The sequence below is a fragment of the Klebsiella sp. K-3 genome, assembly GCF_051207495.1.
Classification (GTDB): Bacteria; Pseudomonadota; Gammaproteobacteria; order Enterobacterales; family Enterobacteriaceae; genus Klebsiella; species Klebsiella aerogenes.
On sequence record NZ_JBPNXF010000006.1, the window covers coordinates 113,029 to 343,714 of the forward strand.

General features: G+C 56.8%; 203 protein-coding genes, 1 tRNA gene, 1 other RNA gene, 2 pseudogenes and 1 riboswitch (2 of these 208 running past the window's edge). Of the genes and pseudogenes, 109 read left to right on the forward strand and 98 right to left on the reverse strand.

The features are described from left to right. From selA to yiaY, 3 genes are all read left to right on the forward strand, one after another. On the forward strand, nt 1–218 hold the 3' end of the coding sequence (selA, locus tag ACSEMK_RS11080; protein WP_430914924.1) for an L-seryl-tRNA(Sec) selenium transferase. 1,171 nt of this gene lie to the left of the window's left edge; 218 of the gene's 1,389 nt are visible here — the last part of the coding sequence; the start codon falls outside the window, past its left edge; it ends in the stop codon at nt 216–218. Beyond that, nucleotides 215–2,074, forward strand: coding sequence for a selenocysteine-specific translation elongation factor (gene selB / locus ACSEMK_RS11085; RefSeq protein ID WP_316425024.1), 1,860 nt, complete (start codon nt 215–217; stop codon nt 2,072–2,074). The genes selA and selB overlap by 4 nt, the downstream gene beginning before the upstream one ends. A gap of 169 nt (nt 2,075–2,243) precedes the next feature. Then, the gene (gene yiaY / locus ACSEMK_RS11090) at nt 2,244–3,395 is read left to right on the forward strand and encodes an L-threonine dehydrogenase (protein WP_430914923.1); all 1,152 of its coding nucleotides are present in this window, start codon (nt 2,244–2,246) and stop codon (nt 3,393–3,395) included. Between the two features lie 40 nt (nt 3,396–3,435). Here yiaY and araD read toward each other — a convergent pair whose 3' ends face one another. The 8 genes from araD to yiaK are packed head-to-tail and all read right to left on the reverse strand — an operon-like array spanning nt 3,436 to nt 10,999. Continuing rightward, nucleotides 3,436–4,134, reverse strand: a complete 699-nt coding sequence (araD, locus tag ACSEMK_RS11095; RefSeq protein ID WP_430914922.1) for an L-ribulose-5-phosphate 4-epimerase — start codon at nt 4,132–4,134, stop codon at nt 3,436–3,438. Further along, complete coding sequence (locus ACSEMK_RS11100) at nt 4,128–4,988, reverse strand: L-ribulose-5-phosphate 3-epimerase (protein WP_087858954.1); 861 nt, start codon at nt 4,986–4,988, stop codon at nt 4,128–4,130. Before ACSEMK_RS11100 ends, araD begins: the two co-directional genes overlap by 7 nt. Continuing rightward, the gene (ulaD, locus tag ACSEMK_RS11105; RefSeq protein WP_430914921.1) at nt 4,981–5,643 is read right to left on the reverse strand and encodes a 3-keto-L-gulonate-6-phosphate decarboxylase UlaD; all 663 of its coding nucleotides are present in this window, start codon (nt 5,641–5,643) and stop codon (nt 4,981–4,983) included. The genes ACSEMK_RS11100 and ulaD overlap by 8 nt, the downstream gene beginning before the upstream one ends. Then, nucleotides 5,640–7,145, reverse strand: a complete 1,506-nt coding sequence (locus tag ACSEMK_RS11110) for an FGGY-family carbohydrate kinase (protein ID WP_430914920.1) — start codon at nt 7,143–7,145, stop codon at nt 5,640–5,642. The genes ulaD and ACSEMK_RS11110 overlap by 4 nt, the downstream gene beginning before the upstream one ends. Nucleotides 7,146–7,192: 47 nt before the next feature. Further along, nucleotides 7,193–8,512 (reverse strand): MFS transporter, encoded by a 1,320-nt coding sequence (locus ACSEMK_RS11115; protein ID WP_087858957.1) that lies wholly within the window; start codon nt 8,510–8,512, stop codon nt 7,193–7,195. A gap of 50 nt (nt 8,513–8,562) precedes the next feature. Beyond that, on the reverse strand, nt 8,563–9,486 hold the full coding sequence (locus tag ACSEMK_RS11120) for a DUF4862 family protein (RefSeq protein ID WP_430914919.1): 924 nt from the start codon (nt 9,484–9,486) through the stop codon (nt 8,563–8,565). A gap of 38 nt (nt 9,487–9,524) precedes the next feature. After that, on the reverse strand, nt 9,525–9,989 hold the full coding sequence (locus ACSEMK_RS11125; RefSeq protein WP_430914918.1) for a YhcH/YjgK/YiaL family protein: 465 nt from the start codon (nt 9,987–9,989) through the stop codon (nt 9,525–9,527). 11 nt (nt 9,990–10,000) lie between these two features. Further along, nucleotides 10,001–10,999, reverse strand: coding sequence for a 3-dehydro-L-gulonate 2-dehydrogenase (yiaK, locus tag ACSEMK_RS11130; RefSeq protein ID WP_045390698.1), 999 nt, complete (start codon nt 10,997–10,999; stop codon nt 10,001–10,003). Between the two features lie 217 nt (nt 11,000–11,216). Between yiaK and yiaJ the strand changes: the two genes are divergently transcribed. Together yiaJ and ACSEMK_RS11140 are read left to right on the forward strand one after the other, a co-directional pair. Further along, a complete protein-coding gene (gene yiaJ, locus ACSEMK_RS11135; RefSeq protein ID WP_045390824.1) occupies nt 11,217–12,035 on the forward strand; it encodes an IclR family transcriptional regulator YiaJ in 819 nt (272 codons plus the stop codon). Between the two features lie 118 nt (nt 12,036–12,153). Further along, entirely contained in the window at nt 12,154–12,642 is a 489-nt protein-coding gene (locus ACSEMK_RS11140) for a 4Fe-4S binding protein (RefSeq protein WP_430914917.1), read from the forward strand. Between the two features lie 37 nt (nt 12,643–12,679). Here ACSEMK_RS11140 and avtA read toward each other — a convergent pair whose 3' ends face one another. Then, a complete protein-coding gene (gene avtA, locus ACSEMK_RS11145) occupies nt 12,680–13,936 on the reverse strand; it encodes a valine--pyruvate transaminase (protein WP_015369199.1) in 1,257 nt (418 codons plus the stop codon). A 172-nt stretch (nt 13,937–14,108) separates the two neighbouring features. Next, on the reverse strand, nt 14,109–16,139 hold the full coding sequence (locus ACSEMK_RS11150) for an alpha-amylase (RefSeq protein WP_430914916.1): 2,031 nt from the start codon (nt 16,137–16,139) through the stop codon (nt 14,109–14,111). A 315-nt stretch (nt 16,140–16,454) separates the two neighbouring features. Between ACSEMK_RS11150 and ACSEMK_RS11155 the strand changes: the two genes are divergently transcribed. Then, the gene (locus ACSEMK_RS11155) at nt 16,455–17,282 is read left to right on the forward strand and encodes a protein bax (protein ID WP_087858963.1); all 828 of its coding nucleotides are present in this window, start codon (nt 16,455–16,457) and stop codon (nt 17,280–17,282) included. A gap of 43 nt (nt 17,283–17,325) precedes the next feature. Here the strand turns inward: ACSEMK_RS11155 and xylR are convergent, their stop codons facing one another. The 4 genes from xylR to xylF form a co-directional block, all read right to left on the reverse strand. Continuing rightward, nucleotides 17,326–18,504: a D-xylose utilization transcriptional activator XylR gene (xylR, locus tag ACSEMK_RS11160; protein WP_087858964.1), complete on the reverse strand. Its 1,179-nt coding sequence runs from the start codon at nt 18,502–18,504 to the stop codon at nt 17,326–17,328. A 123-nt stretch (nt 18,505–18,627) separates the two neighbouring features. Next, on the reverse strand, nt 18,628–19,809 hold the full coding sequence (xylH, locus tag ACSEMK_RS11165; RefSeq protein WP_430914915.1) for a xylose ABC transporter permease XylH: 1,182 nt from the start codon (nt 19,807–19,809) through the stop codon (nt 18,628–18,630). Next, nucleotides 19,787–21,328, reverse strand: coding sequence for a xylose ABC transporter ATP-binding protein (locus tag ACSEMK_RS11170; protein WP_308957659.1), 1,542 nt, complete (start codon nt 21,326–21,328; stop codon nt 19,787–19,789). Before ACSEMK_RS11170 ends, xylH begins: the two co-directional genes overlap by 23 nt. A gap of 64 nt (nt 21,329–21,392) precedes the next feature. After that, nucleotides 21,393–22,388, reverse strand: a complete 996-nt coding sequence (gene xylF / locus ACSEMK_RS11175; protein WP_087858966.1) for a D-xylose ABC transporter substrate-binding protein — start codon at nt 22,386–22,388, stop codon at nt 21,393–21,395. Nucleotides 22,389–22,760: 372 nt separating this feature from the next. Here xylF and xylA point away from each other — a divergent pair, with 372 nt between their 5' ends. The 4 genes from xylA (at nt 22,761) to yiaA (ending at nt 26,654) form a co-directional block, all read left to right on the forward strand. Further along, nucleotides 22,761–24,083 carry a xylose isomerase gene (xylA, locus tag ACSEMK_RS11180; protein WP_015703780.1) on the forward strand — a complete coding sequence of 441 codons (1,323 nt, stop codon included), beginning with the start codon at nt 22,761–22,763 and terminating at the stop codon, nt 24,081–24,083. Between the two features lie 94 nt (nt 24,084–24,177). Continuing rightward, entirely contained in the window at nt 24,178–25,632 is a 1,455-nt protein-coding gene (gene xylB, locus ACSEMK_RS11185; protein WP_430914914.1) for a xylulokinase, read from the forward strand. Nucleotides 25,633–25,801: 169 nt separating this feature from the next. Next, nucleotides 25,802–26,179: an inner membrane protein YiaB gene (yiaB, locus tag ACSEMK_RS11190; RefSeq protein ID WP_113374015.1), complete on the forward strand. Its 378-nt coding sequence runs from the start codon at nt 25,802–25,804 to the stop codon at nt 26,177–26,179. A gap of 34 nt (nt 26,180–26,213) precedes the next feature. Next, on the forward strand, nt 26,214–26,654 hold the full coding sequence (yiaA, locus tag ACSEMK_RS11195; RefSeq protein WP_087858970.1) for an inner membrane protein YiaA: 441 nt from the start codon (nt 26,214–26,216) through the stop codon (nt 26,652–26,654). A 35-nt stretch (nt 26,655–26,689) separates the two neighbouring features. Here yiaA and ACSEMK_RS11200 read toward each other — a convergent pair whose 3' ends face one another. Next, entirely contained in the window at nt 26,690–27,685 is a 996-nt protein-coding gene (locus ACSEMK_RS11200; protein ID WP_316425030.1) for an acyltransferase, read from the reverse strand. A gap of 185 nt (nt 27,686–27,870) precedes the next feature. On the opposite strand from ACSEMK_RS11200, the gene ACSEMK_RS11205 reads away from it, so the two are divergent. The 4 genes from ACSEMK_RS11205 to ACSEMK_RS11220 all read left to right on the forward strand — a co-directional run bounded on the left by ACSEMK_RS11205 (nt 27,871) and on the right by ACSEMK_RS11220 (nt 33,147). Beyond that, nucleotides 27,871–28,167 (forward strand): YsaB family lipoprotein, encoded by a 297-nt coding sequence (locus tag ACSEMK_RS11205; protein WP_430914946.1) that lies wholly within the window; start codon nt 27,871–27,873, stop codon nt 28,165–28,167. A gap of 137 nt (nt 28,168–28,304) precedes the next feature. Continuing rightward, nucleotides 28,305–29,216 carry a glycine--tRNA ligase subunit alpha gene (gene glyQ, locus ACSEMK_RS11210; protein WP_001168551.1) on the forward strand — a complete coding sequence of 304 codons (912 nt, stop codon included), beginning with the start codon at nt 28,305–28,307 and terminating at the stop codon, nt 29,214–29,216. 9 nt (nt 29,217–29,225) lie between these two features. Next, on the forward strand, nt 29,226–31,295 hold the full coding sequence (glyS, locus tag ACSEMK_RS11215) for a glycine--tRNA ligase subunit beta (protein ID WP_411325325.1): 2,070 nt from the start codon (nt 29,226–29,228) through the stop codon (nt 31,293–31,295). A gap of 232 nt (nt 31,296–31,527) precedes the next feature. Next, nucleotides 31,528–33,147, forward strand: a complete 1,620-nt coding sequence (locus tag ACSEMK_RS11220; RefSeq protein WP_430914913.1) for an ABC-F family ATP-binding cassette domain-containing protein — start codon at nt 31,528–31,530, stop codon at nt 33,145–33,147. A 97-nt stretch (nt 33,148–33,244) separates the two neighbouring features. On the opposite strand, the gene cspE is transcribed toward ACSEMK_RS11220, so the two are convergent. From cspE to ACSEMK_RS11235, 3 genes are all read right to left on the reverse strand, one after another. After that, entirely contained in the window at nt 33,245–33,457 is a 213-nt protein-coding gene (cspE, locus tag ACSEMK_RS11225; RefSeq protein WP_000014594.1) for a transcription antiterminator/RNA stability regulator CspE, read from the reverse strand. Nucleotides 33,458–33,721: 264 nt separating this feature from the next. Beyond that, on the reverse strand, nt 33,722–34,012 hold the full coding sequence (locus ACSEMK_RS11230; protein ID WP_087858974.1) for an HTH-type transcriptional regulator: 291 nt from the start codon (nt 34,010–34,012) through the stop codon (nt 33,722–33,724). A 244-nt stretch (nt 34,013–34,256) separates the two neighbouring features. Beyond that, a complete protein-coding gene (locus ACSEMK_RS11235) occupies nt 34,257–35,615 on the reverse strand; it encodes an MFS transporter (RefSeq protein WP_087858975.1) in 1,359 nt (452 codons plus the stop codon). Nucleotides 35,616–36,049: 434 nt separating this feature from the next. Between ACSEMK_RS11235 and ACSEMK_RS11240 the strand changes: the two genes are divergently transcribed. Further along, nucleotides 36,050–36,760 carry a DUF3053 domain-containing protein gene (locus ACSEMK_RS11240; RefSeq protein ID WP_316425032.1) on the forward strand — a complete coding sequence of 237 codons (711 nt, stop codon included), beginning with the start codon at nt 36,050–36,052 and terminating at the stop codon, nt 36,758–36,760. A gap of 66 nt (nt 36,761–36,826) precedes the next feature. Here the strand turns inward: ACSEMK_RS11240 and ghrB are convergent, their stop codons facing one another. The 6 genes from ghrB to ACSEMK_RS11270 all read right to left on the reverse strand — a co-directional run bounded on the left by ghrB (nt 36,827) and on the right by ACSEMK_RS11270 (nt 42,783). Further along, nucleotides 36,827–37,798, reverse strand: coding sequence for a glyoxylate/hydroxypyruvate reductase GhrB (gene ghrB, locus ACSEMK_RS11245; RefSeq protein WP_395226689.1), 972 nt, complete (start codon nt 37,796–37,798; stop codon nt 36,827–36,829). Nucleotides 37,799–37,822: 24 nt separating this feature from the next. Then, on the reverse strand, nt 37,823–39,103 hold the full coding sequence (locus ACSEMK_RS11250; RefSeq protein ID WP_087858977.1) for an MFS transporter: 1,281 nt from the start codon (nt 39,101–39,103) through the stop codon (nt 37,823–37,825). Nucleotides 39,104–39,203: 100 nt separating this feature from the next. Continuing rightward, nucleotides 39,204–40,139, reverse strand: coding sequence for a sugar kinase (locus ACSEMK_RS11255; RefSeq protein ID WP_271032724.1), 936 nt, complete (start codon nt 40,137–40,139; stop codon nt 39,204–39,206). 3 nt (nt 40,140–40,142) lie between these two features. Beyond that, nucleotides 40,143–40,892 (reverse strand): sugar phosphate isomerase/epimerase family protein, encoded by a 750-nt coding sequence (locus ACSEMK_RS11260; RefSeq protein WP_045375376.1) that lies wholly within the window; start codon nt 40,890–40,892, stop codon nt 40,143–40,145. A gap of 109 nt (nt 40,893–41,001) precedes the next feature. Beyond that, nucleotides 41,002–42,018, reverse strand: a complete 1,017-nt coding sequence (locus ACSEMK_RS11265; RefSeq protein ID WP_087858980.1) for a LacI family DNA-binding transcriptional regulator — start codon at nt 42,016–42,018, stop codon at nt 41,002–41,004. A 102-nt stretch (nt 42,019–42,120) separates the two neighbouring features. Further along, nucleotides 42,121–42,783 (reverse strand): OmpA family lipoprotein, encoded by a 663-nt coding sequence (locus tag ACSEMK_RS11270; protein ID WP_015369222.1) that lies wholly within the window; start codon nt 42,781–42,783, stop codon nt 42,121–42,123. A gap of 168 nt (nt 42,784–42,951) precedes the next feature. On the opposite strand from ACSEMK_RS11270, the gene ACSEMK_RS11275 reads away from it, so the two are divergent. Then, a complete protein-coding gene (locus ACSEMK_RS11275; protein WP_113374009.1) occupies nt 42,952–45,282 on the forward strand; it encodes a molybdopterin guanine dinucleotide-containing S/N-oxide reductase in 2,331 nt (776 codons plus the stop codon). Here ACSEMK_RS11275 and ACSEMK_RS11280 read toward each other — a convergent pair. Both ACSEMK_RS11280 and tag read right to left on the reverse strand, forming a co-directional pair. Continuing rightward, nucleotides 45,251–45,691: an N-acetyltransferase gene (locus ACSEMK_RS11280; protein WP_042893599.1), complete on the reverse strand. Its 441-nt coding sequence runs from the start codon at nt 45,689–45,691 to the stop codon at nt 45,251–45,253. The genes ACSEMK_RS11275 and ACSEMK_RS11280 overlap by 32 nt on opposite strands. Continuing rightward, a pseudogene (gene tag, locus ACSEMK_RS11285) lies at nt 45,675–46,251 on the reverse strand (DNA-3-methyladenine glycosylase I); the annotation flags it as partial. The gene ACSEMK_RS11280 and the pseudogene tag, both read right to left, overlap by 17 nt. A gap of 258 nt (nt 46,252–46,509) precedes the next feature. On the opposite strand from tag, the gene ACSEMK_RS11290 reads away from it, so the two are divergent. The 12 genes from ACSEMK_RS11290 (at nt 46,510) to ACSEMK_RS11345 (ending at nt 58,053) form a co-directional block, all read left to right on the forward strand. Then, nucleotides 46,510–47,094: an autotransporter outer membrane beta-barrel domain-containing protein gene (locus tag ACSEMK_RS11290; RefSeq protein WP_162750192.1), complete on the forward strand. Its 585-nt coding sequence runs from the start codon at nt 46,510–46,512 to the stop codon at nt 47,092–47,094. A 240-nt stretch (nt 47,095–47,334) separates the two neighbouring features. Beyond that, nucleotides 47,335–48,540, forward strand: coding sequence for an L-lactate MFS transporter (locus tag ACSEMK_RS11295; protein WP_020077719.1), 1,206 nt, complete (start codon nt 47,335–47,337; stop codon nt 48,538–48,540). A gap of 222 nt (nt 48,541–48,762) precedes the next feature. After that, complete coding sequence (gene eptB, locus ACSEMK_RS11300) at nt 48,763–50,454, forward strand: kdo(2)-lipid A phosphoethanolamine 7''-transferase (RefSeq protein ID WP_087858983.1); 1,692 nt, start codon at nt 48,763–48,765, stop codon at nt 50,452–50,454. A 91-nt stretch (nt 50,455–50,545) separates the two neighbouring features. Beyond that, nucleotides 50,546–50,622, forward strand: a tRNA-Pro gene (locus ACSEMK_RS11305). A gap of 34 nt (nt 50,623–50,656) precedes the next feature. After that, nucleotides 50,657–50,789: non-coding RNA, RtT sRNA (locus ACSEMK_RS11310), on the forward strand. A gap of 701 nt (nt 50,790–51,490) precedes the next feature. Beyond that, nucleotides 51,491–53,098 (forward strand): dipeptide ABC transporter periplasmic-binding protein DppA, encoded by a 1,608-nt coding sequence (gene dppA / locus ACSEMK_RS11315; protein ID WP_015369230.1) that lies wholly within the window; start codon nt 51,491–51,493, stop codon nt 53,096–53,098. Nucleotides 53,099–53,231: 133 nt separating this feature from the next. Continuing rightward, nucleotides 53,232–54,251 carry a dipeptide ABC transporter permease DppB gene (gene dppB / locus ACSEMK_RS11320; RefSeq protein ID WP_002921786.1) on the forward strand — a complete coding sequence of 340 codons (1,020 nt, stop codon included), beginning with the start codon at nt 53,232–53,234 and terminating at the stop codon, nt 54,249–54,251. A gap of 9 nt (nt 54,252–54,260) precedes the next feature. Then, nucleotides 54,261–55,163 carry a dipeptide ABC transporter permease DppC gene (dppC, locus tag ACSEMK_RS11325; protein ID WP_020077721.1) on the forward strand — a complete coding sequence of 301 codons (903 nt, stop codon included), beginning with the start codon at nt 54,261–54,263 and terminating at the stop codon, nt 55,161–55,163. 10 nt (nt 55,164–55,173) lie between these two features. Beyond that, nucleotides 55,174–56,157, forward strand: coding sequence for a dipeptide ABC transporter ATP-binding protein (gene dppD, locus ACSEMK_RS11330; RefSeq protein ID WP_015703765.1), 984 nt, complete (start codon nt 55,174–55,176; stop codon nt 56,155–56,157). Beyond that, nucleotides 56,154–57,167: a dipeptide ABC transporter ATP-binding subunit DppF gene (gene dppF, locus ACSEMK_RS11335; RefSeq protein WP_045386512.1), complete on the forward strand. Its 1,014-nt coding sequence runs from the start codon at nt 56,154–56,156 to the stop codon at nt 57,165–57,167. Before dppD ends, dppF begins: the two co-directional genes overlap by 4 nt. 299 nt (nt 57,168–57,466) lie before the next feature. After that, on the forward strand, nt 57,467–57,574 hold the full coding sequence (locus tag ACSEMK_RS11340) for a type I toxin-antitoxin system toxin Ldr family protein (protein WP_015703763.1): 108 nt from the start codon (nt 57,467–57,469) through the stop codon (nt 57,572–57,574). Between the two features lie 371 nt (nt 57,575–57,945). Then, nucleotides 57,946–58,053, forward strand: a complete 108-nt coding sequence (locus ACSEMK_RS11345) for a type I toxin-antitoxin system toxin Ldr family protein (RefSeq protein WP_015703763.1) — start codon at nt 57,946–57,948, stop codon at nt 58,051–58,053. An 82-nt stretch (nt 58,054–58,135) separates the two neighbouring features. Here the strand turns inward: ACSEMK_RS11345 and bcsG are convergent, their stop codons facing one another. The 3 genes from bcsG to bcsE are packed head-to-tail and all read right to left on the reverse strand — an operon-like array spanning nt 58,136 to nt 61,562. Next, a complete protein-coding gene (bcsG, locus tag ACSEMK_RS11350) occupies nt 58,136–59,815 on the reverse strand; it encodes a cellulose biosynthesis protein BcsG (protein WP_411325330.1) in 1,680 nt (559 codons plus the stop codon). After that, nucleotides 59,812–60,009: a cellulose biosynthesis protein BcsF gene (gene bcsF / locus ACSEMK_RS11355; RefSeq protein ID WP_015369235.1), complete on the reverse strand. Its 198-nt coding sequence runs from the start codon at nt 60,007–60,009 to the stop codon at nt 59,812–59,814. Before bcsF ends, bcsG begins: the two co-directional genes overlap by 4 nt. Then, the gene (bcsE, locus tag ACSEMK_RS11360) at nt 60,006–61,562 is read right to left on the reverse strand and encodes a cellulose biosynthesis protein BcsE (RefSeq protein WP_430914912.1); all 1,557 of its coding nucleotides are present in this window, start codon (nt 61,560–61,562) and stop codon (nt 60,006–60,008) included. The genes bcsF and bcsE overlap by 4 nt, the downstream gene beginning before the upstream one ends. A gap of 168 nt (nt 61,563–61,730) precedes the next feature. On the opposite strand from bcsE, the gene bcsR reads away from it, so the two are divergent. The 9 genes from bcsR to ACSEMK_RS11405 all read left to right on the forward strand — a co-directional run bounded on the left by bcsR (nt 61,731) and on the right by ACSEMK_RS11405 (nt 77,582). Next, nucleotides 61,731–61,919 carry a cellulose biosynthesis protein BcsR gene (gene bcsR / locus ACSEMK_RS11365; RefSeq protein WP_015369237.1) on the forward strand — a complete coding sequence of 63 codons (189 nt, stop codon included), beginning with the start codon at nt 61,731–61,733 and terminating at the stop codon, nt 61,917–61,919. Between the two features lie 11 nt (nt 61,920–61,930). After that, entirely contained in the window at nt 61,931–62,668 is a 738-nt protein-coding gene (bcsQ, locus tag ACSEMK_RS11370) for a cellulose biosynthesis protein BcsQ (protein ID WP_411325332.1), read from the forward strand. Beyond that, a complete protein-coding gene (bcsA, locus tag ACSEMK_RS11375; RefSeq protein WP_087858989.1) occupies nt 62,665–65,283 on the forward strand; it encodes a UDP-forming cellulose synthase catalytic subunit in 2,619 nt (872 codons plus the stop codon). The genes bcsQ and bcsA overlap by 4 nt, the downstream gene beginning before the upstream one ends. A gap of 10 nt (nt 65,284–65,293) precedes the next feature. Continuing rightward, complete coding sequence (gene bcsB, locus ACSEMK_RS11380; RefSeq protein ID WP_113374005.1) at nt 65,294–67,648, forward strand: cellulose biosynthesis cyclic di-GMP-binding regulatory protein BcsB; 2,355 nt, start codon at nt 65,294–65,296, stop codon at nt 67,646–67,648. Nucleotides 67,649–67,654: 6 nt separating this feature from the next. After that, nucleotides 67,655–68,761 carry a cellulose synthase complex periplasmic endoglucanase BcsZ gene (gene bcsZ, locus ACSEMK_RS11385; RefSeq protein ID WP_213794177.1) on the forward strand — a complete coding sequence of 369 codons (1,107 nt, stop codon included), beginning with the start codon at nt 67,655–67,657 and terminating at the stop codon, nt 68,759–68,761. Next, nucleotides 68,743–72,228, forward strand: a complete 3,486-nt coding sequence (bcsC, locus tag ACSEMK_RS11390; protein WP_430914910.1) for a cellulose synthase complex outer membrane protein BcsC — start codon at nt 68,743–68,745, stop codon at nt 72,226–72,228. The genes bcsZ and bcsC overlap by 19 nt, the downstream gene beginning before the upstream one ends. A 196-nt stretch (nt 72,229–72,424) precedes the next feature. Continuing rightward, on the forward strand, nt 72,425–74,431 hold the full coding sequence (hmsP, locus tag ACSEMK_RS11395; RefSeq protein ID WP_047047804.1) for a biofilm formation regulator HmsP: 2,007 nt from the start codon (nt 72,425–72,427) through the stop codon (nt 74,429–74,431). A 155-nt stretch (nt 74,432–74,586) separates the two neighbouring features. Beyond that, nucleotides 74,587–75,873 carry a dicarboxylate/amino acid:cation symporter gene (locus ACSEMK_RS11400; RefSeq protein ID WP_015369244.1) on the forward strand — a complete coding sequence of 429 codons (1,287 nt, stop codon included), beginning with the start codon at nt 74,587–74,589 and terminating at the stop codon, nt 75,871–75,873. 209 nt (nt 75,874–76,082) lie between these two features. After that, the gene (locus ACSEMK_RS11405; protein ID WP_045390815.1) at nt 76,083–77,582 is read left to right on the forward strand and encodes a M16 family metallopeptidase; all 1,500 of its coding nucleotides are present in this window, start codon (nt 76,083–76,085) and stop codon (nt 77,580–77,582) included. 528 nt (nt 77,583–78,110) lie between these two features. On the opposite strand, the gene ACSEMK_RS11410 is transcribed toward ACSEMK_RS11405, so the two are convergent. Beyond that, nucleotides 78,111–79,040 carry a sugar kinase gene (locus ACSEMK_RS11410; protein ID WP_045397203.1) on the reverse strand — a complete coding sequence of 310 codons (930 nt, stop codon included), beginning with the start codon at nt 79,038–79,040 and terminating at the stop codon, nt 78,111–78,113. 194 nt (nt 79,041–79,234) lie between these two features. On the opposite strand from ACSEMK_RS11410, the gene ACSEMK_RS11415 reads away from it, so the two are divergent. Beyond that, nucleotides 79,235–81,286 carry an AsmA family protein gene (locus ACSEMK_RS11415; RefSeq protein WP_435336515.1) on the forward strand — a complete coding sequence of 684 codons (2,052 nt, stop codon included), beginning with the start codon at nt 79,235–79,237 and terminating at the stop codon, nt 81,284–81,286. 49 nt (nt 81,287–81,335) lie between these two features. Here ACSEMK_RS11415 and ACSEMK_RS11420 read toward each other — a convergent pair whose 3' ends face one another. The 3 genes from ACSEMK_RS11420 to ACSEMK_RS11430 form a co-directional block, all read right to left on the reverse strand. Beyond that, nucleotides 81,336–82,658, reverse strand: coding sequence for an MFS transporter (locus tag ACSEMK_RS11420; RefSeq protein WP_113374000.1), 1,323 nt, complete (start codon nt 82,656–82,658; stop codon nt 81,336–81,338). Nucleotides 82,659–82,929: 271 nt separating this feature from the next. Then, nucleotides 82,930–83,961, reverse strand: a complete 1,032-nt coding sequence (yhjD, locus tag ACSEMK_RS11425) for an inner membrane protein YhjD (protein ID WP_087858997.1) — start codon at nt 83,959–83,961, stop codon at nt 82,930–82,932. 107 nt (nt 83,962–84,068) lie between these two features. Then, nucleotides 84,069–84,968 (reverse strand): LysR family transcriptional regulator, encoded by a 900-nt coding sequence (locus tag ACSEMK_RS11430; protein ID WP_087858998.1) that lies wholly within the window; start codon nt 84,966–84,968, stop codon nt 84,069–84,071. A gap of 118 nt (nt 84,969–85,086) precedes the next feature. Between ACSEMK_RS11430 and ACSEMK_RS11435 the strand changes: the two genes are divergently transcribed. Both ACSEMK_RS11435 and ACSEMK_RS11440 read left to right on the forward strand, forming a co-directional pair. Continuing rightward, nucleotides 85,087–85,845, forward strand: a complete 759-nt coding sequence (locus tag ACSEMK_RS11435) for an SDR family NAD(P)-dependent oxidoreductase (RefSeq protein WP_430914908.1) — start codon at nt 85,087–85,089, stop codon at nt 85,843–85,845. Nucleotides 85,846–86,204: 359 nt separating this feature from the next. After that, the gene (locus ACSEMK_RS11440) at nt 86,205–86,822 is read left to right on the forward strand and encodes a response regulator transcription factor (protein ID WP_430914907.1); all 618 of its coding nucleotides are present in this window, start codon (nt 86,205–86,207) and stop codon (nt 86,820–86,822) included. On the opposite strand, the gene ACSEMK_RS11445 is transcribed toward ACSEMK_RS11440, so the two are convergent. The 4 genes from ACSEMK_RS11445 to ACSEMK_RS11460 form a co-directional block, all read right to left on the reverse strand. Further along, nucleotides 86,810–87,232 carry a glycoside hydrolase family protein gene (locus ACSEMK_RS11445; protein ID WP_430914906.1) on the reverse strand — a complete coding sequence of 141 codons (423 nt, stop codon included), beginning with the start codon at nt 87,230–87,232 and terminating at the stop codon, nt 86,810–86,812. The genes ACSEMK_RS11440 and ACSEMK_RS11445 overlap by 13 nt on opposite strands. A 75-nt stretch (nt 87,233–87,307) precedes the next feature. After that, a complete protein-coding gene (locus ACSEMK_RS11450; RefSeq protein WP_087859001.1) occupies nt 87,308–87,835 on the reverse strand; it encodes a GNAT family N-acetyltransferase in 528 nt (175 codons plus the stop codon). Nucleotides 87,836–87,898: 63 nt separating this feature from the next. Then, entirely contained in the window at nt 87,899–89,557 is a 1,659-nt protein-coding gene (locus ACSEMK_RS11455; protein WP_047078846.1) for an alpha,alpha-trehalase, read from the reverse strand. Between the two features lie 269 nt (nt 89,558–89,826). Then, nucleotides 89,827–90,975, reverse strand: a complete 1,149-nt coding sequence (locus tag ACSEMK_RS11460; RefSeq protein ID WP_430914905.1) for an iron-containing alcohol dehydrogenase — start codon at nt 90,973–90,975, stop codon at nt 89,827–89,829. A 99-nt stretch (nt 90,976–91,074) separates the two neighbouring features. On the opposite strand from ACSEMK_RS11460, the gene ACSEMK_RS11465 reads away from it, so the two are divergent. Beyond that, nucleotides 91,075–91,698: a glutathione S-transferase family protein gene (locus ACSEMK_RS11465; protein ID WP_113373995.1), complete on the forward strand. Its 624-nt coding sequence runs from the start codon at nt 91,075–91,077 to the stop codon at nt 91,696–91,698. A gap of 8 nt (nt 91,699–91,706) precedes the next feature. Here the strand turns inward: ACSEMK_RS11465 and ACSEMK_RS11470 are convergent, their stop codons facing one another. Beyond that, entirely contained in the window at nt 91,707–92,723 is a 1,017-nt protein-coding gene (locus ACSEMK_RS11470; RefSeq protein ID WP_430914904.1) for a LacI family DNA-binding transcriptional regulator, read from the reverse strand. A 179-nt stretch (nt 92,724–92,902) separates the two neighbouring features. Between ACSEMK_RS11470 and hisD the strand changes: the two genes are divergently transcribed. From hisD to ACSEMK_RS11485, 3 genes and pseudogenes are all read left to right on the forward strand, one after another. Further along, complete coding sequence (gene hisD, locus ACSEMK_RS11475; protein WP_435336517.1) at nt 92,903–94,210, forward strand: histidinol dehydrogenase; 1,308 nt, start codon at nt 92,903–92,905, stop codon at nt 94,208–94,210. A gap of 100 nt (nt 94,211–94,310) precedes the next feature. Beyond that, nucleotides 94,311–94,676: pseudogene (locus ACSEMK_RS11480) on the forward strand (GntP family permease); the annotation flags it as partial. Between the two features lie 1,236 nt (nt 94,677–95,912). After that, nucleotides 95,913–97,010 (forward strand): serine hydrolase domain-containing protein, encoded by a 1,098-nt coding sequence (locus tag ACSEMK_RS11485; protein ID WP_430914945.1) that lies wholly within the window; start codon nt 95,913–95,915, stop codon nt 97,008–97,010. Between the two features lie 29 nt (nt 97,011–97,039). Here ACSEMK_RS11485 and gorA read toward each other — a convergent pair whose 3' ends face one another. After that, entirely contained in the window at nt 97,040–98,392 is a 1,353-nt protein-coding gene (gorA, locus tag ACSEMK_RS11490; RefSeq protein WP_045359206.1) for a glutathione-disulfide reductase, read from the reverse strand. 72 nt (nt 98,393–98,464) lie between these two features. Further along, a complete protein-coding gene (locus tag ACSEMK_RS11495; RefSeq protein ID WP_015703746.1) occupies nt 98,465–99,307 on the reverse strand; it encodes a 23S rRNA (adenine(2030)-N(6))-methyltransferase RlmJ in 843 nt (280 codons plus the stop codon). Nucleotides 99,308–99,482: 175 nt separating this feature from the next. Here ACSEMK_RS11495 and prlC point away from each other — a divergent pair, with 175 nt between their 5' ends. After that, nucleotides 99,483–101,525, forward strand: coding sequence for an oligopeptidase A (gene prlC / locus ACSEMK_RS11500; RefSeq protein WP_015369266.1), 2,043 nt, complete (start codon nt 99,483–99,485; stop codon nt 101,523–101,525). Nucleotides 101,526–101,532: 7 nt separating this feature from the next. Continuing rightward, a complete protein-coding gene (gene rsmJ, locus ACSEMK_RS11505; protein ID WP_049052009.1) occupies nt 101,533–102,285 on the forward strand; it encodes a 16S rRNA (guanine(1516)-N(2))-methyltransferase RsmJ in 753 nt (250 codons plus the stop codon). 57 nt (nt 102,286–102,342) lie between these two features. Here rsmJ and ACSEMK_RS11510 read toward each other — a convergent pair whose 3' ends face one another. Next, the gene (locus ACSEMK_RS11510; protein WP_430914903.1) at nt 102,343–103,545 is read right to left on the reverse strand and encodes an NAD(P)/FAD-dependent oxidoreductase; all 1,203 of its coding nucleotides are present in this window, start codon (nt 103,543–103,545) and stop codon (nt 102,343–102,345) included. 232 nt (nt 103,546–103,777) lie between these two features. On the opposite strand from ACSEMK_RS11510, the gene ACSEMK_RS11515 reads away from it, so the two are divergent. Next, entirely contained in the window at nt 103,778–104,281 is a 504-nt protein-coding gene (locus ACSEMK_RS11515; protein ID WP_015369269.1) for an RrF2 family transcriptional regulator, read from the forward strand. A gap of 40 nt (nt 104,282–104,321) precedes the next feature. Here the strand turns inward: ACSEMK_RS11515 and dtpB are convergent, their stop codons facing one another. Further along, entirely contained in the window at nt 104,322–105,794 is a 1,473-nt protein-coding gene (gene dtpB / locus ACSEMK_RS11520; RefSeq protein ID WP_020077742.1) for a dipeptide/tripeptide permease DtpB, read from the reverse strand. 266 nt (nt 105,795–106,060) lie between these two features. Continuing rightward, nucleotides 106,061–106,498, reverse strand: a complete 438-nt coding sequence (gene uspA / locus ACSEMK_RS11525; protein WP_004145166.1) for a universal stress protein UspA — start codon at nt 106,496–106,498, stop codon at nt 106,061–106,063. 383 nt (nt 106,499–106,881) lie between these two features. Here uspA and uspB point away from each other — a divergent pair, with 383 nt between their 5' ends. Next, nucleotides 106,882–107,217, forward strand: coding sequence for a universal stress protein UspB (uspB, locus tag ACSEMK_RS11530; protein ID WP_015703743.1), 336 nt, complete (start codon nt 106,882–106,884; stop codon nt 107,215–107,217). A gap of 65 nt (nt 107,218–107,282) precedes the next feature. Here uspB and pitA read toward each other — a convergent pair whose 3' ends face one another. After that, complete coding sequence (pitA, locus tag ACSEMK_RS11535; protein WP_045397146.1) at nt 107,283–108,779, reverse strand: inorganic phosphate transporter PitA; 1,497 nt, start codon at nt 108,777–108,779, stop codon at nt 107,283–107,285. A 230-nt stretch (nt 108,780–109,009) separates the two neighbouring features. Between pitA and ACSEMK_RS11540 the strand changes: the two genes are divergently transcribed. Further along, nucleotides 109,010–110,203 carry an NAD(P)/FAD-dependent oxidoreductase gene (locus ACSEMK_RS11540; protein WP_113373991.1) on the forward strand — a complete coding sequence of 398 codons (1,194 nt, stop codon included), beginning with the start codon at nt 109,010–109,012 and terminating at the stop codon, nt 110,201–110,203. Between the two features lie 40 nt (nt 110,204–110,243). Here ACSEMK_RS11540 and ACSEMK_RS11545 read toward each other — a convergent pair whose 3' ends face one another. Next, nucleotides 110,244–111,257, reverse strand: coding sequence for a magnesium transporter (locus ACSEMK_RS11545; RefSeq protein ID WP_045397141.1), 1,014 nt, complete (start codon nt 111,255–111,257; stop codon nt 110,244–110,246). 56 nt (nt 111,258–111,313) lie between these two features. Further along, nucleotides 111,314–111,495: riboswitch (M-box (ykoK) riboswitch) on the reverse strand. A 168-nt stretch (nt 111,496–111,663) separates the two neighbouring features. Here ACSEMK_RS11545 and ACSEMK_RS11550 point away from each other — a divergent pair. Next, nucleotides 111,664–112,023, forward strand: a complete 360-nt coding sequence (locus tag ACSEMK_RS11550; RefSeq protein ID WP_015703740.1) for a type II toxin-antitoxin system HicB family antitoxin — start codon at nt 111,664–111,666, stop codon at nt 112,021–112,023. A 27-nt stretch (nt 112,024–112,050) separates the two neighbouring features. Here the strand turns inward: ACSEMK_RS11550 and nikR are convergent, their stop codons facing one another. The 7 genes from nikR to ACSEMK_RS11585 form a co-directional block, all read right to left on the reverse strand. Then, complete coding sequence (nikR, locus tag ACSEMK_RS11555; RefSeq protein WP_087859011.1) at nt 112,051–112,452, reverse strand: nickel-responsive transcriptional regulator NikR; 402 nt, start codon at nt 112,450–112,452, stop codon at nt 112,051–112,053. Next, complete coding sequence (gene nikE, locus ACSEMK_RS11560; RefSeq protein ID WP_430914902.1) at nt 112,440–113,231, reverse strand: nickel import ATP-binding protein NikE; 792 nt, start codon at nt 113,229–113,231, stop codon at nt 112,440–112,442. The genes nikR and nikE overlap by 13 nt, the downstream gene beginning before the upstream one ends. Next, on the reverse strand, nt 113,228–113,992 hold the full coding sequence (locus ACSEMK_RS11565) for a nickel import ATP-binding protein NikD (RefSeq protein ID WP_113373987.1): 765 nt from the start codon (nt 113,990–113,992) through the stop codon (nt 113,228–113,230). The genes nikE and ACSEMK_RS11565 overlap by 4 nt, the downstream gene beginning before the upstream one ends. Beyond that, nucleotides 113,992–114,825 carry a nickel ABC transporter permease subunit NikC gene (gene nikC / locus ACSEMK_RS11570; RefSeq protein ID WP_271032815.1) on the reverse strand — a complete coding sequence of 278 codons (834 nt, stop codon included), beginning with the start codon at nt 114,823–114,825 and terminating at the stop codon, nt 113,992–113,994. The genes ACSEMK_RS11565 and nikC overlap by 1 nt, the downstream gene beginning before the upstream one ends. Then, entirely contained in the window at nt 114,822–115,766 is a 945-nt protein-coding gene (gene nikB / locus ACSEMK_RS11575) for a nickel ABC transporter permease subunit NikB (RefSeq protein ID WP_213794232.1), read from the reverse strand. Before nikB ends, nikC begins: the two co-directional genes overlap by 4 nt. Next, nucleotides 115,766–117,334: a nickel ABC transporter substrate-binding protein gene (gene nikA, locus ACSEMK_RS11580; protein ID WP_430914901.1), complete on the reverse strand. Its 1,569-nt coding sequence runs from the start codon at nt 117,332–117,334 to the stop codon at nt 115,766–115,768. Before nikA ends, nikB begins: the two co-directional genes overlap by 1 nt. Nucleotides 117,335–117,451: 117 nt before the next feature. Continuing rightward, nucleotides 117,452–118,312 carry a LysR family transcriptional regulator gene (locus ACSEMK_RS11585; protein ID WP_047047856.1) on the reverse strand — a complete coding sequence of 287 codons (861 nt, stop codon included), beginning with the start codon at nt 118,310–118,312 and terminating at the stop codon, nt 117,452–117,454. Between the two features lie 97 nt (nt 118,313–118,409). Here ACSEMK_RS11585 and ACSEMK_RS11590 point away from each other — a divergent pair, with 97 nt between their 5' ends. The 8 genes from ACSEMK_RS11590 (at nt 118,410) to arnF (ending at nt 126,685) form a co-directional block, all read left to right on the forward strand. Continuing rightward, complete coding sequence (locus tag ACSEMK_RS11590; protein ID WP_162750190.1) at nt 118,410–118,916, forward strand: phenolic acid decarboxylase; 507 nt, start codon at nt 118,410–118,412, stop codon at nt 118,914–118,916. A gap of 393 nt (nt 118,917–119,309) precedes the next feature. Continuing rightward, nucleotides 119,310–120,449: a UDP-4-amino-4-deoxy-L-arabinose aminotransferase gene (gene arnB / locus ACSEMK_RS11595; protein WP_045397116.1), complete on the forward strand. Its 1,140-nt coding sequence runs from the start codon at nt 119,310–119,312 to the stop codon at nt 120,447–120,449. A gap of 1 nt (nt 120,450) precedes the next feature. Further along, entirely contained in the window at nt 120,451–121,434 is a 984-nt protein-coding gene (gene arnC, locus ACSEMK_RS11600; RefSeq protein ID WP_113373983.1) for an undecaprenyl-phosphate 4-deoxy-4-formamido-L-arabinose transferase, read from the forward strand. After that, the gene (arnA, locus tag ACSEMK_RS11605; RefSeq protein WP_063447380.1) at nt 121,431–123,416 is read left to right on the forward strand and encodes a bifunctional UDP-4-amino-4-deoxy-L-arabinose formyltransferase/UDP-glucuronic acid oxidase ArnA; all 1,986 of its coding nucleotides are present in this window, start codon (nt 121,431–121,433) and stop codon (nt 123,414–123,416) included. Before arnC ends, arnA begins: the two co-directional genes overlap by 4 nt. Next, on the forward strand, nt 123,413–124,315 hold the full coding sequence (gene arnD / locus ACSEMK_RS11610; RefSeq protein ID WP_087859018.1) for a 4-deoxy-4-formamido-L-arabinose-phosphoundecaprenol deformylase: 903 nt from the start codon (nt 123,413–123,415) through the stop codon (nt 124,313–124,315). Before arnA ends, arnD begins: the two co-directional genes overlap by 4 nt. Next, complete coding sequence (arnT, locus tag ACSEMK_RS11615) at nt 124,312–125,967, forward strand: lipid IV(A) 4-amino-4-deoxy-L-arabinosyltransferase (protein ID WP_430914900.1); 1,656 nt, start codon at nt 124,312–124,314, stop codon at nt 125,965–125,967. Before arnD ends, arnT begins: the two co-directional genes overlap by 4 nt. Next, nucleotides 125,964–126,302, forward strand: a complete 339-nt coding sequence (gene arnE / locus ACSEMK_RS11620) for a 4-amino-4-deoxy-L-arabinose-phosphoundecaprenol flippase subunit ArnE (RefSeq protein WP_045397101.1) — start codon at nt 125,964–125,966, stop codon at nt 126,300–126,302. Before arnT ends, arnE begins: the two co-directional genes overlap by 4 nt. Then, nucleotides 126,302–126,685, forward strand: a complete 384-nt coding sequence (gene arnF, locus ACSEMK_RS11625) for a 4-amino-4-deoxy-L-arabinose-phosphoundecaprenol flippase subunit ArnF (protein WP_430914899.1) — start codon at nt 126,302–126,304, stop codon at nt 126,683–126,685. The genes arnE and arnF overlap by 1 nt, the downstream gene beginning before the upstream one ends. On the opposite strand, the gene acpT is transcribed toward arnF, so the two are convergent. The 19 genes from acpT to ACSEMK_RS11720 all read right to left on the reverse strand — a co-directional run bounded on the left by acpT (nt 126,669) and on the right by ACSEMK_RS11720 (nt 142,286). Further along, nucleotides 126,669–127,256, reverse strand: a complete 588-nt coding sequence (gene acpT, locus ACSEMK_RS11630; RefSeq protein WP_213794160.1) for a 4'-phosphopantetheinyl transferase AcpT — start codon at nt 127,254–127,256, stop codon at nt 126,669–126,671. The genes arnF and acpT overlap by 17 nt on opposite strands. Before the next feature lies 1 nt (nt 127,257). Further along, on the reverse strand, nt 127,258–128,487 hold the full coding sequence (locus ACSEMK_RS11635; protein WP_087859021.1) for a beta-ketoacyl-ACP synthase: 1,230 nt from the start codon (nt 128,485–128,487) through the stop codon (nt 127,258–127,260). Continuing rightward, nucleotides 128,484–129,215: a 3-ketoacyl-ACP reductase FabG2 gene (locus ACSEMK_RS11640; protein ID WP_411325357.1), complete on the reverse strand. Its 732-nt coding sequence runs from the start codon at nt 129,213–129,215 to the stop codon at nt 128,484–128,486. The genes ACSEMK_RS11635 and ACSEMK_RS11640 overlap by 4 nt, the downstream gene beginning before the upstream one ends. Beyond that, nucleotides 129,212–129,688, reverse strand: coding sequence for an ApeP family dehydratase (locus tag ACSEMK_RS11645; RefSeq protein WP_113373978.1), 477 nt, complete (start codon nt 129,686–129,688; stop codon nt 129,212–129,214). Before ACSEMK_RS11645 ends, ACSEMK_RS11640 begins: the two co-directional genes overlap by 4 nt. Then, nucleotides 129,685–130,854 carry a beta-ketoacyl-[acyl-carrier-protein] synthase family protein gene (locus tag ACSEMK_RS11650; RefSeq protein WP_430914898.1) on the reverse strand — a complete coding sequence of 390 codons (1,170 nt, stop codon included), beginning with the start codon at nt 130,852–130,854 and terminating at the stop codon, nt 129,685–129,687. The genes ACSEMK_RS11645 and ACSEMK_RS11650 overlap by 4 nt, the downstream gene beginning before the upstream one ends. 1 nt (nt 130,855) lies before the next feature. Then, nucleotides 130,856–131,440: a DUF3261 domain-containing protein gene (locus ACSEMK_RS11655; protein WP_087859025.1), complete on the reverse strand. Its 585-nt coding sequence runs from the start codon at nt 131,438–131,440 to the stop codon at nt 130,856–130,858. Further along, nucleotides 131,437–133,758, reverse strand: a complete 2,322-nt coding sequence (locus ACSEMK_RS11660) for an MMPL family transporter (protein ID WP_430914897.1) — start codon at nt 133,756–133,758, stop codon at nt 131,437–131,439. Before ACSEMK_RS11660 ends, ACSEMK_RS11655 begins: the two co-directional genes overlap by 4 nt. After that, entirely contained in the window at nt 133,727–134,332 is a 606-nt protein-coding gene (locus tag ACSEMK_RS11665; RefSeq protein WP_087859027.1) for an outer membrane lipoprotein carrier protein LolA, read from the reverse strand. Before ACSEMK_RS11665 ends, ACSEMK_RS11660 begins: the two co-directional genes overlap by 32 nt. Next, nucleotides 134,329–134,751, reverse strand: a complete 423-nt coding sequence (locus ACSEMK_RS11670) for an acyl-CoA thioesterase (RefSeq protein ID WP_087859028.1) — start codon at nt 134,749–134,751, stop codon at nt 134,329–134,331. The genes ACSEMK_RS11665 and ACSEMK_RS11670 overlap by 4 nt, the downstream gene beginning before the upstream one ends. A gap of 3 nt (nt 134,752–134,754) precedes the next feature. Continuing rightward, nucleotides 134,755–136,446 (reverse strand): glycosyltransferase family 2 protein, encoded by a 1,692-nt coding sequence (locus ACSEMK_RS11675; protein WP_430914896.1) that lies wholly within the window; start codon nt 136,444–136,446, stop codon nt 134,755–134,757. Next, nucleotides 136,437–136,790 carry an ApeI family dehydratase gene (locus tag ACSEMK_RS11680; protein ID WP_087859030.1) on the reverse strand — a complete coding sequence of 118 codons (354 nt, stop codon included), beginning with the start codon at nt 136,788–136,790 and terminating at the stop codon, nt 136,437–136,439. The genes ACSEMK_RS11675 and ACSEMK_RS11680 overlap by 10 nt, the downstream gene beginning before the upstream one ends. After that, the gene (locus tag ACSEMK_RS11685) at nt 136,777–138,126 is read right to left on the reverse strand and encodes an AMP-binding protein (protein ID WP_430914895.1); all 1,350 of its coding nucleotides are present in this window, start codon (nt 138,124–138,126) and stop codon (nt 136,777–136,779) included. The genes ACSEMK_RS11680 and ACSEMK_RS11685 overlap by 14 nt, the downstream gene beginning before the upstream one ends. Beyond that, on the reverse strand, nt 138,123–138,704 hold the full coding sequence (locus ACSEMK_RS11690; protein WP_430914894.1) for a hypothetical protein: 582 nt from the start codon (nt 138,702–138,704) through the stop codon (nt 138,123–138,125). Before ACSEMK_RS11690 ends, ACSEMK_RS11685 begins: the two co-directional genes overlap by 4 nt. Before the next feature lie 6 nt (nt 138,705–138,710). Then, entirely contained in the window at nt 138,711–138,962 is a 252-nt protein-coding gene (locus tag ACSEMK_RS11695) for an acyl carrier protein (RefSeq protein WP_047047899.1), read from the reverse strand. An 11-nt stretch (nt 138,963–138,973) separates the two neighbouring features. Further along, nucleotides 138,974–139,231: a phosphopantetheine-binding protein gene (locus tag ACSEMK_RS11700; RefSeq protein ID WP_045397051.1), complete on the reverse strand. Its 258-nt coding sequence runs from the start codon at nt 139,229–139,231 to the stop codon at nt 138,974–138,976. After that, the gene (locus ACSEMK_RS11705; protein WP_430914893.1) at nt 139,212–140,027 is read right to left on the reverse strand and encodes a lysophospholipid acyltransferase family protein; all 816 of its coding nucleotides are present in this window, start codon (nt 140,025–140,027) and stop codon (nt 139,212–139,214) included. Before ACSEMK_RS11705 ends, ACSEMK_RS11700 begins: the two co-directional genes overlap by 20 nt. Beyond that, complete coding sequence (locus tag ACSEMK_RS11710) at nt 140,024–140,746, reverse strand: beta-ketoacyl synthase chain length factor (RefSeq protein WP_430914892.1); 723 nt, start codon at nt 140,744–140,746, stop codon at nt 140,024–140,026. Before ACSEMK_RS11710 ends, ACSEMK_RS11705 begins: the two co-directional genes overlap by 4 nt. Before the next feature lie 20 nt (nt 140,747–140,766). Then, nucleotides 140,767–141,828, reverse strand: coding sequence for a methyltransferase (locus ACSEMK_RS11715; RefSeq protein WP_123273284.1), 1,062 nt, complete (start codon nt 141,826–141,828; stop codon nt 140,767–140,769). Nucleotides 141,829–141,890: 62 nt separating this feature from the next. Then, nucleotides 141,891–142,286, reverse strand: a complete 396-nt coding sequence (locus ACSEMK_RS11720) for a hypothetical protein (RefSeq protein WP_435336525.1) — start codon at nt 142,284–142,286, stop codon at nt 141,891–141,893. Between the two features lie 381 nt (nt 142,287–142,667). On the opposite strand from ACSEMK_RS11720, the gene ACSEMK_RS11725 reads away from it, so the two are divergent. Beyond that, entirely contained in the window at nt 142,668–143,888 is a 1,221-nt protein-coding gene (locus ACSEMK_RS11725; protein WP_430914891.1) for an MFS transporter, read from the forward strand. A 2-nt stretch (nt 143,889–143,890) separates the two neighbouring features. On the opposite strand, the gene ACSEMK_RS11730 is transcribed toward ACSEMK_RS11725, so the two are convergent. Both ACSEMK_RS11730 and ACSEMK_RS11735 read right to left on the reverse strand, forming a co-directional pair. Further along, nucleotides 143,891–144,448 carry a DcrB family lipoprotein gene (locus ACSEMK_RS11730; protein WP_045397026.1) on the reverse strand — a complete coding sequence of 186 codons (558 nt, stop codon included), beginning with the start codon at nt 144,446–144,448 and terminating at the stop codon, nt 143,891–143,893. A gap of 73 nt (nt 144,449–144,521) precedes the next feature. Then, nucleotides 144,522–145,187, reverse strand: a complete 666-nt coding sequence (locus ACSEMK_RS11735) for a 7-cyano-7-deazaguanine/7-aminomethyl-7-deazaguanine transporter (protein WP_430914890.1) — start codon at nt 145,185–145,187, stop codon at nt 144,522–144,524. Between the two features lie 207 nt (nt 145,188–145,394). On the opposite strand from ACSEMK_RS11735, the gene tusA reads away from it, so the two are divergent. Continuing rightward, the gene (gene tusA / locus ACSEMK_RS11740; RefSeq protein ID WP_015703711.1) at nt 145,395–145,640 is read left to right on the forward strand and encodes a sulfurtransferase TusA; all 246 of its coding nucleotides are present in this window, start codon (nt 145,395–145,397) and stop codon (nt 145,638–145,640) included. Nucleotides 145,641–145,730: 90 nt separating this feature from the next. Here the strand turns inward: tusA and zntA are convergent, their stop codons facing one another. Together zntA and ACSEMK_RS11750 are read right to left on the reverse strand one after the other, a co-directional pair. Next, nucleotides 145,731–147,938, reverse strand: a complete 2,208-nt coding sequence (gene zntA, locus ACSEMK_RS11745) for a Zn(II)/Cd(II)/Pb(II) translocating P-type ATPase ZntA (protein WP_430914889.1) — start codon at nt 147,936–147,938, stop codon at nt 145,731–145,733. A 78-nt stretch (nt 147,939–148,016) separates the two neighbouring features. Further along, nucleotides 148,017–148,643, reverse strand: coding sequence for a lysoplasmalogenase (locus ACSEMK_RS11750; RefSeq protein WP_015369312.1), 627 nt, complete (start codon nt 148,641–148,643; stop codon nt 148,017–148,019). A 141-nt stretch (nt 148,644–148,784) separates the two neighbouring features. Here ACSEMK_RS11750 and ACSEMK_RS11755 point away from each other — a divergent pair, with 141 nt between their 5' ends. After that, on the forward strand, nt 148,785–149,144 hold the full coding sequence (locus ACSEMK_RS11755) for a DUF2500 domain-containing protein (protein WP_162750185.1): 360 nt from the start codon (nt 148,785–148,787) through the stop codon (nt 149,142–149,144). Nucleotides 149,145–149,159: 15 nt separating this feature from the next. On the opposite strand, the gene ACSEMK_RS11760 is transcribed toward ACSEMK_RS11755, so the two are convergent. Together ACSEMK_RS11760 and rsmD are read right to left on the reverse strand one after the other, a co-directional pair. Further along, nucleotides 149,160–149,438 carry a DUF1145 family protein gene (locus tag ACSEMK_RS11760; RefSeq protein WP_015369314.1) on the reverse strand — a complete coding sequence of 93 codons (279 nt, stop codon included), beginning with the start codon at nt 149,436–149,438 and terminating at the stop codon, nt 149,160–149,162. After that, nucleotides 149,428–150,024, reverse strand: coding sequence for a 16S rRNA (guanine(966)-N(2))-methyltransferase (gene rsmD / locus ACSEMK_RS11765; RefSeq protein WP_015703709.1), 597 nt, complete (start codon nt 150,022–150,024; stop codon nt 149,428–149,430). The genes ACSEMK_RS11760 and rsmD overlap by 11 nt, the downstream gene beginning before the upstream one ends. 193 nt (nt 150,025–150,217) lie before the next feature. Here rsmD and ftsY point away from each other — a divergent pair, with 193 nt between their 5' ends. From ftsY to livJ, 5 genes are all read left to right on the forward strand, one after another. Beyond that, nucleotides 150,218–151,756 (forward strand): signal recognition particle-docking protein FtsY, encoded by a 1,539-nt coding sequence (ftsY, locus tag ACSEMK_RS11770; protein WP_411325897.1) that lies wholly within the window; start codon nt 150,218–150,220, stop codon nt 151,754–151,756. A 2-nt stretch (nt 151,757–151,758) separates the two neighbouring features. Beyond that, entirely contained in the window at nt 151,759–152,427 is a 669-nt protein-coding gene (gene ftsE, locus ACSEMK_RS11775) for a cell division ATP-binding protein FtsE (RefSeq protein ID WP_015369317.1), read from the forward strand. Beyond that, nucleotides 152,420–153,475, forward strand: a complete 1,056-nt coding sequence (gene ftsX / locus ACSEMK_RS11780; protein WP_015369318.1) for a permease-like cell division protein FtsX — start codon at nt 152,420–152,422, stop codon at nt 153,473–153,475. Before ftsE ends, ftsX begins: the two co-directional genes overlap by 8 nt. 255 nt (nt 153,476–153,730) lie before the next feature. After that, nucleotides 153,731–154,585: an RNA polymerase sigma factor RpoH gene (gene rpoH / locus ACSEMK_RS11785; protein ID WP_002920815.1), complete on the forward strand. Its 855-nt coding sequence runs from the start codon at nt 153,731–153,733 to the stop codon at nt 154,583–154,585. Nucleotides 154,586–154,909: 324 nt separating this feature from the next. After that, nucleotides 154,910–156,013, forward strand: coding sequence for a branched chain amino acid ABC transporter substrate-binding protein LivJ (livJ, locus tag ACSEMK_RS11790; protein WP_430914888.1), 1,104 nt, complete (start codon nt 154,910–154,912; stop codon nt 156,011–156,013). 177 nt (nt 156,014–156,190) lie between these two features. On the opposite strand, the gene panM is transcribed toward livJ, so the two are convergent. Continuing rightward, on the reverse strand, nt 156,191–156,574 hold the full coding sequence (panM, locus tag ACSEMK_RS11795; protein ID WP_308957690.1) for an aspartate 1-decarboxylase autocleavage activator PanM: 384 nt from the start codon (nt 156,572–156,574) through the stop codon (nt 156,191–156,193). A 422-nt stretch (nt 156,575–156,996) separates the two neighbouring features. Here panM and livK point away from each other — a divergent pair, with 422 nt between their 5' ends. From livK to ugpQ, 12 genes are all read left to right on the forward strand, one after another. Further along, the gene (gene livK / locus ACSEMK_RS11800; protein WP_430914887.1) at nt 156,997–158,106 is read left to right on the forward strand and encodes a high-affinity branched-chain amino acid ABC transporter substrate-binding protein LivK; all 1,110 of its coding nucleotides are present in this window, start codon (nt 156,997–156,999) and stop codon (nt 158,104–158,106) included. A gap of 53 nt (nt 158,107–158,159) precedes the next feature. Further along, a complete protein-coding gene (gene livH / locus ACSEMK_RS11805) occupies nt 158,160–159,086 on the forward strand; it encodes a high-affinity branched-chain amino acid ABC transporter permease LivH (protein WP_015369323.1) in 927 nt (308 codons plus the stop codon). After that, nucleotides 159,083–160,360 carry a branched chain amino acid ABC transporter permease LivM gene (gene livM, locus ACSEMK_RS11810; RefSeq protein WP_015369324.1) on the forward strand — a complete coding sequence of 426 codons (1,278 nt, stop codon included), beginning with the start codon at nt 159,083–159,085 and terminating at the stop codon, nt 160,358–160,360. Before livH ends, livM begins: the two co-directional genes overlap by 4 nt. Further along, on the forward strand, nt 160,357–161,124 hold the full coding sequence (gene livG / locus ACSEMK_RS11815; RefSeq protein WP_015369325.1) for a high-affinity branched-chain amino acid ABC transporter ATP-binding protein LivG: 768 nt from the start codon (nt 160,357–160,359) through the stop codon (nt 161,122–161,124). The genes livM and livG overlap by 4 nt, the downstream gene beginning before the upstream one ends. Before the next feature lie 17 nt (nt 161,125–161,141). After that, on the forward strand, nt 161,142–161,855 hold the full coding sequence (gene livF / locus ACSEMK_RS11820; RefSeq protein WP_086538103.1) for a high-affinity branched-chain amino acid ABC transporter ATP-binding protein LivF: 714 nt from the start codon (nt 161,142–161,144) through the stop codon (nt 161,853–161,855). A 163-nt stretch (nt 161,856–162,018) separates the two neighbouring features. Next, on the forward strand, nt 162,019–162,240 hold the full coding sequence (locus tag ACSEMK_RS11825) for a type II toxin-antitoxin system Phd/YefM family antitoxin (RefSeq protein ID WP_004174006.1): 222 nt from the start codon (nt 162,019–162,021) through the stop codon (nt 162,238–162,240). Continuing rightward, on the forward strand, nt 162,237–162,605 hold the full coding sequence (locus tag ACSEMK_RS11830; RefSeq protein WP_213708277.1) for a type II toxin-antitoxin system death-on-curing family toxin: 369 nt from the start codon (nt 162,237–162,239) through the stop codon (nt 162,603–162,605). Before ACSEMK_RS11825 ends, ACSEMK_RS11830 begins: the two co-directional genes overlap by 4 nt. A 291-nt stretch (nt 162,606–162,896) precedes the next feature. After that, complete coding sequence (ugpB, locus tag ACSEMK_RS11835) at nt 162,897–164,213, forward strand: sn-glycerol-3-phosphate ABC transporter substrate-binding protein UgpB (protein WP_316425069.1); 1,317 nt, start codon at nt 162,897–162,899, stop codon at nt 164,211–164,213. 106 nt (nt 164,214–164,319) lie between these two features. After that, nucleotides 164,320–165,207, forward strand: coding sequence for a sn-glycerol-3-phosphate ABC transporter permease UgpA (gene ugpA / locus ACSEMK_RS11840; RefSeq protein ID WP_015369328.1), 888 nt, complete (start codon nt 164,320–164,322; stop codon nt 165,205–165,207). After that, complete coding sequence (gene ugpE, locus ACSEMK_RS11845; protein ID WP_015369329.1) at nt 165,204–166,049, forward strand: sn-glycerol-3-phosphate ABC transporter permease UgpE; 846 nt, start codon at nt 165,204–165,206, stop codon at nt 166,047–166,049. The genes ugpA and ugpE overlap by 4 nt, the downstream gene beginning before the upstream one ends. Before the next feature lies 1 nt (nt 166,050). After that, on the forward strand, nt 166,051–167,121 hold the full coding sequence (locus tag ACSEMK_RS11850; protein ID WP_015703701.1) for a sn-glycerol-3-phosphate import ATP-binding protein UgpC: 1,071 nt from the start codon (nt 166,051–166,053) through the stop codon (nt 167,119–167,121). After that, nucleotides 167,118–167,858, forward strand: a complete 741-nt coding sequence (ugpQ, locus tag ACSEMK_RS11855) for a glycerophosphodiester phosphodiesterase (protein WP_113373961.1) — start codon at nt 167,118–167,120, stop codon at nt 167,856–167,858. The genes ACSEMK_RS11850 and ugpQ overlap by 4 nt, the downstream gene beginning before the upstream one ends. 23 nt (nt 167,859–167,881) lie before the next feature. On the opposite strand, the gene ACSEMK_RS11860 is transcribed toward ugpQ, so the two are convergent. Beyond that, entirely contained in the window at nt 167,882–168,202 is a 321-nt protein-coding gene (locus ACSEMK_RS11860; RefSeq protein ID WP_087859049.1) for a DUF2756 family protein, read from the reverse strand. A gap of 124 nt (nt 168,203–168,326) precedes the next feature. Here ACSEMK_RS11860 and ggt point away from each other — a divergent pair, with 124 nt between their 5' ends. Continuing rightward, nucleotides 168,327–170,072 carry a gamma-glutamyltransferase gene (gene ggt / locus ACSEMK_RS11865; RefSeq protein ID WP_113373960.1) on the forward strand — a complete coding sequence of 582 codons (1,746 nt, stop codon included), beginning with the start codon at nt 168,327–168,329 and terminating at the stop codon, nt 170,070–170,072. Nucleotides 170,073–170,158: 86 nt separating this feature from the next. On the opposite strand, the gene yhhY is transcribed toward ggt, so the two are convergent. Both yhhY and ACSEMK_RS11875 read right to left on the reverse strand, forming a co-directional pair. Continuing rightward, a complete protein-coding gene (gene yhhY, locus ACSEMK_RS11870; protein ID WP_045394825.1) occupies nt 170,159–170,647 on the reverse strand; it encodes an N-acetyltransferase in 489 nt (162 codons plus the stop codon). Between the two features lie 226 nt (nt 170,648–170,873). Then, nucleotides 170,874–171,521 carry a polymer-forming cytoskeletal protein gene (locus ACSEMK_RS11875; RefSeq protein WP_113373959.1) on the reverse strand — a complete coding sequence of 216 codons (648 nt, stop codon included), beginning with the start codon at nt 171,519–171,521 and terminating at the stop codon, nt 170,874–170,876. Nucleotides 171,522–171,786: 265 nt separating this feature from the next. Between ACSEMK_RS11875 and ACSEMK_RS11880 the strand changes: the two genes are divergently transcribed. The 11 genes from ACSEMK_RS11880 (at nt 171,787) to glgP (ending at nt 188,166) form a co-directional block, all read left to right on the forward strand. After that, nucleotides 171,787–172,824: an oxidoreductase gene (locus ACSEMK_RS11880; RefSeq protein WP_435336526.1), complete on the forward strand. Its 1,038-nt coding sequence runs from the start codon at nt 171,787–171,789 to the stop codon at nt 172,822–172,824. 121 nt (nt 172,825–172,945) lie between these two features. After that, nucleotides 172,946–173,641 carry a pirin family protein gene (locus tag ACSEMK_RS11885; RefSeq protein ID WP_015369337.1) on the forward strand — a complete coding sequence of 232 codons (696 nt, stop codon included), beginning with the start codon at nt 172,946–172,948 and terminating at the stop codon, nt 173,639–173,641. Nucleotides 173,642–173,866: 225 nt separating this feature from the next. Beyond that, nucleotides 173,867–174,862 carry a gluconate operon transcriptional repressor GntR gene (gene gntR / locus ACSEMK_RS11890; RefSeq protein WP_015369338.1) on the forward strand — a complete coding sequence of 332 codons (996 nt, stop codon included), beginning with the start codon at nt 173,867–173,869 and terminating at the stop codon, nt 174,860–174,862. Between the two features lie 193 nt (nt 174,863–175,055). Continuing rightward, nucleotides 175,056–175,586, forward strand: coding sequence for a gluconokinase (gntK, locus tag ACSEMK_RS11895; protein WP_015369339.1), 531 nt, complete (start codon nt 175,056–175,058; stop codon nt 175,584–175,586). Further along, on the forward strand, nt 175,586–176,926 hold the full coding sequence (gene gntU / locus ACSEMK_RS11900; protein WP_015369340.1) for a gluconate transporter: 1,341 nt from the start codon (nt 175,586–175,588) through the stop codon (nt 176,924–176,926). The genes gntK and gntU overlap by 1 nt, the downstream gene beginning before the upstream one ends. Before the next feature lie 474 nt (nt 176,927–177,400). Then, nucleotides 177,401–178,507 (forward strand): aspartate-semialdehyde dehydrogenase, encoded by a 1,107-nt coding sequence (gene asd / locus ACSEMK_RS11905; protein WP_113373957.1) that lies wholly within the window; start codon nt 177,401–177,403, stop codon nt 178,505–178,507. Between the two features lie 237 nt (nt 178,508–178,744). Further along, on the forward strand, nt 178,745–180,928 hold the full coding sequence (gene glgB, locus ACSEMK_RS11910; RefSeq protein ID WP_213794140.1) for a 1,4-alpha-glucan branching enzyme: 2,184 nt from the start codon (nt 178,745–178,747) through the stop codon (nt 180,926–180,928). Further along, the gene (gene glgX / locus ACSEMK_RS11915) at nt 180,928–182,904 is read left to right on the forward strand and encodes a glycogen debranching protein GlgX (protein WP_316425075.1); all 1,977 of its coding nucleotides are present in this window, start codon (nt 180,928–180,930) and stop codon (nt 182,902–182,904) included. The genes glgB and glgX overlap by 1 nt, the downstream gene beginning before the upstream one ends. 68 nt (nt 182,905–182,972) lie before the next feature. Then, entirely contained in the window at nt 182,973–184,268 is a 1,296-nt protein-coding gene (glgC, locus tag ACSEMK_RS11920) for a glucose-1-phosphate adenylyltransferase (protein ID WP_015703688.1), read from the forward strand. Next, nucleotides 184,268–185,701 carry a glycogen synthase GlgA gene (glgA, locus tag ACSEMK_RS11925; RefSeq protein WP_430914885.1) on the forward strand — a complete coding sequence of 478 codons (1,434 nt, stop codon included), beginning with the start codon at nt 184,268–184,270 and terminating at the stop codon, nt 185,699–185,701. Before glgC ends, glgA begins: the two co-directional genes overlap by 1 nt. Nucleotides 185,702–185,718: 17 nt before the next feature. Beyond that, nucleotides 185,719–188,166 carry a glycogen phosphorylase gene (gene glgP / locus ACSEMK_RS11930; RefSeq protein WP_047047942.1) on the forward strand — a complete coding sequence of 816 codons (2,448 nt, stop codon included), beginning with the start codon at nt 185,719–185,721 and terminating at the stop codon, nt 188,164–188,166. A gap of 95 nt (nt 188,167–188,261) precedes the next feature. On the opposite strand, the gene glpD is transcribed toward glgP, so the two are convergent. Then, complete coding sequence (gene glpD / locus ACSEMK_RS11935) at nt 188,262–189,770, reverse strand: glycerol-3-phosphate dehydrogenase (RefSeq protein ID WP_411325923.1); 1,509 nt, start codon at nt 189,768–189,770, stop codon at nt 188,262–188,264. A gap of 206 nt (nt 189,771–189,976) precedes the next feature. On the opposite strand from glpD, the gene glpE reads away from it, so the two are divergent. From glpE to ACSEMK_RS11950, 3 genes are read left to right on the forward strand one after another with little or no spacing between them, the layout of a single operon-like run. Further along, nucleotides 189,977–190,306: a thiosulfate sulfurtransferase GlpE gene (gene glpE, locus ACSEMK_RS11940; RefSeq protein WP_015369349.1), complete on the forward strand. Its 330-nt coding sequence runs from the start codon at nt 189,977–189,979 to the stop codon at nt 190,304–190,306. 52 nt (nt 190,307–190,358) lie between these two features. Beyond that, on the forward strand, nt 190,359–191,189 hold the full coding sequence (glpG, locus tag ACSEMK_RS11945) for a rhomboid family intramembrane serine protease GlpG (protein ID WP_015703685.1): 831 nt from the start codon (nt 190,359–190,361) through the stop codon (nt 191,187–191,189). A gap of 19 nt (nt 191,190–191,208) precedes the next feature. Further along, nucleotides 191,209–191,967, forward strand: a complete 759-nt coding sequence (locus tag ACSEMK_RS11950; protein WP_015369351.1) for a DeoR/GlpR family transcriptional regulator — start codon at nt 191,209–191,211, stop codon at nt 191,965–191,967. 6 nt (nt 191,968–191,973) lie between these two features. Here ACSEMK_RS11950 and malT read toward each other — a convergent pair whose 3' ends face one another. Further along, nucleotides 191,974–194,679, reverse strand: a complete 2,706-nt coding sequence (gene malT / locus ACSEMK_RS11955) for an HTH-type transcriptional regulator MalT (protein WP_045394833.1) — start codon at nt 194,677–194,679, stop codon at nt 191,974–191,976. Nucleotides 194,680–195,300: 621 nt separating this feature from the next. Here malT and malP point away from each other — a divergent pair. Together malP and malQ are read left to right on the forward strand one after the other, a co-directional pair. Continuing rightward, entirely contained in the window at nt 195,301–197,691 is a 2,391-nt protein-coding gene (malP, locus tag ACSEMK_RS11960; RefSeq protein ID WP_430914883.1) for a maltodextrin phosphorylase, read from the forward strand. A gap of 10 nt (nt 197,692–197,701) precedes the next feature. Then, a complete protein-coding gene (gene malQ, locus ACSEMK_RS11965) occupies nt 197,702–199,777 on the forward strand; it encodes a 4-alpha-glucanotransferase (protein WP_430923985.1) in 2,076 nt (691 codons plus the stop codon). Between the two features lie 202 nt (nt 199,778–199,979). Here the strand turns inward: malQ and gntT are convergent, their stop codons facing one another. From gntT to gntX, 3 genes are all read right to left on the reverse strand, one after another. Then, on the reverse strand, nt 199,980–201,296 hold the full coding sequence (gene gntT, locus ACSEMK_RS11970) for a gluconate transporter (protein WP_015369355.1): 1,317 nt from the start codon (nt 201,294–201,296) through the stop codon (nt 199,980–199,982). A gap of 343 nt (nt 201,297–201,639) precedes the next feature. Beyond that, nucleotides 201,640–202,215, reverse strand: coding sequence for a Fe-S biogenesis protein NfuA (gene nfuA, locus ACSEMK_RS11975; protein WP_015369356.1), 576 nt, complete (start codon nt 202,213–202,215; stop codon nt 201,640–201,642). A gap of 58 nt (nt 202,216–202,273) precedes the next feature. Beyond that, the gene (gene gntX, locus ACSEMK_RS11980; protein ID WP_213794136.1) at nt 202,274–202,948 is read right to left on the reverse strand and encodes a DNA utilization protein GntX; all 675 of its coding nucleotides are present in this window, start codon (nt 202,946–202,948) and stop codon (nt 202,274–202,276) included. 37 nt (nt 202,949–202,985) lie between these two features. Between gntX and bioH the strand changes: the two genes are divergently transcribed. Together bioH and ACSEMK_RS11990 are read left to right on the forward strand one after the other, a co-directional pair. Further along, the gene (bioH, locus tag ACSEMK_RS11985; protein WP_087859058.1) at nt 202,986–203,768 is read left to right on the forward strand and encodes a pimeloyl-ACP methyl ester esterase BioH; all 783 of its coding nucleotides are present in this window, start codon (nt 202,986–202,988) and stop codon (nt 203,766–203,768) included. A gap of 112 nt (nt 203,769–203,880) precedes the next feature. After that, nucleotides 203,881–204,150, forward strand: coding sequence for a YdgH/BhsA/McbA-like domain containing protein (locus ACSEMK_RS11990; protein WP_015369359.1), 270 nt, complete (start codon nt 203,881–203,883; stop codon nt 204,148–204,150). A 99-nt stretch (nt 204,151–204,249) separates the two neighbouring features. Here ACSEMK_RS11990 and feoC read toward each other — a convergent pair whose 3' ends face one another. The 6 genes from feoC to ACSEMK_RS12020 all read right to left on the reverse strand — a co-directional run bounded on the left by feoC (nt 204,250) and on the right by ACSEMK_RS12020 (nt 211,211). Then, a complete protein-coding gene (gene feoC, locus ACSEMK_RS11995; RefSeq protein ID WP_087859059.1) occupies nt 204,250–204,486 on the reverse strand; it encodes a [Fe-S]-dependent transcriptional repressor FeoC in 237 nt (78 codons plus the stop codon). Between the two features lie 12 nt (nt 204,487–204,498). Beyond that, nucleotides 204,499–206,817, reverse strand: coding sequence for a Fe(2+) transporter permease subunit FeoB (feoB, locus tag ACSEMK_RS12000; RefSeq protein WP_430914881.1), 2,319 nt, complete (start codon nt 206,815–206,817; stop codon nt 204,499–204,501). 29 nt (nt 206,818–206,846) lie between these two features. Beyond that, nucleotides 206,847–207,074, reverse strand: coding sequence for a ferrous iron transporter A (gene feoA, locus ACSEMK_RS12005; RefSeq protein ID WP_015703677.1), 228 nt, complete (start codon nt 207,072–207,074; stop codon nt 206,847–206,849). 388 nt (nt 207,075–207,462) lie between these two features. Further along, complete coding sequence (locus ACSEMK_RS12010) at nt 207,463–209,793, reverse strand: Tex family protein (RefSeq protein WP_047065870.1); 2,331 nt, start codon at nt 209,791–209,793, stop codon at nt 207,463–207,465. A gap of 100 nt (nt 209,794–209,893) precedes the next feature. After that, nucleotides 209,894–210,367 carry a transcription elongation factor GreB gene (gene greB / locus ACSEMK_RS12015; protein ID WP_430914880.1) on the reverse strand — a complete coding sequence of 158 codons (474 nt, stop codon included), beginning with the start codon at nt 210,365–210,367 and terminating at the stop codon, nt 209,894–209,896. Between the two features lie 85 nt (nt 210,368–210,452). Next, nucleotides 210,453–211,211, reverse strand: coding sequence for a FadR/GntR family transcriptional regulator (locus tag ACSEMK_RS12020; protein WP_430914879.1), 759 nt, complete (start codon nt 211,209–211,211; stop codon nt 210,453–210,455). Between the two features lie 234 nt (nt 211,212–211,445). On the opposite strand from ACSEMK_RS12020, the gene ACSEMK_RS12025 reads away from it, so the two are divergent. From ACSEMK_RS12025 to envZ, 9 genes are all read left to right on the forward strand, one after another. Beyond that, nucleotides 211,446–212,186 (forward strand): SDR family oxidoreductase, encoded by a 741-nt coding sequence (locus ACSEMK_RS12025; RefSeq protein ID WP_015703673.1) that lies wholly within the window; start codon nt 211,446–211,448, stop codon nt 212,184–212,186. A gap of 35 nt (nt 212,187–212,221) precedes the next feature. After that, the gene (locus tag ACSEMK_RS12030) at nt 212,222–213,073 is read left to right on the forward strand and encodes a fumarylacetoacetate hydrolase family protein (protein ID WP_087859063.1); all 852 of its coding nucleotides are present in this window, start codon (nt 212,222–212,224) and stop codon (nt 213,071–213,073) included. After that, nucleotides 213,070–214,365: an L-fuconate dehydratase gene (locus ACSEMK_RS12035; RefSeq protein WP_430914878.1), complete on the forward strand. Its 1,296-nt coding sequence runs from the start codon at nt 213,070–213,072 to the stop codon at nt 214,363–214,365. The genes ACSEMK_RS12030 and ACSEMK_RS12035 overlap by 4 nt, the downstream gene beginning before the upstream one ends. Continuing rightward, nucleotides 214,352–215,203 carry an amidohydrolase family protein gene (locus ACSEMK_RS12040; RefSeq protein WP_213193534.1) on the forward strand — a complete coding sequence of 284 codons (852 nt, stop codon included), beginning with the start codon at nt 214,352–214,354 and terminating at the stop codon, nt 215,201–215,203. Before ACSEMK_RS12035 ends, ACSEMK_RS12040 begins: the two co-directional genes overlap by 14 nt. After that, nucleotides 215,187–215,963 (forward strand): SDR family oxidoreductase, encoded by a 777-nt coding sequence (locus ACSEMK_RS12045; RefSeq protein ID WP_430914877.1) that lies wholly within the window; start codon nt 215,187–215,189, stop codon nt 215,961–215,963. The genes ACSEMK_RS12040 and ACSEMK_RS12045 overlap by 17 nt, the downstream gene beginning before the upstream one ends. Further along, nucleotides 215,960–216,307 (forward strand): L-rhamnose mutarotase, encoded by a 348-nt coding sequence (locus ACSEMK_RS12050; RefSeq protein WP_113373945.1) that lies wholly within the window; start codon nt 215,960–215,962, stop codon nt 216,305–216,307. Before ACSEMK_RS12045 ends, ACSEMK_RS12050 begins: the two co-directional genes overlap by 4 nt. A gap of 31 nt (nt 216,308–216,338) precedes the next feature. Continuing rightward, nucleotides 216,339–217,562 (forward strand): L-fucose:H+ symporter permease, encoded by a 1,224-nt coding sequence (fucP, locus tag ACSEMK_RS12055; protein ID WP_020077794.1) that lies wholly within the window; start codon nt 216,339–216,341, stop codon nt 217,560–217,562. Nucleotides 217,563–217,903: 341 nt separating this feature from the next. Continuing rightward, nucleotides 217,904–218,623 (forward strand): osmolarity response regulator transcription factor OmpR, encoded by a 720-nt coding sequence (gene ompR / locus ACSEMK_RS12060; RefSeq protein ID WP_001157751.1) that lies wholly within the window; start codon nt 217,904–217,906, stop codon nt 218,621–218,623. After that, nucleotides 218,620–219,981, forward strand: coding sequence for a two-component system sensor histidine kinase EnvZ (envZ, locus tag ACSEMK_RS12065; RefSeq protein WP_435336530.1), 1,362 nt, complete (start codon nt 218,620–218,622; stop codon nt 219,979–219,981). Before ompR ends, envZ begins: the two co-directional genes overlap by 4 nt. Nucleotides 219,982–220,030: 49 nt before the next feature. Here envZ and pckA read toward each other — a convergent pair whose 3' ends face one another. The 5 genes from pckA to ACSEMK_RS12090 form a co-directional block, all read right to left on the reverse strand. Next, nucleotides 220,031–221,650, reverse strand: coding sequence for a phosphoenolpyruvate carboxykinase (ATP) (gene pckA, locus ACSEMK_RS12070; protein ID WP_045375850.1), 1,620 nt, complete (start codon nt 221,648–221,650; stop codon nt 220,031–220,033). Nucleotides 221,651–222,006: 356 nt separating this feature from the next. Beyond that, the gene (gene hslO, locus ACSEMK_RS12075; protein WP_015703666.1) at nt 222,007–222,885 is read right to left on the reverse strand and encodes an Hsp33 family molecular chaperone HslO; all 879 of its coding nucleotides are present in this window, start codon (nt 222,883–222,885) and stop codon (nt 222,007–222,009) included. 26 nt (nt 222,886–222,911) lie between these two features. Beyond that, on the reverse strand, nt 222,912–223,313 hold the full coding sequence (gene hslR, locus ACSEMK_RS12080; protein ID WP_015369376.1) for a ribosome-associated heat shock protein Hsp15: 402 nt from the start codon (nt 223,311–223,313) through the stop codon (nt 222,912–222,914). After that, nucleotides 223,310–223,993 (reverse strand): GMP/IMP nucleotidase, encoded by a 684-nt coding sequence (gene yrfG, locus ACSEMK_RS12085; protein ID WP_047047984.1) that lies wholly within the window; start codon nt 223,991–223,993, stop codon nt 223,310–223,312. Before yrfG ends, hslR begins: the two co-directional genes overlap by 4 nt. A 59-nt stretch (nt 223,994–224,052) precedes the next feature. Beyond that, the gene (locus tag ACSEMK_RS12090) at nt 224,053–226,182 is read right to left on the reverse strand and encodes an intracellular growth attenuator family protein (protein ID WP_087859069.1); all 2,130 of its coding nucleotides are present in this window, start codon (nt 226,180–226,182) and stop codon (nt 224,053–224,055) included. Between the two features lie 285 nt (nt 226,183–226,467). Here ACSEMK_RS12090 and nudE point away from each other — a divergent pair, with 285 nt between their 5' ends. Continuing rightward, on the forward strand, nt 226,468–227,028 hold the full coding sequence (gene nudE, locus ACSEMK_RS12095; RefSeq protein ID WP_015703662.1) for an ADP compounds hydrolase NudE: 561 nt from the start codon (nt 226,468–226,470) through the stop codon (nt 227,026–227,028). 52 nt (nt 227,029–227,080) lie between these two features. Here the strand turns inward: nudE and mrcA are convergent, their stop codons facing one another. Further along, complete coding sequence (gene mrcA, locus ACSEMK_RS12100) at nt 227,081–229,639, reverse strand: peptidoglycan glycosyltransferase/peptidoglycan DD-transpeptidase MrcA (RefSeq protein WP_430914875.1); 2,559 nt, start codon at nt 229,637–229,639, stop codon at nt 227,081–227,083. 214 nt (nt 229,640–229,853) lie between these two features. On the opposite strand from mrcA, the gene ACSEMK_RS12105 reads away from it, so the two are divergent. Both ACSEMK_RS12105 and ACSEMK_RS12110 read left to right on the forward strand, forming a co-directional pair. Next, nucleotides 229,854–230,639, forward strand: a complete 786-nt coding sequence (locus ACSEMK_RS12105) for a pilus assembly protein (RefSeq protein ID WP_430914874.1) — start codon at nt 229,854–229,856, stop codon at nt 230,637–230,639. Nucleotides 230,640–230,641: 2 nt separating this feature from the next. After that, nucleotides 230,642–230,686, forward strand: the beginning of a protein-coding gene (locus ACSEMK_RS12110) for a PilN domain-containing protein (RefSeq protein ID WP_430914873.1). The gene runs 495 nt beyond the window's last position; the window shows 45 of its 540 coding nt (coding positions 1–45); it begins with the start codon at nt 230,642–230,644; its stop codon lies beyond the right edge, outside the window.

Below are 230,686 nucleotides of genomic sequence, written 5' to 3' on the forward strand. Positions count from 1 at the left end.
CGCAGATCGGCAGCGGGTCGTTGCCGGTCGACCGACTGCCCAGCGCCGCGTTAACCTTTACGCCGCGCGATGGTCGCGGCAGCCAGCTGGAAGCGCTGGCCGCCCGCTGGCGCGCCTTGCCGATACCGACGATCGGCAGAATTTATGATGGCCGCTTATGGCTGGATCTGCGCTGTCTTGAAGATGAACCCCGGTTTATGGAGATGTTATTGAGATGATTATTGCCACCGCCGGACATGTGGACCACGGCAAAACCACGCTGCTGCAGGCGATTACCGGCGTTAACGCCGATCGCCTGCCGGAAGAGAAATCGCGCGGGATGACTATCGATCTCGGCTACGCCTATTGGCCGCAGCCTGATGGCCGGGTGTTAGGTTTTATCGATGTGCCGGGGCATGAAAAGTTTTTGTCCAACATGTTGGCCGGCGTGGGCGGGATCGATCACGCGCTGCTGGTGGTGGCCTGCGATGACGGCGTGATGGCGCAAACCCGCGAGCATCTGGCGATTCTGCAGCTGACGGGAAAACCGACGTTAACCGTCGCGTTGACCAAAACGGACCGCGTGGAAGCGGCGCGCGTTGCCGAAGTTCGGGCGCAGGTGGAATCCACGCTGAGCGAGCTGGGGTTCGACGCCGCCGCTTTCTTCGCTACCGCGGCAACGGAAAACCTCGGCATTGCCGAACTGCGCAGCCATTTGCTACAGCTGGCCGAGCGCGCGCATCCGCAACAGCAGCGTTTTCGTCTGGCGCTGGATCGCGCCTTTACCGTCAAGGGCGCGGGGCTGGTGGTGACCGGGACGGCGTTATCCGGCGAGGTAAAAATCGGCGATACCCTCTGGCTGACCGGCGCCAATAAACCCATGCGCGTCCGCGGGCTACATGCGCAGAATCAGCCGGTTGAACAGGCGCGGGCCGGGCAGCGCATCGCGCTGAATATCGTTGGCGATGCGCAAAAAGAGGATCTCAGCCGCGGTGACTGGCTGCTCTCGGCTCAGCCCGCAGAACCTTGCGAGCGGGCGATCGTCGAGCTGACCTGTCACGCGCCGCTCAGCCAGTGGCAGTCGCTGCATATCCACCATGCCGCCAGCCATATCACCGGCCGCGTTTCGCTACTGGAAGGCAATCTGGCCGAGCTGGTGCTGGATACGCCGCTGTGGCTGGCGGATAACGATCGCCTGGTATTGCGCGATATTTCCGCCCGCTTGACGCTGGCCGGCGCGCGGGTGGTGACGCTGAATCCGCCGCGCCGCGGTAAACGCAAGCCGGAGTATCTGCAGTGGCTTTACGCGCTGGCCGAAGCGCAGGGCGACGACGCGCAGGCGTTGGATATACATCTGCAGCGCGATGCGGTGCGTCTTGACGAGTTTGCCTGGGCGCGGCAGCTGAGCGCTGACGGCCTCACGGCATTAATTAACCGTCCGGACTATCTGCAGGCCGGGAATAGCCTGCTTAGCGCGCCGCTGGCCGCCCGCTGGCAGAAAAAACTGCTCGACGCGCTGGCCCGTTATCACGACCAGCATCGCGATGAACCGGGGCCGGGGCGCGAACGTCTGCGGCGGATTGCGCTGCCGATGGAAGATGAAGCGCTGGTACTGCTGCTGATTGAGCAGATGCGCAGCAGCGGCGTCATTCAAAGCCATCACGGCTGGCTGCACCTGCCGGAGCATAAAGCCGGGTTTACCGATGAGCAGCAGGCTATCTGGCAGCGGGCGGAGCCGCTCTTCGCCGATGAGCCATGGTGGGTACGCGACCTGGCGCGCGATCTGAACGTCGAAGAGTCGTTGATGCGCGCGGTGCTGCGCCAGGCGGCGCAGCAGGGGATGATTACGGCGATCGTGAAAGATCGTTATTATCGCAACGATCGGATTGTTGAATTTGCGCAATTGATCCGCCGTCTGGATCTGCAGCGCGGTTCCACCTGCGCGGCGGATTTTCGCGATACGTTAAATATTGGCCGTAAACTGGCGATTCAAATACTCGAATATTTCGACCGCATTGGCTTTACCCGCCGCCGGGGCAACGATCATCTACTTCGCGATGCGCTGTTATTCCCTGAAAATAAAAACGGCGAATAATAACGCAAATGAAAAATTAAGCCGGTAATGTTTAACAGTACGTTAAAAAAGGAAATATTAACGTACTGTTTTTCATCCAATTTCTTGCCAGAAATGGCGTTCAGGTCATGTTTTTTATTACGACATCCTCGTACCCTTCCATGATATTCACCTAAATGAAGGAATCATCATGGCTGCATCGACTTTTTATATTCCGCCAGTGAACGTCATTGGCACTGGTTCTGTTACTGAAGCGATGAATACTATCCAGCAATACGGATATCGTCGGGCATTAATCGTCACCGACGCGATGCTGAATAAATTAGGTATGGCGGGTGAAGTACAAAAGGCGTTACAGGAACGGGATATTTTCAGCGTGGTGTATGACGGCGTGCACCCCAACCCGACGACCCTGAACGTCGAAAGCGGTCTGGCGCTGCTAAAAGAAAATAACTGCGACTGCGTGATTTCCCTGGGCGGCGGCTCGCCGCACGATTGCGCGAAAGGCATCGCGCTGGTCGCGGCAAACGGCGGCAACATCCGTGACTATGAAGGGGTGGACCGTTCGGCAAAACCGCAATTGCCGATGATCGCTATCAATACCACCGCCGGTACGGCTTCCGAAATGACCCGCTTCTGCATCATTACCGATATCGATCGCCACATCAAAATGGCGATTGTCGATAAGCACGTGACCCCGGTTCTGTCGGTTAACGACTCCTCGCTGATGATGGGGATGCCGAAATCGCTGACCGCCGCCACCGGTATGGACGCGCTGACTCACGCTATCGAAGCCTATGTTTCCATCGCGGCGACGCCGATTACCGATGCCTGCGCGTTGAAAGCCATGACCATGATTTCACAGAATTTAACTCATGCAGTGGAAGATGGCAGTAATGAACAGGCGCGTGAAGCGATGGCCTATGCGCAGTTCCTTGCCGGTATGGCCTTCAACAACGCGTCGCTGGGCTACGTCCACGCGATGGCGCACCAGCTGGGCGGCTTCTACGATCTGCCGCACGGCGTCTGCAACGCCGTCCTGCTGCCGTTTGTGCAGGAGTACAACTGCAGCGTCGCCGCCGCGCGTCTGCGTGACTGCGCGCAGGCGATGGGCGTGAACGTAGCCGGGCTGAATGACAAACAGGGTGCGGAAGCCTGCATCGCGGCCATCCGCGAGCTGGCGCGTAAAGTCGGCATCCCGGCTGGTCTGCGCGATCTGAACGTTAAAGAAGAGGATATCCCGCTGCTGGCCAGCAACGCGCTGAAAGATGCCTGCGGTTTAACCAATCCGATTCAGGCGACCCACGAAGAAATCATGGCGATTTTCCGCGCCGCGATGTAATCCGAAAAACTCCCCGGCGGTGATATGCCGCCGGGTGATGTTAGTTTTGCCCGTAATAGGCATTCGCGCCGTGCTTACGCAGATAATGTTTATCGAGCAGTTCTTGCTGCATATCGGCCAGTTTTGGCGTGAGCTGACGGGAAAAAAGCCCCATATAAGCGCACTCTTCGAGGACGACGGCGTTATGCACGGCGTCGGCGGCGTTTTTACCCCACGCAAATGGACCGTGTGAATGCACTAGCACTGCCGGGACTTGCATGGGATCGAGATCGCGCGCTTCAAAGGTTTTAACGATCACCTCTCCGGTTTGATATTCATATTCACCATTAATTTCATCGGCGGTCATCAGGCGGGTACAGGGGATCGCGCCATAAAAATAATCCGCGTGCGTGGTGCCCCAGGCCGGTAAATCCAACCCTGCCTGCGACCAGATCGTCGCGTGGCGCGAATGGGTGTGAACGATACCGCCGATTTGCGGGTAGCGGCGGTACAACGCAAGGTGGGTTGGCGTATCGGAGGAGGGTTTTTTTGCGCCTTCAACCACATGGCCGCTGGCGATATCGACGACCACCATGTCGTCAGCCTGCATGACGTCGTACTCTACCCCGGATGGCTTGATAACCATCAGTTTGCGCGTTTCGTCGACGGCGCTCACGTTGCCCCAGGTGAACGTCACCAGCTGATGCGCAGGTAGCGCCAGGTTGGCGGCTAATACCTCAGACTTCAATTGTTCTAACATGTGAAACCTCCTTCTTGCATCCGCGCTTCTATCCAGCGGCGCGCCTGAATAATTTCCAGTACCGGTTCTTTGGCTTTTTCCGTCCACATTTCAATTAAGAATGAACCGCGATAGTTCAGCTCATGCAGCGTTTTGAAGATGCCGACAAAATCGACACAACCCTCGCCGAAGGGGATGTCGCGAAACTGCCCCGGCGATTGTGCGGTTACGGGTAGCGTGTCTTTAAGATGGATAGCGGCGATGCGGTCGATGCCCAGTTTGAGCTCGGCGCTGACGTCGTTGCCCCAGGCGCTCAGGTTGCCGACATCCGGATAGACGCTGAACCACGGCGAGGCAAGCATCTCGTCCCATTTTTTCCACTTGCTGATGGAGTTCATAAATGCGGTATCCATGATTTCGACCGCCAGCATGACCTGCGCCGCGGCCGCCTGTTCGACCGCCCACGCCAGTCCTTCGGCAAAACGCTGCTGTGTGCCGTCATCGTGTTCTTCGTAATAGACGTCATAGCCTGCCAGTTGGATGGTGCGGATCCCTAAATCGCGAGCCAGTTGAATGGCTTTGGTCATGATCTCGCGCGCCCGCAGCCGGGTTGATTCATCGCGGCTGCCAAACGGGAAGCGACGATGGGCAGACAGGCACATTGAGGGGATGGCTACCCCGGTTTCCAGCATCGCCGCGACCAGCGAGGCGCGCTGGGTGGCGCTCCACTCCAGGCGCGCCAGACGCTCATCGGTTTCATCGACCGACATTTCGACAAAATCAAAACCGCAGCTTTTCGCCAGCACCAGCCGTTCCGGCCAGCTAAGGTTTTTCGCCAGCGCTTTCTCATAGATACCTAAGGGATGATTACGCATGCTGTTCTCCCCAGATGGCGTCGATTTGGGCGTGGAAATCACCTGCCACCTGCGCGGGCTGCGCCGCGCCCGCCAGCGCGCGTCCGGCAATAAATGCTTTGACGTCAATATCGCTAAACAGGGGTAAGTCGGCCGGCGTGATGCCGCCGGTAATAGACAGTTGCAGGCCGATATCCGACAGCGCTTTCATACGCGCCAGATCGGCGTCGCCCCACTGCTGGCCGCTGGCCTGCGCATCGCGGCCGCGGTGATAAATCGCCTGGCGGACGCCGATGCGGTACCAGTCGCGCGCGTCGTCCAGCGTCCAGTTACCGAAGAGTTCGATCTGAATGTCGCCGCCGCAGGACTGGGCGACGGCATGGCCTTTCTCAACGGTCGCCAGCGGCGCGGCGCAGATAATGGTCATCCAGTTGGCGCCTGCGGCAAAGGCCTGTTGAGCCAGCGTTTCGCCAGCGTCGGCGACTTTCCAGTCGGCGACGATAATTTTATCCGGACACTGGGCGCGCAGGGCTTTTACCGCGTTGAGTCCTTCGGTCAGACACAGAATTGTGCCCGCTTCCACGATATCAACGTGATGGCGCAGCACGGCGACATCGCGCTGGGCGGCTTCCAGGCTGGTATGGTCGAGCGCCAGTTGCAGTAATGGTTGGCTCATAATGTGTGCTCCTTAATGCGGGCGTGGTAGCCCTGTAGTGCGCTAATCAATTGCTGGTATTGGCGGTATTTACGCTGATAGAGACGGTGTGCGGTCATGTCGGGCTGCAGGGTTCGTACCGGATGCTGCAGGCTGCTCAGGGCCTCGCGAAAGTGGCGATAGACGCCGGTGCCGACGCGGGCGGCAAGCGCGGCGCCAAAACAACCGGTCTCTTCAACCTGCGGCAGTTCGATGCGCAGGCCGCTGACGTCCGCAAGCATTTGCATCCATACATCGGAATGCGCCGGTCCGCCGGTGACGCGCAGAGCCTGGACATGGGTAAAGCGTTCACGCATGCGGTTGAGATGCGTCATATGGCTGAAGACCACGCCTTCATACACCGCCTGTAGCAAATGCGCGCGGGTGTGCATGGCCTGCATGCCGTAAAAACCGCCGGTCATCTCCAGGCCGGCGTTGCTACCGTAAAGGAACGGCAGAAAGAAGAGCTCGCTACCGGCTGTTGGCAGGCTGGCGACGGCCTCATTAATCTCGGTAAATGAGAGCCCTCCCCACTGCGCGGTAAACCATTCAAGGTTGCCGGAAGAGGTGGGGCTCGCTTCGTGCACAATGTATTCGCCGTCATTGACGAACCGGCCATAGACGTAAGGATGAGCCTCATGCTCACGCAGTCCGTGGGTGATCCCGCTGGTGACCGCCCAGGTTCCCATCACCGCATTGAGCACTGATTCATCGTTGAGGCCCGCGCAGAGCGCGGTAGAAACCACATCAAACAGACCGCCGACGACGGGCGTTCCCGCCGCCAGACCGGTAACGGCGGCCGCCTGAGCGGTGATTTCCCCGCATATTTCCGCAGAACCGACGATCGGCGGCAGCGCCTCGTCAATTTCACTAATGCCTAACCACCGGGTCAGGCGCGGGTCGTATTGCCCGCTGTGCATGTTGTAGAGATTGGACTCAGAAATGTTGCTTTCTTCGCAGCCTTTTATGCCGGTCAAACGCCAGCGAAGATAATCATGGGCCATCATGACGCAGCCGATTTGCCCATAGCGCTGCGGCTCATTTTCTTTCAGCCACCGCAGCAGTGAAGCGGGATGGCCGGTCCACAGCGTCTGGCGGGTAAGGGGGTACAGTCGCTCAGGGATGCCATCCTGCTGCCAGCGTTGAACGATTTCCAACGCCCGGCGATCGGAGGAGAGTATTGCGTTATCTAACGGGCGATCCTGTTTATCAAGCAGAAATAGCCCTTTACCCTGCGCGGAGATAGCGATGCCCTTGATTTGCTTACCATTGACGTTAGCGGCGTTGAGCAGCTTGGCGATGGTTTCATGGCAGCGTTGCCAGAGCAGATCCATTTCTCGCTCGGCGTAGCCCGGCTGCGCGCTGAGGGTGCGTAAAGGGCAGCGTTCGATACGCCGCTCTACGCCCTGGCTGTTATATAAACCGGCTTTTAGATAAGTACCGCCACAATCGATACCCAGCCAGAAGGTCTCTTTTTCACTCATCTTAGTCTTCCAGTTTTCCGGACGACGCCTGGCCGTCCGGGGCAGTTTTAAGCTGCGTGGTTACGCGGAGTCATGGTCTTTGCGGGTGCTGCGCCGGCATCGCATTTTGCCGGCAGCAGCAGCGCCATCAGGGCCGCCAGCGCCAGTGAGATAGCCAGGCAATAAACGCCGGCATCTTTGCTGTAGAGGGTGATCAGTACGCCTACGGCGTAAGGGCCGCAGAAGCCGCCGAGGTTGCCGAGAGCGTTGATCACCCCGCGGGCTCCACCGGCCATTTCGGCGCTGAACAGGCGCGCCGGTATGGTCCAGAACACGCCTGCGGCGGATTGCAGGAAGAATCCGCAGCCAACCAGCGCGGCATAGGCCAGCCAGATGTGATTTTTCAACGCCACGGAGAGGAACATGCACAGTGCGAAGCCGATCAGCGGCAGGCAGACGAATAGCTTGCGTTTGCCGGTACGGTCGGAGAGCGAAGAGAAAAGGAACATACCGGCAATCGCGCCAACGTAGGGCAGAATAGCGAGCACGCCGACTTGCCCCATACTGCTATGGGTCAACTCTTTCAGAATGGTCGGCAGCCACAGGGTGTAACCGTAAATCCCGGTTTGATAGAAAAAGTTAAGGGCGATGAGCTGCCACATGGTTTTGTCAGAGAGCACCGCGCCGAGCGAGGCATTTTTGACTTCAGTACCGGCAATCGCCTTTTGTTCCGCCGCCAGCGTTTCGACCAGATAGTTTTTTTCCGCTGCTGATATCCAGCGCGCTTCCTGCGGGCGGTCGTAAACGGTGTATGCCCACAGCGCCAACACGACCACCGAGAGCAAGCCTTCGATAATAAATAGCCAGCGCCAGTCGAGAACGGTGATGATCCAGCCTGACAGCGGGGCGGTAATAATCCCGGCAATCGGCACAAACATAATCACAATGGCGTTGGCGCGGCCGCGTTCAGCGTCCGGGAACCAGTTGCTGATCATCGTTAGCACCACCGGCAGCATGCCGCCTTCCGCCACCCCTAATAAGAAGCGCAGGATCAGCAGTTGGTATTGATTGGTGATTAAACCGGTCAGTACGGAAATAATGGCCCAGGCGACAAGCGACCAGCCGATAAATTTCTTGCCGCTGCCGTGTACGGCGATTTTTCCGCCAGGGACTTGTAAGAATAAATAACCAATAAAGAAAATACCACCAGCGAGCCCCGCCATGGTAGCGGAAATACCCAGTTCGGCATCCATACCGCCCGGCATCGCAAATGCGATATTAACGCGGTCCATATAGGAAATAATACAGGCAATAAGAATCGGTGGAATAATTCTCAGCCAACGCTGGCGTGGAATATCTTTTGCTGTAGGGCGAGAGGTCATGTTCATATTAATATTCTCGTAGAGTAAATATTATGACAATGAAAACGTAGTTGTTCTTATGCGTTTTTTAATATGCTGATACCGTCACGCAAAATGGCTATGCGGTGGTTAACATCGGCATTTGGGTCTATTTCCAATAATTTAATACCGGCGAACTGCAACGATGCGCCTGCAGCGCAGGCGAAAATATCGCGGGCATGCTGCGCGGTCATCAGGCTTTGCGGGCAGAAGGGCGCAAATGGCGCGTGTAAATCCTGCCATTCGCCATATTCACCTTGGCGGGTGGTGCCGGAAAACATCAGCGCGCCCAGTTTACCGGCCTGTTTAACCTGCCGGGTATGGGCCAACGGCAGCGCGGTATCGCGGCCTTCAATGGCCGAGCGCGCCCAGTTGATGCACACGCTTATCTCATGGTTGGCAATGACTTCCAGTACATTATCCAGTGGCAGAAAGCCTTTACGCGGCGCTGGGCCATTCATCGCGTCACAGTGTTCCAGCACCAGATCGCAGCGCCAGTCCCAACTGGCGATTTCTTTGAGCGAGCGTGAAAAGGCGTCCGTTGCCTGGGCGATGTTTTGATCTCCCGCCAGCGGCGCGGCCTGTAGCTCAAGCGCGGTGACTTTACCGGGTTGAATGCCGTTGATTTTATTAATTTTGCGATGAAGGTGGCGGTAGTATTCAACGCAGGCTACACGCTGTTGTTCATCGCTGGAGGCCAGGCCGAAGCCGGCGTTTTCTCCGCGGCGGCGCATGGTTTCCATAATGGCGGTAATCACAATTTGCCAGTTATCCGGCGTATGGCGCAGCAGCCACTCATCGCCTAATGGATGGATATGCTCAAGACAAGGCTGTTCTATGCCACGAATATCTGGAGTATCGGCAAGTTGTCGCCAGAATTCCTTCTCTTCCTCTTCACTCTTTTGGTGAAATGAGGGTGCACAGGGATACGCACCGATAATATAACCGGTAGTAATATTCATTATGTGCTCCTGTAAATTTAATGAGATGATTAGTTCTTTTACAGAATATCGATAGCTACCTTAACGACTATTTTTCTAATAGGGGTGGCGGTGCTTTTAATACACCCAGGTCGATGTACATCTTGTGGGAAGAATATGGCATAGCTACCGGGTATCATTTCAATAAACGATTCGTGTTCACTATCGTGATAAAAAATAATATCGCGCTGTTCTAATAACGATTCGCTGATCTGGTTATTCCCATTATCAATGGCGATACCTATTTTTTCTTCACCGGAAGCGAGAAATTGAATATCTAAATAACGCCGATGTACCTCCGGACGGTTTTCTGTCGCCGTACGGGTAGTCAGATCGATGATCTGCGCAAAAATATTCTTACCATCAATTTCGACGACGCCGGGGAGCTGGTGGCGAAAATCGGTAGTCCGAAGAAAATCGAGCGCCTTTTCAATCGCTGCCGGTAGACGGCAAGGATTCGGTTGTGAAATATGGCCGAAAATCATAGTGGTTTCCCCTACAGAGCCTGAATTTTGGCCCATACGCTGTCGTCGACGGTGATCCCGTTACGGCGGTTTTCTTCCAGTAATCGCGTAAACTCGTGGCCCGGTAGGCGGACCGCTACATTTTCATCGGCGCGTTCGGCGGTGGTGATGAAGTCCATGATCCGCTGTAGTTTGGCGTCACGCGTTTTGCCATCAATGAGCTTGTCGACTTCAATAGCGATGAAAATCTGCGATACGCCATATTCGTCGCTATTGTCCTGGGTGACTTCAGCAACGGAGGAACCGTTGGAAAGTAGGGTGGCTATCATATCCAGCACAATTGATAAACCGGAACCCTTCCAGTAGCCCATCGGCAGGATACGGCGATTTTTCTCAATCACGCCGGGCTCTTTCGTCAAATTACCGTCATCATCAAACCCGCCATCTACTGGCAGCGTGCGACCAGCCAGGCGATTAACCTCCAGCATGCCGTAGGAGAACATCGACATCGACATATCGACCATTGTGATCGGAGTGGATGGAATTGCCACGATCAGCGGATTGGTGCCAATGCGGCACTCTTTAGCGCCCCACGGCGGCATGACGGCGATAGAGTTGGTCCAGCAGATGCCGATATAGCCTTTTTCCGCCGCCTGCCAACCGTAGCTGCCGCCGCGCATCCAGTGATTGGCGTTGCGTAATGCCACCAGGCCAATGCCATGGTCGGAGGCCAATTCAATGGCGCGATCCATCATCTTTTTCGCCGTCAGATTGCCAATCGAACGCCGGGCATCCCACTGCTCAATAGCGCCAAGGCTGGTGACGCGCTGAGGTTTCGCATCCGGAATGATATCGCCGTTATCCAGTTGCTGAATAAAACGTGGAAAGCGATTCACTCCGTGTGAGTAGACGCCGGATTCCGTGGTGCGGGCGAACATTTCCGCGCAGGCGTCGGCGGTTTCCGCCGCAATACCGCGTGAGAGTAATACCCGATTGAACGCCTCTTTTAGCTGCGCAAAAGTTACTTTCATTCCCGTGTTCCCCTTAGGGTTTGAGTGATTTTTTATCTTCACGTTTCACATATCGAAATCTGATTTCAAATATAGCGATCAATTTTTGACAGATCAACGGCAGATGCTATTTTTAAAAATCATTAAAATCAGTTGGTTGTGTTTTTTCGGTTCAGATCGTGAACTGAACCACACTTTGCGCTACCATCAGAGCGCGATTAAAAAGGAAGCCGAAGCGATGGGCACAAAAGAGAGTGAAATGACGCAAGAGAAAGAGAGGCCAGCCGGAAGCCAGAGTCTATTTCGCGGGTTAATGCTGATTGAGATCCTCAGTAACTATCCAAACGGTTGTCCGTTGGCGCATCTGTCTGAACTGGCGGGCCTGAATAAAAGTACCGTGCATCGGTTGTTGCAGGGCCTGCAGTCCTGCGGCTACGTTACTCCGGCGCCTGCCGCCGGAAGTTACCGCCTGACCACCAAATTTATTGCCGTTGGGCAAAAGGCGCTGTCGTCGCTGAATATTATTCATGTCGCTGCGCCGCATCTTGAAGCTTTAAACATCGCCACCGGCGAGACGGTGAACTTCTCCAGCCGTGAGGACGACCACGCGATTCTGATTTATAAGCTGGAGCCGACTACCGGTATGCTGCGTACCCGCGCCTATATTGGCCAGCATATGCCGCTGTACTGTTCGGCGATGGGTAAGATCTACATGGCGTTCGGCCATCCTGACTACGTTGCCAGCTACTGGGACAGCCATCAGGATATTATTCAGCCGTTGACCCGTAACACCATTACCGGCCTGCCGGCGATGAACGACGAGCTGGCGCAGATTCGCGAACGTAATATGGCGATGGATCGCGAAGAGAACGAACTCGGCGTCTCGTGCCTGGCGGTACCGGTATTCGATATTCACGGCCGCGTGCCTTATGCCATTTCGATTTCGCTGTCGACTTCGCGCCTGAAACAGGTTGGTGAGAAAAATCTGCTCAAACCATTGCGTGAAACGGCAGAGGCGATTTCCCGCGAGCTGGGGTTTGTGATTCGCGAAGGCTAAGGCAACTGGCGAGATCTTGCTGGGTATTTGCCTAAAACGCAGCTGATTCCATTCAGGATCAAAGCGCACAGCGGGGTTTTTCTGGCACGCTGCGTTTTTATCCCGAATGGAGTTGAGGATGAACCGGTTTATTATCGCCGATGCGCAAAAGTGTATCGGCTGTCGAACCTGCGAGGTGGCCTGCGTGGTGTCGCATCAGCAGGGGCAGGATTGTTCTACCGTTTCTGCAAGACGCTTTGCGCCGCGGATCCGGGTAGTGAAGAGCGATGAGCTATCAACGGCGACGCTGTGCCGTCAGTGCGAGGATGCACCCTGCGCGAACGTCTGCCCGGAAGGGGCAATACGCCATGAAGGCGACGTCTGGCGTGTCGATCAACGGCTGTGCATTGGTTGTAAAAGCTGTATGGTGGCGTGCCCTTATGGGGCGATGACGGTGATGTTGACCGACGAAGGCGTGCAGGCGCTGAAGTGCGATCTGTGCGCGCACCGGCAAACGGGGCCGGCGTGCGTAGCGGCCTGTCCGACTCAGGCGCTGCGCTGTATTGAGTCCGCCGAGCTGGAAAGATTAAGCGCCGAGCGCCGCCGTTGGGCGGCGCAGGCAATGTAATCGGATGTCCCCGGTCAGTCATGGCCGGGAAACACCATCAGGCGTCTTGCTCCTGCCAGGCGCGCTCAATCTCTTCGGCAAGAATTTTCACTCCCGCCTCGATTTTCTCCGGGTCCGGCACGTAGTTCATGCGCATGCACTGATGCGTATGCGGCCACGGCTTGTCCAGCCCCGGGAAGAAGTAATCGCCCGGCACCATCAGCACGCCGCGTTGTTTCAGGCGCTGATACAGCAGCTCGGTGGAGATCGGCAGATCCTTAAACCACAGCCACAGGAAAATCGCCCCTTCTGGTTTATGAATCAGGCAGCGTTCTTCCGGCAAATAGCGGCGAATGGTAGCGATGGTTTCCTGAACACGCTGATAATAGAACGGTTTAATCACCGTCTCCGACAGCCGTAGCAGGTCCTTACGCTTGATCATTTCGCACATCATCGCTGGCCCAATCCCGCCAGGAGCGAGGCTGATAATGCCGTTCATATTACTGATCGCGGTGATGATTTTCTCGTTGGCGATGATGATTCCGCAGCGGGTGCCCGGCAGCCCGAGCTTGGATAAGCTCATACATAGCACGATGTTCGGGTTCCACAGCGGGCGCGCTTCGCTAAAAATAATGCCCGGGAAAGGCACGCCATAGGCGTTATCAATAACCAGCGGCACGCCGTGCTGATTGGCGAGGGCATCAAGCTTAATAAGCTCTTCGTCGGTAATGACGTTGCCGGTCGGGTTAGTTGGCCGGGAGACGCAGATCATTCCCGTCTCTTCGGTGATCTGCAGGTGTTCGAAGTCCACGTGATATTTGAACTGGCCTTCCGGCAGCAGCTCAATGTTGGGGCGGGTGGCGACAAACAGATCCTCTTCCAGCCCGGAATCGGCGTAGCCGATATATTCCGGCGTCAGCGGGAACAGCACCTTGCGGGTGGTGCCGTCGGCACGGCGGCCGGCAAACAGGTTAAATAAGTAGAAAAACGCGCTCTGGCTGCCATTCGTCAGAGCAATATTCTGTGGTTCGATCTCCCAACCTAATTCTTCGCGCAGCATTTGCGCAAGCAAGGTCAGAAGCTCGCTTTTCCCTTGCGGACCATCATAATTGCAAAGCGCATCAAGGGCTTTGCCGTTATCCAGCATATCGGCCAGCAGGCTATTGAAGTATTCATTCATCTCCGGGATTTGCGCGGGGTTGCCGCCGCCCAGCATGATCGCGCCCGGTGTGCGCAGGCCGTCATTGAGGTCTTCCATCAGGCGGGTGATGCCTGAATGACGGGTGAATTTGTCGCCGAAAAGTGAAAATGTCATCGCGGATATTCTGTTGGTCTTCTGGAAAGGGAATTACCATAACGCCAGCGTCAACGCGGTGCAAATCGGCACAGGAGGGAGCGATTTATCTTTTGTTCTGCTAACAGTGTAAGTTTTAGTCATTTGTGCTGAAAAGGCTCCAGCCAGCGGCAAGGAGCCCGGTAAGCGACTGCTATTGCTGTCCGGCCCAGACAACCATCACTTTATCAGCGCTGCTTTCACGTACGAAACCATAGCCCTGCTCTAGCGTCAGCGTCTGTTGTTTTCCCATACCAATGGCCGGATGGCGGGCGCGGAATTGGGCGATTTTTTGCCAGTGCGCGACGTTATCGGATGCGCTACCGGCAACATCCTGCCAGTTCATATCGGAGCGGGTACCCTGCAGCGGGTCGGAACCCGTGGGGCCGAATGGGCGCGAAGACTCATCGCCATAGAAGAGTTGTACGGCGCCTGGGGAGAGTAATAACAGTTCCGCCGCCCGGCTGCCGCCTTCGCGGAACAGGCGGGTATCGTGCGAGGAGAGATAGCTCAGCACGTTGAAATCCTGCAGCTTGTCCGCCATCTGCTGCCAGGTGGCGTCCATGTTTGCCAGACAGTCCACCGCTTTCGCCGCCCGATCCTGATAATCGAAATTGATCATCGCGTCGAAGCCGTGGCGATAGTAGTCGCTTTGCATCACGCCGTGGCCCCAGGCCTCGCCGGTCATCCAGAATGGCGCGTCATCCAGCGCTTTCTGAGGATTCGCTTTTTTCCATTCCGCCAGCGCGGCCGTGGCCTGCGTTTTGAGCTGTTGCCAGGCGTCCGGTTCGACGTGTTTTGCGGTATCGACGCGAAAGCCGTCAATACCGTAATCGCGTACCCATTGGCTGAGCCAGTGGGTCAGATAGTCGCGCGGCGTGAAGCCGGCTATCTCTTTGGCGGCGGAATCCGGCTTGTGACGGTAGAAATTTGGCAAGCCAGAAGGGAGCGTCGATTCGGTTTTCAGGTCCGGTAGGAACGCCAGCGACATGGTGAAATCGTCGAAACCGGGATTGTCGTAGTCGCCGATATCGGTGCGGATCCATTTTTTTCCCCACCATTGTTCCCAGCCTGCTTTATCGCTGAAGTTGATGTAATCATTGAAGCTGTGCCAGCTTTGCCCTGGCGCTGGTTTCCAGTCGGTCCAGCGCTCGCCAAGCGTTTTTTTCAGTTCATCGCCTTTCAGGTACAGCGAGCCGAAGTGAAATTCCTGCATATCGGCAAGCGTGGCGTAACCAGTATGGTTCATGACGACATCAAACAGGACGCGCATGCCGCGCCGATGGGCCTCATCAACCAGTTGCCGAAGGTCGGCTTCGTCGCCCATGTTGGCGTCAAGACGGGTCCAGTCCTGGGTGTAGTAACCGTGATAGGCGTAGTGGGGAAAGTCGCCTTTGGTGCCGCCGCCGACCCAGCCGTGAATTTGCTCCAGCGGTGAACTTATCCATAGCGCGTTGACGCCAAGCTGTTGAAGATAATCCAGCTTGCTGGTCAGCCCCTGTAAATCGCCGCCGTGGAAGGTGCCTATCTCCTGCATACCGTCTTTATGGCGCCCGTAGCTGTTGTCGTTGGCCGGATTGCCGTTAACGAAGCGATCGGTCAGGACAAAATAGATAGTGGCGTTATGCCAGTTAAACGGCGCGCTGGCGGCGCTATCCGCTTTTTCAAGCAGCACGAGCCCATTACTGCCTGCGGCGGGCTGCAGCGTGATTTTACCTGCTTTCACCGTGGCGAGATTACCGCTGTAAAAATCACGCACCTGGCTTCCCTCGGCAAACGTCTGGCCGACATCGAGCGTTAGCGGTTTACCATCCCATTTCGGACACTGGCGCATCAGCGGCTGCGTGCTGGCCGTGTCCTGTGCCGCCAGCGACAGCATCAGCGTTGGCGTGCCGGAGCGGGTATCGACTTCCAGCGTATAGCGCCCGTCGCGGAACACGCGCCACTGCGGTGGCGTATCCCGACAAGGTTCCAGCGACAGCATCTGATTGAGTTTTATCGCCCCCGCAGGCTGCCAGCACTGTTGGTCAAAACTTATCCGCAAAGGGCGGGTACCCTTCGTCACCTCATTTTGCGTCGTGAAGCGGCCAGTATCCTGTTCAGTGAAGGTGGGAAAGTCAGCGGTTGTCCAGGCGGCAAAGGCCATCCCGGGCAGCAGTAGCGAGGCGAGCGCAGCGAGTTTCATGCCGGAGTCCTGTTAGCGGTTTTTATCACAGTGTGCCTGCGCGCCATAAGGTTGAACTCATCCTGCCGGTAATTTTGCGGGGAGGATGAAAAGGGGTGAGTGATTTAGTTCAAAAAATGAGCTATAAATGAGACGGAGATAGCATTTCTGCACCTTCGCGACGGTGCAGAAACCGATTTCAGATGACAGCGATTCGGAATTGGACTATTTCTCTTGATGCTCTCTCTGGGTATTTTTGATACTATTCGCGATTCAACTATCGATTTTTTGCGAAAAACAAGGTGTTGGAATGAGTAAATCCGACCAGGAGACCTAATGATATCGATTCCCATGCGACGATATGGGGCTGCGATACTTATGTTACTTACCTGTATCTTTTCAGGTAGTGTGTTGGCGACAACGCACACAGCAACAAAGAGTCATAAAGCCTCAGTAGTTAAGAAAGTAAAGAAGCCCAGTAGTATCAAGGTTAGCAGTAAACAAGAGTATTCTCGCAATAGTGTAAAGAGCAGTTCACTTCCTGATTTGCGAAAATACCCTTCCGGGACACCAAGGAAAAAAGCGTTTCTCCGGACGGTTATGCCTTACATTACAAAGCAAAATCAAGCGATCACGGCAGATCGTAACTGGCTTGTCTCTAAGCAATACGACGGCCGTTGGTCGCCGAGCGAGCAGGCGCGTCTGAAAGACATCGCTTCACGTTACAAAGTGAAGTGGTCTGGCAATACTCGCCATATACCGTGGAACTCGCTGCTTGAGCGCGTCGACATTATTCCGAACAGCATGGTGGCAACCATGGCGGCGGCGGAAAGCGGTTGGGGCACCTCGAAGCTGGCGCGTGAGAACAACAACCTGTTTGGTATGAAGTGTGGCGGCGGCAACTGCCGCGGTGCAATGAAAGGCTACTCCCAGTTTGAATCTGTCGAGCAGTCGGTTCAGGCCTATGTTAAAAACCTGAATACGCACCCGGCTTATTCATCCTTCCGTAAGTCTCGCGCACAGCTGCGTAAGACGGACCAGGAAGTAACTGCCAGCACCATGATCCACAAGCTGAAGGGGTACTCGACGAAAGGGTCGAGCTATAACAACTATCTCTTCGCCATGTATCAGGACAATCAGCGCTTAATTGCCGCTCATATGTAATCATCAATGCCCGGTGCGTAAGCCCGGGCATTTTTCTTTCCCGCTACATCATCACTTCGCTGTGCCGATCGCGGTATTCTTTCGGCGTCACATCGTACTCTTTCTTAAACACCGAATAGAAATACTGCAGCGACGGATAACCGCACATCTGCGAAATTTCGTTTATCGATAGCGTGGTGGAGACCAGCAGGCTGCGCGCTTTTTCCAGCTTTTCGCTGTGGATCACCGTGTGGATGGTTTCCCCGACCTCTTCTTTAAAGCGTTTCTCCAGATTCGATCGGGAAATACCGACGGCGTCGAGCACCTGCTCAACCTTAATGCCTTTGCAGGCGTGATTGCGGATGTAATGCATCGCCTGAATCACCGCAGGGTCGGTGAGCGAGCGATAATCGGTGGAGCGCCGCTCAATGACGCGCATCGGCGGCACCAGCAGCCGCTGCAGCGGTAGCGCTTCGTTTTCCAGTAATCGATGCAGGAGTTTCGCCGCCTGGTAGCCCATCTGCCGGGTACCCTGCGCCACGGAAGAGAGCGCGACGCGGGAGAGATAGCGGGTCAATTCTTCGTTATCGATACCGATGACGCACAGTTTTTCCGGCACCGGAATATGCAGCAGCTCGCAGGCCTGCAGGACGTGACGGGCGCGGGCATCGGTCACGGCGATAATGCCGGTTTGCGGCGGCAGCGTTTGCAGCCAATCGGCGAGCCGATTTTGCGCATGCTGCCAGTTTTCCGGCGCGGTCTCCAGCCCCTGATAGACGACGCCACGGTATTTCTCTTTGGCGACTAGCTGGCAGAAGGCATGTTCGCGCTCCCTCGCCCAGCGCTTGCCGCTGGAGGTCGGCAGCCCGTAAAAAGCGAAACGGTTCACCCCTTTTTCTTTCAGATGCAGGAACGCGCTTTCGACCAGCGCGGCATTATCGGTGGCGATATAGTGGACTGGCGGGTAGCACTCTGGTTGATGATAGGAGCCGCCGACGCCGACAATCGGTACTTTGACATCTGCCAGCAGTTTTTCTATCTCCGGGTCGTCGTAATCGGCGATAACGCCATCACCCAGCCACTCTTTGATGTTTTCAATACGCGCGCGAAAATCCTCTTCGATAAAAATATCCCATTCCAGCTGCGATGCCTGCAGATATTCGCCAACGCCTTCAACCACCTGACGGTCATAGGCTTTGTTGGCGTTGAATAACAGCGTAATGCGGTGACGCTTTTCAAACATAGATGATATTCCTGCTCTTACCCCGGTCATACAATACCGGCTAATGCCCGAATTATTTCAAGCGCCTTATGGCGAAGTTTGGCGGTGGCGCAAGTTATTCGGGCATTTTTCATCGTGATACCGTTATGTTCTCCGTTTGGTAGCCGAATCCATCCAGACCGCCAATAGTAAAATGGCGCCCTTAACGATGTATTGCCAGAAGGTGGCGACGTCCATCATGCTCATGCCATTATCCAGCGCCGACATAATAAACGCCCCCATTACCGCCCCTGCCACGCTGCCGATGCCGCCGGCCAGACTGGTGCCGCCGATCACGCAGGCGGCAATGGCGTCGAGTTCGGCGATATTACCGGCAGAAGGCGATCCCGCTCCCAGTCGCGAGCTGAGAATCAACCCGGCGATGGCGACCATCAGGCCGTTAATGGCGAAGACCGCAAGCTTGGTGCGCTCGACGTTAATCCCGGAGAGGCGGGCCGCTTCCAGATTACCGCCAATGGCATAGATGCGGCGGCCAAAAGCGGTACGGGTCGCCATAAACATGCCCGCCAGCAGCAGGGCGGCGAGTATGAGTACCGGCGTCGGCACGCCGCGATAATCATTGAGCAGCCAGATAGCGCCCAGCACGATAACCGCGGTGATGGTCTGACGGCCAACCGCGCCGGTAGAACGGGTGGTCGCCAGCCCTAACGCCTGTCGGCGCATCCGACCGCGCCATTGCCAGATGATAAAAGCCGCCATGCCAATAACGCCGATTCCAAAGCCGATGCCGTCCGGTAAATAACTTTGACCGATTTGCGACATCGCCGGCGTGGTGGGCGAGACGGTGGTACCGTTGGTAATGCCGATTAAAATTCCGCGAAACGCCAGCATGCCGGCAAGGGTCACAATGAAAGAGGGCACTTTACGATAGGCGACCCACCATCCGTTCCACGCGCCGAGCAGTAGCCCCATGACCAACGTAACGAGAATGGTGAGCGGCAGCGGCCAGCCGAGCCAAACGTCGAAAATCGCCGCCGCCCCGCCGAGCAAACCCATCATTGAGCCGACGGAGAGGTCGATTTCCGCCGAAATGATCACGAACACCATGCCGACGGCGAGGATGCCGGTGATGGCGGTTTGCCGCAGGAGGTTGGAAATATTACGCGCGCTCAAATAGGCGCCGTCGGTAACCCAGGTAAAAAACAGCATAATGGCGATAATCGCGGCGATCATCACGAAAACCTGGAGATTGAGCCCTTTCAGCGCCGGAAAAGCGGCAGGGGCGGATGGGGTGAGTTTGATTTCAGACGACGTGTTTTTCGACATGGCGTTCGCTCCTCAGCGCGGCTTCCATCACCTGTTCCTGGGTCAGACCTTGATTATGCAAATTGGCCTTAAGCTTGCCTTCGTGCATCACCAGTACCCTATCGCTTAGCCCGAGCACTTCAGGCAATTCGGATGAGATCACGATGACGGCGATGCCTTGCTGCACCAGTTGATTGATAAGTTTGTAGATTTCGTATTTCGCGCCGATATCGATGCCGCGGGTTGGTTCATCGAGGATCAAAATGCGCGGGTTGAGCAGCAGGCAGCGGGCCAGAATCGCCTTTTGTTGATTGCCGCCGCTCAGGCGGCCAATCGCCAGATCCGGCGATGACGTTTTGATTTTCAGCCGCTGAATCGATTGCTGAATGCAGTGCTGCTCCGCGGCGTCGTCGAGGCTGCTCGCCGGGCCGGTGAACTGATTTAACGCCGCGAGAGTGATGTTCTTGCCGACTGCCATCACCGGCACGATGCCGTCTTTTTTGCGGTCTTCCGGCACCATGGCGATACCATGGGCAATCGCCTGTTGGCAGTTTTTAATCGTTACCGGCTGTCCGTCGATAAAGATGCTTCCCTGCCAGCGTCCCGGCCAGACGCCAAACAGACACTGTACCGCCTCGGTGCGCCCGGCGCCGACTAACCCGGCGATGCCGAGGATTTCGCCGCGGCGGAGGGAAAACGACACGTCGTTGACGCGCTTGATATGGCGGTTAACCGGGTGCCAGGCGGTGAGATGCTCGACCCGCAATATCTCATCGCCATGATTATGTGGTTCGTTTGGATACAAGGCCGTGAGTTCGCGCCCGACCATCATGGTGATGATGTCATCTTCGTTCATTCCGCTGGCGTCGCGGGTGCCAATATGCTGGCCGTCACGTATCACGCAGATAGTGTCGGAGATGGCTTTAACTTCATTGAGCTTGTGCGAAATATAAATACAGGCGATGCCGTGGTTTTGCAGATCGCGAATAATCGCCAGCAGCGTCGCGGTTTCTTGTTCGGTTAACGATGCCGTGGGTTCATCGAGGATCAGCAGCCGTACCTGTTTATTCAGCGCCTTGGCGATCTCGACCAGCTGTTGCTGGCCCAGGCCTAAATCGCCAACGCGGGTATCGGGCGAGATCGATAAATTCACCTGCGCTAATAGTTTCTGGCAGCGCAGGGTCATGGTTTCGTAATCCAGCAGGCCATGGCGTGAGATCTCGGCGCCGAGAAAGATATTTTCCAACACCGTGAGATGTTTCACCAACGCCAGCTCCTGGTGAATAATGGCGATACCTTTGCGCTCGGTATCGCGAATATGATTCGCCTGCAGCGACTCGCCGGCGAAAATGATTTCACCATCGTAACTGCCGTGTGGGTAGATGCCGCACAGCACTTTCATTAGCGTCGATTTTCCCGAACCATTTTCACCGCATAACGACACCACTTCCCCGGCATTCAGCCGCAGGCTGACGTTATCCACGGCCTTAACCGCGCCGAAGGCTTTGGTGATGTTCTTCATTTCGAGTAACCAGGACATAGAGACTCCGCAAAAGCGATATCCGGCAGGACGAAAACGACGCCCCGAGGCGGGGCGTCAGCCATTACAGTTCACTCTTTTTGTGGAAACCGTCTTTAATCACCGTGGCGTCAATATTCTCTTTATTGACTTCAATTGGCGTTAACAGGCGCGAAGGGACATCTTTTAAGCCGTTATTCAATGTGGCGTCGGCCTTGGGTTGCTGGTCATTACCTAATTCAACGGCGATTTCGGCAGCGTTAGTGGCAAGCGTGGTAATCGGTTTATAAACGGTCATCGTCTGGGTGCCGGAAATAATACGTTTCACGCCAGCCAGATCGGCATCCTGCCCGGAAATGGCGACTTTACCCGCCAGCCCCTGGGCGCTAAGCGCCTGGATAGCGCCGCCGGCGGTCGCATCATTGGAAGCCACTACCGCGTCAATTTTGTTGTTATTCGCCGTCAGCGCGTTTTCCATGATTTTTAACGCGTTTTCCGGCAGCCAGCCGTCGACCCACTGATCGCCGACGATCTTAATTTTGCCGTCATCAACATAAGGTTTGAGCACCTTCATCTGACCGGCGCGGAACAATTTGGCGTTATTATCCACCGGCGAGCCACCCATCAGGAAATAATTTCCCTGCGGCACTTTGTCGACCAGGCTTTTGGCCTGCATTTCACCGACTTTTTCATTATCGAAAGAAATATAAAAATCGATGTCAGCATTATTAATCATGCGATCGTAGGCGAGAACTTTAATTCCTTCTTGTTTCGCTTCTTTAATAACGTTGCTGAGCACCTGGCCGTTGTAAGGAATAATCACTAAAACATCGACGCCGCGGTTGATCATATTTTCAATTTGCGACATTTGCGTTTCTTCGTTGCCATTGGCGGACTGCACAAATACTTTGGCGCCTAAGGATTCCGCTTTATTAACGAAAATATCGCGATCTTTTTGCCAACGTTCCAGACGAAGATCGTCGATGGCCATCCCAATCTTAACTTCTTTAGCCATACCCGCCATGCTGGCGAGAAGGAGCGATGAGGCGCAGAGCGTAAGGCAAAGGTTCTTTATCTTCATAATAACGATACCTTTTCAAAGGGTAGGTAAGGCGAACAGGAATAAACTTCAGGTTGCAGATACGTTGCAGATTCTTAACGGGGAAGCGAGGGCTGGCAATTACCTGTTCTTATTTTCGCATTATGAAATTTAGTTTGTTTCGTAATTTATGACCGCGATCGTATTTTATTCAAGAGTATGCAGGTTATTTCATTCTTCTTCCATCATAGGGTTCCAGAAATGATGCAAAGAGGAATTGTTTTTGCGAGCTGGCGCACGTTTGTGGATTCTCTCAATGGCGGTGTGAAATAACGTAATTGAGGAAGATGAAAATGGAATTCTATATTGGCGTATCACTTGTTACTCGCCGCACCCCTGAATATGGAGTTCTCTATGCAAACCTATTTCGATCAACTCGATCGCGTTCGTTATGAAGGCCCGAAATCGACTAACCCGCTGGCTTTTCGTCACTACAATCCGGATGAATTAGTACTGGGTAAGCGCATGGAAGACCACCTGCGTTTCGCCGCCTGCTACTGGCACACTTTCTGCTGGAATGGCGCGGATATGTTTGGCGTGGGATCCTTCGATCGTCCATGGCAGCAGCCGGGCGAAGCGCTGGAAATGGCGAAACGTAAAGCCGAAGTGGCATTTGAGTTTTTCCATAAGTTGAATGTGCCGTATTACTGCTTCCATGATGTCGACGTTTCCCCGGAAGGCGCTTCGCTGAAAGAGTACAGCAACAACTTTGCTCAGATGGTGGACGTGCTGGCGGAAAAACAGCAGCAGAGCGGCGTGAAACTGCTGTGGGGGACGGCAAACTGCTTTACCAACCCACGTTATGGCGCAGGCGCGGCGACGAACCCCGATCCGGAAGTCTTTAGTTGGGCGGCGACTCAGGTGGTCACCGCAATGAATGCGACCCACAAGTTGGGCGGTGAAAACTACGTGCTGTGGGGCGGTCGCGAAGGCTACGAAACCCTGCTTAATACCGATCTGCGTCAGGAGCGCGAGCAGATTGGCCGCTTTATGCAACTGGTGGTTGAACACAAACACAAAATTGGTTTCCAGGGCACCCTGCTGATCGAGCCGAAGCCGCAGGAGCCGACCAAGCACCAATATGATTATGATGCCTCCACGGTTTACGGGTTCCTGAAACAGTTTGGTCTGGAAAAAGAGATTAAACTGAACATTGAAGCCAACCACGCCACCCTTGCCGGCCACTCTTTCCACCACGAGATCGCCACGGCTATTGCGCTGGGCCTGTTCGGTTCGGTTGATGCTAACCGCGGCGATGCGCAGCTGGGCTGGGATACCGACCAGTTCCCGAACAGCGTAGAAGAGAACGCCCTGGTGATGTATGAGATCCTCAAGGCGGGCGGCTTCACCACCGGCGGCCTGAACTTTGATGCTAAAGTTCGTCGCCAGAGCACCGACAAATACGATCTGTTCTACGGCCATATCGGCGCGATGGACACTATGGCGCTGTCGCTGAAAGTTGCGGCGCGCATGATTGAAGACGGCGAGCTGGATAAACGCGTGGCGAAACGCTACGCCGGCTGGAACGGTGAATTGGGCCAGCAGATCCTCACAGGCCAGATGACCCTGACCGACATCGCGCACTATGCGACTCAGCACAACCTGGCGCCGCAGCACCACAGCGGGCACCAGGAACTGCTGGAAAACCTGGTGAATCATTACCTGTTCGATAAGTAATGCCGACAAAAGCGCCCGGTAAATCCGGGCGCTGGCTGTAACCATTTTTGCTGCGCCACGCTTTGTCGTGGCGTTCGTGTTAAGGAGACGCTGCATGTATATCGGGATTGATTTAGGGACCTCGGGCGTAAAAGCCATTCTGCTCAATGAACAGGGCGACGTACTGGCGACGCATACCGAAAAACTGACCGTCTCGCGCCCACATCCGCTCTGGTCCGAACAAGATCCCGAACAGTGGTGGCAGGCGACGAATACCGCGATGCAAGCGCTGGGCGCGCAACATTCCCTGCGCGAGGTAAAAGCTTTAGGGATTGCCGGACAGATGCATGGCGCCACGCTGCTCGACAAACAGCAGCGGGTCCTGCGTCCGGCGATTTTGTGGAATGATGGCCGCTGCGGCGAAGAGTGCATGCTGCTGGAAGAAAAAGTCGGCGCTTCGCGGCAAATCACCGGCAACCTGATGATGCCGGGTTTTACGGCGCCGAAGCTGCTGTGGGTACAGCGTCACGAAGCCGAAATTTTTAAACAGGTCGATAAGGTCCTGTTGCCGAAAGATTACCTGCGGCTACGCATGAGCGGCGAATTCGCCAGCGATATGTCCGACGCCGCCGGCACGATGTGGATGAACGTCGCGCGACGCGACTGGAGCGATGAGATGCTCGCCGCCTGCGGGCTCGGCCGCGACAATATGCCGGCCCTTTTTGAAGGCTGCGAAGTGACCGGCCAACTGCGTGCTGAGGTAGCCCAGGCGTGGAATATGCCGCGGGCGCTGGTGGTAGCGGGCGGCGGTGATAACGCGGCAGGCGCTGTCGGTGTTGGCATGGCCGATGCCGGTCAGGCGATGTTATCGCTGGGGACCTCAGGCGTCTATTTCGCCGTCAGCGATGGTTTTCTGAGTAAACCGGAAAGCGCGGTGCATAGTTTCTGCCACGCCCTGCCGGGCCGCTGGCACCTGATGTCGGTGATGCTCAGCGCCGCGTCTTGTCTGGATTGGGCGGCAAAGCTGACCGGCCTCGGCAGCGTACCGGCGCTGATCGCCGCGGCGCAGTCGGCGGATGACAATGCCGACCCGGTGTGGTTCTTGCCTTATCTTTCCGGCGAGCGTACGCCGCACAACAATCCGCAGGCTAAAGGCGTGTTCTTCGGCCTTACCCATCAACATGGTCCCGCCGAACTGGCGCGGGCGGTGCTTGAGGGGGTGGGCTACGCGCTGGCCGACGGCATGGATGTTGTGCACTCCTGCGGCGTGAAACCAGACAGCGTCACCCTTATCGGCGGCGGCGCGCGTAGCGCATACTGGCGACAAATGCTCGCCGATATTAGCGGCCAGCAGCTGGATTTCCGCACCGGCGGCGATGTCGGCCCGGCGTTAGGCGCGGCAAGATTGGCGCAGTTGGGCGTTCATCAAGGTGCGGCTTTCTCTGACCTCCTGCCGCAGCTGCCGCTGGAGCAGGCGCACCTGCCTGATGCTCAACGGTTTGCCCGTTATGCGCCGCGTCGTGAAACGTTCCGCCAGATCTATCAGCAGCTTAAGCCACTGATGTCATAAGTTGTTCTCGCCCCATTTATTGGGGCGAATTTCCTTTCTGAATGATTCGCTTTGCATTGATTTAATTCACATATTTATTTATTCCGAATTGTGGGTTTCAATTTGCGGAAACTGCCGCAACCGGCAATTCCCCGGTCATAATGAGCGCTACCATGGCCAGGGAGGCGCAATGAGATTAAAACGTACGACGGCAAGATTAGTCATGCTGCTGGGCTCGCTGGTTTACTTAATCGGTATCTGGCGAACGTGCCCGCTATTCAGCGGCAAAGGTTACTTTCTTGGTGTACTGGTGATGGGAATGTTTGCCGTACTTACGCATCAGCGAACGGAGCTGGAAGCGCAGCGAGACGATGATTTTATCTCTCTGTGCCGGCTGGTGCTGTTGCTATCGGTGGGATTGCTGCTGGTCGGCGCCTGGTTTGTCCCGGCGCCGTGGCGTGAAAAAAGCATCTACGTGGTGGCATGGTTTGTCTGTATGTATGGCGCTTCAGCGATATCTTATCCCGCCAGACTCGCGGATAAAGCTCGCAATAGCTCAGTGGAATAAGCTGTCAGTCGACAGCGAAGAGAGGTAGTCAGCAATGGAAATGAAAGCGACGACATATTCACCCGCGTTTCACCTGATCTCATGGATTGCGCTGGTGGGCGGTATCCTCGTGTATTTGATTGGCCTGTGGAATGCGCCAATGGAGCTCAATGAAAAGGGCTACTATTTTGCCGTATTGGTGCTGGGTCTTTTTTCCGCCGCTTCTTATCAGAAAACGGTTCGTGATAAATACGACAAAATTCCAACCACCGCTATGTATTACATGTCCTGCTTGATCGCTTTCGTGATTGCGGTGGGTCTGCTGGTGGTGGGATTGTGGAACGCAACGCTGATGCTAAGCGAGAAAGGCTTTTATGGCCTGGCATTCTTTTTGAGCCTGTTCGGCGCGGTAGCAGTACAGAAGAATATTCGCGATGCCTGGGATCGCTCGCCGCTAAGCGAGGGGAGCGCAGTAACAGAAGAGACCGCGGAGTAATCGACGGCGCCCGCGTTAAACGGCGGGCGCTTTTTTTAGCTCACTAACCGGCGACGGTCAATTCGTTGAACCAGTATAGAGAGCGCCAGGCTACCCAACAGCGCGGCGGCGAAAATCCATGCAATATCCAGTAATGGCCAGCGGTTAAGTTCCAGGCCACTTGCGCGTAGCGCGTGTATAAACAGCGCGTGAAAACCATAAATGCCTAATGAATGTCTGGAAATTAACGCAATACCCGGAAGCTCACGGCTATTGAGGACGTTTTTGCCCAGCGTAAGCAACGAGGTCGCGCAGACAAACACTGCCGGCCCGCAGTACAGATACCAGGTATCGCCGAAATCACCGCGCCATTGCAGTTCATGCAGCGTGCCGCGTGAAATGACCCACACCGCGGCGGTAAACAGCAGCGCGCACAGCAGGGTTAACCCTCTTCGGTCGGTATTCATGGCGCCGATCGCCCGGCCCAGTATTCCGTACAGTACGTAGTAAAAGGTATCGCCGTTGATGTAGAGGTTTACCGGTAGCCATTCAATGCCGCCGGCTTTAATGCTTACCGTATTGGGGTTGGCGATGAGGCCAATCACCAGCATCAGCGCCAGCAGCATTTTGCCGCTGACCTGCTTCACCTGAATCAGCGGTGAGAGCAGATAAATCACCACAATGGCAAAGAAAAACCACAGGTGATAAAACACCGGCTTTTGCAGTAAATTTTTTAATGACAGCTCAACGTTGATATGGGTAAACAGGGTGATATAGAGCAGCGCCAGCGCGCTGTAGAACAGAATGCACAGTCCGATGCGCAGATAATGGCGCGGCTGGGCGCTGCGCTCGCCAAAAAACAGATAACCTGAAATCATGAAAAAAAGCGGGACGCTGACGCGCGATGCCGAGTTAAGCAGGTTAGCGATATTCCATTCAAACAAGCTGATGCTATGAGGATGGGTAATGTACCAGGTGGTGCTGTGAATCATCACGACCATCAGACATGCTATGCCGCGCAAGTTGGTAATCCAGCTTATTTTTTCCTGCATCTGTACCTCATTGGCTCCTGCGTAAAAAGAGTCTGACTCCCGTAGTTTGTCGTCATCACAATGGAATATTCTGAGTTTATCGCCACACTCTTGTAGAGCATCCGCGAGATTCGCAAAATGTTTGTCTGGTTTTACATGGTCTGCACGATAACAATTGGCTAACAAGGCGGTTGAGAAAAATGGTGATGAAATATTTCGTATCTGCCCTGGTGGCGCTGCTGGTTGGCTGCAGCCAGACACCTGCTCAACCTGTCCAAAAAGCGCAAAAGGCACGTATCACGCCGCAAACGACGCTGAACATGGAGAAACTATGCAAGGATCAGGCGGCGTTACGTTATAGCACAGACACCCGTCGCGTCGACGTTAATCATTTCGAGCAGTTCCAGGCAAGCTATGAGCTTTCCGGCCTGACTTCGCGGAATGAGCGTTTTATCTGTTCTTTTGATCCGGACGGCCAGTTTTTGCATCTTTCTATGCGCTAAATGCGGCTTAAACGCCGCATGATGGCGCCGCTTTGCTCAAATTTCGCTAAACAAAGGCGTTTCATACTGTATATCTCGCAGCCAGCGGGTATACTGATCCCTTCCTTTAAATCCACACGTATCCAGCACGAAATAATATGCAAAAGTTTGATACCAGGACCTTCCAGGGCCTGATCCTGACCTTACAGGATTACTGGGCTCGTCAGGGCTGCACCATTGTTCAACCACTGGACATGGAAGTCGGCGCCGGCACCTCCCACCCGATGACCTGCTTACGCGCGTTGGGGCCAGAGCCGATGGCGACCGCTTACGTGCAGCCATCTCGTCGCCCGACCGACGGTCGCTATGGCGAAAACCCGAACCGCTTACAGCACTATTACCAGTTCCAGGTGGTGATTAAGCCGTCTCCGGACAACATTCAGGAGCTGTACCTCGGATCTCTGAAAGAGCTGGGTATGGACCCGACTATCCACGATATCCGCTTCGTTGAAGATAACTGGGAAAACCCGACGCTGGGCGCCTGGGGGCTGGGTTGGGAAGTGTGGCTGAACGGTATGGAAGTGACGCAGTTCACTTACTTCCAGCAGGTTGGCGGCCTGGAATGTAAACCGGTGACCGGTGAAATCACTTACGGCCTGGAGCGTCTGGCGATGTACATCCAGGGCGTGGACAGCGTCTACGATCTGGTCTGGAGCGATGGTCCGCTGGGCAAAACCACCTACGGCGACGTGTTCCACCAGAACGAAGTGGAACAATCCACCTATAACTTTGAATATGCGGACGTAGACTTCTTGTTCACCTGCTTCGAGCAGTATGAGAAAGAAGCGCAGCAACTGCTGGCGCTGGAAAACCCGCTGCCGCTGCCAGCCTACGAACGTATTCTTAAAGCCGCCCATAGCTTTAACCTGCTGGATGCGCGTAAAGCCATCTCCGTCACCGAGCGTCAGCGCTATATTCTGCGCATTCGCACCCTGACTAAAGCAGTGGCAGAAGCTTACTATGCTTCCCGTGAGGCCCTTGGCTTCCCGATGTGCAACAAAGATAAATAAGAGGCGGCCATGTCTGAGAAAACTTTCCTAGTGGAGATCGGCACCGAAGAGCTGCCACCAAAAGCACTGCGCAGCCTGGCTGAATCCTTCGCTGCCAACTTTACTGCGGAACTGGACAACGCTGGCCTTGCGCACGGCGCCGTCGAATGGTTTGCCGCGCCGCGCCGCCTGGCGCTGAAAGTGGCGAATCTGGCCGCCTCGCAGCCGGATCGTGAAGTCGAAAAACGCGGCCCGGCCATTGCCCAGGCGTTTGACGCGGAAGGTAAACCAAGCAAAGCGGCCGAAGGCTGGGCGCGTGGCTGTGGTATTACCGTCGATCAGGCTGAACGTCTGACCACCGATAAAGGCGAATGGCTGTTGTATCGCGCCCACGTTAAAGGTGAAAGCGCGCAAACGCTGCTGCCGAACATGGTTGCGACCTCGCTGGCGAAGCTGCCAATCCCGAAACTGATGCGTTGGGGCGCTTCCGACGTTCACTTCGTGCGTCCGGTACACACCGTAACCCTGCTGTTGGGCGATCAGGTTATCCCGGCGACCATTCTGGGTATCGCTTCCGACCGTATCATTCGCGGACACCGTTTTATGGGCGAGCCGGAATTCACCATCGACAATGCCGACCAGTATCCGCAGATTCTGCTGGAGCGCGGTAAAGTGATGGCGGACTACGCCGAGCGTAAAGCCAAAATCAAAGCGGATGCTGAAGCGGCGGCGCGTAAGATTGGCGGTAACGCTGATCTGAGCGAAAGCCTGCTGGAAGAAGTGACCTCTCTGGTCGAGTGGCCGGTAGTGCTGACGGCGAAGTTTGAAGAGAAATTCCTCGCGGTGCCATCCGAAGCGCTGGTTTACACCATGAAGGGCGACCAGAAGTACTTCCCGGTCTACGCTAATGACGGCAAACTGCTGCCGAACTTCATCTTCGTGGCGAATATCGAGTCCAAAGATCCGCAGCAGATCATCTCTGGTAATGAGAAGGTCGTTCGTCCGCGTCTGGCCGATGCCGAGTTCTTCTTCAATACCGACCGTAAAAAACGTCTGGAAGATAACCTGCCGCGTCTGGAAACCGTGCTGTTCCAACAGCAGCTGGGAACCCTGCGCGACAAGACCGATCGCATTCAGGCGCTGGCGGGCTGGATTGCCGAACAAATTGGCGCTGACGTTAACCATGCGACCCGCGCGGGTCTGCTCTCCAAGTGTGACCTGATGACCAACATGGTCTTCGAGTTTACCGACACGCAGGGCGTGATGGGTATGCACTACGCGCGTCATGACGGCGAAGCGGAAGATGTCGCAGTGGCGCTGAACGAGCAGTATCAGCCGCGTTTTGCCGGCGATGCGCTGCCGTCTAACCCGGTTGCCTGCACGGTGGCTATTGCCGACAAGATGGACACTCTGGCGGGTATCTTCGGTATCGGCCAGCATCCGAAAGGCGATAAAGACCCGTTTGCGCTGCGCCGCGCCGCGCTGGGCGTGCTGCGTATCATCGTTGAGAAGAACCTGAATCTCGATCTGCAAACGCTGACCGAAGAAGCAGTGCGTCTGTACGGTGAGAAGCTGACTAACGCCAACGTCGTTGATGACGTTATCGACTTCATGCTGGGCCGCTTCCGTGCCTGGTATCAGGACGAAGGCTACGGTGTTGACACTATCCAGGCGGTACTGGCGCGTCGTCCGACCCGCCCGGCGGATTTCGATGCGCGCATGAAGGCCGTATCGCACTTCCGTACGCTGGAAGAGTCCTCCGCCCTGGCGGCGGCAAACAAACGCGTATCCAACATCCTGGCGAAATCCGACGAGACCCTGAACGATATCGTTCATGCCTCGGTGCTGAAAGAAGCGGCGGAAATCAAGTTGGCCGGTAATCTGGTGGTGCTGCGCGATAAGCTGCAGCCGTACTTCGCCGAAGGCCGTTATCAGGATGCGCTGATTGAGCTGGCTGCGCTGCGCGAGCCGGTTGATGAGTTCTTCGAAAATGTGATGGTTAACGCTGAAGACAAAGATGTTCGCATCAACCGTCTGACGCTGCTGTCCAAACTGCGCGAGCTGTTCCTGCAGGTTGCGGATATTTCACTGCTGCAGTAACTATCTCGTGAGAGGTTAAAAGCCTGCCATCCGGCAGGCTTTTTTTTGCCTTATTGCCATGGTGAAAAAATAATCTTGAAATCCAGGCTCAGGCCTGGCTATCCTATGCCCCGACGAATCCCTCGTCTCACTGGAGCGCACACGACAAATGAACAAACACGACTGATGAATTTCACGCCTTACCTCGCAGAGGCTGCGGGTAGGGGAGTATTGATTTCATTCAGGAGTGCTTATGGCTCATTGCGCCCACACCCCCTCTTTTGTTTTACATCAGGTCACCTGTCAGTTCGCGACGGGACAGACGCTTTTTGGCCCGCTGAATTTATCGCTGGAACCGTTGCGTTGCGGCCTCGTTGGTCGCAACGGCGTTGGCAAAACACGCCTGTTACGTCTGCTGGCGGGCCTCGATTCTCCCTCCGGCGGGCATATTGAACGATCGGTTTCCGTTGCCTGGGTGGCGCAGCAGCCGACCCTCATGGCCGGAACCACCATTGCCTCGCTATTGGGTTATGCACCGCTATTTGACGCCTTGTCCCGTCTTGAACAGGGGAAAGGGCTGGCGGATGACTTCGAACTGTTAGATGGTCGTTGGGATCTGCCCGATCGCCTGAGTTCAGCCTTTCGCGATGCCGATCTCCCGGCATTCTCCGCCGATCGTCCCGCTTTTTCGCTCAGCGGCGGCGAACGAATGAAGGCGCTGCTGTGCGGCGCGTTAGTTTCCGGCGCGGACTATCTGCTGCTGGATGAACCTACTAATCATCTCGATCGTCAGGGCCGGGAGTGGCTGTATCAGCAACTGGAAATCTGGCGGGGCGGGGCATTAATCGCCAGCCACGACCGTGAATTACTGGCTCGAATGTCGAAGATTATTGAGCTGACGCCGGCGGCGCTGCGCAGCTACGGTGGTAATTATGCCGAATATCAGCAGCAGCATGAAGCGGAGCAACAGGCCGCCCGCTCGGCGCTGGAGCATGCCGCAATCGAACGGCGGCGCACCCGGGCGCGGATGCAAAAGGAGCATGATGCGGCCCAGCGGCGATCGGCGCAGACGCTGCGTACCGTCGATGCGCTGAATATCGCTTCTTTCGAACGCGTGAAGTACAAAGGGGCGGCAAAAGAGCGTCCGGGAACGCTGCGCCGTCAGCATCGAGAGCAGAACAGTAGCCTGAATGCCGCCGTGCAGCAGGCGCGGGAGCGGGTAGAAGAAGATAATCCGGTGATGTTTACGCTGCCGGGCAGTGAAGTGGCCGCCGGCAAGCAGGTACTGGTGCTGGAATCACTGCAGTTAGCTCACTCATCCCCCGCGCCGCTCGACTGGCGGGTGGATGGCCCGATGCGAATTGCGCTAAGGGGGCCAAACGGCTGCGGCAAAACAACATTGTTGAAAACCCTGATGGGGCTGGAGCAGGCAACTGCTGGCGACGTTCGGCTGTCGGTGAGCGCGGCGTATCTCGATCAGCATCTGACGCAGCTGGATTTATCACTATCGGCAATGGAGCACTTGAACTTAGGAAACACTCCGCTGGATGAAGGAATGCTGCGTAGCCGTCTGGTGCAGCTCCGGTTGGGGGCTGACAAGGTGAGTCTTCCGCTAGCGGCGCTAAGCGGCGGCGAACGACTGAAAGCGGCGCTTGCCTGCGTGCTCTGGCGGCGGGACTCAACCCAACTGCTGCTACTGGATGAGCCAACCAATCATCTCGATCTGGCTTCAACGCAGGCGATTGAAAGCGCGCTGGCGGCGTTTCCCGGCGCTATGCTGGTGGTATCGCATGACGAGGCATTTTTACAAGGCCTGAAATTGACCCATAGCCTGGAGTGGCGGGATACGGGCTGGCATTTTGCCGCCCTCTGAATGACAACAGGCGCCATCTGCTGATGGCGCCTGTTGATGACAGATAAAAAAAATCCCCGCCATAAGGCAGGGATTTATTATTCTTAGCGGCTTGAACTTACAGAGAAGTTACGTTGCCAGCTGCCGGGCCTTTAGCGCCGCTTTCGATGGTGAAGGAAACTTTCTGACCTTCGTCCAGGGATTTGTAGCCATCGTTCTGGATAGCGGAGAAGTGTACGAACACGTCTTTAGAGCCATCGTCAGGAGTGATGAAGCCGAAGCCTTTGTCAGCGTTGAACCATTTTACGATACCAGTCATTTTACCGGACATAGTGAATTACCTTTAAAAAAATTAGTGAGCCTTGCGGCGTAGTGGTCTGGACTACAGATTTAAAGCGATAAAGGGAAAGTTCACTACGGGGATATCTAATGGATAACCTTTGAAGGACTGCTCTATTCGACTGCTCTGTGGTCTGTAAATCAAACCTGCGAGCATTAACGCATGTTCTCAGTCGGATAGCAAACTTTTTTTCATCAGGATATAAAACGGCCCTGCATCAGGACCGTTACCAAAAGAAGATAGTAAACCAGTTTTTCAATCTATTAGCTGCCTTGAGAGCTGCGGATTGGCCATCATCAGGCGCATCAGTTTGAGCTCAGTGGATGACGGTTTAACCCGTCGCGACTCCCACTCTTCAACCATCGCAACGCTGACGCCCATGGCATTGGCGAAATCATCGGTCTTAAGTCCTGTGCCCTTACGCAGCTGTTCAAATTCATTAAAAACGCTTGGGGTACGGGCAAGCGTGGCCGTTTGCGGCTGATCTTTAAAAACAATTTGTTCCAGGTTACTCAACAAATCAAATACGGGATCTTTATATTCCATTGAGAGCTCCTATTCTGTCTCACTGCGGAGAGGAAAATACATCGAGCCATTTAAGAATAGTCGTAAAAGCAAGGAAAATAATAACCACTGTGATTATTTGTTAGCGTGGTTTCGTTAATCACCCGCAAAAGAGGCGGGTGTGAAAGCTAAGGTGATGATTACTAACATCGACAGCGGCTTTGGAAAATTTATGTAAATGATGGTTAGCGGAAGAAAAAGCCAGCACAGGCGCTGGCTGGATTGATTAGGCTTTCTGTAGGTTTTTACCGTCATTTGGCTTAACGGCAGGTTGGCGCTGGCTCATTTTGTATTTCACTACCAGGGCGATGGCGGATAAAAACGCCGGGATCGCCAGCATCGTGAAGATGGTCTCAAACGACAATTGCGCCTGCATCAGGAAAGCGCCGCTGAAGGCACCGAGGATCCCGCCGAAGCGGCCGATACCGAGCATCCAGGCAACGCCGGTGGCACGGCCCTGGGTTGGATAGAAACCAGCAGCCAGCGCCGGCATTGATGATTGCGCGCCGTTCATAATGCTGCCGGCGATAAACACCATTACTCCCATCAACAGCAGGTTGCTGGTTGAGAATCCGACCAGGCAAACAAAGACGCCGGTGAGCAGCCAGCCGACGGCAACCACCTTGTTAGGGTTGATCTTGTCCATTAGCGCGCCGAGGATCAGCACGCCAATCCCGCCGCCGAGTGGGAACAGGGCGGTGATGATAGAAGCCTGGCTCATCGAGGCTCCGGTTTCACGGATCAGCAGCGGTAGCCAACTGGTCAGCAGATAGAAAATCAGCAATCCCATAAAATAGGTCAGGCACAGCATCACGGTGCCCACGGCGTAGCGCGGGGAGAAAATCACGCCAATGGCTGACTTTTCCTTCACCTGGCCTGCTTCACGTAGCTCAAATTCAACCGCATCCGGCAGCGGCGCGATACGCTTCAGGATAGCGGCGATCCGCTGTGCCGGCTGTCGTTTCACGACCATATAGCGGGCGGATTCCGGCAGCAGGAATATTAACGCTACCGCCAGCAGCAGCGGCATCACGCCGCCAAGCACCAGCACGCTTTGCCAGCCATAATGCGGGATCATCCAGGCTGACAGAAACCCTCCCAGCGACGACCCCATCGGAAAGCCGACGAACATCAGGTTTACCATCAGCGCGCGGCGGCGTTCCGGAGCATATTCGCTCATTAGCGTCGCGGCATTCGGCATTGCCGCGCCTAAGCCCAACCCGGTGAGGAAGCGTAATAATGTCAGCTGGTTAAGGCTGCTGGCAAACGCGGTTAACAAACTAAAGCCGCCGAATACCAGGATCGACATAATCAACACTTTCTTGCGGCCAATACGGTCGGCGAGCGGCCCGGCCGTCAGCGCGCCGACGGCGAGCCCGACCAGAGCGGCGCTCATTACCGGGCCCAGCGCGGATTTCTCAACGCCCCATTCCTGTACCAGGTCTGAGGCGATAAAACCAATAATCGCGGTATCAAATCCGTCCATCGCGACGGTAATAAAACATAAGGCGAGAATCATCCATTGGTACTTCGTGAATGGATGTTCGTTGATAAAAGCCTGAATATCGATGGTTGTTTTCTTCATACGGCATTCCTGGCAGGCTGAGCGGGGGACAGAGGTATTGTTATAGTCTCCCTCGCTGTCATTGATGTTGTTTGTGCGATAATCGAACATAACGCCGTTAATCGCTCATTAATCAAACCATTGAACCTGCCTGTAGACAATGCGCCGCCTTCAGGAAGCGTGCGATTATCGTCCGCTTTGCCCATTTATTTGGCTGGTGATTTCATTAATTTTAATTAAATCAAAAAGATATTTACTATTTTTGCGGGTTACGTTATCGCGTTAAATGTGATGAACTTAACAGCGGGCCTGGCTTACGCGGGAGGCGAAAAAGGGCGTTTTCCGCGGTAAGATTATCAGGAAAGGGTATCCTGCAAGCCCGTCCTGGACTATCCTTGTCAGCGTCTGGCACGCGTGTGCCTGTTTGCGCTTTTTTTGGCTGAAGGAGTAAAAAAATGGCGACAGGAAAGTCCTGCTCTCGCTGGTTTGCGGCCGTTGCGGCCATATTAATGGTGGTTAGCCTGAGTGGGTGTTTTGATAAAGAAGGCGATCAGCGCAAAGCGTTCATCGACTTCCTGCAGAATACGGCGATGCGTAGCGGCGAACGTCTGCCAACGCTTACCGCCGATCAGAAAAAACAGTTCGGCCCCTTCGTTTCCGATTATGCGGTGATTTACGCTTATTCACAGCAGGTCAGCCAGGCGATGGATGCGGGTTTGCGCCCGGTGGTTGATAGCGTTAACGCCATTCGCGTGGCGCAGGATTATACCACTCAGCGTGAACCGCTGCGTCAGGCTAACGGCGCGCTGGGCGTGCTGAGCCAGCAGCTGGAAAACGCCAAAATGCAGGCCGATGCTGCGCATGGCGCGCTGAAGCAGGCTGAAGACCTTAAGCCGGTTTATGACCAGGTGTTTAATAAAGTCGTGACGGCGCCGGCGAATGCGCTGCAGCCGCTGATCCCGGCCGCGCAGGTCTTTACTCAGCAGCTGGTCCAGGTGGGTGATTTTGTCGCTCAGCAGGGGACGCAGGTGAGCTTCGTGGCTAACGGTATTCAGTTCCCGACGTCTCAACAGGCGAGTCAGTATAATGCGCTGATTGCTCCGCTGGCCGCTCAGCATCAGGCCTTTAATCAGGCCTGGACGGCGGCGGTTAACGCCACGCGTTAATCAATATATCGCTGTTCTCCCGGCTGACTGCGCAAACGCCGTCAGCCGGGCTTTTCCTTTCCTCGCTTACTTCACCTGCGGGTTCACGCAGTTCTTCTCTACCTTGCCGTTCAACGCGTCAATCAGATTGTCTACCGCGCAGGCCGCCATGTTATAGCGGGTCTCGTGGGTCGCTGAACCAATATGCGGCAGCGCGACCACGTTCGGCAGTTTCAGTAATGGCGAATCTTTTGCCAGTGGTTCATGTTCAAAGACATCAAGACCGGCGGCGTGAATCTCACCGGCCTGCAGCGCCGCAATCAGCGCCTGCTCGTCAACCACCGGACCGCGCCCGGCGTTAATGAAGATGGCGGAAGATTTCATTTTGGCAAACTGCGCTTCGCCGAACAGGTGATGGGTCTCTTCGCTCAGCGGCAGGATCAGGCAGACGAAATCCGCTTCCTGTAACAGGGTATCGAGATCGCAGTAGCGGGCGTTAAAGCGCTCTTCCGCCTGCGGATGCTGACGACGCGCGTTATACAGAATCGGCATGCCGAAACCGAAATGCGCGCGCTGCGCCAGCGCCATGCCAATGCGGCCCATGCCGACGATGCCTAAGGTTTTATGGTGCACATCGCAGCCGAACCAGTCCGGCCCGATGCTTTTGGTCCATTCGCCCGCTTTCACGCGTTCAGCGACCTCAACCACCCGACGCGCGGTGCTCAGTACCAGCGCCATCACCGTATCGGCGACGGTTTCGGTCAGCACGGTCGGCGTATGCATCAGCAAAATCTTGCGCGCGTTCAACGCATCGACATCAAAATTGTCGTAGCCGACGGAAACGGTAGAGGTCGCACGCAGCTTCGGCATTTTCTCCAGTAACGCGGCGTCAACCTTTTCACTCGAACCCAGTAAACCTTCCGCCTGGGCGAAGGCCTCCGCGTGTTGCGAAACGGTTCCCGGACGCAGGTTTTTCACCTGGGTGACGGAAAAATGTTCCTCCAGACGATGTAACAGGTCGTCGGGAAGCGTTTTATAGAGAATGACAGACGGCTTCATGCGAATCTCCGTAGCGTAAGTAGTTCAGGCGTGATGAGCGCCAAGCGGAAGTTTTTGATTCTTAGCAGGCTTAACAATTAAAGTAAGCCATACCGAGGCGAAAAGCGCCACACCCATGAAAATGTACGAGGCGGACGGACTGCCGGTTGCGCCGTTGAGATAGCCGACGAACCACGAGCCAAAGAAGGAACCCAGCGCTCCCATACTGTTGATCAGCGCCATCGCGCCGCCGGCGACGTTGCGCGGCAGCATCTCCGGGATAATCGCAAAGAACGGGCCATACGGGGCGTACATGGCCGCGCCGGCGATCACCAGCAGGGTATAAGAGACCCAGAAATGGTTGGCGCCGACGGCCCACGAGCCGATGAACGCCAGCCCGCCAATGAGCAGCAGCGGCCAGACAAACAGCTTACGGTTCTGCATCTTATCGGAAGCCCAGGAGACGGCGATCATCGCAATCGTTGCCGCCAGATAGGGTACTGAAGAGAGCCAGCCTACCTCGACCATCCCCATGTTTTCGCCGCCGCTGCGGATGATTGACGGCAGCCACAGTACGAAACCGTACACGCCAATGCTCCAGGCGAAATATTGCATACACAGCAGTACCACGTTGCGTGAACGGAAGGCTTCGCCATAGTTACGCACCGCTTTGATACCCTGCTGTTCGCGCTCCAGCTGTTCCTGCAGCGCCGCTTTTTCACTTTCCGCCAGCCAGTTCACCTGCGACGGTTTGTCTTTCACCAGTACCCACCAGCAGAAGGCCCAAATCACCGCAGGGATCCCTTCAAGGATAAACATTTCACGCCAGCCGAAGGCCTGGATCAGATAACCCGATACGACCGACATCCACAGTACGGTGACCGGGTTGCCGAGGATCAGGAAGGTGTTGGCGCGCGAGCGCTCTGATTTTGTGAACCAGTTACTGATGTAAATCAGCATCGCCGGCATGACCGCCGCTTCCACCACGCCAAGGATAAAGCGGATGGCCGCCAGCGCCGGAATGTTATGCACTACGCCGGTCAGCGAGGCGCAGCCGCCCCAAAGGATCAGACAGATAAAGATAAGTTTACGCACGCTGCGGCGTTCGGCGTAAATTGCCCCAGGGATTTGGAAGAAGAAATATCCAAGGAAGAAAAGAGCGCCAAGCAGCGATGAGATGCCTTTAGTGATGCCAAGGTCTTCGGTAATGCCCGCGGCCGATGCAAAGCTGAAGTTGGCGCGGTCAAGGTACGCCAGGCTATACGTGATAAACACGATAGGCATGATGTACCACCAACGTTTTGCTGCATTTGTTGAACTGTTCATAGGCTTGCCTCTGTCAATGAGGTGACATACGCCCGCCGGGACGGGCGCTGCTGTGCCGCGCTGCATGTAGGGTACAGGACGGCTGTTTTAGGTGAAAAGTTTATTCGCCCAGCGTTTCGCGGGTGGGCAGCCCTTCGCTATCGCCCTGTACCTGAATGGCCAGCGAGCCAATTTTGTTACCGCGGTTCACGGCTTGCGTCAGCGTTTTGCCTTCCAGCAGCGCGCTGATCACCCCGACGGCAAAGCCATCGCCCGCGCCGACGGTGTCCACCACGTTATCGACTTTAATCGCGGCGATGGCGCCCTGTTCGCCGTCGGCGGTCTTGAACCATGCGCCGTCGCAGCCGGTTTTAATCACCACCGCCTTAACGCCGCGCGACAGATAGAAATCAGCGATACCTTCCGGCGTCTGTTGGCCGGTAAGAATCACGCCCTCTTTTAAGCCTGGCAAAACCCAATCAGCCTGGAAGGCGAGGCGGTTCAGTTTCTCCACCATCTCGGCTTCGCTTTTCCACAGTACCGGGCGCAGGTTTGGGTCAAAAGAGAGGGTTTTCCCTTCGGCTTTCATCACCCTGGCCGCATGTTCCAGCAATGCATACGAGCTATCGGACAGCGCGGCGGCGACGCCGCTTAAGTGCAAATGGCGGGCGCTGGTGAAGTAATCGGCGCGGAAATCTTCCGTCGACAGATGGCTGGCAGCCGATCCTTTACGGAAATATTCCACGATGGGATCGGTTCCATTTTCGACTTTAGATTTCATCTGGAAGCCGGTAGCGTAGCGCTCGTCAACGGCTACGCCGCGCGCGTCAATACCTTCTTTGGCCAGCGAATTCAGCACGAAGCGGCCAAAGCTATCGTTGCCGACGCGGCTTACCCAGCCCACCTTCAGCCCCAGGCGCGCCAGGCCGGTCGCCACGTTCAGTTCAGCGCCGGCGACGCGTTTGATAAAGCGTTCGACTTCCTCCAGTTCGCCGGTTTCGGTGGCGACAAACATCGCCATGGCTTCGCCAATGGTAATGACATCTAAGTTTTCCATGGCTTAATCCTCGCGTAACAGATCAACGTAATGGCGGGTGACGGCGGTCAGATCGTCACCGACCAGCGGGAATTCAATACCGCGCGGCGCGTCGGCGGGCAGGTTATCGAGCAGCGCCAGCCAGCGAGCGTCCGCCTGGTCCGGTGGGACGGCGCGATACTTCTCATGATGAGGCTCCGCCGCCTTCACATGAATATAGCTGACTGCAGGGGCGAGGTAGCGCGCGGCTTCTTCCGGCGAATCGCCGACCCACAGCCAGTTCCCCATGTCGAAAGTCAGCGTCACCGGCATCTGATGGACCCGGCAGGCGGCTTTGAAACGCTGCATCGGCGCCAGTTGGCCGCAATCGGTCTGGTCATTTTCCACCACCAGCGCCATGCCGCTGGCGCTCAGAATGTCGCGCAGCGTCTCCAGCTGTTGGTTATGGATGAAATGACCGAGGGAGAGCTTCAGCCACAGAGCGTTGAGGGTTTGCGCTTCCTCAAGTAACGAGGGGAGATGGGGATTGAGCTCGCCGTTGTCGGCGAACAGCGCTTGCGGCGCGGAGTAGCAGGCCAGCAGCCCCTGTTTTTCAATGTCGGCCGCCAGCGTTGGCAACTGCTTCAGTTCCGCCGCGCTGAACAGCTCGCGGCGAATTTCCACGCCATCGGCGCCGGAACCGGCGATAAAGGGTAATACGGCGGACTGCCCGCCAAGCGCTTTAACGTGGTCGTTGCCATAAGCGGCGGTGACGACAATGATTTTTCTGGCCATTGAACAAACTCCTGGCGTGGTGGGGCTTAACTCCCTATTACGCTAGATGGTACCGGTTCCAAAGAAAAGGCCAGGATGTTTAATTTATGATCGTCATCACGATGAATCGTTAACGAGACGTTGATCCCCGGACGATAAGTTCGCCGGAGAAGACCCGCTCGCAGATGGGGTCGCTGCCGCCTTCGATACGTCTGACGACCTGTTCGACCGCGGCATAGCCAATCTGCCAGGTTGGCTGTTTGAGGGTGGTGATACCGACGCCCGCCAGCTCCGCCCATTCCAGCTCATCGAAGCCCAGCAGGCCGATATCGCTGCCCCAGATGAGATCAACGCGCTTCAGTGAACGGGCGACCTGTAACGTCAGGGCGCCATTGGCGGAAATCACCGCTTTGCGCATTCCGCGGTGGCGGGCGTGGAACTGACGCAGGACGTTATCCATCATGGCGCCGTCGTTGAGCGGGACCTCGGCGTTTTCCGCCACTATTCCGGTATGGCGCTGCAGGGTCGCGCGAAAGGCGTCCAGGCGCTCGCGGCGGGTGTTTACGGAGCCTATCGGCTCGCTTAAAAACAACAGCGCTTCGAAACCCTTTTCCACCAGATGCTCGGTGGCGGTGGTGGCGGCCTGAGTGTTATCCAACCCCACGACATCACAGGCGAAATCGGGGATTTTACGGTCGATAAGCACCATCGGCAGCGAGGATTGCTGCAGGCGGTTGAGGCCTTCTTCGCGCATGCCGACCGCATTAACCACAATCCCTTCAACCTGATAGCTGCGTAGGAGGTCGAGATAGTGAAGCTCCTGATCGATTTCGTTGTTGGTATTACACACCAGCAAGGTGAAGCCTTTTTCGCGGCAGGCGGCTTCAATCCCGCTTAACACGTTCACGGAGTAAGGGTTGGTGATATCGGCGATGATCAGGCCAATCAGGCGGGTACGACCATGTTTTAGGCCACGGGCCATCAGGCTGGGACGGTAGTTGAGCTCGGCAATCGCTTTCTCAATCCGCGCCAGCAGATCGTCGGAAAGCAGATGCTTTTCGCCGTTGAGATAGCGTGAAATGCTGGTTTTACCGGTTTTCGCGGCTTTCGCCACGTCGCTGATGGTTGCTCGCGCCGCTTTCGCCATGATGGCTTCCTTTGCTGAAAATCTGCCAACACCTTAGCGCGAAAAATAGCGATATCAAGCATTTTGCCCGGCAGGAAGGCTGCCGGGCCGGAAACAAGAGGATTACTGCAGCGGGCTGAGGGTAATTTCCACGCGACGGTTCTGCGCTTTGCCTTCCGCCGTGCTGTTGCTGGCGATCGGGTTCGCCGGGCCCATGCCGGTGGTGCGAATACGGTTGGCCGCCACGCCCTGAGTGATGAGCGCGCTGGCGACGCTATCGGCACGCTGTTGCGACAGACGCATGTTCAGATCGTTGCTGCCGGTGCTATCGGTGTAGCCGACGACGTTAACGGCGGTTTTCTCGTACTCTTTCAACACCATCGCGACGCCGGTCAGGGTGTTGGCGCCTGCAGGTTTCAGGTTGGCGCTGCTGCTGTCAAAAGTGACGTTATTCGGCATGTTAAGCACGATGTTGTCGCCATTTCGCGTCACGCTGACGCCGGTTCCCTGCATTTTTTCGCGCAGTTTCGCTTCCTGCACGTCCATGTAGTAACCGATGCCGCCGCCGAGCGCCGCGCCTGCTGCTGCGCCAATCAGCGCGCCTTTGCCGCGGTCATGCTTGGAAGAGGAGAGCGCGCCGACGCCTGCGCCCACTAAGGAGCCGATACCCGCGCCGATGCCGGATTTTCCCGCTTCGCGTTCGCCGGTATAAGGGTTGGTAGTACAACCAGAAATAGCCAGTGTGCCGCTAACGATAGCAGCAATCATGAGTACGCGTTTTTTCATCTTATTTCCTTAATCCTTTTTATTCTTTGCCACCGCAAGCGTGACGGTTGATTATGACGTCCGAATACGGAGAAAATTCCCCGCAGGGTATCTCTTTTTGTAAGTAACATTGAACGGTTGACTAACAAACCGTCACAACACCTGCATTCGCTGACCCAGGAGCCTGCTTTGCCAACCTCATCTGCAACTAAAACCATCTTAACCGCGGCCCACTGGGGGCCAATGCTGGTGGAGACGGATGGTGAAAATGTGATTTCGTCCCGCGGCGCGCTGGACACCCCCTTCGCCAACTCGCTGCAAACGGCGGTGCGCGAACAGGTGCACAGTAAAACTCGCGTTCGCTATCCGATGGTGCGAAAGGGCTTTCTTGCTTCGCCACAACAGCCGCAGGGCGTACGCGGCCAGGATGAATTCGTGCGGGTAAGCTGGGAGCAGGCGCTTGACCTGATTGATGCTCAGCATCGACGGATCCGCGAAAGCTTCGGCCCGCAGTCGATTTTCGCCGGTTCCTATGGCTGGCGTTCTAACGGCGTGTTGCATAAGGCGGCAACCCTGCTGCAGCGCTATATGAGTCTTGCCGGGGGCTATACCGGACACCTCGGCGATTATTCAACCGGCGCGGCGCAGGCGATCATGCCTTATGTGGTAGGCGGTAATGAAGTTTATCAACAGCAAACCAGCTGGCCGCTTATTCTGGAGCACAGCGAGGTGGTGGTACTGTGGAGCGCCAATCCGCTGAATACGCTGAAAATTGCCTGGAACGCCTCGGATGAACAAGGGGTCCCCTGGTTTGACCGCCTGCGCCAGAGCGGCAAACGGCTGATCTGCATCGATCCTATGCGATCGGAAAGCGTTGATTTCTTTGGCGAATCAATGGAGTGGATCGCGCCGCATATGGGCACTGACGTCGCGTTGATGCTGGGGATCGCCCATACCCTGGTAGAGCATGGCTGGCAGGACGATGAATTCCTCGCCCGCTGTACCAGCGGTTATGACATTTTCGCCCGCTATTTGAGTGGTGAAAGCGATGGCATCGCCAAAACCGCCGAATGGGCGGCGGCAATCTGCGGCGTACCGGCGGATAAAATCCGTGAACTGGCGAAACTTTTCCACGAAAACACCACCATGCTGATGTCCGGCTGGGGCATGCAGCGCCAGCAATTCGGCGAGCAAAAACACTGGATGCTGGTGACGCTGGCGGCGATGCTGGGGCAGATTGGCACGCCAGGCGGCGGTTTTGGGCTTTCTTACCACTTTGCCAACGGCGGCAACCCGACGCGCCGCGCCGCGGTGCTGGCTTCCATGCAGGGCAGCGTAGCGGGCGGCGTAGACGCGGTGGAAAAAATCCCGGTCGCCCGTATCGTTGAGGCGCTGGAAAACCCAGGGGCAAGCTATCAGCACAACGGGATGACGCGGCGCTTTCCCGACATCCGCTTTATCTGGTGGGCGGGCGGCGCCAACTTTACCCATCATCAAGATACCAACCGCCTGATTCAGGCCTGGCAGAAGCCGGAGCTGATTGTGATTTCCGAATGTTTCTGGACCGCCGCCGCGCGCCATGCCGATATCGTCTTACCGGCGACCACTTCGTTTGAGCGCAACGATCTGACCATGACCGGGGACTACAGCAATCAGCATCTGGTGCCGATGAAGCGGGTGGTCGCGCCACGCGATGAAGCGCGCGACGATTTTGATGTCTTTGCGGATCTGAGCGAACGCTGGGAGGCGGGCGGCCGCGAACGCTTCACCGAAGGAAAAAACGATTTGCAATGGCTGGAGAGCTTCTACCAGATTGCCGCCCAGCGCGGGGCGCAGCAGCAGGTGACGCTGCCGCCGTTTGCCGAATTCTGGCAGGCTAACCAGCTAATTGAAATGCCGGAAAACCCGGATAACGCCCGTTTCTCTCGTTTCGCGGCATTCCGCGCAGACCCGCAGGCTAACCCGTTAAAAACCGCGAGCGGGAAAATTGAAATTCACTCGCCGACCATTGCCGGCTTTGGCTATGCCGATTGTCCGCCGCACCCGATGTGGCTCGAACCTGATGAGTGGCACGGCAACGCCGAGGAAGGTCAGCTACAGGTGCTTTCCGCCCATCCGGCGCACCGCCTGCATAGCCAGTTGAACCAGACCTCGCTGCGCGAAAGGTATGCGGTGGCCGGGCGTGAGCCGCTGACTATCCATCCGCTGGACGCGCAGGCGCGCAATATCACCGACGGCGATCTGGTGCGGGTGTGGAATTCACGTGGTCAGGTACTGGCCGGCGCGGTGGTCACGGAAGGTATTCGTCCGGGGGTGATTTGCCTGCATGAAGGCGCATGGCCGGATATCGACCCCGATGCCGGAATATGCAAAAACGGTGCGGTGAACGTGCTGACGAAAGATATTCCGACCTCGCGTCTGGGCAACGGTTGCGCCGGGAATACGGCGCTGGCATGGCTGGAAAAATATGATGGGCCCGCGCTGGCGCTCAGCGCATTTGATCCGCCGGCCAATGCATAATCCAGGTTGGGTGCTGGGTGTCGTCCTGCCATGCGCAGTCTTCTATTCGGAAGCCCTGCGCGTGGTAGAAATTCACCGCCCGCACGTTTTTCTGATAAACCTCCAGGCTTAGCCAGTCGTAGTGCTGCTTGACCTCATCAAGCAGCGCGCGGCCGATACCGTGGCGGATCGCTTGCGGGGCGACGAAAAGCGCCCCGACGAAGCGCGAATCCATCACGCTGACAAACCCTTTCAGCGCGTCATTCTCCTGCCACACCCAAGTGGCGGCGGCGGGGAGATAGACATCACGCACGACTTCCAGACTCTCCCGCCAGTAGCTTTCGGCAATAAACGGATGCGCATAAATGGTGCTTTCCAGCCACAACTCGAGCAGCGGGCCGGTCTCTGTGGCATCCCATTTTTGGATCATGCTGGTCTCCCTGGGTGGCAAAAGCAGCCTGTCACGTGATCGTTGACTAACCCGCAGGCCTGCATAAACGAATAACAGATGGTGGAGCCGACAAACTTAAAGCCGCGCTTTTTCAGCGCCTTAGATAGGGCATCAGAGGCTGGTGTGGTGGTGGGGATTTCGGCGAGCGTCGCGGCATGGGTAATTTGCGGCTGGTTCTCGACAAATGACCAGACGAAATCGCTGAATGCTTCGCCGTTGGCTTCCATGGCGAGAAACGCCCGCGCATTGCCGATGATGGCCTGGATCTTTCCCCGATGGCGGATGATGCCCGCATCCTGTAGCAGGCGCTCGACGTCTGCTTCATCCATGGCCGCTACGCGAACTGGGTCGAACTGGTGAAAGGCCTGACGATAGTTTTCCCGTTTTTTCAGTACGGTTATCCACGAAAGCCCCGCCTGCTGGCCTTCGAGGCAGATCATTTCAAACAGCTTTTGCGGCGTTCTCTCGGCGACTCCCCATTCGTTATCGTGATACTGGATATAAAGAGGATCCTGGCTTACCCATCCGCAACGTTGCATGTTTCTCTCCCTTTCGTCAGAAAACTTTTTCATCCGCCTTGACGGCTGAAAGATAAAGATAATAGTTAATACAGGGAAACCACTTCCCATCAACTCCTTATACTTCAAGTTGCGTAGAAGTGGGCGGCAGCTCGAATTATTTTGAGTATAAAAACACAGCAACATTGCCGATTCGGCTCTTTTGGAGTCGCATTAATGATAATAAAGAAATGCAATGGCCTCCGGGGTGGGTTGATCCCGGCGTGCATCACTATCTGGGTGTCGTGTGTTTCAGGCGCTAATGCCTGGCAACAGGAATATATCGCTAACGATACAAAAAGTAATACGTCCGAACGCTATACATGGGATAGCGATCACCAACCGCGTTATGAAGACATTCTTGCCGAGCGTATGAGAGCGTCAGAAGCGCCCGCCGGACTGGCATTGAATCAGGCGCTGGCGCCGCCGGATTTGGGGCACGGCATGAGCGTGGGATGGAACTATTCACTGGCCAGCGGCGTGACCTCCGGGCCGGTCGCCAGCTTGCGTAGCGATCTCAACCCGCCGCCAGCGACGCGTCGCGCGGGCGAAAGTATTTACGTCAACACGCTCGGCTGGCGTATGGATTATCAGCAGCTGTGGGGCGTGCATCCATGGGCGCAGGTGAGCTATAACCAGTCTATCTCTATCGATAACAATGCGTCGATTAGCCGCGGCAAAGACGGTAGCTGGGGCGATGTGACGCTGGGCGCCGATATGCCGCTTGGTTCTCATCTGGCGGCATGGGCCACACTTTCGCAGGCGGATAATGTGCCGTCGGGTGAAAACACGCTATATCTGATGGGCGTCAGCGCCAATTTCTAACCTGTTTTGTTACGCATTTGAAACTCAGTCGTTACTGTTAAATCTCAGTAACGGCGCGTTTCTGTGAGATAGCGCACACTAACTTTTTAGGTAAAATTTAGGGAATGAATGTTTTGCAATGTCATTCATTCCGCCATAAATGCATTTCATTCCTCGTTGATGGCAGTTCATGCCGTTTTCCCCCACCGGATTTGGGGATTTGGTTATTGTGGCGGCAGTTAATCCTTCAGGACATCTGCTATGAACGCTGCAAACACTCAATATACCCGTTGGCTCACGCTGATTGGCACGATCATTACGCAATTCGCACTGGGATCGGTTTATACATGGAGTTTGTTTAATAGTTCTCTGGCCAGCAAACTGGACGAGCCAGTAAGCCAGGTGGCATTTTCCTTCGGCCTGTTAAGTCTTGGGCTGGCGTTATCCTCTTCCGTTGCCGGTAAATTGCAGGAACGCTTTGGCGTGAAACGCGTCACCATGGCATCCGGTATCCTGCTTGGCGTCGGGTTTTTCCTCACGGCCCATGCCAACAGCCTGATGATGCTGTGGCTGAGCGCCGGCCTGCTGGTCGGTCTGGCGGACGGCGCGGGCTATCTGCTGACGTTGTCGAACTGCGTGAAGTGGTTCCCGGAACGTAAGGGTCTGATTTCCGCCTTCTCGATTGGCGCTTATGGCCTTGGCAGCCTCGGTTTTAAATTTATCGATAGCCACCTGTTGGCGACGGTCGGGCTGGAAAAAACCTTTGTTATCTGGGGCGCTATCGTACTGGTGATGATCGTCTTTGGCGCCACCCTGATGAAAGATGCGCCGAATCATCCCGCGACAACCACCGCTAACGGCGTCGTCGAAAATGATTTCACCCTCGCTGAATCCATGCGTAAACCGCAGTACTGGATGCTGGCGGTGATGTTCCTGACGGCCTGCATGAGCGGACTGTATGTGATTGGCGTAGCAAAAGATATCGCCCAGGGTATGGTGCACCTCGATGTGGCGACGGCGGCGAATGCGGTTACCGTGATTTCTATCGCCAACCTGAGCGGCCGCCTGGTGCTGGGCATCCTGTCTGATAAGATCTCCCGTATCCGCGTGATTACCATCGGTCAGGTGGTCTCCCTGGTCGGTATGGCGGCCCTGCTGTTCGCGCCGCTAAATGCGATGACCTTCTTTGCAGCGATTGCCTGTGTGGCCTTTAACTTCGGCGGCACCATTACCGTCTTCCCTTCGCTGGTAAGCGAGTTCTTTGGCCTCAATAACCTGGCGAAAAACTACGGTGTGATTTATCTCGGCTTCGGTATCGGTAGTATTTGCGGTTCGCTGATTGCCTCCGTGTTCGGCGGCTTCTATGTCACCTTCTGTGTCATCTTCGCTCTGCTGATTTTGTCACTGGCGCTTTCCACCACAATTCGCCAGCCGAAAAGCGAAATTTACCACCAGGCGCACGCCTGATAGCGTCACCTTTCCTAAGCTAATAATGCCTTGCCAGCCAGATATTTTGTAAATATCTGGCTGAATCACATTCCTCGCGGATACTTTTGCCATTTGCTGTGGTCTACTTAGCGCGCTTTGTAGAGGTTTCCGATAACCAACCCAGACGCACTTAATTAATCTTCCTGTTTATATCGTTTTAATCAGGGCGGTTTTATCTCTTCGTTTCCCAGGTTTGCTTGCATGAAATACATTAAAACGATGTCACAGCAGAAGCTGAGTTTTTGGCTTGCGCTGTACATCGGCTGGTTTATGAACGCCGCGGTGTTTTTCCGTCGTTTCGATGGTTACGCTCAAGAGTTTACCGTCTGGAAAGGGTTGTCCGGAGTGGTGGAACTGGTGGCGACGGTGCTGGTCACCTTCTTCCTGCTGCGTCTGCTCTCGTTATTTGGTCGCCGGGTCTGGCGCATCTTAGCTACGCTGGTGGTGTTGTTTTCCGCTGGGGCAAGTTATTACATGACTTTCCTTAATGTGGTCATTGGCTACGGCATAATCGCTTCGGTGATGACCACCGATATTGACCTGTCGAAAGAGGTTATCGGCTGGCATCTGATCCTGTGGCTGGCCGCGGTTAGCGTTTTGCCGCTCCTTCTTATCTGGAGCAACCGCTGCCGTAAGACGCTGCTGCAACAGGTCAAAACGCCGGGTCAGCGGGTGAAAAATATCCTGATAGTCGTGCTGGCCGGGCTGATGGTCTGGGGGCCGATTCGCCTGCTTGAGCTACGTCAGCATGATATCGAGCGTAACTCTGAAGTCGATATGCCAAGCTACGGCGGCGTCATTGCCAACTCGTATCTGCCTTCGAACTGGCTGTCGGCGCTTGGGCTGTACGCCTGGGCGCAGGTGGATGAATCGTCTGATAATAAGTCGCTGATTAACCCAGCGAAAAAATTTACCTATGTGGCGCCGCAGGATCTTGATGATACTTACGTGGTGTTTATTATCGGCGAGACCACCCGCTGGGATCATATGGGTATTCTCGGCTATAACCGTAATACCACGCCGAAGCTGGCGCAGGAGAAGAATCTTGTCGCCTTCCGCGGCACCTCTTGCGATACCGCCACCAAGTTATCGTTGCGCTGTATGTTCGTACGCGAGGGCGGGGCGGATGATAATCCGCAACGGACGCTGAAAGAGCAGAATGTGTTTGCCGTACTGCATCAGCTGGGCTTTGCAGGCGACCTGTACGCCATGCAGAGTGAGATGTGGTTCTACAGCAATACGATGGCCAACAATATCGCCTATCGCGAGCAGATCGGCGCCGAGCCGCGCAATCGCGGCAAGAACGTGGATGATATGCTGCTGGTCGATGAAATGAAGCGCGGCATGGAGCAAAATCCTGATGGCAAGCGCTTGATTATCCTGCATACCAAGGGATCGCACTTTAACTACACCCAGCGTTATCCGCGCAGCTTCGCGCAATGGAAACCGGAGTGTATCGGCGTGGACAGCAAATGCTCGAAGGCCGAGTTGATTAACTCCTACGATAACAGCGTCACCTACGTGGATCACTTTATCGTCAGCGTGCTGGACCAACTGCGGGATAAAAAGGCTATCGTGTTCTACGCCGCCGATCACGGCGAGTCGATTAATGAACACGAACATCTGCACGGTACGCCGCGCATGATGGCGCCGCCGGAGCAGTTCCGCGTGCCGATGATGGTCTGGATGTCGGATAAATATCTGGCGAACCCGGACCATGCCGCCTCCTTTGCGCGTCTCAAGCAGCAGGCGGCGACGAAGGCTCCGCACCGTCACGTTGAGCTGTATGACACCATTATGGGTTGTCTTGGTTATACCTCGCCGGATGGCGGGATTAATGAAAACAACAATTGGTGTCGCGTACCGGCTTCGAAGAAAGCGGCGAAGGAATAGCAGTAGTGGCGAGATTCTCGCCGCTTGATTGATTTTTTGCTAATAAGGCATTGACGGGGGTGCATCCCAGCAGTAAGATGCGCCCCGCATTCGGTGATTGGCGCAGCCTGGTAGCGCACTTCGTTCGGGACGAAGGGGTCGGAGGTTCGAATCCTCTATCACCGACCAAATTCGAAAAGCCTGCTCAATGAGCAGGCTTTTTTGCATCTGCGGCCCGAAGAGGATGAGAACCTCCGGGGGCAGAGGTTCGACTCGAGCGTAGCGAGAGAACGTTGCGTCAGCAACGGCCCGTAGGGCGAGCCACGAAGTGGCGAGTCATCCTCTATCACCGACCAAATTCGAAAAGCCTGCTCAACGAGCAGGCTTTTTTGCATCTGCGGCCCGAAGAGGATGAGAACCTCCGGGGGCAAAGGTTCGACTCGATCGCAGCCCGGTAGCCCGGCTCAGCGCAGCGCAAGCCGGGGCGAAAACCCCGCCAGAGTCACAAAAATCGCATCTCCCCAGGTATCTCGCCAGCTATTCGCTATTTTGTGACATCTTCCATTGCATTTTTTTATCGATGAACAGATCTTTTTTCGCGAAGCTTATGGCTAACTACAGCATTTTCCGCTGTGCGTTTTAACGTTCGCGCTATTAATCGCTCACATAATGGTCACACGGGAAGAAATTTTCACCATTTTTAAGAATTGTTTATCACCAGATGTTGCAAACTATTAAGGGCTTTATTCTGGTTTATTGCCGGTAGCATAAATTTCTCTGCTGAAAATAGCGCCATCAAGTTTTTTTAATCTTTGCCCACCGATTCTCACCCCTGACGCAAAACCCGGTTAGCTGTATTGACGTTTCTCCATTCTGTTGACAGATTGTACGGCATGAGGGGCATTTCATGGAGAATCCGTACTGCAACTCAGTCGTTTTAGCGAACGGAATCCCCATCTCTCTCAACGCCTTCGGGCACCACCGACCAGACCGGGTAAAAAATAAATAAAGGTCTGGCGGCTATATGCAAACAACATCACAGTTTTGGAGCAGAATAATGAGTATTTCCTTGAAAAAGTCAGGGATGCTGAAGCTTGGTCTGAGCCTGGTCGCCATGACCGTCGCCGCAAGCGTACAAGCTAAAACCCTGGTTTATTGTTCTGAAGGTTCGCCGGAAGGCTTTAACCCACAGCTATTCACCTCTGGTACCACCTATGACGCCAGCTCGGTGCCTATTTACAACCGCCTGGTTGAATTCAAAACCGGTACGACAGAAGTTATTCCTGGCCTGGCTGAGAAGTGGGATGTCAGCGAGGACGGTAAAACCTATACCTTCCACCTGCGTAAAGGCGTGAAGTGGCAGGATAATAAAGACTTTAAACCAACGCGCGAGCTGAATGCCGACGACGTGGTGTTCTCCTTCGACCGCCAGAAAAATGACAAAAACCCGTACCATAAAGTCTCAGGCGGCAGCTATGAGTACTTCGAAGGGATGGGCCTGCAGGACCTGATTAGCGAAGTGAAGAAAGTGGACGATAATACCGTCCAGTTCGTGCTGACTCGCCCGGAAGCGCCGTTCCTTGCTGACCTGGCGATGGACTTTGCTTCTATCCTGTCGAAAGAGTATGCCGACAATATGCTGAAAGCCGGCACGCCGGAAAAAGTAGACCTTAACCCAATCGGTACCGGTCCATTCCAACTGCTGCAGTACCAAAAAGACTCGCGCATTCTGTATAAAGCCTTCCCGGGCTACTGGGGCACCAAGCCGCAGATCGATCGCCTGGTCTTCTCCATCACTCCCGACGCTTCCGTACGCTACGCCAAGCTGCAGAAAAACGAATGCCAGGTGATGCCGTATCCGAACCCGGCTGACATCGCGCGCATGAAGGAAGATAAAAACATCAACCTGCTGGAACAGCCGGGTCTGAACGTGGGTTATCTCTCCTTCAACACCGAGAAAAAACCGCTGGATAACGTCAAAGTTCGCCAGGCGCTGACCTATGCGGTGAACAAAGAAGCGATCATCAAAGCCGTTTACCAGGGCGCAGGCCAGTCGGCGAAGAACCTGATCCCGCCGACCATGTGGGGCTATAACGATGACGTTAAAGACTATACCTACGATCCTGAGAAGGCGAAGCAACTGCTGAAAGAAGCAGGCATGGAAAAAGGCTTCACCATTGACCTGTGGGCAATGCCGGTACAGCGTCCGTATAACCCGAACGCGCGCCGTATGGCTGAAATGATCCAGGCCGACTGGGCGAAAGTTGGCGTACAGGCCAAGATCGTCACCTACGAGTGGGGCGAGTACCTGAAACGCGCGAAAGCGGGCGAGCATCAGACCGTGATGATGGGCTGGACCGGCGACAACGGGGATCCGGATAACTTCTTCGCGACCCTGTTCAGCTGCGCTGCGGCGAAAGACGGCTCTAACTACTCTCGCTGGTGCTATAAGCCGTTTGAAGACCTCATTCAACCGGCGCGCGCCACCGACGACCACAACAAGCGTATTGAACTGTACAAACAGGCTCAGGTAGTGATGCATGACCAGGCTCCGGCGCTGATCATCGCCCACTCCACCGTTTACGAGCCAGTGCGTAAAGAAGTCAAAGGCTATGTGGTTGATCCGCTTGGCAAACACCACTTCGATAACGTCTCTGTCGAATAATAAGCACGATGCCTGACCCCCTCTCCCCGCGCGGGAGAGGCGGGGGGCGTATTCCCGCTATTCGGGGAATACTTTTGTGAGCAATACAGACGCCTTGTCACCAGGCCTGGCGTCACTATAGAGAAACCGGGTTATGTTGCAGTTTATTCTCCGACGTTTGGGACTCGTCATCCCGACATTTATCGGTATTACCCTTCTCACCTTTGCTTTCGTTCATATGATCCCCGGCGATCCGGTGATGATTATGGCGGGCGAACGTGGTATTTCCCCCGAACGTCACGCGCAGCTGCTGGCCGAAATGGGCCTTGATAAGCCGCTGTGGCAGCAATATGCCCATTATATTTGGGGCGTACTGCACGGTGATTTAGGGATCTCGCTGAAAAGCCGAATTCCCGTGTGGCAAGAGTTTGTGCCTCGCTTCAAGGCCACCCTCGAACTGGGCGTCTGCGCGATGATTTTCGCCGTCGCGGTCGGTATTCCGGTGGGCGTGCTGGCTGCGGTAAAACGCGGCTCCATCTTTGACCACACCGCCGTGGGCCTGGCGCTGACTGGCTACTCGATGCCTATCTTCTGGTGGGGCATGATGCTGATTATGCTGGTTTCGGTACAGCTGAACCTGACGCCGGTCTCCGGGCGTATCAGTGATACGGTATTCCTTGACGATACCCTGCCGCTGACCGGTTTTATGCTGATTGACACCGCTATCTGGGGCGAGCAGGGCGACTTTATCGATGCCTTAATGCATATGATCCTACCCGCCATCGTGCTGGGCACGATTCCGCTGGCGGTGATCGTGCGTATGACCCGATCGTCGATGCTGGAAGTGCTGGGCGAGGATTACATCCGTACCGCTCGCGCCAAGGGGCTGACCCGCATGCGGGTGATTGTCATCCATGCGCTACGCAACGCGATGTTGCCGGTAGTGACGGTGATTGGTCTGCAGGTGGGCACGCTGCTGGCGGGCGCCATTCTGACCGAAACCATTTTTTCGTGGCCAGGTTTAGGCCGCTGGCTCATCGATGCGCTACAGCGCCGCGATTATCCCGTTGTGCAGGGCGGGGTTCTGCTGGTGGCGACGATGATTATTCTCGTCAACCTGCTGGTCGACCTGCTGTATGGCGTGGTGAACCCGCGTATCCGGCATAAGAAGTAAGGGGCCATCATGTCACAAATTACAGAAAATAAAGTTGTCGCCGCACCGGTGCCAATGACCCCGCTGCAGGAGTTCTGGCACTATTTCAAACGCAATAAGGGTGCCGTCGTCGGGTTGGTGTATGTGGCGGTGATGATTATCATCGCGGTATTCGCCAACTTTCTCGCCCCTTATAACCCGGCGGATCAGTTCCGTGATTCGCTGCTGGCGCCGCCGTTCTGGCAGGATGGCGGCAGCCTGGCGCATCTGCTAGGCACCGATGATGTGGGTCGCGATATTCTCTCGCGCCTGATGTACGGCGCGCGCCTGTCGCTGCTGGTGGGCTGTCTGGTGGTGGTGCTGTCGCTGATCCTCGGCGTGGTGCTGGGGCTGGTTGCTGGCTATTTCGGCGGGGTGGTGGACTCCATCATCATGCGTGTGGTCGATATCATGCTGGCGCTGCCGAGCTTGCTGCTGGCGTTGGTGCTGGTGGCTATCTTCGGACCATCAATCGTCAATGCTTCGCTGGCGCTCACCTTCGTCGCCCTACCGCACTATGTGCGTCTGACGCGTGCGGCGGTGCTGGTGGAAGTGCACCGCGATTACGTTACCGCTTCACGCGTGGCGGGCGCCGGCGCAATGCGCCAGATGTTCGTTAATATTCTCCCTAACTGTCTTGCGCCGCTGATTGTTCAGGCGTCGCTGGGCTTTTCTAACGCCATTCTCGACATGGCAGCGCTGGGGTTCCTCGGCATGGGCGCGCAGCCGCCGACGCCTGAGTGGGGCACCATGCTCTCCGACGTGTTGCAGTTCGCGCAAAGCGCCTGGTGGGTGGTGACCTTCCCGGGTGTGGCGATCCTGCTGACGGTGCTGGCATTTAACCTGATGGGTGACGGTCTGCGTGACGCGCTCGATCCCAAACTGAAGCAGTAAGAGGTTCGAGATGGCGTTATTAAATGTAGATAAGTTATCGGTGCATTTCGGCGATGAGAATGCGCCGTTCCGCGCCGTAGACCGCATCAGCTATAGCGTGAAGCAGGGTGAAGTAGTTGGCATCGTGGGTGAATCGGGTTCCGGTAAGTCGGTGAGCTCGCTGGCGATTATGGGGCTGATTGATTACCCCGGCCGGGTGATGGCGGACAAACTGGAATTTAACGGCCGCGATTTGCAGCGTATTTCGGAAAAAGAGCGGCGCCAGCTGGTGGGGGCGGAAGTGGCGATGATCTTCCAGGATCCGATGACCAGCCTCAACCCGTGCTTTACCGTCGGCTACCAGATTATGGAAGCGATTAAGGTCCATCAGGGCGGCAATAAGCAAACCCGCCGCCAGCGGGCGATCGATCTGCTGAACCTGGTGGGTATTCCTGACCCGGCGTCGCGGCTGGACGTTTATCCGCACCAGCTTTCGGGTGGGATGAGCCAGCGCGTGATGATCGCGATGGCGATCGCCTGCCGGCCAAAGCTACTGATTGCCGATGAACCGACCACCGCGCTGGATGTGACCATCCAGGCGCAGATTATCGAACTGCTGCTGGAGTTGCAGCAGCAAGAGAATATGGCGTTGGTGCTGATTACCCACGATCTGGCGCTCGTAGCGGAAGCCGCGCATAAAATTATCGTCATGTACGCGGGTCAGGTGGTGGAGACCGGCGATGCGAAAGATATCTTCCGCGCGCCGCGTCATCCTTACACCCAAGCGCTGCTGCGCGCGCTGCCGGAGTTTGCCCAGGATAAAGCGCGTCTGGCGTCGTTACCGGGCGTGGTGCCGGGGAAATACGATCGTCCGAATGGTTGCCTGCTGAACCCGCGCTGCCCCTATGCAACGGATAAATGCCGGAGCGAAGAGCCCGCGCTCGCGGATCTCGACGGCGGCCGTCAGTCTAAATGCCACTACCCACTCGATGATGCCGGGAGGCCTGGATTATGAGTACGCAAAAGGTCGCCACGCAACAACCGCTGTTGCAGGCCATTGATCTGAAAAAACACTATCCGGTAAAGAAGGGGCTGTTTGCTCCGGAACGGCTGGTGAAAGCGCTGGACGGCGTCTCCTTTACTCTTGAGCGCGGTAAAACGCTGGCAGTGGTGGGGGAATCAGGCTGCGGCAAATCGACGCTGGGTCGTTTGCTGACGATGATTGAAATTCCGACCGGCGGCGAGCTGTATTATCAAGGGCAGGATCTGCTTAAGCACGACCCGCAGGCGCAAAAGCTGCGGCGGCAAAAAATCCAGATTGTGTTCCAGAACCCGTATGGCTCGCTGAACCCACGTAAAAAAGTGGGGCAGATTCTGGAAGAGCCGCTGTTGATTAACAGCAGTCTGAGCAAAGAGCAGCGACGTGAAAAGGCGCTGGCGATGATGGCGAAGGTGGGCCTCAAAACGGAGCATTACGATCGCTACCCGCATATGTTCTCCGGCGGTCAGCGTCAGCGTATCGCTATTGCCCGCGGGCTGATGCTGGATCCGGATGTGGTGATTGCCGATGAGCCGGTTTCCGCGCTGGATGTTTCGGTACGTGCGCAGGTGCTGAACCTGATGATGGACCTGCAGCAGGATTTAGGTTTGTCCTACGTGTTTATCTCCCACGACTTATCGGTCGTTGAGCACATCGCTGATGAAGTTATGGTGATGTATCTTGGCCGCTGCGTGGAGAAGGGGACCAAAGACCAGATCTTTAATAACCCACGTCATCCGTATACCCAGGCACTATTGTCGGCGACGCCGCGTCTGAACCCGGACGATCGTCGCGAGCGTATCAAGCTGACCGGCGAACTGCCGAGCCCGCTGAATCCGCCGCCGGGCTGCGCCTTCAATGCGCGCTGCCGCCGACGCTTTGGCCCATGCACCCAGCTTCAGCCGCAGCTAAAGGATTACGGCGGCCAACTGGTGGCCTGCTTTGCCGTTGATCAGGATGAGAATCCGGAGAAAGCGCGAGCGTGATGGTAGGCGGGTTGTCGCGTGATGAATTCTGCGGGGGTGGGCTGGAATGCGCCTCGCAGATTGCCGAAGGGCGTGGTGAAGGCGATGACACGGAGCAGTAGAATCGACGCCAAGCCGGGTTCACCCGGTGAGGCGCAATGTTGCGGGGGCTTGAACCCCGGCGGCATAGATAAGTTGCTGGAAAGAGAAAACCCTCGCACGTTGCTGGTGTTAACCAGGCAACTGAACGAGGGCTATCGACAACTCCAGACAAGTTAAAGATAGCCGCGAACGGTTGCCATTGCAATACAGGCGGCTCTATGACGCTCACACAGTTAGGTCTTATCTTATGGGACGATCTGGCGGCGCCGATAATCGCTGGCATTGTGGTCAGCATTATCGTCAGCTGGATGCATAACCAGAAGTGACGGACCGGCGGGCGTGAGTCTGCTGCGTTGGCAATTTGCGCCCGAACAGGCCGCAGGAATTCTCCTGCGGCCTTTTTCGTTTTGCCAGGCTGCACGCAGAATGTGGTTGGTTGCTGGAATGCGCCTCGCAGATTGCCGAAGGGCGTGGTGAAGGCGATGACACGGAGCAGTAGAATCGACGCCAAGCCGGGTTCGCCCGGTGAGGCGCAATGTTGCGGGGGCTTGAACCCCGGCGGCATAGATAAGTTGCTGGAAAGAGAAAACCCTCGCACGTTGCTGGTGTTAACCAGGCAACTGAACGAGGGCTATCACTAACTCCAAGCAAGTTAAAGATAGCCGCGAACGATTGCCATTGCAATACAGGCGGCTCTATGACGCTCACACAGTTAGGTCTGATCTTATGGGACGATCTGGCGGCGCCGATAATCGCTGGCATCGTGGTCAGCATTATCGTCAGCTGGATGCATAACCAGAAGTGACGGACCGGCGGGCGTGAGTCTGCTGCGTTGGCAATTTGCGCCCGAACAGGCCGCAGGAATTCTCCTGCGGCCTTTTTCGTATTTACTGCGGATACGGTACCCAACTGCCGCCGTTGAGCTGCACGTAAGGTTTGCCTTGATACTGAATGACAATAGCGTTGGAGTTTTCCGATACCGCAGCGGTCTGCGGCAGGTTAGCGGTGTATTGCTGCCAGTTGACGTTATCCTCGGTAAACATCTTACCGTCGAGGGCGCGTACCACCAGTTCAGAAACTGCGAGGTAGCTGGAAGGCTGAGTGATTTCCACCGCGGCGCCCTGATGCGGCGCCTTCATGCCGAAGAATTTCACCGCCGCCGGCACGTTAGTGATCGACGGGCTTGGAATATCGCGCAGCCCGGAGACCTGCATTTTATCACCCTTCAGCGCGCCGCCGTGTTCTGGTACCACCACCACCATCACTTTACGCCCGGATTTTTCCAGCGCGGTGAAGAAGGCATCCAGCTCATCAAAGAATTTCTGCGCGCGGGCCTTATAGTCGGCCGTTTTGCTTTGGCCGGGATAATGGTTGCCATCGTGCAGCGGCAGCGTGTTGTAGAAGGTCGCGGTACGTGGCGTGTTGAGCTTTTCTGTGGTTTGTAGCCAGCGATCGAGCGTTGCCCGATCGTCATAAACCGGCGATCCGTCGAAGCCCTGGAGAATAACCGGTAAACCACTCTGATCCATTAATGGACTCTGCATACCGCCGAGCGAGCGAACCTCTTTGAGGAAGTCGCCGAATACGCCGTTATGTCCCAGCATCAGCTGTTGGGTAAAGCCGAGTTTGGCCAGATTTTCGAACAGATAGCACTCGTTGCCCGACGGCTGATACAGGTTGTTATGTGATAGCTGGCCGCAGCTGGCGCGCAGCAGGCGAACCGCTGCCGGGCCGCTGTAGGAGGTGGCGGAGTTGAAGTTTTTGAAGACGATATCGAAATGTTTCCACAGTGGATGGTCCATCAACCCGGCAGCCTCAATGTCTGACCATGACAGGGAACAGATATTGATTACCAGCAGATCGAACGGCTGCGCATCACCAGGAAGCTGATCCGGGAACGGCGTTTTTCTTTTCTGTTCAGAAGCATAGAAAGTTTTCAGCCAGTTGCTAAGGTTAGCCGAGGTGGGCGGTTCGGTCTGCGGCGGGATATCGCCGCTGGCGTCAGCGCTGGCGGATGCCGCGGCTGTTGTCGTTCCACCAGTCGTTGCCGCGGGCGTGGCCGCAGCGGTGGTCGGCTGGCCGGAGGGCCACAGAGTAAAGGAGGGCAGCAGCGGGCTGATAACCAGCCAGACCATGATCGCCGAAACAAACACGGTAACGCGCAGCCACTGGCTGATGAATAGCCACAGCACCAGCAGCACAAAGAAGGCGCCGACCATATTCCAGTTAATAAAGCGGGTGATCAGGTCCCAGATGTAATCGGCGCTGAAACCGGCGATTTGCGAGCCCTGGCTCATAATGCTTTCCGGACCGGGTAACCAGGTATCATGCCAGAACAGGGCAAAGCCGAGCGGAATCGCTATCCAGTGGCGTATCCGGTGCAGTTTTTCGCTGGGGATCGGCACCAGCAGAAAGGCGAGGAACACCAGGTTAAGCATTGGATGGAAGTTCAGGTATCCCGCCCACAGCAGGGCAAACTTCACGAGAAAATAGAAGTTCCAGCCAGACAGGCCGCGCCAGTACTGCCATAGCGGAAGCGGCGTAGCGGTAGTTTTTGTTTTGGTCATTTTTTCAGTTTGCCCTGCCTGGTCGCGTTATCCCGGCGCAGCACGCCGGCCGGTTTCACGTAACGGGGTTTAAAGAACATCAAACGTAAAGTCGTGCGAATACGGCGCTGATAATGGCGCGTTAGATACCCCAGCGGAAAAAACAGCAGGGCGCACAGTACAATCAGCTGAATGATATCGGCGATAGACATCATGACCGCGGTTCTCCGTCGGTGGAGAGGCGCCAGGGTTCCGGGATTCGCCGCCACTGGCGACCATCGTGCTTAACGTTAAGGGCTTCGTTTTTGCCCACCGTAATTGGCAGCGGCGTGTTCCAGTTGTCCGGGGAGAGTCCCCGCATCAACAGTATTTCCGCAGAAATTTGCTTGTCTTCGAACCAAATCATACGGTTAGAGAAAATGTCTCCAGTCGGTAATGGGAAGATATGGTTTAACGCCGTGTCCAGATCGTTTACCCGGCAAAACGATAAAAACAGCACTAATCGATTATTACCGATCGTCACGATATCGCCCATGCGGTTGGGTTTACACAGGGTTAACGCCTGTTCGACACGTAGTCCCGGCGCGGGGCGCAGCGCTACCATCACCCCTTTACTATCCGGCGGCAGCAGCGTGTTGCCCATGATATTGCTGACCGCTTCGCAGAAGGCGTCCCACTTTTGATAGCCGCGAAGTTTAAGCGGCCGGCTCCAGGTTAGCAGCGTGTTGAAGTCTTCCGGAACGTGGCGAGTAAACTTCTGCTTTTGCACGCTTTCAATCAGCGTCAGGCAGCGTGAAAGCCCGGCGCTGCAGGGGATCACCATGTTGGCGCCGCTGCTTAGCAGCAAGCGTTCATCGGTGGCGCGCAGGCTTGGCGTTTGTTCGCGTACCACGATTTTTAAGGCGCTGCCGCGCTGGCGGCGCAGGATATGGATATAGCGGCCGAGCTGCTCTATTTGTTCGTTCTGGGTGATGGAAAATAGCAGGGTGGCCGCTTGCGCGGTACGACCGGCTTCAAAGACCGCATCATTGGTTTCGAACAGCGTCCAATACTCGGAAAGCGCAGGCGCCCCTTCCAGCACGCGCAAATTACTGAGGACGATTTTTTCGTCGCTGCGTGGCTGTACCACAGCTTCTTCGTTCTGCGCCAGCCGCCAACCCTCATCATCGTGTAAAATAACCAGTTGCTGCTGTGCGCTAATACCTTTCTCGCTTCCCCACCACGCGATATCAAATAGATGGCTGTCGCCCTGATAACGAATGCTTGCCAGCCCGGAAAGGGCGCGGTACTGGCGTAATAATGGAGAAAGTTGTTTATCGGTATCGTTAGCCGAATTAAGTACCATAAGAGAGCAGTTATGGTATTTGGTCCATCGATTAGATTTTTCTACCCAATGGAGTAATTCATCTATTTTTATATTTTGCCAGGAATTTTCTGTACATAGCAGAATAAATAAATAGTTGCCAGGTTCCATAGAGCAAAGTATGTCGCGGTGCAGCTCCTGCAGGCCTTCCGGGCGATCGGGCATAGTGAATAATGCGATTTTGTTGGGACCGTGATCTTTTTTTAATGATATGACTTCATTAGGTTTTTTACCCATCACTATGGCCGCGACCTTGCTGTCCTGCGCCTGGCTTTCCAGCGTTTGATTCAGCAGGCTGACGGCGTCGGCATAGCGGTCGACATTAAGCCACCATACCCCGCCAACGGGCATATGGCATACTTCGTCCCATAACGATGAAATACCCAACGTATATACAATATCCACGATGTCCCTCGCGCGCCCTATTTACAATGATTAGTTTACTAGCGAAAGCGTGAGAGTAAACCTAACATTGAAATTAAAGGACATCAGTTTTAGCATGTACACGTAATTTTAGGGATGAGCGGTTTACACTTCCTGGTTTTATAATGTGTTTTTCGAATGGACAGAGAAATGCCGGAAAAAGATCCTGCGGTACCTGGCGATGCGACGCTGGGATATACCTTCCAAAATGATTTCCTGGCATTAAGCCGGGCATTTTCCCTGCCGGATATTGATTACCACGACATTTCCCGACGCGAACAGCTCGCTGCGGCGTTGCAACGCTGGCCGCTGTTGGCCGAATTAGCTGAGAAAAAGTAAGGAAGCCGTCGATGGCGATTCTGGGATTACAAGGCATACGCGGCGGCGTAGGCACCACATCTATTACCGCCGCACTGGCCTGGGCACTACAGCTGCTCGGTGAAACTGTGCTGGTGGTCGATGCCAGCCCGGACAATATGCTGCGCTTTTTCTTCAACGTTGATTTCGACCATCGCAACGGCTGGGCACGCTCGTTGATTGACGGTGGTGACTGGCGCGACGCCGGACTGCGCTACACCGCGCATATCGATCTCCTGCCGTTTGGCCGGCTGACGCCTGGCGAACGTGAGCACGTTGATAAACTCAGTTCAGCGCTTGAACCCATCGCGGAACAAATCAAATTGCTCGACCAGCAGGGAAGCCACCGCTGGCTGCTGATTGATATACCTGAGGGTTATTCTCCACTTACCCGCGAGTTGCTGAGCGTGTGCGATCGTGTGCTACAGGTTGTGCACCCGGACGGCAACAGCCATATTCGCCTGCATCAGCAGGCGCTGCCTGCGAACGCGGATATTTTGATTAACGACCTACGCGTAGGCAGCCAACTGCAGGAAGATCTCTATCAACTATGGCTGGAAAGCCAGCGGCGGATCCTGCCGGTCACGATTCACCGCGATGAAGCGATGGCGGAGTGTCTGGCAGCGAAACAGCCGCTTGGCGAATATCGTCAGGATGCCCTGGCGGCGGAAGAGGTGCTGACGCTGGCCAACTGGTGCCTGCTGCACTATGCCAGAGAGGGGACGGCATGATCCGCCTGAGTACGTTGCTGCTGGCGCCGCCGGTGGGCGAGCGCTTGAGCGAACGTTATGATGACTATCGTCAGCATGGCGCGTCGGTGCTTTCGGCTTTTCTCGGTTGCCTGTGGGTGTCGTTGGCGTGGGCGTTAATGCCGCTTGAGACGCCGCGCTGGCAAGCTATTCGCGAACACCATGCCGACTATTTTCCGCATATTAATCCGCATCGCCCACGCCCGTTAGATCCGCTGCGCTATTTGCTGCAGTCGCTCTGGCTACTGGCGACTCGGGTGCCGGAACCGGATAAAAAAATTAACTGGCGCTCGCTGGCGGCGTTGGAAGGGGTTCACGGGCGCTACGCGCAGTGGATGGAAAAATTACCGGAAAAGGTCAACACCCGTACCGGCCACCTCGATAAGCAGAAAGAGCTTGAGCACCTGCATCCGCAACTGCGGCGGCTAGTGCTTGGCACCGTCACCTTCTTCTCACTGATTCTGGCGTTGTTGTGCATTACCCAGCCGTTTAACCCGCTGTCACAGTTTATTTTCCTGCTGCTGCTGTGGGGCGTCGCGCTGCTGGTGCGGCGTATTCCGGGGCGTTTCTCCGCCCTGATGCTGATCGTGTTGTCGCTGACCGTTTCCTGTCGCTATATCTGGTGGCGCTATACCTCCACGCTTAACTGGAACGATCCGGTCAGCCTGGTATGTGGGCTGATCTTGCTGTTTGCCGAAACCTACGCCTGGATTGTGCTGGTGCTGGGCTATTTCCAGGTGGTGTGGCCGCTTAATCGCCAGCCGGTGCCGCTACCGGAAGACATGAACGAATGGCCGACGGTGGATATCTTCGTCCCGACCTACAACGAAGACCTTAGCGTGGTGAAAAATACCATCTACGCTTCGCAGGGTATCGACTGGCCGAAGGATAAGCTCAATATCTGGATCCTTGATGACGGCGGGCGCGAAGAGTTTCGCCAGTTCGCGAAAGACGTCGGCGTCCATTACATCGCGCGTACCAGCCACGAACATGCCAAGGCCGGTAATATCAACAATGCGCTGAAGTATGCGAAAGGCGAGTTCGTCTCTATTTTCGATTGCGACCACGTGCCGACCCGTTCCTTCTTGCAGATGACCATGGGCTGGTTCCTGAAGGATAAAAAGCTGGCGATGATGCAGACGCCGCACCACTTCTTCTCGCCGGATCCGTTCGAACGCAACCTGGGCCGTTTTCGTAAAACGCCGAACGAGGGAACGCTGTTTTACGGTCTGGTGCAGGACGGCAACGACATGTGGGATGCGACCTTTTTCTGCGGATCCTGCGCGGTCATTCGCCGCGGCCCGCTGGATGAAATCGGCGGTATCGCCGTTGAAACGGTCACTGAGGATGCCCATACTTCACTGCGTCTGCATCGTCGTGGCCATACCTCCGCCTATATGCGCATCCCGCAGGCGGCGGGTCTGGCGACGGAAAGCTTATCGGCGCATATCGGCCAGCGTATTCGCTGGGCGCGCGGGATGGTGCAGATTTTCCGTCTCGATAACCCCTTATTTGGTAAAGGGTTGAAGCTGGCGCAGCGTATCTGCTACGTCAACGCGATGCTGCACTTCTTGTCCGGTATCCCACGGCTTATCTTCCTCACCGCGCCGCTGGCATTCTTGTTGTTACACGCCTATATCATCTATGCGCCCGCGTTGATGATCGCGCTGTTCGTGCTGCCGCATATGATTCACGCCAGCCTGACGAACTCGAAGATTCAGGGTAAGTACCGCCACTCCTTCTGGAGTGAAATCTACGAAACGGTGCTGGCATGGTATATCGCGCCGCCGACCTTCGTCGCGCTGATTAACCCGCACAAAGGCAAGTTCAACGTCACCGCCAAAGGCGGACTGGTGAAAGACGAGTATGTCGATTGGGTTATCTCCCGCCCCTACATTTATCTGGTATTGCTTAATCTGGTGGGCGTGGCGGTCGGCATCTGGCGCTTTATGTACGGACCCGAGAACGAAATTTTGACCGTTTGGGTCAGTATCATCTGGGTGTTTTATAACTTAATCATCCTCGGCGGCGCCGTGGCGGTGTCGGTGGAGAGCAAGCAGGTGCGGCGTTCGCACCGCGTAGAGATGTCGATGCCGGCGGCGATTGCTCGCCCGGATGGTCACCTGTTCTCCTGTACCGTTCATGACTACTCCGACGGCGGGCTGGGGATAAAAATTCACGGCGAAGCGCGGGTACTGGAAGGGCAACACGTGAATTTGCTGCTCAAACGCGGACAGCAAGAATACGTTTTCCCGGTTCGCGTCGCGCGGGTGAACGGCGGTGAAGTCGGCCTGCAATTGCTGCCGCTGACTAACCAGCAACATATTGATTTTGTGCAGTGTACGTTTGCCCGCGCTGATACGTGGGCGCTTTGGCAGGACAGCTTCCCGGAAGATAAACCGATGGAAAGCCTGCTGGATATCCTCAAGCTGGGGTTCCGTGGATATCGTCACCTGGCGGAGTTCTCACCGCCGTCGGTGAAGGTTATTTTCCGCTCGCTCACCTCGCTGGTGGCCTGGGTTGTATCATTTTTACCGCGCCGTCCCGAACGTGCCGCGGCGGTGCTCTCGGCAGAACCGGCAATGGCTCAACAATGATGATAATGCGATGAAAAGAAAACTTTCCTTGATTTGTGCAGTGGCGGTGGGAATGAGCAGCTGGTACCCCTTCGCAACATTTTCGGCTCCGGCGGTGACGCCTAATGCCGCGGTGGTCGACGCTCCCGCCACAACGGTTACGGCTCAGCCAGCGCCGGTGATTAACGATAGCCAGCCGACCGCGGCGGTTATCGATCCTGCCGCGCCGGTGGTGGTGGCGGACAATATCCCGACTCGCGACGTGAAGCTGACTTTCGCGCAAATCGCGCCGCCGCCGGGTAGCATGGTGCTGCGCGGTTCGCATCCAGAGGGCGCCGTGGAATTCGGCATGCGCAGTGATGAAGTAGTCGCTAAAGCGCTGCTCAATCTTGATTACACGCCTTCGCCATCGCTGCTGCCGGTGCAATCACAGCTGAAGGTTTATCTCAACGACGAATTAATGGGCGTGTTGCCGGTCACCAAAGAGCAGCTGGGTAAAAAAGTGAGCGCCCAGATCCCGGTCGATCCGCTGTATATCACCGATTTTAACCGCGTGCGGCTGGAGTTTGTCGGCCACTATCGCGACGTTTGCGAAAACCCGGCCAGCAGTACGCTGTGGCTTGATATCGGCCGTGAGAGCTCGCTGGATTTAACCTATCAGTCGCTGCAGGTACGTAACGACCTGTCCCACTTTCCGGTTCCGTTTTACGACTCGCGCGACAACCGTCCGCTGACGTTGCCGATGGTTTTTGCTTCTGCGCCTGACGTCAAACAGCAGCAGGCGGCGGCGATTGTCGCCTCCTGGTTTGGCAGCAAGGCCGGCTGGCGTGGTCAGCAGTTCCCGGTCCGCTTCAATGAGATACCGGAACGTAACGCTATCATCTTCGCGACCAACGATAAGCGTCCGGACTTCCTGCGCGACCATCCGCCGGTAAAAGCGCCGACCATCGAAATGGTCAACCACCCGAGCAACCCCTACGTCAAGCTGCTGGTGATCTTCGGCCGTGATGATCAAGATCTGCTGGTGGCGGCGAAGGGTATTGCCCAGGGCAATATTCTATTCCGCGGCGATAGCGTGGTAGTGGATGGCGTGAAAGAGTTGAAGGCCCGCCAGCCGTATGACGCGCCAAACTGGGTTCGTACCGACAGGCCGGTGACTTTCGGCGAGCTGAAAACTTATGAACAGCAGCTGCAATCAAGCGGCCTGGTGCCAGATTCGATTAACCTGGCGCTGAATCTGCCGCCGGATCTGTACCTGCTTCGCGCCAACGGCATCGATATGGACCTGAAATATCGCTATACCATGCCGCCTATCAAAGATAGCTCGCGGATGGATATCAGCCTTAACGATCAGTTCCTGCAGTCGTTTAGCCTCAATAGCTCGCAGGATGTGAATAAGCTGATTTTACGCCTGCCGGTGCTGCAGGGGCTGTTGGATGGCCAGAACCAGGTGACCATACCCGCGCTGCGCCTCGGCGCGATGAACCAGCTGCGCTTCGATTTCCAGTACATGAACCCGATGCCGGGCGGCAACATCGATAACTGTATTACCTTCCAGCCGGTGCAGAACCACGTGGTGATCGGCGATGACTCCACCATCGATTTTTCGAAATATTACCACTTCCTGGCGATGCCGGACCTGCGCGTCTTCGCTAATGCCGGTTTCCCGTATACCCGCATGGCCGATCTCTCTCAGACGCTAATCGTGGTGCCGAAAACGCCTGATGCGGGTCAGGTGGAGACATTGCTGCAGGCGGTAGGCGGCATTGGCGCGCAGACCGGGCTGGCGGCTATCAGCATGCAGATGACCGACGACGGCAACCAAATTAAGGGCAAAGATGCCGATCTGATGCTGATTGGCGCTATCCCGCCATCGCTGAAAGACGATACTAAAATCAATCTGCTGGTCGAGGCGACCAAAAGCTGGGTGAAAACGCCGATGCGTCATTATGACCTGGCTAGCATCTATCCGGACGATGATGCCCGCACGCCGCATACGCGGACCGATATCACCTCTTCCGGGCCGATGGCGGCCATTATTGGCTTCCAGTCGCCGTATAACGACCAGCGCAGCGTGATCGCCCTGATGGCCGATAGCCCGCGCGGTAACGAGCTACTCACAAACGCCTTAAATGACAGCGGTAAACGGGCGGCGATGTTCGGTTCGGTGGCGGTGATTCGCGAATCTGGCGTCAATAGCCTGCGGGTTGGCGATATCTATTATGTCGGCCACCTGCCGTGGTTCGAGCGCATCTGGTTTGCGCTCTCCAGCCATCCGATACTGTTGGCGATTCTGGCGGCCGTCAGCATTGTGCTGCTGGCGTGGGTGCTGTGGCGCATGCTGCGTATTTTCAGCCGTCGCCGTCTTGATCCTGATGATGAGTAATTGCTGATGAACGCATTTCGTGGGGTACTTCTCTCGGTATTCATACTGGCGGCGGGGCAGGTTAGCGCCGCCTGCCAGTGGCCCGCCTGGGAGCAGTTTAAAAAAGCGTATGTCAGCGCCGAAGGGCGAGTCATCGACCCCAGCGATGCGCGCAAAATCACCACCTCCGAAGGACAAAGCTACGCGTTGTTCTTCGCCCTGGCGGCCAACGATCGCCAGGGCTTCGATAAGCTATTCCAGTGGACGCAGAACAACCTGGCGCAGGGCGATCTGCGCGCCCATCTGCCGGGATGGCTATGGGGGAAAAAGAGCGAGGACGAATGGACGGTGCTGGACAGCAATTCGGCATCGGATTCTGATTTGTGGATTGCCTGGTCACTGCTGGAAGCCGGACGCCTGTGGAAGGTCGCTAACTACACTGAGGTAGGAAAAGCGCTGCTGGCGCGGATTGCCGATGAAGAAGTCGCCGATGTTCCTGGACTGGGGCCGTCGGTGCTCCCTGGGAAAGTCGGTTTCGCGGACGACAAGGGCTGGCGCTTTAACCCAAGCTACCTGCCGCCGCAGCTCGCAACCTATTTTACCCGCTTTGGCGCGCCGTGGCTGAAGATCCGCGACAGCAATCTGCGGCTGCTGCTGGAAACGGCGCCAAAAGGCTTCTCACCGGACTGGGTGCGCTATGAGAAAGGCAGCGGCTGGCAGCTGAAAACCGATAAGCCGATTATTGGCAGCTATGACGCTATTCGCGTCTATCTGTGGGTCGGGATGCTCAATAACGCCGATAAACAAAAAGCGCCGCTATTGGCGCGTTTCAAACCGATGGCGACCCAGACTATCAAACAGGGATTGCCGCCGGAAAAAACCAATATCGCCAGCGGGAAAACCACCGGTGAGGGGCCGGTTGGTTTCTCGGCTTCCATGTTGCCGTTTTTGCAAGATGACGACGCCCGCGCGGTACAGCGTCAACGGGTCGCCGATCATTACCCCGACGCGGACGCCTACTACAGTGCGGTGCTGACGCTGTTCGGCCAGGGGTGGGATCAACATCGTTTTCGTTTCGCCGCGGGTGGCGAATTACAACCTGACTGGAACCAGGAATGCGCAAGTTCTCACTAAGCTTCATCACGCTGTCTGTTAGTCTCGCGCTGCTGCCGCTGGCGCAGGCGGCGAATACCCCTGCGCAGCAGCATCTGCTGGAACAAGTGCGTCTCGGCGAGGCGAGCAACCGTGAAGATCTGGTGCGTCAGTCGCTTTATCGACTGGAGCTAATCGACCCGAATAATCCCGATTATCTCGCCGCCCGGGCTCGCTACCTGCTGCGCCAGGGCGACACCGCCGGCGCGCAAAAGCAGCTCGATCTGCTGGCGAAACTGGCTCCTGAATCATCGGCGCTAAAAGCGACGCGCAGCGAGATCGATCTCAGCGGAGGCAAAGGTCAGCAAGAACTGCAGCAGGCGCGCCTGCTAGGCGTTTCCGGGCACGTCGACGAGGCCATCGTCGCCTATGAAAAACTATTCGACGGCGTTCCGGCGGATGTTAATTTTGCTATTGAATACTGGACACTGGTCTCGCGTTTGCCGGCGCGGCATAACGAAGGCATTAGCCAACTGAAAAAACTGAATGCCAGCTCGCCGGGTAACGTGGCATTGCAAACGACTTTGGCAAAACAGATGTTTGCCGATAATAAACCGGATGAAGGTTTCGCTTATCTCGAACAGATGTCTCGATCGGCCGCCGGGCGAGATGCGGCTTCGGCGATGTGGTTTGATGAAATTAAAAATTTGCCGGTTAGCCGCGCCAGCGTGCAGGCGCTGCAGCGTTTTCTGGTCGTATTCACCACCGGAGAAACGGTTGCTAATGCCCGGGTGCTACTCGATAAGCAACAAACTCAACTGAAAGATCCGACTTTCCGCGCTAAAAGCGAAGGACTGGCGGCGGTGAAATCCGGTAATGCGGCGCAGGCGGTGGCCGATCTGCAGCAGGCGGTACGCGCCGATGCCCGCGATAGCGATGCCGTCGGCGCGCTGGGCGCTGCCTACTCACAGCGCGGCGACCGGGCGCGGGCGGTGGCGCAGCTCAATAAAGCGATCGCGATGGATCCGAAAAGCCCGAATCGCGATAAGTGGGACAGTCTGCTGAAGACCAACCGCTATTGGCTGTTGATTAAACAGGGCGATAACGCGTTGAAAGCAGGCCAACTGGCGCAGGCGCAAAACGCCTATGCCCAGGCGCAGCGGGTGGATAACACCGACAGCTACGCGGTGCTGGGGTTAGGCGATGTCGCCGTGGCGCGCAAAGATGACTCCGCCGCCGAACGCTACTATCGCCAGGCGTTACGCATGGATCGCGACAATAATCTCGCCGTACGCGGTCTGGCGAATGTTTATCGTCGTGAATCCCCGGAAAAAGCCAGCGCCTATATTGCCAGTCTCCCCGCTAGCCAGCGGCGTAGCATTGATGATATTGAACGCAGCCTCACTAACGACCGACTGGAAAAACAGGCCGAAGCGCTGGAAAACCAGGGCAACTGGGCGCAGGCCGCGGAGGTGCAGCGGCGGCGTCTGGCGTTGGATCCCGAAAGCGTGTGGATAACCTATCGGTTGGCGAAAGATCTGGTCAGCGCCGGCCAGCGGCCGGAAGCGGACGCGCTGATGCGTAACATGGCCAACCGCAAGCCGGGCGATGCCGAACGGGTTTACGCCTACGGCCTCTATCTGTCCGGTAATAATCAGGATGATGCCGCGCTGGCGCAAATTAACGCGCTGCCGCGCGGACAGTGGACCGACAATATTCGTGAACTGGAAGGGCGTCTGCAAAGCGACAAAGTGATGCGCGAGGCCAACCAACTTCGCGATAGCGGACAGGAAAGTCAGGCTATCGCCTTGATTAAACAGCAGCCGGAATCGGTACGCTACGATCTGACGTTGGCGGATTGGGCGCAGCAGCGCGGCGATAGCGAGGCGGCGATAGCCCAGTACCATCGGGTGCTGAGCCAGCAGGCTGATAATGGCGATGCGCGCCTGGGACTGGCGGAAGTCTATCTTGCTGAGGGCGATAAAAATGCCGCCCGCGCGCAGGTCGCGCAGTTGAAGGATGCAGATACGGAATCGATCAACATGCAGCGCCGGGTAGCGCTGGCCCGCGCCGGATTTGACGATACCGCGGGCGCGCAACAAATATTCGACCGCATCGTGCCGCAGGCGAAAAGCCAGCCGCCATCGATGGAAAGCGCGCTGGTGCTGCGTGATGCCGCGCGCTTCCAGACGCAAACCGATCAACCACAGCAGGCCCTGGAAAGCTATAAAGACGCGATGGTGGCCTCGGGCGTGACCCGCGTTCGCCCGCAGGATAATGAGGCCTTTACCCGCCTGACCCGCAACGATAGCCAGGATGACTGGCTGAAGCGCGGGATCCGCAGCGACGCCGCCGATCTCTATCGCCAGCAGGATCTTAACGTTACCCTTGAGCACGACTATTGGGGATCGAGCGGCACCGGCGGTTATTCAGACCTCAAAGCGCACACCACCATGCTGCAGGTGGACGCGCCGCTGTATGACGGACGGATGTTCTTCCGTACCGATGTGGTGAATATGAACGCCGGGACGTTTTCCACCAATAGCGACGGCGGCTACTCGCCGAGTTGGGGGACCTGCGGCGAAATTAGCTGCTATGGCGGTAGCAAAAACCAGAGCGACGGCGGCGCCAGCGTGGCGGTCGGCTGGAAGAACGACACCTGGAGCGGTGATATCGGCACCACGCCGATGGGCTTTAACGTGGTCGATGTCGTGGGGGGGCTGAGTTACAGCGGCGATGCCGGCCCGGTCGGCTATACCGTCAACGTCCACCGGCGGCCCATTTCCAGCTCGCTGCTCTCCTTCGGCGGGCAAAAAGATAACCCTAACGACGGCCACACCGGTACCACCTGGGGCGGGGTACGCGCCGCCGGCGGCGGTATCAGCCTGAGCTACGATAAAGGCGAGGCTAACGGCATCTGGTCATCGCTGGGTGCTGACCAACTCACCGGCAAAAACGTCGAGGACAACTGGCGCGTGCGCTGGATGACCGGTTACTACTATAAAGCGATCAATGAAAATAATCGCCGGGTGACCGTCGGCCTGACCAATATGATCTGGCACTACGACAAAGACCTCAGCGGCTACACCCTGGGTCAGGGCGGTTACTACAGCCCGCAGGAGTATCTCTCTTTCTCGGTGCCGGTCATCTGGCGTCAGCGTACCGAAAACTGGTCGTGGGAACTCGGCGGGTCGGTGTCGTGGTCCCATTCGCGCACGCAAACTCAGGCGCGCTATCCGTTGCTGAATTTGATTCCGTCGCAGTATCGCTACGAGGCCAGCCAGCTAAAAGAACAGGGCAGCAGCAGCCAGGGCTTCGGTTATACCGCGCGGGCGCTGGTGGAACGGCGGGTTACCGGCAACTGGTTTGTCGGCGCGGCGGTGGATATTCAGCAGGCCAAAGATTACACGCCGAGCCACGCGCTGCTGTACGTGCGCTATTCCGCTTCCGGTTGGCAGGGCGACATGGATATGCCGCCGCAGCCGTTGGTGCCTTATGCGGATTGGTAGCAGATTAGCCTGATTTCTACGGCTAATCGCCAATCCACCGCGCTGTTCGCGTATACTCGCCGTACCTCGCCCGCCGCTTTCGGGAAGAACCCGCCTTGCGGGCGAGAGCGAACCATTTGCGTATATAATCAGCCTGAAAACGACCGGTATCGATGGATCTTGCCGGATAGTCGTTCAGTTTCAGTGGAGAACACAGTTGCGCGTCAGCCGCTCACTTACAATTAAACAGATGGCGATGGTCGCGAGCGTGTCCATGGCGTTTGTCCTGGTCTTTTGTTCTATTTTGCTGTTTCACTTTGTGCAACAGAGTCGCTATACCACGGCCACGCAATTAGAAAGTATCGCCCGTTCCGTTCGCGAGCCGCTGTCGGCGGCTATTTTGAAAGCCGACATTCCCGAAGCGGAAGCCATTCTGGGCCGCATTCAGCCTGCTGGCATCGTCAGCCGGGCGGATGTGGTGCTACCGAATCAATTCCAGGCGCTGCGGATGCGCTTTATACCCGAGCGTCCGGTGCCGGTGATGATCACTCGCTTGTTTGAACTGCCGGTGCAGATATCTCTGCCAATCTACTCGCTGGAACGCCCGGCTAACCCGCAGCCGCTGGCTTATCTGGTACTGCAGGCGGATTCCTATCGCATGTACAAATTCGTCATGAGCGCGCTTGCGACGTTGGTGACCACTTACTTACTTTTGGTGCTGGTTTTAACGGTAGCGCTCACCTGGTGTATCAACCGACTGATTGTTCGCCCGCTGCGCGCCATCGCCCGCGAACTCAACGATATTCCGCCTCAGGATCGTCTTGGACATCAACTGAGCCTACCGCGACTGCACCAGGACGATGAAATTGGCATGCTGGTGCGCTGCTACAACCGCAATCAGCAGTCTTTGCTGCGCCAGCATGATGAGCTATCGCTGCAATCGACCCGTTTTCCGGTGTCTGAGCTCCCCAACAAAGCCTTTTTGATGGCGATGCTGGAGCAGACCGCGACCCGTCCGCAGCCTTCGGCGCTGCTGGTGGTGGCGTGTGAAACCCTGCAAGATGCCGCGGGCGTCCTGAAAGAGAGCCAGCGCGAGATGCTGCTCTTAACGCTGGTCGAGAAACTAAAAGCAGTTATCCCGGCCAATATGGTACTGGCGCAGGTGAGCGGTTACGATTTTGCCATTTACGCGCCCGGACTTAGCGAGCCTTGGGAAGCGGTTTCGCTAAGTAAGCGAGTGCTCACTTCTATTAGCGAGCGATTGCCGCTGCACGGTGTCCAGCTGCGCCCCTGTGCCAGCGTCGGCATCGCGATGTTTAATAGCGAGCTGAACGCCGAACAGTTCTATCGCCGTGCGGTTTCCGCCGCGGTGACGGCACGGCGTAAGGGTAAAAATCAAATCGAGTTCTTTGACCCTGAGCAGATGGAAAAAGCCCAGCGCCGGTTAATGGAAGAGCACGACATCCTCACCGCGCTCGATAATCAGCAGTTCGCCATCTGGTTCCAGCCGCAGGTGGATATTGCCAGCGGCGATATTTGCGGTGCGGAAGTTCTGCTGCGTCAGCGACAGGCCGATGGCAGCTGGTCGCTACCGTGCGATCTGATTGAGCGAATTGAAAACTGCGGGTTGATGGTGCCGGTAGGCTATTGGGTAATGGAAGAAGCCTGCCGTCAACTGGCAGCCTGGCAGCAGCAGGGCATCATGCTGCCGCTGTCGGTGAATGTCTCGCTACTGCAGTTGTTGCATCCCGAGCGCGGCGTTGAGCTGTTGGCACTTATTGAACGCTACCGTATCGCCCCCGGCACGTTGGTGCTGGAGGTGACGGAAAGCCGCCGCCTTGACGATCCACAGGCGGTGATTGCCCTGCTGCGCCCGCTGCGCGACGCCGGTACGCGTATTGCGCTGGATGATTTCGGCATGGGTTATGCCGGGTTGCGCCAGCTGCAACATATGAAATCGCTGCCGGTGGATATTCTGAAAATCGACAAGGCGTTTATTGATATGGTGCCGGATGATACCAGCATGGTCCCGGCGATAATTCAGCTTGCGCGCGGGCTCAAGCTGCGGATCGTCGCTGAGGGCGTCGAAAAAGAAGAACAGCTGAAATGGTTGCAAGCGGCTGGGGTGGACATCGCCCAGGGTTACCTGTTTGGTTGCGCCTTACCGCTGGAAAGCTTTATGCAGCGCTTCCTGCACGCTGAAAAGGATGATGCAAGTTTGTAACATTTTTAGTTGTTTGTGCGAGTCAGCTCAAATATTTTAACAATTCCGTTGCAACTTCGCGGTTACTTATTTCTGAAATGTTTCCAGGGTGTTATTTTTAAGCCACAGACACAGATAACCTTTCATTGTCTGTGGTTATTCCCAAAGGACACCCTATGAAACTCTCTCTCTTCAAAAGCCTCTATGTCCAGGTTTTATCGGCCATAGCCATCGGTATTTTGCTGGGCCATTTCTACCCGGAGCTTGGCGCGCAGATGAAACCGTTCGGCGACGCCTTCGTAAAACTGATTAAAATGGTCATTGCCCCGGTTATCTTCTGTACCGTTGTGACAGGGATTGCCGGGATGGAAAGCATGAAGGCCGTTGGTCGTACCGGTGCGGTGGCGTTACTCTACTTTGAAGTGGTGAGTACCATTGCGTTGATTATCGGTCTTATCATTGTCAACGTGGTGCAACCCGGCGCGGGCATGAACGTCGATCCGGCGACGCTGGACGCGCACGCGGTGGCGGTCTATGCCGAGCAGGCTAAAGATCAGGGTGTTGTCGCCTTCTTACTCGATATTATCCCGGGAAGCGTAATTGGCGCTTTCGCCAGCGGTAATATTTTGCAGGTGCTGATGTTTGCCGTCCTGTTTGGCTTTGCGCTGCATCGTTTAGGTAGCAAAGGGCAGCTGATTTTCAACGTCATTGAAAGCTTTTCGCAGGTCATTTTCGGCATCATTAACATGATTATGCGCCTGGCGCCGATCGGTGCTTTCGGGGCCATGGCATTTACCATCGGTAAATACGGCGTCGGTACTCTGGTACAGCTGGGCCAACTGATCATCTGCTTCTACATCACCTGTATTCTGTTCGTGGTGCTGGTACTGGGCTCTATCGCGCGGGCTACCGGCTTTAGCATCTTCAAGTTCATTCGCTATATCCGTGAAGAGCTGCTGATTGTGCTGGGTACCTCCTCTTCGGAGTCCGCGCTGCCGCGAATGCTGGATAAGATGGAGAAGTTGGGTTGCCGCAAATCGGTGGTGGGGCTGGTAATACCGACCGGCTACTCCTTCAACCTCGACGGCACCTCCATCTACCTGACGATGGCGGCGGTGTTTATCGCCCAGGCCACCAATAGTCATATGGATATCTTCCATCAGATCACCCTGCTGGTGGTGCTGCTGCTCTCTTCGAAAGGGGCGGCGGGCGTTACCGGTAGCGGATTTATCGTACTGGCGGCAACCATCTCCGCGGTGGGGCATCTGCCGGTGGCGGGTCTGGCGCTGATTCTCGGTATCGACCGCTTTATGTCGGAAGCGCGCGCGTTGACCAACCTGGTGGGTAACGGCGTGGCGACCGTGGTCGTCGCGAAATGGGTGAAAGAACTCGACGCCAAACAGCTCGATGATGTGTTGAATAACCGCGTTCCCGCGGACAAATCACAAGAATTATCCTCGTAATTCCTCATGTTATGCCCATGAACTATGGGCTCCTGCGCAAAATTAGGTATCATTCCCCTTCTGGGGGAATGATACCTCATGATTATTTTACGTCTTCATGCGACATTTTCGCCTTCGCGTGGTCTAACCGACGTATTTGATTCACCACCTTTTTCGGCAACCCGGCGATGGGTTGCCTATGTAACCAGGAATGTTCATCAGGGGTTCACATGCAGGGCACAAAAATTCGACTCTTAACCGGTGGTTTGCTGATGATAGCGACGGCCGGTTCTGTGCAGGCAGAAGCGCTCCAGCCGGACCCGGCCTGGCAACAGGGGACTTTGGCGAACGGTTTTTCGTGGCAGGTGCTGGCCACGCCGCAGCGTCCTAGCGATCGCGTCGAAGTCCGCCTGGCTGTGAATATTGGCTCGCTGAGCGAAAGCACTCAGCAGAGCGGCTTCAGTCATTTCATTCCGCGCCTGGCGCTGACCCAAAGCGGCAGCCTCCCGACGATGCAGGCGCGTTCGCTGTGGCAGCAGAGTATTGACCCGAAGCGTCCTCTGCCGCCGGCGATCGTTTCGTATGATTTCACCTTGTTTAATCTGAGCCTGCCGAACAACCGCAACGACCTGCTTAAAGAAGCGTTGAACTGGCTGGCGGACGCCAACGGTAAGTTGAGCATCACCCAGCAAGCGGTCAATCATGCGCTGCAGGGCAGCGATATGGTGGCGACCTGGCCGCTGGATACCCAGGAAGGCTGGTGGCGCTATCGCCTGAAGGGCTCAACGATGCTCGGTCACGATCCGGCGGCGCCGTTGAAGCAACCAGTTGATATTAAACAGCTGAAAGAATTTTATCAGAAATGGTACACCCCGGACGCGATGACGCTGATTGTCGTCGGTAACGTCGATAGCCGCAGCGTCGCGGAGCAAATCAACAAAATCTTCGGCGAACTGAAAGGTAAACGCGAGACCCCGGCGGCGGTGCCAACGCTTTCACCTCTGCCAGCTACGCCGGTTAGCATCATGACCGATGCCGTACGTCAGGATAAGCTGTCGATCATGTGGGATTCCCCATGGCAGCCAATCCGCGATTCCGCCGCGCTGCAGCGCTACTGGCGCGATGACCTGGCTCGGGAAGCGCTGTTCTGGCACGTGCAGCAGAACCTGAGCAAAAGCAACGTAAAAGATATTGGCCTCGGTTTTGATTGCCGCGTGCTGTATCAGCGCGCCCAGTGCGCGATCAATATCGACTCGCCGGGCGAACGCCTGAACGCCAACCTGAGCGCGGTATCGCGCGAGCTGGCGAAGGTACGCGACAATGGTCTGCCTCAGGAAGAGTTCGATGCGCTGATTGCGCAAAAGAATCTTGAACTGCAAAAGCTGTTCGCCACCTACGCGCGCACGGATACCGATATCCTGATTAGCCAACGTATGCGTTCGCTGCAAAATCAGGTGGTGGATATCGCGCCGGAGCAGTATCAGAAACTGCGCCAGGAGTTCCTGAACTCACTGACGGTCGACATGTTGAACCAGTATCTGCGCCAGCAGTTATCGCAGGATATGGCGCTGGTGCTGCAGCAGCCGAAAGGCGAGCCGGAGTACAACATGAAGGATCTGAAAGCGACGTGGGAAAAACTGATGGCGCCAGCGCCCGCTGCCGCGGTGAGCGCCACGCCGGATGCGGCTGATGCGCATAATGAGGCGACGGATATTCCTCCAGCGCAGTAGATACTGTTATCAGTTTGCAGCGGTTTTGGTCCGGAAAAATATGTGCTTTGTGTTAATTCCGAGCACATTGCGCTCCCGATATTTCTTCTGCGTTATGTCTCTCATGGCGCAGGGAGCGCACAGGGGGCGGCCAGTCGCCACCGCCCCCTGTACCCCCGGGCTCCGGCCGCCAAAATCGCCACTTCGTGGTACCTTCGACTTATCCCTGCAGGCTTCGGGTCGGGCCGAGGCAGCGTCCTTGCAAAACACGGCCCTCAGCCCGCATCCATGCGGGCTGCCCCGGCCTTCCGGGAACGTCTCAGCGATTTTGAGGCCACCAACACCGGCAGTGTCAGCCAGCATGGTGAATAAATTAAAGGCAGGCCGCACGAACGGTAGGCCGGGTAAGGCGTTAGCCGCCACCCGGCGCAAAATCAGCTCAGCTTCCGCCGCCTGTGTTAAGGTTTGTGCGGTTTCAAAATCCCCGGTGGCGCTACCGCTTACCGGGGCTACAGTACTGTTCGATTTGGTAGCAGGGGGAATCGGACCTTAGTCCGGCATCGCTTCGCGCGGGATAATTGCCCCGCGATACTGGATAACCGTGCTGGCGGTGAGGTGTCCGCGTTTCGCCGCGGATTCCGCGTCGCCGCCGGTCAGGCGCACCGCCAGATAGCCGGCGCTGAACGAATCGCCCGCCGCCGTGGTATCCACCACTTTCTCTTTCGCCAGCTTCACCGCGGGCACCTCCAGCAGCGGCTGGCCGGCAATCGCCACCAGACAAGAGTCCGCGCCGCGCTTCACCACCACCTCTTCGACGCCAGCGGCGTGGGTACGGGCGATAACCTCGGCAACCGGTACCGCTCCCCATAGCGCATCTTCATCATCCAGCGTCAGAAAAGCGATATCGGTGCATTCCAGCATTTGCTGGTACACCTGGCGAGTCTCTTGCTGGCTGGCCCACAGGCGCGGACGGTAGTTGTTATCGAAAATCACTTTCCCGCCGTTAGCGCGGCATTCGCGCAGTAGCGTGAGCAGTTTTTCCCGGCTGGACGGGCTGAGGATGGCGAGGCTGATGCCGCTCAGGTAGAGGTAATCAAAGGTAGCCAGCTCTTCGCAGATGGCGTCAGCGCGCTCGCTTTCAAGCCAGAATTTGGCCGCCGCTTCGTTACGCCAGTAGTAGAAGGTGCGCTCGCCGGTCTCGTCCGTTTCAATGTAATAAAGGCCAGGCAGACGGTCAGCCATACGCTGAATCAGATCGGTTTTTACCTGTTCGCCCTGCCAGGACTCCAGCATCTGCTGGCTGAAGGTGTCGGTACCCAGCGCGGTCACGTAGTGCACGCTAAGCGCATCGGCGCTGGTCTGGCGCGCGATGTAGACGGATGTGTTTAAGGTATCGCCACCGAAACCGCGATTCACCGCCGCGTTTTTCTCTGACAGTTCAATCATGCATTCGCCAATCACGGCAATTTTCTTAGACATAGTGCTGACCTGAAATTGAATCGAAATTAGCGGTAGTTTGCGCTGGGTACCAGACAGGGTCAACCATATTAAAACATCGTTCCATTATTTTTTGACCTGACGCGCAAAATGTGACGAAAAGCGCATTTGGCGGATGAATCTCCGCTCTTCAACTATAGTGAGGAGTGACGAGACGCAAAAGGAGCGGAGAGGGGATGACCAGAGCCCGTAAAACGATTGCTATTATCTCGGGAACGATTGTGCTGTTAATCGTTCTTTTTTTCATCGTATTGGCTACCTTTGACTGGAACCGGCTCAAGCCGACGATCAATCAGAAAGTTTCCGCCGAACTCAATCGGCCATTCGCCATCCGCGGCGACCTGGGCGTGGTGTGGGAGCGACAGCCTGAGGAGCGCGGTTGGCGCAGTTGGATCCCGTGGCCGCATGTGCATGCCGAAGATATTGTGCTGGGTAACCCACCCGACATTCCGCAAGTGACGATGGTGCATTTGCCGCGCGTGGAAGCGACGCTGGCCCCGCTGGCGCTGCTGAGCAAAACGGTCTATTTGCCGTGGATTAAGCTCGAGCAGCCCGACGTCCGCCTGATTCGGCTGACGGAAAACAGCAATAACTGGACCTTTAAATTAGCTTCTGACCCGGCATCCGAAAAAGCCAACCCGCCATCGGCCTGGTCTTTCCGCCTTGATAATATTCTCTTCGATCGCGGCAACATCGCCATTGACGATAAGGTAACCCGCAGCGATATCGCGATCGTGGTCGATCCGCTTGGCAAAGCGCTGCCGTTTAGCGAAGTCACCGGTGCGGGCGACAAAGCGCAGGCGACAAAAGCCGGCGATTATATCTTTGGCCTGTCGGTGAAGGGGCGCTACAAAGGCCAGCCGCTGAGCGGCAGCGGCAAAATTGGCGGCATGCTGGCGCTGCGTAGCGATAGTACGCCGTTCCCGCTACAAGGGGATTTTCACTCTGGTAATACCCGGATAGCGTTTAGCGGCACGGTCAGCGATCCGCTTAATGTCGGCGGGCTCGATCTGCGGCTGAAATTTGCCGGCGACTCGCTGCGCGACCTCTACGATCTGACCGGCGTCCTGCTGCCGGAAACGCCGTCGTTTTCCACCGATGGCCGCCTGCGCGCCGACTTTAAGCATAAAAACGGCATGCGTTTTGACTATCGCAATTTTAACGGCCGGATTGGCGACAGCGATATCCACGGTTCGTTGACCTATACCACTGGCAAACCACGACCAAAGCTCACCGGCGATCTGGAATCTAAACAGCTGCGGCTGGCGGATCTGGGCCCGCTGATTGGCGTTGATTCCGGCGGCGGGGCGAAGAAATCCTCATCACGCAAAGCGGGCGATGCCGTACAGCCAGCGGGAAAAGTCCTGCCGGCCGATCGCTTTGAGACGGATAAATGGCAGGTGATGGACGCCGATATGCGCTTCAAGGGGCGGCGAATCGAACACGGCGGTACTCTGCCCATCAGCGACCTGGCGACCCACATTATTCTTGAGCGCGGCGACCTGCGCCTGCAGCCGGTGCGCTTTGGCCTGGCCAACGGTTCGATTGCCGGCAGCGTGCATCTGCAGGGCGATAAAAAACCGCTACAGGGCGAAGCCAATCTGCAGGCACGCCGGCTTAAGCTCAAGGCGCTGATGCCGAATGTTGAAATGATGCAGAAAACGCTCGGTGAGATGAGCGGCGATGTACAACTGCGCGGCAGCGGTAACTCGGCGGCGGCGCTGCTTGGTAACAGCAACGGCAACCTTAAGCTGCTGATGAATGATGGTCTGATTAGCCGCAACCTGATGGAAATCCTCGGCTTAAACGTCGGTAATTTTATCATCGGGCAGATTTTCGGCGATGAGGAGGTTCGGGTGAACTGCGCGGCGGCCAATATTGATGTGGTCAACGGCGTGGCGCGACCGCAAATTTTCGCCTTCGATACCGAGAACGCGCTGATTAACATTACCGGCACCGCCAGCTTTGCCTCTGAACAGCTGAATCTGACCGTTGACCCGGAAAGTAAGGGCCTGCGGGTGATTACTCTGCGTTCTCCGCTGTACGTGCGCGGTACGTTTAAATCGCCGGATGCCGGGGTGAAAGCCGGGCCGCTGATTGCCCGCGGCGCGGTGGCGGCAGCGTTGGCGACGCTGGTCACGCCGGCGGCCGCTTTACTGGCGCTGATCTCGCCGGCGGAAGGCGAGGCGAATCAGTGCCGGACAATTTTGTCGCAGATGAAAAAGTAAGGATGAGATGAGCGATGGCCCTGACGGCAACAGCGTCAGGGCCTGCAGCTTACAGCGATTGATGGCGGGTTTCGTGGGTCAACAGCAGAGCGATCAGCGTCAGCGCCGCCATCGCCGCCAGGTAGATACCGACAGCCGGCAGGCCGTAATTGCCCTGCAGCCAGGCGGCAATATACGGTGCGACCGACGCGCCGAGGATCGACGACACGTTATAGGAGAAAGAGGCGCCGGTATAACGAACTTCCGTCGGGAACAACTCCGGCAGCAGCGCGCCCATCGGGCCGAAGGTCAGCCCCATCAGACTGAGGCCCAGCAGCAGGAAGGCGAAGACCAGAATCGGGTTGCCGGAACCAAGCAGCGGTTTAAAGGCGAACAGCGCGAACAGAATAATCATCGTGGTGATGATAATCATACTTTTACGACGGCCAAAGGCATCCGCCAGCAGGCCCGCCACTGGCACCATCACGCCGAAACCAATGACCGCCATCATCAGCATCCACAGCACTTCGTTACGCGGCAAACCTAAACCAATCGGCGCGGCAGCGGTACTGAAGGTCATGGAGTAAACGGTCATGATATAGAACAGGGTATAGGTCGCCAGCATGATGAAGGTGCCGAGCACGGTCACGCGCACGTGCTTAGTCAGCAGCGTGCCAAGCGGGATTTTGACCTGTTTTTTCGCCGCCGCCACCTTAGCGAAGACCGGGGTTTCATGCAGCGACACGCGAACATACAGACCGATAATGACCAGTACCGCAGAGAAGATGAACGGCACGCGCCAGCCCCATTCCATGAACTGCTGGTCGCTCAACAGCCACGACAGCAGCAGGAAGGTGCCGTTGGCGAAGAAGAAGCCGATTGGCGCCCCCAGTTGCGGGAAGGAGCCATATAGCGCGCGTTTGCGCGGCGGAGCGTTTTCCGTCGCCAGCAGCGCCGCGCCGCCCCATTCGCCGCCAAGGCCGAGACCCTGACCAAAGCGCGCCAGCGCCAGCAGCATCGGCGCCAGAATGCCAATGCTTCCATAGCCCGGCAGCAGGCCGATGACCACGGTGGAGATCCCCATAGTCAGCAGCGAGGCAACGAGTGTGACCTTACGGCCTACGCGGTCGCCGAAGTGGCCGAATAGCGCTGAGCCAATCGGGCGCGCGACAAAGGCGATGGCGAACGTCGCCAGCGACTGTAGCGTTGCGGCGGCAGCATCACCCTGTGGGAAAAAGATATGAGGGAAGACGATAACCGCGGCGGTGGCGTAAATATAGAAGTCGAAGAACTCAATGGCGGTGCCGATGAGCGAGGCGACGACGACTTTATTACGCGAGTTAACCGGCGTGGCGTCTTGCGCGTTGTCGATAGTAGTGGCTGTGGCTTGCATAGATCTTTCTTATTTTTGAGCGAACGAAAAGCCATATAGCCACAGCAAAAGAGACATTTCAATCTGTAACAAAACTCGCCATCGCGCAAAAAACAGGCAAAAAGCGGATAATTTTCGCCCTGAGAAAATATCTTCTATGAAATGCTTCACATAATTAAAATATTAGAGAATAAACCCAGTTTTAGGTTAAATAAAAGTTACGCGTTGGATTTATCTGCTGAAATGATAGGTCGGGCTGAATTTTGCGTCTTTATTCAGCCCGATAATGACTTTAATCGTGGGTTTTGCCCGGCATCCGCTTATCGTCTTTATACTCTGCGGTCGCAATCCATGCGGCGCAGAAGAGGGTCAGACGGGCGAAGAAGTAGAAGAAGGCCATCAGCCCCAGTACCGAACCAAAGGCGGCGCCGGAGGGGGATTTCACCAGCGCCGGCAGCGTCCAGGTCATCACGATTTTGATAATCTCAAAGCCAATCGCCGCAATTAGCGTACCGCGGAACAGCGCTTTGCGGCGTGGACGGTGGCGCGGCAGTCGCCAGAAGATCCAGAAAAACAGCAGATAGTTAGCGAAGATGGAAATCGCCAGGCCAATCAGGCGCCATGCGGGTTTCAGCCATTCTATATAATCGAGATACAGCGCGGAGATAATCATCTGCTGCGCGGATCCGGCGACGGAGGTAATTGACAGGGTGATCACCAGCGCGACCAGCAGACCAATCAGCGAGATCAGATCGCGGAAGTATTTTACCCAGATTTTTTCCTGATCCTGAGGCGTACGTTCCCACACGTCGCGCGACTGGGCGCGAATCGCTTCACGCAGGTTGCCCATCCAGTTAATGCCCGAGTAGAGCGCGACCAACAGGCCGACTAGCCCGACGGCGGTACGCTGCTGTACGGCGGTGTTGATGGTGTTTTTAAGCGTTGCCGCCAGCGTCGGGTCGCTGACGTTTTGCAGAATTTTATCGAAGATGTCCTGCAGCAGGGTCGGATGCCATGCCAGCACGAAACCGGCGGCGGCAAATGAGACCATCAGAATCGGGATCATCGACAAAAATGAGAAGTAGGTGATGGCTGCGCCAAACTGATTGCCAAGCCTGTCATTGAACCGCTCGGCGGCGCGCAGCAGGTGGGCTATTACCGGATTGCGCTGAACTTTAGCCGCCGTTCCGGTGACCGTTTTCAGCGCCTGGTTAGCTTTCTGCCCAACGGCGGAATCGTTGATGGCGGCGAGCGTACTTTTGTTTTTCTCCGGCTGCTGGTCCGTTTCCTGTGGCGGCTGGCGATCGTCGTTTTCCGGCGTCATAAGTGATTTCTTCCTTTCTTTACAGCGATATTCAGCCAAAAGTATACCTTAAACGACGCATCTTGCAGGCGCCCATCGGCCAGACGGGTATTGACGACTCGCGCTGATTAATCGACATAACCTTTCATCAATCCGCCCAGCCACTCCATAAAGAGATGTACGCGGCGGGAGAGATTGCGCCGATGTGGATAGATAATCGATACCGGCATCGGTTCGGCGCGGTACTGCGGCAGGATCTCAACCAGCTCGCCGGTGCGCAGCGGTTCGCGTACCGCGATGCGCGGAACCTGAATAATGCCGAGCCCGGCCTGACAGGCGGCCTGGTAGGTTTCGGTGCTATTGACGGTCAACACGCCGCCGGTTTTCACCCAGCGCACGGCGCCATCACTGACGACTTCAAAACCAGGCTGGCGAGCGCCGAAGTTGCTGGCGTAGTGGATCAGGGCATGATCCGCCAGATCGTCGAGGCTTTCCGGGTAGCCGAAGCGCGCCAGATAATGCGGACTGGCGCAGTTAATTTGCGTGAGCTTGCCGAGCGGGCGGGCGATGAGTCCCGAGTCTTTGAGCGTACCCACCCGGATCACGCAGTCGAAGCCTTCGCGCACCACATCGACCAGCCGGTCGCTACTGCTCAGTTCGATTTCAATGCCGGGATACTGTTGTAAAAACGCGGGAAGTTTCGGGATCACCAGTTTTTTGGCGACGCTGATCGGCATATCGACACGCAGGCGGCCGCTAATGCTTGACGGATCGCCCTGAAACATACCATCCAGTTCTTCGAGATTACTTAGCAGGTCTTTGGCGCGTTCGTAATAGACCATGCCGTCCTGCGTCAACTGCACCCGGCGGGTGGTGCGGTGCAGCAGGCGAGCGCCGAGATGGCTCTCCAGCGCCTGGATCTGTCGCGATACGCTACCTTTGGGCAACCCAAGGGTATCGGCGGCGCGAGAGAAACTCTCCAGTTCCGCGACGCGGATGAAGAGTTGCATTGCGTGAATTTTATCCATACCTACTGCCTATTGTTGTTATTAACGAAACAGTAAAACGTAATTTAGCGCATTTATTGTTACTACGTCTGCTAATAAGCTCTTTATTCACACACACGTAATGACGAAGGGGTTTCTGATGACACAACGTATCGCTTTAGTGACCGGCGGCAGCCGCGGTCTGGGAAAAAATGCGGCGCTGAAGCTGGCGGCGAAGGGAACCGATATTATTCTGACCTACCACAGCAACCAGCAGGCGGCGCTGGAAGTGGTGCGCGAAATTGAGCAAACAGGAGCGCAAGCGGCGGCATTACCACTGAACGTCGGCGATAGCGCCAGTTTTGCAGGCTTTGTACAACAGCTGACTCAATGTCTGAAGGAGAAGTGGCAGCGCGATAGTTTCGATTATTTATTGAACAATGCTGGCATCGGATTGACTGCGCCGTTTAGTGAGACCAGCGAAGCGCAGTTTGACGAGCTGATGAACATCCACTTTAAGGGGCCGTTCTTCCTTACCCAGCAGCTGCTGCCTTTGCTTAAAGACGGCGGGCGCATTCTGAACGTCTCCAGCGGGCTGGCGCGCTTTGCGCTGCCGGGCTATTCCGCTTATGCGGCGATGAAAGGGGCGATGGAGGTGTTAACCCGTTATCAGGCGAAGGAACTCGGCGCGCGCGAGATATCGGTCAATATCATCGCGCCCGGCGCGATTGAGACCGACTTTGGCGGCGGCGCGGTGCGCGATAATGCCCAGCTTAACCAGCATATTGCCGCTCAGACGGCGCTGGGGCGCGTCGGCCTGCCGGATGATATCGGCAATGCTATTGCTGCGCTGCTGAGCGACGAGCTTGGCTGGATGAACGCCCAGCGTGTTGAGGTTTCCGGCGGCATGTTTTTATAATGACCACGCCCTGCGCATAATGGCGTAGGGCGTCACCATATTGTGCGTTTTATTATTCCGTAACACTCTTTTGCATCATGCGTATCGCTGATTTTAAGCGGTTGGATTACACTGGCAGAAATAATATTATTATCCTGTTATCTATCCGTTTAATTAAGGAATTTCTTACGTCAAATGTAATAAATATTATGAATGAGTAATCGTTACGCGCTGGCGTGTAACTATTCATCATCATGATGTTTATATCATCTACTCCATCGGTAAAATGGCTTAGGTCATACGGCGAGTTCTTATTTTTGCTGGCTGATATTACCCTTCCCCCACTTTTTAAGGGGTATTTTTTCGATGGAGAGCAGTCCATGCAAGTAATCATGTTTGACAGGCAGTCAATATTTATTCATGGAATGAAAGTCGGCTTACAACAACGTATTCCTGAAATTAATATTCATAGTACCTGTCAGGCAGAACAGCTGTGGCAGCTGCTCACGGCTCATCCGCAGGCGCTCCTCATACTTGATGGCGACCTGAACAGTGAATTTTGTTGCTGGTTGCTCCAGGAGAAGCAGCAGCGTTTTCCGCATGCCAAAGTATTATTAGTGGTTTCGGATGATAATAAAAGCTGGCTGCAACGAGCGCTGGCGTGGAACGTGCGCGCCATTGCCCAACGTGAGGATAGCGCCGATATGTTTGCCCAGATCATTAATAGCATCATGTTGGGGATGATGTGTCTGCCGGGCACCTGGTTAATGACCTCTGCGGATCGCAATAAACATGCGGTGCATCTCAGTCGCCGCCAGCAGGAAATTTTAAAACTGCTGGCGGAAGGCAGCTCTAATAAGGAAATTAGCCGTACGTTAAATATCAGCGCAGGGACCGTGAAAGCGCATCTTGAGTCGTTATATCGGCGGCTGGATGTGAAAAACCGAACCCAGGCGGCGATGGCATTTAATAGCGTCGGTGACAATCAACTGGTCTGACAAAACCGCTCGCACTCCTGCAGGCGATAGGCGTTATCGCGGTCAATGTGCCGCCATATCGCCAGCGCCTGCGTCATGTTGTGGCCGTTAAGATAATGCAAAATAGCGTCCAACTCCGGTTGGGCGCTGCCATCTAAACTGAATACCAGCGCCAGCAGGGCATCGCACTGCGGCTGAGTCAGTTCCACGACTAACCTTCGCTGTAATATCTGTTGGCACCGCAGCAGGTCTAGCGTCAATAGCATCATCGCCAGTTCGGCGGTGATGGGCGTCTCTTTCTCATCTTCACCGATAGCGTGGCCGTAGCCGACCCGCCATTGCCCAAATTTGTCCTGATACGGCAGTAGCGCCAGCCCTTGCGTCTGCTGGATAAAACGCAGCCCCGGCAGGCTTAACGTGGTGACGGTCATGATCTTTTCCTCTGTGGTTGGCGGCAGTGTAGAGGAAAAGCGGGGTCGCCCCCATTCGCCGGATGGCCCAGGGCCTTATTGGTAATCGTGGCGCATCAGGCCAAACAGCCAGTCATTGTGCCAACGGCCATGTAGCCAGTAGCTCTCGCGTAGCTCTCCTTCCTGAATAAATCCTGTTTTTAGCAGCAGTTGTTTTGAGGCCTGGTTCCCGGCGGTGACGCTGGCGGTCAGGCGACGGATGCCGCCTGTAGAAAACGCGTAATCACATAGCGCCCGCAGTGATTCATATCCGTAGCCCTGGCCCTGCGCCTGTGGGGCGAAGAGAAAGCCCACTTCGGCAATATCATCATCGTGATGACAATAGCCGGTCAGGCCGAGGGGCGTATGGCTTTGCCGATCGCGAACCACCAGGCACAGCCAGTGCGCGGCCTTAGGCGACCAGACCGGCAGGCGCGCATCAAACGCGGCGCGGATATCGGCGATGGGCCGGTTATCCGCGACATAGAGCATCACCTGCGGATCCTGTTGCAGGCTGAGAAAAAAAGACCAGTCGTCAAGCTGCAGCGGCGAGCAGCGCAGCCGCGGCGTAAGCAGTTCGGGCATGTTGTCGGCTCTGGCAGAGGGAAAATAAAACCTTAACAGCACAGCCTGCCGACGGAAAGTGCCTCATGAAGACCTCGGCTCGCCGTACAGGCTGATGAGTCGCCGCACGACGCCGTTGGTCCAGCCGAAGCCATCCTGCAGCGGATACTCCCCGCCGCCGCCCTCATGTGGGACGCCGCTGGCGATATGATATTTCTCAATGAGCTTGTGGTGTTTAAGATAAAATTGATTCACCGTCTGCAGCCAGCTCTGGGCGATTTCATCGCCAAGCGGGTCGTGGCCGTACATTTTGAATCCCTGTACCGCCATCCACTGCAGCGGCGCCCAGCCGTTGGGTTTATCCCACTGTTCGCCGCTTTCATATTCCGTCGCCATGATGCCGCCAGGGGTGAGCAGACGCGCGCGTACGGCATCCGCCAGCCGTTCGGCCTGGGCGTGGGTCGCCATCCCGACATACAGCGTGACGATGCTGGCGGCGGAGAACAAGGCCAACTGCTCACGGCGCCAATCGTAATCGCGAAAACAGCCGCACTCTTCATCCCACAGGTAGCGGGTCACCGCCTCCCGGCGTGCATTAGCTTTACGGCGAAATTCGGCTTCAGCTTCGCGATCGCCCTTCAGGCCGGAAAGGTTAGCGATAGTATTTTCCAGCTTAAACAGAAAAGCGTTGAGGTCGATGGGAATAAACTGGGTGGTGCGGATGCTCGCAAGCCTGGTGATATCGCGCAGCCAGCGGCTGGAGTAGTCCCAGCCGGAAGCCGCGCCGGCGCGAAGGTCACGATAGACCTCGTTTGGCGGGCGGCCGGAATGCTTCGCCGTTTCGACATCTTCTCGCCAGGACTCATCGCGCGGCGTATCGCGGTCGTCCCAGTAGCGGTTAAGCAGCGAACCATCTGGCATACGCACCACGTGACGGTAGGCCTGGTTAGGGATCAGCGATTCCGCGCCGTCCATCCAGAAGGCGTGCTCTAATTTGAGATGGTCGAGATAGCGGCGCGCGCCGCGAACGCCATCTTCCTCAAACAGTTCAACCATCAGGGCGAACACCGGCGGCTGGGAGCGGCTGAGATAGTAGGTGCGATTGCCGTTGGGAATGTGGCCGTAAGTTTCAATCATCCATGCGAAGTTGTCGGCCATGCATTTGAGCAAATCTTCACGGCCGCTTTCCGCCAGCCCCAGCATGGTGAAGTAGGAATCCCAGTAGTAGGTCTCGCTAAAACGCCCGCCGGGGACGATGTACGACTGCGGTAGCGCCAGCAGCGACGACCACGGAATATGATCCTGCGGTTCACGTGTGAGCACCGGCCACAGCTTATCGATATGCTCTTTTAGCGTCAGTTTCGGATCAGAAGTGTAATCATCGGCGCGGTTATCCGGCAGCCAGAAGTTGTCTTCCACAAACTGACGCAAATCGAACTCCGGCGTACGCTTAACCCGTCGATAGTGCATCAGGATATCCAGCGGATCGTGTTTCGGCGCGCAGTCGGGAAAGGTTTTACTATCAAGAAAAATGCGCGACTTTTGGACGTTGGTAAACAACTCGAGATAGCGGTCGGCGGGGGTCAGCGCGTCAGACGCCGGTAGCCCTTCGATGATCTCCGGCTCCGGTTCGGCGTCGAACATTTCATCCAGTTTTAACTCATACGGATCGGCTTCGTAGCACGGATCGTTTTCGATCCTCAACTCGTCGTCATCAACGTTGCGTAGTTTCTGGCTGAACATAGCGATACAGGCCTCCGGATAGCGTGAGTTTAGGGGCCGGGCATGCCCGGGCTCTCTAATAAGCGTAGACACTCGCTTCGGTCTGCGGAAGATAAACTGTGCGTCACGTCACGCTTTTCGCTAAGAAAAAACGGCGGAGAAGAAGAGCAGGTCTTTGAAATTAAAGGGTGAATATTTACCGTTATCGTGAATGCGCGAAAACGAAATTCGGAGCATTCATTATGCAACAAAATTTGAACCGCCCCGGTAAACGCAGGCGGTTGGCTCGTTTACTCCCAGGCGGCTTCCAGCATCTCCAGCAGTTGCTCTGAATCCAGCGTGACCGGATTGGCTTTCATCGACGATGAACTACTGGCCGCCAGCGCGGCGGGTTCCAGCGCTTCGCGCGGCACGCCGAGGTCGCGTAAATTGCCGAGCCCCGAGCGCTGGCTCCATTCGCGCAGGCTTTGCCAGGCGTCATCCGGCGAGACGCCAAGTCCGGCGGCGATCCACTGGCGCACGTCGAGGAATCGCTGGCGCAGCGCCGGATTGGTTACCTGTGACTCATTGAGTTCCAGACCAAAGGGCAGCAGGCAGCCACAGAGCGCGCCGTGGGAGGCATCGCTTAGCCCGCCAAGCGGCCCCGCAAGACCGTGAACCACGCCCAGCCCGGCGTTGGCCAGCGCCAGTCCGCCGCACAGGCTGACCCAAGCCAGCTCGTCGCGGCTGTCGGCACACTCTTTTTCCATCAGCGTTTTTAACGCGGCGATGCCGCGGGGGATCGCCTCCCGGCACAGGGCATCGGTGAAGGGCGTCGCCCGGGTGCACAGCCAGGGTTCGATAACCTGAGTTAAGGCATCAAGGCCGGAGCCGAGGGTGACGGTGCGGGGGGCGTTATCCGTTAAAGCGGGATCGACAATCGCCAGCTGCGGCAGCATGCGATCGTCGCGCAGGCTGACTTTGCGCTGCTGCAGCGGGACGTTGATGACCGCGTTTTTAGTGACCTCCGCGCCGGTGCCGGATGTTGTGGGAATAGCGACAAACGGTAGCGGGCTGGCTTCCAGTATTCTCCCCGTTCCGACGACTTCCAGATAGTCGATGACAGGCCCGCTTGCCGGGACCAGCGCGGCAATGGCTTTACCGGCATCAATGACCGCGCCGCCGCCGAGGCTGACCACCGCGCCAACGCCGCGCTCGCGCGCTAGCCGTACGCCGAGTTCAATATCGTCCAGCGTGGGTTCATTGGCGATAGCAAAAGTGCTGACCTGAAGATTCAATGCGCTCAGTTCGCTCAGTAAAAATTGAGCGCGGCTTTTGGTCGCGCCGTGAACCAGCAGCACCGGGGCATCATATTGCGCCAGCCACGGCGCGGCGCTGCGGGCCTGCCCGCGGCCAAAGCGGATATTGCCCGGCGTTAAGATGTTGAAGGGAGTGACCATGTGTAAGAGTACCTGTAGTGGATAATTATTCTGCAATCCACTATACACATTATCCGGCAAGCTTCATGTCTGCCATATTACGAAAAAGGGTTGCTGACGATGATAAGAATCTTGGGTAAACGCTCGTCTATTAACGTGCGCAAGGTGCTCTGGACCTGCGAAGAGGCGGGGGTCGAGTATCAGCAGGAAGATTATGGCAGCGGCTATAGCCCGCTTGATACGCCGGAATTTTTGGCGCTCAATCCGAATGCGTTAGTGCCGGTGCTGGTGGATGATGATTTTGTCCTTTGGGAGTCGAACAGCATCTGCCGCTATCTGGCGCGTAAGGCCGGTCGTGAGGATTTGTTGCCCTCGGCGTTACGTGCCGCGGCGCAGGTAGAACACTGGATGGACTGGCAGGCGACGGAGTTTAATAGCGCCTGGCGCTACGCTTTCACGGGGCTGGTGCGTAAAGACCCGCGTTTTCAGGACCCGGCGGCGATTAAAGAGAGTATTGCCGCGTGGACGCGCTGCGTACAGATTGTCGACAACCAGTTGCTGCGCACCGGCGCGTGGCTGACCGGCGAGACGTTTACGCTGGCGGATATCGTGCTGGGGCTTTCGGTGCACCGCTGGAAAATGACGCCGTTCGCCCACCCGGAGATGGCAAACGTCGAACGCTGGTATATGGCCCTTAACCAGCGTCCGGCATTTATGCGCCACGGCAATAACGGCGTGGCGTAGCCGCTGATTTAGCGTTGCGGGCGGGTACTGCCCCTGACGATAAGCTTCCCTTGCAGGACATGCTGAACGGCGCTGGTTTCAACCGCGCCCAGCTGCGTTTTCAGCACGGCGATGGCGGTATCCACCATTTCCGATAGCGGCTGGACCCAGGTGGTTAAATTTATCAGCGGCCAGCTGGCCATGGCGATATCATCGAACCCGACGATGGAGATATCTTCGCCCGCCTTCATGCCCATTTCGCCGACAACCACGTTGAGGGCGGCGATGGCCATCATATCGTTGGCGCAAAATAGCGCGTCAGGTGGCGTTGGTAGCGCCATCAGCCTGCGGGTGGCGTTCATCGCTTCTTCTATCGACCACATTCCGCTATCGCGCAGCATCGGGCGCGCGCCGCGGGCCTCCAGACGCTGTCGAAAGCCTGTCTCCCGGTCGCGGCTGGTAGAGGAGGTATCTCTACCGGCAACAAATGCCAGCTGCTGATGGCCGAGATCCAGCAGGAAATCGGCAATCGCGGCGCCGCCGGCCAGGTTATCGCTGGTGACGCTGGAAACCGATCGGCTGTCGTTTTTGCGGTTGAGCAGCAGCACCGGCAGGCCGAGCTGCTGGCATTCATGAGCAAAGTGTGAAGAAAGGCTATTGGACACCAGCACTAGCGCTTCAACACGATGACGCAGAATCTCTTCCATGATTGGGGTAGTGTCATCATCACGGTACGTCGAAAACAACAGTACCCGGTATCCCATCAGGTTCAACGCTTGTGACAGTTCATCCAGCACCGCGGCGTAGAAGGGATTCACCAACCCCGGAACGACGATACCAATAAGCGTTGAGCGGCGGGTGATCAGCGACTGGGCGATAAAGCTCGGACGATAGCCCAGTTCGGCGGCGATCTTACGTACCTTTTCTTTGGTGGCTGGCGAGATTTTCGCTCCTTCGGTAAAGGCGCGGGATACCGCAGACTGCGAGACGCCAGCCGCTTTCGCGACATCGTAACTGGTGACTGCTCGTTTGTTTTGACCTGCCATTCCGTTGCCTCTCCTGACCCATGCCCCGTCATTATGCGTGAATCTTCCCCCCTGTCACTAATTTTGCGATCTCTGTTGCATTCGAATGCATTACTGCTTCACATAACATTTCATTCACGCCAGGATGCAAGTGAATTCGAATGCATTAGCATTTTATTAACATTATAGTGAGGCAAGTTATGGCTATCTGGCTCAAGCGCGGTGCGGAATCTGAAGCAGTGAAATCTCACGACCGTACGGTTCGTGAAGCGGTAGAGAAAATCCTGGCGGATATTGAAGCGCGCGGCGACGCAGCGGTGCGCGAGCTGTCGATTAAGTTCGATAAGCTCGATCGCGCAAACTTCCGCCTGTCGCAGCAGGAAATCGATGATTGCTATGCGCAGCTGTCGGATCGCGATATTGCCGATATCCGCTTTGCTCAGGAGCAGGTGCGTAATTTCGCGCAGCACCAACGCGACAGCCTGAAAGATATTGAGGTTGAAACGCTGCCGGGCGTCATTCTGGGACACAAAAATATTCCGGTCAGCGCGGCGGGCTGCTACGTGCCGGGCGGGAAATACCCTCTGCTGGCGTCGGCGCATATGTCGATTATCACCGCGAAAGTCGCAGGTGTGCCGCGCATTGTCACCTGTGCGCCGCCGTTTAACGGTAAACCGGCGCCGGCGATTGTGGTTGCGCAGCATATGGCGGGGGCCGACGAAATCTACTGCCTGGGCGGTATTCAGGCCGTGGCGGCGATGGCAGTCGGTACCGAGAGTATCGCCCCGGTGGATATGCTGGTAGGACCGGGCAACGCCTTTGTCGCTGAAGCCAAGCGCCAGCTGTTTGGCCGCGTCGGTATCGATCTGTTCGCCGGGCCGACGGAAACCCTGGTCATTGCCGATGAAAGCGTGGATGGCGAAATCTGCGCCACCGACCTGTTAGGTCAGGCGGAGCATGGCCCTGATTCTCCGGCGATTTTGTTGACGACCTCGGAAACGCTGGCGCGCGAAACGCTGGCGGAAATTGAACGCCTGCTGGCGGTGCTGCCCACCGCGGAAATCGCGCGCCAGTCGTGGGCGAAGTTTGGCGAAATCATTGTGGCTGAAGACCGGGAAGAAATGCTGAAAATCGCCAATGAGCTGGCGTTCGAACATGTGCAGGTAATGACCTGCGACCCGGACTGGTTCCTCGAAAATATGCAGAACTTTGGCGCGTTGTTCCTGGGCCTGCGAACGAACGTAGCTTATGGCGATAAGGTTATCGGCACCAACCATACCCTGCCGACGCGTAAAGCGGCGCGTTATACCGGAGGGCTGTGGGTTGGGAAGTTCATCAAAACCTGCACCTATCAAAAGGTTCTTACCGATAGCGCCTCCGCGCGGATCGGCGAGTACTGTTCGCGTCTGTGCGCCCTCGAAGGTTTCTCCGGCCACGGTGAACAGGCCAATGTCCGCGTGCGCCGCTACGGCAATAAAGACGTTCCTTACGCTGGGATTCCTGAATAACCCGTAAGGTCTGAAACGGGAAGCGGGATACGCTCCCCAACTTAACATCGGCCGCCCGATAACAAGGAAATAAGCGGCGGCCATGCTGACGGATAACCCTATGGACGTATTGATTGCCTTACTGGCGTTAGGATTGCTGATGCTCGCCGCCTATCGCGGCTATAGCGTGATCCTTTTTGCCCCTTTGGTTGCGCTCGGCGCCGTATTACTCACCCAGCCAGCCGCTGTTGCCCCGGTATTCAGCGATATCTTCATGGATAAGCTGGTAGGGTTTGTAAAACTCTATTTCCCGGTTTTTTTACTCGGCGCGGTCTTCGGGAAATTAATTGAGTTTTCCGGATTTTCCCGTTCAATCGTAAGTGCTGTTACCCGACTGATGGGGCAAAACAAGGCGATGCCGGTGATTATTCTGGTCTGCGCGTTGTTAACCTATGGTGGGGTTTCGTTATTCGTGGTGGTATTTGCGGTCTATCCCTTCGCCGCTGAGATGTTCCGCCAGAGCCAAATTCCGAAACGGCTAATGCCTGCGACTATCGCGCTGGGTGCCTTCACTTTTACGATGGATGCGCTACCGGGTTCGCCACAGATTCAGAATATTATTCCGACTACCTTTTACGGTACGACCTCTTGGGCGGCGCCCTGGCTTGGGGTACTGGGCTCTGCGTTTGTGGCTATTGGCGGCTGGTTATATCTGGAGGCGATGCGGCGTAAAGCGCAGCGCAAGGGAGAAGGTTATGGAAGCGAGTTGGTAAATGAACCTGAAACCCCGGCAGACCTTAACTTGCCGCACCCGGTGATCGCGCTGCTGCCGTTGATTATCGTCGGCGTCGCCAACCTGCTGTTTACCTGGCTTATCCCTCAGGCGTACGGTAGCCATTTCCTGATTGACCTGCCGGGACTGAAAGCGCCGATGGAAAGCGACGTGAAGAAGATGGTGGCGATTTGGGCGGTGATGGCGGCCTTGTTGTGCGGAATTATCACTATCTTCTTGTTTGCCGGGCGTAGCCTGAAGGGTAAGCTGGCCGACGGTAGCAAAGTCGCCGTTGGCGGCGCGATGCTGGCGGCGCTGAATACCGCATCAGAGTATGGTTTTGGCGGGGTGATTGCCGCGCTGCCGGGCTTTGTTCAGGTGGCCGATGCGCTGAAAGCGATCCCAAATCCTTTACTCAATCAGGCGATTACGATCAATATTTTGTCCGGGATCACCGGTTCATCCTCCGGTGGAATGAGTATTGCCCTGGCGGCGATGGCGGACCGCTTTGTGGAGTCGGCGCATGCTGCGGGGATCCCGCTGGAAGTGATGCACCGTGTGGCGTCGATGGCGGCGGGCGGCATGGATACATTGCCGCACAATGGCGCGATCATCACTCTGCTGGCGGTGACCGGACTGACGCATCGCCAGGCCTATAAACCGATTCTCGGTATCACGCTGTTTAAAATCCTCGGTGCCTTTTTCATTATCGGCATTTACTACGCCACCGGATTGGTATAAAGCCCGGGCCGTCGGCTATCTGTGCCGACGGCCTTATTTATTTTTCAGCGTATTCGCTTTGCGCTGGCCGGGTAATGCCGCTACGATCCGCGTCTATTTTTTATCTCATCCCAAAAATGCGCGGCAGGTAGGTGAAGTTTGAACAAGCGGTTAGGCCTTGTGCTATTGGCATTACTGTTGGTTTCAGGCTGCTCCGGCACGCTGTCGCAAATGAGCCCTCCCAGCAATGAAACCAGCCTGGTGGGGCATAACGGGCAGCGGCTTTCCGTCGATACTTTCGTCAGCCATTACATGCGCGAGAAGCAGGTCAGCGGCGTGGTAGTGGCGATTATTCATCACAACGGTCCGGCGGAGTTTCACTGCTTCGGCGTGACGGATGAAAAGCAACGCTACCCGATAACCCCGCAAACGCTTTTTGCCCTCGGCTCTTTAAGTAAAGGCGTGACCGCTGAAGTGGTCACGATGCTGGTCAACGAGGGGCGTTTGCACTGGAACGATACGCTGCAAACCCTGCTGCCGCCGGGGACCGTGCTCAGCGACGACGCCCGCAAGATAACCTTGCTGCAACTGGTCACCCATACCTCCGGGCTGCCGCGTCAGCCGATGAACATGCTGTCGCTTGAGCATCTGTTGGCGTATCTCAACAATGGTGAAAACTTTTATCACGAACTTGATGCCGACGGCGTGCTGAGCTATCTGAGCAACTTCAATGCGCCGCTGGAGCGCGAGCCGGGTTATTCCAATCTTGGTTTTGCTATCCTGGGGTATATTCTCAAATACCAAACCGGCGAATCGATTGAGACGCTGGCTTCACGGATGATCTTCCGACCATTGGCGATGGGGAATACCAGCTTTCTGCCGCAAACGCTGCGCGAATATCCGTGGCGGGCGCTGGGGCACGCAGGCGATCAGCCGAAGTTTAAACCGCGCGGCGCGCTGACGCCGGACTGGCAGTTCACCAATAACATGGTTGGCGCGGCGAGTTTGTACAGCGATGCCGCCGATCTGATTAATTATGCCCGCGCTCACTTCGCGCCCACGGGGCAGACGGTGCTCGATAAGGCATTCAGGGACGTTAGCGTCGATTATTATCCGCGGCAAATTGAAGCAGCGAACATTGCCTGGGTGACCGACACATTTGGTCAGCAGCAATTGACCTATCAGGTGGGATACATCGGCGGCTATTCGAGCTATATCGGCTTCGATAAAGCGAATCAGAATGCGGTGGTGGTGCTGCAAAACAGCTTTAACTGGAGTAACTACATCGGCCATCAGATCCTACGTAATCTGGTGACGGAGTCAAAATGAAGCCCCGTCCTGAGACGGGGCTGCGCGGATTAACGCATGGTGACAAACTCTTCCGCTGCCGTCGGGTGAATGGCAACGGTGTTGTCGAAGTCTTTTTTGGTCGCGCCCATCTTCAGCGCTACCGCAAAGCCCTGCAGCATCTCATCCATTCCGAAGCCGATACCGTGAATACCGACAATCTTCTCTTCCGGGCCGACGCAGACCAGCTTCATGCGGCACGGCTGGCGGTGAGAGGTCACGGCGGTATACATCGCGGTGAAGGACGATTTGTACACCTTCACGGCGTCATCGCCGTACTGCTCGCGCGCCTGCGGCTCGGTTAAGCCAACGGTGCCGATTGGCGGGTGGCTGAAGACCACGGTCGGGATGTTGCTGTAGTCCAGGTGCTCTTCCGGCTTGTTGTTAAACAGGCGTTCGGACAGACGACGGCCTGCCGCCACGGCGACCGGCGTCAGCTCAACGGCGCCGGTATTATCGCCCACCGCGTAGATGCCCGGTACGTTGGTGTTCTGGAACTTATCAACGATGATGTAGCCTTTATCGTTGGTTTTAACGCCCGTTGCCGCCAGGTTGAAGTTATCGGTCGCCGGTTCGCGGCCAATCGCCCAAATCAGGCAATCTACGGTCTGGCTGCGGCCATCTTCCAGCTCCAGAGTCAGGCTGCCATCGGCATTCTTGACTACCGCCTTCGGAATTGCGTTCGTGTGCAGCTGCGGGCCTTCGGCATTCATCACTTCCACCAGAGTCTCAACGATCAGCGGATCGAAGCTGCGCAGCGGCGCGTGTTTACGCACGAACAGGTGCGTTTCGGCGCCGAGGCCGTTAATCACACCGGCCAGTTCAACGGCAATATAGCCCGCGCCGACTACCGCTACGCGCTTCGGCAGCGCCGGCAGTTCGAAGAAACCGTCGGAATCAATACCGTATTCCACACCCGGAATGTTCGGGTGGCTCGGGCGGCCGCCGGTGGCGATCAGGATATGATCGGCGGTAATGGTTTCGCCGTTGACTTCCACGGTATGGGCATCGACAAAGCGCGCGAACCCTTTGATAACATCAACTTTATTCTTACCCAGCACGTTGTCGTAAGAGGTATGAATACGGTCGATATAGGCGCTGCGGCTGGCGACCAGCTTATCCCAGTCGAAATGATTGATGGTGGTATCGAAACCGTAATCCGGGCCATACAGGTGGATTGCTTCGCGGATCTGCGCCGCATGCCACATTACTTTTTTCGGCACGCAGCCGACGTTGACGCAGGTGCCGCCCAGCTCTTTGGCTTCAATCAGCGCGCACTTCTGGCCGTACATCGCCGCACGGTTAATCGAGGCGATACCGCCGCTGCCGCCGCCGATGGCGAGGTAATCATAATGTTTGCTCATGCCCATATGTCCTTAATCGTTAATTTCCGCGATTGTAGCGCGAGGCTTAAAAGGTTCCACCGATGGTTGCGATTACTCCGGTACGATCCAACTCACGGTCGCGTGACCGGTACCGGCTGGAACCAGTTTGCTGTGCAGCCACGGCAGTACGTTATTCATCTGCTGTTCCAGCTTCCATGGCGGGTTGATGACGATCATCCCGGAGGCGGTCATGCCGCGCTGGTCGCTGTCCGGACGCACCGCCAGCTCGATTTGCAGAATTTTGCGAATACCGGTGGCTTCTAAATCTTTAATCATGCGTTTGATCTGCGCGCGCAGCACCACCGGATACCACAGCGCGTAGGTGCCGGTGGCGAAGCGTTTATAACCTTCGTTGATCCCAGTGACCACCGCCTGATAATCGGTTTTAATTTCGTACGGCGGATCGATAAGAATCAGACCGCGACGGGAAACCGGCGGCAGCTTGGCCTTCAGCTGCTGATAGCCATCGGCTTTATCGACGCGCGCGCGGCTGTCTTTCTGGAACTCGGCGCGCAGCAGCGGGAAGTCGCTCGGGTGCAGTTCGGTCATCTGCAGGCTGTCCTGCTCGCGCAGCAGCTGGCGCGCGATAAGCGGCGAACCCGGGTAGTAACGCAGTTGGCCGCTGCGGTTGAAGTGCTCGACGACCGAAATATAAGGTTCCAGCTCAGTCGGCAGATCGTCCTGCTGCCAGATACGGGCGATGCCTTCAAGATACTCGCCGGTACGTTCGGCGTGCTCGCCGCTCAGTTGATAGCGGCCCGCGCCGGCATGGGTGTCCAGGTAGAGAAACGGTTTTTCTTTCTCTTTCAGCGATTCAATGATCAAACTCTGAACGGTGTGTTTGAGGACGTCGGCGTGGTTGCCTGCGTGAAAGCTGTGGCGATAACTGAGCATGGATGCAGAGATTCCGGAAATAAACAAGTTAACCGACAGTTTACCGCAGTTCGCCCAGGATTGCCGCTGTCGCACCGCCTGTCATTGAAATTCCCGCAACTATCCCCCATTCTAGATCTCATGCAAAAGCGCCGGAACGCGCGCTTCATTCACCCTCTTCAACAGGACAGCGCATATGACCAATCCATTACTGACGCCTTTTTCATTGCCGCCATTTTCTGCAATCAAACCGGAGCACGTGGTCCCTGCGGTCACCAAAGCGCTGGATGATTGCCGGGCTGCGGTGGAAAGCGCGGTGGCGCACGGCGCGCCGTATAGCTGGGAAAATCTTTGCCAGCCGCTGGCGGAAGTGGACGATGTGCTGGGACGCATCTTCTCGCCAATCAGCCATTTGAATTCGGTAAAAAACAGCCCGGAGCTGCGTGAAGCCTACGAACAGACGCTGCCGCTGCTCTCCGAGTACAGCACCTGGGTCGGCCAGCATGAAGGTCTGTATAAAGCCTACCGCGACCTGCGCGACGGCGACAACTACGCCACCTTGAATACCGCGCAGAAAAAAGCGGTCGATAACGCGCTGCGCGATTTTGAATTATCCGGGATTGGCCTGCCGGCAGAAGCGCAGAAACGCTACGGCGAAATCGCCGCGCGCCTCTCTGAACTTGGCAATCTGTACAGCAACAACGTGCTTGATGCCACCATGGGCTGGAACAAGCTGGTGACCGACGTCGCCGACCTCGCAGGCATGCCGGAAAGCGCGCTGGCCGCCGCTCAGGCCCAGGCGCAGGCGAAAGAGCAGGAAGGGTATCTGCTGACCCTGGATATTCCGAGCTACCTGCCGGTGATGACCTACTGCGATAACCAGGCGCTGCGCGAAGAGATGTATCGCGCCTATTCCACCCGCGCCTCCGATCAGGGGCCGAACGCCGGTAAATGGGATAACAGCCCGGTGATGGCGGAGATCCTCGCGCTGCGTCACGAGCTGGCGCAACTACTGGGCTTTGACAGCTACGCCTTTAAATCTCTGGCCACCAAAATGGCCGAAAACCCGCAGCAGGTGCTCGATTTCCTGACCGACCTCGCAAAACGCGCGCGTCCGCAGGGCGAGAAAGAGCTGGCTCAGCTGCGTGCTTTCGCCAAAGCCGAGTTTGGCGTCGATGAACTGCAGCCGTGGGATATCGCTTACTACAGCGAAAAACAGAAGCAGCATCTCTACAGCATCAGCGATGAGCAGCTGCGCCCGTATTTCCCGGAAAACAAAGCCGTTAACGGCCTGTTTGAAGTGGTTAAGCGCATTTATGGCATTACTGCCAAAGAGCGTACCGATGTCGATGTGTGGCATCCGGAAGTGCGTTTCTTCGAGCTGTATGACGAAAATAACGAGCTGCGCGGCAGCTTCTATCTCGACCTGTATGCCCGCGAACATAAACGCGGTGGGGCTTGGATGGATGACTGCGTCGGCCAGATGCGTAAGCTGGATGGTTCCCTGCAGAAACCGGTCGCTTATCTAACCTGTAACTTCAACCGTCCGGTAAACGGTAAACCGGCGCTGTTCACGCACGATGAAGTGATCACCCTGTTCCACGAGTTCGGCCATGGTCTGCATCATATGCTGACCCGCATTGATACCGCCGGCGTTTCCGGCATCAGCGGGGTGCCGTGGGATGCGGTCGAGCTGCCGAGCCAGTTTATGGAAAACTGGTGCTGGGAGCCGGAAGCGCTGGCCTTTATCTCCGGTCATTACGAAACCGGTGAACCGCTGCCGCAGGAGCTGTTGGAGAAAATGCTGGCGGCGAAAAACTACCAGGCGGCGATGTTTATTCTCCGCCAGCTGGAGTTCGGTTTGTTCGATTTCCGTCTACACGCGGAATATTCGCCGGAGCAGGGGGCGAAAATCCTCGAGACGCTGGCCGAGATTAAAAAACAGGTCGCCGTGGTGCCGGGCCCAACCTGGGGCCGCTTCCCGCATGCGTTCAGCCATATCTTCGCGGGTGGCTATGCCGCGGGCTACTACAGCTATCTGTGGGCCGATGTATTGGCGGCAGATGCCTTCTCACGCTTCGAAGAAGAGGGGATTTTCAACCGTGAAACCGGTCAGTCATTCCTCGACAATATCCTGAGCCGCGGCGGTTCCGAAGAGCCGATGGAGCTGTTCAAACGCTTCCGCGGGCGCGAGCCGCAGTTGGACGCGATGCTTGAGCATTACGGGATTAAAGGCTGATTGCTACGTGAAGATCTGCTTAATTGATGAAACAGGCGCCGGTGACGGCGCCTTATCTGTTTTGGCCGCCCGTTGGGGGCTGGAGCATGATGCTGAGAATCCGATGGCGCTGGTGCTGACGGACGCGCATCTGGAGCTGCGTAAGCGCGATGAACCCAAGCTTGGCGGCATCTTTGTCGATTTCGTCGGCGGCGCGATGGCCCATCGGCGCAAGTTTGGCGGCGGCCGCGGTGAAGCGGTAGCCAAAGCGGTGGGCATTAAAGGCGATTATCTCCCGGATGTTGTCGACGCTACCGCCGGGCTGGGGCGTGATGCCTTCGTGCTGGCGTCGGTCGGCTGTCGCGTGCGGATGCTGGAGCGTAATCCGGTGGTCGCCGCGCTGCTCGACGATGGTTTGAAACGTGGCTATGCCGATGCGGAGATCGGCGGCTGGCTGCAGGAGCGCTTACAGCTGATTCATGCCTCCAGCCTCAATGCGTTGACCGATATCACCCCGCGCCCGCAGGTGGTTTATCTGGATCCGATGTTTCCCCATAAGCAGAAAAGCGCGCTGGTCAAAAAAGAGATGCGGGTATTTCAGTCGCTGGTGGGGCCGGATTTAGACGCCGATGGTCTGTTGGCGCCTGCTCGACAGCTGGCGACCAAACGAGTGGTGGTGAAGCGTCCGGACTATGCGCCGCCGCTGGCGGATGTCGCCACGCCGAACGCGGTGGTGACCAAAGGACATCGTTTTGATATTTATGCCGGTACGCCGGCGTAATTTTTCGCCATTGTGATATCACCCGGCTCGCGTAGCGCAAGCCGGGAACCGCAATATTTAAACAAACGGCGCCAGCGGATCGGCCATCTCAAACGCGGCGGCCTTATCGGCCTTCGGCGGATAGATAAGTTCGCTGACGATCGACACCTTCACCTTTTTTGCCTCTTCGCGCGTCAGTTTCACCTGCTGATCCCAACCCTCGGTGTAAACCGCGCCCCAGGCGCCGAGATCCAGACAGGTAACGTAGGTTTCCTGGCGATAGGGCAGCGGCGCGACGCCCAGCAGGCCGGCGGCGGCGTTATTACCGGCGAATTTACCGAGCAGGATAGCGTGCTGGCAAGTCATCAGGGCGTGATTGCCCTTATCATCGGTCGCGGCATAGGCCACGTCGCCGGTCGCGTAGATATCATCGTAACCCACCACCTGTAGTTCGGCGTTGACATGCAGACGCCCTTGACGGTCGCGCGGCGCATCGATTTGCGCTGTTAGATTATTCGCCTGCACGCCGACGGTCCAAATCACGGTCTGCGAGTCGATACGCTTTCCGTCTTTCAGGTTCACGCCAGCGGCATCGACGCTTGCCACTTCAGCATTCACAAGCCACTCGACGCCCAGTTCTTTTGAGGCCTGAATGATGACTTCACGCAGCGCATCGCTGTATCGAGAGCCCGGCTGCGGACCGCGTTCAACTACGACTACTCTGGTCTTAGAATTCGAGCCGAAGATCGCGCGCAGCTTGGTCGGTAATTCCATCGCCATCTCGATACCGGTAAAGCCGCCGCCGCAGACTACCACGGTGTTGCGCGCATCGCTTTGCGGACGCTGTGCTAAAGCAATTAAGTGGTTTTCCAGCGTCGTAGCGCTTTCGAGCTGATCGAGGTCGAAAGCGTGCTGTGCCGCGCCCGTGACCATCGCGCGGTTGACGTGACTACCGCTCGCCAGGACTAAACGATCCCAGTACTGAGCGTGGCTTTCGCCGTTGCTATCGGTCCAGGTTACCGTTTTATCCGCAGGATGGATCTGCGACACGCTGCCACGAAGAAAACGGATCCCGGTAGCATCGAACAGTGGCTGTAGTGGCGCAACCAGCGACGGTACGTCGCTTTCGTAGAAACGAGGACGAATGCGCAGCTCAGGCTGCGGCGCAATGACTGTGATATCAACGGCCTGCTGTTGATTTTTTTCCGCTAAACGCGCGGCGCTCAGGGCCGCCCACATCCCGGCAAAACCGGCGCCTACGATCAGGATTTGTTTACGCATCTTTTTTTCACTCGCTGTTAACTACGATTCATTTACTCGGATTTTATTGGTCGTAGTTAAGAAAAGCAACGCCTCTCACGCGATCCTGAGGATCCTTTAGCAGCGTTTTTATTTAATATACTGATAAATAATAAATTAAATTTTTGTCTTGCGAGGGGAGATATCAGATATCTGGAATGAGGCGGTGGGAAAAGCTACAATAACTCAGATTAATATTGGCTGAGATAAGTGAATGGCATTTTACAGTTCCGGAGTTGAGTACGGCATCCATAGCCTGATGTGTATGGTGGACAGCAAAGGCGACGCCCGCGATATGAGCGTGCGCGAAATCGCCGAGCTGCAAAACGTGCCCTACGATTATCTGGCCAAGATTTTTACCCGCCTATCGAAAGCGGGCCTGGTGCGCAGTATTGAAGGCAAAGGCGGCGGCTTTCAGCTTGCCAGAGCGGCTGAGCACATCACCGTGTTGGATGTTGCCAACGCTATTGATGGCGAAAAGCGTATTTTCGAGTGCCGTGAGATCCGCCAGCGTCTTGCGGTGTTTGATGAGCAGCCGCCGCAGTGGGCCTGCGAAGGTATTTGCGGTGTGCGTGCGGTCATGGATATGGCGCAGCAGCGAATGGAAGAGGCGTTAGGCCAGCATACTATCCTCGATCTGGCGCGTAAGATGTACCGTAAAGCGCCGGATGAGTTTGTGATTGAAGTGCAGGAGTGGATCGCGGCGCGTAAGAACTAGGCCGCGCGCCCCGGCGGTTGTCGCCGGGGCGGCTAACGGGTTACTCGGCGCTGGCCGGGGTATTGATCATCCGGTTCAGCCACGGCACCATAAAGGCCATCACCACCGTCACCGCCAGGGTCACGAGGCCAATTTTACTAAACACGTTGGTGTAGATCGGCAGCGTCTGCAGCGGGTCGGTTATATTTTCCGGCACCGCGGTGAAGGTCGCGACATAGCCGCCCATCAGGAACGCGGCGGCCTGTGTCAGGAACCACATCCCCAGAATAAAGCCCATCAGCCGCTGCGGAACCAGCGCGGCGACCATCGCCAGTCCCAGGGCGCTAATCAGCAGTTCGCCGAGACTCTGGAACAGATAAACCAGCACGATAAACCATGGCGAGGTGAGCCCCTGCGGGTCGGCAAACCACATCCCGGCCGCGGCGGCGGTCAGAAAGCCCAGCGCGCAGAGGAACATGCCGAGAGTGAATTTCATCGGCATGGTCAGGTCTTTACCTTTGTTGCCAAGACGGGTGTAGATAGCCGCCAGTACCGGGCTGGCGACCACCACCCAGAACGGGTTCAACGCCTGGAAACTCACCGGGTTAATCGCGATGCCGAGAATGTCGTGATGCACGTTATTGATGGCGAAGAAGTTCAGCGAGGTTGGCATCTGGGCGTACAGGATATAAAACACCACCGCTTCGAGCATCAGGATGAAGGCGACGAACATCTTGTTGCGGCCGGTTTTATCGAGGCGGAAGGCTTCGCGGAAGAAGAAAATCGTCACCACGATGGACAGCACAATCAGCACCAGGTTGGCGATTTTAACGTTATGCATCAGCCAGGCGCAGAGGAAAATCATCACCACGGTGCCAACCAGCACATACAGCAGATTACGGAAACTCAGCGGCTGATGATCCGGGGTTGAACCGATATCTTTCACCATTCCGCGGCAGGCGAAGTAGACCAGCAGCGCGACGATAAGCCCGGCGCCGCACAGATTGTAGGTCACCGCATAGCCGAACTTATCGGCAATAACCGGCGCCAGCGACAGCGACAGCAGCGAACCGATGTTAATCGACATATAAAACAGGGTGAAGGCGCCGTCGAGACGGGCGTCTTTCGGCGGATAGCATTTTGATAGCAGGCTTGCTGGATTGGCTTTAAATAGCCCGTTGCCGACGGCGATCGTGCCAAGCGCGATAAAGATAAGGTCGGGTTTGAGCAGCGACAGACCGGTCATAAAATAGCCGATTGCCAACACGATGGCGCCGAGCACCAGCGTGCGTTTGGTTCCAAGCAGATGGTCACCGACATAGCCGCCGATGGAAATGAGGCCGTAGACCAGCGCCGCAAAGGCGCCAAAGGTGATAAATGCCTGTTCTTGAGAGAAACCAAGCTGTTTAACAAAGAACACCGCCAGGATGCCCTGGACGCCGTAATAGCCAAAACGCTCCCATAACTCTACAAAAAAAATCATGAAGAACGGACGGGGTTGCTGTAGCAAACCCGTAGGTGCAGTTGTTTTCATATTCCTTCGCCTTTTAGTGCTATCCCAAAAAGTATGAACGCGTCTGCCAAAACGCGCCGAAAAAGTCTGATGGCCCATAATGATTCGGCCATTGGCTGAATGTATAGATTATTATATAGATATTAATTCTAATAAATGGTTGATCACACTAACCGATATTAATTATCTGGATTGATATCCTGATGGGGTCAATGGGGTTCAGGCGGGATGCAGCATAAAAACAAAAACGCCCGCAGGCGCGGGCGTTGGCTGGCGAGGAAAAGCGATTATTCGTCTTCTTCGTCGCGCAGCGGTACGATCAGCATATCAACGTGAACGGTGTTGATCAGCTGACGCGCGGAGGACATCAGCTTGCTCCAGAAGTCCTGATGGTGACCGCAGACCACCAGGTCCATATCATATTTTTTAATCGCGTCGACCAGCACCTGGCCAAGATCGCCGCTGCCGCTCAGGGTTTCGGTAATCGGGTAGCCGGCGTTGGTGGAAAGCTCGGTCAGCGCGTGGTGCGTCTCTTCAGAGATGCGTTTCTGCATGTCGCCCAGATTGACATCGATAAGACCGGTGTAGAGGTCGGAGTAATTCACATCCACGTGAATCAGGGAAACTTTCGCATTGTAGGGACGCGCCATAGAAACCGCTTTCTCTACCAGCACTTTGCTTTCCGGTGATAGGTCTACTGCAATAAGAATGTGTTTGTAAGCCATAGTGTTACTCCTTCCATAAGTTGTCGATGACCGTTGGACCAGACAGCCTGTGCTGTCGATTCGCCCGCGTCCTGCAAGCTAGATTCGCGGGGGGTAAGCCTTTAAGGACTTAATTGTAGAAGATAATTTCTACAATATAGCGCCCCTCGCACTCCGTCAATGCACCTGGTTCACCGTTAGTTAAACAAATTATTCCGTCTTACGTATTGATAACGATTAACCTTGTGGTAAAAAAATTAACTGATCTCCTACACTATTTAATGAGCCGGTCGGATAAATAAACGTGACCGGAATCGCACTCTTTTACTGTACGGTGGGTTGGATGATATTGGGGAGCGGTAGTCCCGGAGGGATCTCCGTGGATGGGTCGCCGGGGAGGAAGTATGATCAGCACTGTTGCGCTGTTTTGGGCCCTGTGTATCGTTTGTGTGGTGAATATGGCACGCTACTTCTCATCGTTGCGTGCATTATTGGTTGTGCTACGTGGTTGCGATCCCTTGCTCTATCAATATGTTGATGGCGGAGGTTTTTTCACCTCGCATGGGCAGCCCAGTAAACAAATGCGGCTGGTTTGGTATATCTATGCCCAACGATATCGCGATCATCATGATGACGAGTTTATTCGTCGCTGTGAGCGTGTTCGCCGGCAGTTCATCCTGACCAGCGCGCTATGTGGTCTGGTGCTGGTGAGTATGATTGCGCTGCTTATCTGGCATTGAGCTGCGCTGAATAGACGGCAAAAAAAATGGGCCAGTTTCCTGACCCATTTTTCGCAGACTACTGCTTAGATAAGCTTCAGAGCCAGCCAGTACAGCACGCCTGACAGCAAAATGGCTGCCGGCAGGGTGAGTACCCATGCCATCAGAATGCTGGTGACGGTTTTCTTCTGCAGACCGCCGCCATCAACGAGCATTGTCCCCGCAACCGAGGAAGAGAGCACGTGGGTGGTGGAAACCGGCATCCCGGTGTAGCTGGCAAGGCCGATAGACACCGCTGCGGTCATCTGGGCGGACATACCTTGCGCGTAGGTCATACCCTTCTTACCAATCTTCTCGCCGATAGTGGTCGCCACGCGGCGCCAGCCGATCATGGTACCAATACCCAGCGCCAGCGCGACCGCCATAATGATCCAGATTGGCGCGTACTCGATGGTGCTCAGCATATCGGTTTTCAGTTTCTTCAGCAGGCGCTGGTCGTCAGAGCTCACATCCGGCAGTTTGGCCACTTTGTCGGTGGTGTCGGAGATGCAGAGCATAATACGACGCAGCTGGCCGCGCTGATCCACTGACAGCGAATCGTAGCTTTCCGTTCCGGTGAGCATCGTCTTCACGCGGTCAAGCGCGTTGATGGTGTTCGCCGGATGGCAGTGAAACTCGCCGTTGGCCGCGGTGTTGGTTTCCGGTGACGGAACCAGTTGATCAACGCCGGTGGCTTTCTTCAGCAGCTCAGGACGCTGTTGGAAGAAGGTTTCCACGTTGTTGACCGCATCGCGGGTACGAGTGATTTCGTAACCTGACGCGTTCATGTTGACCACGAAGCCCGCCGGCGCGACGCCAATCAGTACCAGCATGACCAGACCAATGCCTTTCTGCCCATCGTTGGCGCCGTGCGAGAACGACACGCCAATAGCGGACAGGATCAGCGCGATACGGGTCCAGAACGGCGGTTTTTTCTTACCGTCTTTCTTTTCGCGTTCCGCTGGGGTCAGGTGGATACGAGCGCGTTTTTTGGTACCGCTCCAGTAACGACGCAGAATGAAAATCAGGCCGCCCGCTACCACCAGGCCAACGATCGGCGAGACGATAAGCGAGGCAAAAATGCCGATGACTTTCGGGATATTCAGCGCATCAACCACTGAAGTACCGGTCATCAGCGCATTGGTTAAACCAATACCGATGATGGCGCCAATCAGGGTGTGAGAACTGGAGGCCGGGAGGCCGAAATACCAGGTTCCGAGGTTCCAGATGATTGCCGCCAGCAGCATAGAGAACACCATGGCGAGGCCATGTGCGGAACCCATGTTAAGCAGCAGGTCCGTTGGCAGCATATGCACGATGGCATAGGCTACGCTGAGACCGCCCAGCAGAACGCCGAAAAAGTTGAAGAGTGCCGCCATCGCAACAGCAAGCTGCGACCGCATTGCGCGAGTGTAGATCACCGTTGCAACAGCGTTTGCGGTATCATGAAAACCGTTAATCGCTTCGTAAAACAGTACAAAAGCTAAAGCAAGCAATAATAATAGTCCGGTATGTAAATCCAGACCGGCAAATAAATGTAGCATAGGACGTTACGCCATTTTGAGGACATGAACGCGGCGCATTATCAGTGACTTTAGCGGCGCGGGCAAAGTGAAATATAGACTTTTTTTGATTTTCTTCCTGTTTGGTTTCTACCCGGTTGGGAGTAATCCTATATCTTTCAAAGACGTAACTGAATGTTGTTTTTTTCGTGCTGGTGTGACCAGAGTGAAATATTTACAATTCCCGACAATTCGGGAATGAGGAAAATTGAGTGGAAAGGTTTGATGCCATTGTGATCGGCGCCGGTGCGGCGGGAATGTTTTGTGCGGCGCAGGCGGGGCAGTTGGGCTGCAGTGTACTGCTGCTCGATAATGGCAAAAAGCCGGGGCGCAAAATCCTGATGTCCGGCGGTGGCCGCTGCAACTTTACCAACATGTATGTCGAGCCCGCGGCGTATCTCAGCCAAAACCCGCATTTTTGCAAATCTGCGCTGGCGCGCTACACCCAGTGGGACTTTATCGAGCTGGTTGGCAAATATGGCATCGCCTGGCATGAGAAGACCTTAGGTCAGCTGTTTTGCGATGATTCAGCGGAGCAAATCGTCAACCTGCTGTTGTCTGAATGTGAAAAAGGCGGCGTACAGATCCGTCTGCGCAGCGAAATTCTCAGCGTCGAACGCGATGAACAAGGCTACCGGCTACAGGTGAACGGCGAAACGCTGGCGGCGAAGAAGCTGGTAATCGCCTCCGGCGGTCTGTCGATGCCGGGGCTGGGCGCATCGCCGTTTGGTTACAAGGTGGCTGAGCAGTTCGGCCTGAAGGTGCTGCCAACCCGCGCCGGGCTGGTGCCATTTACTCTGCATAAACCGCTGCTTGAACAGCTGCAGGTGCTTTCCGGCGTTTCGGTGCCAGCTACCATTACCGCCGAGAACGGTACGCTGTTCCGCGAAAATTTGCTGTTTACCCATCGCGGCCTTTCCGGCCCGGCGGTGCTGCAGATTTCCAGCTACTGGCAGCCCGGTGAGTTTGTCACCGTCAACCTGCTGCCGGACTGCGATCTTGAGGCATTCCTCAACGAGCAGCGGGGCGATCATCCGAACCAAAGCCTGAAAAACACCCTTGCGATGCAGTTGCCGAAGCGGCTGGTCGAATGTTTACAGCAGCTTGGGCAGATACCTGATGTGACACTGAAGCAACTGAACGTTCGCGATCGGCAGACGCTGGTGGAGACGTTAACTGCCTGGCGCGTGCAGCCGAACGGCACTGAAGGTTATCGTACTGCTGAAGTGACGCTCGGCGGTGTGGATACCAACGAACTTTCGTCACGCACCATGGAGGCGCGCAAAGCGCCGGGGCTTTACTTTATCGGTGAAGTGATGGACGTCACCGGCTGGCTTGGCGGCTATAACTTCCAGTGGGCGTGGTCAAGCGCCTGGGCCTGCGCGCAGGCGCTGGCGGAAGCTTAATCAGAGAGCCCGGGGCACCTTGGCACCCGGGCTGTTTCGATCAGTTCAACCCAAGAAAATACTGGGCGATTTTGAAATAGATAATTAATCCAGTGCCATCAATTAGCGTGGCGATAAACGGCGCGGAAACCACCGCCGGGTCGATACCGATCCGCTTAAGCAACATCGGAATAACCGAAGACACCACCGCGCTCCACAGGGTAATACAGACCAGCGTCAGGCTGACGATCAGCGTGATTTCCATGCCAATCCCCATCATCCAGGCGCGCAGGCAGCCCGCCAGACCCAGGGTCAGGGCAATCAGAAACGAGGTCGACACCTCTTTGCGGATAACCCGTCCCATGTCACGTAAGCGGACTTCGCCCAACGCCATCGAACGCACCAGCGTTGAGGTAATCTGAGTTCCGCTGTTGCCGCCGGTGCCGATCAGTAACGGGATGAAGAAGGCCAGCGCGATGGCCGATTCCAGCGCCTCTTCAAAATGCTGCAGCACGCTGCTGGTGTAGGCTTCGGCTACAAACAGCAGCAATAGCCAGACCGAGCGTTTCTTCCACAGCGTCCACGGACTGATTTCCAGATACGGTTTTTCCAGCGGTAGCGTCGCCCCCTGCAGCTGGGCGTCTTCGGTGACGTCATCCTCCAGCAGATGGGCTATCTCCTTTTCCATCAGGCAGCCGACCAGCTCGCCTTTATCGACAACCGGCACCAGATCGAGGCCGCGCTCGGTGAGTTCGGCAATGACCTGAGGGCGCTCATCGTCGGGTTTAACGCGGAACAGACAGCTGTCCATCAGGTAGCGAATAGACTGGCCTACCTCTACCTCCTGCAATAGTTTTTTGACTGATAAGCTGCCGCGCAGCTTGTTACCGGCGACGACAAATACCTGGCCGGGGATATCGTCGCTGGCGAGCTGCGAGATAAAGTGTTCACGCGCCTCATGGACGCTGAAATGTTCCTGCAGCGTAATAAAGTCGGTACGCATGTACTGGGCGATCGCATCGCCGTCGAAGCCAGAGGTCGCCTGATGCGCGGCGCAGAGTTGAATGGAAGACATGATTAAAATCCCTATAAAAAATCACTCATAGGGGCGAACAAGACAGGGTTAGCGCAGGCAGATCCCTACGTCCTGGTTTTAGCACTGCATAACGTATCTGAACGGTTATGACCGCCAGAAGTTACCTTGGCAACACCTTGATTCGATGGAAGCCTGTATTTCCCTGAGTGGTCTCTCTCGATACCAACAGGGCGGTAACTTGTATTTATGCAGGAGCCTCGCCATAACGAGATCGTTAAATGAGGCGCCATTATTGGCGAACAGGGATAATTAACAAAGTGTATAGTTTATATGGTTTATCAACTGTTGATAAACAAAGTTTGCCTGGTAAGAAGTTGACTTCACATTGTGCTATCAGAAAAATGATTTCAGTAGGTGAACTCATGCGGCAAGGAGGGGTAAAACCATGATCAAACCTAAAACGCCAAATTCAATGGAGATTGCCGGGCAGCCTGCTGTTATCAACTACGTGCCTGAACTCAATGCATTCCGCGGTAAGTTCCTGGGATTATCAGGATATTGCGATTTTGTTTCCGATAGCATTCAAGGGTTACAACAGGAGGGCGAGATATCATTACAGGAATATCTTGCTGATTGTCGTGAAGCGGGCATCGAGCCTTATGCTCAGCCGGAAAAGTTGAAAACCTTCACATTGCGCTATCCTGAATCATTTGGTGAGCGTCTTAGCTCCGCCGCTGCAGAGGAGCAGGTTTCCGTAAATACCTGGATCCTTGAGACGCTCAATGAACGTCTCAAACAGGCTTAAAACAGTCTGCATCAAATTGCCATCGTTTTAATTATCATCCGCTAAACACCGCAAATGCCCATGCCGCACGCCGCGCTGGGCAATCACCTCGTCGGCAAAATGCTGTACTTCGTCCATGTTGCCTTTCAGCACCGCGATCTCCAGACAGTCATCATGATTGATGTGGACATGTAACGTGGCGACCGAAAGATCGTGATGCTGATGCGAAGAGGCGACCAGCCGGCTCGCCAGTTCGCGTTTTTCATGCTCATACACGTACGACAGGACCGCATAGCCGCGCTGCGCCGCCTGCTGTAGCGGATTGTGGTGGAGCGCGTCACGCAGAATATCGCGCACCGCTTCCGAGCGGTTGTGGTAGCCGCGGTGGGCGCTGTGCGCGTCGAGCGCGGTCAGCAGGTCATCATCCAGAGTCAGGGTTACGCGCTGCATGGCATGGCCTCGTTAAGCAGAGTGTGGGGAAAGGGCGGGAGCACCGCGCGCTGTAGCGCCTGTCCGGCAGCGGATGTAAGGCGCAGCGGCAGACTAACCGTTGCCGTTTCAACGATGCGTCCGCTATCCATCACCAGCACCCGCTGGCAAAAACGCTCCACCAGCCGCAGGTCGTGGGTGATAAACAGGCAGGCGGTGGCGAACTGCGCCTGCAGGCGTTTGAGCAGGGCGATAATTTCCGCCTGAAGCATTAGATCGAGATTCGATACCGCTTCGTCGAGAATTAATAGCTGCGGACGGACCACCAGCGCCCGCGCCAGGCACACTCGCTGCAGCTGTCCGCCGCTGAGCTGCGCCGGACGCTTGTCGAGCAGCGCCGGGGCGAGATCAACCGCAAGCAATATCTCCTCCACCCGCTGCGTACGCTCATCGCGCGATAAACTAAACAGGTGCCGCAGCGGCTCGCTGATAATCTCGCGTACCGTTTTGCGCGGATTCACCGCGCTAATGGCATCCTGAAACACCAGCTGAATATCGCGGCGAAAGGCGCCGGTCGCTTCCCCCTTGAGGGAGGTCAACGACGCGCCGCGCCAGGCGACATCGCCATACCGCGGCGTTTCGAGACCTACCAGCATCCGCGCCAGGGTACTTTTGCCGCAGCCGCTGCGCCCGAGCAGCGCCACCGTTTCACCGGGGGCGATGTCGAACTGGATATCGCGCAATACCGGGCCATGATGAGGGTAATCGTGGCTCACTGCGTTTACGCTGAGTAAATTCATGGTGTTTTCTCCAGACCATACAGAGCCAGATGGGCGGCCAGCAGGCGCTGGCTGAGCGGGTGCTGTGGGGCGCTAAATAGCGTGTTGACGTCGCAGCGTTCAACGAGACGGCCGTTTTCCATCACCGCCACGTCATGCGCCAGACGGGCGACAACGCCCATATCATGCGTCACCAGCAGCAGCCCCTGCCCGCGGTTGGCGACGATATCCGCCAGCAGGTCGAGAATGCGCGCTTGGGCAACGGCATCAAGGTCGGTGGTCGGCTCGTCGGCGATAATAAACGGCGCGCGGCTGAGCAGGGCCAGGGCCACCATCATCCGCTGCAGCATGCCGCCGCTCATCTCGAAGGGGTAGCGCTTAAGTAGCGAGAGCGGATTTTCCAGCCCCACTTCTTCCATCGTCGCCAGCAGGGCGGCGTTATTGACTTCGTAACCCGCCGCCCGGCAGGTTTCCCGCGCGTGCGCCGCCATGGTATGTAGCGGATTAAAGGCGCTGCGCGGATTTTGCATAATGGTGGCGATGATCGAGCCGCGCAGCTGTTCACCATACACCGGGATACCATCGAGCAGCACCCGGCCCGCGATTTGCCTGACGCCAGGCGGTAAAATACCGAGCGTGGCGGCGCAGGTCAGTGATTTACCGCTGCCGCTACTGCCGAGCAGCGCCAGAACCTGACCGCGGCGCAGGGTAAGGGAAACGTCGCTGACCAGCGGACGGTCGGCGACGAGCGAAAGTTGTTCCAGTTGGATCTTTTGCGGCATCAGTGGTTATGCTCCGCGATCAGCTGAGGATCGAGACGATCGCGCAGCGCGTCGCCTACCAGGTTAAAAGCCATCACGCTGATAAACAGCGCCAGCCCGGGCCAGACCATTTGCAGCGGCTGCGTCCAGATATACTGACGGGCGTCGTTGATCATCACCCCCCATTCCGCCGTCGGCGCGCTGACGCCGAGGCCGAGGAACGACATACCGGCCACGTGCAGCATCATATGACCGATATCCAGCGAGGCGAGCACCAGTAGCGAAGGGATCACCGCGCCGGCCAGATGGTCACGGAACAAGGGCCAATGTCCCGCGCCGCTCAGGCGCGCGGCGAGAATAAACTCGCGCTGGCGCAGAGAGACCACCAGGTTACGCACCATCCTTGCGTACCAGGCCCAGTGCGACAGCGCAATGGCGATAATCACGTTGCTAAGACCGGTACCGAGTACGCCGACCATAAAGAACGACAGTATTGAGGTTGGGAAGGTCATAAATAGTTCGGCCAGGCGCATCAGGCCGCGATCGACGCGGCCGCCCACCATCCCGGCGCTGCCGCCGACCGCAAGGCCTATCAGCAGCACCAGCAGAAGGCAGGCCATCACCGCGCCCAGCGAGACGCGGGTGGCGGCGAGAAGGCGCGAGAAAATATCCCGGCCGAGATGATCGGTGCCGAGCCAGTGGGCGTCACCTGGAGAGAGCAGACGTTGATGGAGATCGATGGCCGCCGGGTCATAGGGCAGCCACCAGCCGCTGCTCATGGCGATTGCCGCCAGCAGCGCAATAATGAGTAACGCCAGTTTTACCGGCCAGCGGAAGGTTGCGAACAGCGTCATACGGTAGCCTCCTCATGGCGACGCAGGCGCGGATCGAGCGCGGCGTTAAGCAGGTCGACCGCCAGATTGGCCAGCACGAACACCGCCACCATCATCAGGGTGAAGCATTGGATCACCGGGTAGTCGCGATTGAAAATCGCGGAAACCGCATAGCGACCGACGCCGGGCCAGGCGAAGATATTTTCGATGATCATCGTGCCGCCAATCAGCTCGCCGATGTGCATACCCAGCGCCGTCACTACCGGCAACGTCGCGTTACGCAGCACGTGTCGCCGCTCCACCTGACTTTCGCTCAGCCCGCGCAGACGCGCCCAGACCACGTGGCGCTGGCTGGACACTTCCAGCATGCTGGCGCGCAGCAGACGGGCATTGATCGCCAGCGACATCAGGGCGATGGAAAACGCCGGCAGCAGCAGATGTCGCCAGCCGCCGTAGCCCATTGCCGGCAGCCAGCGCAGATGGACGGAAAAGAGCATCACCAGCAAAAAGGCCAGCCAGAAGTTGGGCATTGAGACGCCGAGGAAGGCAATCAAACGTACGGCGAAATCGGGTAATCGGTCGCGATGGCGCGCGGCCCAGATCCCCAGCGGCAGCGAGGTCAGCAGAATAATCACCAGCGCCGCGCCGGTGAGCTGTAGCGTCGCGGGCAAAAAATGCAGCAGGTCGTCCAGCACCGGGCGCTGGCTGGCGTAGGAGACGCCAAAATCGAGATGCAGCGCGCGCCACAGCCAGTGTATATACTGCAGCGCCAGCGGCTGATTGAGCCCGAGCTGCTCGCGGGTAGCGGCAATCATTTCGCTGGTGGGCGGCACGTTAGAAAGGCGCAAATAGTCCAGCGCCGGGTCGCCGGCGCCAAGACGTAACAACAGGAAGATGATCGCCGAGGCGGCAAGCAGCATCAGCGGCAGCGGTAGCAGGCGGCGAAGGAGATATTTCAACATCATGGTGCCACCGGCGTAATGAGTTCTAACGGCAGATCGGTGCTCACCGGCGCGAAGGGCACTTCGCCCAGCGTTTTGCGGGCGACGGACATCAGCGAGACGTAGCTTATCGGCAGATAGACCGCTTCGTTGTGCAGACGGGTGAGGATATCGCGATACAGTTCGCGACGGCGGCCTTCGTCGGTGGTAGTCAGTACCTCTCCTATCTCTTGATCAATCACTGCTTTATCCGGCAGGCCGCGCTGCGCCTGATAGTCGGCGTGCGAAGCGACGCGCATTGAGCTCATAAACGCGTGCGGGTCGAAGGGCGCGCCCCAGGTATGGTTGAAGATCATCGTGAAGCGGCCATCGTGCTGGCGGGCATAGATACTGCTCTCCTCTTCGCCGACCAGCCCGACATCGATACCTACCTGGCGCAGGTCGGCCTGGATAATTTCCGCCATCGACTTAGCCAGCGCATCGGTGCCGATAAAAGCCAGTTCAAGTCGCAACGGGCGCCCGTCTTTTTCACGAATATCCTTGCCGGATATTCGTTTCCAGCCAGCGCTTTCCAGTAGCGTTCGGGCTTTATCTGGATTGAAGCGGCGCGGCGGCAGATCATCCGGCGCGTAAGGTACCGACGGTGCGAAAAGCGCGTCGGCGACCTGCTGAGTGCCGTACAGCACGCCGTCAATGAGCGCCTGTTTATTGACGGCATAGTTAAGTGCCTCACGTACCGCCAGTTCATTCGTTGGCGCTTGCAGCGTATTGAGCGCCAGCATCACGGTTTGCGACGGGGCGGAAAGACGCGTGCGGTACTCGTCCTGCTGGCGAAAACGGGCGAACGTATCCAGCGGCAGTAGCCCTTCATCGCCGTATAGCAGATCAACTTCACCGGTTTCAAAGGCGACCGCCCGGCTGGTAGCATCGGGGATCACTTTCACGGTGACTTTCTCAAGCGCCGGTTTTTTGCCCCAGTAGCGCGGGTTGCGTACCAGTACATCCTGCTGATTAAGCTGCGAGCTGGCCAGCATCCACGGACCGGTGCCGATGGGCGCCTTGATGCCTCGCTGCGTACTACCGTCAACAAACTGCGAGGGGGCGATAAAACGAAACGGGCGGGGAAGGGCGAGTTCCTGTAGGAACGGGTAGTAGGCGCTTTTCAGGGTGATTTGTAGTTCGTTATCGCTGAGCGCTTGAACGTCCGTTATTTGATTGGTCAACTCCAGCCAGGCGTGCCGCTGGCGGTTGGCCAGCACCGCCTGAAAATTGGCCACCGCGGCCTGGGCGTTAAAAGGTTCGCCGTTGGAGAAGTAGACATCATCACGCAGGGTGAAACGCCAGATTTTACCATCGGCTGAGTGGATCCAGCGGGTAGCCAGCCAGGGGGTAACCCGGCCATTAGCCTGATATTTGACTAGCGGCTCATACACCATACTTTGGGCGAACATTTGGTTCGGCGTATACAGATGTGGATTAAGAGGACCGACGTTAACCGGCCAGGCGATGGCGATTTCATGCATGGCGGCGGGCGCGAGCAGAGGAATGCAGGCGCAGAGCGCCAGCAAGGTGGTGCGGAAAATAGACAAGGTTTACATCCAGAAGGAACGAAAAGTATGACGATTTTAATAATTTGTCATACTTAAGGAGTAACCTGGATCAATATGTTGGGAGAAAACCATAACAAAATCATATGTAGCATATGATTACGATTGTCTGAACAAATCCAGCAGGGTGGTGACCTGTTCATCGAGCGGAGCCAGGTCCCGCTTCACTATCAAATGCAGCGGCGTGGCGCGGCGGGCGCCATGGCTCAGCGGCAGCGCTTTCAGCACGCCCTGTTCCAGGTGTGCGCGGATTCGCTCCTCAGGTAACCAGCCGAATCCCACCTGATACAGCACCGCATCTATAGCGGCATCAATAGTAGAAAAGGTCCAGGCATCGCGCGTGGATGAGGCATCGCCGCTACGGTCGGCAATGCGGATCAGCGGCCAGGGAGCCAGCGCGTTGTCGTCCAGCAATTCATCCGATTGCGATAGCGGATGGTCGCGATGGGCGACCGCGATAAAGTCGATATTCATCAGCCATTCACCGCGCCCGGTAATATCCTGGCGACGGGTTAAGACCATCACGTCGGCCTCGCTGCGGGCGGCGCTTGCCTCATCGACGTTTTCCAGCACTTCGGTCAGCCGAACCTGAGTTTGCGGGTAGCGTTGCTGAAACTGACGCAGAATGGCGAACAGCCGCTGGCGGGGAAAAATGCTGTCGACGACCAGATCCAGCCGGGTGCGCGCGCCGTTGCGCAGCGTCGCGGCGTGGGTCTCAACCCACGAAAAGGCCTTCAGTAGCGGTTTCACCTGATTGAGCAACAGTTCGCCAGCGGGCGTCAGCACCGCCCGCCGCCCGGACGGCGCCAGCAGCGCCACTCCTAAACGTTCCTGCAGCAGCGCCAGGTTATAGCTCACCGAAGACTGGCTGCGGTTGGTCTCTTCCGCGGCTTTGGCAAAGCTGCCCAGCTCAATCACCTTTTCCAATAGCGCCCATTGTTCCAGCGTGGTCTTGTGCATAATTCATCTAAAAATTAGATTATTTTCATCCAAACATAGCGTTATTCATTCAATTTTTAAAGCCGTATTCTTACCTCAACGAAACAGAGGAGAATAAATAATGAGCACTTTCGATAAACATGACCTCAGCGGCTTTATCGGTAAACATCTGGTTTATACCTACGACAACGGCTGGAACTACGAAATTTACGTTAAAAATGGCACCACCCTGGATTATCGTATTCACAGCGGCATCGTTGCCAACCGGTGGGTGAAAGACCAGCATGCGTACATCGTGCGGGTAGGCGAAAGCATTTATAAAATTTCCTGGACCGAACCAACCGGTACCGACGTCAGCCTGATCGTCAACCTGGGCGACAAACTGTTCCACGGCACCATTTTCTTCCCCCGCTGGATCATGAATAACCCGGAAAAAACCGTCTGCTTCCAGAACGATCATATTCCGTTAATGAACGCCTATCGTGACGCCGGCCCGGCCTACCCGACCGAAGTGATTGATGAATTCGCGACTATTACCTTTGTTCGCGATTGCGGCGCGGATAATAACGAAGTTATTAATTGCCCTGCTAATGAATTACCTGCTGATTTTCCTGCAAATTTGTAATACAGCAGAAATAATTCTGTGATCTAACGCTAATTTTTACCGATAGATTAAAACGTAAATAAATATTTATTGCGGGCTGGTTGACGATTCGTTTACTTTTACCCGTTAAGCCCCAGTTTTCTCTATGAAACTGGGGCTTTCTACTACTAATTCCTGCCATAAGAAAATACTATCCATCTGATTCTCAATGAGATATTACTATTCTCGCGAAAAATATTAATTTCTTAATATTATCCTAAGCAACAGCGACTAGATTTATAACCGTCGAAATACCCTGGAATGAAATGTGGCGGTGAACCGACTTCATTTTCATTTTGTTTAAGTCCGCTGGCGCAGGATATTTCTTTCTACCGACCCCCTTTTTTAGTGGGTTATTAATAGAACAGGAAAAAGATGAGCGAATTTCTGCCGTTTTCGCGCCCGTCGATGGGCGACGCAGAGCTGGCTGCGCTGCGTGAAGTTTTGCAATCAGGATGGATTACTACCGGTCCTAAAAACCAGGCGCTGGAAGAAGCATTTTGCCAACTGACCGGCAACCGCCACGCTATCGCCGTCAGCTCCGCCACCGGCGGTATGCACGTCACGCTAATGGCGATGGGCATTGGCCCTGGCGACGAAGTGATCACCCCTTCGCAAACCTGGGTGTCGACGTTGAATATGATCTGTCTGCTGGGCGCTACGCCGGTGATGATTGATGTCGATCACGACAATCTGATGATTACCCCTGAGGCGGTGGAAGCGGCGATCACCTCGCGGACGAAAGCGATTATTCCCGTCCACTACGCGGGCGCGCCTGCGGATATCGATGCGATCCGCGCCGTTGGCGAGCGCCACGGTATTCCGGTTATCGAAGATGCCGCGCATGCCGCGGGAACGCACTATAAGGGCCGCCATGTCGGCTGGCGCGGCACCGCGATTTTTTCGTTCCACGCGATCAAAAATATGACCTGCGCCGAAGGGGGGCTTATCGTCACCGATGATGACGAGCTGGCTTCCCGCATCCGCAGCCTCAAATTCCACGGCCTGGGCGTTGACGCCTACGACCGCCAGACCCACGGCCGCGCGCCGCAGGCGGAAGTGATTACACCCGGATTCAAATACAATCTGGCCGATATCAACGCCGCGTTGGCGCTGGTGCAGTTGGATAAGCTTGCGCAGGCGAATCAACGTCGCGCTGCAATCGCCCAGCGCTACCTGCGCGAGCTGGCGGATACCCCGTTTAAGCCGCTGACTGTTCCGGCATGGGATCACCAGCACGCCTGGCACCTGTTTATTATCCGCGTTGATGAAGCGGCCTGCGGCATCAGCCGCGATGCCCTGATGGAAAAACTCAAAGCCATGGGCATAGGCACCGGTCTGCACTTCCGCGCGGCCCATACGCAAAAGTATTACCGCGAGCGTTTTCCTGAAGTTTCGTTACCGAATACCGAATGGAACAGCGCGCGCATTTGTTCCATCCCGCTGTTCCCGGATATGACCGACGACGATGTCACCCGCGTCATTACCGCGCTGCATCAGTTGTCAGGACGTTGATATGCTTACTTATCCTCCCGTAAAAAAAGTCTCGGTGGTTATCCCGGTTTATAACGAACAGGATAGTCTGCCGGAGCTGCTGCGTCGTACCGATGCCGCCTGTGCGACGCTAGGGCGCCAATATGAAATTCTGCTGATCGACGACGGCAGCAGCGACGATTCCGCGCGCATGCTGACCGAGGCCGCCGAAGCCGAAGGCAGCCACGTGGTGGCGGTGCTGTTGAACCGTAACTACGGCCAGCACTCGGCGATTATGGCCGGTTTCAGCCATGTCACCGGCGATCTGATCATCACCCTTGATGCCGACCTGCAAAACCCGCCGGAAGAGATCCCGCGGCTGGTGGAAAAAGCCGATGAAGGCTACGACGTGGTCGGTACCGTACGTCAGAACCGTCAGGACAGCATCTTCCGTAAATCTGCCTCGAAGATGATTAACCGCCTGATTCAGCGAACCACCGGTAAAGCCATGGGCGATTACGGCTGCATGTTGCGCGCCTATCGCCGCCATATCATTGACGCCATGCTCAACTGCCATGAGCGCAGCACCTTTATCCCGATTCTGGCGAATACTTTCGCCCGCCGGGCGGTCGAGATCCCGGTGATGCACGCCGAGCGCGAATTCGGCGACTCCAAATACAGCTTCATGCGTCTGATTAACCTGATGTATGACCTGGTGACCTGTCTGACCACCACCCCGCTGCGTTTACTGAGCATATTTGGCAGCGTGATAGCCCTGTTGGGCTTCGCCTTCGGCCTGCTGTTGGTGGTGCTGCGTCTGGCTTTCGGTCCGCAGTGGGCGGCTGACGGGGTGTTCATGCTCTTCGCCGTGCTGTTCATGTTCATCGGCGCTCAGTTTGTCGGTATGGGCCTGCTCGGGGAGTATATCGGCCGCATCTATAACGATGTTCGCGCCCGTCCCCGTTACTTTATTCAACGTGTTGTTCGTCAGCCGGAAACGGCGTCTCAAGAGGAAGATCGTTCATGAAAGCAGTAGTCTTCGCTTATCACGATATGGGTTGCGCAGGTATTCAGTCACTGCTGGATGCCGGTTATGAAATCGCCGCTATTTTTACCCATCCGGATAACCCTGGCGAAAACCATTTCTTTGGTTCCGTTGCCCGTATTGCCGCCGAGCAAGGTATCCCGGTATGGGCGCCGGAAGATGTCAACCATCCGCTGTGGATTGAACGTATTCGCGAGATGAAGCCGGATGTGCTGTTCTCGTTCTACTACCGCAACCTGCTGTGCGATGAGATCCTGAATATCGCGCCGAAGGGGGCTTTCAACCTGCATGGTTCTCTGCTGCCGAAATACCGCGGTCGCGCGCCGCTGAACTGGGTGCTGGTCAACGGCGAAAGTGAAACCGGCGTGACCCTGCACCGAATGGTTAACCGCGCCGACGCGGGCGATATCGTCGCTCAACAAGCTGTGGCTATCGGCCCGGATGAAGCGGCGCTGGCGCTGCACCGTAAACTGTGCGCCGCCGCCTCCGATCTGCTGGGCCAGGCGCTGCCGGCTATTCGTGAGGGTAAGACTCAGGAACGCGCGCAGGACCACAGCCAGGCGACCTACGTGGGTCGTCGTACTCCGGAAGACGGGCGTCTCGATTGGGACAAACCGGCGCAGACTCTGCATAATCTGGTGCGCGCGGTGTCCGATCCGTGGCCGGGCGCCTTCGCCTATGCCGGCGCGAATAAATTTATCGTCTGGAAATCCCGCGTGCGCGCCGACCTGCCAGCAGCCAAGCCCGGCACCGTGATCTCTGTCGCGCCGCTGGTAGTGGCCTGTCAGCAGGGGGCGCTGGAAATCGTCACCGGCCAGACCGAACGCGGCGTTTATATGCAGGGAACCCAACTGGCGCAGGCGCTGGGGCTGGTGACCAGCGCGGTACTGAGCAGCAAACCGGTGGTGGCGATTAAGCGCCGTACCCGCGTGCTGATCCTCGGCGTCAACGGCTTTATCGGTAACCATCTGACCGAACGTCTGTTGCAGGACGACAACTATGAGATTTACGGCCTGGATATCGGCTCTGACGCCATCAGCCGTTTCCTCGATAACCCGCGTTTCCACTTCGTGGAAGGCGATATCAGCATTCACTCCGAGTGGATCGAATACCACATTAAGAAGTGCGATGTGGTACTGCCGCTGGTCGCGATCGCTACGCCTATCGAATACACCCGTAACCCGCTGCGCGTGTTCGAGCTGGATTTCGAAGAGAACCTGAAGATTATCCGCGACTGCGTGAAATACAATAAGCGCATCATTTTCCCGTCGACCTCGGAAGTGTACGGCATGTGCACCGACAAAAACTTCGACGAAGATACCTCCAACCTGGTGGTCGGGCCGATCAACAAACAGCGTTGGATCTACTCGGTTTCTAAACAGCTGCTGGACCGCGTGATCTGGGCCTATGGCGATAAGAACGGCCTCAAATTCACCTTGTTCCGTCCGTTCAACTGGATGGGACCGCGTCTGGATAACCTTAATGCCGCGCGTATCGGTAGCTCCCGCGCCATCACTCAGCTGATCCTCAATCTGGTGGAAGGTTCGCCGATTAAGCTTATCGAAGGCGGTAAGCAGAAGCGCTGCTTCACCGATATCAGCGACGGTATCGAAGCGCTGTTCCGCATCATTGAGAACAAAGACGGTCGCTGCGATGGTCAGATCATCAACATCGGTAACCCGGAAAACGAAGCGAGCATCAAAGAGCTGGCGGAAATGCTGCTTGCCTGCTTCGAGCGCCACCCGCTGCGCGATCGCTTCCCGCCGTTCGCCGGTTTCCGTGAAGTGGAAAGCAGCGATTACTACGGTAAAGGCTACCAGGACGTTGAGCATCGTAAGCCGAGCATTCGTAACGCAAAACGTTGCCTGAACTGGGAACCGACCGTCGAGATGGAGGAGACCGTTGAGCACACTCTGGACTTCTTCCTGCGCACCGTTGAGCTCACGGACGATAAAAACTCATGAAACAAGTCGGCTTACGCATAGATGTCGATACCTTTCGCGGGACGCGTGATGGCGTACCGCGGCTGCTGGCCCTGCTGGGCAAGCATGGAATTCAGGCAAGCTTCTTTTTCAGCGTCGGGCCGGACAATATGGGGCGCCATTTATGGCGCCTGGTAAAACCGAAGTTTCTGTGGAAAATGCTGCGCTCTAACGCGGCGTCGCTGTACGGCTGGGATATTCTGCTGGCCGGTACCGCCTGGCCGGGGCGCAGGATTGGCGCGGGTAACGAAGAGGTTATTCGCGCCGCCGCGCAGATCCATGAAGTGGGCCTGCATGCCTGGGACCACTACAGCTGGCAGGCATGGAGCGGCGTGTGGCCGCAGGAACGTCTGACGCTGGAAGTGGAACGCGGTCTGCTCGAACTGGAACGCATTATCGGTCGCCCGGTGACCTGCTCAGCCGTCGCCGGCTGGCGCGCCGACCAGCGGGTGGTGAAAGCGAAAGAATCCTTCGATTTCCTCTACAACAGCGATTGTCGCGGCACGCGGCCATTCCTGCCGCAGCTTGGCGGCGGGGCCTCCGGCACCGTACAAATCCCGGTGACGCTTCCCACCTGGGATGAAGTGGTCGGTAGCGCCGTCGATATCGCCGGCTTTAACCGCTATCTGCTGGACTGCATCCATCGCGACAAGGGAACGCCGGTCTATACCATCCACGCCGAAGTGGAAGGCATTGCCTACGCCGACCAGTTCGATGCGCTGCTGACCATGGCGGAGGAAGAAGAAATACAATTTTGCCCACTGAGCCAGCTGTTGCCCGCTGACTTTAGCGAGCTGCCGTCAGGCAAAGTGGTCCGTGGTGAACTGGCTGGCCGGGAAGGTTGGCTTGGACGTGAACAATTACTGGGCTCGGGTGTATGAAAAGCATTCGTTATGGCGTCTCTCTGGTTGTGCTCTTTGCGCTGTATTACTTATTGCCGCTGAATTTCCGTTTGCTGTGGCAGCCTGATGAAACCCGTTATGCCGAGATCAGCCGTGAAATGCTGGCTTCCGGCGACTGGGTTGTGCCGCATCTGCTGGGTTTGCGTTACTTTGAAAAGCCAATTGCCGGTTACTGGATTAACAGTATCGGCCAGTGGTTATTCGGCCATAATAACTTCGGCGTGCGTTTCGGTGCGGTTTTCGCCATTACCGTCAGCGCGTTGCTGGTGGCGTGGCTGGCGTGGCGTATTTTCCGCGATAAACGCGTGGCGATCCTGTCGCCGGTTATCTTCCTCACCGCGATGCTGGTCTACGCGATTGGCACCTATGCGGTGCTGGATCCGATGATCACCATGTGGATGGCGCTGGCGATGTGCAGCTTCTGGGGTGCCTCCCAGGCGCAGAGCCGCGGCGGGAAGTTGCTGGGTTATATCGTACTGGGCTTCGCCTGCGGGATGGGGGTGATGACCAAGGGCTTCCTGGCGCTGGCGGTACCGGTAGTTGGCGTGCTGCCGTGGGTGATTGCGCGTAAGCGCTGGCGCGAGGTGCTAACCTACGGTTGGCTGGCGGTGGTGGTCTGTACGTTGGTGGTGCTGCCGTGGGGATTGGCTATCGCCAATCGCGAACCGGATTTCTGGCGCTATTTCTTCTGGGTCGAACATATTCAGCGTTTCGCCGAGAAAGACGCCCAGCATAAAGCGCCGTTCTGGTACTACATTCCGTTCCTGATAGCCGGCAGCCTGCCGTGGCTGGCGCTGCTGCCAGGCGCGCTCAAGCGCGGCTGGGTCGAACGCGATGATGCCCGCGGCGCACTGTATCTGTTAGGCTGGGTGGCGATGCCGTTCCTGTTCTTCAGCATCGCCAAAGGAAAACTGCCGACCTACATTCTGCCGTGCTTTATGCCGCTGTCGATTCTGATGGCCCGCTACGCGCTGGATGCCGCGAAGGCGGGGGCGAAAGCGCTGCGCATCAACGGCATGATCAACCTCGGTTTTGGTCTGATTGGCCTGGTCGCGGTGCTGGTGGTCTCACCGTGGGGCGTCATGCATAAACCGGTGTGGACGAAGATCGAGCTGTATAAATGTCTGCTGGCGGCGATCGCCTTTGCCGTATGGGCGCTAATGGGCTGGTTGGCAATCAAGGACAACGGTCGTCGCTGGACGCTGGCCGCCATCTGCCCGCTGGGGCTGGCGCTGCTGGTGGGCTTCGCTATTCCGGACCGGGTTATTGACAGTAAACAGCCGCAGTTCCTGGTGGATATCGTGAGTGAATCGCTGGCGCCAAGCCGCTATGTACTGACCAACAGCGTCGGTATCGGCGCGGGGCTGGCGTGGGAGCTCAAGCGTGACGACATCATCCTGTATGACAAGCAGGGGGAGCTAAAATATGGTCTCAACTGGCCGGATGCGCAGAGCAAATTCGTAGCGACTAAAACATTTACTGATTGGCTGGCGGCGCACCGCCAGCAGGGACCGATCTCACTGGTGCTGCTGATGGATAAAGGTGAAACGATGAACGAACTGGCGTTACCGAAACCTGATAACTCCTACGAGCTGGGGCGCGTGGTGTTTATTCAGTATCTGCCGCAATGAGTGTCTGGTTCTGTCTGGTACTCGCCAGCCTGCTTAGCTGCGCCGGTCAGCTGTGCCAGAAGCAGGCAACCCGGCCGTCCCGTAGCGGACGGCGCGGGCGGCATATCCTGGTCTGGTTGGGATTAGCCCTGCTGGCGCTCGGCGGCGGTATGCTGCTGTGGCTGGGGGTACTGCAGGCAATCCCGGTCGGTATTGCCTATCCGATGCTGAGCCTCAATTTTGTCTGGGTGACGCTGGCGGCATGGGGCATCTGGCGCGAGCCGGTCGCGCGCCGCCACTGGCTTGGCGTTGGGCTGATCGTAGTCGGTATCGCCGTTCTGGGGAGTAGCGTCTGATGGGCTTAATCTGGGCGTTATTGAGCGTTGGCCTGGTCAGCGGCGCACAGCTGCTGTTGCGCAGCGCCATGCTCGAACTGCCGCCGTTGACCGATATCCTGACCTTCCTCAATCATCTGCTGCATTTTCGCACTGGTACCTTCAGCCTGGGTTTCGGCCTGGTTGGCTATCTGCTGTCGATGGTCTGCTGGTATTTCGCGCTACACCGCTTACCGTTGGCCAAAGCTTACGCGCTGCTAAGCCTGAGCTATATTCTGGTGTGGGCCGCCGCCATCTGGCTGCCCGGCTGGCATGAACCGTTTTACTGGCAATCGCTGCTGGGCGTGCTGATTATTATCGCTGGCGTGCTGACCATCTTCTGGCCGGTCAAGCCGCGCCGTTAAAACATTGAATGTGCGCTGCCGTCAGCTTAAACGGCGTTGGCGTACAGACCGCAATACTTAACCCTTCATATTGAATCTGGCTCAATGACAGCGCGCCGTGAAAGGCGCTGTCCACAGAGGCCATCTGCCAGGCGCTGCCGCCGCGTTGTTTCACCAGCGCTTCTTTGCGCGTCCAGATACGCCAGAAGGCGGCTAACTGCCGCTCCGGCGGTTCACGCTCCAGTTCCTGGTGCTCGCCCTCGCTGAACAGGGCGTTAGCCAGCCGCTGCCAGCCGTTGCGCGGGCGAATCACTTCGATATCGCAGCCAACCTCGCCTTCATCGCTCAGCAGTAGGGCAATATGGTTGCCGCTGTGGCTAAGGTTAAACCATTGTCCACTCCCGGGAGGGAAAGCCGGTTTACCCTGTTCGCCATACTGAATATCCATTAGCGGGGTAGTCGCATGCGCCAGCAGCGCGCGCCCGGCAAGCCAGCTGGCCCGCCGCGGGCCGTCCGGCGCCTGCGCCATCAGCACAGGCGGCAACGGCAGGGCGCTAAGGGTTGAGATGTGGCCGAGGATAAGCTGATACATCTTACGGCCAGCGCTGAATAATGATTGAGGTGTTAATGCCGCCGAAGGCGAAGTTGTTGCTCTGCAGGAATTCACAATCAATCTTGCGCGATTCGCCCATGATGTAGTCAAGATTACCGCAGTTAGCATCCGGATTATGCAGATTCAGCGTAGGCGCGAACCAGCCCTCGCGCATCATCTGCAGGCTCATCCACGCCTCCAGCGCCCCGCAGGCGCCAAGGGTATGGCCGAAATAGCTTTTCAGCGAGGAGATCGGCACATTGTCGCCATAAATCGCCGCCGTCGCCTGGCTTTCGGCGATATCGCCGCGGTCGGTCGCGGTGCCGTGGGCCGAAATGTAGCCAATATCCCGGGCGCTTAAGCCCGCCATTTTTAACGATTGTTCCATGCAGATCTGCATGGTTTCGCGCTGCGGTTGGGTGATATGCGCGGCATCGCAGTTGGTGGCGAAGCCGATGATTTCGCCGTAAATAGTCGCGCCGCGCGCTTTGGCGTGATCCAACTCTTCCAGTATGAGAGTACCGGCGCCTTCGCCTATCACCAGCCCATCGCGCTGTTCATCGAACGGGGCGGGGGTGAGGTCGGGCTGTTCATTACGCTGGCTGGTGGCGAACAGGGTGTCGAATACCGCGGCTTCCGACGGGCATAGCTCTTCTGCGCCGCCGGCGACCATCACCGTTTGATAACCGTGGCGAATGGCTTCCCAGGCGTAACCGATCGCCTGGCTACCGGAAGTACAGGCGCTTGACGTCGGAATAACGCGGCCGCGCAGACCGAAAAACAGCCCGGTATTAACCGCGGTAGTGTGGGGCATCATCTGCACATAGGTGGTGCCGGTAATATTGTTGGTGTGCTTTTCCGTCAACATGGTAGCGAACTCGCTCACCGGGCCGGTACTGCCGGTTGACGAGCCGTAAGCGATGCCGGTCTCGCCGTTGCTCAGCACGGCATCGTCGATAAGCCCGGCCTGCTCGAGCGCCAGTTCAGTGGCGCGGGTAGAAAGTAGCGACACGCGGCCCATCGCGCGAATACGCTTACGGGTATAGTGGGCCGGAAGGGTGAAATCATCGATCGGCGCGCCCAGTAGCGTATGCAATCCGTCGTAAATGCGCCACTCCGGCATGGCGCGCACGGCGTTTTTATATCTCTGCAGCCCCGCCGAAACATCCTGCCAGTTGTCGCCAAAGGCGGTGACGCCGCCCATCCCGGTAATGACCACACGACGTGTCATAACATCCCTCCATTGATTGAAATGACCTGCCGGGTAACATATCCCGCTACATCCGACATTAAATAACTAGCAAGCCCCGCGACCTCGTCCGCCTGTCCCATGCGTTTCATCGGGATCATCGACATCGCCTCTTTTAGCGCAGCCTCTTCCATTTCGATCATCCCGGTGTCGATAAGCCCCGGGGCGATGCAGTTCACGGTGATTTTGCGTTTCGCCAGTTCAATGGCCAGCGCTTTGGTGGCGCCGATGATCCCCGCCTTAGCGGCGCTATAGTTGACCTGGCCGCGGTTGCCCATGACGCCGGAAACGGAAGATAGCGTGATGATACGCCCGCCCTGACGCGCGCTAATCATCGGCATGATGCACGGATGAATAACGTTGTAGAAACTGTCGAGGTTGGTGTGGATCACCGCGTCCCAGTCATCCTCGCCGAGCGCCGGGAAGGCGCCGTCGCGGGCGATGCCGGCGTTGCTGATAATGCCGTACCATGCGCCGTGTTCGGCCATATCATGCTCAAGCACTTCGCGACACTGCGCGCGGTTGGCGACATCAAAACTCAGTAGACGACCCGAGCCGCCAGCCGAGGTAATCGCCTCCAGCGTTTGCTGTGCACCCGACGCATCGCGATGATAGTGGATGCCTACGACAAAGCCATCCGCCGCCAGCTGACAGGCGATAGCGCGACCGATGCCTTTACTGGCACCGGTGACCAAAACTGAACGACTCATTCTGACGCTCCTTGTTGAAATAGGGTGTTAAGTTCTGTTGGCGTCGGCTGGAAGGTATTGACCCGTCCGCTTGCCAGTTCTTCATTGCCTGCCGTAATGGCGCATTCGAAGCTGCCGAAACGCTCGTCCTGCATTAACAGCTTCACGGTAACGGACAGCGCCTTGCCGCCCGGTAGGCATCCTGTCGCGCAGACTAACTCGCGTGCGCCAAGCACCATACCTAGTGCGATGGACGTTTGCCCCCGCTGTTGGCGGTGCCATCCGGACCAGACGCCAACGGTTTGCGCCATGAGTTCCAGGGCGAACCAGCCGGGGAGATTGCCTTCTGCATCGAGAAACGGCGCCAGGACGCCATGGGGAGAGACAGTGACCCCGCAGGTAGCGGTTTCGTCGGTGACATTGATGACCTCTTCCAGCAGCAGCATTGGCGACTCGTGCGGTAAATAAGCGCCGGGCGATAAATAGTGGCTCATTGAATGCTCCCGAGCAGAATGCTGGCGTTATTGCCGCCAAAGGCAAACGAGTTCGACAGGATAATCGGCCGCGACAGCGGCAGGGGGCGTTCGATAATCCCGCACGGCGGAAGGGTGGCGTCGCGCGGCGACTGGCTGAAATCCTGCGCCGGCAGCGGCAGATTGCGTTGCAGGATCAGCATGCCGATGGCGGCTTCGGTGATCCCCGCCGCGCCCAGCGTATGCCCGGTCAGATGTTTGGTGGAGCTGCATGGAACCTGCTCGCCAAATAGCGCGTTGACGACGTGAGACTCTATCCGATCGTTAAGCGTCGTGGCGGTGCCGTGCAGGTTGATATAGCCCACCTGTTCAGGGGCGATCCCCGCATCCTCCAGCGCCTGCTGAATGGCGCGGATCGCCCCTTCTCCTTCAGGATGCGGGGCGGAAATATGCCAGGCGTCGCTGGACTCGCCGATACCCAGCAGCGCGACAGGCTGCGGTTCGCGGGTCAGCAGCATCAGCGCCGCCCCTTCACCGATGGTGATGCCGCAGCGATCGCGGCCAAACGGCTGGCACAGGGTCGTGGAGAGCGACTCCAGACTGTGAAAACCGTTGATCGGCATACGGCTGAGGGTATCCGCGCCGCCGACAATCGCCGCATCCGCCAGCCCGGCTTCAATCAGTCGGCGCCCGCTGATAATCGCTCTGGCGCTGGAGGAGCAGGCGGTTGACAGCGTAAATGCCGGGCCATCCAGCGCCAGCCAGTGGCTGAGAAAACGCGATGGGTCTCCCAGCTCCTGCTGCGGATATTGCCAGGCCGCGCTTTCCGCGCCGCTAAGGGTCAAAGTGACGTGCGCGTCGCCCTCATCCAGCCCCGAGGTGCTGGTGCCAAGTACCACGGCAACGCGCTCCCGCCCGTACTGGGCGATGGCGTCATCCACCTGCGGCTGAATTTGCGCCAGCGCCGCCAGCAGCAACTGATTATTGCGCGAACGATGGGCGCTAAAGGTATCGGGAATGGCGGGTAATTCGCCGTCCACGCCTGCGAAAACCGCCTGCGGATGTCCCTGTAGCCACCCCTCGCGCGGGCGCATGCCTGGCGCGATACCGCGAACCAGATTGGCGGCGATTTCATCATTATCGCGCCCCAACGCGTTAATCATGCCGACGGCAGAAATGTAGATCATCTCAGTCACCCAGGTATTGAATGGTGATGTGGTATTTAAAGACGTGCTGTTCGATGCTTATCGGCACGCGCTTGCCTTTGCGGTTGATATAGGTGATTTCCGTGACCAGCTTCCCGCGCGCGTTACGCAGTTCGCGTTTGTCGCCGCGGTCGGTCAACGTCCATCCTTTTGGCAACTGCGGCAGCCATGCGCTAACCGGCCAGTGGCTGAGCATCACGTCGGCCAGTACCTGGCTGGCTGGCGGCAGTTGCGGAACCACCATCGACTGTTCCGCGCGCAGCCCTCTTTCATCATAGGTCACCAGGAACAGACGGATACCGACGGACGACAGGCCCGCCAGCGTGAGCTTTTTATCATCGGCATTAAGCATGACCAGCAGCGACTGGGTTTGGCCGTTGAAGCTGCCGGTGAGTAACTGCTGCGAGTCTATGGCCGGCGAGATGCCAGGCGGCGGCAACGTGACGCGCGTACCCGGTTCCAGCCACGCCTGCGGACGGCCTTTCGGCTCCGGCTGCGAATGGCTGCAGCCGGCCAGTAATAAGGCGGCGAGTAGCGCGAAGGCGCGCCAGAATGATGGTCTTATCATCGTCTTTTTTTCTCTTTTTTGGTCGGCATCGCCAGCGGCGAAAGCAGGAAGGCGGTGAAAATGCCGCTTACCAGAACAATACCAAAACTACTAATGGCCTGAGTGGCGCTAAAGACCAGCATGCCAAGCGTCAATAAGGTGGTCATCATTGCCAGCGTGACCGCCAGCAGCGATGTCAGCGGCGTGCCGCGCGGGTTGCTGAAAAACAGCGTGTAGTTAATGCCGATGCCCAGTACCAGCACCAGCGCCAGCAAGGAGAACAGGTTAACCGGGTGGCCGCTAAGCGCCAGCGCCGCCAGCCCGCAGCCCAGCGACAATACGGACGGCACCAGGCTTATTAGCCCTTTGCGCCAGCCAAGGCGGATAACGGCGCCACAGGCAATCACCGCCAGCGCAACGCCCAGCAGCCCGGTTAAAATATGGCGGTAGAGCGCGAATAGATCATCGAGGCTACTTTTACGATCTACCCATGCTATACCACCAGGAAACAGCTCGCTCAGCATGCCCACCTCTGCGCTGTTTCTCACGCCTTCAACCGGTACCAGCACGCCGCTTTCGCCATCCGGCAGCGTCAGCCACAGCAGCCGCCAGCCTTCGCTGGCCGGGCTGGCAAGCCAGTCATCGACCGTTACCGGCATGGCGCTGAGCTCGGGATTTACTGCTGGCATTCCGGCGTTTTGTAACGCTTTTGCTACCGCAGGCGCTGCATTTTTCAGTAACGTTAAATCCTGCTGCTGGCGTTTGAGTGAATTCAGCGGAATAGCGCGATATCCGCTGATTAATCCATCGGTTTTTGCATGTTCCAGCTGTAAGGTAAACCTCTCCAGGATCTCCAGCGTTTGCTGGGCGGATTCGCCGTAAACCACAAACCACTTCTGGTCGACGCTTTGTCCGGTGAGCGCGGTAATCGCTTTTTCCTGAGCCAGGATATCCTGCGGCAGCGCCTGGAGCTGCGAAATATCATCATCCACCCGCAGCGTCGCGAGCCCCGCCAGCGACAACAGCGCCAGTGCAACGGGAAGGCCGATGGACAGCTTTTTATTGCGCCGCCAGGCGGCGAGCCAGCGCAACAGCAACACCATCGCCGGCACCGGGCGCACGGGGAGCCCCCGGCATAGCCATGGATGCCAGAAAATTACCGTCAGGCATGAGGCGCTCAGGCCGACCGCCGCGAATAGCGCCATCTGGCGAATCGCTGGAAAGGGAGCCAGCATCATAATCAGATAAGCCGCCACGGTGGTGAGCAGCGCCAGCAGCAGCGCATGACGCACTTTGGCGAGGCTTTGCCACGGGGTTAATTCCGCGCCATGCACCATCCGTTCGGTCAGATAATAGAGCGTATAGTCGGCGGAGATGCCGATGATGCTCATGCTCATCACCAGAGTCATCAGATGCAGTTCGCCAAATAGCAGCAGCGTGACGACGGTGCCCGCCAGCGCGCCGATCGCAATGGAGAGCAGGCACAGTAGCAGCGGGCGCAGGGAGCGGAATACCGCCACAATCAGTAGGATCACGCCAAGCAGGGTGGCTACCCCAAGGGTGGAGATATCCTGTTTGGCCTGCTGGCTGGCGTAATCGCTGTAGAACACGGTGCCGCGTGACAATAGCTGCGCCTGCGGATGCTGCGTTTTCCACTGCTTCTCCAGCTCGCCGAGCGTAGTGACCAGCCGGTGCGTCTGCTGCATATCGAATGAGGAACCCGCCAGTTCGCCATGCAACAGATACCAGAGGTTGCCCTGGGCGTCTTTGGTCACCAGCCAGCCATCCTGCAGCTGCATCCGCTGGCCGCTTTTCGCCATCGCCAGCTGCGAGCCGCGCATCAGCATCAGCGGATCGTTTTGCAGTTCTTTGCCGCTGACGCCGGAAAATGCCGAATAGAGCTGCGAGAGGATCCATTGCGCCTGCGCTTCGCCGCCGTTTTGCAGGCGCGCGCGGGTAGCGGGGTCAATTAAACCGTTACGATGTTGCCAGAAAAACGCGCCCCAGGCCTGCTGGCTCTCAGCATCCATTGGGCCTTTTACCTCGGCCAGCGCTTTCGATGTTTGCAGCAGCCGCAGCCAGTCGCGGGCCACCTGCGGATCGGCCTGTTTACCGGGGCTGACCAGCCACACCAGTTGGCGGTCAAGACGCTGCATAAAACCGTCGTTCAGGCCAGGCGGGATTGCGCCAAGCGTCTGCTTCGGCAGCATAGCCAGTACGCTGCTGTTAAGCCGGGCCTGCGGCAGCAGCGCCAGCAGCGCGCCCGCCAGGATCAGGCAGACGATAGCCCATAACAGCGCAGGGCGTTTACTGGGCGGCAAAGCGTTGGCGTTCGTCATCGGTCAGTTGCGCTGGCGTCAGTTGATGTTGGGAAAGCGTAATATCGGTGCGATCGCCTTGTTTGTCGTTGAGCTGAATATGCTCCAGATAGGTTTTTCCGGCCAAATCGATGCGGGCAAAAATCTTATCCAGCGGCGTAGTGATGGGCGTCAGGCGCAGCGTCCACTGGCCTTCGCCTTTATCGGCAAATTCTACGCGGAAGTTCTCTTCCAGGACTTTACGATCCGCCTGGAACAGCGCGCGTAGCAAATGGTTGAACTGGAACATCTGCGGGTTGTTTTCAGCGGTGATGGTCTGCGGCGGCTGACCGTTAATTGCCTGCACCATCCGTTTGTCATCCAGCAACAGCTGCATTGGGAACGGCGAGGTTTGGTCCCACAGTAAACCCTTATCGCGGGCGATCAACATCTGTCCCTGGGATCGCAGCGGCTGCGGCAGATCCTTAATCGTGCGAACTTGATCGAAGTGGGCGCGCACCACCGGCTGTTCGGTAAAACGTTGTTGCAGGGTATCAAGCGTCAGGGCGCTGACCAACGGGCTGATAAACAGCCCTAACAGCAGCAGTAATCTCATGGCGTGACCCCCATGCGTTCAAACAGGATATCCGGGCTGACGAAACACATCTCGCGGCTATTTTCGTCCACCGCGACCTGGATGGTGTAGCCGGTGGTGGTACGTTTGCCGCTATCGGCATCAAAAATTTCGTAGCCAATGCGTAGACGGTTCTCAAACTCTTCTATCCGCGCGCGGACGCGAATGCGCTGCTCGAAGGTGATAACGTCGCGGTATTTCACGCGGGTATCGACCACCGGCCACAAATAACCAGAATCTTTCATCTGCCGGTAGCCGTAGTTGAACTGGTTAAGCAGCGCCTCACGGGCAATTTCGAAGTAGCGGAAATAGTTGCCATGCCACACGACACCCATCATATCGATGTCATGAAACGGAATTGTCAGCTCTACTTCAGCAGTAAAACGGGGATCGTTAAGCACCCTTTACTCCTTGTCTTTGGGATCCGGCAGATGCCAGAAATCGAAAAAGTTGAACCAGTCGAGCGGCGACTGCAGCGCGTAGTGCTCCAGCCGTTCGGCGTAGCGGTCGATGATGTGTTGCAATGCCTGCTGGCGTTCGGCGCGCGGCAGCAGCAGCGGATCGGCGAACGGTTCGCAGTAAATGCGTAGTTTGCTCTGTTGGCGTAGGGCGAAAATCAAATTAACCGGGCAGCGCAAAATGGCTGCCAGGATAAACGGCCCTTGTGGAAAGGGGGCGGCTTGCCCCATAAAACGGCTCCAGCAGACGCGCCATTCACCGCCGCGCTGCGGGTTAACCGCAATACGGTCGCCGACAATAGCGATCCATTCGCCGCGATCCAGCTTTTCTTGCAGCAGCATGGCGGTTTCCGGGCCGATATCGGTCACCGGCATCAGGTTCAGCCCGGCCTGAGGCGCCATCTCCGCCATAATTTGTTTAAAACGTTGCGCGTTTTCGCTGAACACCAGGGCGTTGATGGTTTTGCTGCCCTGCAGTTGCGCCAGCGCGCGGCAGGCTTCGACATCGCCGAGATGCGAGGCCAGCAGTAGTTTTCCTCGCGGGTCGCTAATATTTAGCGTCTCCTCGGCGCCTGCGGCAAAGACCACGTCGCGACCAAACTGTAACTCGCCGCGCCAGCTGGCGATTTTATCCAGCATCGCCTCGCCAAAGCGCAGGAAGTGCCGGTAGCTGGTCAGGGTTGGCGGTATCGGCATCTGGCGCGCGGAGAGCTGTTCGCGCGCGCGGGTTATCCATTGTTGCGACGCGCGGCGCGCCGTCGCGGCCGTCAGCCAGTACACACCGACTACCGGATAAAGCAGCAACGAGAATGCCTTGCGCCCCAGCAGTCGCCACACCAGCAGCATCAGGCGCATTCCCCATAATCCTTTTACCTCCTGCTGGCGCGCCCAGTGCGGCGAGGCGCGGCGAAACAGCAGGGAGGGGATCCGCGGCAGCATGCCGAGGAACAGACGCGTGTGCATCAGCGAGATGCGGCAGTTATCTTTGAAGGCATCAAAATGCGACAAACCGTCCGGTGGATAGGTCACGCGGGTCGGAATAAAGTAGCTGGTGTTCCCCTGCCAGTAGAGGCGCACCATCACTTCGGTATCGAAATCCATGCGCTGGCCGAGCGTCACGCGCTGCGCCAGCCGCAGCGTTGGCATCACCGGATAGACGCGAAAGCCGCACATGCTGTCTTTCAACTGCAGTGATAGCGTTTCAATCCATACCCAGATGTGGGTTATCCAGCGCCCGTACAGGCGCGAACGCGGGATGGAGTCGTCGTAAATCGGCTGCCCGGAAATTAACGCTTCGGGATGGGCCTGCGCCAGCGCCAACAGTTGCGGAATATCTTCGATGGCGTGCTGACCATCGGCATCGACCTGCACCGCGTGGCTGAACCCAGCTTCCGCAGCGGCCTGTAGTCCACGGATCACCGCAGCGCCTTTGCCTGCGTTCCGAGGTAAGCGGATTAGGGTCAGATTGGCAGTTTCCGCCGACAGCCGATCCAACTGCTGCCGCGTGCTGGTATCGCTGCCGTCGTCCACCACGATGCAAGGCAGGCCAAAGGGCTGCAGGCGCGCCAGCACTCGCGGCATCATTGCGCCGTGGTTATAGCAGGGGATCAGCACGCAGGGAGAGAAATCTAACGGCATAAGCGAATTTTCCCGCTGCTGGCGGTGTGTCGCGCTTCGCCGTCGTGTCGCAGATAGCTAAACGTAAGAGTCTGGCGCGCTTCCTGCCAGTTGAGGGCGAGCGTAACGGTTGTGTCCGGCAATAGCGGCGACTGAAACTTCACGTTCTGAACGCTGTGAAAACGCCAGCCGGGGGCCAGCAGCGTGGTGGCGTAATGCATCGCCCAGTCCATCTGCGCGACGCCGGGTAGTAGCGGCTGCACGGCAAAATGGCCGCGAAACCAGAATAGCGCCGGATCGAGATATAGCACGATTTCAACCCGATCGGCTTGCGGCTGACGGCGCTCAATTTCATGGGGCTTCACGAAATAACTCCTGTAATTGCGCGTAGACACGCTTGTTCATGCTGTTAACGGGGAGCTCGTCAATCACCCGCCAGTAACGAGGGATAGCCACAGGCTCCAGCAAGGCGCGCAGCGCTTTCCGCCACTGTAATTCCTGGCTTTTCCCCCAGCGGCGGCGGGTATCGTCGTCCAGCACTAACAACGCGCCAACGCTCTGGCGGCTGCCGCGGGTAATCGGCACGACGGCGGCCTCAAGAATGCCATCCAGCTCCAGTAATCGGTGTTCCACTTCGCTTAGTGAAATGCGCTTCTCTTCAATTTTAACCACCCGGTCGCGACGACCTGCCAGCTGGAATTGACCACTTTCATTGAATTGCAGAATGTCATCGACAACCAGGCCGTTATCGTCGGCGATTAGCGGCGAAAAAAGACGGAATGTGTCGCCATGCGGCTGAAAACGGATGCCGGTGAACGGCTGCCATGGCGTGTCATCCTGCAGGCGCTGACGGCAGGCGATAACCCCGCTTTCCGTGCTGCCGTAGATTTCATCCGGCCAGACAGCAAGCCAGCTGGCGGTTTGCATCGCATCCTGCCAGAGCAGCTTGCCGCCGGCGGATAAAATCATCGTGACCGGTGGTGGGGGCAACTGGCGATCGAGACGTTTGAGGAAAGCCGGACTGCTGATAAACAAATAATGATGATCATGGCTTAATGCCGCCAACTGCTCGGCGTACTCAATCATCGCCGCGTGCAGCGGCAAACCCAGCGCCATTGGCAAAAACAGGCGGAACGTCAGGCCATATAAATGCTGTGGCGCGACCGACGCCACTACCCGGCAGTCTGCCAGGCGTCCGGCATAGTGCGCGGCTAACAGCGCCGCCTCGCGGTCGAGACTCTTGACGGGCTTACTAATTCGCTTCGGTTCACCGGTAGAACCGGAGGTAAAAAGCTCAATATCGGCGTCATCGTCGATTGCCGGGAATGCGTATTCGTGGGGGGCGGCCGTCATTGCGGAATACACAACCTGTACCGGTCCGCGCCACGCCAGCGCCTTATCGCTCAATATGCCGTCGAAAAGCGCCCGCTGTTTGTTTAATAGCGACGCTCGGCTATGGCCAGGGAGCACAGGCGTTTTCCCCGCATGCAGCGTGGCCAACAGCGCGACCATAAACAGGTAGCTGTTGTCAAAACAGAGCGCCCAGCGCTCGCCTGGCTGCTGTTGCAAGCAGGAAAGCAAATGAGCGACATCGTAGCGCAGATGCGCCAGCGTCCAGCGGCGCTCTTCCTGCCACGCAATCAGGGTTTGCGGCGGGCGCGGGGCGCTGAGCCACTGGGCCAGCGTGAGGGGCTGCATCATGGTTTATCTCGTTTAATCACCCGCTGACGCACCAGCCACTCGCCGGCCATCAACATCCCTATTAGCAGATAGGAAATCATGCCGTTCCAGGCCGTCCACAGCGACATGTCGCCATGCAGCGCGGTAAATAGCGCAATACCGCCGTTGCCAACGAAAAAGGCGCACCAGATTTGGGTAACCCGGCGGGTGTAACGCACCGCACGTTCAGGAAGAGCCGGTTCCCGCAGCCGCGCCAGGCGCTCGACTATCGGCATGCTTGACCACAACGAGCCGCCAAACACTGCCAGCATCACAGTGTTCACTACCACCGGATAAAACAGCAGCAGCTGATGGGTTTTTAGCAGATAGCTGGCAATGCACAGCGTCATGCCGGCTGCCGCTACGACCTGAGTAACCACGCTCAGTGGTCCCGCCTGTCGCCGGGTCTGGCGAAAGCGTAAAAACAGCAGCAGCGCCATTAACGGTAGTAGCCATTGCAGACTGTTATGCGCGAGGCCAAACCAGACTAAGAACGGCCAGGCCAGCAGCAATACCCCTGTCATTAACGGAACGACCGGCAGCGAGCGTATGCCCGACACGGTGAATTACGCTTCTTTCAGTAAGTGTTCTACCGCATCGACGACATCCTGCACGGTACGTACGGTTTTAAACTCTTCTGGCTTGATTTTCTTGCCGATTTTCTTTTGCAGATGGACGATCATGTCGATGGCGTCGATGCTGTCCAGTTCGAGATCTTCGTACAGGCGGGCCTCAGGCTTAATATCCTGCGGATCGATTTCAAATACCTTCACCAGCAGCGAGGAGACTTCTTCGTAAATGGCTTGTTGTTCGGTCATGACGGTTCTCCTCAGGCACGCTGCGCTTGAATAAATGATGCCAGCGTGGCGACGGAGAAGAAGTGCTGACGCATCTCTTCGCTCTCAGCCGACAGCACCACGCCGTACTGATTTTTCACCGCCAGGCCCAGCTCCAGCGCATCGATGGAGTCCAGACCCAGGCCATCGCCAAACAGGGCGGCATCGGTGTCGATATCATCAGCGGACAACTCGTCCAGGTTCAATGTACTGATTATCAGATTCTTAATTTCAAGATAAAGCGCTTGCATCATTAATTCCTGTTTCAGGTGTAGTGCCTGATTCTAATTTAAGCAAAATATGCCGGTTTAACTGCCGTGCGGCCAGCGCCGGTTCTTGTTTATTTGCCTCGTAAAACTGGTTTATTCGCAGCCGTTCTCCGACTTCGACGGTAAATAACGGCTTCGTTCGCGGCGCATCGTACCACTTGCTCTGTTTACCCAGCATATGCTCGGTGCAGCGGATGATGACGACGCGCAAGTCGCTGCCGCAGCGCACGGCGATATTGGCCGCGCCGCGCTGCAGCTGCATTTTTTCTCCCGGCACCGTTCTGGTTCCTTCCGGGAAAATCAAAATGGTATCGCCCTGCTGTAAGCGCTGCCGGCTGGCCGGGAGCAGGGCATCGGCGCGATCGTTAATCAAATAATCCGCCGCGCGGATCACGCCGCTGACAAATGGGTTTTTCAGCAACGCGCTTTTCACCAGGCAGTCGGTCTCCGGCATCACCGAGGCCAGCATAACGTAGTCGATAAGGCTGGGATGGTTGGCGACCACCAGGCAACCGCGTTCCTGACGTAAAATATCGCGCCCTTTAATCTGGTAATCGAGTACGCCGACGCCTTTCACCACGCTGAGAAAACAGCGGAAACTGAGCGAAATACTGCGCCGTGCGATGCGGCGACGGCGGGCCTTATCGCGCACCAGAATCAGCAATAGATTGAACCAAACAACAGAGAGCAGCAGCCCGCCAAGGCCAAACAGCGCGAAACAAAAACCGGTCATCGCCGCGCGCCAGAGCCGATTAAGGCGACACAGAAGAGTGTTCATGAACGGCTCCACTGCCATTGCACGCGTTCGCCGGGCAGCGTGAATGCGCGCGCATTCTGCAAATAATACTGTAAAAACAACAGGCTTTGCGGCAGCGTGCTCTCTTCGACTGCGTCATGACGTTGCGCTTTGCAGCGCCATTGGCTTCCCGCTTCAATGACCCACGCCACCGCGTAGGGCCAGGTTGGCATCGTTGGTGGTAGCTGCGAGTGATAAAACTCCGGCAGAAAACCATCGAAATCAACCATCAAGATGCGCTGATAGCCCGCCTGTAGTAGAGCCATCGCTTCATATAAACCCTGCTGGAAAGTATCGCGACCGGCAGAAAGGGATGACGACGCAATGGGCTTTTTCGCCGCAATCGTCAAATTACCGACGGCGGAATTATGTACCGACAAGGCGAAATCGGTAGGCGAGACCGCCTGCTCCATCGCCAGGGCGTGGAGGATCCGATAGTTACGCTCTAGTTCACCGTGACGGCTGGTATAGAGCACAGCATCGATCGCATGGCGGCGCAGCATCGCCAGCCCACACTCCACGGCTAGCCTGCTGCCGGAGCTAAGTCGGCGGGCGGTCATCATCGGTAATTCGCTAAGTTTGGCCGGCGCTGCGGCTGGATCGATGGCGTGCAAATGCTGTGACCACCGTTGCCACTGCTCGGTGCCACTGACTCCAGGCGCGAAGGCCTGCCAATCAACTATGTTAAATGAAAATGTCATCTACACGCGTCCGCGAAAAATCAATTATTTTTCTGACATATCAACAAGGTATGTCCAACGCCCAAATTATCGTGACGTTGTTCTACCCGGAAACCCGCCATTTCCAGATAGCGATAAAACTTCTCTACGCTGTAGAAACGACTGTTGCCGTTGGCCATACAGGTAAAGTAGAGCGAAGACGCATTCAGACTAAATGATGCTGCTTCAAACTTTTGCGCATCCCAGAACAGCTCCAGAATACACAGGCGCGCGCCGGGTTTCATGACCTGCGCGACGTTACTGAGTAGCGTGATAATTTGTTCCGGGGAAAAGCAGTCAAGGAACTGGCTCATCCACCAGATATCCGCCTCTCCTGGTAAGGGGGCGTCACTCAGCATATCCACAGCATGACAGTCAATGCGGTGGGTAAGGCCCGCATTTTCTATATTTTCGCGGGCCAGCGCAATTTGTTGTGGCAAATCTAATAACGTAATCGCGATATTTTCATCATACTGGCAGCAGCGTAGCGCCCACTTACCGGTATTTCCGCCGACATCGTACAGGGTTGCGGGCCGGCTGGCGAATACATGTGGCAGCGCGGCGCTAAAGGCACCGTCGGAATAGTAATGATCGAAAGCAAACCAGCTTTTACGCGCCGCTTGCGGAAGTTGCGATAATGCCGGGTAAATCGTTGGCCACTCACCAAAAACTTTTAAACCAGATGGTTTACCTTCCTGTAACGCATTTTCCAGAAAGAATAATCCCTGATAACAAACGTCCTGAGTAAAATCCATATTTACACGGGTCATCGTATCATGGAGTAAGAAATGTCCCACTTTAGCGAGGTAATAGCGTTCTTCTTTATAGGTAACAATACGCCCGCTTAATCCCATATCCAGCAAAACGCCTACAGCATATTCATTTCCCTCACAATTTTCGCTAATTGCTTCAAGGGTCGCGCCGCGTTTACCTTGCCGATCGAGATAATCCAGGATGCCTGAGTTACGCAGACATAACGCGGTTTGAAAGAGCATAGGGGCGAAAGCGATGCGTTGCGCTTCCGTGATAGCATCCAGTGCGCTAAGAGAGTCCTGTTGGTACACGTTCGGCACAACCTTTTTCAATCAATGAGAGGGGAACGGGCCAATACTGGCCCGTTGAGGAGTTACTTCTGCAACGCCGTATTAGCGGCGAGGGTAACCTGAATATCTTTATCGAGATTGTGCACCCAGCGATTATAGTTTCTATGAATCTTTCCGCCGGAAGCCATTAGATTAAGGCTGCTCACGTAATTAATAGAATAGCTTGTTGCTGAGTAGTTAATTTTAATATCCGCGGCGTGGGCTCGGTTTTGCAAATGCCCTTTGATAACGCCAGGACCTGCATCGGACATAATCCATTCACGTTGAATACCCGCCTGGAGAATAGCATTCTTGACCTGAGCTTCGGTATGACCCGCGCTAACCGTAGTCTGGGCCTGTTCAATCGGCGCAGTGCGCGCGCAACCCGCCAGCGCGCCGACAACCGTGGCGGCAACAATCCAATGAATAACCTTTTTCATGAATACTCCCTATCGATATATTTGTTGAGAAAATACTTAGGTCAATGTCAAAAATAATAATATCGTCGTGATGTCGTGTTTTTATTCAGGTTGTTTATTTAATTTTTTTTACTTTAAAAATGTGACAAATAAATATCCTAATGTTATAGGAATGCTGATTTTCGGATAAAGCGACGGCGCAGGTACGCTGCGGGGTGAAGTATAAGTAAATTAACTCCGCTTAATCAATGAATATAATCGGTAAGTTATGTCTTAATTTTACGCATTTTAAATCGCCAATCGCCGTTGATTTATTGCCAGGGTAATATTGCGGCTAAGGGCTGCTTTTCTGTACACGTCGTGGTAATAGTGAAGCGTGTCGTATCAATTTGGTGGAACCTAATGCCTGAACCCGTCGCCGAACCGGCGCTCAGTGGACTGCGCCTCAATCTGCGGATTGTCTCCGTCGTAATTTTTAACTTTGCCAGCTATCTCACTATCGGCCTGCCGTTGGCGGTTCTGCCAGGCTACGTTCACGATGTGATGGGGTTTAGCGCCTTCTGGGCCGGGCTGGTGATTAGTCTGCAGTATTTCGCCACGCTGTTGAGCCGACCGCACGCCGGGCGCTACGCCGATCTGCTTGGACCGAAAAAGATTGTCGTTTTCGGCCTTTGCGGCTGTTTCCTGAGTGGTTTGAGCTATCTGCTGGCGGCCTGGAGTAGCGGCTGGCCGTTGCTGAGTCTGCTGCTGTTATGTCTGGGACGAGCGATCCTCGGCATTGGCCAGAGCTTCGCCGGCACGGGCTCGACGCTATGGGGTGTAGGCGTTGTCGGCTCGCTGCATATCGGGCGGGTGATTTCGTGGAACGGCATTGTGACCTACGGCGCGATGGCGATGGGCGCGCCGCTGGGCGTGCTGTGCTATTCATATATTGGCCTCGGCGGCCTGGCGATGGGCATTATGGCGGTCGCTTTGGTGGCTATCCTCTGCGCGCTACCGCGAACGGCGGTGAAAGCGACGAAAGGTAAAGCGATGTCATTTCGCGCGGTGCTCGGCCGGGTTTGGCCTTACGGCATGGCGCTGGCGTTGGCTTCTGCCGGCTTCGGGGTGATCGCGACCTTTATAACTCTGTTTTATGACGCAAAAGGCTGGGACGGCGCGGCCTTTGCGTTAACGCTGTTCAGCTGCGCGTTTGTCGGCACGCGGCTGCTTTTTCCCAACGGTATTAACCGCCTCGGCGGCCTGAACGTGGCAATGCTCTGTTTTAGCGTGGAGGTTATTGGCCTGCTGCTGGTGGGCTTTGCACTGACGCCGCTGATGGCGAAAGTCGGGACTTTCCTCACCGGCGCGGGGTTCTCGCTGGTTTTCCCTGCGCTCGGCGTAGTCGCAGTAAAAGCAGTACCGCAGCACAATCAGGGCTCGGCGCTGGCGACCTATACCGTATTTATGGATTTGTCGTTGGGAGTGACCGGGCCGTTGGCCGGTCTTTTGATGGCGTGGACCGGGATACCAACGATTTATCTGGCGGCGGCAGGGCTGGTGATGGCGGCGCTACTGCTGGGCTGGCGGTTAAAAAAACGGCCCCCGGTGGTTGAACCGGAGGCCGCTGCATCAGGGCAATAAAATTAGTTAATGACCAGCGTGTTGACGATGCTTTCCGCTTCGGTCTGCGCCTGCTGCTGGTTGTCCGCTGGCAGAGTGACCTGCAGGGTCAGCAGTTTGTCATCGACTTTACCGAGCAGCACGGAGGACCATGCGGTCTGCCCTTTGGCGGAAATAATGCTGTCCAGTTGCTGTAAGGTGTGGCCTTTGATCTCAATCGATTTGTTAGAGACGACCTGCAGCTGCGGGTCGCGGCTGCGCTGCTGATCTTCCAGACGTTTGGACAGCACCGCCAGATCTTCATTAGTGCTGTCGCCGACGATCACAATCACCGCTTTCTGGCCGGTGGCGTCGGAATAGACGTGCATATTGTTGGCCTGGGTGCCGAGCTTACCGCTCTGGTCGGCCATACCTGCCGGCAGAGTGAAGCTCAGTTTACCATCCAGCAGGCTAATCGCCTGGCCGCTGGTGTTGCTCTCTGCTGCTGCCCCGACGGTCGGCGCTTTTGAATCGCTGTTATCACAGGCCGCAAGCCCCATAACCAGCAGGCCAATACCGACATATTTAACCAAATTGCGCATTGACATCTTCCTTTCGATAAACGGCCATTAACGGCTCATCCGGTTATCTTATCACAACCGTTAGCGAGTACCTTTAACCTGGCTGCAATGCCGACAAATCAGATTTATCCGCCAGTCTTTTCAACAGCATATTCAACAGCATGCCGTACATCGGCAAGAAGAAGACGATGCTGATAAGTACTTTGAAGCAGTAGTCGACGATGGCGATTTCCCCCCAGTGGGCGGCCATAAACGGATCCGGGCTGCGCCAGAAGGCGATGAAGAAGAAGGCCAGGGTATCGCTGACGTTACCGAACAGGGTCGACGCCGTCGGCGCCAGCCACCAGCGACGATTCTGACGCAGGCGGTTGAAGACGTGGACGTCGAGAATCTGCCCCAGCGCATAGGCCATAAAACTGGCGGCGGCGATACGGGCGACGAACAGATTAAAGGTGCCCAGCGCGGCAAAGCCCTGCCACTCGCCCATATAAAACAGCGCCGAAATGCCATAGGAAATAATCAGCGCCGGGATCATCACCGCGAAGATGATGCGTCGCGCCAGCGGGGCGCCAAAAATGCGCACCGTCAGATCGGTGGCGAGAAAAATAAAGGGAAAACTGAACGCGCCCCAGGTGGTATGGAAACCAAAAATGGAGATCGGCAGCTGGACCAGATAGTTGCTGGAGGTGATCACCAGCAGATGAAATAGCGAAAGCCAGACGAGCGCTTTCTTACGCTGTACGGTAGTAAAGGGATTCATATTGTGACCTTTTTATGCCCGTCATGCTTCATATCAATGAAGGAATCGGGAGCGGAACGTTGGGGTGAGGGAACCCAATTAAAAACGGCTGCATGATACTGCGTTGAGAGCGTAATGCAATGGTTGTTTTTCGCGCAAACGTTAACCTGGCTTGCGTACTGGCGAAGTGGGGGTAAACTAGGGCCGTTTTGTTGAAGTGAGATAAAAATGAGCGAACTTTTCTCCAGTCCTGACCATACGCTGGACGCCCTTGGGCTCCGCTGCCCGGAGCCGGTGATGATGGTGCGTAAAACCGTGCGTACCATGCCGGTGGGCGAGACCCTGCTGATCATTGCCGACGATCCGGCGACGACCCGCGATATCCCCGGTTTTTGCCTCTTTATGGAGCATGAACTGGTGGCGCAGGAAACCGAAGCCCTGCCGTACCGCTATCTGATCCGTAAAAGCCACTGAACCCATCCCGGATGGCGGCGCGTTGCGCCTTATCCGGGCTACCCAACGATCTGGAACCGTGCTGCGCAAGCAGGGAATATCGCTTCAACATTACTTTTTACGCAATAACCGCAGAGCGTTAGCCGTTACCAGCACCGTCGCGCCGGTATCCGCCAGCACCGCCAGCCACAACCCGGTCAGGCCGAGAAGGGTCGTGACGAGGAAAATCCCCTTTAATCCTAAAGCGATGGCGATATTCTGGCGAATATTGGCATGGGTGGCGCGCGCGAGCGAAATCATCTGCGCCAGGCCGGTGAGGCGATTATGAGTCAGCGCCGCGTCGGCGGTTTCCAGCGCTACATCGGTGCCGCTGCCCATTGCAATACCGATGGTCGCCGCTTTCATCGCCGGGGCATCGTTGATGCCGTCGCCGACCATTGCCAGCGGCGCGTTGGCGTTAAGCGCCATCACCGCTTGCACTTTGTCTGCCGGCAGCAATCCGGCGCGGAACTCCAGACCCAGTTCATTGGCGATAGCCGCCGCAGCGCGCGGGTTATCCCCGGTGAGAATCACCCCCTGTACGCCCAATTGATGCAGCTCATCCACCGCCTGACGCGCATCGTCGCGCAGGGTATCGCGCAGCGCCAGAATGCCGAGCAGGGTATCATCGCGCAGCACCAGCACCACCGTCTGTCCGGCGCTCTCCAGTTGCTGGATCTGCGCCTCATGTTCAGCAGGTGCGGCCTTACTGGCCGCGCAGATTAAGATGCGGCTGCCGTTGACCTCGGCCTCTATCCCGGAACCGGCCAGCGCCCGCTGGTTGTGCGCAACGGGAATAGTCAGCTTACGCTGCTGCGCTTCGCGTACGATAGCCTGCGCCAGCGGGTGGCTGGAGCCTTGTTCAACCGCTGCCGCCAGCGCCAGCAGGCCGTTTTCATCAACGTCGGCGGCGGCGATAACGCGGGTGACCTGCGGTTGGCCGATGGTCAGAGTACCGGTTTTATCGAACGCCACCTGGCGCACCTGGCCCAATTGTTCCAGCGCAGCACCGCCTTTAATCAGCGCCCCGCGCCGTGCGGCGATCGCCAGACCGGAGGTAATCGCCGCCGGGGTAGAGATGACCAGCGCGCAAGGGCAGCCGATTAACAGCAGCGTTAAGCCTTTATAGATCCACGGCAGCCAGGCGCTGGCGAAGAACAGCGGCGGTACGATGGCAACCAGCAGGGCGACCACCATAATGGCCGGGGTGTAGATCCGGCTGAAGCGATCGATGAAGCGTTCAATCGGCGCCCGGCGCTCCTCGGCTTCTTCAATCAGTTTGAGGATCCGGTCAATGGCGCTATCTCCCGGTTCGGAGATAACGGTCAACTGCACCAGCCGATCGACGCTGGTGGCGCCCGCCGCTACGCGCTCGCCGGCTTTACGTTCCACCGGTACCGATTCGCCGGTCAATGCGCTTTCATCGAAGCTGGCAAACGGTGATAGCAGCTCGCCATCGGCCGGCAGACGCCCGCCGGCGGCGACCTCAATCACATCGCCGGGGCGAAGGTCACGTTGGGCGGCGGTCTCACGCTCGCCGTTGCGCAGGCGAACGGCGGTATCAGGTTTGAGCGCCATCAGGGCGCTCACGCCCTGGCGCGCGCGGCTGGCGGCCCAGCCTTCAAGCCGTTCGCCGATCAGAAACAGCAGCAGAACCATTGCCGCTTCGGCGGTGGCACCGATAAACAGCGCGCCGATAGCGGCAACGCTCATCAGCGTTTCAATGGCAAACCAGCTGCCGCTTTTAATCAACCGCAACGCCTGGCGGGCAACCGGCCACAGGCCGACGAGGGTAGTGGCGACAAACGCCAGCTTGCCGAACGGGTGGTTAAACTGTTCGAGCCCCCAGCTGAGCGCCATCATCACTACCAGACTCAATAACGCCAGGTTTTCCTGCAGCCATGAACGTTGCGGTTTCTCTTCCTGCGGCGCGTCAGCATCGCGCAGGGTATAACCCGCGGCGCGTACCGCGTTTTCGACCTGCGAACGGATATCGCTTTCGGCGTTGACCAGCAGCTTCTCGGTGGCGAACAGCACCTGCACCTGGCTGACGCCGTCGATTTGGCGCACGGCGGTTTCCACCTTGCGGGCGCAGGCCGCGCAGTCCATGCCGTCTACCTGCCAGCTATAGCGGGCGCCATTGAGCGGCTGCTCAGCGGCGGCGGTTTCCCCGGCGCAGGCGCGATCGGCACAGCAGCTTTCAGCGGGCTCTGTCGCCGGGGTAAATTTGAATGACGAGAACTGGGGGACTTTTTTGTCCTGAGATTCTGGTGTCGACATGGCACCCTCCGGGTAATGATAATTTTCTCATTACCCGCAGGATACACTCTGGAGTCGACTCCAGAGTCAAGCAGTAAATTACAGATACAGCGCGCGAACGATCAGGAAGTGCCCGGCAAAGTAGAAGGCCGCGGAAATGGCGTTATCGGCGCGGAAACGACGGCGATAGTGGCTAATCAACCAGACGGCGTTACCCAACAGCAGCGAAGCGGCGCCAAGGAAGCCGGAAAGCGCAGTATCGGTCGGCCGTACGAACCACAGTTCACCCGCCAGCCACACCATCACCAGGGTCATACCGATAAAGGTCAGCACCGGCATGCGCATCTCTTCCAGGCGCGTCCAGATAATTGCCAGCAGCAGCGCGCCGAGCACCAACAAGACCAGCGGCAGCGGCCAGAAGAACGATAGCGTCATCTGGCTGGCGAACCAGATCGTATACAGCAGATGAGAGAGGAAGAATGCGCCGACCGCGTACATCACCCGCTGGCGCGGCAGCAGGGTTAAGGCATCGCCGAGCAGCGAAGCGCACAGGCCCGCCAGCACCAGGTAGCTAATGGCGTTGAACATCGGCGCCTGCCAGGCTAACAGCAGCAACAGAAGCAGGGTGACCGGTTTAAAGACCCAGCGCTGCCAGGCCGGCCCACGATAGGACGCATCGACGTATAGCCATGCGGAGAAACAGACAGCAATAAACGACCAAAGCATAGTAAGTCCCTGTATCTGTTATCATTAAATAAGCGATTGCGCTTACGGTACTGGATCTCAGTGTAGTGGTTTGGGCCAGAAGATGACAACGTTATTCAATGCGCGTTATCCTTATTCCTGATAATTCTTATGGGTACGCAAATGAGTAAAGTTCCGCTATTTTTTGTGCTGGTGGTCGCGGTGATTGTGGTGGCGGCCTCGTTTCGCTATGTGCAGCAGCGCCGGGAAAAAATGGATAACGACGCCGCGCCGCTGTTGCAGAAGCGGGTGGTGGTCAGCAATAAGCGGGAAAAGGTGATTAACGATCGCCGTTCGCGCCAGCAGACGGTGACGCCAGCCGGCAGCGAGATGCGTTATGAAGCGAGCTTCCGCCCGGAAAATGGCGGACTGGAAGTGGTGTTCCGCCTTGATGCGCCGCAATATCACGCGCTGAGCGTCGGCGACCGGGGAATGTTGAGCTATAAGGGCTCAAGATTCGTCGACTTTGTTGCCGATAACTGAGCCCTGGATTAACCGTTACTTTTTCTTCAGCGTGGCCTTTAGCTTTTTCTGCCAGGCCACCAGTTCAAATACGCCGAAGATGAAAATACGAATTTGCTCAAAACGGCTCAACGGCGGCGCGTCTTTCGTCTGCGTCGCTTTCAACAGCGTCAGCTGCAGGCCATGCATCAGAATCATAAAAATCAGCGCCACGTTAACGAAGATATTCAGCGGTTTTGGGAAAGGTTGAAACAGATTCAACAGCAAAAATGCCCAAACGCATAGCATCAGCAGGCGGCCTAAATTAATCAGCATGGTTTTCTCCTTGTGCCTCGCGTTGATACAGGCGGTAGGCGACCTGTCCGGCGACTTTTTCGCGATACAGCTGCCAGTTTGCCGGAACCGGCGGTAGTCCGTTTTCTACTTCGCTCTCGACATAAATCAGCGCTTCATCAGCGAGCCAGTGGTTTTTTTCCAGCAGGCTGAGCGTTTCTTCCAGCAGCCCTTTGCGGAAGGGGGGATCGACGAAGACAATATGGTGCGGCGTACCCGGCTGGCTGAGAAACGCCAGCGTGTTGGTGTTGACCACCTTGCCGTTACTGGCTTTCAGCGTCGCGAGATTTTTTTGTAGCTGCTGCGCGACGCCGCGCTCCATTTCCAGTAGCGTGGTGCTGGCGGCATAGCGTGACAACGCTTCCAGCCCCAGCGCGCCGCTGCCGGCGAAGCAGTCAAGGCAGTGGGCGTCGACCATCGACGGCGCCAGCCAGTTAAATAGCGTTTCCCGAACCCGGTCGGTGGTTGGGCGCAGACCCGGGCTCTCCGGCACCGGTAATTTACGGCCCCGCCATTGTCCGCCGATAATGCGGATCTGGCCGCTGCCTGCGTGATTTGGTTTCTTCATCTCTTTGCTCAAGTCTCAACTTCCAGCCTGCTATTCTAACGATCGAAGACCATTGACGAAACCTTAATCCGGGGGCGGTGATGCGAGTTAAGTTAAGTGATAGACTATCCAACTAATTTCATCATTTTTTCAGCTTCTGAAGCGGTTGTGTCGAAGCTGCGCCATGAATAAACAGCGAGGAGTGTGGTCGCAAATGGCAAAAGAGAAAAAACGTGGCTTCTTTTCCTGGCTGGGCTTTGGGCAAAAAGAACAGGCTCAGGAAAGCGAAACAGAACAAAAAGTAGAAGAACAACAAGAGGTTGCGGAACAGGCTCCGGCGGCGGAAACGCCTGCGGAAGCCGTACCCGCGGCGGAAACGGTAAAAGAAGACCCGGAAGCCTTTGCCGCCGAGGTCGTAGAAGTCACCGAACAGGTTGTTGAAAGCGAACTGTCGCATCCGGTGGCGACCGAAGCCGTTTCGCAAGAAAAAGTGGCTGAATCGCCGGTGGCGGAAGAAATTTCTGTCCCAGAGGCCGCTTTTGAAGAAGCGCCGGTTGTTCCTGCGGTAGAAGAAAAAGTCGCTGAACCGCTGGTTGAAGAGGTAATAGCCGAGCCGGTTATCGCCGAAGCGGTCGCTGAACAGACGCCGGAAGAGGTTATCGTCGCGGAGCCTGAGGTCATCGAAGATGAGGTCCTCCCGGAAGAGCCCGAAGCCGAACTAAGCGATGAAGAGCTCGAAGCGCAGGCGCTGGCGGCGCAAGACGTTGAAGAGACGCCAGAAGAAGAAGCGGAAACTCAGGAAGCGGCGCCGCAGGAGCAGGAAAAACCGACCAAAGAAGGTTTCTTCGCCCGCTTAAAACGCAGCCTGGTAAAAACCAAACAGAATCTGGGTTCCGGATTTATCAGCCTGTTCCGCGGTAAAAAAATCGACGACGATCTGTTTGAAGAGCTGGAAGAACAGCTGCTGATTGCCGACGTTGGGGTGGAAACCACGCGTAAGATTATTACCAATCTTACCGAGGGGGCCAGCCGTAAGCAGCTGCGAGATGCCGAGGCGTTATACGGTCTGCTGAAAGAAGAGATGAGCGAGATCCTGACGAAAGTTGAGGAACCGCTGAATGTTGAAGGGAAAACGCCATTTGTTATTCTGATGGTCGGCGTTAACGGCGTGGGTAAAACCACTACGATCGGTAAGCTGGCGCGTCAGTTCGAGCAGCAGGGTAAATCGGTGATGCTGGCGGCGGGGGATACTTTCCGCGCGGCGGCGGTGGAACAGCTGCAGGTTTGGGGCCAGCGTAACGAGATCCCGGTGATTGCCCAGCACACCGGCGCTGACTCAGCCTCGGTTATTTTTGACGCCATCCAGGCGGCGAAAGCGCGCAATATTGATGTGCTGATTGCCGATACCGCGGGTCGTCTGCAGAATAAATCGCATCTGATGGAAGAACTGAAGAAGATTGTCCGCGTAATGAAGAAACTGGATGTCGACGCGCCGCATGAAGTCATGCTAACCATCGACGCCAGCACCGGGCAGAACGCGATTAGCCAGGCCAAACTGTTCCACGAAGCCGTGGGGCTGACCGGCATTACGCTGACTAAGCTTGACGGAACCGCGAAGGGCGGGGTTATCTTCTCAGTGGCTGACCAGTTCAGTATTCCGATTCGCTATATTGGCGTCGGCGAACGTATTGAAGATCTGCGTCCGTTTAATGCGGGCGACTTTATTGAGGCACTTTTTGCCCGAGAGGATTAAGAATGATTCGCTTTGAACAAGTCAGCAAAGCCTATCTCGGTGGGAGACAAGCGCTGCAGGGGGTGACATTCCACCTGCAGCAGGGCGAGATGGCGTTCCTGACCGGCCATTCCGGCGCGGGGAAAAGTACCCTGCTGAAGCTTATCTGTGGTATCGAACGGCCGAGCGCCGGGAAAATTCTGTTCAGCGGCCATGATATCAGCCGCCTGAAGAGCCGCGAGGTGCCGTTCCTGCGCCGCCAAATCGGCATGATTTTCCAGGACCACCACCTGCTGATGGATCGCACCGTGTTCGATAATGTGGCGATTCCGCTGATTATCGCCGGCGCCAGCGGCGATGATATTCGTCGCCGCGTATCCGCAGCGCTGGATAAAGTCGGGCTGCTGGACAAAGCGAAAAATTTCCCCATCCAACTCTCCGGCGGTGAGCAACAGCGCGTGGGCATTGCCCGCGCGGTGGTCAACAAGCCGGCGGTGCTGCTGGCGGATGAACCGACCGGTAACCTCGATGAGGCGCTCTCGGAAGGGATTTTACGTCTGTTTGAAGAGTTTAACCGCGTAGGGGTGACGGTACTGATGGCGACGCACGACCTGGGGCTTATTTCCAGCCGTCCGTACCGCGTCCTGACGCTGAGCGACGGTCATATGCATGGAGGCCATCGGGGTGAATAAGCGCGACGCAGTGAACCAGATTCGCCAGTTCGGCAGCAAGTTCGATCGTCTCCGTAACGCCACCGGCGGCGGCAACGGCGGGCGCAATGCGCCAAAACGGCCAAAAGCGGCGCCGAACCCGGCATCGCGGAAGAGTAACGTCTTTAACGAGCAGGTACGCTACGCCTGGCACGGCGCGTTACAGGATTTAAAAAGCACGCCGCTGGCGACCTTCCTCACCATCATGGTGATCGCCATTTCGCTGACGCTGCCGAGCGTCTGCTATATGGTCTACAAAAACGTTAACAGCGCGGCGTCGCAGTATTATCCGTCGCCGCAGATCACCGTCTATCTGGAAAAAACGCTGGATGACGATGCGGCGGCGCGGGTGGTTGGCCAGCTGCAGGCGGAGCAGGGCGTTGAGAAAGTCAATTACCTGTCGCGAGATGAGGCGCTGGGCGAGTTCCGTAACTGGTCCGGGTTTGGCGGCGCGCTGGATATGCTGGAAGAGAACCCGCTGCCGGCGGTGGCGATTGTGGTGCCGAAGCTCGATTTCCAGAATACCGATTCGCTTAACACCCTGCGCGATCGCGTCTCCCGTATTCAGGGTGTCGACGAAGTGCGCATGGACGATAGCTGGTTTGCGCGCCTGGCGTCGCTGACCGGGCTGGTCGGCCGGGTGTCGGCGATGATCGGCGTGCTGATGATCGCCGCGGTATTCCTGGTGATTGGCAACAGCGTACGTCTGAGCATCTTCGCTCGTCGCGACACGATTAACGTCCAGAAGCTGATCGGCGCTACCGATGGTTTCATCCTGCGTCCGTTCCTTTACGGTGGCGCGCTGCTGGGCTTCGCCGGGGCGTTTTTGTCGCTGATCCTGTCGGAGATTCTGGTGATGCGCCTCTCCTCGGCGGTAACCGAAGTGGCGAAAGTGTTTGGTACTAAATTTGAACTCAGCGGCTTAGGCTTCGATGAGTGCCTGCTGATGCTAATCGTCTGCTCGATGATTGGCTGGGTCGCAGCCTGGCTGGCGACGGTGCAACATTTACGTCACTTTACCCCCGACTAAAAATTTTCTGGTATAATCTTTCCCTGCACTGAATATCTCTCTGCAGGGAAAGAGTCCCTGTTCGCCTCTTCCCTAATCTTTCATCTCCATGTCACATTTTGTGCGTAATTTACTCACAACGTTGCATGGAACTTGTGGATAAAATCACTGTCTGATACTACTGTGGGTGATATTCTCGTTGCTCATAAATGCTGGCATGTTTGTTGCCTGATGGGGACAAGATCATGTCAGACACTATCGATTGAGAGGATTTGAATGACCAAAGAAATGCAAACTTTAGCTTTAGCCCCCGTTGGTAACCTGGAATCGTACATCCGGGCAGCCAACACTTGGCCGATGTTATCGGCTGATGAAGAGCGGGAGCTTGCTGAAAAGCTGCATTACCAGGGCGATCTGGAAGCAGCGAAAAAGCTGATTCTGTCTCACCTGCGCTTTGTTGTTCATATTGCTCGTAACTACTCGGGCTATGGCCTGCCGCAGGCGGACCTGATTCAGGAAGGCAACATCGGTCTGATGAAAGCCGTACGTCGTTTCAACCCGGAAGTGGGTGTGCGACTGGTTTCCTTCGCCGTGCACTGGATTAAAGCGGAAATCCACGAATACGTGCTGCGTAACTGGCGTATCGTTAAAGTCGCAACCACCAAAGCGCAGCGTAAGCTGTTCTTCAACCTGCGTAAAACCAAGCAGCGTCTGGGCTGGTTTAACCAGGACGAAGTGGAAATGGTTGCCCGCGAGCTGGGTGTGTCGAGCAAAGACGTGCGTGAGATGGAATCACGTATGGCAGCGCAGGACATGACCTTTGATATGTCGTCCGATGACGAATCCGATAGCCAGCCGATGGCGCCGGTGCTCTATCTGCAGGACAAAACGTCTAACTTTGCCGACGGCATCGAAGACGATAACTGGGAAGAGCAGGCTGCTAATAAACTGACTGACGCGATGCAAGGCCTGGATGAGCGTAGCCAGGACATCATCCGCGCTCGCTGGCTGGACGAGGACAACAAGTCCACGCTGCAGGAGCTGGCGGATCGTTATGGCGTCTCGGCTGAACGTGTTCGTCAGCTGGAAAAGAACGCGATGAAAAAACTACGCGCCGCTATCGAAGCCTAATCTTCGTCTTTTAACGCCGTAGTAAATTGAGCCTCTGCTGTTTCAGCGGGGGCTTTTTGTTTTATATCCCCGTCACACCCGTTTTCTCTCCCGGCGCGAATTGCCGCGACGTTTAGCTTCAGTCACATAACTTTTACATCTCCTGCAAATTGTTGTTTCAAATTCTGAAAAATGGGGTATGTTTTGGCATAGTGTGCTGCAAAAGCGCAGGCGGCAGACCCAAATACAGCCATACTATTCTTGGTATGGACTAAAAATCAGAATAATGCGCTAACAAACAACATCACAACAAATGCAAAAACCATAATAATGGGGAGCCTCAGGATGAATATGAAGGGTAAAGCGTTACTGGCAGGATGTATTGCTTTAATTATGAGCGGTTCCGTGCTGGCGGAAGACATTAAAATTGCCGTCGTGGGAGCGATGTCCGGCCCGGTTGCCCAGTATGGCGACCAGGAATTTACCGGCGCGGAGCAGGCGGTAGCCGATATCAACGCTAAGGGCGGCATCAAAGGCAATAAATTGCAGATCGTAAAATATGACGATGCCTGCGACCCGAAACAAGCGGTGGCGGTCGCGAACAAAGTGGTGAATGACGGCATTAAATACGTTATCGGTCACCTGTGTTCATCATCCACCCAGCCGGCATCTGACATCTATGAAGACGAAGGCATCCTGATGATTACCCCTGCGGCAACCGCACCGGAGCTGACGGCGCGCGGCTATAAGCTGATTCTGCGCACCACCGGTCTCGACTCCGATCAGGGCCCGACGGCGGCGAAATATATTCTCAGCACGGTGAAGCCGCAGCGCATCGCTGTTGTTCATGACAAACAGCAATATGGCGAAGGGCTGGCGCGCTCAGTCCAGGAAAACCTGAAGAAAGGCGGCGCCAACGTGGTGTTCTTTGACGGTATCACCGCCGGTGAGAAAGATTTCTCTACCCTGGTGGCGCGTCTGAAGAAAGAAAATATCGACTTCGTCTACTACGGCGGTTATCACCCGGAAATGGGACAGATCCTGCGCCAGGCGCGCGCAGCCGGCCTGAAAACCCAGTTTATGGGCCCGGAAGGCGTGGCTAACGTTTCCCTGTCAAACATCGCCGGCGAGTCGGCAGAAGGCCTGCTGGTCACCAAACCGAAGAACTACGATCAGGTTCCGGCGAACAAACCGATTGTGGATGCCATCAAAGCGAAGAAGCAGGATCCGAGCGGCGCCTTCGTGTGGACCACCTATGCGGCGCTGCAGTCGCTGCAGGCGGGGTTAAATCAGTCTGAAGATCCGGCGGAAATCGCGAAATACCTGAAAGGGGCGAAGGTGGATACCGTCATGGGGCCGCTGTCGTGGGATGAGAAAGGCGACCTGAAAGGATTCGAGTTCGGCGTGTTTACCTGGCATGCTAACGGTACAGCGACCGACGCCAAATAATTTAACCTGCGCCTTTCACGCCGCAGATGCGTTGTCTGCGGAGCCTTTCATGCCGCGGATGTGTTGTCTGACCCCGGTTGCGCTGCGCTTACCGGGGCTACAATTTCCAGGTAGCCCGGCTAAGCGAAGCGCCGCCGGGTTCTTCCCTGGTCACGCTGCGTTTATTGGGGCTACGGCTTAATGCTTCTCCCAACCATTCTGCTGGGCGCTGAAACCGAGCGCCTGCATAAATGCCGCCATTACGCCGCGGTCTTCCACCCCGCTATCGGCAACGCGCCAGCTATTGATATTCGGGTTATCGCTTAACGCCTCTTCCACTAAATATTGCCCAACGCCGCGGCGGCGGGTGACTTCACGCACGCACAGCTCGCTGAGCTCGCCTTCGACGCCGCGCAGGGTAACGCGTACGGCGCCGAGCAGACGTTCGTTAAAGCGGGCGACGTAAATACGATGGTTATCGTCCAGCATCAGCGTCGCAGGATCCTGCGACGGCCAGATTTTGCCTAAATCAATGCGATCCTGATCGCTGAAGTGCTGTAAACGGATAATAGTGAGCTTCATACGCGGCAGTTCCAGTCAAAACAGATGCGACAGTGTACTCAAATTTCTTGTTTGGCGGGGCGCTGTTTTGCACTCATTCATCAGGGGATTCGTTTTCCTGGTTGCGCGGGGGTAGCGCAATACATCATGGATCGAAAAATAAGCAGAATTTTAACCTGATATGTAGCGTTTTATTCCGCCTTATATGCCGTTATTTTATGCTGTGAACTGGACTTTTTTTTGTTTATCTTCGCCTAAAACCAGAATATTATCTTTTCTTAATCACCTGAAAAATAGAGATTTTAATCATAATTCAGGTAAAAAACCGCGCTAAACCATTAAACTTCATGGTAAAAATGGCGTTGTTTAATAAAAGCACAGAATGCTTTTTAACCATAAAAATACAAAACATTTACACCACATCACGAACGGGGTTCTGAAGCATGAAAAGGAACGCGAAAACGATCGTCGCGGGAGTCGTTGCATTAGCGATTTCCCACGCGGCGATGGCAAAGGATATTAAAGTCGCCGTCGTCGGCGCGATGTCTGGCCCGGTTGCCCAGTGGGGCGATATGGAATTCAACGGCGCGCGCCAGGCGATTAAAGACATTAACGCCAGCGGCGGCATTAAAGGCGACAAACTGGTTGGCGTTGAGTATGACGACGCCTGCGACCCGAAACAGGCGGTCGCGGTCGCTAACAAAATCGTCAATGACGGCATTCAGTACGTTATTGGCCACCTCTGTTCCTCCTCCACCCAGCCGGCTTCGGATATCTATGAAGATGAAGGCATCCTGATGATCTCCCCTGGGGCGACCAATCCGGAACTGACCCAGCGTGGCTACCAGTACATCATGCGTACCGCAGGTCTTGACTCTTCCCAGGGGCCGACCGCCGCGAAATATATCCTCGAACACGTGAAGCCGCAGCGTATTGCGATTATTCATGACAAGCAGCAGTACGGCGAAGGGCTGGCGCGTTCCGTGCAGGACAACCTGAAGAAAGCTGGCGCCAATATCGTCTTCTTTGATGGCATCACCGCCGGCGAGAAAGACTTCTCCGCACTGCTGGCGCGCCTGAAGAAAGAGAATATCGACTTTGTCTACTACGGCGGCTACTACCCGGAAATGGGGCAGATGCTGCGCCAGGCGCGCTCCGTCGGCCTGAAAACGCAGTTTATGGGGCCGGAAGGCGTCGGTAACGCCTCGCTGTCCAACATCGCCGGCGCGGCGGCGGAAGGTATGCTGGTGACGATGCCAAAACGTTATGACCAGGATCCGGCCAACAGCGCTATTGTTGATGCGTTGAAAGCGGATAAAAAAGATCCGAGCGGCCCGTACGTCTGGATCACCTATGCCGCCGTTCAGTCGCTGGCGCAAGCGATGGACAGAACCGGCAGCCAGCAGCCGCTGGATATAATTAAAGATTTGAAAGCTCACGGCGCGAAGACCGTGATTGGGCCGCTGAATTGGGATGAAAAAGGCGATCTGAAGGGATTTGAATTTGGTGTCTTCCAGTGGCACGCGGATGGTTCATCCACCGTCGCTAAGTAAGACGCGTTATCCCACCGCCCGCACCGCGCGGGCGGCATGAAAAAGGTTACCTTATGTCCGAGCAGTTTCTCTATTTTCTGCAGCAGATGTTTAACGGCGTCACGCTGGGCAGTACCTATGCGCTGATCGCCATCGGCTATACGATGGTTTACGGCATTATCGGCATGATTAACTTCGCCCACGGCGAGGTCTACATGATCGGCAGCTACGTCTCGTTCATGATTATCGCCGCCCTAATGATGCTGGGGATCGATACCGGCTGGCTGCTGGTCGCCGCAGGCTTTATCGGCGCTATCATTATTGCCAGCGCCTACGGCTGGAGTATCGAGCGCGTGGCCTATCGGCCTGTACGCAGCTCCAAGCGCCTGATTGCGCTTATTTCCGCCATCGGGATGTCGATATTCCTGCAGAATTTCGTCAGCCTGACCGAAGGCTCGCGCGATGTCGCGCTGCCGAGTCTCTTTAACGGCCAGTGGATTGTCGGCCACAGCGATAATTTCTCCGCCACTATCACCACCATGCAGCTGGTCATCTGGGTCGTTACCTTTATCGCCATGTTGGCGCTGACGTTGTTTATTCGCTATTCGCGAATGGGCCGCGCCTGTCGTGCCTGTGCGGAAGATCTGAAAATGGCGAGCCTGCTGGGCATCAATACCGACCGCGTTATTGCGCTGACCTTCGTCATTGGCGCGGCGATGGCGGCGGTCGCAGGCGTTCTGCTGGGGCAGTTCTACGGCGTTATTAACCCCTACATCGGCTTTATGGCCGGGATGAAGGCCTTTACCGCCGCCGTGCTCGGCGGTATCGGCAGTATCCCTGGCGCGATGATCGGCGGCCTGATTCTGGGTATCGCCGAGGCGCTCTCTTCTGCCTATCTCAGCACCGAATATAAGGACGTCGTCTCCTTCGCGCTGCTGATTCTGGTGCTGTTAGTGATGCCGACCGGCATTCTGGGCCGCCCGGAGGTAGAAAAAGTATGAAACCGATGCAAATTGCGATGGCGCTGCTTTCCGCCGCGATGTTCTTTGTTCTGGCGGGCGTCTTTATGGGCGTGCAGCTGGAACTGAATGGCACCAAACTGGTGGTCGATACCGCCGCCGATATTCGTTGGCAGTGGATCTTCATCGGCACTGCGGTGGTCTTTTTCTTCCAGCTGCTGCGCCCGCTGTTCCAGAAAGCGGTTAAGAACGTCTCCGGGCCGAAATTTATTATGCCGGCGATTGACGGGTCGACGGTCAAGCAGAAGCTGTTCCTGATAGCCCTGCTGGTCATTGCCGTGGCCTGGCCGTTTATGGTGTCGCGCGGCACGGTGGATATCGCCACCCTGACGATGATTTATATCATCCTTGGTCTCGGACTGAACGTGGTGGTTGGGCTTTCCGGTCTGCTGGTATTGGGCTACGGCGGGTTTTACGCCATCGGCGCCTATACCTTTGCGCTGCTTAACCACTATTACGGTCTCGGCTTCTGGACCTGCCTGCCGCTGGCCGGCCTGGTCTCCGCAGCGGCCGGCTTCCTGCTTGGCTTCCCGGTGCTGCGTCTGCGCGGCGACTACCTGGCGATTGTGACCTTAGGCTTTGGCGAGATCGTGCGCATTCTGCTGCTCAACAATACCGAGATCACCGGCGGGCCGAACGGTATCAGCCAGATCCCGAAACCGACCTTCTTTGGTCTTGAATTTAGCCGTACCGCCCGCGAAGGCGGCTGGGATACCTTCAGCAACTTCTTTGGCCTGAAGTACGATCCCAGCGACCGGGTGATTTTCCTCTATCTGGTGGCGTTGCTGCTGGTGGTGCTCAGCCTGTTCGTTATTAACCGTCTGCTGCGGATGCCGCTCGGGCGGGCGTGGGAAGCGCTGCGTGAAGATGAAATCGCCTGCCGTTCGCTGGGCCTGAGCCCAACGCGCATCAAGCTGACCGCCTTTACTATCAGCGCCGCGTTTGCCGGCTTCGCCGGCACGCTGTTCGCCGCGCGCCAGGGCTTCGTGAGCCCGGAGTCCTTTACCTTCGCCGAGTCGGCCTTTGTGCTGGCGATCGTCGTGCTGGGTGGGATGGGCTCGCAGTTTGCGGTGATCCTGGCGGCTATTCTGCTGGTGGTATCGCGCGAGCTGATGCGTGATTTCAACGAATACAGCATGTTAATGCTCGGTGGGTTGATGGTGCTGATGATGATCTGGCGTCCGCAGGGGCTGCTGCCGATGACGCGCCCGCAGCTGAAGCTGAAAAACGGTCAGGCGAAAGGAGAGCAGGCATGAGTCAGCCAATATTATCCGTGAACGGCCTGATGATGCGTTTTGGCGGCCTGCTGGCGGTCAATAACGTCTCCCTTGAGCTGCGTCCGCAGGAAATCGTTTCCTTAATCGGCCCGAACGGCGCGGGTAAGACCACCGTTTTTAACTGCCTGACCGGTTTCTATAAGCCTACCGGCGGCACCATTATGCTGCGCGACCAGCACCTGGAAGGGCTGCCGGGCCAGCAGATTGCGCGGATGGGGGTGGTGCGAACCTTCCAGCACGTGCGTCTGTTCCGCGAAATGACGGTAATTGAAAACCTACTGGTGGCGCAGCATCAACAGCTGAAAACCGGCGTCTTCTCCGGCCTGCTGAAAACGCCGGCCTTCCGTCGCGCGCAGAGCGAAGCGCTGGATCGGGCCGCCACCTGGCTTGAGCGTATCGGCCTGCTGGAGCACGCCAACCGTCAGGCCAGCAACCTGGCCTACGGCGACCAGCGCCGGCTGGAGATTGCCCGCTGTATGGTGACGCAACCGGAGATCCTGATGCTCGACGAACCGGCGGCGGGGCTTAACCCGAAAGAGACCAAAGAGCTGGATGAGCTTATCGCCGAGTTGCGTAGCCATCACAACACCACCATCCTGCTTATCGAACATGATATGAAGCTGGTGATGGGCATTTCCGATCGCATCTACGTCGTGAACCAGGGGACGCCGCTGGCCAACGGGACGCCGGAAGAGATTCGTAATAACCCGGACGTGATCCGCGCCTATTTAGGTGAAGCATAATGGTGGTGACGCATAAGATGGAAAAAGCGATGTTAACTTTTGACAATGTCAGCGCCCACTACGGCAAGATTCAGGCGCTGCACAACGTCAGCCTGCATATCAAACAAGGTGAGATCGTCACGCTTATCGGCGCCAACGGCGCGGGGAAAACTACCCTGCTCGGTACGCTGTGCGGCGATCCGCGGGCCTCCAGCGGGCGCATTGTCTTTGACGGTAAGGATATTACCGACTGGCAGACGGCGAAAATCATGCGTGAAGCGGTGGCGATCGTGCCGGAAGGGCGGCGCGTCTTTTCACGCATGACGGTGGAAGAGAACCTGGCGATGGGCGGTTTTTTTGCCGACCGCGACCAGTTTCATACCCGCATCAAATGGGTGTATGAGCTGTTCCCGCGTCTGCATGAACGCCGTATTCAGCGCGCCGGCACCATGTCCGGCGGCGAGCAGCAGATGCTGGCGATAGGTCGCGCTCTGATGAGCCAGCCGCGCCTGCTGCTGCTTGATGAGCCCTCATTAGGGCTGGCGCCGATTATCATTCAGCAGATTTTCGACACCATCGAGCAGCTGCGTGAGCAGGGGATGACTATCTTCCTGGTGGAGCAAAACGCCAACCAGGCGCTGAAGCTCGCCGATCGCGGCTACGTACTGGAAAACGGTCACGTGGTGCTTGAGGATACCGGCGACGCGCTGTTGGCCAACGAGGCGGTGCGCAGCGCCTATCTCGGCGGTTAGTTCATCGTAACCCGGCGTCGTTCACTTCGCCGGTTTGTAGCCCGGGCGAGGCGCTTGCGCCGACCCCGGGAGCAGATCGCACAAATACATTTAAAAGAGCCTGTTGGCTCTTTTTTTGTACATGTATGTTGTACAATAAAAGAGTACAGCTTTGGAGGTTTTTATGAGAACGGTTAACTATAGCGAAGCCCGGCAAAATCTGGCCGATGTGCTGGAAAGCGCAGTGACAGGTGTACCTGTGACCATTACCCGTCGTGGGCATAAATCAGCAGTCATCATTAGCGCAGAAGAGTTTGAACGCTACCAGGCGGCCAGAATGGATGATGAGTTCGCGGCTATCATGGCGGTTCATGGTGATGAGATCAGGGAGCTTGCGGATAAATGACGCTGCAGATTATCTCAGCGGAAGAGATAATACAGTTTCACGACAGGCTACTCCGCGTCACGCCTGGCGTTGCCGGTATGCCCGATCCGGGGCGTGCCGAAGCGATAATGTATAGGGTGCTAAATAAAATTGAATATGAAGGTGTGACAGACGTGTGGCGACTCGCTGCGATGCATTTGCTGGCGATTTCTCGCAGTCATATATTTAATGATGGTAATAAGCGTACGGCACTATTTATCACCCTGCTTTTTTTAAAGCGAAATGGAATTATATTGCCAGCGAATCCAGACTTCGTCGGCATGACCGTCGAGGCGGCAGCAGGGCAACTTACCCTGGAACAGATTGTCGCGCGTTTGCGCGGATGACGGTTAAATCGTTGCAACCCGGCGGCGCTTCGCTTGGCCGGGCTACCCAAGCCGTTGTAGCCCGGGCGAGGCGCTTGCGCCGACCCCGGGAGCCGATCCCACGAATATTATCCGTGTCTCAGCTCCCACTTTACTTCCCCCGTCCTTTCATCGGCTTGTCATCTCTCTGACCCGTTACTATCTTTTTTTTGTAATAAAAAAGTTATTTTTCTGTAATTCGAACATGTCATGTTACCCCGCGAACATAAAACGCGTGAAATCGCGCATCCGGAACAACAAGAGAGATAACCGATGATATCGTTACGACATACAGCTTTAGGACTGGCGCTGAGCCTGGCAGTTGCCGGTCAGGCACTGGCAGTAACCACCATCCCTTTCTGGCACTCGATGGAAGGGGAACTGGGTAAAGAAGTTGATTCTCTGGCGCAACGTTTCAACGCGGCCAATCCTGATTACAAAATTGTTCCGGTGTATAAAGGCAATTACGAGCAAAGCCTGAGCGCCGGTATCGCCGCCTTCCGTACCGGCAACGCGCCGGCGATTCTGCAGGTGTATGAAGTCGGCACCGCTACCATGATGGCGTCAAAAGCCATTAAGCCGGTGTACCAGGTCTTTAGCGATGCGGGTATTAAGTTCGATGAATCGCAGTTCGTGCCGACGGTGTCCGGTTATTACACCGACTCAAAAACCGGCCATCTGCTCTCCCAGCCGTTTAACAGCTCCACGCCGGTGCTGTACTACAACAAAGACGCCTTCAAGAAAGCGGGTCTGGACCCTGAGCAGCCGCCGAAAACCTGGCAGGATCTGGCGGCCTATACCGCGAAGCTGAAAGCGGCCGGAATGAAGTGCGGCTACGCCAGCGGTTGGCAGGGCTGGATCCAGATTGAAAACTTCAGCGCCTGGCACGGCCTGCCGGTCGCCACGAAAAATAACGGTTTTGACGGCACCGACGCGGTGCTTGAGTTCAACAAGCCGGAGCAGGTGAAACATATCGCCCTGCTCGAAGAGATGAACAAGAAGGGTGATTTCAGCTATTTCGGGCGTAAGGATGAATCCACCGAGAAGTTCTATAACGGCGACTGCGCGATCACTACCGCCTCATCCGGCTCGCTGGCGGATATTCGTCAGTATGCGAAATTCAACTATGGCGTCGGCATGATGCCTTACGACGCCGATGTGAAAGGCGCGCCGCAGAACGCCATTATCGGCGGGGCCAGCCTGTGGGTGATGCAGGGCAAGGACAAAGAGACCTACACCGGCGTGGCGAAGTTCCTCGACTTCCTCACCAAACCGGAAAACGCCGCCGAGTGGCACCAGAAAACCGGCTACCTGCCGATTACCACCGCGGCCTACGATCTGACGCGCCAGCAGGGCTTCTATGATAAGAATCCTGGCGCTGATATCGCCACCCGCCAGATGCTGAACAAGCCGCCGTTGCCGTTCACCAAAGGCCTGCGACTGGGCAACATGCCGCAAATTCGCACCATCGTCGATGAAGAGCTGGAGAGCGTGTGGACCGGCAAGAAAACCCCGCAACAGGCGCTGGATTCCGCCGTTCAGCGCGGGAATCAACTGCTGCGCCGTTTCGAGCAAGCAACCAAATCGTAATCTGTAACTTGCCCGGTGGCGCTGTGCTTACCGGGCCTACGATGTGCCCTATGTAGGCCGGGTAAGGCGTAGCCGCCACCCGGCATTGTTCAGGAATAAAATCTTCATGTCATCATCCCGTCCGGTATTCCGCTCGCGCTGGCTGCCCTATGTGCTGGTCGCGCCGCAGCTGATTATCACGCTGATTTTCTTTATCTGGCCCGCGGGCGAAGCGCTGTGGTACTCGCTGCAGAGCGTCGATCCGTTTGGCCTTTCCAGCCAGTTTGTCGGCCTGGATAACTTCGTCACGCTGTTCCACGACCCGTACTATCTGGACTCTTTCTGGACGACCATAAAATTCAGCACCCTGGTAACCGTCAGCGGCCTGCTTATTTCGCTGTTTTTTGCCGCGCTGGTCGACTATGTGGTGCGCGGCAGCCGCTTTTATCAAACGCTGATGCTGCTGCCGTATGCCGTGGCCCCCGCCGTCGCGGCGGTGCTATGGATCTTCCTCTTCAATCCCGGACGCGGGCTGATCACTCATTTCCTCGGCGAATTGGGTTACGACTGGAACCACGCGCAAAACAGCGGCCAGGCGATGTTCCTGGTGGTCTTCGCCTCGGTCTGGAAGCAGATAAGCTACAACTTCCTGTTCTTCTTCGCCGCGCTGCAGTCGATCCCGCGTTCGCTGGTTGAGGCCGCCGCCATCGACGGCGCCGGGCCGATTCGCCGCTTCTTTAAGCTGGCGCTGCCGCTGATTGCGCCGGTGAGTTTCTTCCTGCTGGTGGTCAACCTGGTTTACGCCTTCTTCGACACCTTCCCGGTGATCGATGCCGCCACCGCCGGCGGCCCGGTGCAGGCGACCACCACCCTAATCTACAAAATTTATCGCGAAGGTTTCGCCGGGCTCGATCTTTCCGCTTCCGCCGCGCAGTCGGTGGTGCTGATGTTCCTCGTCATTATCCTGACGGTGGTGCAGTTCCGTTACGTTGAAAGTAAGGTGCGTTACCAATGATTGAGAACCGTCGCGGGCTGACGATTTTCAGCCACACCATGCTGATTCTGGGCATTGCCGTCATTTTATTCCCGCTGTACGTCGCCTTCGTGGCGGCGACGCTGGATAACAAATCGGTGTTCGAAACGCCGATGACGCTGATTCCCGGAGGGCATCTGCTGGAGAACATGAAGACCATCTGGGTGAACGGGGTCGGCGTCAACAGCGCGCCGTTCTGGCTGATGATGCTCAACAGCTTCATCATGGCGTTCGCCATTACGGTCGGCAAAATCGTGGTGTCGATGCTTTCGGCGTTCGCCATCGTCTGGTTCCGCTTTCCGCTGCGTAACCTGTTCTTCTGGATGATCTTTATCACCTTGATGCTGCCGGTCGAGGTGCGTATTTTTCCGACGGTGGAAGTGATCGCCAACCTCAAAATGCTCGACAGTTATGCCGGGTTAACGCTGCCGTTGATGGCTTCGGCTACCGCCACCTTCTTGTTTCGCCAGTTCTTTATGACTCTGCCGGACGAGCTGATTGAAGCGGCGCGTATTGATGGCGCTTCGCCGATGCGCTTCTTTCGCGACATCGTGCTGCCGCTGTCGAAAACCAACCTCGCCGCGCTGTTCGTTATCACCTTTATCTACGGCTGGAACCAGTATCTATGGCCGTTGCTGATTATTCAGGATGTGAATCTTGGCACCGCCGTCGCCGGTATTAAAGGCATGATCGCCACCGGTGAAGGTACTACCCAGTGGAATCAGGTAATGGCGGCGATGCTGCTGACCCTGATCCCGCCGGTCGTCATCGTTTTAGCCATGCAGCGCGCGTTTGTGCGCGGCCTGGTCGATAGTGAGAAATAAAATGGCTGGTTTAAAACTACAGGCAGTAAGCAAAAGCTGGGATGGCAAAACCCAGGTAATTCAACCGCTGACGCTGGACGTGGCGGACGGGGAGTTTATCGTCATGGTCGGCCCGTCGGGCTGCGGGAAATCAACGCTGTTGCGGATGGTTGCTGGACTTGAACGAGTGACCAGCGGCGATATCTGGATTGACCGTAAACGGGTGACTGAAATGGAACCGAAGGATCGCGGCATCGCGATGGTGTTCCAGAACTATGCGCTTTATCCGCATATGAGCGTGGAAGAGAACATGGCGTGGGGATTGAAGATTCGCGGCATGGGTAAGGGATTGATCGCCGAGCGCGTGCAGGAGGCGGCGCGTATTCTTGAGCTGGATGGCCTGCTCAAGCGCCGCCCGCGGGAACTGTCCGGCGGTCAGCGCCAGCGCGTGGCGATGGGCCGTGCCATCGTGCGTGACCCGGCGGTATTCCTGTTCGACGAACCGTTGTCAAACCTCGATGCCAAGCTACGCGTGCAGATGCGTCTGGAACTGCAACAGCTGCATCGGCGCCTGAAAACCACCTCGCTGTATGTCACCCACGATCAGGTCGAAGCGATGACCCTTGCCCAGCGGGTGATGGTGATGAATAAGGGGATTGCCGAGCAGATCGGCACGCCGGTCGAAGTGTACGAAAAGCCCGCCAGCCGCTTTGTGGCGAGCTTTATCGGCAGCCCGGCCATGAACCTGCTGGAGGGGCGGGTGAGCGATGATGGCGGCCGCTTTGAGCTTGAAGGTGGCATACAACTACCGATGAATCACGAGCATCGGCGCTACGCCGGGCGTAAAATGACTCTCGGTATTCGCCCGGAGCACTTTATTTTAAGCTCGCAGGCGCAAGGCGGCATCCCGCTGCTGATGGATACGCTGGAAATTTTAGGTGCCGATAACCTCGCCCACGGGCGCTGGGGCGAGCAGAAGCTGGTGGTCAGATTGCCGCATCAGCAGCGCCCGGCGGGCGGCAGTACGCTATGGCTGCATCTGCCATTGGAACATCTGCACCTCTTTGATGGTGAAACAGGACAACGCGCATGAGTAACTGGCCTTATCCCCGCATCGTCGCCCATCGCGGCGGCGGTAAACTGGCGCCGGAGAACACCCTGGCGGCTATCGACGTCGGCGCCCGCTACGGGCACACGATGATTGAATTTGACGCCAAGCTGTCGAAGGACGGGCAGATCTTTCTGCTGCATGACGATAACCTCGAACGCACCAGCAACGGCTGGGGCGTGGCGGGCGAGCTGGCGTGGGACGATCTGCTGAAGGTTGATGCCGGCAGCTGGTTCAGCCGCGAGTTTAAGGGCGAACCGCTGCCGCTGCTCTCCCAGGTAGCGGAGCGTTGCCGTCGTCACGGTATGATGGCGAATATCGAAATTAAGCCGACTACCGGGCAAGGGCCGCAGACCGGCAAAGTGGTGGCGCTGGCCGCGCGCGATTTGTGGAAAGGCATGACCGCGCCGCTGCTCTCATCCTTTGAAATTGATGCGCTGGAAGCGGCGCAGGAAGCCGTGCCCGAGCTGCCGCGCGGGTTGCTGCTGGATGAGTGGCGCGATGACTGGCGCGAATTGACCGCCCGGCTGGGCTGCGTGTCAATTCATCTCAACCACAAGCTGCTGGATGCGGCGCGGGTGGCGAGCCTGAAACAGGCCGGCCTGCATATTCTGGTGTATACGGTCAACAAACCCCAGCGCGCCGCCGAGCTACTGCGCTGGGGCGTAGACTGCATCTGCACCGATGCTATTGACGTCATCGGGCCGAATTTCCAGCCTTAAGACTGATTTGCGGCGGACGATCTTTACGGGTTAGTCTGCCGCAGCATCCCGCCGTTGTTGTTCGGCAGTACCTGCGGTTGCGTATTGAGATTGCCGCCCTGCGCCGCGCGCTGCTGATTGGTCTGCAGCTGATTTTGCAAATGCTGTTGCTGCATATGCGTCTGATTATTCAGATTCTGCTTCAGCATGCTTTGCTGCTGCTGTTGCTGCATCTTCATCTCATTTTGCATACGCTGCTGGCTGGGCACCACATAACCCGGCTGGTTAGGATTGTTATCGATGTTAATCGGCTGTGCTAAAACGCCGAGCGGCATCAGCGCCGCCAGGAATAAAATCGCTTTCATTGTTTTCTCCTCCCGTGCGTGGGATCACTTAAGTGTACCTCGAATTCGCCATAACAATGATTTTTTAGGAGTTATCAACCAGGCTTAAGCCGGGAGATAAAACCTACTTTTCAGGAGTAAGACAATGATAAAAACAACAATATGGCGTCAGGTGGTCATCGCAGCGTTACTGGCGGGGGGCAGCTTTACCGTTGCCGCCAATCCGCCGCCCCCGCCGCCGGTCTCGTATGGCGTTGAGGAAGATGTGTTTCACCCGGTGCGCGCCCAGCAGGGGATGGTGGCCTCGGTGGACGCGCTGGCGACCCGCGTCGGCGTAGATATTCTGCGTCAGGGCGGCAACGCCGTCGATGCGGCGGTTGCCGTTGGCTATGCGCTGGCGGTGACGCATCCGCAGGCCGGTAATATCGGCGGCGGCGGCTTTATGATGCTGCGAACTAAAGACGGTAAAACCACGGCGATCGATTTCCGCGAGATGGCCCCGGAACAGGCCACCCGCGATATGTTCCTTGATGAACATGGCAATCCTGACAGTAAAAAATCGCTGACTTCACATCTCGCTTCCGGCACGCCTGGCAGCGTTGCGGGCTTCTCCCTCGCGCTGGAAAAATACGGCACTATGCCGCTGAATAAGGTGGTCCGCCCGGCGATTAAGCTGGCGGAGGAGGGGTTTATCGTTAACGATGCGCTGGCTGACGATTTAAAAACCTACGGCAGCGAAGTGATCCCGCAGCATGAAAACAGCAAAGCGATTTTCTGGAAGAACGGCGAGCCGCTGAAAAAAGGCGACCGGCTGGTGCAAAAGAATCTGGGTAAAAGCCTGGAGCTGATTGCCGAGCACGGCCCGGACGCCTTCTATAAAGGGGCTATCGCCGACCAGATTGCCGGTGAGATGAAAAAACACGGCGGGCTTATCACCAAAGCCGACCTCGCCAACTACAAGGCCGTGGAGCGTACACCGATTAGCGGTGAATATCGCGGCTATGAGGTTTACTCCATGCCGCCGCCGTCCTCTGGCGGGATCCACATCGTGCAGATCCTCAATATCCTCGAAAACTTCGATATGCAGAAATATGGTTTTGGCAGCGCCGACGCCATGCAGGTAATGGCGGAGGCGGAGAAACACGCCTATGCCGACCGTTCTGAATATCTCGGCGACCCTGACTTCGTCAAAGTGCCATGGCAGGCGTTGACCAGCAAGGCTTACGCCAAAGCGATTGCCGCCGAGATTGACGTGAACAAGGCGAAGCCTTCCAGCCAGATCCGTCCGGGCAAGCTGGCGCCGTATGAAAGCAACCAGACCACCCACTTCTCGGTAGTCGATAAAGACGGCAATGCGGTGGCGGTCACCTATACGTTGAATACCACCTTTGGCACCGGCATCGTGGCCGGCGACTCCGGAATTATACTCAACAACCAGATGGATGATTTCTCGGCGAAGCCCGGCGTGCCTAACGTTTATGGTTTAGTCGGCGGCGACGCCAATGCGGTAGGGCCGAAAAAGCGCCCTCTGTCGTCGATGTCGCCGACGATTGTGGTGAAAGACGGGAAAACCTGGCTGGTGACCGGTAGCCCGGGCGGTAGCCGTATTATTACCACCGTGCTGCAAATGGTGGTCAACACCATTGATTTCGGAATGAACGTCGCGGAAGCCACCAACGCGCCGCGCTTCCATCACCAGTGGCTGCCGGACGAGCTGCGGGTGGAGAAAGGTTTTAGCCCCGATACCGTGAAATTGCTGGAAGCGAAAGGGCAGAAAGTCGCGCTGAAAGAGGCGATGGGTAGTACCCAGAGCATTATGGTGGGGCCGGATGGTACGCTGTATGGCGCTTCCGATCCGCGTTCGCCCGGTGATTTGACCGCGGGGTATTAAGGTGTTGCCCGGTGGCGCTGCGCTTACCGGGCCTACAAGTGTACGAACGTAGGCCGGGTAAGGCGAAGCCGCCACCCGGCAACACGCTACTTCATTCTCGCCATATAATACGCATCCACATACTCGCCGTTGCGCAATGCGTAACCCTTGGCGGTGCCTTCGATCTCAAAGCCGTACTTCTTATACACCGCGACCGCCGGGGCGTTATCGGCAAAGACGGTGAGTTCGATGCGATCGACGCGCAGCCAGTTGTCGCACATATCAATCATGGTGCGCATCAGCGCGCTGGCGACGCCGCGGTTATGCCAACGTGAATCTACGCTGATACCAAAATCGGCGACGTGGCTACGGCGGGGGCGTTGGACGACGGCAATGCTTAAATGGCCGACGACTTGCCCATCGATACAGGCCACCAGCTGCTTCACGCCGGGAGTATCGGTTAGCCGCTCCCGCCACATGTGCTCGGATGGATGAGGAACCTGTAGCGTGTTGTGATACACCTCCGGCTGGGCGTGAATTTGACGAATCGCGTCAACATCTTTCGGTTCAGCATGGCGTATCACGATGTCACTCATTCCTTGTTCCTCATTCAGGTGAAAAGTCCCTTTAAACATCACTGACTCCGGCGTTCGAGTCAACACGCATTATTTGCAAAAAAATGTAGACAAGTGCGAATGAGAATGATTATTATTGTCCTGCATTCAGGGAGACCCTTGCGGAAAGCCTGAAAGCACGACATTGCTCACATTGCTTCCAGTATTACTTTAGCCAGCCGGGTGCTGGCTTTTTTTTGCGCTCATTTCAGGCGTGTTGCGATTTGGCGGATTTCACCGCTTCTTCTGCGACCAGGCCGACGATATTGTTTTTATTTTTGCTCTCCGCGGTGGCCAACACTTCGGCGCTGCCGGTAAACAGGCCACCCTTTTTAATCGCCAGCGTGCGATAGGCGAGGGTGCCGTCGAGGTTGCCATGTTCCTCAATAGCGATGCTATCGCCACGGCACTGGCCATGTACCTTGCCGTCGACGATCAGTTCCCGGCAGCTGATATTGCCCTCCACGTGACCCTCGCGCATCACCTTAATCAGATGTTCTTTGGCCTCAATGTTGCCGGTGACCTGGCCATGGATATAAACATGGCCGCAGGCGACGATATTGCCGACAAAATGCACCCCGCTGGCGATCACCGTGGTTTCCTGTTTTTTGACGCTTGCTGCTTCTGGATCTGCTGCCGCCACGGTTGGCGCAGCGACTTCAGCAGCCTGCGCTTCGGTTTTATTTTTCTTCATAAACATAGCGTTAATTTTTTCCCGTTGGGTATGAATAAGGAATGCGAAGAGAGTACAGGCGGCCGCCAGGCGCGCCAGCGCGGTCTCATCGCTAAACCAGGCGATTAGTGCGAGAAGCCAGAAAAAAATGGCGCAGTTTATGGCGAGATACGTTTTTTCCATCAGCAGCGGCTGGCTACTCCGTTAGTCTTTAGCAACGTCCTGGTTTTGCCCTTCACTTATCCGCAGTTTCGTCATTGGGATCAAGACTTTCTGTTGAAAAATGGCGTTTTAATGGCTTATTAATCAATCTCTTATTAAAAATTACGTATGAGTGATAACCGAAATATTTTGCCGGTGAATTTTCCTGCTTAGAGGAAAAGGGGGATGAAGTGAGCCGCCTGCTTGCGCTATGGTTAAAGGCAGCACATCAACTAAGGACAGCGTTATGATTCTGCACTGCGCATTTATTGGCTTTGGTAAAAGCACGACCCGCTACCACCTTCCTTACGTCCTGCATCGCAAAGACCGCTGGCACGTCGCGCATATTTATCGCCGCAGCGCCAGGCCGGAAGAACAGGCGCCGGCGTATTCCCATATCCACTTCACCAGCGACCTCGATGAAGTACTGAACGACCCGCAGGTCAAGCTGGTAGTGGTCTGCACCCATGTCGATAGCCACTTCGAATACACGAAGCGGGCGCTGGAAGCAGGGAAAAACGTACTGGTTGAAAAACCCTTCACCCCGATGCTTACAGAGGCGAAGACCCTGTTCGCGCTGGCGAAAAGCAAAGGGTTGACGGTAACGCCTTACCAGAACCGCCGCTTCGACTCCTGTTTCCTGACCACCAAAAAGGTGATTGAAAGCGGTAAGCTCGGCGAGCTGGTGGAAATTGAAAGTCATTTTGATAACTACCGACCGGTGGCGGAAACCCTCCAGGGGGGACCGCAAAGCGGCGATTTCTACGGCCTCGGGGTGCATACCATGGACCAGATCATTTCGCTGTTTGGTCGCCCGGATCATGTTTCCTACGATCTGCGATCACTACGCAATAAAGCCAATCCCGATGACACGTTTGAAGCTCAACTGTTTTATGGCGACCTGAAAGCGATTGTCAAAACCAGCCATCTGGTGCAGATTGACTACCCGAAATTTATCGTTCATGGCCATAAAGGCTCGTTTGTGAAATACGGCATTGACCAGCAGGAGACCAGCCTGAAGGCCAACATTATGCCGGGCGACGCGGGGTTCGGCGCTGATGATAGCGTGGGGCAACTGGTGTACATCAACGAGGCGGGCGTGGCGGTACGTGAAGAGGTGCCGCTGGAAACCGGCGACTACGGACGAGTGTATGACGCGCTGTATGACACCCTCGTTAACGGCCGGCCGAATTACGTCAAGGAATCTGAAGTTCTCACCAATATGGAGATTCTGCAGCGCGGCTTTGAACAGCCTTCTCCGGCTACTATTACCCTCGCGAAATAAGAAAATCTGGCTCCTCGTCGCTTGTTCATATTTTTTGAACAGAGGAGTCAATTTTCACCCTCTATGATCGCCGGCGGAATGGGTCCACACTTACTCCATCGAAAACATACGGGGGTGCAACATGATCTACTTACGCAAAGCTAACGAACGTGGCCACGCTAACCATGGCTGGCTGGATTCCTGGCATACTTTCTCTTTCGCCAACTACTACGACCCGAACTTTATGGGGTTCTCCGCGCTGCGCGTGATTAACGATGACGTAATCGACGCCGGCCAGGGGTTTGGCACCCATCCGCACAAAGACATGGAAATCCTGACTTATGTGCTGGAAGGCGCGGTTGAGCACCAGGACAGCATGGGTAACAAAGAGCAGGTTCCGGCTGGCGAGTTCCAGATTATGAGCGCGGGTACCGGCGTACGTCACTCTGAGTACAACCCGAGCAGCACCGACCGCCTGCGTTTGTATCAGATCTGGATTATTCCAGAAGAAACCGGCATTACGCCGCGCTACGAGCAGCGCCGCTTTGATGCCGCGCAGGGCAAACAGCTGGTACTGTCGCCAGATGCGCGCGAAGGGTCGCTGAAAGTGCATCAGGATATGGAACTGTATCGCTGGGCGCTGCTGAAAGATGAGCAGTCGGTTCACCAGATTGCCGCGGAACGTCGCGTGTGGATCCAGGTAGTGAAAGGCGAAGTAACGATTAACGGCACCAAAGCCACCACCAGCGATGGTCTGGCGATTTGGGACGAGCAGGCGATTTCGGTTCACGCCGACAGCGATAGCGAAATATTGCTGTTCGATCTGCCGCCGGTTTGATACGCGTCATCCTTCAAGCCGCATTTTTGTTGGCTCTCCTCACTCACCCCGGTCGCGTACCCTTTGTACGCTTCCGGGGATTCGTTGCGTTGCCGCCTCAATGCAACTTGAATGATTTTGCGTATTAACTCTAAATAAATCTTTTGGCCCTTTTTTCTCCGGGAAGGTTGCGCTTTGTCCGTGATAAACTGAGAAAATGTTTCCCAGCCGATCACAGTCAGGACGATGAAAAAGAAAAGACCCGTACTTCAGGATGTAGCCGATCTTGTCGGCGTGACCAAAATGACGGTCAGTCGCTATTTACGTAACCCGGAACAGGTTTCTGAGGCCCTGCGTGGCAAGATTGCCGTTGCACTCGATGAGCTGGGTTATATTCCCAATCGCGCTCCTGATATTCTCTCCAACGCCACCAGCCGCGCCATCGGCGTGCTGCTGCCCTCGTTAACTAACCAGGTCTTCTCGGAAGTGCTACGCGGCATTGAAAGCGTCACCGACGCCTTCGGTTATCAAACCATGCTGGCGCACTACGGCTATAAGCCGGAGATGGAAGAGAAGCGTCTCGAATCAATGCTTTCCTGGAACATTGACGGCCTGATCCTCACTGAACGTACCCACACGCCGCGGACGCTGAAAATGATTGAAGTCGCCGGCATCCCGGTGGTTGAGCTGATGGACAGCCAGTCGCCGTGCCTCGACATTGCCGTCGGTTTCGATAACTTCGAAGCGGCGCGGCAGATGACGGCGGCGATTATCGCCCGCGGTCACCGCCACGTTGCTTATCTCGGCGCGCGTCTTGATGAACGTACTATCATCAAACAGAAGGGGTACGAGCAGGCGATGCTTGATGCTGGCATGACGCCCTACAGCGTGATGGTGGAGCAATCCTCTTCTTACTCGTCAGGGATTGAGCTGATGCGTCAGGCGCGTCGCGAATATCCGCAGCTCGACGGCATCTTCTGCACCAACGATGACCTCGCGGTCGGCGCGGCGTTCGAGTGCCAGCGTCTGGGGCTGAAGATCCCGGACGACATGGCGATAGCCGGTTTCCACGGTCACGATATCGGTCAGGTGATGGAGCCGCGTCTCGCCAGCGTACTGACCCCGCGCGAGCGCATGGGACGCATCGGCGCCGAGCGCCTGCTGGCGCGCATCCGTGGAGAGACGATTACCCCTAAGATGTTAGATTTAGGTTTCACATTGTCACCGGGCGGATCTATTTAAATCGACAAGTTTGAAGTAGATCACACATATTCACATCTGGCACGAATGGTTATTGCTTCTCCCAGGGTCCGGCATGACAATGTTACCGATAACAGTTACCCGTAACACTTGCCCGTAATCATTAATCAATACGCCGCCTTCGCGCTGTATCAGTCAGCTCCGACGCGGCGCACCAGTCCAGTGGGAGGACGCTTTGAGCACGACTAACCATGATCACCACGTCTATGTCCTGATGGGCGTTTCCGGCAGCGGTAAATCCGCCGTCGCCAGCGAAGTGGCGCATCAACTGAAAGCCGCGTTTCTCGATGGCGATTTTCTGCATCCGCGCAGCAACATCACCAAGATGGCTTCCGGCGAGCCGCTGAACGACGATGACCGCACCCCGTGGCTGCAGGCGTTGAATGACGCGGCATTCGCCATGCAGCGCACCAACAAAGTTTCGCTGATCGTCTGTTCGGCGCTGAAAAAAAGCTACCGCGACATTCTGCGCAAGGGCAACCCGAACCTCTCCTTTATCTACCTGAAAGGCGACTTCGACGTGATTGAAAGCCGGCTGAAGGCGCGTAAAGGGCACTTCTTCAAAACCCAAATGTTGGTGACGCAGTTTGAAACACTGCAGGAACCAGGCGCTGACGAAAGCGATGTGCTTATCGTCGATATCGACCAGTCACTGGAAGGCGTGGTCGCCAGCACCATTGAGGTGATTAACAAAGGCAGTAACTAGTGAGTACTTTAACGCTTGTTTTAACAGCAGTCGGCTCGGTATTGCTGCTGCTGTTTTTAGTCATGAAGGCGCGTATGCACGCCTTCGTGGCTTTGATGGTGGTTTCTATTGGCGCAGGTCTCTTTTCCGGTATGCCGCTGGATAAAATCGCGGCGACGATGGAAAAAGGGATGGGCGGCACGCTGGGCTTCCTGGCGATAGTCGTCGCGCTGGGCGCGATGTTCGGTAAAATTTTGCATGAAACCGGCGCGGTCGACCAGATTGCGGTGAAAATGCTGAAATCCTTCGGCCACAACCGCGCGCACTATGCGATTGGTCTTGCCGGCCTTATCTGCGCGCTGCCGCTATTCTTTGAAGTGGCGATCGTGCTGCTGATTAGCGTCGCGTTTTCCATGGCGCGCCATACCGGCACTAACCTCGTGAAGCTGGTGATCCCGCTGTTCGCCGGCGTAGCCGCCGCCGCGGCATTCCTGCTGCCGGGGCCCGCGCCGATGCTGCTGGCTTCGCAGATGCACGCCGATTTCGGCTGGATGATCCTGATTGGCCTCTGCGCTGCTATTCCGGGGATGATTATCGCCGGCCCGCTGTGGGGTAACTTCATCAGCCGCTACGTTGAGCTGCACATTCCTGACGATATCAGCGAACCGCATCTCGGCGAAGGTAAAATGCCGTCCTTCGGCTTTAGCCTCTCGCTGATCCTGCTGCCGCTGGTGCTGGTCGGCTTGAAAACCATCGCCGCGCGCTTTGTGCCGGTGGGATCCACCGCCTATGAATGGTTCGAGTTTATCGGCCACCCATTCACCGCGATTCTGGTTGCCTGCCTGGTAGCGATTTACGGCCTGGCGGTACGTCAGGGGATGGCGAAAGATCGCGTGATGGAGATCTGCGGCGCGGCGCTGCAGCCGGCGGGTATTATTCTGCTGGTGATTGGCGCAGGCGGCGTCTTCAAGCAGGTGCTGGTGGACTCCGGCGTCGGCCCGGCGCTCGGCGAAGCGCTGACTGGCCTGGGTCTGCCGATTGCGATTACCTGCTTCGTGCTGGCGGCTGCCGTGCGTATTATTCAGGGCTCCGCGACCGTGGCGTGTCTGACGGCGGTCGGCCTGGTGATGCCGGTCATTGAGCAACTGAACTATAGCGGCGCGCAAATGGCGGCTCTCTCCATCTGTATCGCGGGTGGTTCGATTGTGGTGAGCCACGTAAACGATGCCGGCTTCTGGCTGTTCGGTAAGTTCACCGGCGCCAGCGAAGCGCAGACGCTGAAAACCTGGACGATGATGGAAACCATCCTTGGCACCACCGGCGCCATTGTCGGGATGATTGCTTTCCAGCTGCTGAGCTAAGTAAAAATAATTTCCCCGGACGCCACCACGGTATCCGGGGGAAAAACCAGGGTAATACCGCTTACCCTGGATTCTCCTCGGTAACACGCTTTTTTCCCCTCTTTTCCACTTCCTTTTGCCGTGAATATCAGCGCTACGACAATGATCGTATTGCTCGTCAGGCCTTGCGGCACAAGGATTTGTCCGTTTTTTTTCGCAAGCGTGAAAGCGATATTTTTCGCGCTGAATCCATAATCAGGATCAATAAAATAGCGACGGAAAATATTCCATTACGCGGGTTATTTGCCCGATAATCTTTACGCTTTTTATGACTACCAGCGACGGTAGGCGGAGTGCGGGATAAGTTGCTTTTCTGATTGGCGCGCAATCATTGATTAATTTCACTTGCGACTTTAGCTGCATTTTGTAATGTGAAGGACATCCCAGTTGGAAACTGGCCTGGCACTAACAGCACACACCTCGCAGGAATACGTTATGAAAAATGTTGGTTTTATCGGTTGGCGTGGAATGGTCGGCTCTGTTCTCATGCAACGCATGGTGGAAGAGCGTGATTTCGACGCCATTCGCCCTGTTTTCTTCTCCACCTCTCAGCTGGGTCAGCCCGCGCCGTCATTCGGCGGCAGTACCGGGGGGACGCTTCAGGATGCATTCGATCTGGAAGCGCTGAAGGCGCTGGACATTATTGTTACCTGCCAGGGCGGCGATTACACCAACGAGATTTACCCGAAGCTGCGCGAAAGCGGCTGGCAGGGGTACTGGATTGACGCGGCGTCTTCGCTGCGCATGAAAGACGATGCGATCATTATTCTCGACCCGGTTAACCAGGATGTGATTACCGCTGGCCTGAATAACGGCATTAAAACCTTCGTCGGCGGCAACTGTACGGTGAGCCTGATGCTGATGTCCCTCGGCGGCCTGTTTGCCCATGACCTGGTGGAGTGGGTCAGCGTGGCGACCTACCAGGCGGCTTCCGGCGGCGGCGCGCGCCATATGCGCGAACTGCTGAGCCAGATGGGCCAGCTGCATGGCCACGTGGCGAGCGAGCTGGCGAACCCGGCTTCCGCGATTCTCGATATCGAGCGCAAAGTGACGTCGCTGACCCGCAGCGGCGATCTGCCGGTCGATAACTTTGGCGTGCCGCTGGCGGGCAGCCTGATCCCATGGATCGACAAACAGCTTGATAACGGCCAGAGCCGCGAAGAGTGGAAAGGCCAGGCGGAGACCAACAAAATTCTCGCCACCGCGTCGCCGATCCCGGTCGATGGTCTGTGCGTGCGCGTCGGCGCGCTGCGCTGCCACAGCCAGGCGTTTACCATCAAGCTGAAGAAAGATGTTTCTATCCCGACCGTTGAGGAGCTGTTGGCCGCGCATAACCCGTGGGCCAAAGTGGTGCCAAACGATCGTGAAATCACCATGCGCGAGCTGACCCCAGCCGCGGTGACCGGCACCCTGACCACCCCGGTAGGGCGCCTGCGTAAACTGAACATGGGTCCTGAGTACCTGTCGGCCTTTACCGTCGGCGACCAGCTGCTGTGGGGCGCCGCCGAACCGTTGCGCCGCATGCTACGACAGCTGGCGTAAACGCAGGACAAACGATAAGGGGTGTGGATACACCCCTTTTTTTTGCGTAATACAAGGAGTAAACGCGGATGTTGGATTTTTCCCCACGGAGGTAACGCAGCCTTGGCTATGCTTTAAGTAAGGAGTTCCTTACCTGAAGGTGGGACGGAGCAGGAGGATGCACGTTGGTGCTGCGCCGTTCAGGTCAAAAAAGTCGCCGGTTACAGGAAAGGGCGACACTTACAACAGGATGAAAGCATGTCGAATCGAATCGATAGAGACGTGATTAATGCGCTTATTGCAGGTCATTTCGCGGATCCCTTTTCCGTGCTTGGCATGCACCGCACCGAGGCGGGGCTGGAAGTTCGCGCATTATTACCAGACGCCACCGAAGTGTGGGTTATTGAACCAAAAACCGGGCGTAAAGTCGGCAAACTCGAATGCCTCGATTCGCGCGGATTCTTTAGCGGCCTGCTGCCGCGGCGTAAAAACGCTTTTCGCTACCAGCTGGCCGTCACCTGGCACGGACAGCAAAACCTGATTGACGACCCTTACCGTTTCGGCCCGCTGCTGCAGGATGTTGACGCCTGGCTGTTGTCCGAGGGAACGCACCTGCGCCCTTACGAAACCCTGGGCGCGCACGCCGACACCATGGATGGCGTCACCGGTACGCGCTTTTCGGTTTGGGCGCCTAATGCCCGGCGGGTTTCCGTAGTGGGGCAATTTAACTACTGGGATGGTCGACGCCATCCGATGCGCCTGCGCAAAGAGTCTGGTATCTGGGAACTCTTCATCCCCGGCGCGCTTAATGGCCAGCTGTATAAATTCGAGCTGATCGATGCCCACGGCAATCTGCGCGTCAAAGCCGACCCTTACGCCTTTGAGTCGCAAATGCGCCCGGAAAGCGCGTCGCTTATCTGCGATTTGCCGCCCAAAGTCGAACAGCCGGCGGAACGCAAAGCCGCGAACCAGTTCGATGCGCCGATCTCTATCTATGAAGTGCACCTCGGTTCCTGGCGCCGCCATACCGACAATAACTTCTGGCTAAGCTACCGCGAACTGGCGGACCAACTGGTGCCCTACGCAAAATGGATGGGCTTCACCCACCTTGAACTGCTCCCGGTGAACGAACACCCGTTCGACGGCAGTTGGGGCTACCAGCCGACCGGCCTCTACGCCCCGACACGCCGCTTCGGCACCCGTGAAGATTTCCGCTATTTCATCGATGCCGCCCACGCAGCAGGCCTTAACGTGATCCTCGATTGGGTTCCGGGCCATTTCCCGGCGGATGACTTTGCGCTGGCCTCATTTGACGGCACCTCGCTGTATGAACATAGCGATCCGCGCGAAGGTTATCACCAGGACTGGAATACCCTTATCTATAACTACGGCCGCCGCGAAGTCAGCAATTACCTGGTGGGTAACGCGCTGTACTGGATCGAGCGCTTCGGCATTGACGCGCTGCGCGTCGACGCGGTGGCGTCGATGATCTACCGCGACTACAGCCGTAAAGCGGGCGAGTGGATCCCTAACGAATACGGCGGGCGGGAAAATCTCGAAGCGATCGAGTTTCTGCGTAACACCAACCGTATTCTCGGCGAGCAGACGCCAGGCGCGGTAACGATGGCGGAAGAGTCCACCGATTTTGCCGGCGTGACGCGCCCGCCCGCCGACGGCGGCCTCGGCTTCTGGTTCAAATGGAATCTCGGCTGGATGCACGACACGCTGGACTATATGAAGCTCGATCCGGTTCATCGTCGCTACCATCACGACAAAATGACCTTCGGCATGCTCTACAACTACACCGAGAACTTCGTGCTGCCGCTCTCCCACGATGAAGTGGTGCACGGCAAAAAATCGATTCTCGACCGCATGCCGGGGGACGCATGGCAGCGCTTTGCCAACCTGCGCGCCTATTACGGCTGGCTGTTCGCCTTCCCGGGCAAAAAGCTGCTGTTTATGGGCAATGAATTTGCCCAGGGCCGCGAGTGGAATCACGACGCCAGTCTCGACTGGCATCTGCTGGAGGGCGGCGACAACTGGCACCATGGCGTCCAGCGGCTGGTGCGCGACCTGAACCACACCTACCGCCACCATAAAGCGCTGCATGAACTTGATTTCGATCCCTACGGCTTCGAATGGCTGGTGGTCGACGATCATGAGCGTTCGGTATTTATCTTTGTGCGCCGCGATAAAGCCGGCAATGAGATTATCGTCGCCAGCAACTTCACCCCGGTGCCGCGCCACAACTACCGTTTCGGCATTAACCAGCCGGGACGCTGGCGCGAAGAATTGAACACTGACTCGATGCATTATCACGGCAGTAACGCCGGAAATGGCGGCGTGGTTGAGAGCGAGCCCGTCGCCAGCCATGGTCGTCAGCATTCGTTGTCGATTACCCTGCCGCCGCTGGCGACCATCTGGCTGGTACGGGAGGCCTGATGACGACGCTTGCCGCGGGAAAACCGGCGCCTTTGGGCGCCAGCTATGACGGCAAAGGGGTGAACTTCACCTTGTTTTCCGCCCACGCCGAGCGGGTGGAGCTCTGCGTGTTCGACCAGCAGGGCAACGAGCGGCGCTACGACCTACCGGCGCGCAGCGGCGACATCTGGCACGGCTGGCTGGCCGATGCGCGTCCGGGGCTACGCTACGGTTATCGGGTGCACGGGCCGTGGGATCCGGCGCAGGGGCATCGCTTCAATCCGGCCAAGCTGCTGCTCGACCCCTGCGCGCATCAGGTGGCGGGTGAACTGTTGGACGACGAGCGTCTGCATGGCGGGATGCATGAAGCGGATGCCCGCGATAGCGCAGCCATCGCGCCAAAGTCGCAGGTAGTCGATCTGCATTACGACTGGCTCGGCGATAAACCGCCGCGCACGCCGTGGGGCGAAACGGTCATTTATGAAGCCCACGTCAAAGGGTTGACCTGGCTGCATCCGGAGCTGCCGGAGGCGATCCGCGGCACCTATCAGGCGCTGGGCCACCCGTTGATGATCGACTATTTCCGCCGCCTGGGTATTACCGCGCTGGAGCTGATGCCGGTAGCGCAGTTCGCCAGCGAACCCCGCCTGCAGCGGATGGGGCTGAGCAACTACTGGGGCTACAACCCGCTGGCGCTGTTTGCGCTGGAGCCGCGCTACGCCAGCCAGCCGCAGCGGGCGCTCGATGAGTTCCGCGATGCGGTGAAAGCGCTGCACGCGGCGGGTATTGAGGTGATCCTCGATATCGTGCTGAACCATAGCGCGGAAATCGATCTTGAAGGGCCGACAGTCTCCCTGCGCGGTATCGATAACCGCAGCTATTATTGGATCAGGGACGACGGCGATTATCACAACTGGACCGGCTGCGGTAACACGCTCAACCTCAGTCATCCTGGCGTGGTGGAGTATGCCCTGCAGTGCCTGCGATTTTGGGTTGATGAGTGCCACGTTGACGGTTTTCGCTTCGACCTGGCGTCGGTGATGGGGCGCATGCCGGAATTTCGTCAGGACGCGCCGCTGTTTGAGGCCATTCGCCGCGACCCGGTATTGTCGGCGCTCAAGCTGATTGCCGAACCCTGGGATATTGGCCAGGGAGGTTATCAGGTGGGGAACTTCCCGCCGCTGTTTGCCGAATGGAACGACCATTTTCGCGATACCGCGCGCCGTTTCTGGCTGCAACAAAACGTGTCGTTGGGTGACTTCGCCCAGCGCTTCGCCGCCTCCAGCGACCTCTTTGCCCGCGATGGCAAGCGGCCTGCGGCGACGATCAATTTGATCACGGCGCATGATGGCTTCACCCTACGTGATTGTGTCTGTTTCAATCAGAAACACAATCAGGCGAACGGTGAAGAGAATCGCGATGGGACTAACAATAACTACAGCAACAATCATGGTATAGAGGGATTAGAAGCCAATCTTGCCGTGATTGAGCGGCGGCGCGATAGCGTACATGCGCTCCTGACCACGCTGCTGCTGTCGCAAGGAACGCCGATGCTGCTGGCGGGCGATGAGCATGGCCATAGTCAGCACGGAAACAATAATGCGTACTGTCAGGACAATGCTTTGACCTGGCTGGACTGGCGGCGGGCAAATCACGGATTAACCGCGTTTGTCGCCGCGCTTATCCACCTGCGTCGGCGCATTCCGGCGTTAACCCGTAATCAGTGGTGGCAGGAGCATGACGGCAACGTGAGCTGGCTCAATCAGCGCGGAGAACCGTTAAACGCCGACGAGTGGCAGCATGGCGCCGCGCGGCTGCAAATCCTGTTATCCGATCGCTGGTTGATCGCGCTGAATGCCACCGCTGAGGTGGCGGATATGGTTTTACCCGCGGGGGAGTGGCGCGCCGTTCCTCCATTCGCCGGAGAGGATAATCCGGTCATCATGGCTGTCTGGCATGGGCCCGCGCACGGAGTTTGCGTATTTCAAAGGTCATAGTCCCTGGGGGTTTTCGGCGCGTTCATGATGAATGCGCCGTGAAGCAGGGGAATCAAAAGGAGTTAATCATGGTTGGGCTTGAAAAGAACGATCCGTTGATGCTGGCGCGTCAACTTCCTCTCAAATCGGTGGCGCTGATCCTTGCTGGCGGGCGTGGTACCCGGCTTAAGGATTTAACCATTAAGCGCGCGAAGCCTGCCGTCCACTTTGGCGGTAAGTTCCGTATTATCGACTTCGCGTTATCTAACTGTCTTAACTCAGGTATTCGCCGCATCGGCGTGATTACCCAATACCAGTCGCATACCCTGGTGCAGCATATTCAGCGCGGCTGGTCTTTCTTCAGCGAAGAGATGAATGAGTTTGTCGATCTGCTACCGGCGCAGCAGCGGGTACACGGTGAAAACTGGTATCGCGGTACCGCCGATGCGGTGACGCAGAACCTCGACATTATTCGTCGTTATAAAGCCGAGTATGTGGTGATCCTCGCCGGCGACCACATCTACAAACAGGATTACTCGCGCATGCTGATCGACCATGTCGAAAAAGGCGCGCGCTGCACCGTCGCCTGCATGCCGGTGCCCATCGAAGAAGCATCCGCTTTTGGCGTGATGGCGGTTGACGAAAGCGAGAAGATCATCGAGTTCGTCGAGAAACCGGCCAACCCGCCGGCGATGCCGAACGACGCCACCCGCTCGCTTGCCAGTATGGGTATCTATGTCTTTGATGCGGATTACCTTTATGAACTGCTGGCCGCTGACGACCTCGACGAAAACTCCAGCCACGACTTCGGCAAAGATATCATCCCGAAAATTACCGAAGCTGGCATGGCTTATGCACATCCTTTCCCGCTCTCCTGCGTGCAATCCGACCCGCAAGCCGAGCCGTACTGGCGCGATGTGGGTACGCTGGAAGCCTACTGGAAGGCCAACCTCGACCTGGCCTCGGTGACGCCGGAGCTGGATATGTACGACCAGCACTGGCCTATCCGTACCCACATGGAATCGCTGCCGCCGGCGAAGTTCGTCCAGGACCGCTCCGGCAGCCACGGCATGACGCTGAACTCGCTGGTTTCCGGCGGTTGCATTATCTCGGGCTCGGTGGTGGTGCAGTCGGTGCTGTTCCCGCGGGTGCGGGTGAATTCGTTTTGTAACATTGATTCGGCAGTCTTATTGCCGGATGTCTGGGTCGGGCGCTCGTGCCGCCTGCGCCGCTGCGTGATAGATCGCGCCTGCGTCATCCCGGAAGGGATGGTTATTGGGGAGAATGCGGAAGAAGATGCCAGCCGCTTCTATCGTTCAGAAGAAGGGATCGTGCTGGTTACGCGCGACATGCTGCGGAAACTGGGGCACAAACAGGAGCGATAATGCAGGTTTTACACGTATGTTCAGAGATGTTCCCGTTGTTAAAAACCGGCGGTCTGGCTGACGTTATTGGCGCGCTGCCTGCGGCGCAGATAGCAGACGGCGTGGATACCCGCGTGCTGCTGCCGGGGTATCCGGATATCCGCCGCGGGATTACCGACGCGCAGGTTGTCACCCGCCGGGATACCTTTGCCGGGCGCATCACCCTGCTGTTCGGCCATTTTAACGGCGTCGGTATCTATCTGATCGACGCGCCGCCTCTCTACGATCGTCCGGGGAGCCCATATCACGACGCCAACATGAATGCCTATACCGACAACGTGCTGCGCTTTGCGTTGCTCGGCTGGGTGGGTAGCGAAATGGCCTGCGGGCTGGATCCATTCTGGCGCCCGGAGGTGGTGCACGCTCATGACTGGCACGCGGGCCTGACGCCGGCTTACCTGGCGGCGCGCGGACGGCCGGCGAAATCGGTGTTTACGGTGCACAATCTCGCCTACCAGGGGATGTTTTACTCCTGGCATATGAATGAGATAGAGCTGCCGTGGTCGTTCTATAACATGCACGGCCTCGAATTTAACGGCCAGATCTCGTTCCTCAAAGCCGGGCTGTACTATGCCGACCATATCACGGCGGTGAGCCCAACCTACGCGCGGGAAATCACCGAACCGCAATATGCCTACGGCATGGAAGGGCTGCTGCGCCAGCGCCAGCACGAGGGCCGCTTGTCCGGCATCCTTAACGGCGTCGATGATAGTATCTGGAATCCGCAAAGCGATCTGCTGCTGGCGGCGCGCTATGACCGCGATAGTCTGGAAGAGAAAGCCGAGAATAAACGACAGCTGCAAATCGCCATGGGGCTGAAGGTGGATGACAAAGCGCCGCTGTTCGCCGTGGTGAGCCGCCTGACCAGCCAAAAAGGGCTTGATCTGGTGCTGGAGGCGCTGCCGGGCCTGCTGGAGCAGGGCGGGCAACTGGCGCTGCTGGGCGCCGGCGATCCGGTACTGCAGGAGGGCTTCCTCGCCGCCGCCGCCGAACATCCGGGCCAGGTCGGCGTGCAGATTGGCTATCACGAGGCGTTTTCGCACCGCATCATGGGCGGCGCCGATGTGATTCTGGTTCCCAGCCGCTTTGAACCATGCGGCCTGACTCAGCTGTATGGCCTGAAATACGGCACCCTGCCGCTGGTGCGCCGCACCGGCGGTCTCGCCGATACCGTGGCCGACTGTTCGCTGGAAAACCTCGCCGACGGCGTCGCCAGCGGCTTTGTCTTTGAGGACAGTAACGCGGTGTCGTTGCTGCGAGCCATCCGGCGCACCTTTGTGTTGTGGTCGCGGCCATCGCTGTGGCGCTACGTTCAGCGTCAGGCGATGAATATGGACTTTAGCTGGCAGGTGGCGGCGAAATCCTATCGTGAACTCTATCAACGCTTGATGTAATCACAGGAGCTATGGCTATGAATGCACCCTTTAGTTATGCATCACCGACGCTGAGCGTTGAGGCGTTAAAGCATTCTATCGCGTATAAGCTGATGTTTATCATCGGCAAAGATCCGGCGATCGCCAACAAACACGAATGGCTGAACGCCACCCTGTTCGCCGTTCGCGACCGCATGGTCGAGCGCTGGCTGCGTTCAAACCGCGCCCAGCTGTCGCAGGAAGTGCGGCAGGTTTACTATCTGTCGATGGAGTTTTTGATTGGTCGCACCCTCTCTAACGCGCTGTTGTCGTTAGGGATTTATGAAGATGTGAATAATGCGCTGGCCGATATGGGGCTCGATCTGGAAGAGCTTATTGATGAAGAAAACGACCCCGGTTTAGGCAACGGCGGTTTAGGGCGCCTGGCCGCCTGCTTCCTCGATTCTCTGGCGACGCTGGGCCTGCCGGGCCGCGGCTACGGTATCCGCTACGACTATGGGATGTTCAAGCAGAACATCGTCGACGGGCGGCAGAAAGAGTCGCCGGATTACTGGCTGGAGTACGGCAACCCGTGGGAGTTCGAACGCCACAATACGCGCTATAAAGTGCGTTTCGGCGGCCGCGTGCAGCAAGAAGGGAAAAATACCCGCTGGATAGAGACCGAAGAGATTATCGCCGAAGCCTACGATCAGATTATCCCCGGTTTCGATACCGATGCCACCAACACTCTGCGGCTGTGGAGCGCGCAGGCCAGTAGCGAAATCAACCTCGGTAAATTCAACCAGGGCGACTACTTCGCGGCGGTGGAAGATAAGAACCACTCCGAGAACGTTTCGCGGGTGCTGTACCCGGATGATTCCACCTATTCCGGGCGCGAGCTGCGTCTGCGTCAGGAGTATTTCCTGGTCTCGGCGACGGTGCAGGATATCCTCAGCCGCCACTACCAGCTGCACCGCACCTACGACAATCTGGCGGCGAAAATCGCCATTCACCTCAATGACACTCATCCGGTGCTGTCGATCCCTGAGCTGATGCGTCTGCTGATCGATGAACACAAATTTAGCTGGGATGAAGCCTTCGAGGTGACCTGCCAGGTCTTCTCCTATACCAACCATACGTTGATGAGCGAAGCGCTGGAGACCTGGCCGGTCGATATGCTGGGGAAAATCCTGCCGCGCCATCTGCAGATTATCTTCGAGATTAACGATTACTTCCTCAAGACGCTGCAGGAGCAGTATCCCAACGATACCGCGCTGCTGAGCCGTACCTCGATCATTGATGAATCCAATGGGCGCCGGGTGCGTATGGCGTGGCTGGCGGTTGTCGTCAGCCATAAAGTCAACGGCGTGTCCGAGCTGCATTCGCGCTTAATGGTCGAGTCGCTGTTTGCCGAGTTTGCAAAGATTTTCCCGATGCGCTTTACCAACGTCACCAACGGCGTCACGCCGCGGCGCTGGCTGGCGTTGGCAAACCCGCCGCTGTCGCAGGTGCTGGATGAGAATATTGGCCACACATGGCGTACCGACTTAAGCCAGTTGAGCGATCTGCTTCAGCATATTGATTATCCGACGGTGAACCAGGCGGTGCGCCGCGCCAAGCTTGAGAATAAGCAGCGGCTGGCGAACTATATCGCCCAGCAGTTGAACGTGGTGGTCAATCCTAAGGCGCTGTTTGATGTGCAGATCAAACGCATCCACGAATATAAACGCCAGCTGATGAATATCCTGCACGTCATCACCCGCTACAACCGGATCAAAGCCGATCCGCAGGCGGAGTGGGTACCGCGGGTGAATATCTTCGCCGGTAAGGCCGCGTCGGCCTACTATATGGCGAAGCATATTATTCATCTGATCAACGATGTGGCGGCGGTGGTGAACAACGATCCGCAGATTGGCGATAAGCTAAAAGTTGTGTTTATCCCTAACTACAGCGTGAGCCTGGCGCAGCTGATTATCCCGGCGGCGGATCTCTCCGAGCAGATTTCGTTGGCGGGAACGGAAGCGTCCGGTACCAGTAATATGAAGTTTGCGCTCAACGGGGCGCTAACCATTGGTACGCTGGATGGCGCTAACGTCGAGATGCTGGAGCACGTTGGCGAAGACAATATCTTTATCTTCGGTAATACCGCGGAACAGGTGGAAGCCCTGCGCAGCAACGGCTATAAACCGCGCGATTACTATGAGCAGGATGAGGAGCTGCATCAGGCGTTGACGCAGATTGGCACCGGTCTGTTCAGCCCGTCGGAGCCAGGCCGTTACCGCGACCTGCTGGATTCGCTGATTAACTTCGGCGACCACTACCAGGTACTGGCGGACTATCGCAGCTACGTTGATTGCCAGGATAAGGTGGACGAACTGTACCGTCATCCGGAGGAGTGGGCCAATAAAGCGATGATGAACATCGCCAACATGGGCTATTTCTCATCCGACCGCACGATCCAAGAGTACGCTAAACATATCTGGCATATCGACCCGGTTCGTTTGTAATCGGTTAAGCATCAGTAAAACGGGGCCAGTTGGCCCCGTTTTTGTGTGTGCGGTGATGTAGCCCGGGCCAGGCGTCAGCCGCCGCCCGGGGTATGTCAGGACGCTAACGACAGTTCAGACTTTCCCGTATGTTGCGCCAGCCACTCGCTGATGCGCGCCTGCTGCTCGGCATTCAGCCACATACCCTGCTTGGTACGGCGCCAGATAGCGTCATCCAGGCTGCGAACCCACTCGTGTTCGACCAGGTACTTCAGCTCGGCTTCATAAAACTCGTGGCCAAAATCTTCTCCCAGATCGGCAAGCGAAGTCGCTTCGCTAAGGATCCACTCGCTGTTGCTGCCGTAGGTGCGGGCATAGTGGCGGGCCATTGATTCGCTGATAAATGCGAAGCGACGGCGCAGTTTCGCCGCGTAGTCGTCGCGGTCGCCGCCGATATCGCCGCCGGGCAGAACGGCGGTTTTGGTCCACGCCGGGCCAATCCCCTGATAATACGGCGTCAGTTTTTCCAGCGCATGTTCCGCCAGTTTGCGGTAGGTAGTAAGCTTGCCGCCGAATACCGACAGCAGCGGCGCCTGACCGTTCTCATCGTGAATATCGAGCGTATAGTCGCGGGTAATCGCCTGCGGTGAGTCGGACTCATCGTCGCACAGCGGCCGCACGCCGGAGTAAGTCCAGACGATATCGTCGCGCGACAGCGTCTTTTTAAAGTGCGCGTTGTAGACGTTCAGCAGGTAGTTGATCTCTTTATCATCGATCGCTACTTCTTTCGGATCGCCGTTGTACTCGACGTCGGTGGTGCCGATAATCGAGAACTCATCCATCCACGGGATGACAAACACGATACGTTTATCTTCGTTTTGCAGGATATAGGCCTGCTTCTGGGTGTGCACGCGCGGCACCACGATATGGCTGCCTTTGATCAGGCGAATGCCATACGGCGAGCGCAGATGCATGCCTTCATCGAAGAAATGTTTCACCCACGGGCCGGTAGCGTTAACCAGACCGCGCGCGTGCCAGGTGAATTTTTCGCCGCTATCGATATCTTCCGCTTCCACCACCCACAGGCCGTTTTCGCGTTTTGCCGAGATAGCGCGGGTGCGGGTGCGAACCTCGCCGCCTTTACGTACCACCATCTGGGCGTTGGCAAGAACCAGACGCGCATCGTCGACCCAGCAGTCGGAATATTCGAAACCGCGCACGATTTCCGGCTTAAGTACCGATTCCGCGCCAAAGCGCAAACCGGTCGAGCCCGGCAGGCTGGTGCGTTTGCCGAGGTGATCGTATAAAAACAGACCGATACGAATCATCCACGCCGGGCGCAGATGCGGGCGATGAGGTAAGCGGAAGCGCATCGGGAAGGCCAAATGCGGCGCCATTTTTAATAACACCTCGCGCTCCGCCAGCGCTTCGCTGACCAGGCGGAATTCGTAGTGTTCCAGGTAGCGCAGGCCGCCGTGAATCAGTTTCGAGCTGGCGCTTGAGGTGGCGCAGGCAAGGTCTCTCGCTTCCAGCATCAGCACGGATAAACCGCGCCCGGCGGCGTCTGCCGCGATACCGGCACCGTTGATGCCTCCGCCTATCACAATCAGATCTTTGATTTCCACGCTCACACCTCGTTCGCTTTCGTTTAAGCTCATAAATGTTCGATATCGCTCACTATAGCAAACAAACGCGCTTTTGGTAACATCAAAAAAACATTTCAGAGTGATGCATGTAACATATTGGCGTTTATTTACCGCCTGACGGTACACTAGCGGGTAAAATCAGGGTCGGTCATCGCCCGTCATGAAGTGCAATAGAGAAGAGAATCATGGAACAATTTGAATGTATCAATGTAGAAGAAGCGCATCAGAAACTGCATCAGCAGAAGGCGGTGCTGGTCGATATCCGCGACCCGCAAAGCTATGCCATGGGGCACACGCCGGGCGCGTTTCATTTGACCAACGATACCTTGGGCGCTTTTATGCGTGATAACGATTTTGAGACGCCGGTGATGGTGATGTGCTACCACGGCAACAGCAGCAAAGGCGCCGCGCAGTATTTACTGCAGCAGGGCTTCGAGAACGTCTACAGCGTCGATGGCGGTTTTGACGCCTGGCATCGTCATTTCCCGGCGGAAGTCGCGCACGGCTCGCTATAAGCGCGGTACGGTATATACTAGCCCCCTTTGTGTGGAATAAGCGATCCGCTGTATGTTAATGATTACCTCTTTTGCCAACCCGCGCGTGGCCCAGGCGTTTGTCGACTATATGGCGACGCAGGGGGTCATCCTGACTATCCAACAGCACACGCAGAGCGATGTCTGGCTGGCAGATGAAAGCCAGGCCGCGCGGGTGCAGGCCGAGCTGGCCCGTTTTCTCGAAAACCCGGCCGACCCGCGCTATCTCGCCGCCAGCTGGCAATCGGGGCATACCAATAGCGGATTGCATTACCAACGCTTTCCTTTTTTAGCTACCCTGCGTAACAACGCCGGGCCGTTTACGTGGGCGATTTTGCTGGCCTGTATCCTGGTCTTCATTCTGCAAAACGTTCTGGGCGATCAGACGATGATGATCTGGCTTGCCTGGCCCTACGATCCTTCGCTGAAATTCGAAGCCTGGCGCTACCTTACCCATGCTTTCATGCACTTCTCGCTGATGCATATTCTGTTTAACCTGCTATGGTGGTGGTACCTCGGCGGTGCGGTGGAGAAGCGCATCGGTAGCGGCAAACTGGTGGTGATTACCATTATCAGCGCTCTGCTGAGCGGATTCGTCCAGCATCAGGTTAGCGGCCCGTGGTTCGGCGGTTTGTCGGGGGTAGTCTATGCGTTAATGGGCTATGTCTGGCTGCGCGGCGAGCGCGACCCGCAGAGCGGTATTTATCTGCAGCGTGGTCTGATCCTCTTCTCTTTAGTGTGGTTAGTGGCTGGATGGTTTGATGTTTTCGGCATGTCGATCGCCAATGGCGCGCACGTGGCGGGCCTGGCTGTCGGGCTGGCGATGGCGTTTGTCGATACGCTAAATGTGCGAAAACGAACGTAGAGATTCCCAGGGATATTTCATGAAACAAACACAACGTCATGACGCGATTATCGAGCTGGTAAAAAAACAGGGATACGTCAGTACCGAAGAGCTGGTGGAGCAGTTTGCCGTCAGCCCGCAGACTATCCGTCGCGATCTGAATGATTTAGCGGAACAAAAAATGATCCTGCGCCACCACGGCGGCGCGGCGATGCCTTCCAGCTCGGTCAACACCTCGTGGCACGACAGGAAAGCAACCCAGACGGCGGAAAAAGAGCGTATCGCGCGGAAAGTGGCGAGCGAAATACCCGACGGCGCAACCCTGTTTATCGATATCGGCACAACGCCGGAAGCGGTGGCCCACGCGTTGCTCGATCATAATGACCTGCGGATTGTGACCAACAATCTCAACGTCGCGAATACGCTGATGGTGAAAGACGATTTTCGCATTATCCTCGCCGGCGGCGAGCTGCGCAGCCGCGATGGCGGGATCATCGGCGAAGCGACGCTCGATTTTATCTCCCAGTTCCGTCTCGACTTCGGCATTCTTGGTATAAGCGGTATTGATAGCGACGGTTCGCTGCTGGAGTTTGATTACCATGAAGTGCGCACCAAGCGGGCGATTATCGAAAACTCGCGCCACGTGATGCTGGTGGTGGATCACTCGAAGTTTGGGCGTAATGCGATGGTGAACATGGGCAGCATTAGTATGGTCGATGCGGTTTATACCGATATCATGCCGCCCGCAGGCGTGCTGAAGGTGATTAAAGACAACAACCTGCAGCTGGAGCTGTGCTAAACAGCGTTATACCCCGTATCCCATCATTTTGAGCAACCGCTGGGCATGCTGAACGGCATCCTGGCGGTGCGCGACGCCCAGTTTCTGATACAGATTGCGAATATGCGTTTTAATCGTGGTGGCCGCAACATCCAGTTCGCCGGCGATCTGCTCGTTGCTGTAACCGGAATAGATAAGCCCTAACACCTGCCATTCGCGCTGGGTCAGCGGACTGGTGCGGATAAGCTCCGGCACTTCCGGGTGGTTCAGCAGCCGTTCGACGAAGCTCTCGTCGAAGTGGGCGAATTTATGTCGATGATGCTGGTTAATATCGCGCAGGATGCGCTGCGCGCGGTGCTGCTCCAGCTCCGGCAGCGTATTCAGTTGAATCAGCTGGCGCAGCTGCTGGGCCATGGCTTCGCCTTCAATCACGAAGTGGTTGATAAAGCCGGTGCGGTTAGCCAGGGTTAAGGCTTCCATTAACACTTTTTGCGCCTCGCCCTTGCGGTCCGCCTGCCAGTACAGCTGGTTCAACAGCAGCAGGTTACGGTTGATATCGCTCATCAGCCGCAGCGAGCGGGCGTTTTCATTTAACTCTTCCAGCACCATTTCGGCGGAATCAAAATCACCGAGCAGGATCTGCGCGCGGGCAATGTTGCGCCACTGGCTTTGCAGGAAGTGGTTATTGGCGAATTCAGGTTTCGGCGTCTGGCGCAGCCAGTTGGCCGCTGCGGTTTTATCACCGGTCATCTGCCAGTAGATCACCCGCACTTTATCGGCGTTGGAGACCCAATCGCTATGATAATGGCCGTTGCCCAGTAGATTTTCGAGACGGTTTAACAAGCTGCGGGCGTTGTCGAGATCGCCGCGCGCAAGCGAGCACTGCACCATTAACGCCAGGCATTGCAGCTGCTGCTGCGGCTGGTAGTTTGCCAGCACCGCGATGCCGCTGCGGGCGCTTTCTTCAGCTTCATCAAGACGCGCCCACGCCCATAGCAGCTGCGCGCGGATGCGCAACAGGAACTCATGCATCGGCAGCTGTTCAAGATGCTGATCGCGGATAAGCTGGAAAGCTTTATCCTGAATCTCCCATGCCGCCTGCAGGAAGCCCTGGGCAAACAGAATTTCGCTCTGCTGAATCATGCTCCATAGGGCGTAGTGCCAGACGTCATGACGGCGAGCCATCTGTTCTGTTTGCTGCATCACCGCCAGCGATTTGCTCAGGTGGCCTTTGCAGTGCAGCACTTCGCCGTGGACGGAAGTGGCGACGATGCGGCTGTAATAGCTCGCCAGCGGCAGCTCATCCAGGGCCACCATTGCCAGACGCTCGGCTTCGTCCTGATCGCCGGCGTTGATAGCGACCTGCGCGCGCAGGGCGTTGAAATCGCCGTGCATCGCGGTGTCCATTTCGACATCCATCTCCTGCTCGGCGCGGGCCAGCAGGGTATTCACTTCGCTATAGCGATGCTGGCTCTGCATCAGCCAGGCCTGCAGCAGGATCAGCCGCGGATTTTCCAGCAGGTTCGACCACGGCAGCGCCGCCAGCGATTGTTCCAGCAATCCTAGCTCGCTATGGTTGAACATGCCCCAGGCGTGGTTGAGCAAAATATCGCGCAGCATGGCGGCATCGCCAGCGGCAAGCGCATGATGGATGGCTTCGGTGGGGAACCCCTGCGCCATCCACGCTTCGGCGGCGGCGCGGTGGATTTCCGGAAGCTCGGTGGCCATTTCCCACTGACAGCGCTGGCGCAGGAAGTTGCCGAATAGCGGGTGATAGCGGAACCACTCGCCGGAGTCATCCATCCGGTGCAGGAACAGCCCCTGACGTTCGATCTCTTCCAGTTGCATTTGGCCGTTCTCTTCGCCTGTCACGCGGACGATAAGCGCGTCATTCATCGAGCGCAGCAGCGAGCTTTTTAACAAGAAGCTGCGGGTACGGGCATCGACATTATCCAGCACTTCATCGACCAGATAGTCGGAAAGGTGGCTGGCGTTAATGCCGGCGAGACGACGGGCGGAGTGCTGGGCGGAGGTATTTTTCTGCCGGGCGGAGAGGGCGATGAGCTGCAGGGCGGTGGCCCAGCCGGCGACGTCATCGCACAGGCGGCTGCTGTCATCGGCTTCAATGGGGGAGGCGAGGCGGCAGTCAAAGAACTGTTTCGCCTCCTGATGAGTAAAGGCCAACTGTTGGCTGCCGATTTCCAGTAACTGCTCGCGCACCCGCAGGTTGGCGATCCCCAACTGCGGCAGGTTGCGCGACAGCACTACCAGCGTCATGGTCTCTGGCTGATGGCGCAAGAAGAAGCGCATGGCATCGTGGATCACCGGATTGGTGATCAGGTGATAGTCATCAATGACCAGGTACAGCGGGCGCTGCCAGTCGGCAAGCTCAATAAACAGCTGCGCAAACAGCGACGGCAGGCTGGCGTACTGGCGCTTTTGCACCATGGCTTCGCTGGCGGCGCAGTGGCCGCCTGTCGCCTGTTGAATCGCCGCAATCAGATAGCTGGCGAAGCGCTCTTGTTGATTATCGCCTTCATCGAGCGAAAACCAGCCAAGGTCATGCTTACCCGATGCCCACTGCGAAACGAGCGTGGTTTTGCCGTAACCTGCCGGGCTGGTCACCAACGCGAGACGATAATTGTTCGCGCCGGAAAGTTTCGCCAGCAACCGTTCGCGAACCACAGTGTGTTCAAGACGGGATGGACGACTTAATTTTGACGGAATCAACATAGTTCACTTTTTCGCTGTGCAAGAAAGGGATGGGGATTTTTTTTGCGCTTCGTAATTAATGACTCCTAAGGTCGGCGATAATGAAAGTTATTGCAAGTTATGTCCAAAATTGATGCTCTTGAATTTGCTCTCGGTCACAATTTCTCGCTTCGGTTTTTAATTAGCTTTAAACCGGTACCAGTACGCGTCGTTCCTCGGTTTACGACGGTTTCGTCCGGGACGAAATTACTTTACCCGGCATTTTTTGTAGTTGATTGTTTTTATTAAATTATCGTCAGTGGATTCTTAGGGTTAATCTATTTCACGTATTTTTGTCATGGCATCTTTTTATTCTGTCAGTGGTTTATTTTTTATTTCACGATAATGGCACGAGCGAATTTGGCTTTGCGCTATGAATTGCGCTGTAACAAATTTGCCGTTCGTTGCGCTGGCGAAATTATTGTTCTACACGCGCAATAGGGCGGCGAATTCCCGACGACGAGCTAACGTTAAAGTGGCCGCGATCACAATTTTCGCTCATCCCCGCTACTCCTCCCTGTCTAATCCCCCTCGGGAGGAGGCAGCGGCCTCGGGAGGTCGGCACACTAAGGCTAACGTTTTAGTAAAGGACCAGGATTTCTTATGTCACAGACTTCTTTTAACCAGGCTCAGTTTCAGGCTGCACTGACGCGTCAGTGGCAGCGTTTCGGTTTATCGTCAGCCGCAGAGATGACCCAACGCCAGTGGTGGCGTGCGGTCAGCGGCGCGCTGGCGGAGCTTTTGGCGGCGCAACCGGCGGCGGAAGCCGTTAAAGGACAGCGCCACGTTAACTACATTTCGATGGAGTTCCTGATCGGTCGCTTGACCGGTAATAACCTGCTCAACCTGGGCTGGTATGAAGGGGTGAGCGAGACGCTGAAGGCGTACGACATCCAGCTGACCGACCTGCTGGAAGAAGAGACCGATCCGGCGCTGGGCAACGGCGGCCTGGGCCGTCTGGCGGCCTGCTTCCTGGATTCTATGGCCACCGTTGGTCAATCGGCGACCGGCTATGGCCTGAACTATCAGTACGGTCTGTTCCGTCAATCCTTCGCTGACGGTCAGCAGATGGAAGCGCCGGATGACTGGGGACGCGGCAGCTATCCGTGGTTCCGCCACAACGAAGCGCTGGATGTGCAGGTGGGCATCGGCGGTAAAGTCAGCAAAAGCGGCGAATGGCAACCGGCTTTCGTGATTACCGGCGAAGCCTGGGATCTGCCGGTGCTTGGCTATCGCAATAACGTCGCGCAGCCGCTGCGTCTGTGGCAGGCGAAGCATGCCCATCCGTTTAACCTGACCAAATTCAACGACGGCGATTTCCTGCGCGCGGAGCAACAGGGCATCGACGCGGAAAAATTGACCAAGGTGCTGTATCCGAATGACAACCACCTGGCAGGGAAAAAACTGCGCCTGATGCAGCAGTACTTCCAGTGCGCCTGCTCGGTGGCGGATATTTTGCGTCGCCATCATCTGGCTGGCCGCAAGCTGCATGAGCTGGCGGATTATGAAGTGATCCAGTTGAACGACACCCATCCGACCATCGCCATCCCGGAGCTGCTGCGCGTGCTGATTGATGAGCACCAGATGAGCTGGGACGATGCGTGGGCCATCACCAGCAAAACCTTCGCTTATACCAACCATACGCTGATGCCAGAAGCGCTGGAGTGCTGGGATGAGAAGCTGGTGAAGGCGCTGCTGCCGCGCCATATGCAGATAATCAAAGAGATTAACGACAGATTTAAACTGCTGGTGGAGAAAACCTGGCCGGGCGATAAGCAGGTGTGGGCGAAGCTGGCGGTGGTGCATGACAAACAGGTTCGCATGGCCAACATGTGCGTGGTGAGCGGCTTTGCGGTGAACGGCGTCGCGGCGCTGCACTCCGATCTGGTGGTGAAGGATCTGTTCCCGGAATATCACCAGCTGTGGCCGAACAAATTCCATAACGTGACCAACGGCATTACGCCGCGTCGCTGGATTAAACAGTGTAATCCGGCGCTGGCTGCCCTGCTTGATAAGACGCTGAAGAAAGAGTGGGCCAACGATCTCGACCAGCTGATCAAGCTGGAGAAGTACGCCGACGATGCCAAATTCCGTCAGGTTTATCGCGACATTAAGCAGGCGAATAAAGTGCGTCTCGCTGAGTTCGTGAAGCGGCGTACCGGGATCGACATCAACCCACAGGCGATTTTCGATATCCAGATTAAGCGCCTGCACGAATACAAACGCCAGCACCTCAACCTGCTGAACATTCTGGCGCAGTATAAAGAGATCCGCGAAAACCCGCAGGCCGACCGCGTACCGCGCGTCTTCCTGTTTGGCGCCAAAGCCGCGCCGGGCTACTACCTGGCGAAGAATATTATTCTGGCGATCAACAAGGTGGCCGAGGCGATCAACAACGATCCGCTGGTGGGCGATAAGCTGAAAGTGGTCTTCCTGCCGGATTACTGCGTGTCGGCGGCGGAAATGCTGATCCCGGCGGCGGACGTCTCCGAGCAGATTTCCACGGCGGGTAAAGAGGCCTCCGGTACCGGCAACATGAAGCTGGCGCTGAATGGCGCATTGACCGTCGGCACCCTTGATGGCGCCAACGTTGAGATCGCCGAGCAGGTTGGCGAGGACAATATCTTTATCTTCGGCCATACCGTGGAAGAAGTTAAGGCGCTGAAGACGAAAGGCTACGATCCGCTGAAATGGCGTAAGAAAGACAAGCTGCTGGACGCGGTGCTGAAAGAGCTGGAAAGCGGTAAATATAGCGGCGGCGACAAACACGCCTTTGATCAGATGCTGCATAGCCTGCTGCAAGGCGGCGATCCGTACCTGGTGCTGGCTGACTTTAGCGCTTATGTCGCGGCGCAGAAGCAGGTGGATGAACTGTATCGCGACCAGGAAGCCTGGACCCGCGCGGCGATCCTCAACACCGCGCGCTGCGGCATGTTCAGCTCCGACCGTTCTATTCGTGATTATCAGCAACGTATCTGGCAGGCAAAACGCTAAGGACAGGCCTATGGAGAATAAACGCCTTGATAACGCCGCGCTGGCGGCGGGGATCAGCCCCAGCTATATCAATGCGCACGGGCAGCCGCAGTCGATCGCGGCGGCCACTAAACAACGCTTGCTGGATGCTATGCATCGTACCGCTACTGCCGCGAAAGCGGCGGTAGAGCCGCTGCCCAGCGTCAAGGTTTTTACCCACGGTAAAAAAATGCAGCTGCCGGTCGCGGGGAGCGGGACGTTTCACTGGCTACTGACGACCGAAGAAGGTAAGCAGTATCAGGGTGAGACGCGCGGCGGCGAAACGCTCACCCTGCCGGGGAGATTGCCGACGGGCTATCACACCCTAACCCTCACGCGGGACGGCGAACGCTGGCATTGCCGGGCGATCGTCGCCCCGGCGCGCTGCTACGAACCGCAGGCGCTAAAAGAGGGCAAAAAGCTATGGGGCGCCTGCGTCCAGCTCTACACCCTGCGTTCTGAGAACAACTGGGGCATCGGCGACTTCGGCGATCTACGCGCCATGCTGCCGGAAATCGCCCGTCGCGGCGGCGCGTTTATCGGCCTCAACCCGATTCACGCGCTCTATCCGGCGAACCCGGAGAGCGCCAGCCCGTACAGTCCGTCATCGCGCCGCTGGCTTAACGTCATCTATATCGACGTTAACGCGGTGGAGGATTTCCAGCGTAGCCCTGCCGCGCAGGCATGGTGGCAGCTTGCGGAAACCCAACAGGCCTTGCAGGCCGCGCGGCAGACCGCTGATGTCGATTATACCGCCGTCACAGCGCTGAAGCTGACCGCGCTGCGTCTGGCGTGGGCCGAGTTTTCTACGCGTGAAGATGAGCAAATGGCGGAGTTCCGCCAGTTCGTGCTACGCGAGGGCGAAAGCCTCTACTGGCAGGCGGCGTTTGATGCGCTGCATGCGTGGCAAAGTCAGCAGGATCCGATGCGCTGGGGCTGGCCGGCATGGCCGGAGGCGTATCAGAGTACGAGCAGCCCGCAGGTGAAAACTTTCTGTGCGGAACATGCCGATGAGGTGAGCTTCTATCTGTGGCTACAGTGGCTGGCTTATACGCAGTTCGCCGCCTGTTGGCACACCAGCCAGCAGGACGGGATGCCGATTGGCCTGTATCGCGATCTGGCGGTCGGCGTCGCCGAAGGCGGATCGGAGACGTGGTGCGATCGCGAGCTGTATTGCCTCAAGGCTTCCGTCGGCGCGCCGCCGGACATCCTCGGCCCGCTGGGACAAAACTGGGGCCTGCCGCCGATGGATCCGCATGTGATGGCTGCCCGCGCCTACGAGCCGTTTATCGAACTGCTACGGGCGAATATGCAAAACTGCGGCGCATTGCGTATTGACCACGTGATGTCGGTGCTGCGCTTGTGGTGGATACCGTATGGCGAAACCGCCGACCATGGCGCCTATGTGCAGTATCCGGTGGATGACCTGCTGGCGATCCTGGCGCTGGAGAGCCAGCGGCACCGCTGCATGGTCATTGGCGAAGACCTCGGAACCGTACCGGTCGAGATCGTCGGCAAGCTGCGCAAAAGCGGCGTTTACTCGTATAAAGTGCTCTATTTCGAAAATGGCCCTGATAAAACGTTCCGCGCGCCGAAGGCCTATCCGCAGCAGTCGATGGCGGTCGCGACGACCCACGATCTCCCGACGTTGCGCGGTTATTGGGAGAGCGGCGATTTAACGCTCGGGAAGACGCTGGGCCTGTATCCGGATGAAGTGGTGCTGCGCGGCTTATATGCCGATCGCGAGCAAGCAAAGCAGGGGTTGCTGGATGCGCTGCATCGGCACGGCTGTTTGCCGAAGCGCGCCGGGCATAAAGCCTCGCTGATGGCGATGACCTCAACGCTTAATCGCGGGATGCAGCGCTACATCGCCGACAGCAACAGCGCTCTGCTTGGACTGCAGCCGGAAGACTGGCTGGAGATGGCTTCACCGGTCAACATCCCGGGCACCAGTACCGAGTATCCCAACTGGCGGCGTAAGCTTACCGTGACGCTCGAGCAGATGTTTGCCGATGCGCAGGTGAATAAGTTGATTAAAGACCTGGATAAGCGCCGCAAGGCCCGCTAATCCAGAGAGAATTCCCCGGTGGCGCTGCGCTTACCGGGGCTACGGTTGAGAGCCGAAGAACAAAAAGGGAACGAGGATTACACCACCATCCCCAGGACCGTAGCCCGGATAAGGCGCTTTGCGCCGCCATCCGGGAAACGAATAATAAAAAGGCCGGGGCGCATGATGCGCACCCGGCCTTTTTTATCTCAGGGAACGAGGGTTACACCACCATCCCCAGCAGCAGACAACCAACCAGGCCGCACACGGAAATGATGGTTTCCAGTACCGACCAGGACTTGATGGTCTCGCCAATGGTCAGGTTGAAATACTCTTTGAACAGCCAGAAACCAGGATCGTTCACGTGCGAGAAGATAACGCTACCGGAACCCACGGCGATAACCATCAGCTCCGGGCTAACGCCGGTGGTGGCAATCAGCGGCGCGGCGATACCACCCGCGGTGATAGCGGCAACGGTCGCTGAACCCAGCGCAATACGCAGCACCGCGGCGATAGACCACGCCATAAACAGCGGTGACATATTGGATTCGTGCATGATAGAAGCGATGTACTTATCCATGCCGCTATCCACCAGCACCTGCTTAAAGGCGCCGCCGCCGCCGATGATTAACAGCATCATGGCAATAATTTTAATAGAGGAGGTCAGCGTATCGTTGATCTGCTCCATGGAACGGCCGCGGTTCAGGCCGAAAGTGAACAGCGCGATCAGCACCGCAATCAGGGTCGCCATCACCGGGTCGCCGAAGAACTCGGCAACGGGCAGGAAGGCGTGGCCCTTCGGCAGAACCATCTCGGCGACGGCGCGCATCGCCATCAGGATCACCGGTACCAGAGAGGTCCAGACGCTGACGCCAAAGCCCGGCATCTCTTCTTCGGTGAAGGTTTTCGGATTGTGCAGGCCTTCCGGGATCGGCTTATCAATACCTTTCAGGAAACGGGCGAAAACCGGGCCGGCGAGAATAACCGTCGGGATAGCCAGAATCGTACCGTAGAGCAGCGTTTTGCCCATATCGGCGTGGAAAATTGTCGCGATAGCGGTCGGGCCCGGGTGCGGCGGCAGGAAACCGTGGGTGACGGAGAGCGCCGCGGCCATCGGTACGCCAACGTACAGCAGCGGGATACGCGCGGAAGCGGCGATGGTAAAGACCAGCGGCAGCATCAGCACGAAACCGACTTCATAGAACAGGGCGAAACCGACGGTGAAACCGGTCAGTACAACGGCCCATTGAATATGTTTTTTACCGAATTTATCAATCAGGGTGGTGGCGATACGCTGCGCGCCGCCGCAGTCCGCCAGCATTTTACCGAGCATAGCGCCGAAGCCCATGATCAGTGCGAGGCTGCCGAGCGTGCCCCCGACGCCGTTTTTGATGGATACGATGACTTTATCCAGAGGCATACCCTGCATTAATCCGACGGCGAGCGCCACCAGAACCAGAGCGATGAAGCCGTTCATTTTGAAACGGATCATCAGCAACAATAACAGGGCAACCCCGATAGCTACGATGACTAATGGCATGATTTACCTGGCCTTAACTTGTTATGGGTAACGTTAAAGTCTGAACATCTACAGTATCCGTTCCGCAGAGGAACAAGGATGTCTGGCACCGTAAAGCTGGCATATTCCTGACCCAGAGAAAGGATAGCTGGCTATTTTTTTGTCGGTGGTGCTTGTCGTGGATGATACGGGTAACATGTGAGCTTTGAGAATGCCCTGAACCGGGTAAATTTTAAATATGAGACTTAAGTCATACTCTCTGCCGGGTTTTTGCCGTGCCGGCTAGTCAGAAATGTTGTGCGGTAACATGCGGGAGGGAGAAGTCACCCGGCAAGCGGTTGTTGCCGGGCGAGAAGGCGGAAGCTTAGTAGTAGGAGTGCTCGCCGCGCTGGTGTTCGGTCAGGTCGCGCACGCCTTTCAGCTCCGGGAATTCGTTCAGCAGCTGCTTTTCGATCCCTTCTTTCAGGGTCACGTCGACCATCGAGCAGCCGTTGCAACCACCGCCGAACTGCAGGATAGCCAGACCGTCTTCGGTGATTTCCATCAGCGAGACGCGACCGCCGTGACCGGCCAGCTGTGGGTTGATCTGCGACTGCAGCAGGTACTCCACGCGCTCCATTAGCGGGGCATCGTCGGAAACCTTACGCATTTTGGCGTTCGGCGCTTTCAGCGTCAGCTGGGAACCGAGTTGGTCAGTGACGAAGTCGATTTCAGCATCTTCCAGATAAGGCGCGCTGAGTTCATCAACATACGCGGTCAGCTGTTCAAATTTCAGCGCCGTGTCGGTGTCTTCCACCGCATCCGGTGGGCAGTAGGATACGCCGCACTCAGCGTTTGGGGTGCCGGGATTAATCACAAATACGCGAATTTGCGTCCCTTCTTCCTGATTTGCCAGCAGTTTGGCAAAGTGCGCTTGTGCAGCATCGGAAATACGGATCATAGCGTTGGCCTAATAGTTGACTATTTTACTGGGTTATAATACGCCCATCAGCGGGGGTCTACAAGGTACGGCACACACACCATACCTGAACCGTCGCGGCGCCGTTTCGCAAAAGCAGGCGGGAAATCTCGGCGACGGTGCTTCCGGTTGTGACGACATCATCCACAATGGCGATATGGTGGCCCCGAACGGATAATTCAACCTGGAAAGCATTTTTCAGGTTCTGCTTACGTAATCTGGCGCTTAACTGATGCTGTGTTGCGGTACGCCGGATTCGCTTCAACGCATCGCCGCGCCAGGCGCAACCCATCCAGCGCGCCAGCGGGCGGCATAGCGCCTCGCTTTGGTTAAATCCCCGACGCCAGTGGCGGCGTTGCCAAAGAGGCACGCTGATAATCCGGTCCACTGGCGGCAGCCCGCGGTTAAGGCGCAGGCGCAAAATAAGCAGTCGCGCCAGCGCTGGGGCGAGTTCCGGACGAGGCCCGAACTTTAACTGATGCACCAGTCCGCTTAGCGCAGGGGTATAGCTATTCACCGTCACCAGCCGCTGCCAGGGCGGCGGTTTTTGCAGGCAGCGTCCACAGGGTAAGGTGGGCGCCAATGCGGGTAAACCGCACTGCGGGCAGAGTGATTGTGAGATGAGCAGCGAGGCGGTGCAGCGCGAGCAAATCCCCCAGTGAGCGATGGCCAGCGGCATTTGGCATAGCCAGCATAAGCTGTGTGCTGTTAGCATAATTCCCCTCATAGTGATGGAAAGAGAACAGTAACTGATGAATGACATCTGGTGGCAAACCACGGGCGAAGGAAATTGTCATCTTGTGCTGCTGCACGGATGGGGGCTGAATGCCAACGTGTGGGATTGCATTACGCCGGAACTGGCTACGCATTTTACCCTGCACCTGGTGGATCTACCGGGTTATGGCCGCAGCGGTGGTTTTGGCGCCTTAACGCTTGAAGAGATGGCGCAGCAGGTCGTTGCAAAAGCGCCGGAGCAGGCCATCTGGCTTGGCTGGAGCCTGGGCGGGTTGGTAGCGAGCCTGGTGGCGCTGCAGCATCCGCAACGCGTGCAGGCGCTGGTGACCGTCGCTTCTTCGCCGTGTTTTGGCGCGCGCGACCCGTGGCCGGGGATTAAACCGGAAGTGCTGAGCGGCTTCCAGCAACAGCTGAGTGAAGATTTCCAGCGTACCGTCGAGCGTTTTCTTGCCCTACAAACCATGGGCACCGAAAGCGCGCGCCAGGACGCCCGGGCGCTGAAAAGCACCGTTCTGTCGCTGCCGATGCCGCCTGCCGAGGTGCTCAATGGCGGGCTGGAAATCCTCAAAACCGCCGATTTGCGTCAACCGCTCGCCGCGCTAACCATGCCGTTTTTGCGCCTCTATGGCCGACTGGATGGGCTGGTGCCGCGTAAAATCGTTCCGCTATTGGATGAGCTGTGGCCGCAAAGTGAGTCTATCATTTTCGAAAAGGCGGCCCATGCGCCGTTTATTTCACATCCCCAGCCATTTTGTGAGCCTCTGATCGCGTTGAAAAAGCGGCTGAATAATTATTTTTAGCGCCGCGTGGTAAATCATCAGGATCGGGCAATACTTAGGTTGTTGCGGCGGTTGATTATTTCGTTTTTGCCGCCGCAAACTAAAAATAACAACCTTATGGAGAGTAAAGGCTATGAAACTTGTTACAGGTATTGTTGCATCTCTGGTGATTGGCTCCCTCTCTTTTGGCGCGTTCGCGGCGAAAGAGATCCAGAAAGATGAAGTCGCGAAAATGAATCTGACCAAGGTCGGCAGCATCACGACTTCCCGTACCACGTCGCCGATGGACGCGAAGCGCGATCTGTCGAAGAAAGCGGATGAGTTGGGTGGTAAGTACTTCGTGGTGATTGCCGGCGAGAAGAACGAGAAGACGGTTCACGCGAACGCCGACGTGTATAAGTAAGCCCGATTTCCCCTGCCAGGCGCAGCCTGGCAGGGCTCCAGCTCAACGTCGTTGGGTAGCCCGGATACGGCGCAACGCGCCGCCATCCGGGATGTCTATTCAGCGCAAAGACCACCACTCCCGCAGGCAGGCTTTCCCTTCCGGGCAGCTTTTACAGCTGCCTGAAAGGCAGCCATCGGCATCTTCGGTCTTTCTGACGACTTTCCCCATCGCTTCCAGGCGGCTTAACATGGCGTCGATCAGCGGCCGCGGCGTATGCAGGCGGGCGCTCAGCTGTGCGGCTTCCATGCGCCCCTGCAGGGCCAGCATATCGCGTACTTCGATTAACGATGCCATGATGATTGCTCCTTAGTGGCAGTCGCCGGCCGGGCTCTGGCAGCAAGACGTCGGGGTTTTACGCGTCGCCAGCAGGGAAACATCCACCCGGCTCCGCGCCCGACGTAACAGGCCAAAGACCACGACGTTAAACAGAATCACCGCCAGAATACACACCAGGCTGTAGCGCGGGTGGTGGCTAAAGCTCACGGTCTGGTAGTACAGCGTCGATAGTGAGTAGGCGATATTAAGCCCCCACAGCACCGAGAACATCATCCAACCGCGGCTGGACTCACGGGCAATCGCCCCCATCACGGAAATGCATGGAATATAGAGCAGGACGAAGATCAGGTAGCTGTACGCGGCGGCGGCGCTGCCGAATTTACTGCCCATCACGCCCATTGCGCCGGTTTCCATTTCGCCATCGCCTTTGCTTGCTTCAATCGGGTTCGCCAGCACGCTCAGGCTAAAGGTGTCTTTCAGCCCCTGCCAGGTTTCATCGACGGCGGCTAACAGCTCGTCGCCAAGGCTAAACTCCTGTGGGTTAAACTCTTCATTCTGGATATCTTCCGCGGTGTAGAGGGTATTCAGCGTACCGACCACCACTTCTTTCGCCATCGCGCCGGTAAACAGGCCGACGGTTGCCTGCCAGTTATCTTCGTGCACGCCAATGGGCTTAAACACCGGGGTAATCACCCGGCTGACCGAAGCCAGCGCCGAGTCGTTGATGTTATCGACCACTTTGCCGCTGAGCGAGAAGCTGTTCAGCGCGCTGAGGAAAATACTGACGATGACAATCACCTTACCGGCGCGCAGGACGAAGCCTTTCAGGCGCTGCCAGGTCTGGATAACCAGGCTCTTGATGTGCGGTACGTGATACACCGGCAGCTCCATCACAAACGGCGAGGCTTCGCCGCGCATAATGGTGTATTTGAGCATCAGGCCGGTGAGGATCGCCATCACGATGCCCAGCACGTACAGTGAGAAGACCGCCAGCGCGCCGTTCTGCCCGAAGAAGGCAGCGGCGAAGACCGCGAAAATCGCCAGTCGCGCGCCGCAGGACATAAATGGCGCCATCATGATGGTCATTAGCCGTTCACGCGGCGCATCCAGCGTACGGGCGCCCATTACCGAAGGCACGTTACAGCCGAAACCGACGATCAGCGGCACGAAGGATTTCCCCGGCAGGCCTAACGCCTGCATCAGGCGGTCCATCACGAAGGCCGCGCGCGCCATATACCCGGAGTCCTCAAGGAAAGAGAGGAACAGGTACATCATGCCGATTTGCGGCACCAGCGGCAGCACGGTATTGATACCGCCGCCCAGCCCTTGCGCGAGGAATACGGTCAGCCAGTCCGGGAAGTGCAGGGTGTAGCCCAGCCACTGGATGCCGTGAATGAAGATAGCCACCGAACCGGCGTCGAAAATCGGCTGCAGGGCGCCGCCGATGTTGATAGCCAGCAGGAACATCAGGTACATCACGAACAGGAAGATCGGTAAGCCGAGGAAGCGGTTAAGGATAATTTTATCCATCGCCGTGGTGAAGCGGCTCGGCTCTGCGGTCAGGGTGTTACTGACGGCATCGCATACCGCGGCGATACTTTGATAGCGGGCATCGGCGATATACAGTGCCGGATCGTCCATCTCGCCGCTCAGGTTAGCCAGCGCCAGATCGAGTTTGTCGGCGGCGTTGCCGGCGAAAGCGCGGCTATAAATATCGCCTTCCAGCATCTGCAGCCCCAGCCAGCGGCGCTGACGCAGCGGCATATCAGCAGGCATCGCCTGCGCCAGCATATCGGCTTCGCGCTGCAGAGATTGTGGATAGTGCACCAGTTCCAGCGGCTGATTTTTCTCATGGCGGTCAAGCGCCATTTTTAGCGCTTCGATACCGCGGCCGCGGGTGGAGACCAGCGGTATCACCGGGCAACCGAGACGGGCCGCTAACGCGTCGACGTCGATGCGGATTTGCTGCTTTTCGGCAATATCGAGCATGTTTAGCGCGACGACGCAGGGAATACCCAACTCCAGCAGCTGCAGAGTCAGATAGAGGTTCCGTTCCAGGTTCGAGGCGTCGATGACGTTAATCAGCAGGTCGGCATCGCCGCTGAGAATATAGTGACAGGCAATCTGTTCGTCGAGCGACGTCTGCGAGGAGATGGTGGTCAGCGAATAGGTGCCCGGCAGGTCGACCAGGGTGACCTGGTGGTCGGTGGTGGTGAAGGCGCCTTCTTTACGCTCAACGGTGACCCCCGCCCAGTTACCCACCCGCTGGCGCGCGCCGGTTAGCTGATTAAATAACGTTGTTTTGCCGGAATTAGGATTACCAATTAAACCAACGGTTAATTTTTTCATTTTTCAGACTCTTAGTGCCGGGTCAGGTGTTATTGCGCAACCGCTTCCAGTTCAATTAACGCGAGGTCTTTTTTACGTAATACCAGGCTCACGCGCCGGGTCTCAATATGAATAGGATCGCCCAGCGGCGCCACGCGTACGACATGAAACGAAGAGCCGGGCAACATTCCCAGGGAGAGCAGTTTCTGCCGATAAGCCGGGCTAATATCGCGGGAAAAACCGGTGATTTTCCACGCACTATCAGGAGTGAATTGCATAGGGCCTACTTGTTATCGCTAACCGAAAAGAGAATTTCCAGGCGCGGCTATAAAAGCGGCGCTGGGGACTATAGCCAACGAAGAAGAATAAAACTTAACTGATAACGATGATAATGAGAATGGTTTGTATCATCAATACATGACAAGGATAATAAATGCGGTTTTCCTGGGAATTTGCTTATTTTTTGATATGACGCAAGAACGCTGCTGTAGTCAAAAATAAGGGAAAAATTAATTTCTTCACTTAATGTTTAATAAAGGTTTCATTAGTTAACAGAATGAAACTTTATAAATTTCGAACTTATTGAAAGGTTACTGGAATATATTAATCGAGGCTTAGGCATTAAAAAGCGGAAAATTGCCCCTCGTATAGAGGGGCAGGGAAGGATTAACGTTTTTTTCCCATCGCGGCGGCCAGCGCATCCATCATCGCGCTGTTGCCGGCTGGCTGAGCATCGCGACCGCGCGGCTTCGCCGCTTTTGCCGCCGGGCGGTTACCCTGCGGGCGATCGTTGCCGCCGCCGCGGCGCGCGTTGCTGTCGCCCGGTTGTTCATCCAGGCGCATCGTTAACGCGATGCGTTTACGCGGCAGGTCCACTTCCATCACCTTCACTTTGACGATATCGCCCGCTTTGACCACGGTATGCGGGTCTTCAACGAACTTATTCGACAGCGAAGAGATATGGACCAGGCCATCCTGGTGCACGCCGATATCGACGAAGGCGCCAAAGTTGGTAACGTTGGTGACCGCGCCTTCCAGAATCATCCCCGGCAGCAGGTCGTTCATCGTCTCAACGCCGTCGGCAAACTGGGCGGTTTTAAACTCAGGGCGCGGATCGCGGCCCGGTTTTTCCAGCTCTTTGATGATATCGGATACCGTCGGCACGCCGAACTTATCATCGGTAAAATCAGAGGCTTTCAGGTTGCGCAGCTCGCTGCTGTTGCCCATCAGATCTTTCAGCGCCTGCTGGGTTGCGGCCAGAATACGCTCGACCACCGGGTAGGCTTCCGGGTGAACGGTTGAGGCGTCCAGCGGGTTATCGCCGTGGTTAATACGCAGGAAGCCTGCGCACTGCTCAAAGGCTTTCGGCCCCAGACGGCTTACCTTCAGCAACTGCTGGCGGTTATGGAACTGGCCGTTCTCGTCGCGCCAGGCGACGATATTCTGCGCCATCATGCGGGTCAGGCCGGCAACGCGGGTTAACAGCGCCACCGAGGCGGTGTTAAGGTCAACGCCGACGGCGTTAACGCAGTCTTCCACCACCGCATCCAGCTTACGCGCCAGCTGCGTCTGACTAACGTCATGCTGATACTGACCGACGCCGATTGATTTCGGATCGATTTTCACCAGCTCGGCCAGCGGATCCTGCAGACGGCGGGCGATAGAGACCGCGCCGCGTAGGGAAACGTCGAGGTCCGGGAACTCCTGCGCCGCCAGTTCGGAAGCCGAGTAGACCGATGCGCCGGCTTCGCTGACGATCACTTTCTGGGCGGTTACTTTCGGGAACTGTTTTTGCACGTCGAGGAAGAAACGCTCGGTCTCGCGGGAAGCGGTACCGTTGCCGATAGCCACCAGCTCAACGTTATGTTTCTCGCACAGCGCCGCCACGACGACGGCGGCTTTAGCCGCCTGGCCGGTGTGCGGGTAGATGGTATCGGTGGCCACCAGTTTGCCGGTGCCGTCGACTACCGCCACTTTTACGCCGGTACGCAGGCCCGGATCGAGCCCCATGGTGGCGCGCAGGCCGGCAGGCGCGGCCATCAGCAGGTCATGGAGGTTACGGGCGAATACGTTAATCGCTTCGTCTTCCGCGCGTTCGCGCACGGTGCCCATTAATTCGGTTTCGAGGTGCATCAGCACCTTGATGCGCCAGGTCCAACTGACGACGCCTTTGCGCCAGCTGTCCGCCGGGGCATTATTCAGGCGCAGGCCGAGATGATCGATAATGATCTGCTCGCAGTGGCTCTCTTTCGGCGGCTCGTCAAACTGCGGGTCGGCGTTGAGCGACAGCTGCAGCACGCCCTCATTGCGCCCGCGGAACATCGCTAGCGCGCGGTGCGACGGCACGGAAGCGATCGGTTCATGGTGGTCGAAGTAATCGCGGAATTTAGCGCCTTCTTCTTCCTTGCCGCTGACGACGCTGGCCACCAGGTGGGCGTTTTTCCACAGATAATCACGCACCTTCGCCAGCAGGGCGGCGTCTTCCGCGAAACGCTCCATCAGAATATAGCGCGCGCCGTCGAGAGCGGCTTTACTATCCGCCACGCCTTTATCGGCATCGATATAGTTTGCCGCTTCGGTTTCCGGATCGTGGGAAGGCTCATTCCACAGCAGATCGGCCAGCGGTTCGAGACCGGCTTCAATAGCGATTTGCCCACGGGTGCGGCGTTTGGGTTTGTACGGCAGGTAGAGGTCTTCGAGCTCGGTTTTGCTGAGGGTGGCGTTGATGGCTTTTTCCAGCGCTTCGTTGAGCTTGCCCTGTTCGCCGATCGATTTGAGGATCGCCTGGCGGCGGTCTTCCAGTTCGCGCAGATACCCGAGGCGAGTTTCCAGATTACGCAGCTGCGTGTCATCCAGACCGCCGGTGACTTCCTTACGATAACGTGCAATAAACGGCACGGTGTTCCCTTCATCAAGCAGGCGAACGGCAGCTTCTACCTGTTCGGCTCTGGCCTGAAGTTCACCCGCAATAATGCGGCAGAGCGAATCATTCATCATCGGTTTTATTCATCATTAGGGTCAAAAATCAGGGGATAGTTATACGGGGTGACAGGCTAAAATGCCAGCCGCGACCGGGTTCTCTCGGAATGTTCCGGCGCTATTTCACGTATTCAATTTCATTGACGTACCAGCTGGCTTCGCCCGCCGGAGTGTTAACGATAGTCAGGTCGCCCACCTCTTTCTTTAGTAAGGCGCGCGCCATTGGCGAATCGATAGAGATATAGTCTTTGCGGCCGAAGATTTCATCGTAGCCGACAATGCGAAAGCGCTTGGTATCGCCATCGTCGTTCTCGATTTCCACCCACGCGCCGAAGAACACTTTGCCTTCCTGCTGCGGGGAATAATCGACGATTTTGAGATTTTCCAGACACTTGGTGAGATAACGCACCCGGCGGTCAATTTCGCGCAGGCGCTTTTTATTGTACTGATAATCGGCGTTTTCGCTGCGGTCGCCAAGACTCGCCGCCCAGGTCACTTTCTTGGTGACTTCCGGGCGCTCTGTACGCCACAAGTAATCCATCTCTTGCTTCAGTTTTTCATACCCTTCACGGGTGATCAGCGGCGTTTTCATCTGTGGTTCATCCAAAATAATCTCGTCCCGCCGTACCTTAACCAGCCGTTTCGGCAAGGTAAAGCGGTGGGCGAAGAAATCGCGGCTACTGGCTGCGGGTAAAAATGGTAATCACCTGATCAATATGATTTTTCATTGCTTTCTTTGCCGCACGGACGTCGTGGGTCTCAATGGCTTCAAGGATCGCGCGATGCTCTTGTTCCGAGCGATGCGGCATATCGTCCGGCGTATAGTGGCGCTGCAGCATGCGGAACATACTGCCGTAGCGGTGGCCGAGTAGGTGGCCGATGATAAACGCGTACGCCGGGTTACCGCTGGCCTGAGCGATACGGATATGGAACAGGCGATCGCCGGGATGGGTGGTTGAACCGGCACGGTTATCGCGACAGTTCTGTTCAAAGGCCTCGCGGATAGCGGCCAGCTCCTCGGGGCTGGCATGGCGCGCCGCCAGCGCGGCGGTTTCCGGTTCTATTAACAGACGCGCCTGTAGCAGAGAAAATGGCGGTAGTTCGGCGTTAAAATCGAGGTCTATGTTGAGTTCGTCGTCGATCTCCGTCCACTGGTCGCGACCGGCCTGCGCCATCACCGGCTCTTTGGTGGCGACGAGCGGCGTCTGCGATTTGACGATTACCCCGTTGCCGACGCGCACGTCCACCAGGCCAATCACCTCCAGCGCAATCAGCGCTTCACGTACCGATGCGCGGCTGACGTTCAACTGCTGGGCTAAATCTCGCTCAGACGGCAGACGGCTGCCGGGCGGAAATTCGTTGTTCTCAATTAATCGCTTGAGTTGGTCTGCTATCTGTCTGTAAATCCTTGGGTTTTCCAGTCTGGTAATCGGCATGTTTCACCTTTGCTCATGCGATAGACAGTGATAAAGCGCACAAATATTGGTCAGCACACTTGAGTGTTTGTTAGTCGAGTGTAATTAATTGGTTAACCAATGTGCCGTTTGTGGCCGTTTTTGCAACATATGAGCTTCACGATAGCGGGTTATGCCTGACTTGTCATGCGAAAGGTCAGGCCTTTGACTACCATCAATGGCCTGACCATTAGTCCTTTAGACCAGGGGAGAGAAATGGAACTAACCGGAAAACGCGTTCTGATTACCGCCGCAGGGCAGGGGATTGGCAACAGCTGCGCGCGGCTATTTGCCGCCGCTGGCGCGGAAGTGATTGCCAGCGATATCAACATTGCCGGATTGAGCGATATCCCCGGCGTACAACCGCTGCAGCTGGATGTCACCCGCGCCGACGCCATTGCCGCCGCTGCGGAAACGCTGGGCCCGCTGGATGTCTTGTTCAACTGCGCCGGGGTGGTGCATAGCGGCAGCATTCTTGAATGTAGCGAGCGGGAGTGGCAGTTCGCTCTCGATCTGAATGTCACCGCCATGTTCCACACGATTCGCGCCTTTTTGCCGGCGATGATCGCCCGCGGCGGCGGCTCGATTATCAACATGTCATCGGTGGCTTCCAGCGTGAAAGGGGTACCAAACCGCTTCGCCTACAGCGCCAGTAAAGCGGCGGTCATTGGCCTGACCCGCTCGGTCGCCGCAGATTTCGTCACCCAGGGCATTCGTTGTAATGCGATTTGTCCGGGCACCGTCGATTCACCTTCGCTGCGTGGACGTATTGCCGAGCAGGCTCGCGAACAAGGGTTGAGCGAAGAGGCGGTTTATGAGGCGTTTGTCGCCCGCCAGCCTATTGGCCGTATTGGCAAGCCGGAAGAGATCGCCCAGCTGGCGCTGTATCTGGCTTCCGACGCCAGCGCTTACACCACCGGTACGGTACAGATTATTGACGGCGGCTGGAGCAACTAACCGCGCGGCGCTTTATTTCACTATCAGGAAAACGCATGAAATTACTCCGTTTTGGCAATCCCGGCAGCGAGCGTCCGGGCGTACTCGACAACGACGGTCGCCTGCGCGACCTATCGAACTATGTGACCGATCTGCGCGGCGACGCGCTGCTGCCGGAGAGTCTGGCGCGTCTGCGCCAGCTGGATCTCTACAGCCTGCCGCTGGTTGAAGGCAATCCGCGTATCGGCGCCTGCGTTGGCGGTATCGGTAAATTTATCTGCATCGGCCTGAACTATGCCGATCACGCCGCAGAGACCGGCGCCGATATTCCGCAGGAACCGGTGGTATTCAGCAAGTGGACCAGCGCGGTGGTCGGGCCGAACGACAACGTGATTATCCCGCGTGGTTCGCAAAAGACCGACTGGGAAGTCGAGTTAGGGGTGGTGATTGGTAAAGGCGGGCGCTATATCGACGAGCGCGACGCCATGCAGCACGTTGCTGGCTACTGCGTGATTAATGACGTCTCCGAACGTGAGTATCAAATCGAGCGCGGCGGCACCTGGGATAAAGGCAAAGGCTGCGACACGTTCGGGCCGACCGGCCCCTGGCTGGTGACCGCCGATGAAATACCCGACCCTAACTCCCTTAACCTGTGGCTGGAGGTTGACGGCAAACGCTATCAGGACGGCAACACTCGCACCATGATTTTCAAAGTGCCCTATATCATCAGCTACCTGAGCCGCTTTATGAGCCTGCAGCCGGGCGATGTCATCTCTACCGGCACGCCGCCGGGGGTGGGTATGGGCCAGAAACCGCAGCCGGTCTATCTACGCGCCGGCCAGACTATCCGTCTGGGCATTGAAGGGTTGGGCGAACAGCAGCAGCTGACCGTGGAGGACAAACAATGACGCAAATTACCGCCCTGCGGGTAGAGGATATTCGCTTCCCCACTTCGCAGCAGTTGGACGGCTCCGATGCGATGAATCCCGACCCGGATTACTCCGCCGCCTACGTGATCCTCGAAACCGACAATCCGCAGCTCGCCGGTCACGGGCTGACCTTCACCATTGGCCGCGGCAACGAAATTTGCTGCGCGGCGATTCAGGCGCTGGAGCATTTAATCGTCGGCGAGCAACTCGAGACGATCGCCGCCGATATGGGCGCCTTCTGGCGGCGCTTTACCAGCGATAGCCAGCTGCGCTGGATTGGCCCGGACAAAGGGGCGATTCACCTGGCGACCGGCGCGGTGGTCAATGCGGTGTGGGATCTGTGGGCGAAGGCCGAAGGCAAACCGGTCTGGCGACTGGTTGCCGATATGAGTCCGGCCGAGCTGGTGCGCTGCATTGATTTTCGCTACATCACCGACTGCATTACCCCGGAGGAGGCGCTGCGCCTGCTGGAAAGCCGTGAGGAGGGTAAAGCCCAGCGGCTTGAACAGCTACAGGCGCAGGGTTATCCGTGTTACACCACGTCAGCGGGCTGGCTGGGTTACGGTGATGACAAACTGCGTCGTCTTTGTCAGCAGGCGGTGGACGCCGGTTTCTCGCATATCAAGCTGAAGGTTGGGCGCGATATTGAAGATGACATCCGCCGCGTGCGCATTGCCCGTGAAGTGATTGGCCCCGAGCGGAAACTGATGATTGACGCCAACCAGGTATGGGAAGTGGACGCCGCCATTCCATGGGTCAAAGCGTTGGCCTTCGCCAACCCGTGGTTTATCGAAGAGCCGACCAGCCCGGATGATATCGAAGGCCACCGCAAGATCCGCGAAAACATCGGCGCGGTGAAGGTCGCCACCGGCGAGATGTGCCAGAACCGGATTATGTTCAAACAGTTCATTATGCGCGGCGCGATTGACGTGGTGCAGATCGATGCCTGCCGGTTAGGCGGCGTCAACGAAGTGCTGGCGGTGATGCTGATGGCGGCGAAGTACAACCTGCCGGTTTGCCCGCACGCCGGCGGCGTCGGACTGTGCGAATACGTCCAGCACCTGTCGATGATTGACTACCTGTGCATCGCCGGTACCCATGAAGGGCGGGTGATCGAGTTTGTCGACCATCTGCACGAGCACTTCCTGCACCCTTGCGAAATCCGCGGCGCAGCTTATATGCCGCCGCAGGCGCCGGGCTACTCGATTGAAATGCATCAGGCTTCTATCGAGCAGTACCGCTACCGTGGAGAAGCGCATGTTGCGCATTGATGCCCACCACCACTACTGGCGCTATCAGCCACAGGATTACCCGTGGATTGATGACGACATGCCGCAACTGCGCCGGGATTTTTACCCCCCGCAGCTCCAGCCGCTGCTGGCACAGCACCGGCTCGATGGCGCGGTGGTGGTGCAGGCGCGTCATGACGAAAACGAAACCGCCTGGCTGGTGGCGCAGGTTTCTCAGGCGGTTGGCGTATGCGGCGTGGTGGGCTGGCTGGATATTACCGCCGCGGATCTCGAAGACAAGCTGACGCAGTGGCGCGACCAGCTGTGCGGGTTGCGCCATCAGGTGCAGGATGAAGCCGACCCGGCAGCGTGGCTTGAGCGCGAGGCGGTCTCGCGAGGAATGCAGCAGTTGCAGCGCCAGGGCTATAGCTGGGATCTACTGGTTACCCATCGTCATCTCGCGGCGGCGGCACGCTTTGCCGCCCGCCACGATGATCACTGGCTGGTACTCGACCATTTCGGCAAGCCGGATATCGCGCGCGGCGCGGCCCACTGGGCCGAACAGGCGAGGCCGCTGGCGGCGCTACCGCACGTGGCGCTTAAGCTTTCTGGTCTGGTGACCGAGGCCGCGGGCGGATGCTGGACCGAGCAGCAACTGCTGCCTTTCTTCGACGCCGCGCTGGAGCTGTTTGGCCCGCAGCGGCTGATGTTTGGTTCCGACTGGCCGGTATGCCTACTGGCGGCGGAATACCGCCAGGTTTACCAGCTGTGCGAAACGGCGCTGGCCCCGCTGACGGAAACGCAGCGGTCAGCTATCTGGGGCGGCACTGCCTGTCGGGTTTATGGTTTAACGGAGGCGAAGCGTGGATCTATTTCTTAAAGACAAAGTGGTTATCGTCACCGGCGGCGGCTCGGGGATCGGCGCGGCCGTGACGCAACTGCTGGCGGAAGAGGGGGCGGTGCCGGTCATTGTCACTAATGCCCAGCCAGAGCAGGGGTTTATGGATAGGCTGAAGCAAATCGCGCCGCAAAGTGAGCTGATTATCGCCGACCTGTGCCAGGAGGCTGAATGTGCCGCGGCGGTAGGCCAGGTGCTGGCGCGCTTTGGCCGCATTGATGCGCTGGTGAATAACGCCGGAGTGAACGATGGCGTAGGGCTTGAGGGCGGGCGTGAGGCGTTTCTCGGATCGCTTGAGAAAAACCTGATCCACTACTACCAAATGGCCCACCTGTGCCGCGAGGCGCTGGAGGCGGCGCGGGGCGCTATCGTCAATATCGCCTCGAAAACCGCGCTCAGCGGCCAGGGCGGCACCAGCGGCTATACCGCGGCGAAAGGGGCAGTGCTGGCATTAACCCGTGAATGGGCGGTATCGCTGCGCGAGAGCGGCGTGCGGGTTAACGCGGTGGTACCGGCGGAAGTGCTGACGCCGCAGTACCAGCGCTGGATAAATACCTTCCCCGATCCACAGCGGCAGATGGCGGCGATTAACAAACGCATTCCGCTGGGCAAACGCATGACCACGCCGGAAGAGATCGCCAATACCGTGGTGTTTCTTATCTCCTCGCGCGCGTCGCACACTACCGGGCAGTGGCTGTCGGTGGACGGCGGGTATTTGCATCTCGACAGGGCGCTGTCATGAGCGCCGCGCGGCGGCTGTGTCAGGCGCTGGATTTAGTCGATTCGGCGGAGAAAATTGCCGAATACCAGCGTCTGCATGAACGTATCTGGCCGGAAGTCGCCGGGCATCTGCGCGACCATGGCGTGCTGGATATGGAGATTTACCGGCTTGGCACGCGGCTGTTTATGGTGATGGAGGTCGCCGGGGATTTCGATGGCGAACGCTTTGCTCAACACAGCCTGAACCACCCGGTCATTCAGCGTTGGGAAGCGCTGATGTGGCAATACCAGGTTCCCACCCCCTGGACGCCGGCAGGCGAAAAATGGGTGTCGATGGAGCGCATATTCTCTTTGCAGGATCAATAAAACAACTCTGTACTCTACTGAGGATCTCACCATGCTAGTGAATAAAACGGCGGAGCCGCTGGCGGCCCGCGCCGGGGCGACCCCTAATCTGCGCTGGGCATTTATGCTGGTCACCAGCCTGTTCTTTATGTGGGGGCTCTCTTACGGCCTGCTCGATGTTCTCAATAAACATTTTCAGGAGACCCTGCACGTCACCAAAGCGCAGTCCGGTTTACTGCAGGCGGCCTATTTTGGCGCCTACTTCCTGGTGGCGCTGCCCGCCGGCTATTTTATGGATAAACGCGGTTATAAAGCGGGGATCCTGGTCGGTTTGTGCCTGTATGCGCTTGGCGCGCTGCTGTTTGTGCCGGCGGCGAGCGTGAATAGCTTTGCGCTGTTCCTGTTCGCGCTGTTTGTGATTGCCTGTGGATTAGGCTGCCTTGAGACCGCGGCGAACCCTTATGCGACGGTACTTGGCGATAGTAAAGGCGCCGAGCGGCGGTTGAATCTGGCGCAGTCGTTTAACGGACTGGGGCAATTTATTGGCCCGCTGATCGGCGGCACGCTGTTCTTTTCAGCTACTCAGGGCGATACCGGCGATCAGAGCTCGGTAAAAATCACCTATGTCGCTATCGCCGTGCTGGTGCTGGCCATCGCGCTGCTGTTCCGCCGCACGCCGATGCCGGATATTCGCGAAGAGGAGGGCAGTCAGCAAGAAGCGGCGCAGGGGCTGTGGCAGCATCGCCACTTTACCGGCGGGGTTATCGCCCAGTTCTTTTATGTTGCCGCGCAGGTCGGCGTGGGTGCGTTCTTTATCAACTATGCGACCGAGCACTGGCATGGCGTGACAAACCAGCACGCTTCCTATCTGCTGTCGATTGCGATGATTAGCTTTATGGTCGGTCGTTTCTTCAGTACCTGGCTGATGGGGCGGGTGCAGGCGGCGACGCTGCTGATGGTTTACTCGCTGGTCAATATCGTGCTCTGCGGTTTGGTGATGATGAGCATTGACGGCGTGTCGGTGGTGGCACTCATTGCGGTCTTCTTTTTTATGTCGATTATGTTCCCGACCATTTTCGCGCTGGGCGTTAAAAACATGGGCAGCCATACCAAACGCGCCAGCTCATTTATGATTATGGCCATCGTCGGCGGGGCGATTATGCCTTACTTCATGGGGGCGTTGGCCGACCGCTACAGCACCGCGCTGGCCTATGGGTTGCCGCTGCTATGCTTCCTGGTGGTGCTGTGGTACGGCATGAGCCAACGACGCGCGTAAACGGTAAAATTAGCTAAAAAGGCGGAGGAGACCCTCCGCCTTTTTCTTTTTTGTCGCGCCGGTGGTAAATTTTGCTCAGAATGACGGGTTTACCCTAAATAATTCGAGTTGCAGGAAGGCGGCAAGTGTGTGAATCCCCAGGAGCATAGATAACTATGTGACTGGGGTAAGCGCACGCAGCCAACGCACGTGCAACTTGAAGAATGACGGGTATAAATTGCTGTTTAATATGCTTTGTAACAATTTCGACTAGAATATATACCAGATTTGGCTGGTCGTATTAGCGTGGGTTTTTAAGAATACGCACTAACGATTGCAGTGAACCTTTGGGAGTACAAACAATGCAAGAGAATTATAAGATTCTGGTTGTGGATGACGATATGCGCCTGCGCGCGCTGCTGGAACGTTATCTGACCGAGCAGGGCTTCCAGGTTCGTAGCGTGGCGAACGCCGAACAGATGGATCGCCTGCTGACCCGTGAATCCTTCCACCTGATGGTGCTGGATCTGATGCTGCCGGGCGAAGATGGTTTATCTATCTGCCGCCGTCTGCGTAGCCAGAGCAACCCGATGCCGATCATTATGGTGACGGCGAAAGGGGAAGAAGTCGACCGTATCGTGGGGCTGGAAATCGGCGCCGATGACTACATTCCTAAACCGTTTAACCCGCGCGAACTGCTGGCCCGTATCCGCGCCGTGCTGCGCCGCCAGGCGAACGAGCTGCCGGGCGCGCCATCGCAAGAAGAAGCGGTGATCGCTTTTGGCAAATTTAAACTGAACCTCGGCACCCGCGAGATGTTCCGTGAAGATGAGCCGATGCCGCTCACCAGCGGTGAGTTCGCGGTATTAAAAGCGCTGGTGAGCCATCCGCGTGAACCGCTGTCCCGCGATAAGCTGATGAACCTTGCCCGCGGCCGCGAGTACTCGGCGATGGAGCGTTCTATCGACGTACAAATCTCCCGCCTGCGTCGCATGGTGGAAGAGGATCCGGCGCACCCGCGCTACATCCAGACCGTTTGGGGCCTGGGCTACGTCTTCGTGCCGGACGGTTCTAAGGCATGAAGCGCGTGCGTTTTTCGCCACGAAGCTCATTTGCCCGCACCCTGTTACTGATCGTCACCCTGCTGTTCGTCAGCCTGGTGACGACTTATCTGGTGGTGCTGAATTTCGCGATCCTGCCGAGCCTGCAGCAGTTTAATAAGGTGCTGGCATACGAAGTCCGTATGCTGATGACCGATAAACTGCAGCTGGAAGACGGCACCCAACTGGTGGTACCGCCGGCGTTTCGCCGCGAAATTTACCGCGAGCTGGGGATTTCGCTCTATTCCAATGAGGCGGCGGAAGACGCAGGCCTGCGCTGGGCGCAGCATTATGAATTCGTAAGCCAGCAGATGGCGCACCAGCTTGGCGGGCCGACCGAAGTGCGGGTTGAGGTCAACAAAAGCTCGCCGGTGGTGTGGCTGAAGACCTGGCTTTCGCCGAATATCTGGGTGCGGGTGCCGCTGACTGAAATCCATCAGGGCGATTTCTCGCCGCTATTCCGTTATACGCTGGCGATAATGCTACTGGCCATTGGCGGCGCGTGGCTATTCATCCGTATCCAGAACCGACCATTGGTCGATCTGGAGCACGCCGCGTTGCAGGTCGGGCGTGGGATTATTCCGCCGCCGCTACGCGAATACGGCGCGTCGGAAGTGCGTTCGGTGACCCGCGCCTTCAACCATATGGCCGCCGGGGTCAAACAGCTGGCGGACGACCGTACGCTGCTGATGGCCGGGGTCAGCCACGATTTGCGCACGCCGTTGACGCGGATCCGGCTGGCGACGGAGATGATGGGCGAACAGGACGGCTATCTTGCCGAGTCGATCAATAAAGATATCGAAGAGTGCAACGCCATCATCGAGCAGTTTATTGATTACCTGCGCACCGGCCAGGAGATGCCGATGGAGCTTGCGGATCTCAATGCCGTGTTAGGCGAAGTGATCGCCGCCGAAAGCGGCTACGAGCGGGAAATCGCCACCGATCTGCAGGCCGGAGAAATTCCGCTGCGCCTGCATCCGCTATCGATTAAACGCGCGCTAGCCAATATGGTGGTGAACGCCGCTCGTTACGGTAAGGGCTGGATTAAAGTCAGCAGCGGCAGCGAAGCCAGCCGTGCCTGGTTCCAGGTGGAAGATGACGGCCCGGGAATTAAACCGGAACAGCGCGAACATCTGTTCCAGCCGTTTGTGCGCGGCGATAGCGCCCGTAGCACCAGCGGCACCGGGCTGGGGCTGGCGATAGTGCAGCGTATTATCGACAATCATAACGGTCGCCTGGAGATTGGCACCAGCGAACGCGGCGGCCTGCTGATCCGCGCCTGGCTACCGATTCCGGTGCATCGCGCGCTGTCGCCGGCGAAGCCTGCGAAAGAGAGTTGAAATATAAAAAAGCCGGGCATCGCCCGGCTTTGTTGTCTCTGCGACCTGATTAACGCTTCGGACCGGCCGCAACCAGCGCAGCGCCGGCCGGGGTATCGGTATACTTCTCGAAGTTCTCAATAAACAGTTTCGCCAGCTGATCGGCTTTCTCCTGCCACTGCTCCGGAGAACCGTAGGTATTACGCGGGTCGAGGATATGGGTATCGACGCCCGGCAGCTCGGTTGGGATCTGCAGGTTGAACATCGGCAGGGTGAAGGTTTCGGCGTTATCCAGCGAACCGTCGAGGATGGCGTCGATAATCGCGCGGGTATCTTTAATCGAGATACGCTTGCCGGTACCGTTCCAGCCGGTGTTGACCAGGTAAGCCTGGGCGCCGGAAGCCTGCATGCGTTTTACCAGCACTTCAGCGTACTGCGTCGGGTGCAGCGACAGGAACGCGGCGCCGAAGCAGGCGGAGAAGGTTGGGGTCGGCTCGGTGACGCCGCGCTCGGTACCGGCCAGCTTGGCGGTAAAGCCAGACAGGAAGTGGTACTGGGTCTGGTCAGCGGTCAGGCGTGAAACCGGCGGCAATACGCCAAAGGCGTCGGCGGTCAGGAAGATAACCTTGGTGGCGTGACCGGCTTTCGACACCGGCTTAACGATATTTTCGATATGGTCGATCGGGTAGGAGACGCGGGTGTTCTCGGTCTTCGAACCGTCATCAAAATCGATGGTGCCGTCAGCCAGTACCACGACGTTTTCCAGCAGCGCATCGCGGCGGATCGCGTGATAGATATCCGGCTCGTTGGCTTCCGACAGCTTAATGGTCTTCGCGTAGCAGCCGCCTTCGAAGTTAAATACGCCGTCATCATCCCATCCGTGCTCGTCATCGCCAATCAGGCGGCGTTTCGGGTCGGTGGAGAGGGTGGTTTTGCCGGTGCCGGACAGGCCGAAGAACACGGCGACGTCGCCTTTTTCGCCGACGTTAGCGGAGCAGTGCATCGAAGCGATGCCCTGCAGCGGCAGCAGGTAGTTCATGATGGAGAACATCCCTTTCTTCATTTCGCCGCCGTACCAGGTGCCGCCGATAAGCTGGATGCGCTCGGTCAGGTTGAAAGCCACGAAGTTTTCGGAGTTCAGACCCTGCTCTTTCCACTGTGGGTTGGTGCACTTCGCGCCGTTCATGACGATAAAGTCCGGCTCGAAGGCTGCCAGTTCTTCTTCGCTCGGGCGAATGAACATGTTCTTAACAAAGTGTGCCTGCCAGGCGACTTCAGTAATAAAGCGCACGCTGAGGCGGGTGTCGGCGTTGGCGCCGCAGAAGGCGTCGACGATAAACAGGCGTTTGCCCGACAGCTGGTGAGTCACCAGGCCTTTCAGGTGCTGCCAGGTTTCCTGGGAGAGCGGCTTGTTGTCGTTCTTGCCATTGCCTTTATCAGACCACCACACGGTATCGCGAGTGGTATCGTCACGGACGATATATTTATCTTTCGGCGAACGGCCGGTGAAAATGCCGGTATCGACGGCGATGGCGCCAAGATTGGTTAATACGCCACGCTCATAACCTTCCAGTTTCGGGTCGAGCTCTTCCTGATACAGCGTATCGAAGCTCGGGTTGTGGACAATTTCCTGGACGTCATTGATACCGTAAGCCTTGAGATCCTGCGGGGTTAAACTATTAACGCGCATGTCACTGCTCCTTAGCCAATATGTACTGCTTTAAATTGTAGGGTTTCTTTCAGGGAATAGACCGCGACCAGGCTCATAGATTTACGTATCTCGACAAACGCCTTTCTTACGAAAAACACAGTGACTCCTGTCACGAAGTGCGCGTGATTATCTCAGGAAAACGGCCGTAGGTGGCGATAGATGTTTCCGAATGGTTAAAAAGTAATTAAAAAAACTGCTGAAATGTGAATGTAATCGCTTTCTTGAAAGAAAGTTACGTAACTCTTTCAGTGAAAATCGATTCAACACGCGGTCGAAATAGTTGACGCCAGGCGCGTCGGGTCAGAAAAACCCGGCAACGCCCGGCGAGAGGGCGATTAGTGTACCTGCGGATCCGCCGGCGAGGCGTTATTGCGGATCTCAGCGATATCCATCGCGTTAAACAGGTAATGATTACCGCAGTAGTCACAATGCATATCAATTTCGCCTTCGTCGGCGAGGATGCTGTCGACTTCTTCATCCGGCAGCGTCTTCAGCGCATCGGCGCAGCGCTGGCGAGAACAGGTGCATTTGAACTCGACGTCTTGCGGGTCGTATACCGTCACCTCTTCCTCATGGTACAGGCGCCATAATACATCGGTCGCCGGCAGGGTGAACAGCTCTTCCGCCTTGATGGTCTCGGTCAGGGTCGCCAGATGCTCGAAGTCGTTAAGCTGAGCGTCCTGAGCCGGCATCACCTGCAGCAACATGCCGCCGGCTACCGCTTTACCGTCGTGCTCGCCGGTACGAATGAACAGACGAGTCGGCAGCTGTTCGGAACGCTGGAAGTAATCTTCCAGGCATGCCGCCAGGGTATCGCCTTCCAGGCCAACAACGCCCTGATAGCGTTCGCCTTCCTGTGGAGAGATGGTAATGACCAGGTAGCCGTTGCCGACCAGCGTTTTCAGGTCCGCGCCTTCCGGGATTTCGCCCTGAACGCGAGCGACGCCGCGCAGCTGCTGCTGGTTATTGCCGTTGATCACCGCCAGCGAGAGCGGGCCGTCGCCCTGCAGCTGAACGGTAATATCGCCGGCGAACTTCAGCGTGGCGGTCAGCAGGCTGGTGGCGACCAGCAGCTCCGACAGCACGGTTTTCACCGGCTGCGGGTAGCTATGGTTGGCCAGGATCTGTTCCAACGTGTCCGATACGGTGACCAGTTCACCGCGCACGGCATAGTTTTCAAACAGATAACGATGTAATTGATCGTGTTGAGTCATAATCATCTCTCTTGCTGGCGGCAGCGCTATTCGCTGTCGCCGTGTTTAAATCTCATCAGGTCGCGGCGCTCTTTTTTGTCCGGACGTCTGTCTGGGTGCGGCATCGTGAGCGCATTCAGCTTACGCGCTAGCGCCACTTTTTCGCGTTTCTCTATACTCTCTGCCGTCTCTTCATAAAGCATGACGGCTTCGCTGGCTGGCCTGCGCTGTTCGGTAACGCTTTTGACGATAACGGTGCGCTCGTCGTTGCCCTGGCGCAGGGTCAGGGTGGCATTCAGCTCGACGATTTTGCTCGGCTTACTACGTTGTCCGTTATAGTGCACCTTGCCGCCTTCAACCATCTCGCGCGCAATGGCGCGGGTTTTATAAAAGCGGGCTGCCCAAAGCCATTTGTCCAGCCTGACGCTTTCAGCGGGCTTATCTTTCATGGCCTCTCCTCCGGAGTCAGGGAAGGGATCAGCCGCCGGTAATCGTTCACGCCAGGATGGCGGGCATACTGTTTTTCCGCCAGGCCGGAATCCGGATTGGTGACGCCCAGGCAATAACGAATGCCGAACTGCGCCGCCGCGTCCAGGATAGCCTCGCTGTCATCGACAAACAGCGTTTTGCGCGCATCAAGGCCGGTTTCTTCCGCCACCGCGCGCCACAGGCGCTGATCCTCTTTCGGATAACCAAATGTGTGGGTGGAAAGTAATAAATCAAGGTGCGCGTCCAGACCGGTGTGCTTGAGCTTCACCGCCAGATTATGCGGGTGCGCATTGGTCAGCAGGATGCGGCGCTTGCCGCTGGCCCGCAGCGCATCAAGGAATGGCACGGTATCCTCCCGCAGTTTTGCCCGCGGCCCCTGTTCGCTGGTCATCGCACAAATATCCAAACCCAGTCGCTCGCTCCAGTAATCAAGACAGTACCAGTTTAGCGTATGCTGCACGGCGTGATACTCCTGGTGCATTGCCGCTTTGGCTTCCTGCAGGTTGAGTCCGCGCGCGGCGCCCCAGGTTTCCGGGACCAGTTTTTGCCAGAAGTAGTTGTCGAAGGCGAGGTCGAGCAGCGTGCCATCCATATCCAGCAGAACGGTATCAACCTCCTGCCACGCGATATTGATTTGCATGGTGAGTCTCCAGCGAGGGGGAAATGCGCGACAGGGTATCACACCCTGTCGCGCAGGAATTAATCTTGATGATCCGGGGAAGGGATGAGAACCGGATTCAGGCAGCTTTCATAATATTTTTGAATTTCTTCCATGCGCTGGCGCTGGCGCTGATAGCGGCGGATCGCCTGCACGCCGTGCCACGACATACAGCCAAGCATCGCCAGCAGCAGCAGAGTGGTGCCAAGATAGCGCCAAAGTCCGCTGCGATCGGGAATGCGGTGCAGGTTGATATGCTGGGTGCCATTGGCGTCGGTATAAAGATTGGTGACAATCCCCTCCGCATGGAATGGCGTGTGCATCAACATGCCCGCCAGACGCTGCAGCTCGCCCCACTGCTCGTGGGCGGGATAATCGTACAGGCTGATAGCCGGCCACGGCTGATTGACCAGTTCGCTGCCTTCATCGCTGGCGATCAGGAATCCGCCAGGGGCCGGGCTATTTAGCGCCTGCGCCGCGCGGGAGGTTTCACGCATCACAAACGGCGCGGTGGAGGTCGTCACCAGATTCTCCAGCGATTCGGCGCTCACCGGGCGCAGCAACACGTTCACTCCATCGAGCTTACCGGCGGTGGCGCGTTTGGTTAGCGCTTCCCAGTTGCGGGTATTGCCAAGGTTGACCAGCGCGTTCTTCAGACGCACGCAGTCATCTTTCGCCGAGCAGAGCTCGTTGGTTTTCAGCACGATATCGCCGAAGTCATCCAGCAGCACCATTCCTGATTTCTGAATTGCCGAACGTAATGCCGGGCTAACGTGCGAATCGTCGTCCGGGTCAGGATGCAACTGGCGCTGTACCGCCTGGACCAGCGCCGTGGCCTTACCGACGATATCGGATTCCGGCAGCGGCAGGGGAGGCGCATCGTTCCAGATGATCTGCGAACAGTCGAACGGCGTAAACGGCGAGGCTTCTTTCGCGCTCCAGGCGCCCGGCGTGCGGATGTTGCACATCCCGGTACCTTTTAATTGCAGCGTGTCGCCAATACGCACTTTCGCCTTCTCAAGCTGGCCGACGGTGGTGGCTTCGATGGTCTGCGCCCCCTTAAGCCAGGAGAGCGTGAATTTAAAGGGCATATTCAGCGGGACGCTAATCCACAGCATGATGACGACCAACAGCGCGCCGGCGGCGATAATCGCGCTGCGTAGCCAGTACTGCAGCGGGAAGTTTTTCACTTCATCGTGCAGCGACAGGAAGCGCCCCTGGCGAACCACATGGCGGTTAAGATAAATATCAATATCGGTTTGCTGCCCCAGGTCCTGGGCGATCCATGGTTGCCAGTGGCGCGGATAGATAAGGTCGATAATCCCCAGCGAAATATTATTGACGTGTTCCTGGTCGTTCTCGCCAAACAGCCCCCAGCGTTTCGGCATTCCGCGCAGGCAGTGGATCTCGCGTAGCGAACCGGCCAGCGGCGGCGCATAGATGCCCCATAAGCCCGCTGCCAACAACAGTACGCCGCCGCCGAGCAGCCACGGCGCAAAGACGTCAGGGGAGATCAGGCAGCAATAGAACAGCAGGAAGGCTGCGACGATCATGATCCCTTCGCGCAGGCTGTCAGGACGGCTGAGGGCATGCTCTTCCTGAGTTTCCTGGCGGATGTTCAGCAGCTCGACCTGCTCGCTCTCCTCACCGCGAATCGACGCCTGGGTAGCTGATGCGCGTTCAAGCGCGTAGCCGCGGGCTTCCTGCGGATAGTCGCGCAAGGTGTGGTCGTTGAGAACAATCACCAGCGGCAGGCTGTCGGTTGGGATCAGCGAGACGCTGTTTTCGTCGTTGATATGCTGTTCCCAGAACGGCGGCAGGTGCACCTCCACCGAGTCGAGGAAGTATCGCCATTTGTTGGGCTCATCAGACGAAATGCCGTAGCGGGTGACGGCGCGGGTGACGGTATAAACGGTGTCGCTCTGCTCATTCAGTTTCAGGGCGACAGGCGCGACGCTGGCGCCGGTTGCCGGTACCTGTTGCGACTGGCTGAGGCCATCGAGATACTTTTCGACCGCCTGGCGTTCATCATCAGAAAGCTTGCGGGTCGTCGCGTCGCTAAAGGCTTGCAGTAAGGGGAGGCGACGACGTCTGGCATGAGATCGATACCACCACCCGATAAGCAAGACACAGAGTAGCAGAGCTGTGAAAAAGGTCAGAAAGGTGCCCATGCCCATCCCATCGTCATAGTAATTTTAATTGTTTATCGGCACATGTTGTCTAATGCAGGAAATTTTATTGTGCAATGCAGCAGCATGTAAGCTTATCAAAAACGGGAAAACTCAGGAATCGGTAAATTCTCAAAACAAATTCAACCTATTGACTTTTTTATCTTTATGAATCTTTGCATTGCAAGTAAAACGTTGCAACTATGTAAATTAGTGGCAATTTGGATTGCCGAAACCGTGCTGCGTATCGCACAATGACTTCTGTAATCACAGCATAGACCGATGACAATGAGCAAATCATTACAAAAACCCACCATTCTCAACGTTGAAACGGTAGCGCGTTCGCGTCTTTTTAATGTTGAAAGCGTGGACCTGGAGTTCAGCAACGGCGTGCGTCGCGTTTATGAACGCATGCGGCCCACCGCGCGTGAAGCCGTAATGATTGTGCCGATTGTTGACGACCACATTATTTTAATCCGCGAATATGCGGTCGGCACCGAATCCTACGAACTGGGTTTCTCCAAAGGGCTTATCGACCCCGGCGAGACGGCCATGGAAGCCGCCAACCGCGAGCTGAAAGAAGAGGTGGGTTTCGGCGCCCGTCAATTGACCTTCCTGAAGAAGCTCAGCATGGCGCCATCTTATTTCTCCAGCAAAATGAATATTATGGTTGCGGAAGATCTCTATCCGGAATCGCTGCCGGGCGATGAGCCGGAACCGCTACCGCAGGTGCGCTGGCCGCTGTCGCAGCTGATGTCGCTACTGGAAGAAGAAGACTTCAATGAAGCGCGTAACGTCAGCGCGCTGTTTCTGGTGCGTGAATGGCTACAGGCGCAGGGGCGTTTGTAGTTATAAGCGTCTCATCCGGACATAAAAAAAGCGCCTGCAGGCGCTTTTTTTATTAGAACAACTCGTGGGTTTCGCCACCGCTATCGGTAATGGTGGTGCCAACTTCGCGCACCGCCTGATGGGTTGGCTGCGTGCCCTCGATGAAGTACTCGGCGCGGCTGTTGCCGCCGTTAGCCAGTTGACCTGTGCTACGGTCGATATTCACCGTCACAATACCCGGCGGCGGCGTTAACGGCTCTTCCGGCACGCCTTCCAGCACCCGTTTCATAAAGTCATCCCAGGCCGGTTGGGCGCTTTTAGCGCCGCCTTCATAACCCGAAATCTGATCTTTAATCGCGCCGGAAGCGGTGGTACGGCCCAAATCGCGGCGGTGGTCATCGAAACCAATCCACACCGACGTCACGACGCCCGGGCCGTAGCCGGAGAACCACGCGTCTTTCGAACTGTTAGTGGTACCGGTTTTGCCGCCGATATCATGACGCTGCAGGTCGCGGCCCGCACGCCAGCCGGTGCCCATCCAGCCCGGTTCGCCGAAAATATTGGTATTCAGCGCGCTCTTAATCAGGAAGGCCAACGGCGTGTTGATGACATGCGGGGCATACTCCGGCGCGCCGCTTTGCGCGACCAGCGACTGATTAGCCTGCTCAAGCTGCGGCTGCGGCGGAACGTCGCCGTTTTGCGGCTCCTGAGAGGTGGCGACCTCTTCGACATCCTGGTTTTCCAGCACGTTGGATTTCGGCGTATCGCCGTAGATCACCGGCGAATTACACTGCGGACAGGCGACTTTAGGCCGCTCTTCAAACAGCACGCCGCCCTGGTCGTTCTCGATCTTGCTAATGAAGTACGGGTTAATCAGGAAGCCGCCGTTAGCCATTACCGAGTAGCCGCGGGCGACCTGTAGCGGAGTAAAGGAAGCGGAACCCAGCGCCAGTGATTCGGTATGGACGATGTTCTGCGCCGGGAAGCCGAAACGCTGCAGATACTCTGCCGCATAATCGACGCCCATCGCGCGCATCGCGCGCACCATCACCACGTTCTTCGACTGGCCTAATCCCTGACGCAGACGAATAGGGCCGGCGTACTGCGGCGGCGAGTTTTTCGGCCGCCAGTCGGAGCCCGCGCCGGCATCCCAGCGGGAGATCGGCACATCGTTAAGCATACTGGCGAGGGTTAAGCCTTTGTCCATCGCCGCAGTATAAAGGAATGGCTTGATATTGGAGCCAACCTGACGCAGCGCCTGGGTAGCGCGGTTGAACTTACTCTGATTGAAGTCAAAGCCGCCGACCAGAGCGATAATCGCGCCATTTTGCGGGTTGATAGATACCAGCGCGGAGTTCACTTCCGGCACCTGCGACAGCCACCATTTGTCGCCCTCTTTGCGCACCCAAATCTGCTGCCCGGTCTGAATGACGTCGGTCACTTTGCGCGGCGTCGAGCCTTGTTGCGTATCGGAAACGTAGCGACGCGCCCAGCGGACGCCATCCATCGTTAACGCCACCGACGTGCCGTTGCCCAGCAACGCGACTGCTTCCTGCGGATTCGCGGAGGTGACTACCGCCGGCGCCAGCGGGCCGACGCCCGGCAGTTTTTTCAGCGTATCGAGGATTTTTTTGTTATCCCACGGGGTCTCGCCAACTTTCCACAGCACGTTGGCCGGGCCGCGGTAGCCGTGGCGCATGTCGTAATCGAGCACGTTTTTACGCACCGACTGCTGGGCGGCCTGTTGGTTTTTACGCGTGATGGTGGTGTAGACGCGATAGCCGTCTTCGTAGGCCTGCTCGCCGTAGCGGTTGACCATCTCCTGACGCACCATCTCGCTCAGATACGGGGCGGAGAAGGCGATTTCCGGCGTATGGTAGCTGGCGTCAATCGCCTCGCTGCGCGCCTGATCGAACTGTGCCTGGGTGATATAGCCTTCGCTTAACATTCGCGACAGCACCACGTTGCGACGCGCGGTCGCGCGGTCCAGCGAATAGAGCGGGTTAAAGGTGGAAGGCGCTTTCGGCAGACCGGCGATAACCGCCATTTCGCTCAGCGTTAGCTGATCGACTGATTTACCGAAGTAAACCTGCGCGGCGGCGCCGACGCCATAGGCACGGTAGCCGAGGTAAATTTTGTTGAGGTAAAGATCGAGAATTTCGTCTTTATTCAGCAGCTGTTCGATGCGGATTGCGAGGAAAACTTCTTTGATCTTACGCGTTATTGTTTTCTCCGGGCTGAGGAAAAAGTTACGCGCGAGTTGCTGAGTAATAGTACTGGCGCCCTGCGAGGCATGGCCTGAGAACATCGCTACGCTCGCGGCGCGGAAAATCCCCACCGGATCGACGCCATGATGCTCATAGAAGCGGCTATCTTCAGTCGCGATAAACGCTTTTATCAGCTCCGGCGGCATCTGCTGCAGAGTGACGGGGATGCGGCGCTTTTCGCCATATTGCGCAATGAGCTCGCCGTCCGCGCTATAGACCTGCATCGGGATCTGCAGACGCACATCCTTTAAGGTCGCGACATCGGGGAGTTGCGGCTCTATAAATTTGTAGAGGCCATAAATCGAGCCTGCTCCCAGCAGAACGCAACAAACTGCAAGGATAAAAAGATACTTTACGAACTTCACCGGAGAATTCCCATTTAGTTTTATTTGGGCAGTTTATAAACAAACGCGCGGTAGTATAAAGGCAAGCCAGGAGCATTGATATACCCCCACGGGGCGGCTTGCTGGCGCTATGCCTTCCGGACGGCGTGTCGATCGACGCTAAAAGCCTCCATTTCGCCACATGGTATATCCAGGCTGCTCCTTGAATCGCAATCGCGGATAAGGAGATCTAAGCATGACTTTCAGAAATTGGCGTATAGGAATTCACATTCAACAGGATAGCGTCGCCATCGTGGCGCTGTTGTACGAACGCGGGCGCTGGGCGTTGCGTCGCTGGTGGCGAATTCCGCTGCCGCCCGGCCTGGTGGTGCAGGGCAGCATCATTGACCTTAATGAGGCGGTGAAGCGGTTACGTGATTGGCGCCGCGAGCTGCCGCTACAACATCAGGTGTGCATTGCGCTTCCTGCCAGCCGTACGCTGCAAAAGCAGCTGCCTGCGCCACAGGTGTCGCTACGTGAAAGCGAAAGTGCGACATGGATAACGGGCACGATGGCGCGTCAGCTGGAAATGCCTGCCTCTTCGCTGTGTATCGATTACGCCGCCCGCGCGGCTAACGACGGCTGGCAGGCGACGGCGGCTCAGCGTTTGGATATCGACAGCCTGCGTCAACTGGCGCGGCGGCTGAAGCTGCGCCTGACGGCGATCGTGCCGGATGCGGCTGCTCTCACTTCTTTTTTCCCCTGGCTTACTGGCGCTGCTCAGGGCCTGGTCTGGCAGGGGGACGCGCAGTGGTTATGGGCGACCCAGGAGCGCTGGGGCTATTGTCCATGCGCTGAAGTCCCCTCTTTCTCCCACTTAACCTCGCGCCTCAATGATGAACAGTTCCAGCTCTGTAGCAGCCTGCCGTTGGCGGAAAATAGCTTTGATTGCTGGAGCGTGCTCCACCGCCTGCAGCCGCCGCTACCCGCCTGCGGCGATCGCTTTGCTATCGCGCTTGGTTTGGCGCTGGGGGGTAAATAACTATGGCGCAGCAGATTAATCTTCTGCCGTGGCGCGAGACGCGACGG

Coding starts and splice junctions, on each gene's coding strand:
- nikC (WP_271032815.1), bottom strand. CDS start 114,825: ATGACGCTGTTCGCAACCTTCCGCTGGCCGGTAAAACTGGCGTTACTC.
- livG (WP_015369325.1), top strand. CDS start 160,357: ATGAGTCAGCCAATATTATCCGTGAACGGCCTGATGATGCGTTTTGGC.
- ACSEMK_RS11235 (WP_087858975.1), bottom strand. CDS start 35,615: ATGAAGAAAACAACCATCGATATTCAGGCTTTTATCAACGAACATCCA.
- ACSEMK_RS12025 (WP_015703673.1), top strand. CDS start 211,446: ATGGAACTAACCGGAAAACGCGTTCTGATTACCGCCGCAGGGCAGGGG.
- hslO (WP_015703666.1), bottom strand. CDS start 222,885: ATGACTCAACACGATCAATTACATCGTTATCTGTTTGAAAACTATGCC.
- ACSEMK_RS11125 (WP_430914918.1), bottom strand. CDS start 9,989: ATGATTTTCGGCCATATTTCACAACCGAATCCTTGCCGTCTACCGGCA.
- ACSEMK_RS11650 (WP_430914898.1), bottom strand. CDS start 130,854: ATGATCTACATTTCTGCCGTCGGCATGATTAACGCGTTGGGGCGCGAT.
- hslR (WP_015369376.1), bottom strand. CDS start 223,313: ATGAAAGATAAGCCCGCTGAAAGCGTCAGGCTGGACAAATGGCTTTGG.
- livK (WP_430914887.1), top strand. CDS start 156,997: ATGAAAAGGAACGCGAAAACGATCGTCGCGGGAGTCGTTGCATTAGCG.
- dppC (WP_020077721.1), top strand. CDS start 54,261: ATGTCACAAATTACAGAAAATAAAGTTGTCGCCGCACCGGTGCCAATG.
- ulaD (WP_430914921.1), bottom strand. CDS start 5,643: ATGAGCCAACCATTACTGCAACTGGCGCTCGACCATACCAGCCTGGAA.
- bcsG (WP_411325330.1), bottom strand. CDS start 59,815: ATGACCAAAACAAAAACTACCGCTACGCCGCTTCCGCTATGGCAGTAC.
- xylR (WP_087858964.1), bottom strand. CDS start 18,504: ATGTTTGAAAAGCGTCACCGCATTACGCTGTTATTCAACGCCAACAAA.
- araD (WP_430914922.1), bottom strand. CDS start 4,134: ATGTTAGAACAATTGAAGTCTGAGGTATTAGCCGCCAACCTGGCGCTA.
- ACSEMK_RS11860 (WP_087859049.1), bottom strand. CDS start 168,202: ATGAAAGCGATTTTATTCCTGGCGGCGCTGATGCCGCTCGGCGTTTTA.
- bcsF (WP_015369235.1), bottom strand. CDS start 60,009: ATGATGTCTATCGCCGATATCATTCAGCTGATTGTACTGTGCGCCCTG.
- yiaY (WP_430914923.1), top strand. CDS start 2,244: ATGGCTGCATCGACTTTTTATATTCCGCCAGTGAACGTCATTGGCACT.
- arnB (WP_045397116.1), top strand. CDS start 119,310: ATGAGCGAATTTCTGCCGTTTTCGCGCCCGTCGATGGGCGACGCAGAG.
- ACSEMK_RS11470 (WP_430914904.1), bottom strand. CDS start 92,723: ATGGCAGGTCAAAACAAACGAGCAGTCACCAGTTACGATGTCGCGAAA.
- prlC (WP_015369266.1), top strand. CDS start 99,483: ATGACCAATCCATTACTGACGCCTTTTTCATTGCCGCCATTTTCTGCA.
- ACSEMK_RS11710 (WP_430914892.1), bottom strand. CDS start 140,746: ATGACATTTTCATTTAACATAGTTGATTGGCAGGCCTTCGCGCCTGGA.
- ACSEMK_RS11760 (WP_015369314.1), bottom strand. CDS start 149,438: ATGCTGATTAATTTAGGCCGCCTGCTGATGCTATGCGTTTGGGCATTT.
- ACSEMK_RS11875 (WP_113373959.1), bottom strand. CDS start 171,521: ATGGAAAAAACGTATCTCGCCATAAACTGCGCCATTTTTTTCTGGCTT.
- zntA (WP_430914889.1), bottom strand. CDS start 147,938: ATGTCGACACCAGAATCTCAGGACAAAAAAGTCCCCCAGTTCTCGTCA.
- nfuA (WP_015369356.1), bottom strand. CDS start 202,215: ATGATCCGTATTTCCGATGCTGCACAAGCGCACTTTGCCAAACTGCTG.
- ACSEMK_RS11150 (WP_430914916.1), bottom strand. CDS start 16,139: ATGAAACTCGCTGCGCTCGCCTCGCTACTGCTGCCCGGGATGGCCTTT.
- ACSEMK_RS11140 (WP_430914917.1), top strand. CDS start 12,154: ATGAACCGGTTTATTATCGCCGATGCGCAAAAGTGTATCGGCTGTCGA.
- asd (WP_113373957.1), top strand. CDS start 177,401: ATGAAAAATGTTGGTTTTATCGGTTGGCGTGGAATGGTCGGCTCTGTT.
- ACSEMK_RS11170 (WP_308957659.1), bottom strand. CDS start 21,328: ATGTCCTGGTTACTCGAAATGAAGAACATCACCAAAGCCTTCGGCGCG.
- ACSEMK_RS11660 (WP_430914897.1), bottom strand. CDS start 133,758: ATGACGAACGCCAACGCTTTGCCGCCCAGTAAACGCCCTGCGCTGTTA.
- dtpB (WP_020077742.1), bottom strand. CDS start 105,794: ATGAAAACAACTGCACCTACGGGTTTGCTACAGCAACCCCGTCCGTTC.
- ACSEMK_RS11825 (WP_004174006.1), top strand. CDS start 162,019: ATGAGAACGGTTAACTATAGCGAAGCCCGGCAAAATCTGGCCGATGTG.
- ACSEMK_RS11295 (WP_020077719.1), top strand. CDS start 47,335: ATGAACGCTGCAAACACTCAATATACCCGTTGGCTCACGCTGATTGGC.
- ACSEMK_RS11510 (WP_430914903.1), bottom strand. CDS start 103,545: ATGCGTAAACAAATCCTGATCGTAGGCGCCGGTTTTGCCGGGATGTGG.
- ACSEMK_RS11435 (WP_430914908.1), top strand. CDS start 85,087: ATGACACAACGTATCGCTTTAGTGACCGGCGGCAGCCGCGGTCTGGGA.
- rsmD (WP_015703709.1), bottom strand. CDS start 150,024: ATGAAGAAACCAAATCACGCAGGCAGCGGCCAGATCCGCATTATCGGC.
- tusA (WP_015703711.1), top strand. CDS start 145,395: ATGAGCGAACTTTTCTCCAGTCCTGACCATACGCTGGACGCCCTTGGG.
- ugpE (WP_015369329.1), top strand. CDS start 165,204: ATGATTGAGAACCGTCGCGGGCTGACGATTTTCAGCCACACCATGCTG.
- feoC (WP_087859059.1), bottom strand. CDS start 204,486: ATGGCATCGTTAATCGAAGTACGCGATATGCTGGCCCTGCAGGGGCGC.
- dppF (WP_045386512.1), top strand. CDS start 56,154: ATGAGTACGCAAAAGGTCGCCACGCAACAACCGCTGTTGCAGGCCATT.
- xylH (WP_430914915.1), bottom strand. CDS start 19,809: ATGTCGAAAAACACGTCGTCTGAAATCAAACTCACCCCATCCGCCCCT.
- ACSEMK_RS11260 (WP_045375376.1), bottom strand. CDS start 40,892: ATGGCCAGAAAAATCATTGTCGTCACCGCCGCTTATGGCAACGACCAC.
- yiaA (WP_087858970.1), top strand. CDS start 26,214: ATGGAAATGAAAGCGACGACATATTCACCCGCGTTTCACCTGATCTCA.
- feoA (WP_015703677.1), bottom strand. CDS start 207,074: ATGCAATTCACTCCTGATAGTGCGTGGAAAATCACCGGTTTTTCCCGC.
- ACSEMK_RS11750 (WP_015369312.1), bottom strand. CDS start 148,643: ATGCTTTGGTCGTTTATTGCTGTCTGTTTCTCCGCATGGCTATACGTC.
- ACSEMK_RS11700 (WP_045397051.1), bottom strand. CDS start 139,231: ATGCAAGCGCTTTATCTTGAAATTAAGAATCTGATAATCAGTACATTG.
- gntT (WP_015369355.1), bottom strand. CDS start 201,296: ATGCCATTAGTCATCGTAGCTATCGGGGTTGCCCTGTTATTGTTGCTG.
- ACSEMK_RS11465 (WP_113373995.1), top strand. CDS start 91,075: ATGATAAGAATCTTGGGTAAACGCTCGTCTATTAACGTGCGCAAGGTG.
- glgB (WP_213794140.1), top strand. CDS start 178,745: ATGTCGAATCGAATCGATAGAGACGTGATTAATGCGCTTATTGCAGGT.
- malQ (WP_430923985.1), top strand. CDS start 197,702: ATGGAGAATAAACGCCTTGATAACGCCGCGCTGGCGGCGGGGATCAGC.
- avtA (WP_015369199.1), bottom strand. CDS start 13,936: ATGACATTTTCACTTTTCGGCGACAAATTCACCCGTCATTCAGGCATC.
- rpoH (WP_002920815.1), top strand. CDS start 153,731: ATGACCAAAGAAATGCAAACTTTAGCTTTAGCCCCCGTTGGTAACCTG.
- dppD (WP_015703765.1), top strand. CDS start 55,174: ATGGCGTTATTAAATGTAGATAAGTTATCGGTGCATTTCGGCGATGAG.
- ghrB (WP_395226689.1), bottom strand. CDS start 37,798: ATGAAGCCGTCTGTCATTCTCTATAAAACGCTTCCCGACGACCTGTTA.
- ugpA (WP_015369328.1), top strand. CDS start 164,320: ATGTCATCATCCCGTCCGGTATTCCGCTCGCGCTGGCTGCCCTATGTG.
- ACSEMK_RS11455 (WP_047078846.1), bottom strand. CDS start 89,557: ATGTTCAGCCAGAAACTACGCAACGTTGATGACGACGAGTTGAGGATC.
- ACSEMK_RS11100 (WP_087858954.1), bottom strand. CDS start 4,988: ATGCGTAATCATCCCTTAGGTATCTATGAGAAAGCGCTGGCGAAAAAC.
- ACSEMK_RS11730 (WP_045397026.1), bottom strand. CDS start 144,448: ATGCGCAATTTGGTTAAATATGTCGGTATTGGCCTGCTGGTTATGGGG.
- glgA (WP_430914885.1), top strand. CDS start 184,268: ATGCAGGTTTTACACGTATGTTCAGAGATGTTCCCGTTGTTAAAAACC.
- ACSEMK_RS11990 (WP_015369359.1), top strand. CDS start 203,881: ATGAAACTTGTTACAGGTATTGTTGCATCTCTGGTGATTGGCTCCCTC.
- gntX (WP_213794136.1), bottom strand. CDS start 202,948: ATGCTAACAGCACACAGCTTATGCTGGCTATGCCAAATGCCGCTGGCC.
- panM (WP_308957690.1), bottom strand. CDS start 156,574: ATGAAGCTCACTATTATCCGTTTACAGCACTTCAGCGATCAGGATCGC.
- ACSEMK_RS12040 (WP_213193534.1), top strand. CDS start 214,352: ATGTTGCGCATTGATGCCCACCACCACTACTGGCGCTATCAGCCACAG.
- ACSEMK_RS11645 (WP_113373978.1), bottom strand. CDS start 129,688: ATGAGCCACTATTTATCGCCCGGCGCTTATTTACCGCACGAGTCGCCA.
- ACSEMK_RS11230 (WP_087858974.1), bottom strand. CDS start 34,012: ATGGAATATAAAGATCCCGTATTTGATTTGTTGAGTAACCTGGAACAA.
- ftsY (WP_411325897.1), top strand. CDS start 150,218: ATGGCAAAAGAGAAAAAACGTGGCTTCTTTTCCTGGCTGGGCTTTGGG.
- ACSEMK_RS11270 (WP_015369222.1), bottom strand. CDS start 42,783: ATGAAAAAACGCGTACTCATGATTGCTGCTATCGTTAGCGGCACACTG.
- ompR (WP_001157751.1), top strand. CDS start 217,904: ATGCAAGAGAATTATAAGATTCTGGTTGTGGATGACGATATGCGCCTG.
- ACSEMK_RS11705 (WP_430914893.1), bottom strand. CDS start 140,027: ATGAACACTCTTCTGTGTCGCCTTAATCGGCTCTGGCGCGCGGCGATG.
- ACSEMK_RS12050 (WP_113373945.1), top strand. CDS start 215,960: ATGAGCGCCGCGCGGCGGCTGTGTCAGGCGCTGGATTTAGTCGATTCG.
- ACSEMK_RS12035 (WP_430914878.1), top strand. CDS start 213,070: ATGACGCAAATTACCGCCCTGCGGGTAGAGGATATTCGCTTCCCCACT.
- ACSEMK_RS11720 (WP_435336525.1), bottom strand. CDS start 142,286: ATGAAAAAGGTTATTCATTGGATTGTTGCCGCCACGGTTGTCGGCGCG.
- arnD (WP_087859018.1), top strand. CDS start 123,413: ATGAAACAAGTCGGCTTACGCATAGATGTCGATACCTTTCGCGGGACG.
- ACSEMK_RS11155 (WP_087858963.1), top strand. CDS start 16,455: ATGATATCGATTCCCATGCGACGATATGGGGCTGCGATACTTATGTTA.
- yiaK (WP_045390698.1), bottom strand. CDS start 10,999: ATGAAAGTAACTTTTGCGCAGCTAAAAGAGGCGTTCAATCGGGTATTA.
- uspB (WP_015703743.1), top strand. CDS start 106,882: ATGATCAGCACTGTTGCGCTGTTTTGGGCCCTGTGTATCGTTTGTGTG.
- arnF (WP_430914899.1), top strand. CDS start 126,302: ATGGGCTTAATCTGGGCGTTATTGAGCGTTGGCCTGGTCAGCGGCGCA.
- ugpQ (WP_113373961.1), top strand. CDS start 167,118: ATGAGTAACTGGCCTTATCCCCGCATCGTCGCCCATCGCGGCGGCGGT.
- ACSEMK_RS11450 (WP_087859001.1), bottom strand. CDS start 87,835: ATGCCCGAACTGCTTACGCCGCGGCTGCGCTGCTCGCCGCTGCAGCTT.
- acpT (WP_213794160.1), bottom strand. CDS start 127,256: ATGTATCAGCTTATCCTCGGCCACATCTCAACCCTTAGCGCCCTGCCG.
- ACSEMK_RS11415 (WP_435336515.1), top strand. CDS start 79,235: ATGACCAGAGCCCGTAAAACGATTGCTATTATCTCGGGAACGATTGTG.
- ACSEMK_RS12010 (WP_047065870.1), bottom strand. CDS start 209,793: ATGATGAATGATTCGCTCTGCCGCATTATTGCGGGTGAACTTCAGGCC.
- ACSEMK_RS11120 (WP_430914919.1), bottom strand. CDS start 9,486: ATGAATATTACTACCGGTTATATTATCGGTGCGTATCCCTGTGCACCC.
- nikE (WP_430914902.1), bottom strand. CDS start 113,231: ATGAATTTACTCAGCGTAAACGCAGTGAGCCACGATTACCCTCATCAT.
- ggt (WP_113373960.1), top strand. CDS start 168,327: ATGATAAAAACAACAATATGGCGTCAGGTGGTCATCGCAGCGTTACTG.
- yhjD (WP_087858997.1), bottom strand. CDS start 83,961: ATGACGCCGGAAAACGACGATCGCCAGCCGCCACAGGAAACGGACCAG.
- ACSEMK_RS11255 (WP_271032724.1), bottom strand. CDS start 40,139: ATGGAAAACTTAGATGTCATTACCATTGGCGAAGCCATGGCGATGTTT.
- xylA (WP_015703780.1), top strand. CDS start 22,761: ATGCAAACCTATTTCGATCAACTCGATCGCGTTCGTTATGAAGGCCCG.
- ACSEMK_RS11565 (WP_113373987.1), bottom strand. CDS start 113,992: ATGCCGCAAAAGATCCAACTGGAACAACTTTCGCTCGTCGCCGACCGT.
- ACSEMK_RS11460 (WP_430914905.1), bottom strand. CDS start 90,975: ATGGTCACTCCCTTCAACATCTTAACGCCGGGCAATATCCGCTTTGGC.
- ACSEMK_RS11220 (WP_430914913.1), top strand. CDS start 31,528: ATGGCTCATTGCGCCCACACCCCCTCTTTTGTTTTACATCAGGTCACC.
- xylB (WP_430914914.1), top strand. CDS start 24,178: ATGTATATCGGGATTGATTTAGGGACCTCGGGCGTAAAAGCCATTCTG.
- hisD (WP_435336517.1), top strand. CDS start 92,903: ATGGCTATCTGGCTCAAGCGCGGTGCGGAATCTGAAGCAGTGAAATCT.
- ACSEMK_RS11445 (WP_430914906.1), bottom strand. CDS start 87,232: ATGACCGTCACCACGTTAAGCCTGCCGGGGCTGCGTTTTATCCAGCAG.
- ACSEMK_RS11655 (WP_087859025.1), bottom strand. CDS start 131,440: ATGATAAGACCATCATTCTGGCGCGCCTTCGCGCTACTCGCCGCCTTA.
- feoB (WP_430914881.1), bottom strand. CDS start 206,817: ATGAAAAAATTAACCGTTGGTTTAATTGGTAATCCTAATTCCGGCAAA.
- gorA (WP_045359206.1), bottom strand. CDS start 98,392: ATGAGCAAACATTATGATTACCTCGCCATCGGCGGCGGCAGCGGCGGT.
- arnA (WP_063447380.1), top strand. CDS start 121,431: ATGAAAGCAGTAGTCTTCGCTTATCACGATATGGGTTGCGCAGGTATT.
- arnC (WP_113373983.1), top strand. CDS start 120,451: ATGCTTACTTATCCTCCCGTAAAAAAAGTCTCGGTGGTTATCCCGGTT.
- ACSEMK_RS11675 (WP_430914896.1), bottom strand. CDS start 136,446: ATGCCGTTAGATTTCTCTCCCTGCGTGCTGATCCCCTGCTATAACCAC.
- ACSEMK_RS11685 (WP_430914895.1), bottom strand. CDS start 138,126: ATGATGCAGCCCCTCACGCTGGCCCAGTGGCTCAGCGCCCCGCGCCCG.
- glpE (WP_015369349.1), top strand. CDS start 189,977: ATGGAACAATTTGAATGTATCAATGTAGAAGAAGCGCATCAGAAACTG.
- ACSEMK_RS11250 (WP_087858977.1), bottom strand. CDS start 39,103: ATGAACAGTTCAACAAATGCAGCAAAACGTTGGTGGTACATCATGCCT.
- glgP (WP_047047942.1), top strand. CDS start 185,719: ATGAATGCACCCTTTAGTTATGCATCACCGACGCTGAGCGTTGAGGCG.
- ACSEMK_RS11110 (WP_430914920.1), bottom strand. CDS start 7,145: ATGAGTGAAAAAGAGACCTTCTGGCTGGGTATCGATTGTGGCGGTACT.
- ACSEMK_RS11495 (WP_015703746.1), bottom strand. CDS start 99,307: ATGCTCAGTTATCGCCACAGCTTTCACGCAGGCAACCACGCCGACGTC.
- malP (WP_430914883.1), top strand. CDS start 195,301: ATGTCACAGACTTCTTTTAACCAGGCTCAGTTTCAGGCTGCACTGACG.
- ACSEMK_RS11440 (WP_430914907.1), top strand. CDS start 86,205: ATGCAAGTAATCATGTTTGACAGGCAGTCAATATTTATTCATGGAATG.
- selB (WP_316425024.1), top strand. CDS start 215: ATGATTATTGCCACCGCCGGACATGTGGACCACGGCAAAACCACGCTG.
- bcsC (WP_430914910.1), top strand. CDS start 68,743: ATGCGCAAGTTCTCACTAAGCTTCATCACGCTGTCTGTTAGTCTCGCG.
- yhhY (WP_045394825.1), bottom strand. CDS start 170,647: ATGAGTGACATCGTGATACGCCATGCTGAACCGAAAGATGTTGACGCG.
- ACSEMK_RS11345 (WP_015703763.1), top strand. CDS start 57,946: ATGACGCTCACACAGTTAGGTCTGATCTTATGGGACGATCTGGCGGCG.
- ACSEMK_RS11485 (WP_430914945.1), top strand. CDS start 95,913: ATGAGCCCTCCCAGCAATGAAACCAGCCTGGTGGGGCATAACGGGCAG.
- yrfG (WP_047047984.1), bottom strand. CDS start 223,993: ATGCAAATCAATATCGCGTGGCAGGAGGTTGATACCGTTCTGCTGGAT.
- ACSEMK_RS11420 (WP_113374000.1), bottom strand. CDS start 82,658: ATGCAAGCCACAGCCACTACTATCGACAACGCGCAAGACGCCACGCCG.
- ACSEMK_RS11640 (WP_411325357.1), bottom strand. CDS start 129,215: ATGAGTCGTTCAGTTTTGGTCACCGGTGCCAGTAAAGGCATCGGTCGC.
- arnE (WP_045397101.1), top strand. CDS start 125,964: ATGAGTGTCTGGTTCTGTCTGGTACTCGCCAGCCTGCTTAGCTGCGCC.
- livJ (WP_430914888.1), top strand. CDS start 154,910: ATGAATATGAAGGGTAAAGCGTTACTGGCAGGATGTATTGCTTTAATT.
- nudE (WP_015703662.1), top strand. CDS start 226,468: ATGAGCAAATCATTACAAAAACCCACCATTCTCAACGTTGAAACGGTA.
- livH (WP_015369323.1), top strand. CDS start 158,160: ATGTCCGAGCAGTTTCTCTATTTTCTGCAGCAGATGTTTAACGGCGTC.
- ACSEMK_RS11585 (WP_047047856.1), bottom strand. CDS start 118,312: ATGCACAAGACCACGCTGGAACAATGGGCGCTATTGGAAAAGGTGATT.
- eptB (WP_087858983.1), top strand. CDS start 48,763: ATGAAATACATTAAAACGATGTCACAGCAGAAGCTGAGTTTTTGGCTT.
- ACSEMK_RS11205 (WP_430914946.1), top strand. CDS start 27,871: ATGAAATATTTCGTATCTGCCCTGGTGGCGCTGCTGGTTGGCTGCAGC.
- ACSEMK_RS11725 (WP_430914891.1), top strand. CDS start 142,668: ATGCCTGAACCCGTCGCCGAACCGGCGCTCAGTGGACTGCGCCTCAAT.
- bcsQ (WP_411325332.1), top strand. CDS start 61,931: ATGGCGATTCTGGGATTACAAGGCATACGCGGCGGCGTAGGCACCACA.
- ftsE (WP_015369317.1), top strand. CDS start 151,759: ATGATTCGCTTTGAACAAGTCAGCAAAGCCTATCTCGGTGGGAGACAA.
- livF (WP_086538103.1), top strand. CDS start 161,142: ATGGAAAAAGCGATGTTAACTTTTGACAATGTCAGCGCCCACTACGGC.
- ACSEMK_RS11515 (WP_015369269.1), top strand. CDS start 103,778: ATGGCATTTTACAGTTCCGGAGTTGAGTACGGCATCCATAGCCTGATG.
- pitA (WP_045397146.1), bottom strand. CDS start 108,779: ATGCTACATTTATTTGCCGGTCTGGATTTACATACCGGACTATTATTA.
- ACSEMK_RS12105 (WP_430914874.1), top strand. CDS start 229,854: ATGACTTTCAGAAATTGGCGTATAGGAATTCACATTCAACAGGATAGC.
- ACSEMK_RS11400 (WP_015369244.1), top strand. CDS start 74,587: ATGAAACTCTCTCTCTTCAAAAGCCTCTATGTCCAGGTTTTATCGGCC.
- ACSEMK_RS11115 (WP_087858957.1), bottom strand. CDS start 8,512: ATGAACATGACCTCTCGCCCTACAGCAAAAGATATTCCACGCCAGCGT.
- yiaJ (WP_045390824.1), top strand. CDS start 11,217: ATGGGCACAAAAGAGAGTGAAATGACGCAAGAGAAAGAGAGGCCAGCC.
- ACSEMK_RS12030 (WP_087859063.1), top strand. CDS start 212,222: ATGAAATTACTCCGTTTTGGCAATCCCGGCAGCGAGCGTCCGGGCGTA.
- nikB (WP_213794232.1), bottom strand. CDS start 115,766: ATGTTGAAATATCTCCTTCGCCGCCTGCTACCGCTGCCGCTGATGCTG.
- ACSEMK_RS11695 (WP_047047899.1), bottom strand. CDS start 138,962: ATGACCGAACAACAAGCCATTTACGAAGAAGTCTCCTCGCTGCTGGTG.
- ACSEMK_RS11280 (WP_042893599.1), bottom strand. CDS start 45,691: ATGATCCAAAAATGGGATGCCACAGAGACCGGCCCGCTGCTCGAGTTG.
- ACSEMK_RS11735 (WP_430914890.1), bottom strand. CDS start 145,187: ATGAATCCCTTTACTACCGTACAGCGTAAGAAAGCGCTCGTCTGGCTT.
- glyS (WP_411325325.1), top strand. CDS start 29,226: ATGTCTGAGAAAACTTTCCTAGTGGAGATCGGCACCGAAGAGCTGCCA.
- ACSEMK_RS11410 (WP_045397203.1), bottom strand. CDS start 79,040: ATGTCTAAGAAAATTGCCGTGATTGGCGAATGCATGATTGAACTGTCA.
- glgC (WP_015703688.1), top strand. CDS start 182,973: ATGGTTGGGCTTGAAAAGAACGATCCGTTGATGCTGGCGCGTCAACTT.
- fucP (WP_020077794.1), top strand. CDS start 216,339: ATGCTAGTGAATAAAACGGCGGAGCCGCTGGCGGCCCGCGCCGGGGCG.
- ACSEMK_RS11405 (WP_045390815.1), top strand. CDS start 76,083: ATGCAGGGCACAAAAATTCGACTCTTAACCGGTGGTTTGCTGATGATA.
- ACSEMK_RS11265 (WP_087858980.1), bottom strand. CDS start 42,018: ATGGCGAAAGCGGCGCGAGCAACCATCAGCGACGTGGCGAAAGCCGCG.
- ACSEMK_RS11635 (WP_087859021.1), bottom strand. CDS start 128,487: ATGACACGTCGTGTGGTCATTACCGGGATGGGCGGCGTCACCGCCTTT.
- glpG (WP_015703685.1), top strand. CDS start 190,359: ATGTTAATGATTACCTCTTTTGCCAACCCGCGCGTGGCCCAGGCGTTT.
- ACSEMK_RS11830 (WP_213708277.1), top strand. CDS start 162,237: ATGACGCTGCAGATTATCTCAGCGGAAGAGATAATACAGTTTCACGAC.
- bioH (WP_087859058.1), top strand. CDS start 202,986: ATGAATGACATCTGGTGGCAAACCACGGGCGAAGGAAATTGTCATCTT.
- glyQ (WP_001168551.1), top strand. CDS start 28,305: ATGCAAAAGTTTGATACCAGGACCTTCCAGGGCCTGATCCTGACCTTA.
- ACSEMK_RS11950 (WP_015369351.1), top strand. CDS start 191,209: ATGAAACAAACACAACGTCATGACGCGATTATCGAGCTGGTAAAAAAA.
- bcsB (WP_113374005.1), top strand. CDS start 65,294: ATGAAAAGAAAACTTTCCTTGATTTGTGCAGTGGCGGTGGGAATGAGC.
- ACSEMK_RS11545 (WP_045397141.1), bottom strand. CDS start 111,257: ATGTCTTCCATTCAACTCTGCGCCGCGCATCAGGCGACCTCTGGCTTC.
- cspE (WP_000014594.1), bottom strand. CDS start 33,457: ATGTCCGGTAAAATGACTGGTATCGTAAAATGGTTCAACGCTGACAAA.
- ACSEMK_RS12020 (WP_430914879.1), bottom strand. CDS start 211,211: ATGCCGATTACCAGACTGGAAAACCCAAGGATTTACAGACAGATAGCA.
- bcsZ (WP_213794177.1), top strand. CDS start 67,655: ATGAACGCATTTCGTGGGGTACTTCTCTCGGTATTCATACTGGCGGCG.
- ACSEMK_RS12090 (WP_087859069.1), bottom strand. CDS start 226,182: ATGGGCACCTTTCTGACCTTTTTCACAGCTCTGCTACTCTGTGTCTTG.
- arnT (WP_430914900.1), top strand. CDS start 124,312: ATGAAAAGCATTCGTTATGGCGTCTCTCTGGTTGTGCTCTTTGCGCTG.
- ACSEMK_RS11885 (WP_015369337.1), top strand. CDS start 172,946: ATGATCTACTTACGCAAAGCTAACGAACGTGGCCACGCTAACCATGGC.
- bcsA (WP_087858989.1), top strand. CDS start 62,665: ATGATCCGCCTGAGTACGTTGCTGCTGGCGCCGCCGGTGGGCGAGCGC.
- livM (WP_015369324.1), top strand. CDS start 159,083: ATGAAACCGATGCAAATTGCGATGGCGCTGCTTTCCGCCGCGATGTTC.
- ACSEMK_RS11755 (WP_162750185.1), top strand. CDS start 148,785: ATGAGTAAAGTTCCGCTATTTTTTGTGCTGGTGGTCGCGGTGATTGTG.
- dppA (WP_015369230.1), top strand. CDS start 51,491: ATGAGTATTTCCTTGAAAAAGTCAGGGATGCTGAAGCTTGGTCTGAGC.
- dppB (WP_002921786.1), top strand. CDS start 53,232: ATGTTGCAGTTTATTCTCCGACGTTTGGGACTCGTCATCCCGACATTT.
- glgX (WP_316425075.1), top strand. CDS start 180,928: ATGACGACGCTTGCCGCGGGAAAACCGGCGCCTTTGGGCGCCAGCTAT.
- greB (WP_430914880.1), bottom strand. CDS start 210,367: ATGAAAACGCCGCTGATCACCCGTGAAGGGTATGAAAAACTGAAGCAA.
- envZ (WP_435336530.1), top strand. CDS start 218,620: ATGAAGCGCGTGCGTTTTTCGCCACGAAGCTCATTTGCCCGCACCCTG.
- pckA (WP_045375850.1), bottom strand. CDS start 221,650: ATGCGCGTTAATAGTTTAACCCCGCAGGATCTCAAGGCTTACGGTATC.
- xylF (WP_087858966.1), bottom strand. CDS start 22,388: ATGAAGATAAAGAACCTTTGCCTTACGCTCTGCGCCTCATCGCTCCTT.
- bcsR (WP_015369237.1), top strand. CDS start 61,731: ATGCCGGAAAAAGATCCTGCGGTACCTGGCGATGCGACGCTGGGATAT.
- gntR (WP_015369338.1), top strand. CDS start 173,867: ATGAAAAAGAAAAGACCCGTACTTCAGGATGTAGCCGATCTTGTCGGC.
- ACSEMK_RS11550 (WP_015703740.1), top strand. CDS start 111,664: ATGATCAAACCTAAAACGCCAAATTCAATGGAGATTGCCGGGCAGCCT.
- ugpB (WP_316425069.1), top strand. CDS start 162,897: ATGATATCGTTACGACATACAGCTTTAGGACTGGCGCTGAGCCTGGCA.
- ACSEMK_RS11665 (WP_087859027.1), bottom strand. CDS start 134,332: ATGAGATTACTGCTGCTGTTAGGGCTGTTTATCAGCCCGTTGGTCAGC.
- ACSEMK_RS11880 (WP_435336526.1), top strand. CDS start 171,787: ATGATTCTGCACTGCGCATTTATTGGCTTTGGTAAAAGCACGACCCGC.
- uspA (WP_004145166.1), bottom strand. CDS start 106,498: ATGGCTTACAAACACATTCTTATTGCAGTAGACCTATCACCGGAAAGC.
- ACSEMK_RS11340 (WP_015703763.1), top strand. CDS start 57,467: ATGACGCTCACACAGTTAGGTCTTATCTTATGGGACGATCTGGCGGCG.
- ACSEMK_RS11850 (WP_015703701.1), top strand. CDS start 166,051: ATGGCTGGTTTAAAACTACAGGCAGTAAGCAAAAGCTGGGATGGCAAA.
- nikR (WP_087859011.1), bottom strand. CDS start 112,452: ATGCAGCGCGTAACCCTGACTCTGGATGATGACCTGCTGACCGCGCTC.
- ACSEMK_RS11430 (WP_087858998.1), bottom strand. CDS start 84,968: ATGGATAAAATTCACGCAATGCAACTCTTCATCCGCGTCGCGGAACTG.
- yiaB (WP_113374015.1), top strand. CDS start 25,802: ATGAGATTAAAACGTACGACGGCAAGATTAGTCATGCTGCTGGGCTCG.
- ACSEMK_RS11240 (WP_316425032.1), top strand. CDS start 36,050: ATGGCGACAGGAAAGTCCTGCTCTCGCTGGTTTGCGGCCGTTGCGGCC.
- ACSEMK_RS11200 (WP_316425030.1), bottom strand. CDS start 27,685: ATGCAGGAAAAAATAAGCTGGATTACCAACTTGCGCGGCATAGCATGT.
- malT (WP_045394833.1), bottom strand. CDS start 194,679: ATGTTGATTCCGTCAAAATTAAGTCGTCCATCCCGTCTTGAACACACT.